At 49.0% G+C, this 166,772-nt stretch carries 169 protein-coding genes, 1 other RNA gene, 3 pseudogenes and 1 riboswitch; of the genes and pseudogenes, 128 read left to right on the top strand and 45 right to left on the bottom strand.

Features of this window, described 5'->3' with window-relative positions; translation table 11 throughout:
- Positions 1–181 precede the first annotated feature (181 nt).
- The 8 genes from IEW11_RS18190 to iolB all read left to right on the top strand — a co-directional run bounded on the left by IEW11_RS18190 (position 182) and on the right by iolB (position 9,503).
- The gene (locus tag IEW11_RS18190; protein ID WP_188532487.1) at positions 182–1,189 is read left to right on the top strand and encodes a LacI family DNA-binding transcriptional regulator; all 1,008 of its coding nucleotides are present in this window, start codon (positions 182–184) and stop codon (positions 1,187–1,189) included.
- 241 nt (positions 1,190–1,430) lie between these two features.
- The gene (iolD, locus tag IEW11_RS18185) at positions 1,431–3,296 is read left to right on the top strand and encodes a 3D-(3,5/4)-trihydroxycyclohexane-1,2-dione acylhydrolase (decyclizing) (protein ID WP_188532486.1); all 1,866 of its coding nucleotides are present in this window, start codon (positions 1,431–1,433) and stop codon (positions 3,294–3,296) included.
- A 35-nt stretch (positions 3,297–3,331) separates the two neighbouring features.
- Positions 3,332–4,249, top strand: a complete 918-nt coding sequence (gene iolE / locus IEW11_RS18180; protein WP_188532485.1) for a myo-inosose-2 dehydratase — start codon at positions 3,332–3,334, stop codon at positions 4,247–4,249.
- Entirely contained in the window at positions 4,246–5,256 is a 1,011-nt protein-coding gene (gene iolC, locus IEW11_RS18175; RefSeq protein ID WP_188532484.1) for a 5-dehydro-2-deoxygluconokinase, read from the top strand. Before iolE ends, iolC begins: the two co-directional genes overlap by 4 nt.
- Positions 5,257–5,292: 36 nt before the next feature.
- A complete protein-coding gene (locus tag IEW11_RS18170; RefSeq protein WP_188532483.1) occupies positions 5,293–6,738 on the top strand; it encodes a CoA-acylating methylmalonate-semialdehyde dehydrogenase in 1,446 nt (481 codons plus the stop codon).
- Positions 6,732–7,613: a class II fructose-1,6-bisphosphate aldolase gene (fba, locus tag IEW11_RS18165; RefSeq protein ID WP_229725419.1), complete on the top strand. Its 882-nt coding sequence runs from the start codon at positions 6,732–6,734 to the stop codon at positions 7,611–7,613. Before IEW11_RS18170 ends, fba begins: the two co-directional genes overlap by 7 nt.
- Positions 7,610–8,656: an inositol 2-dehydrogenase gene (gene iolG / locus IEW11_RS18160; RefSeq protein WP_188532482.1), complete on the top strand. Its 1,047-nt coding sequence runs from the start codon at positions 7,610–7,612 to the stop codon at positions 8,654–8,656. Before fba ends, iolG begins: the two co-directional genes overlap by 4 nt.
- Positions 8,657–8,684: 28 nt before the next feature.
- Positions 8,685–9,503, top strand: coding sequence for a 5-deoxy-glucuronate isomerase (iolB, locus tag IEW11_RS18155; RefSeq protein ID WP_188532481.1), 819 nt, complete (start codon positions 8,685–8,687; stop codon positions 9,501–9,503).
- A 66-nt stretch (positions 9,504–9,569) separates the two neighbouring features.
- Here iolB and IEW11_RS18150 read toward each other — a convergent pair whose 3' ends face one another.
- Positions 9,570–10,760, bottom strand: a complete 1,191-nt coding sequence (locus IEW11_RS18150; protein ID WP_188532480.1) for an ROK family protein — start codon at positions 10,758–10,760, stop codon at positions 9,570–9,572.
- Positions 10,761–11,010: 250 nt separating this feature from the next.
- On the opposite strand from IEW11_RS18150, the gene IEW11_RS18145 reads away from it, so the two are divergent.
- Both IEW11_RS18145 and IEW11_RS18140 read left to right on the top strand, forming a co-directional pair.
- Positions 11,011–11,652: a chromate transporter gene (locus IEW11_RS18145; protein WP_188532479.1), complete on the top strand. Its 642-nt coding sequence runs from the start codon at positions 11,011–11,013 to the stop codon at positions 11,650–11,652.
- A gap of 35 nt (positions 11,653–11,687) precedes the next feature.
- Positions 11,688–12,221, top strand: coding sequence for a chromate transporter (locus tag IEW11_RS18140; RefSeq protein WP_188532478.1), 534 nt, complete (start codon positions 11,688–11,690; stop codon positions 12,219–12,221).
- 25 nt (positions 12,222–12,246) lie between these two features.
- Here the strand turns inward: IEW11_RS18140 and IEW11_RS18135 are convergent, their stop codons facing one another.
- From IEW11_RS18135 to IEW11_RS18110, 6 genes are all read right to left on the bottom strand, one after another.
- On the bottom strand, positions 12,247–13,077 hold the full coding sequence (locus IEW11_RS18135) for an energy-coupling factor ABC transporter ATP-binding protein (protein ID WP_188532477.1): 831 nt from the start codon (positions 13,075–13,077) through the stop codon (positions 12,247–12,249).
- 4 nt (positions 13,078–13,081) lie between these two features.
- A complete protein-coding gene (gene cbiQ / locus IEW11_RS18130) occupies positions 13,082–13,876 on the bottom strand; it encodes a cobalt ECF transporter T component CbiQ (RefSeq protein WP_188532476.1) in 795 nt (264 codons plus the stop codon).
- Positions 13,873–14,157 (bottom strand): energy-coupling factor ABC transporter substrate-binding protein, encoded by a 285-nt coding sequence (locus tag IEW11_RS18125; RefSeq protein ID WP_188532475.1) that lies wholly within the window; start codon positions 14,155–14,157, stop codon positions 13,873–13,875. The genes cbiQ and IEW11_RS18125 overlap by 4 nt, the downstream gene beginning before the upstream one ends.
- Positions 14,158–14,162: 5 nt before the next feature.
- The gene (locus IEW11_RS18120) at positions 14,163–14,921 is read right to left on the bottom strand and encodes an energy-coupling factor ABC transporter permease (RefSeq protein ID WP_188532474.1); all 759 of its coding nucleotides are present in this window, start codon (positions 14,919–14,921) and stop codon (positions 14,163–14,165) included.
- A 144-nt stretch (positions 14,922–15,065) separates the two neighbouring features.
- Positions 15,066–15,255, bottom strand: a riboswitch (cobalamin riboswitch).
- A 140-nt stretch (positions 15,256–15,395) separates the two neighbouring features.
- Positions 15,396–15,674, bottom strand: coding sequence for a hypothetical protein (locus IEW11_RS18115; protein WP_188532473.1), 279 nt, complete (start codon positions 15,672–15,674; stop codon positions 15,396–15,398).
- A gap of 186 nt (positions 15,675–15,860) precedes the next feature.
- Complete coding sequence (locus tag IEW11_RS18110) at positions 15,861–16,778, bottom strand: ArsR/SmtB family transcription factor (RefSeq protein WP_188532472.1); 918 nt, start codon at positions 16,776–16,778, stop codon at positions 15,861–15,863.
- A 389-nt stretch (positions 16,779–17,167) separates the two neighbouring features.
- Between IEW11_RS18110 and IEW11_RS18105 the strand changes: the two genes are divergently transcribed.
- From IEW11_RS18105 to IEW11_RS18050, 12 genes are all read left to right on the top strand, one after another.
- Positions 17,168–18,466 (top strand): ABC transporter substrate-binding protein, encoded by a 1,299-nt coding sequence (locus IEW11_RS18105; protein WP_188532471.1) that lies wholly within the window; start codon positions 17,168–17,170, stop codon positions 18,464–18,466.
- Positions 18,467–18,535: 69 nt separating this feature from the next.
- Positions 18,536–19,477, top strand: a complete 942-nt coding sequence (locus IEW11_RS18100; protein ID WP_188532470.1) for a carbohydrate ABC transporter permease — start codon at positions 18,536–18,538, stop codon at positions 19,475–19,477.
- 4 nt (positions 19,478–19,481) lie between these two features.
- Positions 19,482–20,330, top strand: coding sequence for a carbohydrate ABC transporter permease (locus tag IEW11_RS18095; RefSeq protein WP_188532469.1), 849 nt, complete (start codon positions 19,482–19,484; stop codon positions 20,328–20,330).
- 47 nt (positions 20,331–20,377) lie between these two features.
- A complete protein-coding gene (arfA, locus tag IEW11_RS18090; protein ID WP_188532468.1) occupies positions 20,378–21,889 on the top strand; it encodes an arabinosylfuranosidase ArfA in 1,512 nt (503 codons plus the stop codon).
- A 33-nt stretch (positions 21,890–21,922) separates the two neighbouring features.
- A complete protein-coding gene (locus tag IEW11_RS18085) occupies positions 21,923–23,419 on the top strand; it encodes an alpha-L-arabinofuranosidase C-terminal domain-containing protein (protein ID WP_188532467.1) in 1,497 nt (498 codons plus the stop codon).
- A gap of 292 nt (positions 23,420–23,711) precedes the next feature.
- Positions 23,712–25,139 carry an ABC transporter substrate-binding protein gene (locus IEW11_RS18080; protein ID WP_229725417.1) on the top strand — a complete coding sequence of 476 codons (1,428 nt, stop codon included), beginning with the start codon at positions 23,712–23,714 and terminating at the stop codon, positions 25,137–25,139.
- Between the two features lie 58 nt (positions 25,140–25,197).
- On the top strand, positions 25,198–26,136 hold the full coding sequence (locus IEW11_RS18075; RefSeq protein WP_188532466.1) for a carbohydrate ABC transporter permease: 939 nt from the start codon (positions 25,198–25,200) through the stop codon (positions 26,134–26,136).
- A complete protein-coding gene (locus IEW11_RS18070) occupies positions 26,133–26,945 on the top strand; it encodes a carbohydrate ABC transporter permease (protein WP_188532465.1) in 813 nt (270 codons plus the stop codon). The genes IEW11_RS18075 and IEW11_RS18070 overlap by 4 nt, the downstream gene beginning before the upstream one ends.
- Before the next feature lie 54 nt (positions 26,946–26,999).
- On the top strand, positions 27,000–27,995 hold the full coding sequence (locus IEW11_RS18065; RefSeq protein WP_188532464.1) for a zinc-dependent alcohol dehydrogenase family protein: 996 nt from the start codon (positions 27,000–27,002) through the stop codon (positions 27,993–27,995).
- 97 nt (positions 27,996–28,092) lie between these two features.
- Entirely contained in the window at positions 28,093–30,183 is a 2,091-nt protein-coding gene (locus tag IEW11_RS18060; protein ID WP_188532463.1) for a BglG family transcription antiterminator, read from the top strand.
- Positions 30,180–32,036 carry a PTS sugar transporter subunit IIA gene (locus IEW11_RS18055; protein WP_188532462.1) on the top strand — a complete coding sequence of 619 codons (1,857 nt, stop codon included), beginning with the start codon at positions 30,180–30,182 and terminating at the stop codon, positions 32,034–32,036. Before IEW11_RS18060 ends, IEW11_RS18055 begins: the two co-directional genes overlap by 4 nt.
- 32 nt (positions 32,037–32,068) lie before the next feature.
- Positions 32,069–32,317 carry an HPr family phosphocarrier protein gene (locus tag IEW11_RS18050; RefSeq protein ID WP_188532461.1) on the top strand — a complete coding sequence of 83 codons (249 nt, stop codon included), beginning with the start codon at positions 32,069–32,071 and terminating at the stop codon, positions 32,315–32,317.
- 489 nt (positions 32,318–32,806) lie between these two features.
- On the opposite strand, the gene ppdK is transcribed toward IEW11_RS18050, so the two are convergent.
- Genes ppdK through gap form a run of 3 tightly spaced genes read right to left on the bottom strand, consistent with a single transcriptional unit; the run spans position 32,807 to position 36,692 of the window.
- Entirely contained in the window at positions 32,807–35,494 is a 2,688-nt protein-coding gene (gene ppdK, locus IEW11_RS18045; RefSeq protein ID WP_188532460.1) for a pyruvate, phosphate dikinase, read from the bottom strand.
- Entirely contained in the window at positions 35,491–35,667 is a 177-nt protein-coding gene (locus tag IEW11_RS18040; RefSeq protein ID WP_188532459.1) for a GapA-binding peptide SR1P, read from the bottom strand. The genes ppdK and IEW11_RS18040 overlap by 4 nt, the downstream gene beginning before the upstream one ends.
- Positions 35,646–36,692, bottom strand: coding sequence for a type I glyceraldehyde-3-phosphate dehydrogenase (gene gap, locus IEW11_RS18035; protein WP_188532458.1), 1,047 nt, complete (start codon positions 36,690–36,692; stop codon positions 35,646–35,648). The genes IEW11_RS18040 and gap overlap by 22 nt, the downstream gene beginning before the upstream one ends.
- A gap of 291 nt (positions 36,693–36,983) precedes the next feature.
- Here gap and sigI point away from each other — a divergent pair, with 291 nt between their 5' ends.
- The 3 genes from sigI to IEW11_RS18020 all read left to right on the top strand — a co-directional run bounded on the left by sigI (position 36,984) and on the right by IEW11_RS18020 (position 40,946).
- Entirely contained in the window at positions 36,984–37,688 is a 705-nt protein-coding gene (gene sigI / locus IEW11_RS18030; RefSeq protein ID WP_229725415.1) for an RNA polymerase sigma-I factor, read from the top strand.
- Positions 37,688–39,055 (top strand): anti-sigma-I factor RsgI family protein, encoded by a 1,368-nt coding sequence (locus tag IEW11_RS18025; RefSeq protein ID WP_229725426.1) that lies wholly within the window; start codon positions 37,688–37,690, stop codon positions 39,053–39,055. Before sigI ends, IEW11_RS18025 begins: the two co-directional genes overlap by 1 nt.
- A gap of 151 nt (positions 39,056–39,206) precedes the next feature.
- Positions 39,207–40,946, top strand: a complete 1,740-nt coding sequence (locus tag IEW11_RS18020) for an S-layer homology domain-containing protein (RefSeq protein ID WP_188532455.1) — start codon at positions 39,207–39,209, stop codon at positions 40,944–40,946.
- Between the two features lie 97 nt (positions 40,947–41,043).
- Here the strand turns inward: IEW11_RS18020 and IEW11_RS18015 are convergent, their stop codons facing one another.
- The 4 genes from IEW11_RS18015 to IEW11_RS18000 form a co-directional block, all read right to left on the bottom strand.
- The gene (locus tag IEW11_RS18015) at positions 41,044–41,688 is read right to left on the bottom strand and encodes a C40 family peptidase (RefSeq protein WP_188532454.1); all 645 of its coding nucleotides are present in this window, start codon (positions 41,686–41,688) and stop codon (positions 41,044–41,046) included.
- Positions 41,689–41,971: 283 nt separating this feature from the next.
- Positions 41,972–42,757, bottom strand: a complete 786-nt coding sequence (locus tag IEW11_RS18010; RefSeq protein ID WP_188532453.1) for a hypothetical protein — start codon at positions 42,755–42,757, stop codon at positions 41,972–41,974.
- A gap of 192 nt (positions 42,758–42,949) precedes the next feature.
- Positions 42,950–44,449 (bottom strand): sensor histidine kinase, encoded by a 1,500-nt coding sequence (locus tag IEW11_RS18005; RefSeq protein WP_188532452.1) that lies wholly within the window; start codon positions 44,447–44,449, stop codon positions 42,950–42,952.
- Complete coding sequence (locus IEW11_RS18000; protein WP_188532451.1) at positions 44,446–45,132, bottom strand: response regulator transcription factor; 687 nt, start codon at positions 45,130–45,132, stop codon at positions 44,446–44,448. The genes IEW11_RS18005 and IEW11_RS18000 overlap by 4 nt, the downstream gene beginning before the upstream one ends.
- Positions 45,133–45,528: 396 nt before the next feature.
- On the opposite strand from IEW11_RS18000, the gene IEW11_RS17995 reads away from it, so the two are divergent.
- The 4 genes from IEW11_RS17995 to IEW11_RS17980 all read left to right on the top strand — a co-directional run bounded on the left by IEW11_RS17995 (position 45,529) and on the right by IEW11_RS17980 (position 47,197).
- Positions 45,529–45,696 carry a helix-turn-helix transcriptional regulator gene (locus tag IEW11_RS17995; RefSeq protein WP_188532450.1) on the top strand — a complete coding sequence of 56 codons (168 nt, stop codon included), beginning with the start codon at positions 45,529–45,531 and terminating at the stop codon, positions 45,694–45,696.
- Between the two features lie 114 nt (positions 45,697–45,810).
- Positions 45,811–46,206 carry a phage holin family protein gene (locus IEW11_RS17990; RefSeq protein WP_188532449.1) on the top strand — a complete coding sequence of 132 codons (396 nt, stop codon included), beginning with the start codon at positions 45,811–45,813 and terminating at the stop codon, positions 46,204–46,206.
- A gap of 74 nt (positions 46,207–46,280) precedes the next feature.
- The gene (locus tag IEW11_RS17985) at positions 46,281–46,688 is read left to right on the top strand and encodes a YhjD family protein (RefSeq protein WP_229725413.1); all 408 of its coding nucleotides are present in this window, start codon (positions 46,281–46,283) and stop codon (positions 46,686–46,688) included.
- 128 nt (positions 46,689–46,816) lie between these two features.
- Positions 46,817–47,197, top strand: coding sequence for a cupredoxin domain-containing protein (locus IEW11_RS17980; RefSeq protein ID WP_188532448.1), 381 nt, complete (start codon positions 46,817–46,819; stop codon positions 47,195–47,197).
- Positions 47,198–47,249: 52 nt separating this feature from the next.
- On the opposite strand, the gene IEW11_RS17975 is transcribed toward IEW11_RS17980, so the two are convergent.
- The gene (locus IEW11_RS17975; RefSeq protein ID WP_188532447.1) at positions 47,250–47,504 is read right to left on the bottom strand and encodes a hypothetical protein; all 255 of its coding nucleotides are present in this window, start codon (positions 47,502–47,504) and stop codon (positions 47,250–47,252) included.
- A gap of 110 nt (positions 47,505–47,614) precedes the next feature.
- Between IEW11_RS17975 and IEW11_RS17970 the strand changes: the two genes are divergently transcribed.
- The 5 genes from IEW11_RS17970 (at position 47,615) to IEW11_RS17950 (ending at position 50,333) form a co-directional block, all read left to right on the top strand.
- The gene (locus IEW11_RS17970) at positions 47,615–47,902 is read left to right on the top strand and encodes a Dabb family protein (RefSeq protein WP_188532446.1); all 288 of its coding nucleotides are present in this window, start codon (positions 47,615–47,617) and stop codon (positions 47,900–47,902) included.
- Positions 47,903–48,063: 161 nt separating this feature from the next.
- A complete protein-coding gene (locus IEW11_RS17965) occupies positions 48,064–48,489 on the top strand; it encodes a DUF86 domain-containing protein (protein ID WP_188532445.1) in 426 nt (141 codons plus the stop codon).
- A gap of 137 nt (positions 48,490–48,626) precedes the next feature.
- On the top strand, positions 48,627–49,289 hold the full coding sequence (locus IEW11_RS17960; RefSeq protein WP_188532444.1) for a helix-turn-helix transcriptional regulator: 663 nt from the start codon (positions 48,627–48,629) through the stop codon (positions 49,287–49,289).
- 127 nt (positions 49,290–49,416) lie between these two features.
- Positions 49,417–49,959, top strand: a complete 543-nt coding sequence (locus tag IEW11_RS17955) for a DUF948 domain-containing protein (RefSeq protein WP_188532443.1) — start codon at positions 49,417–49,419, stop codon at positions 49,957–49,959.
- Complete coding sequence (locus IEW11_RS17950) at positions 49,917–50,333, top strand: YtxH domain-containing protein (RefSeq protein WP_188532442.1); 417 nt, start codon at positions 49,917–49,919, stop codon at positions 50,331–50,333. The genes IEW11_RS17955 and IEW11_RS17950 overlap by 43 nt, the downstream gene beginning before the upstream one ends.
- Before the next feature lie 57 nt (positions 50,334–50,390).
- Here IEW11_RS17950 and IEW11_RS17945 read toward each other — a convergent pair whose 3' ends face one another.
- The gene (locus IEW11_RS17945; protein ID WP_188532441.1) at positions 50,391–51,245 is read right to left on the bottom strand and encodes an AraC family transcriptional regulator; all 855 of its coding nucleotides are present in this window, start codon (positions 51,243–51,245) and stop codon (positions 50,391–50,393) included.
- A gap of 148 nt (positions 51,246–51,393) precedes the next feature.
- Between IEW11_RS17945 and IEW11_RS17940 the strand changes: the two genes are divergently transcribed.
- The 6 genes from IEW11_RS17940 (at position 51,394) to IEW11_RS17915 (ending at position 56,007) form a co-directional block, all read left to right on the top strand.
- Positions 51,394–52,692: an alpha-glucosidase/alpha-galactosidase gene (locus IEW11_RS17940; RefSeq protein ID WP_188532440.1), complete on the top strand. Its 1,299-nt coding sequence runs from the start codon at positions 51,394–51,396 to the stop codon at positions 52,690–52,692.
- Between the two features lie 222 nt (positions 52,693–52,914).
- The gene (gene racE / locus IEW11_RS17935; RefSeq protein WP_308422753.1) at positions 52,915–53,724 is read left to right on the top strand and encodes a glutamate racemase; all 810 of its coding nucleotides are present in this window, start codon (positions 52,915–52,917) and stop codon (positions 53,722–53,724) included.
- 77 nt (positions 53,725–53,801) lie between these two features.
- The gene (locus tag IEW11_RS17930) at positions 53,802–55,010 is read left to right on the top strand and encodes a M14 family metallopeptidase (RefSeq protein ID WP_308422752.1); all 1,209 of its coding nucleotides are present in this window, start codon (positions 53,802–53,804) and stop codon (positions 55,008–55,010) included.
- A gap of 92 nt (positions 55,011–55,102) precedes the next feature.
- Positions 55,103–55,303: a hypothetical protein gene (locus IEW11_RS17925; protein WP_188532505.1), complete on the top strand. Its 201-nt coding sequence runs from the start codon at positions 55,103–55,105 to the stop codon at positions 55,301–55,303.
- Between the two features lie 133 nt (positions 55,304–55,436).
- Complete coding sequence (locus tag IEW11_RS17920; protein ID WP_188532438.1) at positions 55,437–55,739, top strand: iron-sulfur cluster assembly accessory protein; 303 nt, start codon at positions 55,437–55,439, stop codon at positions 55,737–55,739.
- A 46-nt stretch (positions 55,740–55,785) separates the two neighbouring features.
- Positions 55,786–56,007 carry a YuzB family protein gene (locus IEW11_RS17915; protein ID WP_188532437.1) on the top strand — a complete coding sequence of 74 codons (222 nt, stop codon included), beginning with the start codon at positions 55,786–55,788 and terminating at the stop codon, positions 56,005–56,007.
- 66 nt (positions 56,008–56,073) lie between these two features.
- Here the strand turns inward: IEW11_RS17915 and IEW11_RS17910 are convergent, their stop codons facing one another.
- A complete protein-coding gene (locus IEW11_RS17910; RefSeq protein ID WP_229725411.1) occupies positions 56,074–58,071 on the bottom strand; it encodes an LTA synthase family protein in 1,998 nt (665 codons plus the stop codon).
- A gap of 52 nt (positions 58,072–58,123) precedes the next feature.
- A complete protein-coding gene (locus IEW11_RS17905) occupies positions 58,124–59,284 on the bottom strand; it encodes a THUMP domain-containing class I SAM-dependent RNA methyltransferase (protein ID WP_188532436.1) in 1,161 nt (386 codons plus the stop codon).
- A 124-nt stretch (positions 59,285–59,408) separates the two neighbouring features.
- Between IEW11_RS17905 and IEW11_RS17900 the strand changes: the two genes are divergently transcribed.
- Positions 59,409–60,038, top strand: a complete 630-nt coding sequence (locus tag IEW11_RS17900; RefSeq protein ID WP_188532435.1) for an O-methyltransferase — start codon at positions 59,409–59,411, stop codon at positions 60,036–60,038.
- Here IEW11_RS17900 and IEW11_RS17895 read toward each other — a convergent pair.
- Complete coding sequence (locus IEW11_RS17895) at positions 59,982–61,211, bottom strand: MFS transporter (protein WP_188532434.1); 1,230 nt, start codon at positions 61,209–61,211, stop codon at positions 59,982–59,984. The two genes, IEW11_RS17900 and IEW11_RS17895, sit on opposite strands and share 57 nt — an antisense overlap.
- Before the next feature lie 186 nt (positions 61,212–61,397).
- On the opposite strand from IEW11_RS17895, the gene hemE reads away from it, so the two are divergent.
- From hemE to IEW11_RS17850, 9 genes are all read left to right on the top strand, one after another.
- Positions 61,398–62,468 carry a uroporphyrinogen decarboxylase gene (hemE, locus tag IEW11_RS17890; protein ID WP_188532433.1) on the top strand — a complete coding sequence of 357 codons (1,071 nt, stop codon included), beginning with the start codon at positions 61,398–61,400 and terminating at the stop codon, positions 62,466–62,468.
- Positions 62,461–63,396: a ferrochelatase gene (gene hemH, locus IEW11_RS17885; RefSeq protein ID WP_188532432.1), complete on the top strand. Its 936-nt coding sequence runs from the start codon at positions 62,461–62,463 to the stop codon at positions 63,394–63,396. The genes hemE and hemH overlap by 8 nt, the downstream gene beginning before the upstream one ends.
- Positions 63,397–63,398: 2 nt before the next feature.
- Positions 63,399–64,943 carry a protoporphyrinogen oxidase gene (gene hemG / locus IEW11_RS17880; protein ID WP_373289345.1) on the top strand — a complete coding sequence of 515 codons (1,545 nt, stop codon included), beginning with the start codon at positions 63,399–63,401 and terminating at the stop codon, positions 64,941–64,943.
- A gap of 200 nt (positions 64,944–65,143) precedes the next feature.
- Positions 65,144–66,511 (top strand): CapA family protein, encoded by a 1,368-nt coding sequence (locus tag IEW11_RS17875; RefSeq protein ID WP_188532431.1) that lies wholly within the window; start codon positions 65,144–65,146, stop codon positions 66,509–66,511.
- Between the two features lie 37 nt (positions 66,512–66,548).
- Positions 66,549–67,307, top strand: a complete 759-nt coding sequence (locus IEW11_RS17870; RefSeq protein WP_188532430.1) for a glycerophosphodiester phosphodiesterase — start codon at positions 66,549–66,551, stop codon at positions 67,305–67,307.
- Positions 67,308–67,437: 130 nt separating this feature from the next.
- Positions 67,438–68,298: a DUF92 domain-containing protein gene (locus IEW11_RS17865; protein WP_188532502.1), complete on the top strand. Its 861-nt coding sequence runs from the start codon at positions 67,438–67,440 to the stop codon at positions 68,296–68,298.
- Between the two features lie 112 nt (positions 68,299–68,410).
- Positions 68,411–71,446 (top strand): efflux RND transporter permease subunit, encoded by a 3,036-nt coding sequence (locus IEW11_RS17860; RefSeq protein WP_188532429.1) that lies wholly within the window; start codon positions 68,411–68,413, stop codon positions 71,444–71,446.
- An 18-nt stretch (positions 71,447–71,464) separates the two neighbouring features.
- Positions 71,465–72,028 (top strand): TetR/AcrR family transcriptional regulator, encoded by a 564-nt coding sequence (locus tag IEW11_RS17855; protein WP_188532428.1) that lies wholly within the window; start codon positions 71,465–71,467, stop codon positions 72,026–72,028.
- A gap of 229 nt (positions 72,029–72,257) precedes the next feature.
- Entirely contained in the window at positions 72,258–73,211 is a 954-nt protein-coding gene (locus IEW11_RS17850) for an NmrA/HSCARG family protein (protein WP_188532427.1), read from the top strand.
- 91 nt (positions 73,212–73,302) lie between these two features.
- Here IEW11_RS17850 and pepF read toward each other — a convergent pair whose 3' ends face one another.
- The 3 genes from pepF to IEW11_RS17835 all read right to left on the bottom strand — a co-directional run bounded on the left by pepF (position 73,303) and on the right by IEW11_RS17835 (position 75,790).
- The gene (pepF, locus tag IEW11_RS17845; RefSeq protein ID WP_188532426.1) at positions 73,303–75,096 is read right to left on the bottom strand and encodes an oligoendopeptidase F; all 1,794 of its coding nucleotides are present in this window, start codon (positions 75,094–75,096) and stop codon (positions 73,303–73,305) included.
- Between the two features lie 239 nt (positions 75,097–75,335).
- Positions 75,336–75,512: a hypothetical protein gene (locus IEW11_RS17840; RefSeq protein WP_188532425.1), complete on the bottom strand. Its 177-nt coding sequence runs from the start codon at positions 75,510–75,512 to the stop codon at positions 75,336–75,338.
- Positions 75,513–75,556: 44 nt separating this feature from the next.
- Positions 75,557–75,790: a hypothetical protein gene (locus IEW11_RS17835; protein ID WP_188532424.1), complete on the bottom strand. Its 234-nt coding sequence runs from the start codon at positions 75,788–75,790 to the stop codon at positions 75,557–75,559.
- Positions 75,791–75,984: 194 nt separating this feature from the next.
- Between IEW11_RS17835 and IEW11_RS17830 the strand changes: the two genes are divergently transcribed.
- Positions 75,985–76,692: a methyltransferase domain-containing protein gene (locus tag IEW11_RS17830; protein ID WP_188532423.1), complete on the top strand. Its 708-nt coding sequence runs from the start codon at positions 75,985–75,987 to the stop codon at positions 76,690–76,692.
- 102 nt (positions 76,693–76,794) lie between these two features.
- Positions 76,795–76,992 (top strand): cold shock domain-containing protein, encoded by a 198-nt coding sequence (locus IEW11_RS17825; RefSeq protein WP_188532422.1) that lies wholly within the window; start codon positions 76,795–76,797, stop codon positions 76,990–76,992.
- A gap of 143 nt (positions 76,993–77,135) precedes the next feature.
- Here the strand turns inward: IEW11_RS17825 and IEW11_RS17820 are convergent, their stop codons facing one another.
- Positions 77,136–78,113: an aldo/keto reductase gene (locus IEW11_RS17820; protein ID WP_188532421.1), complete on the bottom strand. Its 978-nt coding sequence runs from the start codon at positions 78,111–78,113 to the stop codon at positions 77,136–77,138.
- Between the two features lie 203 nt (positions 78,114–78,316).
- Here IEW11_RS17820 and IEW11_RS17815 point away from each other — a divergent pair, with 203 nt between their 5' ends.
- A complete protein-coding gene (locus tag IEW11_RS17815; RefSeq protein ID WP_188532420.1) occupies positions 78,317–78,865 on the top strand; it encodes a TetR/AcrR family transcriptional regulator in 549 nt (182 codons plus the stop codon).
- Between the two features lie 81 nt (positions 78,866–78,946).
- Here IEW11_RS17815 and IEW11_RS17810 read toward each other — a convergent pair whose 3' ends face one another.
- The 4 genes from IEW11_RS17810 to IEW11_RS17795 all read right to left on the bottom strand — a co-directional run bounded on the left by IEW11_RS17810 (position 78,947) and on the right by IEW11_RS17795 (position 83,812).
- Positions 78,947–80,125, bottom strand: coding sequence for an MFS transporter (locus IEW11_RS17810; protein ID WP_188532501.1), 1,179 nt, complete (start codon positions 80,123–80,125; stop codon positions 78,947–78,949).
- Between the two features lie 435 nt (positions 80,126–80,560).
- A complete protein-coding gene (locus IEW11_RS17805) occupies positions 80,561–81,220 on the bottom strand; it encodes a nitroreductase family protein (protein ID WP_188532500.1) in 660 nt (219 codons plus the stop codon).
- A 71-nt stretch (positions 81,221–81,291) separates the two neighbouring features.
- The gene (locus tag IEW11_RS17800) at positions 81,292–82,473 is read right to left on the bottom strand and encodes an MFS transporter (RefSeq protein WP_188532419.1); all 1,182 of its coding nucleotides are present in this window, start codon (positions 82,471–82,473) and stop codon (positions 81,292–81,294) included.
- Between the two features lie 19 nt (positions 82,474–82,492).
- Positions 82,493–83,812 (bottom strand): multi antimicrobial extrusion protein MatE, encoded by a 1,320-nt coding sequence (locus IEW11_RS17795; RefSeq protein ID WP_188532418.1) that lies wholly within the window; start codon positions 83,810–83,812, stop codon positions 82,493–82,495.
- 197 nt (positions 83,813–84,009) lie between these two features.
- Between IEW11_RS17795 and IEW11_RS17790 the strand changes: the two genes are divergently transcribed.
- The 4 genes from IEW11_RS17790 (at position 84,010) to IEW11_RS17775 (ending at position 86,755) form a co-directional block, all read left to right on the top strand.
- Positions 84,010–84,330, top strand: a complete 321-nt coding sequence (locus IEW11_RS17790) for a hypothetical protein (protein ID WP_188532417.1) — start codon at positions 84,010–84,012, stop codon at positions 84,328–84,330.
- A gap of 25 nt (positions 84,331–84,355) precedes the next feature.
- Complete coding sequence (locus IEW11_RS17785; RefSeq protein ID WP_229725409.1) at positions 84,356–85,438, top strand: tetraprenyl-beta-curcumene synthase family protein; 1,083 nt, start codon at positions 84,356–84,358, stop codon at positions 85,436–85,438.
- A 36-nt stretch (positions 85,439–85,474) separates the two neighbouring features.
- Positions 85,475–86,443, top strand: coding sequence for a 6-phosphofructokinase (gene pfkA, locus IEW11_RS17780; RefSeq protein ID WP_188532416.1), 969 nt, complete (start codon positions 85,475–85,477; stop codon positions 86,441–86,443).
- Between the two features lie 105 nt (positions 86,444–86,548).
- Complete coding sequence (locus IEW11_RS17775; RefSeq protein ID WP_188532415.1) at positions 86,549–86,755, top strand: DUF3906 family protein; 207 nt, start codon at positions 86,549–86,551, stop codon at positions 86,753–86,755.
- 97 nt (positions 86,756–86,852) lie between these two features.
- Here IEW11_RS17775 and IEW11_RS17770 read toward each other — a convergent pair.
- Positions 86,853–87,023, bottom strand: a pseudogene (locus IEW11_RS17770) (IS1182 family transposase); the annotation flags it as partial.
- A gap of 38 nt (positions 87,024–87,061) precedes the next feature.
- On the opposite strand from IEW11_RS17770, the gene IEW11_RS17765 reads away from it, so the two are divergent.
- Positions 87,062–87,301, top strand: coding sequence for a hypothetical protein (locus IEW11_RS17765; RefSeq protein ID WP_188532414.1), 240 nt, complete (start codon positions 87,062–87,064; stop codon positions 87,299–87,301).
- 1 nt (position 87,302) lies between these two features.
- Here IEW11_RS17765 and IEW11_RS17760 read toward each other — a convergent pair whose 3' ends face one another.
- The 3 genes from IEW11_RS17760 to IEW11_RS17750 form a co-directional block, all read right to left on the bottom strand.
- Positions 87,303–88,484 (bottom strand): putative glycoside hydrolase, encoded by a 1,182-nt coding sequence (locus IEW11_RS17760; protein WP_188532413.1) that lies wholly within the window; start codon positions 88,482–88,484, stop codon positions 87,303–87,305.
- 190 nt (positions 88,485–88,674) lie between these two features.
- Positions 88,675–88,869 (bottom strand): hypothetical protein, encoded by a 195-nt coding sequence (locus IEW11_RS17755; RefSeq protein WP_188532412.1) that lies wholly within the window; start codon positions 88,867–88,869, stop codon positions 88,675–88,677.
- A 158-nt stretch (positions 88,870–89,027) separates the two neighbouring features.
- Positions 89,028–89,822, bottom strand: coding sequence for a YitT family protein (locus IEW11_RS17750; protein ID WP_229725424.1), 795 nt, complete (start codon positions 89,820–89,822; stop codon positions 89,028–89,030).
- 194 nt (positions 89,823–90,016) lie between these two features.
- Between IEW11_RS17750 and cshA the strand changes: the two genes are divergently transcribed.
- The 4 genes from cshA to IEW11_RS17730 all read left to right on the top strand — a co-directional run bounded on the left by cshA (position 90,017) and on the right by IEW11_RS17730 (position 93,342).
- Positions 90,017–91,600 (top strand): degradosome RNA helicase CshA, encoded by a 1,584-nt coding sequence (gene cshA / locus IEW11_RS17745; protein WP_188532410.1) that lies wholly within the window; start codon positions 90,017–90,019, stop codon positions 91,598–91,600.
- A gap of 160 nt (positions 91,601–91,760) precedes the next feature.
- Positions 91,761–92,558 carry a YesL family protein gene (locus tag IEW11_RS17740; RefSeq protein ID WP_188532409.1) on the top strand — a complete coding sequence of 266 codons (798 nt, stop codon included), beginning with the start codon at positions 91,761–91,763 and terminating at the stop codon, positions 92,556–92,558.
- Between the two features lie 52 nt (positions 92,559–92,610).
- Positions 92,611–92,793: non-coding RNA, 6S RNA (ssrS, locus tag IEW11_RS17735), on the top strand.
- A gap of 156 nt (positions 92,794–92,949) precedes the next feature.
- Positions 92,950–93,342: a DUF1499 domain-containing protein gene (locus IEW11_RS17730; RefSeq protein WP_188532408.1), complete on the top strand. Its 393-nt coding sequence runs from the start codon at positions 92,950–92,952 to the stop codon at positions 93,340–93,342.
- A gap of 105 nt (positions 93,343–93,447) precedes the next feature.
- Here the strand turns inward: IEW11_RS17730 and tpx are convergent, their stop codons facing one another.
- The gene (gene tpx, locus IEW11_RS17725; RefSeq protein WP_188532407.1) at positions 93,448–93,966 is read right to left on the bottom strand and encodes a thiol peroxidase; all 519 of its coding nucleotides are present in this window, start codon (positions 93,964–93,966) and stop codon (positions 93,448–93,450) included.
- 108 nt (positions 93,967–94,074) lie between these two features.
- Between tpx and IEW11_RS17720 the strand changes: the two genes are divergently transcribed.
- The 3 genes from IEW11_RS17720 (at position 94,075) to IEW11_RS17710 (ending at position 96,394) form a co-directional block, all read left to right on the top strand.
- Complete coding sequence (locus tag IEW11_RS17720) at positions 94,075–94,692, top strand: rhomboid family intramembrane serine protease (protein WP_188532406.1); 618 nt, start codon at positions 94,075–94,077, stop codon at positions 94,690–94,692.
- Positions 94,693–94,718: 26 nt separating this feature from the next.
- Positions 94,719–95,615 carry a glutamate biosynthesis transcriptional regulator GltC gene (gltC, locus tag IEW11_RS17715; RefSeq protein WP_188532405.1) on the top strand — a complete coding sequence of 299 codons (897 nt, stop codon included), beginning with the start codon at positions 94,719–94,721 and terminating at the stop codon, positions 95,613–95,615.
- A 251-nt stretch (positions 95,616–95,866) separates the two neighbouring features.
- Positions 95,867–96,394, top strand: coding sequence for a nucleotidyltransferase family protein (locus IEW11_RS17710; protein WP_373289347.1), 528 nt, complete (start codon positions 95,867–95,869; stop codon positions 96,392–96,394).
- Positions 96,395–96,461: 67 nt separating this feature from the next.
- Here the strand turns inward: IEW11_RS17710 and IEW11_RS17705 are convergent, their stop codons facing one another.
- On the bottom strand, positions 96,462–97,142 hold the full coding sequence (locus IEW11_RS17705) for a zinc metallopeptidase (RefSeq protein WP_188532403.1): 681 nt from the start codon (positions 97,140–97,142) through the stop codon (positions 96,462–96,464).
- A gap of 30 nt (positions 97,143–97,172) precedes the next feature.
- Complete coding sequence (locus tag IEW11_RS17700; RefSeq protein ID WP_229725405.1) at positions 97,173–97,598, bottom strand: MerR family transcriptional regulator; 426 nt, start codon at positions 97,596–97,598, stop codon at positions 97,173–97,175.
- 483 nt (positions 97,599–98,081) lie between these two features.
- Here IEW11_RS17700 and IEW11_RS17695 point away from each other — a divergent pair, with 483 nt between their 5' ends.
- From IEW11_RS17695 to IEW11_RS17685, 3 genes are read left to right on the top strand one after another with little or no spacing between them, the layout of a single operon-like run.
- Positions 98,082–99,386 (top strand): ammonium transporter, encoded by a 1,305-nt coding sequence (locus tag IEW11_RS17695; protein ID WP_373289346.1) that lies wholly within the window; start codon positions 98,082–98,084, stop codon positions 99,384–99,386.
- Between the two features lie 31 nt (positions 99,387–99,417).
- Positions 99,418–100,491: a DUF294 nucleotidyltransferase-like domain-containing protein gene (locus IEW11_RS17690; protein ID WP_188532401.1), complete on the top strand. Its 1,074-nt coding sequence runs from the start codon at positions 99,418–99,420 to the stop codon at positions 100,489–100,491.
- A 21-nt stretch (positions 100,492–100,512) separates the two neighbouring features.
- Positions 100,513–101,250, top strand: coding sequence for a 3'-5' exonuclease (locus IEW11_RS17685; protein ID WP_188532400.1), 738 nt, complete (start codon positions 100,513–100,515; stop codon positions 101,248–101,250).
- Here the strand turns inward: IEW11_RS17685 and IEW11_RS17680 are convergent.
- Together IEW11_RS17680 and IEW11_RS17675 are read right to left on the bottom strand one after the other, a co-directional pair.
- A complete protein-coding gene (locus tag IEW11_RS17680; protein ID WP_188532399.1) occupies positions 101,224–101,691 on the bottom strand; it encodes a M67 family metallopeptidase in 468 nt (155 codons plus the stop codon). The genes IEW11_RS17685 and IEW11_RS17680 overlap by 27 nt on opposite strands.
- A gap of 60 nt (positions 101,692–101,751) precedes the next feature.
- The gene (locus tag IEW11_RS17675; protein ID WP_373289343.1) at positions 101,752–103,062 is read right to left on the bottom strand and encodes an MFS transporter; all 1,311 of its coding nucleotides are present in this window, start codon (positions 103,060–103,062) and stop codon (positions 101,752–101,754) included.
- A 127-nt stretch (positions 103,063–103,189) separates the two neighbouring features.
- On the opposite strand from IEW11_RS17675, the gene IEW11_RS17670 reads away from it, so the two are divergent.
- Positions 103,190–103,726, top strand: a complete 537-nt coding sequence (locus IEW11_RS17670) for a TlpA family protein disulfide reductase (protein WP_188532398.1) — start codon at positions 103,190–103,192, stop codon at positions 103,724–103,726.
- Positions 103,727–103,859: 133 nt separating this feature from the next.
- Here the strand turns inward: IEW11_RS17670 and cimA are convergent, their stop codons facing one another.
- Positions 103,860–105,476: a citramalate synthase gene (cimA, locus tag IEW11_RS17665; protein WP_188532397.1), complete on the bottom strand. Its 1,617-nt coding sequence runs from the start codon at positions 105,474–105,476 to the stop codon at positions 103,860–103,862.
- A 208-nt stretch (positions 105,477–105,684) separates the two neighbouring features.
- Between cimA and IEW11_RS17660 the strand changes: the two genes are divergently transcribed.
- From IEW11_RS17660 to IEW11_RS17650, 3 genes are all read left to right on the top strand, one after another.
- Positions 105,685–106,971, top strand: coding sequence for a DNA polymerase IV (locus tag IEW11_RS17660; protein WP_188532396.1), 1,287 nt, complete (start codon positions 105,685–105,687; stop codon positions 106,969–106,971).
- Between the two features lie 50 nt (positions 106,972–107,021).
- Complete coding sequence (locus tag IEW11_RS17655; RefSeq protein WP_188532395.1) at positions 107,022–107,258, top strand: ferredoxin; 237 nt, start codon at positions 107,022–107,024, stop codon at positions 107,256–107,258.
- A gap of 226 nt (positions 107,259–107,484) precedes the next feature.
- On the top strand, positions 107,485–108,912 hold the full coding sequence (locus tag IEW11_RS17650) for a L,D-transpeptidase (protein WP_444544003.1): 1,428 nt from the start codon (positions 107,485–107,487) through the stop codon (positions 108,910–108,912).
- On the opposite strand, the gene IEW11_RS17645 is transcribed toward IEW11_RS17650, so the two are convergent.
- The gene (locus IEW11_RS17645; RefSeq protein ID WP_188532393.1) at positions 108,899–109,036 is read right to left on the bottom strand and encodes a hypothetical protein; all 138 of its coding nucleotides are present in this window, start codon (positions 109,034–109,036) and stop codon (positions 108,899–108,901) included. The two genes, IEW11_RS17650 and IEW11_RS17645, sit on opposite strands and share 14 nt — an antisense overlap.
- A 161-nt stretch (positions 109,037–109,197) precedes the next feature.
- Here IEW11_RS17645 and IEW11_RS17640 point away from each other — a divergent pair, with 161 nt between their 5' ends.
- The 3 genes from IEW11_RS17640 to IEW11_RS17630 are packed head-to-tail and all read left to right on the top strand — an operon-like array spanning position 109,198 to position 111,582.
- Positions 109,198–110,295, top strand: coding sequence for a quinone-dependent dihydroorotate dehydrogenase (locus IEW11_RS17640; RefSeq protein WP_188532392.1), 1,098 nt, complete (start codon positions 109,198–109,200; stop codon positions 110,293–110,295).
- A gap of 20 nt (positions 110,296–110,315) precedes the next feature.
- Positions 110,316–111,122 carry a GTP diphosphokinase gene (yjbM, locus tag IEW11_RS17635; protein ID WP_188532391.1) on the top strand — a complete coding sequence of 269 codons (807 nt, stop codon included), beginning with the start codon at positions 110,316–110,318 and terminating at the stop codon, positions 111,120–111,122.
- Between the two features lies 1 nt (position 111,123).
- Complete coding sequence (locus IEW11_RS17630; RefSeq protein WP_188532390.1) at positions 111,124–111,582, top strand: DUF309 domain-containing protein; 459 nt, start codon at positions 111,124–111,126, stop codon at positions 111,580–111,582.
- 191 nt (positions 111,583–111,773) lie between these two features.
- Here IEW11_RS17630 and IEW11_RS17625 read toward each other — a convergent pair whose 3' ends face one another.
- Positions 111,774–112,277 (bottom strand): PCYCGC motif-containing (lipo)protein, encoded by a 504-nt coding sequence (locus IEW11_RS17625; RefSeq protein ID WP_188532389.1) that lies wholly within the window; start codon positions 112,275–112,277, stop codon positions 111,774–111,776.
- A complete protein-coding gene (locus IEW11_RS17620) occupies positions 112,274–112,783 on the bottom strand; it encodes a thioredoxin family protein (protein WP_188532388.1) in 510 nt (169 codons plus the stop codon). The genes IEW11_RS17625 and IEW11_RS17620 overlap by 4 nt, the downstream gene beginning before the upstream one ends.
- Positions 112,784–112,910: 127 nt before the next feature.
- Here IEW11_RS17620 and IEW11_RS17615 point away from each other — a divergent pair, with 127 nt between their 5' ends.
- The 3 genes from IEW11_RS17615 (at position 112,911) to IEW11_RS17605 (ending at position 116,304) form a co-directional block, all read left to right on the top strand.
- Positions 112,911–114,614, top strand: coding sequence for an RsmB/NOP family class I SAM-dependent RNA methyltransferase (locus IEW11_RS17615; protein ID WP_188532387.1), 1,704 nt, complete (start codon positions 112,911–112,913; stop codon positions 114,612–114,614).
- A 2-nt stretch (positions 114,615–114,616) separates the two neighbouring features.
- Positions 114,617–115,399, top strand: coding sequence for a pseudouridine synthase (locus IEW11_RS17610; RefSeq protein ID WP_188532496.1), 783 nt, complete (start codon positions 114,617–114,619; stop codon positions 115,397–115,399).
- A 116-nt stretch (positions 115,400–115,515) separates the two neighbouring features.
- The gene (locus IEW11_RS17605; protein WP_188532386.1) at positions 115,516–116,304 is read left to right on the top strand and encodes a Cof-type HAD-IIB family hydrolase; all 789 of its coding nucleotides are present in this window, start codon (positions 115,516–115,518) and stop codon (positions 116,302–116,304) included.
- Positions 116,305–116,398: 94 nt separating this feature from the next.
- On the opposite strand, the gene IEW11_RS17600 is transcribed toward IEW11_RS17605, so the two are convergent.
- Complete coding sequence (locus tag IEW11_RS17600) at positions 116,399–117,847, bottom strand: RsmB/NOP family class I SAM-dependent RNA methyltransferase (protein WP_188532385.1); 1,449 nt, start codon at positions 117,845–117,847, stop codon at positions 116,399–116,401.
- 472 nt (positions 117,848–118,319) lie between these two features.
- Between IEW11_RS17600 and IEW11_RS17595 the strand changes: the two genes are divergently transcribed.
- The 20 genes and pseudogenes from IEW11_RS17595 (at position 118,320) to IEW11_RS25150 (ending at position 129,360) form a co-directional block, all read left to right on the top strand.
- On the top strand, positions 118,320–118,724 hold the full coding sequence (locus IEW11_RS17595) for a VOC family protein (protein ID WP_188532384.1): 405 nt from the start codon (positions 118,320–118,322) through the stop codon (positions 118,722–118,724).
- 181 nt (positions 118,725–118,905) lie between these two features.
- Positions 118,906–119,037, top strand: a pseudogene (locus IEW11_RS17590) (excalibur calcium-binding domain-containing protein); the annotation flags it as partial.
- Positions 119,038–119,604: 567 nt separating this feature from the next.
- A complete protein-coding gene (locus IEW11_RS17585; protein WP_188532383.1) occupies positions 119,605–120,063 on the top strand; it encodes a pentapeptide repeat-containing protein in 459 nt (152 codons plus the stop codon).
- 156 nt (positions 120,064–120,219) lie between these two features.
- A complete protein-coding gene (locus tag IEW11_RS17580) occupies positions 120,220–120,717 on the top strand; it encodes a GNAT family N-acetyltransferase (protein WP_188532494.1) in 498 nt (165 codons plus the stop codon).
- Between the two features lie 32 nt (positions 120,718–120,749).
- Complete coding sequence (locus tag IEW11_RS17575) at positions 120,750–121,658, top strand: hypothetical protein (protein WP_188532382.1); 909 nt, start codon at positions 120,750–120,752, stop codon at positions 121,656–121,658.
- Positions 121,659–121,682: 24 nt separating this feature from the next.
- Positions 121,683–122,105: a GNAT family N-acetyltransferase gene (locus tag IEW11_RS17570; protein ID WP_188532381.1), complete on the top strand. Its 423-nt coding sequence runs from the start codon at positions 121,683–121,685 to the stop codon at positions 122,103–122,105.
- 17 nt (positions 122,106–122,122) lie between these two features.
- Positions 122,123–122,539 (top strand): GNAT family N-acetyltransferase, encoded by a 417-nt coding sequence (locus IEW11_RS17565; protein ID WP_229725401.1) that lies wholly within the window; start codon positions 122,123–122,125, stop codon positions 122,537–122,539.
- 254 nt (positions 122,540–122,793) lie between these two features.
- Complete coding sequence (locus IEW11_RS17560; protein WP_188532380.1) at positions 122,794–123,045, top strand: hypothetical protein; 252 nt, start codon at positions 122,794–122,796, stop codon at positions 123,043–123,045.
- A 59-nt stretch (positions 123,046–123,104) separates the two neighbouring features.
- Complete coding sequence (locus IEW11_RS17555) at positions 123,105–123,824, top strand: SurA N-terminal domain-containing protein (RefSeq protein ID WP_188532379.1); 720 nt, start codon at positions 123,105–123,107, stop codon at positions 123,822–123,824.
- Between the two features lie 84 nt (positions 123,825–123,908).
- Complete coding sequence (locus IEW11_RS17550) at positions 123,909–124,793, top strand: aminoglycoside phosphotransferase family protein (protein ID WP_188532378.1); 885 nt, start codon at positions 123,909–123,911, stop codon at positions 124,791–124,793.
- Between the two features lie 87 nt (positions 124,794–124,880).
- Positions 124,881–125,327, top strand: coding sequence for a GNAT family N-acetyltransferase (locus IEW11_RS17545; protein WP_188532377.1), 447 nt, complete (start codon positions 124,881–124,883; stop codon positions 125,325–125,327).
- 211 nt (positions 125,328–125,538) lie between these two features.
- Complete coding sequence (locus tag IEW11_RS17540; protein WP_188532376.1) at positions 125,539–125,751, top strand: alpha/beta fold hydrolase family protein; 213 nt, start codon at positions 125,539–125,541, stop codon at positions 125,749–125,751.
- Between the two features lie 180 nt (positions 125,752–125,931).
- Positions 125,932–126,009: a putative holin-like toxin gene (locus tag IEW11_RS24985; protein WP_268237417.1), complete on the top strand. Its 78-nt coding sequence runs from the start codon at positions 125,932–125,934 to the stop codon at positions 126,007–126,009.
- A pseudogene (locus tag IEW11_RS17535) lies at positions 125,996–126,394 on the top strand (pyridoxamine 5'-phosphate oxidase family protein); the annotation flags it as partial. The gene IEW11_RS24985 and the pseudogene IEW11_RS17535, both read left to right, overlap by 14 nt.
- Positions 126,395–126,448: 54 nt before the next feature.
- Positions 126,449–126,949, top strand: coding sequence for a GNAT family N-acetyltransferase (locus IEW11_RS17530; protein WP_188532375.1), 501 nt, complete (start codon positions 126,449–126,451; stop codon positions 126,947–126,949).
- Between the two features lie 35 nt (positions 126,950–126,984).
- Positions 126,985–127,569: an HD domain-containing protein gene (locus IEW11_RS17525; RefSeq protein ID WP_188532374.1), complete on the top strand. Its 585-nt coding sequence runs from the start codon at positions 126,985–126,987 to the stop codon at positions 127,567–127,569.
- 25 nt (positions 127,570–127,594) lie between these two features.
- A complete protein-coding gene (locus tag IEW11_RS17520; protein ID WP_188532373.1) occupies positions 127,595–127,900 on the top strand; it encodes a hypothetical protein in 306 nt (101 codons plus the stop codon).
- A gap of 33 nt (positions 127,901–127,933) precedes the next feature.
- On the top strand, positions 127,934–128,401 hold the full coding sequence (locus IEW11_RS17515; RefSeq protein WP_229725399.1) for a VOC family protein: 468 nt from the start codon (positions 127,934–127,936) through the stop codon (positions 128,399–128,401).
- Positions 128,402–128,440: 39 nt separating this feature from the next.
- Positions 128,441–128,977, top strand: a complete 537-nt coding sequence (locus IEW11_RS25155; protein WP_268237415.1) for a phosphotransferase family protein — start codon at positions 128,441–128,443, stop codon at positions 128,975–128,977.
- Positions 128,932–129,360, top strand: a complete 429-nt coding sequence (locus IEW11_RS25150) for a phosphotransferase family protein (RefSeq protein ID WP_268237414.1) — start codon at positions 128,932–128,934, stop codon at positions 129,358–129,360. Before IEW11_RS25155 ends, IEW11_RS25150 begins: the two co-directional genes overlap by 46 nt.
- 9 nt (positions 129,361–129,369) lie before the next feature.
- Here IEW11_RS25150 and IEW11_RS17505 read toward each other — a convergent pair whose 3' ends face one another.
- Positions 129,370–131,034: a PucR family transcriptional regulator gene (locus tag IEW11_RS17505; RefSeq protein ID WP_188532372.1), complete on the bottom strand. Its 1,665-nt coding sequence runs from the start codon at positions 131,032–131,034 to the stop codon at positions 129,370–129,372.
- Positions 131,035–131,314: 280 nt separating this feature from the next.
- On the opposite strand from IEW11_RS17505, the gene IEW11_RS17500 reads away from it, so the two are divergent.
- The 14 genes from IEW11_RS17500 to IEW11_RS17435 all read left to right on the top strand — a co-directional run bounded on the left by IEW11_RS17500 (position 131,315) and on the right by IEW11_RS17435 (position 145,749).
- The gene (locus IEW11_RS17500; protein WP_373289342.1) at positions 131,315–132,700 is read left to right on the top strand and encodes an aspartate aminotransferase family protein; all 1,386 of its coding nucleotides are present in this window, start codon (positions 131,315–131,317) and stop codon (positions 132,698–132,700) included.
- Positions 132,701–132,743: 43 nt separating this feature from the next.
- Positions 132,744–134,204, top strand: coding sequence for a CoA-acylating methylmalonate-semialdehyde dehydrogenase (locus IEW11_RS17495; RefSeq protein WP_188532371.1), 1,461 nt, complete (start codon positions 132,744–132,746; stop codon positions 134,202–134,204).
- Between the two features lie 20 nt (positions 134,205–134,224).
- A complete protein-coding gene (ald, locus tag IEW11_RS17490) occupies positions 134,225–135,355 on the top strand; it encodes an alanine dehydrogenase (protein ID WP_188532370.1) in 1,131 nt (376 codons plus the stop codon).
- 23 nt (positions 135,356–135,378) lie between these two features.
- On the top strand, positions 135,379–136,302 hold the full coding sequence (locus tag IEW11_RS17485) for a DMT family transporter (protein WP_188532369.1): 924 nt from the start codon (positions 135,379–135,381) through the stop codon (positions 136,300–136,302).
- A gap of 331 nt (positions 136,303–136,633) precedes the next feature.
- The gene (locus IEW11_RS17480; protein WP_188532368.1) at positions 136,634–138,208 is read left to right on the top strand and encodes an ABC transporter substrate-binding protein; all 1,575 of its coding nucleotides are present in this window, start codon (positions 136,634–136,636) and stop codon (positions 138,206–138,208) included.
- Positions 138,209–138,280: 72 nt separating this feature from the next.
- A complete protein-coding gene (locus IEW11_RS17475; protein ID WP_188532367.1) occupies positions 138,281–139,234 on the top strand; it encodes an ABC transporter permease in 954 nt (317 codons plus the stop codon).
- A 25-nt stretch (positions 139,235–139,259) separates the two neighbouring features.
- Complete coding sequence (locus IEW11_RS17470; protein ID WP_188532366.1) at positions 139,260–140,165, top strand: ABC transporter permease; 906 nt, start codon at positions 139,260–139,262, stop codon at positions 140,163–140,165.
- A gap of 18 nt (positions 140,166–140,183) precedes the next feature.
- Positions 140,184–141,194, top strand: a complete 1,011-nt coding sequence (locus IEW11_RS17465; protein ID WP_188532365.1) for an ABC transporter ATP-binding protein — start codon at positions 140,184–140,186, stop codon at positions 141,192–141,194.
- Entirely contained in the window at positions 141,175–142,161 is a 987-nt protein-coding gene (locus tag IEW11_RS17460) for an ABC transporter ATP-binding protein (RefSeq protein ID WP_308422751.1), read from the top strand. Before IEW11_RS17465 ends, IEW11_RS17460 begins: the two co-directional genes overlap by 20 nt.
- Positions 142,162–142,207: 46 nt before the next feature.
- On the top strand, positions 142,208–143,428 hold the full coding sequence (locus IEW11_RS17455) for a M20 family metallopeptidase (RefSeq protein ID WP_188532364.1): 1,221 nt from the start codon (positions 142,208–142,210) through the stop codon (positions 143,426–143,428).
- Positions 143,421–143,669, top strand: coding sequence for a methyl-accepting chemotaxis protein (locus tag IEW11_RS17450; protein WP_308422750.1), 249 nt, complete (start codon positions 143,421–143,423; stop codon positions 143,667–143,669). Before IEW11_RS17455 ends, IEW11_RS17450 begins: the two co-directional genes overlap by 8 nt.
- Entirely contained in the window at positions 143,656–143,823 is a 168-nt protein-coding gene (locus IEW11_RS17445) for a hypothetical protein (protein ID WP_188532363.1), read from the top strand. The genes IEW11_RS17450 and IEW11_RS17445 overlap by 14 nt, the downstream gene beginning before the upstream one ends.
- Positions 143,824–144,273: 450 nt before the next feature.
- Positions 144,274–144,783 (top strand): GNAT family N-acetyltransferase, encoded by a 510-nt coding sequence (locus tag IEW11_RS17440; RefSeq protein WP_188532362.1) that lies wholly within the window; start codon positions 144,274–144,276, stop codon positions 144,781–144,783.
- A gap of 24 nt (positions 144,784–144,807) precedes the next feature.
- On the top strand, positions 144,808–145,749 hold the full coding sequence (locus IEW11_RS17435; protein WP_188532361.1) for a 5'-nucleotidase: 942 nt from the start codon (positions 144,808–144,810) through the stop codon (positions 145,747–145,749).
- Here IEW11_RS17435 and IEW11_RS17430 read toward each other — a convergent pair.
- Positions 145,741–146,187: a hypothetical protein gene (locus IEW11_RS17430; RefSeq protein ID WP_188532360.1), complete on the bottom strand. Its 447-nt coding sequence runs from the start codon at positions 146,185–146,187 to the stop codon at positions 145,741–145,743. The two genes, IEW11_RS17435 and IEW11_RS17430, sit on opposite strands and share 9 nt — an antisense overlap.
- A gap of 19 nt (positions 146,188–146,206) precedes the next feature.
- Between IEW11_RS17430 and IEW11_RS25225 the strand changes: the two genes are divergently transcribed.
- From IEW11_RS25225 to IEW11_RS17385, 9 genes are all read left to right on the top strand, one after another.
- Positions 146,207–146,446 carry an HAD family hydrolase gene (locus IEW11_RS25225; RefSeq protein WP_188532359.1) on the top strand — a complete coding sequence of 80 codons (240 nt, stop codon included), beginning with the start codon at positions 146,207–146,209 and terminating at the stop codon, positions 146,444–146,446.
- Between the two features lie 37 nt (positions 146,447–146,483).
- Positions 146,484–147,548: a histidinol-phosphate transaminase gene (gene hisC, locus IEW11_RS17420; RefSeq protein WP_188532358.1), complete on the top strand. Its 1,065-nt coding sequence runs from the start codon at positions 146,484–146,486 to the stop codon at positions 147,546–147,548.
- A gap of 60 nt (positions 147,549–147,608) precedes the next feature.
- Complete coding sequence (gene hisA, locus IEW11_RS17415; RefSeq protein ID WP_188532357.1) at positions 147,609–148,367, top strand: phosphoribosylformimino-5-aminoimidazole carboxamide ribotide isomerase; 759 nt, start codon at positions 147,609–147,611, stop codon at positions 148,365–148,367.
- A gap of 323 nt (positions 148,368–148,690) precedes the next feature.
- A complete protein-coding gene (locus IEW11_RS17410; protein WP_188532356.1) occupies positions 148,691–151,564 on the top strand; it encodes a 2-oxoglutarate dehydrogenase E1 component in 2,874 nt (957 codons plus the stop codon).
- A gap of 18 nt (positions 151,565–151,582) precedes the next feature.
- On the top strand, positions 151,583–152,785 hold the full coding sequence (gene odhB, locus IEW11_RS17405) for a 2-oxoglutarate dehydrogenase complex dihydrolipoyllysine-residue succinyltransferase (protein ID WP_188532355.1): 1,203 nt from the start codon (positions 151,583–151,585) through the stop codon (positions 152,783–152,785).
- A 21-nt stretch (positions 152,786–152,806) separates the two neighbouring features.
- Positions 152,807–153,298: a DNA-deoxyinosine glycosylase gene (locus IEW11_RS17400; protein WP_188532354.1), complete on the top strand. Its 492-nt coding sequence runs from the start codon at positions 152,807–152,809 to the stop codon at positions 153,296–153,298.
- Between the two features lie 66 nt (positions 153,299–153,364).
- A complete protein-coding gene (locus IEW11_RS17395; protein ID WP_188532353.1) occupies positions 153,365–153,862 on the top strand; it encodes a DinB family protein in 498 nt (165 codons plus the stop codon).
- A gap of 81 nt (positions 153,863–153,943) precedes the next feature.
- Positions 153,944–154,618, top strand: a complete 675-nt coding sequence (locus IEW11_RS17390) for an SOS response-associated peptidase (RefSeq protein WP_188532352.1) — start codon at positions 153,944–153,946, stop codon at positions 154,616–154,618.
- 113 nt (positions 154,619–154,731) lie between these two features.
- Positions 154,732–156,882, top strand: coding sequence for a DNA topoisomerase III (locus tag IEW11_RS17385; RefSeq protein WP_188532351.1), 2,151 nt, complete (start codon positions 154,732–154,734; stop codon positions 156,880–156,882).
- A gap of 21 nt (positions 156,883–156,903) precedes the next feature.
- On the opposite strand, the gene IEW11_RS17380 is transcribed toward IEW11_RS17385, so the two are convergent.
- Positions 156,904–157,530 carry a TraX family protein gene (locus IEW11_RS17380; protein ID WP_188532350.1) on the bottom strand — a complete coding sequence of 209 codons (627 nt, stop codon included), beginning with the start codon at positions 157,528–157,530 and terminating at the stop codon, positions 156,904–156,906.
- Positions 157,531–157,767: 237 nt separating this feature from the next.
- Between IEW11_RS17380 and IEW11_RS17375 the strand changes: the two genes are divergently transcribed.
- The 4 genes from IEW11_RS17375 to IEW11_RS17360 all read left to right on the top strand — a co-directional run bounded on the left by IEW11_RS17375 (position 157,768) and on the right by IEW11_RS17360 (position 161,110).
- The gene (locus tag IEW11_RS17375) at positions 157,768–159,048 is read left to right on the top strand and encodes an ATP-binding protein (RefSeq protein ID WP_188532349.1); all 1,281 of its coding nucleotides are present in this window, start codon (positions 157,768–157,770) and stop codon (positions 159,046–159,048) included.
- Between the two features lie 124 nt (positions 159,049–159,172).
- Entirely contained in the window at positions 159,173–159,637 is a 465-nt protein-coding gene (locus tag IEW11_RS17370) for a GyrI-like domain-containing protein (RefSeq protein ID WP_188532348.1), read from the top strand.
- Positions 159,638–159,837: 200 nt separating this feature from the next.
- Positions 159,838–160,491, top strand: a complete 654-nt coding sequence (locus IEW11_RS17365) for a LysE family translocator (protein ID WP_188532347.1) — start codon at positions 159,838–159,840, stop codon at positions 160,489–160,491.
- A gap of 181 nt (positions 160,492–160,672) precedes the next feature.
- Complete coding sequence (locus tag IEW11_RS17360) at positions 160,673–161,110, top strand: VOC family protein (RefSeq protein ID WP_188532346.1); 438 nt, start codon at positions 160,673–160,675, stop codon at positions 161,108–161,110.
- A 132-nt stretch (positions 161,111–161,242) separates the two neighbouring features.
- On the opposite strand, the gene IEW11_RS17355 is transcribed toward IEW11_RS17360, so the two are convergent.
- On the bottom strand, positions 161,243–162,460 hold the full coding sequence (locus IEW11_RS17355; RefSeq protein WP_188532345.1) for a GGDEF domain-containing protein: 1,218 nt from the start codon (positions 162,458–162,460) through the stop codon (positions 161,243–161,245).
- A gap of 112 nt (positions 162,461–162,572) precedes the next feature.
- On the opposite strand from IEW11_RS17355, the gene IEW11_RS17350 reads away from it, so the two are divergent.
- The 3 genes from IEW11_RS17350 to IEW11_RS17340 all read left to right on the top strand — a co-directional run.
- Positions 162,573–163,700, top strand: a complete 1,128-nt coding sequence (locus IEW11_RS17350; RefSeq protein WP_188532344.1) for a glycosyltransferase family 4 protein — start codon at positions 162,573–162,575, stop codon at positions 163,698–163,700.
- A 25-nt stretch (positions 163,701–163,725) separates the two neighbouring features.
- The gene (locus IEW11_RS17345; protein ID WP_188532343.1) at positions 163,726–165,078 is read left to right on the top strand and encodes a metallophosphoesterase family protein; all 1,353 of its coding nucleotides are present in this window, start codon (positions 163,726–163,728) and stop codon (positions 165,076–165,078) included.
- The coding region (locus IEW11_RS17340) for an AAA family ATPase (protein WP_188532342.1) at positions 165,075–166,772 on the top strand (1,698 nt) is incomplete at its 3' end. The genes IEW11_RS17345 and IEW11_RS17340, both read left to right, overlap by 4 nt.

Here is a 166,772-nt window from a genome sequence, read left to right as displayed (position 1 = left end):
GGAAAACCTCACGTACGGTTTGATGAGGAGGGGCTGGGCTTCGCCCAGCCTTTCACTCTAGTGGTTTCAGCCTTGCCCTTTTCCTTCCCTCGGCGTTCGCTCCCATTCTATTGTTGCAAGATCAATTCTTTGTATTCATAATGAAAGAAATAAACTTACATACACGAATGAGGATTTGGCGATGAAAGCGACAATTTATGATGTGGCCCGGGAGGCAGGCGTTTCGATAGCGGCAGTGTCACAGGTGATTAACGGAAAAGGGAAGATAAGCGAAGAACGGCGGCAGGAGATTTTACAGGTCATGGAAAGGCTCAATTATCGGCCGAGCGTAATCGCAGCGGCATTGACCGGCAAGAAAACCTATACAATCGGCCTGCTTGTCCCAGATATATCCAACCCGTTCTTTTCAGAAATTGCAAGGGCTGTCGAGGATCAGGGAGACCACCGCGGCTACAGCATCATTATGTGCAGCACCGACAATAAAATGGAGCGTGCAGAACGATATTTGTCGCTGATGCTGCAAAAAAGCGTGGATGGCTTAATTATTGGTACCGGCATGGAAAATAAGGAAGCGCTGATAAAGCTTATGAAGTCCATACCGGTTGTAATGGTTGCCAGAGAAGCGGAAACGAATCTGGCGATGCAGACCGTTATTGTCGATGATTTTGTCGGAGGCAGCTTAGCGGCACGCCACTTTCTTGAATTGAAGCATTCCAGAGTCGCCGTACTGGCGGAAAAAGCGACAGTCAGCAGCAGCCGCGAACGCATTCGGGGATTTCGGGAGACGTTGGTGCAGGCCGGGCATGCATTGGCAGAAAGCCGGATTAAAGCCTGCGAAGACGACTTGCTGAAGGAGGGTAAGGAAAAGGCGTTGGAGCTGCTTCAACAGCCAGATCGGCCTTCCGCAATATTCTGCTGTAACGATCTGCTCGCGATCGGTACACTTCGGGCGGCCAAAGAGCTCGGCCTGCGGGTGCCGCATGATGTTTCCATTATTGGCTTTGATAATACGATTCTGGCGACCGTTACGGATCCGACACTCACAACGGTTGCACAGCCGACAGAGCTAATGGGGAAGATGGCGGTGGATTCATTAATTCAAAAGCTGGAGGGGCAGCCCCCCGCGGAAGAACGCGTTGTGCTCCGGCCGGAGCTGATTATCCGCCAATCGACAGCTGTTAAAGAGTGAGCTGATTTACATTTACCCTTCAGTGCCGGTTCAAAAGGAGTCCGCCATCTTCGAAACAGAAGAAAACGGACTCCTTTCGTATATGCACTCATGGAAGTTTGTTGCTCGCAATGAGTAATTTGCTTCATAAAAAGCATTGTCAAATCATAAAAACTAATGTATATTCTAGTTAAATTAAGCGCTTAACCTACAATCTACACCGATGATTAAGCGCTATACCTTGATGAGGAAGGGGTTAATAATGAGTGCGATTCGATTAACAATGGCACAAGCGCTGCTTCGCTTTCTCGACAATCAATATGTATCTATCGACGGGGTGGAGACGAAGTTTGTTCGCGGGGTAATGGGAATATTCGGTCATGGGAATGTGACTGGCATCGGCGAGGCGCTGGAGAGAAGCGCGGGAAGCTTGACGTATATCCAAGGTAAAAACGAGCAAGGGATGGTTCATGCTGCAACCGCTTTCGCAAAACAAAAAAACCGGCTGCAAATTTTTGCCTGTACATCTTCCATCGGTCCGGGCGCTTTGAATATGGTTACGGCGGCAGCAACCGCCACCGTGAACCGGATTCCTGTACTGCTGCTGCCGGGGGATAACTTTGCCTCAAGACAACCGGACCCTGTCCTTCAGCAGCTTGAGGTACAGGCGGATTATACGGTATCGGCGAATGATCCGTTCAAATCCGTCAGCAAATACTGGGATCGTATCGTGAGGCCGGAGCAGTTAATGACAGCGGCGATCCAGGCTTTGCGAGTGCTGACCGACCCTGCAGAGACCGGTGCGGTCACCTTATCACTGCCTCAGGATGTACAGGCGGAAGCTTATGATTATCCGGCTTCTTTCTTCGAGAAGAAGGTACATTACATGGATCGCCGTCCCCCGGCTCCGGAAGCGGTGTTGCGGGCAGCGGTCTTAATAGCCGGAAAGCGCAAGCCGTTAATTATTGCCGGCGGTGGTGTTTTATATGCAAATGCAATGCCGGAGCTTGCGGCTTTCGCAGAAGCGTTCGGCATCCCGGTGGCGGAGACACAAGCCGGGAAAAGCGTCCTTCCCTGGAACCATCCGCTCAATGTTGGCGGTGTAGGCGTTACCGGTACGTTGGCAGCGAACCGGCTGGCGGCGGATGCAGATTTAATTATCGGCATCGGCACCCGTTATTCGGATTTCACAACATCATCGAAATATGCGTTCCGTAACGAATCGGTACAGTTTGTGAACCTGAATGTGAGCGCTTTCGATTCGTCTAAGCTGAGCGGTGTGTCCGTCACAGCCGATGCCAGAGCCGGTTTGAAAGCGCTGCACGAGGTGTTGGCGGCCGCAAACTATCGCACGGGATACGAAGTTTACGAGATCGCAGAGCTGAAAGGGCAGTGGAATGCGGAAGTTGACCGTTTATATGCTGCTGAGCATGAGGACGGGCTGTCGCAGACGCGTGTGCTGGGCGTGATTAATGAAACGATCGATGAATCGGCCGTCATTGTATGCGCTGCAGGCAGCCTGCCGGGCGATCTTCACCGGGTATGGCGTCCGGTGCAGCCGAAAACCTACCATATGGAATACGGCTTCTCCTGCATGGGGTATGAGGTAAGCGGCGCTTTCGGGGTCGCGCTGGCTGAGCCGGATCGTGAGGTGTATACGATTGTCGGAGACGGGAGTTATTTAATGCTTCATTCCGAATTAATCACAAGCCTGCAGGAAGGCCGGAAAATTACGGTGCTGCTGCTCGATAATCACGGGTATCAATGCATCCACAACCTGCAGACGGGTAATGGCAGCGATGGCTTCGGCAACGAGTTCCGCTATCGCTCGCAAGATACCGGGCGGTTGACGGGGAACTATCTGCAGATCGATTTCGCCGCGCATGCCCGCAGCTTGGGCGCGAAAGCTTATAAAGCCAGTACGGCGGAAGAGCTGCAGGAAGCATTGGAGCAAGCGAAGAAGGAGACGGTGACCACCTTGATCGAGATTCCGGTGGTGGCCGGCACGAATACAGGCGGTTACGAATCCTGGTGGAATGTCGGTGTACCGGAAGTGTCCGTCAGCGAGAAAGTCTTGGCGGCGCATGAAGAAATGAAGCGCTACACCGGGTCGGTTAAACTCATCTGACTTCCAATGATAACGATGGAAAGGGGCAAACCTTCATGAGCACGTTTCCTTTTAAAATCGGCATCCATCCTATTAATTGGGTAGGGGAAGATGTGAAGGAGCATGGCGACCAGACGACTTATGAGCAAATTTTAGACGAAATACAAGAATTGGGCCTGGCCGGCACCGAAATGGGCCGCAAATATCCCGCCGACCGGGCGGTATTGAAGCAGGAATTATCCGAACGTGGAATTCAGCTTGTCTCACAGTGGAAGTCGGTGCTGTTCTCCGACCCTTCATACCGTGAAACCGAGCTCCAGGCTTATCGTGAGCACGCGGCGTTTCTGCAGGACATGGGAAGCAAGGTGATCAGCACCTGCGAGATCGGCGGTTCCCAGCATTTCGATCCGCGGCGCTCGCCGAATGAAAAGGAAGTGCAGCGCCTGGATGAAGCAGGGTGGAGAAGCCTCGCTGAAGGTCTTAATGAGGCTGGAGCGATTGCACAGGAATACGGGTTAAAGCTGACGTATCATCACCACGGGGGGACGGTTGTGGAGCAGCCGGAAGAAATCGACCGTCTCATGGAGATGACGGATCCTTCGCTCGTTTACCTGCTGTTTGATACCGGCCATGCCTACTATGGCGGAGCCGATCCGCTGCAGGTGCTGCGCAGGCATTTTGACCGGATTGCCTATGTGCATCTGAAGGACATTCGCCAGGAAGTGCTGGATCAGTCGAGGGCAGAAAAGGCGGACTTTATTACCTGCATTCGCAATGGCGTATTTACGGTACCCGGCGACGGCTGCCTTGACTTCGGGCCCATATTCGATGAGCTGGTCGGAAGAGGGTACGGCGGCTGGGCGATGCTCGAAGGGGAACAGGATCCGGCGGTGCATCCCGCCTATGAATATGCCAAGAAATCACTTGAATATATGGAATCATTATTATCGCCAACAGGGAGGCAGCCATTATGAGCTATGTACAATTTCCCGATGAAAGGTCACTTGATTTTGTTGCCATCGGCAGGCTGTGTATTGACTTGAATGCCAACGAAATTCACCGCCCGATGGAAGAAACGATGACGTTCACGAAATATGTCGGCGGTTCTCCGGCGAATATTACGATCGGTATGTCCCGGTTGGGCTTGAAAACTTCATTTATCGGCAAAATCGCGGATGATCAAATGGGCCGGTTTATCCATAGTTACTTACAGCGCAATAACATCGATACGTCCAACGTTGTGACGGATCATACCGGAGCGGTGACCGGACTTGCTTTTACGGAAATTAAGAGCCCTACGGATTGCAGCATTCTGATGTACCGCGATAATGCCGCCGATCTCAAGCTGACACCGGAGGAAGTCCAGGAGGAGCTTATTGCCAGGACGAAGGTGCTGTTAATTTCAGGGACAGCGCTTGCCGAAAGTCCGTCAAGAGAAGCAGTGTTTCAGGCGCTCTATTATGCAAAAAAACACGGCGCAGTCATTGTCTTTGATCTCGATTACCGCCCTTATACCTGGAAATCAGCGGAAGAAACCTCTGCCTACTACAACCTGGCAGCTGAAAAATGCGACATGATCCTCGGCACGCGCGAAGAGTTCGATATGATGGAGCGCTTTGAGCAGAATCCGGAGCACAGCGACCAGGTGACGGCAGCCAAATGGTTCGATTATTCCGCCAAAATTGTGATTATCAAACACGGCAAAGACGGCTCCATCGCTTATACCCGGGACGGCACAGGACACAAGGCAAAAAGCTATCCCGCCAAGGTTGTGAAGACGTTCGGCGCGGGCGATTCGTATGCAGCAGGATTTTTGTACGGGGTCATGCAGGGCTGGACGCTCGAGAAAAGCATGGAATTCGGCAGCGCGGCGGCCTGCATCGTCATATCCAGTCACAGCTGCTCGGATGCGATGCCAACGGCCGATCAGGTGAATGACTATATAACGCGCTGTGAACGCGGAGAAATAACGGCCTCTTAATTCTAATCAGGGATAATTGAAGGGAGATCAATCAACATGGCACAAACATTGAAAAACTGGATCGGCGGGGCTTGGGTGGAATCGTCTGCCTCGCAAACCGATGCCGTATATAACCCGGCAACGGAAGAAATTTTGGCCTATGTGCCTTTGTCGGCGAAATCGGATGTGGATCGCGCTGTACAAGCAGCCGGCGAAGCGTTCCAATGCTGGAGCCGCACGCCGGTGCCGAAGCGCGCGCGTGTGTTATTCAAATACCAGCAGCTGCTGGTGGATCATTGGGAAGAGCTGGCGCAGCTGGTGACCAAGGAGAACGGCAAAAGCTACAACGAAGCCTATGGAGAAGTGCTGCGCGGCATTGAATGCGTAGAGTTTGCCGCCGGAGCGCCGAACCTGATGATGGGCAAGCAGCTGCCGGATATCGCTTCGAATCTGGAATCCGGCATGTACCGTTACCCGATTGGCGTAATCGGCGGCATTACACCGTTTAACTTCCCGATGATGGTGCCGTGCTGGATGTTCCCGCTTGCGATTGCATGCGGCAACACCTTTGTGCTGAAACCCTCGGAACGCACGCCGCTGCTGGCGAACCGGCTTGCAGAGCTGTTTGCCGAAGCGGGGCTGCCGGAGGGCGTGCTCAATATCGTCCATGGCGCCCGAGACGTTGTGAATGGCATTCTCGAGCATACGGACGTCAAAGCCGTTTCCTTTGTCGGTTCCCAGCCGGTAGCGGAGTATGTGTATAAGACAGCATCGGCAAACGGCAAACGGGTACAAGCGCTGGCTGGTGCCAAAAATCACTCCATCATCATGCCGGATGCGGATCTGGATGCTGCGGTCAAAGAAATCATCAATGCCTCCTTTGGTTCAGCAGGCGAGCGTTGTATGGCCTGTTCGGTTGTGGTGGCCGTTGGCGAAATCGGGGACACGCTGGTGAACAAGCTGGTAGAAGCGGCGGATCAAATTACGATCGGAAACGGCATGGACGAAGGGGTGTTCCTTGGCCCGGTCATCCGTGGACCACATAAGGAACGGACCATAAAATATATCGAAACCGGCGAAAATGAGGGCGCTTTGCTTATCCGAGACGGCCGTAAAGATACCGCAGTGGATGGCGAGGGCTACTTTGTCGGGCCGACGATCTTTGACCAGGTACAGGGTGGAATGAAGATTTGGGAGGATGAAATCTTCGCACCGGTCCTGTCGATTGTACGGGTTGCCACGTTGGAGGAAGCGATTGAACTGTCGAATCGTTCTGATTTTGCGAACGGGGCCTGTCTGTTTACCCAAAACGGCAGCAGCGTCAGGCAGTTCCGGGAAACGATCGATGCGGGCATGCTGGGCATTAATCTTGGCGTTCCGGCGCCGATGGCTTTCTTCCCGTTCTCCGGCTGGAAGAAATCGTTCTATGGCGACCTTCATGCCAACGGCACAGACGGCGTAGAATTCTACACACGCAAGAAGATGGTGACGGCCAGATGGTAGCTCTTGTATCCATGAAGGAAATGCTCACTCAAGCTCTGGAAGGCGGCTATGCCGTTGGGCAGTTTAATCTCAACAACCTGGAATTTACGCAGGCGATTCTTCAGGCCGCACAGGAGGAGCAGGCTCCGGTCATTCTGGGCGTCAGCGAAGCTTATATTCCGTATATGGGCGGTCTGTTTACGATCGCTGCTATGGTAAAGGGGCTGGTCGGGCATTACGGCATTACTGCGCCGGTCGCCCTTCATTTGGATCACGGCTCCACTTACGAGGTTTGCGTTCAGGCGCTTCATGCGGGCTTCACATCCGTCATGATCGATGCGTTCCATCATCCGCTGGAACGCAATATCGACATCACCCAACGGGTGGTCCAGACCGCACATGCGCTCGGGGCAACGGTTGAAGCTGAGCTCGGAAGGATTACCGGGCGGGAGGATGATCTTGCCGTCGACGAAGCGGAGGGCATGTATGCGGTGCCGGAGCAATGCGTCCGAATGGTCCGGGAAACACAGATCGATTGTCTGGCTCCTGCGCTCGGGTCGGTACACGGCCCGTATCGGGGGCAGCCGAAGCTGGGCTTTGAACGCATGGGAGAGATCCGGCGTTTGACAGGCTTGCCGCTTGTGCTGCATGGCGGGAGCGGGCTGCCGGATGAGGAAATCAGGCAGGCAATCGCTATGGGAACATGTAAAATCAATGTGAACACCGATAATCAGATCGTTTGCACACAGGCGATTCGAAGCTTCCTGGACCAGCATCCGGAAGCGTACGATCCGCGTAATTACCTCATTCCGGCAAAAGAAGCAATTAAGGCATCGGTAAAGTCAAAAATCCAATTATTCGGCAGTTCAGGCCAGGCGGGAGGAAGAGCTTCATGAAAAAAGTGAGAATCGGCATCATCGGCGCCGGGCGGATCGGGAAAATTCACGCGGATAACCTGCTCCGGCTGCCGCAGGTGGAAATCGCAGCGGTCAGCGATCTGTTCGCCGGTCCTGAGCTGGAGAGCTGGGCTGCCCGGCGAGGGATAACGAACATCACAAAGGACAGCAACGAGATCATTGACGACCCAAAGATCGATGCCGTATTTATTTGCTCATCGACCAATACGCATGCACCGCTCATTAAACAAGCTGCGGTGGCCGGCAAGCATATTTTTTGCGAAAAGCCTGTCAGCATGGACATTACCCACACGATGGAAGCAGTCACAGCAGCCCGTGAAGCGGGCGTCAAGCTGCAGATCGGATTTAACCGCCGCTTTGACCATAACTTCAAGCGGATACGCGAGCATGTGCAATCAGGAACGATCGGCGCCCCGCATATTGTGAAGATTACTTCCCGGGATCCGAATCCTCCGCATGAGGAGTATATTCAGGTATCCGGCGGTATCTTTATGGATATGATGATCCACGACTTTGACTTAGCCCGCTATTTGTCCGGCAGCGAAGTCGCCGAGGTGTATGCGCAGGGCAACGTATTGATTAATCCTGTCTTTGCCAAGTACGGTGATTTAGATACTGCGATCGTCACGCTGCGCTTCGACAATGGCGCGCTCGGTGTGATCGATAACAGCCGTCAAGCCGTTTACGGATATGACCAGCGGGTGGAGGTCTTTGGCTCCAAGGGAAACGTTGCGGTAACCAATGACCATCCGAATACAGCTGAAGTCAGCACGGCAGAGGGAATTATGCGGGATAAACCGCTGAACTTTTTCCTCGAACGTTACACGGGCGCATATCTTGATGAAACCGAGCAATTTATCCAATGTATCCTTCATGATCAAATCGTACATGTAACCGGTGAAGACGGCATGAAGGCGGAGCAAATCGCGTTAGCCGCTAAGCTGTCCCATCAGCTCGGAAGACCTGTGAAAATAAGCGAAGTGTTGGAGCTGTATAATCAATCGATTGTCGAGAAGGTGTAACGAGGACAAACGGAAGGAGTGAGCGGTTATGTCTAATTTGATAGTCAAGCCGAAGTTAACACCGGACCATGATGGAACAGTCCTGTCCGTGACACCCGAATTAGCGGGCTGGCAGTATGTCGGATTTCAGGTGGTGAAGCTGGCTGCAGGACAAAAGCTGGCCCGCGAAACGGGAGATCAGGAAATATGCTTAGTGCTGCTTAGCGGCAGGGCAAATGTAAAAACAAGCGAAGTTTCATGGTCAGATATCGGCCAGCGGATGAGTATATTTGAGAAAATACCGCCATATTCCGTCTATGTGCCAAACAGTGACCGTTATGAGGTAGATGCGCTAACGGAGCTGGAGCTTGCAGTATGCATTGCGCCCGGCGAGGGGAACCATAAAGCCCGCTTGATCCGCCCGGAGCAGGTTGGTGTGGAGCAGCGCGGATTCGGAAATATCAAACGGCAAATTCATAACATTTTGCCGGAGCAGGAGGCGGCCGACAGCCTGCTTGTCGTCGAGGTGTTTACTCCGGAGGGTCACTGGTCCAGCTATCCGCCGCACAAGCATGACCGGGATGCACTGCCTGAGGAGTCGCTGCTGGAGGAGACGTATTATTACAAGGTGCAGCCGGAGCAGGGCTTTGCGGTTCAGCGTGTCTATACCGACGACCGTTCGCTTGACGAGACCGTCATCGTAAAGGATGGCGAGACGGTTATGGTGCCGAGGGGATATCATCCGGTGTCCGCCCCGCCGGGCTATGAGGTCTATTATTTGAATGTGATGGCCGGACCTGTCCGGACGTGGAAGTTCCATAACGATCCGGAGCATGCCTGGATTATGAACAAACCGGAGGTAAAATAAATGAGGAGCCGTTCCAAAAGTAGTTTTTAACTGCGCAGGAACGGCTTTTTTCTTGAGTTTTCGTATTTATAAAGCCATTTGCTTCATAACCATAACAGCGGCACCAGTGGCAACCGCATCTTCCTTTAGAATGCCTTTGGAGAAGCGGGGCTGATAATCCGGATAATAGTAGGTGTTCTGCCTGGCAATCGTGATGGCTGTATCGTAGAAGGCATCGTGAGCGCCCACTAAAGGGCCGCCAAGGATGACCTCCTCAGGATGGAGGATGTTGATCAGATTAGCTAAGCCGATTCCGAAATAGGTGGCTGTCTGAACAAATTGTTCCCGTGCTAAGGCGTCACCTTGCCGAGCGGCTTCAACAATCCGGTCGAAATCAATGTCATCGGGCCTGTTCCTATAGGCGCTCAATATGCTCTCTCTGCCTCTTTTAATATCGGAACGGACTTGATTTACAACAGCCTGCAGCGAGACGAACGCTTCTAATGCACCGTAATTACCGCCCTCCTGAAGCCTTGGGCCATCGCTTTGAATAATCATCTGTCCGATTGAGCCCTCCTGATCAATAGAACCCCGTACAATGCGGCCATCCGACATCATGGATGAGCGCAGTCCTACCCCTGCATGCACATACAGCATGTGGTGGACGTTCCGCAGCCGGACCGCCCAATGTTCTCCGATTAATGCTGTATTTGCTCCGTTTTCAAGATAAGCGGGGATTGCAAGACGCTGTTCCAGCTCCTTGCATATGGCAATGTGACTCCAGCCCTCGGCAGGAAAAAACAGCGGCTCCAGAATCATACCCCGTTCCGGATCCAGCGGGCCGACAGCTCCAATTCCAATTCCAATCAGTTTATCCGGCTGCACGCCATGATCGATGAGCATCTGCCGGGCTCCTGCCTCCACTTGGCGGGTGAAATGCTCCGGTGTCATGTGTTCATCCATCCTCCATCTGATAAGCGATAACGGTTTCATCGTCAGGTCAAAAAGGCCTAAAGTGGAGGTGACCCTGGAAATATCCAAACCGAATAGATAACCGTAATCAGAATTGCAGGAATATAAAATGGGGCGTCTGCCGCCTGTTGACTCGCCTAACCCGGATTCGGTTATGATACCGGAAGCGGTCAAGTCATCGAGCAAACGCGTCAAGCTGCTGCTTTTCATCGATACTTCGCTTTGAAGCTCGGCTTTTGATACCGTACCATAATGGGCAATCCGCTCAAACAGCCGTTTTTTTGCAGTAGGAATGGATGATTTCATTGGTTCTCCCCATTTATCCAAGTAAACTAATCGGATTTTGATATCTCTCATTATATAGGTAAGAAACGAGTTTTACCAGATTAGTGATGAAGTTTTTTCTGAAATGGTAAAAACCAATCTGGAAACTATGATTAAACAGACGTGATACGCTTAATAAATATTAGTTATAATAAAAAATCGAAAAGTTAATTCCAAAATGGAATAAAGATGATACAATAAAGATAACGGAATTGAAAAAGGGGTGAGCATCATGCTCCATGCTGTGATGGAACGTTTAACAAAGCTTCTGGAATTGTTTTGGGCCTTTCTGCAAATCGGTCCTTCCACCTTCGGTGGGGGTTATGCGATGATACCGGTAATTGAACGCGAAATTGTAGGGAAGAGACGTTGGATTAGTGAAGATGAAATGGCGGATATGGTGTCCCTGGCGGGATCTGCTCCCGGCGGCGTCGGGGTGAATGCGGCAGCGTTTGTGGGATACCGGGTTGCGGGTGTCGCAGGTGCGGTGTCGGCGGTAATCGGCATTACGCTGCCTACCTTCCTCATTATTCTTGTCTTAAGTGTATTTTATATGGTTTTTCAGGATCATCCCAAAGTGGAAGCAGCTCTGAAGGGAATCCATGGCGCTATTATCGCATTGATTATTTTGGCCGCTTACCGGATGGCGAAAGCTTCGATCATAGACAAGACAACGACCGTACTACTGATTGTAACGGTTGGTCTATTGTTGTTTGCGGCCATTCACCCCATCTATGTCATTATGCTGGGCATAGCGGCGGGAATTCTGCTTGTCAGAATTAAGGAACGACTCGGCATAAAGGTATTTATGGAGAAACAGCCGGAATCGGATAATCGAAAGCAGGAGCTTATATATCCCGAATATTACATCTAATTTGAATGAGCAGTGTTTGAATGGGGGTGGGAAGGATGCTGTGGCAGTTATTTATTACATTTGTAAAAATGGGGTTTATCTCCTTTGGAGGCGGGTATGCGGTGCTTCCGATGATCGAGCATGAGGTATCCTCTCAAGACTGGCTGACAACGAGCGAATTCCAGGAGGCAATAGCACTTGCAGGTATGGCCCCTGGACCGATCGCGACCAACAGTGCCACCCTGATCGGTTATCAAACAGCAGGCTTGACAGGGGCTTTAGCATCTACAGTTGGCATAATCTTACCTTCACTCATCCTCATTATTCTGGTATCCGCTTTGTTTTACCGGATCCATGACCATAAGCTGTTAAAATCATCGTTTTACGGTTTGAGGCCAATTGTAACAGGGTTGATCATTTATGCGGCGATCCATTTCGGTTTTCTCGGACAGTCTGAACAGCTATTTAGCTGGACAACACTGGCAACCTTGATCATTTGCGCGGGCTCTATATATGCCATTTTAAAGTACAAGCTTCATCCGTTCACGATTATTATTCTATCAGGTGCCGCTGGCATTGTCTTCTTCTGAAATACAGGAGACAAGCAGGGCACCTTTATTGTTTCTTCATCCGCTTCTTGAACTCAGCCATGCTGCGGGGAGGAGCCTTTTCCATTCTTACGGATTCCGGTAAATTTGACCAGACTTCAGCTAACATGGGCAGCTCAAGCCCTAGAGACAGAATCAGGTCCTCTTGTTTGAATACTTCGTCCGGCGTACCCTCCAGCAAACATCTCCCGTGGTCCATGACGAGGATCCAATCCGCCCAGGCATAGGCCAGGTTCATATCATGCGTCGCCATTACGATGGTAATGCCGTTATTGTGGCTTTGATCAAGCTCTTCAATCAACTGCCGCTCGGACAAGCGGTCCAGGTATGCAGTCGGTTCATCGAGCAGCAGCAGTTCAGGCTCAAGGAGCAATACGCCGGCCAGGGCGACTCGTTTTTTCTGACCGAGACTTAAGTGATGGATCGGGGTATCAGCCAAATGCTCCAAACCCATGGACATGAGCAGAAGATCTGTGCGCTTTGTAATTTCATACTCGGGTATTCTGGCATTGCGAAGACCGTAGGAAACATCCTCGCGCGGTGTGCTTAGAATCAACTGCTGCTCCGGATCCTGAAAGACGAGCCCGACATGCTGCCGGAGCTGTCTCAGATCATCCCGGCGATAGGACATCAGCTTGCCTTTCCATAACACGGCTCCTTCAGCAGGACGTTGAATACCGATTGCATGAAGGAAAAAGGTAGATTTACCGGACCCGTTATGGCCGCAAATCGCTGTTTTTTTGCCTTCAGGCACACGGATTGTTAATCCATTAAGCGCCTTTGTCTGAGTGCCTGGATAACTGTAGTAGACATTTTGCGCTTCCATAATTGAATTCATTCTGTCACCTCCAGCGAAGCCATAGCTCAATGAGCAGTAATAGTATAATTCCAACATAGATCTCTAATTGATATCGAACCGGTACCGGATTTGCTTGGTACGGGGCCATGCGGATGTCTTCCGTGAAACCTCTTGCCACTAAACCATGTGAAAGAGCTTTGTACCGGTGCATTGTCCTGCCGAATAATCGAACGATCAGGATCGCCATATCGTTCATTTTGCTGCGGAAGCCTATATGGCCGCCACGGGCCCTTTGAGCCGTGTACATCTGAAGAGCTGTTTCCCCGAGCAGAAACAGAAAACGGTACATGATCAGCATTAACTCCAACACGATGGAGGGCATTCGCATTTTTTTCATTACTTGAAACAAGCCTGACATGGGAGTCGACAGCATCAGAAATGTAAAACAGGATAAACATGCGATAATCCGGATAAGTAGGATGCCTGCTTTGTGGATACCGGAGTCCGAGACATAAGCTGTCCAGTGCGCGAATGAAAAAAGGGTCACGATGCCGCCTGCACCCGCTAAAGAATCGGCAGCCTGAAATTCAATAAGAATTGCCGGCAGGCTCGCTGTATAGAACAGACAAGAGCTTCCGATCAGCATACTGTACAATTTTACAGAGATCCCGGCATAGAGAGCTGTCCAGATGAACATCCAACCGACGATCAGGAGCTGAACGACCGGATGGGATAAGTAAGCCATGACAATGAGAGCGGCTGCGAATCCGCTTTTCCACATGGGAGAGATGAACCGCAGCTTGTTCGTATGAGAGACCGTATCAATCAACCGGATCATTGCGATTTAGACTTCGAAGCTTTTCCTTTGAACCATCCGAAGGCAAATCCGATAAAACCTGCTCCAATGGCTGCCTGCAGGGCAAACAGCATGCTCTCCGTTTCTGCGGGCGGCTCCACAAGCGGTGAAAACCATGGCTCATAGGATGGCTGAATCTCGGTGATCATTTCTTCAGCGGCTCCGTCAGCGCCTCCGAAGTCACCGTTCACGAGAAGGAGAGGAAGCACAGCCAATAGAACAACAGCGATCAAAATGAAGACGTTCGTCGTACGGTTTTTCATGTTGCTTAAGCCCCTTTCATTTTACGCTGTAATATGGAAAGTTCATCCGAATTGTAGCTTTGCAGCCAGTTCCAGATCAGGATGGTCAGAAGCCCTTCGCTGATAGCCAGCGGGACTTGGGTGACGGCAAATATGCCTCCGAATTTAGCAAGCGAAGCCAGGAAGCCGCCGCTCTCGGCCGGAAACGCCAGAGATAATTGAACCGAAGTGACGACATAAGTAGACAGATTCGCCAGCGCTGCTGCTGCGAAAATGGACAGCTTTTGTCTTCCCGAGGCTCTCATCATCCATTTATAAACGGTGTAGCCGATGATCGGGCCGGCGACGGCCATCGAGAAGGCGTTAGCGCCAAGCGTGGTCAATCCGCCATGGGCAAGCAGCAGGGCTTGGAACAATAAGACGATTGACCCGAGCACGCTCATCGGCAGCGGGCCGAACATGACAGCACCTAAGCCTGTCCCCGTCGGGTGAGAGCTGCTGCCCGTTACGGACGGGATTTTCAGTGCAGACAGAACGAAAGTAAAGGCGCCGGCCAGACCCAGCATGATTTTTAGCTCCGGCGTTTCCTTTGTAATTTTGATCAAAGCCCGCAGTCCGAGAATGAAAAAGGGTATGAACATTGCCCACCAGAAAATAGCCCAGCCAAGGGGGAGGAAACCCTCCATAATATGCATGGCATAGGCGGTTTGAGGTTCATTTACGGTAAAATAAATTGCGAACCCCAGGACGAGCAGCAGAAAGCGTGTTGATTTTGCAGCAAACATTGTATCATTTCCTTTCCGTTCAATCGTAGTATGCAGAAAAAGACCAATCCTGCAGGATTGGTCAAGGGTACGTGTTAAATAGACGACAAGATCTATTATGATCGTCGTTTCTATCCGTACACCGCTCCTTTCCTCGAAGGCGTCTTTGGTGCATAGATTGAGGTAGGTCTCCTGGCTTTCGGATCAATGTGTTCTCCCGTCTTCCCCGGGTTTGCCCGAGTGACATGTCCTAAAGAGAAAACTCCCCGATTACAGTGGCGGGACCGCTCGGGATTTTCACCCGATTCCCTGTTACCCTTTGCTTATACAAAGGCACCTCATCTATTTAAGTATGCAGTTAAATTTACTAATTTATATCACGAAACTAGCAACTTTGTCTATGAAATGTAAACTTTTTTTTCAGTCAGCCCAAGCTAAAAAGCCTTAAACTATGAAACCTGGCTTAAGGCTGGCAGCTTTGTAGCTGTTATCACATTATTTCACAACATGGAGATCTGTTCCCGGGGCTTTATAAACGCCATCCCAGAAACATGCAATATCATCACAAGAAGATTGTGAGATCCGATGGGAAATTTGAAAGATGGGGATATGAGGATTGACATGAAAGGTGGTGCCGGTAAAGGTGCATCTTTCAAAATCAAAATCCATAGAGGTAATAATAACGATGCAGTTCTTAAACGTACAACCGACAAAATTAAATCCGTCAAACGTAATTGTTTCATTCTCGAAACTCTCATTAATAATTAGTTCCATAGGCTTCGCTCCCATTCATTGTTGAGGAAATACTGAAATTATCTTATCAGGTCTGTGATAAAATGTTTGTCACAAATTGCTTCACGGGAATGATTATTTATCGACATGATTTTTTCCTGAGTCGTGATGGGGAGAAGGCCGAAATTGAGAATTACAAAAGGAAGGGCTTGCAGTTCCCTGCTGCTCCTAGAACTTCTCGACGACATTATAGATGACTCTTGCGATAAGATCCTGCTTGTAGTTTCCGAAGTTCTGGCCATAAATAGTCAGGCCGCCTACTTGGCCGGTCTCCGAGACGCCGATTTTAAATTTGATGTCTTTGTTTTCATGCAGTTGAATATCGCCTATCGTTACATTGGAGATCAGGCAGCCGTCAATGAACGTGCCGTTTTCATTAATGCGAAGCAGCTTAATCAGCCCGTATTGGTTCAGGTGGGGAGGCCACCATTCCGGATTGTATGTCCCTTTCACGTTGCCAAAATCGCCAGGGGAGGTCCAGATGCCGAGCTCGACATTGTTGACACTGAAGACGATATCAGATGGGTATTCGTTGTTGAAGCCCGGTGCTTCCGAGCTTAATTCCATAATGAACTGGAGCTCGCTGAACCGCTGGTTCGGTTTGAGATAATTAGGGATTCTGTATTCCAAAAAACCTTTCGTAAGCCATACCATACCCGCGTTAATATGCTGAGGGTCTGCAAAATAACGGGGATTGTCAAATTCCCCGATAATACTATCCTTCGTTGCCAAGCCGCAGGTCGGTTCGGCATGATAGTCACAGTAATGGCCGACTTTGATTTCGACCTCATACACATTCTCCGCACCTTTCTTTCTTAGTTCGACTGATAACATGTCTTCATTCAAATAACAGATCTTCTGGATACCATGCTTGCCTACCGCTGTTGTTATATCGATCAGTCCGCTTTGTTCCAGTTTTTTTATATGCATGGTAATCGCACCATTGGTTAATCCTAGTTTTTCGGCGATCTCGTGTAGATTAAGGCTATCGTATTGCGTTAGAAGCTCAAGGATTTCAATCCGGATTTCTGAACTTAAAGCTTTAAAGATATTTAAACCGGAACGAAGCTCTTTTATATAGATCAAGGCGGAACGCATCCTCTCTTGGCGGTAATTGTTTTAGTTTATTATAAATCAAAAGAAAAGTATTGAGAAGATAGGGGGTTGTTAATAGGCAGAGCTAGTTAAAACGATGCATTATCAGCTGATAACAATTATGGATTGCAATGAGTGAGTTAGGTTATCGATAGTTTCTGTCGAATTTCAAAGAATATGGTTGAATAGAATCTAAATTAAATTAACTAAAAAACGCATACATTTCCATATTGACAAAAGAATCAGCCCTATATATTATAAAAGTGTAAATTAGTTTAGTATAATATAAACTAAAATGACTGAAATGGACATTCCTTTTTAAGCCGGCTTTGATCCCAATGGGATTAAGCATATAAAACTTATTTTAAGGGGGATAAGAAATGAAAAAGCAATTGCTTTCCGTATTCTCTCTACTCGTTTTACTTACTGCTGTGCTGGCAGCCTGCTCCGGAAATGGCGGAGAAGCCGGCGAGGACAGCGGTTCCGGCACTAAACTGGAATTTTGGACGTTTAATGAGCTTCATGAAAGCTTCTACAAGGATATGGCCGACCGTTGGAATAAGGCTAATCCGGATAAACCGATTCAATTGGTCGCTAATGTTTATCCCTATGACGATATGCACAACAAGCTGCTGGTAGCGCTTCAATCCGGTACTGGCGCGCCTGATATTGCCGATATTGAGCTGAACAAATTCCCTAACTTTCTCAAAGGGGTCCCGCAGCTGGTAGCCCTGAATGATGTAATCGAGCCCGAACAAAGCAATGTGGTTCAGTCGCGGTTAGATATTTACTCGAAGGAAGGACAATATTACGGCATTGACTTTCACGTTGGTGCGGCCGTTATTTATTATAACAAGGAAATACTTGATGAAGCCGGGGTAAACCCCGATGATATCAAGACATGGGCCGACTTCGAAGAGGCAGGTAAGCAAGTGCTTGATCGGACCGGTGTTCCGATGACTTCGCTTGAAACGGCTGACTTATGGTCGCTGTGGCCGCAGGTTGCCCAGGCACCTGGAGATGCTGATTTCCAAACCGCTGCGGGCGAGTTGAATATTACAAGTCCCGATATGTTGAAAGCGCTTAACTTTCAGCGGAATCTGATGGAGCAAGGTATTGCAATTGCTGCCCCAGGCGGCAATCATCATTCGGAAGAGTATTACGGTTTGATGAATGATGGCGGTACCGCCTCAGTGTGGATGCCAATGTGGTACATGGGGCGTTTCACTGATTATATGCCTGACCTGAAAGGAAAAATGGTCATCAAGCCGATGCCGGCATGGGAAGAAGGACAGCCTCGTTCAGCAGGTATGGGCGGGACGGGTACTGCCGTTACCCAGACGTCCAAGCATCAAGATCTTGCCAAACAATTTCTGGCATTTTCCAAGCTTTCAAGAGAAGGGAATATCGAAATTTGGAAACAGCTTGGTTTCGATCCGCTGCGCTCAGATGTATGGGATGCTCCTGAGCTAAGAGAGTCCAATAAATTCACGGATTATTTTGGTTCGGATATTTTCGACGTACTGACCGAAGTGAAGGACGAGATTGAAGGCGTCAATATTAATGAGAAAACACCAGCGATTTCCGATATGTTTAGAACGACGGCTCTAGTACGGATTTTGCTCGATAAGGAAGATCCAGGGAAGGTATTAAATGAAATTGCCGGCCAGTTGAAATAAGAAGTGCAACAAAGGTATCGCCAGTCTGCTGCGGGGCTGGTGATACCATCATTCGAAAGGAGGGTTATGATGGCAAACAGCTCCCCGGAGATCGTTAAGAGCACGGAACTCAAAGGAAATACAAAGCGCTCCAGCGTTTTATACTCACAACAAATCGCCCCATATTTCTTCGTGTTTCCATTTATCGTTTCTTTTTTCATTTTCTTCGCTTATCCGGTTTTTTCAGCAATCACGATGAGCTTCCAATCGGTCCTTCCCGGACAGGTGGAGTATATTGGCTTAGAAAATTACCGCGATCTTTGGAATCCGACCTTCATGAAAGCCCTTTGGAACAGCACAAAATATACCTTATTCACGTTACTTGTGCTAATTCCCGTACCGCTTGTGCTCGCTGTTTTCTTGAATTCGAAGGTCATGGTGGCTAAAAACTTTTTTCGCTCAACGTTGTTTATCCCTGCCTTGACGTCGGTCGTCGTTGCGGGAACGGTATTCCGGCTTGCTTTCGGTGAACTGGAAGGCTCACTGATGAATACGTTCGTTATGTGGCTTGGCTTTGAGAAGCAGCGTTGGCTCGGCCAGAGCGGGCTGGCAATGTTTACGCTAGTTATTCTGGCGGCGTGGCGCTGGATTGGTGTTAATCTGCTCTATTTTATGGCCGGCTTGCAAAGTATTCCGAGAGAATTGTATGAATCAGCAGATATTGATGGTGCTTCCACGTGGAATAAATTTTCCCGGATTACAATTCCACTGCTGAAGCCGATTTCCATCTATGTGTTTACAATCAGCATTTATGGCGGATATTCGATGTTCACTGAGAGTTATATGCTATGGAGCGGCAACCGCTCACCTAATGATATCGGTTTGACGATCGTCGGTTATTTGTACCGGAATGGGCTGGAACAGAACAACCTGGGTCTTGGCTCGGCTGTCGGCATCGCGCTGCTGCTTATCACATTTGTGATTACAATCGGCCAGCTCAAATTATTCGGCATGTTCCGGAAGGAGGAGTAAGCTTATGGAGACCACAATAAAACCTAAATGGTCGCCGAGCAGGGTACTGCTTCTGATCTTATTCAGTATGTTCGCCGTATTTGCGTTGTTCCCGATTATTACGCTGACGATTGCATCCTTCAAGCCGGCACAGGAACTAATGCGGTTCGGTCTGAATCTGAATATTGATCCCGAGCTTTTTTCCTTCAAAAATTATTCCTACTTATTTACCAGTGAATCGCTTTATTTAAACTGGTACAAGAACAGTATTGTCATCACTGCCATCTATACCGTTTTATGCTTACTTATCTCATCTATGGTTGGTTACGGCCTTGCGGTCTATCAATTCCGTTTTCGAAATACGATATTCGCGTTGGTCCTCATAACAATGATGGTACCGCTGGAGATTATCATACTTCCGCTTTACAAGCTTTCTATTTCTTTGCAGCTGATTAACAGCATGTGGGGGGTTATTCTTCCATTCATAGCTGCTCCGCTGCCCATTTTCTTCTTCCGTCAATACGCCAGCGGACTGCCGAAGGATTTTCTGGATGCTGCGCGAGTAGACGGATGTACAGAATTCGGAACCTTTTTCCGGGTCATAATGCCGCTGATGCTGCCGGCTTTCTCATCCATGGCAATTCTGCAGGCGCTGTTCTGCTGGAACAACTTCCTGTGGCCATTGATCGTCCTGCGCACGAACGAACAACTGACGATTCCAATTGGGCTCTCCACATTGATTACGCCGTATGGCAACAATTTCGATATGCTGATTTCTGGCGCTGTGCTTGCCATTGTACCAATACTGATTGTATTCCTTTTCTTCCAAAAATATTTTATCGAAGGCATGACCGCTGGTGGAGTCAAAGGTTGAAGGATTTGCAATCAATTTTTAATCTGAATAGAAGAAAGGTGAAAACGATGACACTGAAAGCGAAGATGATATTAGAAAAAGATTTTAAAATCTCAGAAGTTGATCCCCGCATTTATGGTTCTTTTATTGAGCATCTTGGCCGGGCAGTTTACGGCGGCATTTACGAGCCCGGACATCATGACGCCGACGAGCGCGGGTTTCGCAGAGATGTGATCAAGCTGGTCTCGGACCTTCAGGTTCCGATTGTACGCTATCCGGGCGGTAATTTTGTCTCCGGATATAATTGGGAGGACGGCGTTGGGGCGCGAGAGGACCGGCCAAGAAGGCTGGAATTGGCTTGGCGAACGATTGAAACGAATGAATTTGGCACGAATGAATTCATAGAATGGGCACGCAGTGTTAATGCCCAGGTGATGATGGCAGTAAATCTTGGCACCCGAGGCATAGACGATGCGCGAAACTTATTAGAATACTGCAATCATCCCGGTGGAACATATTGGAGTGACTTACGCAAAAAGCATGGTTATGTACAGCCGCATGCGGTCAAAACCTGGTGTCTTGGCAATGAAATGGATGGACCATGGCAAATCGGTCACAAAACTGCCGATGAATATGGGCGTCTGGCGTTAGAAACTGCGAAGGTAATGAAATGGGTCGATCCAACAATCGAATTGGTTTCCTGCGGAAGCTCAAATACTTCGATGCCTACATTTCCGCAGTATGAAGCGACTTCACTTGAGCATACATACGAAGCGGTGGATTATGTATCGCTGCATCAATACTATGGTAACCGTGATGGCGATACAGCCAGTTACTTGGCGAATTCGATGGATCTGGATCATTTTATCAAAACAATTATATCAACCTGTGATTATCTCAAAGCGAAGAAGCGCAGCAAAAAGACAATGAATCTGAGCTTTGATGAATGGAATGTATGGTTCCACTCCAACGAAGCTGACAAAAAACTCGAGCCGTGGTCGATTGCCCCGCCTCAATTGGAGGATATATATACCTTCGAGGACGCTTTGCTTGTCGGCAGTATGCTGATTACATTGCTTAAACATGCGGACAGAGTAAAGATCGCATGCATGGCTCAGCTGGTCAATGTCATTGCTCCGATTATGACGGTGAATGGAGGCGGGGCGTGGAAGCAAACCATCTATTATCCTTATTTGCATGCCTCTGTTTATGGACGGGGAATCGCCCTGCAGCCGGTCGTTTCTTCACCAAAGTATGACTCGAAATCATTTACAGATGTGCCTTATTTGGATAGTGTCGCCGTTTTTAATCCGGAGAGTGAAGAGATCTCTATTTTTGCTGTGAACCGCAGTCTGGACGAATCGCTGATACTGGATTGCGATATCCGCAGTTTCCCCGGTTATAGCGTAATTGAGCATATCGTATTGGAGAATGATGATTTAAAAGCGGCTAATACACTTGAGATTGAACGTGTGAAGCCGCATACGGGGGGCGATTCATCTGCACGTGACGGTCTGCTGCAAGCGCAGCTGCCCAAGCATTCGTGGAATGTGATCCGCTTGGGAAAAAGTGAGAGATAACATTAAATATGGATTAGCGGGAGGAGAGGGAGTATGAAGGAAATCCAAGTGAATATTGACCCGGAGCGGGTGACGTGGCGTCGTGATCCCCGCATATATGGACATTTTATCGAACATTTCCACAATCAGATTTATGGGGGCATTTATAATCCTCAATCCCCATTATCCGATGATGAAGGCTTCCGGACGGATGTCCTGGAAGCATGGAGACGAATCCAGCCGCCCGTTGTGCGATGGCCGGGTGGGTGCTTTGTTTCGGCTTATCATTGGACCGACGGGATCGGGCCTGAGCGGCAGCCGCACTTCGATAAGGCTTGGCGGGTAGAGGACACAAATGAATTTGGAACGGATGAATTTATCGCGCTGTGCCGAAAGCTGGATACAGAACCCTATATTTGTACCAATGCCGGAACCGGAACGGCTGAGGAAATGAGCGACTGGGTAGAGTATTGCAATCTTCGAACAGAAGGCAAATGGGCGAAACGCAGGATTGTAAATGGATCCGTTGAACCACATAACGTAACATATTGGAGCATTGGCAATGAAAATTACTTGCCTGGCGAGATGGGGGCGAAGACGCCGGCGGAATGGGGGCGTTTCGTTAAGGAATCGGCTAAGATGATGAAGCGTGTCGATCCATCCATAGAATTATTTGCAGCAAGCGTAGCGGATCTCGATTGGAATATTCATCTGCTTCGTGAAGCGGGGCCATTTTTGGATTGGTTGTCCATCCATGGATACTGGGATCCGTTATGGCAGAATAATCGGCTGTCCGATTACGAGGCCTGTATGCTGTTTTCTACACGAATCGAGGCGCAGATTGAGAAGACAAGGCATATTCTGGGCGCGATGGGGTATCTGGGAAAAATCCGGGTCGCGTTCGATGAGTGGAACTTAAGAGGCTGGCATCATCCTAATGTAGATAAAGCTATCGATCCGAAAGATTATATAGAACCGAGAGATTTGAACGATTTGGATGACACTTATACAATGGCAGATGCGCTGTTCAGTGCGTGCTTTTTTAATCAGTGTTTAAAGCACAGCGATCTGATTGGAATGGCCAATTATGCTCCTTCCGTGAATACGAGAGGTTTAATTCGTACCCATGAAGACGGGATTGTACTTCGGCCGACATACCATGTATTCGATATGTACGTGAATGGATTGGGAGATCAAGTGGTGGACAGCTGGATCCAGGGAAATGCTGTCTTTAAAGTTGAACAAGGAAAGGAATCGGTAGAAGTGCCGGTTCTGGATGTCATAGCGACAATCGTGGAAGCTACAGGTGAAGTACGGATTGCACTGGTTAACCGGCATCCTGAAGATACTGTTACAGCATTGCTTAAAACCCGGGATGGGCGCCGTTCTGTTCTTTCCTGGCAGGGATTATCGGGGGACGACAAGAATGCATACAACGATAAAAATAATCCTGAGCGAGTAAAACCCTCCGCCATGACCGGGTGGGAGGCGGACGATCAAGGCATTCGTATCACCCTCCCGCCTCATTCCGTCCATATTATAGGACTGTAGAGCAGGGATGGTTATCAGAGTTTTAATAGCATGTTAAAAGACTTAAAAAACCTTGAGAAATCAAGGTTTTTTTGTCATGTCTAACTACATATGCAATCTTCGAAACGCCCCCTCTGTCCACAATATTCTTAAACAATGTCCATAAGTTTTGCGGACAAAACTGGAGATCTATTGATTTATAAAGCGTTTACAAACCGCTATAATCAACCTTGACAGAAGCGAATAGCCGCTGTCGTGATGTGGCCGCATCGCAAAATATGTGTATAACGAAAAAAAGTGCAGGGGGAAGAAAATGAAGAAGACAATGACTCGCTCCTATGTTCTTATTATTCTCGCAATCGCATTGGTCCTTGGCGGATGCGCCCAGAACAATTCGTCCGGCAACGGCCAGCAGTCTCTAAACACAGAGCAAACGAACCCGGGTTCGAATACGACAGGAGCTGGTGCAAGCAGCACCGGCGTCAAATTGACCGTTGCTACAGTGAACAATCCTGACATGGTCATCATGCAAAATATGACCGCTGAATTTGAAAAAGAAACCGGTATCGAAGTGGAGTTTGTCGTACTTCCGGAAAATGATCTTCGCAAAAAGGTGACAGAGGATGTTGCTCTTGGCGCAGGCGTGTTCGATATCGTTACGATCGGTAACTATGATACGCCAATCTGGGCGGCTAACGGCTGGATCGAGCAGCTGACGCCTTATTTCGATAAGATGAGTCAGGAGGAAAGAGACGCCTACGATGTCAATGACATATTTGAAATGGTGCGCTCGGCCCTCACCTATGAAGATAATTTATACGCACTGCCATTCTATGCGGAGAGCAGCATGCTGTACTACAACATTGAAATGCTCGAGCAAGCAGGCGTGACGATGCCGGAGAATCCGTCTTGGGAAGAAGTCGCTGAAATTGCTAAAAAAGTGAAGGCAGAGCATAATGTGCCGGGTATCGTGCTTAGGGGATTGCCTGGCTGGGGAGAAATCATGGCTCCGCTTAACACGGTGATCAATGCATTTGGCGGCAGGTGGTATGACATGGAGTGGAATGCTCAATTGAACAGCCCGGAGACGGTGGAAGCGGTTGAGTTCTATGTCAATCTGATTAAGGAAGCCGGCCAGCCGGGCGCTTTCAGCACCGGATTTACAGAGGCGCTTACCCTGATGTCTACCGGCAAAGCTGCTATGTGGTATGACGCGACAGTGGCTGCCGGATTTTTGAACAATCCGGAATCATCGCAAGTAGCGGGGAAAATCGGATACGTCATGGCTCCAAAACAAGCAAAAGATAACACGGGTTGGCTGTGGTCGTGGAATTTGGCGATCGAGTCAGCGAGCAAGCATAAGGAAGAAGCCATGAAATTTATCACTTGGGCAACCAGCAAGCAGTATATAGAACAGGTCGGTGAAACGGAAGGCTGGGGTGTGGCGCCTTCAGGCACTCGCGCATCGACTTATGCGAATCCGAAGTATCAGGAAGCGGCGCCTTTCTCCGATATTGTGTTGAAATCGCTGGAAACCGTTGATTTTGATTCCCCCACCGTGGAACCGATTCCTTACAGCGGCATCCAGTTCCTGGCTATTCCTGAATTTCAACAGCTAGGCACGGAAGTCAGCCAGGAGATCGCGGCTGCTCTCAGCGGACAGAAGACCGTTCAAGAAGCGATGGAGATCGCGCAGCAGAAAGCCGAAGCCATCGCCGTAAGCGGCGGGTACAAAAAGTAATGCTTGAACGGGGAGGGGGTCCCTCCCCGTTCATACTAAATCTAACAGGTGGTCTGATATGGAAACAGTGAACAAGCAGGTGATTACAGCTAAACCGGATCGGTCGACTGAACGGAGAAAAAGTCACTTTAAACCTCCCGTAAAACGTTTAATGCTGCCTTCCATTATTTTTGTCGCACTGGTTACCCAAATTCCGTTTCTGATCACCTTATATTTCAGTTTACATCAATGGAATCTCATGAGACCGGATTTGGGGCGAGCGTTTGCGGGGTTTGCCAACTATAAGCAGCTGCTGACTTCTGCGAGCACATGGTCCGTGATTCAAAATACTTTTGTATTGACGGTAGGCGCATTATTATTGTGCCTGATGATGGGAATGGCGTTTGCTCTCTTATTGAACCGGAATTTTTTTGCTAAAGGCCTTGTACGCACCATGCTGATTACTCCATTTTTCATTATGCCTACCGTAACGGGCGTTATATGGAAAAATATGATTTTGGATCCCAATTTCGGATTTTTGGCTTACTTATCGCAGCAGCTCGGTGCCGGGCCTGTGGAATGGCTGACACACCACCCGCTTTTGACGATTATGATGATGATTGCCTGGCAGTGGACACCGTTTTTTCTGCTTGTGCTGCTCGCGGGACTGCAATCCGTTCCAGAGGATGCGATTGAAGCCTCCATGCTCGATGGCGCAGGCAAGGCAGGACAATTCATTCACGTAACGCTGCCGCATTTATTGCGATATATTGAAGTGGCATCGCTGCTTGGCATTATTTTCATTATGCAGGAATTCGGCTTGATCTACGTGACGACCTCCGGAGGTCCCGGTTATGCTTCCACGAACCTGACCTTCCAGGTATACCGCACCGGCTTTCAGGGTTGGGATATCGGCGGCGCTTCGGCAGTCGGCGTAATTATCGTTGTGCTGTCCGTACTGATGATGACCCTGTTATTCAAGTTTTTACGAAGAACGTTTCAGGGGGAATTGTCATGAAACGAATGTTAAGCGGCGGATTGACGCTCGGTACTTATCTTATTGCGCTTATTTACTTTTTTCCTGTCTTTCTCATGTTAATTACCGGTTTCAAGCTGGAAGGGCAGGCGGCTATCATGCCGCCGACACTGTGGTTTACCCCGACATTGGACAATTTCGATCTGGTATGGAATTCCGGCGCGGCAAAGTTCTTCCAACATTCAATCATCGTGACGCTCGGTTCGACCTTCTTTGCCATGCTGCTTGGTGTGCCTGCTGCCTATGCCTTAGCCATGTTCAGGCTGAAGCGGGCAGATGACATTTTGTTCTGGTTCATATCGACGAAGATGATGCCGGTAATCGCGGCGATTGTGCCGATCTACTTGTTATTCAGAAATTTAGGTCTGCTTGATACTCTGGCCGGATTGATCTTGATGGGCATTGCGATGAACGTACCGCTTGTCATCTGGATGATGCGCTCCTTTTTTAAGGAAATTCCTTATGACCTGATCGAAGCATCGCAGGTGGACGGCGCATCGGGATGGGTTGGCTTCATCAAGATTACGCTCCCTACCGTTCGACCGGGACTCATCTCTACAGCTCTGCTGTGTGCCATCTTTGCATGGAATGAATTTTTGCTTGGCGTCAGCCTGACGTATACGAATGCGGCAACAATGCCGGTGTACATGGCGACATTCATGACACAGGAAGGCTTGTTCTGGGCAAAAATGTCCGCAGTAGCTACTATTTCTGTGCTGCCTGCTATGGTACTCGGCTGGTTTACCCAGAAACAGCTCGTAAGAGGATTGACCATGGGAGCGGTTAAATGATATTAATGAAGAGATGCGATTACCAATATACGTATTATATGGAGGTCAACGAACATGAAAGCACTCGTATTTGAAGCTCCCAAGCGGGCAGTTGTTAAAGAGGTGCCTTACCCAAAGCCAAAAGCGGGCGAAGTCACGATAAAAGTGGAAAACGTCGGCATTTGCGGGACGGACGTCCATATCTATGAAGGCGAATTCATCTCCCCGTATCCGATTATTCCCGGGCACGAGTTTTCAGGAACTATTCATGAAGTAGGTGAAGGTGTCACCGGATTTGTGCCGGGCGACCGGGTCAGCGCCGATCCTACGTTATATTGCGGAGAATGCCAATTCTGTTTGACACAGCGGACGAATCAGTGCGCGAATTGGGGGGCGCTCGGAAATACGGTCAACGGCAGCATGGCCGAATTCGTTGCCGTGCCGGCTAAGAATGCGGTAAAGCTGCCGGAGACGATGTCATTTGCTGAAGCGGCCTTCATTGAGCCGATGGCTTGTGTTGTTCATGCGATGAATCGCTTGCAGCCGAAGGTCGGCGACCGGGTGATCTTATTTGGCGCCGGAGCGATGGGTCAGCAGCTTGTACAGTCACTCATTCAGGCTGGTGCCTCGGAGCTTGTGATTGTCGATATTTCCGAAAGCAAGCTTTCGAAAGCGGTTTCTCGGGGCGCTTCCAAGGGAGTCCTGAGCGGCGATCTGAGCAAAGCGGATTATCCGGACGGCTTTGATATCGTCGTCGATGCGACGGGGATTCCCGCTGTAATCGAGCAAGCGCTGCAGTATATGGGGCCGACGGCTAAATATTTGCAGTTCGGTGTAACCGCTACCGATGCAGAGATTCGTCTTAATCCATTCAAGCTGTATAACAAAGACTGGACGATGATCGGCTCGATGGCCATTAATCAGACCTTCCTGCCGGCATTTCATTGGCTGAAGGAACGGCGCATTGAGGTGAATTCCTTGATCTCCAAAGAGCTGACCCTGGAGGAAGCGGTGGATTTCTTCGAGCAGCCGAAAGATTCAAATTGGTTCAAAATTCAAATTAAAGTATAAACGACTTGGTCAATGTATGGGCGGCCCTGTGCCGATAGGCGGCGGTCCGCCCGTATGCATGCTGGATTTATGAGCCAGCTGCGGAAGGAGGCGGGACATGCAATTAAATCAAAGACAGAAATCGGTATGTCAGCTGCTTCTTGCCTCCGAGACGCCTTTGACGCTGAAACAGGTTTCCGATTCGCTGCAGGTGAGCACGCGAACGGTCCAGAGGGAGCTTCAATCCATCAAAAACATATTCAAGCAATTCCATTTGGAGCTGGAGTCCAAATCGGGCATAGGTTTGAGCGTTAACGGTACGGCAATGAATAAGCAAAAAGCACAGGAGCAGCTATTTGAAGTTTTTTCTGAGCAGGTCATTTCGGCAGAGGAGCGTCAATACCGATTGAAGCAGACGCTGTTGTCTTTAAGCGAACCGGTCAAGCTGTATGCGCTGGGCCGGAAATTCAACGTTTCGGAGGCAACGATCAGCTACGACCTGGGAAAATTGGAGGGCTGGTTTCATAACCATCATATTCGGGTCATCCGCAAACCCGGCTTCGGGGTATACCTGGAAGCGGAGGAAAAATATATCCGCGAGGCCATTCTGGAGCTGCTGTACGAGCACTGCTCAAAGGAAGAGCTGGTCAAATCGCTGACGAGCTTTGATGGAAACGGGCAGGATGTTTTTCGGATGGAGCTTTCGATACGGAATCATTTGCTGCATTTTATGGAGGAATCCACGATTCGCGTCATTGAGAGCGGGATGCGGAAACTGGAGAAAAATTACGGTTATTATATGCCGGACACCGCCTTTGCCGGGTTAATCGTCCATATTGCGCTTGCGCTTCAGCGGCTGAAAGCCGGCGAGAATATTGAGATTGATGAAACGGTGCTGACCCGTTTGAAATCGTGTGAAGAATTTGCATGGGCCACTGAGATTGCCGCACATTTATCCGGCAGGCTGAGCGTCAGCATTCCGCAAAGTGAAATCGGCTATATTACGATGCATTTGCTCGGGTCGAATTCACGGCAAACGATGGAGGAGATGCATAGTTATCCAACTTCGGACTATACACGGGATATGATTATTACCGTTGGCAATGAATTAGGGGTCGCGCTTGACGATGATGAGGACTTGGCGGTGCACTTAAGCCGCCATTTGGATGCGGCGCTTTTTCGTATCGCGATGGGAATGAAGATCCGCAATCCGATGCTGAAACAGGTGCAGGACAATTACCCGCTTGTCTATGAAGCGACCAAGATGGCGGCAGCTTATCTGGAGCGGCAGACTAGATTCGAAGTGCCGGAAGAGGAGATTGGTTATCTCACGATGCATTTCGGAGCGGGTGTGCTGCGCAAAAAAATCGATAAGCCCAGAACATACAGGGGACTTATCGTGTGTACCAGCGGCATCGGCACATCACGGCTGCTCGCCGCACAGATTCGCAAAGAGCTGCGGCATATTGAAGTAGCGGATACGGTTCCAATGTCGTACTTGGAAAAATGGGAAGGGGATTGGGATCGCATTGATTTACTGATCTCCACCGTACCGCTCGATTTTGAGAAAAAACCGGTTATCGTGGTCGATCCTTTCTTGACGGAAGAGGACCGGATGAGAATTGAGACAAGGGTTTCTTCGCTGCGCAAATCTGCGGTATACGAGGGGAGGATACCGATCGACATGACGATACAAAAAGTGAATGCTTACGGGGATGCCGTCTACCGTATCCTTCAAAATTTCCGAGTATTCGATGATTTGGAATGCAGCAGCAAGCACGAGGTCATTCAAGAAGCTGCGAAAGCGGCTATTCATGCGGATAAGGATGCGGATACCGGGGTGATAACAGCCGATCTCACCCATCGGGAGCAGATGGGCAGTTGGATTCTCAGAGCTTACAGTTGTGCAATGCTTCATTATCGAACCAAAGGCATCCATACGCTGCAGTTATCCGTACTGCGGTTCAAGCAGCCGATTGACTGGGGAGAGGGCATATCCGTAAAATCCGTGCTTGTCCAGCTCGCTCCGTTTGATGCCAGCCAGGAATTTCTGGAGATGATGGGTGAAATCAGTGAATCCTTGATTGAAGAGGAGAATCAACGCACCATTTCTGAAGGCACAGAGGAAGAACTGAAGGCATACTTGAACTGTATTCTCAGTGCAGCCTACACAACCAAAACCAGAGATCTGATCGGGGGAAGACAATGAAACTATTGGACCGCTGCGGACGCTTTTTAAGTGCCGTTGTTTTCCAAAATATCGCCGCACTCTTCGCAGTGGGCGTGGTCAGAATCCTATTCAGCCCTGCCGGCTGGTTTCCCCGGCCAGAATTATATGAGGTCGTAAATCCGATGATGACCTATCTCGTTCCGATTTTGTTTGCCTACACGGGCGGCAGAATGGTGGGGGATACGCGCGGCGGGGTGATAGCAGCCTTCGTCACGATCTGTCTGGTGGTAGGCAGTGATCAGGAATATACGATGCTGCTGCCTGCGCTTGCTGCAGGTCCGGCAGTAGGATGGCTGGTCCGCAAAGTGGACAAGGGGCTGGAGAGCCGGATTCCGACCGGTTTTGAGTTGCTTATTCACAATGCGGTTGCTGCCGTCATCGGAGTTGCAATCGGATTTCTTTTTTATTTATATGTCGGTCCTGCGATGAGCTATGCGATCCATGGCACACTAAAAGGTACGGAATATTTGCTTGGGACAGGACTGCTGCCTCTGCTTGCTTTCATTATCGAGCCGTCCAAGGTGCTGTTTTTCAATAATGTCATCAACCACGGCATATTGGAGCCGCTTGGCATGAATAAGCTGCAAATAACGGACACATCCATTTTCTTCCTGCTTGAGTCTAACCCGGGTCCAGGTTTCGGTATGCTGCTTGCACTATACGTATGGAGCAAGCGTCCGGCCCGCGCAGAATTAAAAACAGCGATGACGATTCAATTCCTCGGCGGTCTGCATGAGGTTTATTTTCCTTACGCCCTTATGAGGCCTTATCTGATCATACCTCTTATATTGGGAGGATTGAGCGCTAATGCCATTTTTCATTGGTTCAATGCCGGCTTGGTTGCAACACCATCGCCGGGAAGTATATTCGTAGTCATGGCCATGACGCCAAAGCATAACTACCTGGAGGTGCTGTGCGGCATTTCGGCCTCCGCATTGGTCAGCTTTTTTTCCTCCTATATTCTATTAAATATCATTGCTAAGAAACAAGAGCCCGCAAAAGATGCGAAGCAAAAGCTTGAACCGAGGATCGAGAATGACCGATGGATCGAAAATGTGGTGTTTGCCTGTGACGGGGGCATGGCTTCCAGCGCAATGTGCGCCGCAAGGCTGAAGAAGATGTTGAGTCAAGAAGCCATTCATCATGTAACGGTTGTCTATACTGCGGTCGATCGGATTCCTGAAGACGCCGACCTTGTCATCGCCCAACAACATCTGGAAGAACGCACGATAAAAACGGCTCCGCTTGCGGAGTATCTCTTTGTGCCTTCTCTGATCGAGCCGGAGCTCTATACGAATATCGTGAAGCGGATAAATTCCGAAGGGAAACAGGAATACGGTGCCACCTCGCCGAAGAAAGAAGAAGGGGTTTCATTAGAAGAATGGCCTCCAATTCAAGAAGGGTTCTTGATCTCGGAAGAACAAATTCTAATCGACCAGCAGGCCAGCGACAAATGGGAAGCGATTGAAATCGCCGGCAGGCAGCTTGTCTCGCTGGGCATGGTGACAGAACAATACATTGAAGAAATGAAAGCGCGGGAAGCGCTGCAGTCGACTTGGATCGGGTATGATGCGGCGATCCCGCATGGATTGAACTCGGATAGCGAAGCGATTCTAAGGACGGGGTTTGTACTGGTTCGATTGAATAAGCCTATAACCTTCGGAGATGGGGAGTCGGTTCGTCTTGTCATCGCTGTATGTGGAAAAGGGCAGGAACAACTGAAGGCGATATCCAGACTGGCGTTTATTCTGGAGGAGCCGAAGCTGAGAGAACCACTGCTCGCTCTTGGTTCCAGCAGCGAAATTGCCGCATTTATAGAAAAAGAGATTTAAGCGCATTACGCAAGAAGTAGGTGTAAAACAATATGCTAAAAAAGGAACAAATCATTCACTTCAATCAAGGCTTACATTTAAGGCCGTCGAATATGATTGCATATGAAGCTAGAAAATTTGAATCGGATATCCGGTTATCGTGCAATGGCAAAGTCGCGGACTGCAAAAGCGCACTGTCTCTGCTTCAATTGGGTGCTCAAAATGGTTCAACGATCGGCATCACGGTCAAAGGAGAAGATGAAGCGGAGGCGATGAACGCCATTCTCCGTATTCTCACATAATTAAGAGGCTGTCCCAGTAAAAATGGCGTCACAGGTTGGGGTGGCAGCTATCTCGACCGCCGCCGGGATAAGCTGGAGTGAAGATCTTCATAGGCAGGCGATTGACGGAATCATTGATGACGCGGACGAGATGGCTTTCGGGGATATCTTCCTGCAAGTCCATGGGCAAAGTAAGCTAGTCCATGGTATATTCGATGTACAAAAGAAGCCTCTCCTTTGTTCATGTTTGGTCGTACTTACATGTTAACAAGGAAAGGCTTCTTTTGTTTGTTTTTAGGAAAGAAAAGGTTACGCCTAAACGAAGCAGATCGAATGATTCTGGAGAAGCGTCAGCGGTCGTCTTTGTTCCCGGATTCCCACCTCGGCCTATTCATGCAAGGGAATCCGGGAACAACAGCGATCGGAAGAATATTCGACTGCGCAGTGAATGCGGTACAACCAAAGCTTTTAAGAGACTTTTCCTTCTATAGTAAACTCCTCTAGGTTGCTTTATGCGGGCAGATGCTCTGCCGAAACGGGAATGCCTGCTTTAGTGCCATGCTCGATGCACGCCTGTGCGGCTGCAATCCTGGCCAGAGGAATCCGGTATGGAGAACAGCTGACATAGTCCAATCCGATCTGGTGACAGTAGAAGATAGAGTCTTTATCACCGCCATGCTCACCGCAAATCCCATTCTTCAGCGATCGCTTGACGTTCTTTCCAGCAGTGATGGCCAGCTCGATCAATTGTCCAACGCCATCCGTATCCAGAACCTGAAAAGGATTATGCGGGAGCAGCTTGTGATCGATATAATGCGCCAAAAATTTATTTTCCGCGTCGTCACGGCTGTATCCGAACGTCATTTGTGTAAGATCGTTGGTGCCGAATGAGAAGAAATCAGCGTGTGCAGCTATCTGACGGGCAGTCAAGGCGGCGCGCGGCACTTCGATCATTGTACCGACTTTGTATGGACAATTCCGTTTTTTCGCTGTACCGAGCACTTGCTCTGCAACCGTGTCGACCAGCTCTCTCAAAATTTTCAATTCGTTGGTATGGCCGACAAGCGGAATCATGATCTCGGGGATCACGCTGCAGCCTTCGTCGATGACACGAGAGGCAGCACGAAAGATCGCTTCGATCTGCATGTCGTAAATTTCCGGATATACAATGCCTAATCTGCAGCCGCGATGGCCGAGCATCGGGTTGACTTCGTGCAAGGAGTCAACCTTCCGTATGAGCCTGCGCAGCTCCAATTGCTCTTTGCCACTATCTTGTTCATCATAGATTAGACGGGTCAGCTTCTGCTGCAGCTCCTCCCGCTTGGGCAAAAATTCATGCAGAGGGGGATCAAGCAGCCGTATCGTGACCGGCAGTCCGTCCATCTCCCGGAACATGCCCTCAAAGTCGGACTGCTGCATTGGAAGCAGCTTTTGCAGCGCCCTTAAACGATCTTCCTTGGAATCGGCTAAGATCATTTGTTGGACGATCGGCAGCCTGACAGGGGAGAAAAACATATGCTCCGTCCGGCATAAGCCGATTCCTTGCGCTCCGAATTGTCTGGCGATTTTCGCATCGTGCGGATTATCGGCATTAGCGAATACCTGGAGAGTACGCACATCATCCGCCCAGCGCAGCATCGCAGTCAGTTCCTCGGTCATTTCCGCTTCTTTTAAAGGGATCTTTCCTTCAATAACCCGGCCGCTTGCGCCGTCCAGTGTGATCCATGCGCCCTCGGCTATTCTCCGCTCGCCGGATACCAACACTTTTTCTTCCGGAATGATTAGGATCGATTCACATCCGCAAACACATGGCTTGCCCATCCCTCTGGCCACGACGGCGGCATGACTTGTCAAGCCGCCGCGGCTTGTAACGACGCCTTCAGAAGCCAACAGGCCATGAATATCTTCCGGCGTCGTCTCCGGTCTGGCTAAAATAACCTGTCTACCGGCTTTACTCCATTCTACAGCCGTATCTGCATCAAATACGAGCTGACCGACCGCTGCGCCGGGCGAAGCGGGAAGGCCGACGGCCACGACTTGCTGTACGGCAGCTTCATCAAGCCCTCTATGAAGCAATTGATCGAGGTGTGACACTTCAATTCGCTTTAACGATTCCGTTTTGGAGAGAATTTGTTCCTGGACAAGATCAACTGCAATTTTTAGAGCGGCCTGTGCGCTTCGTTTGCCGTTTCGGGTTTGCAAGAAAAACAGCTTCCCCTTCTCAACGGTGAACTCGATGTCCTGCATATCCTTGTAATGCCGTTCAAGCTTTTGGGCAGAATGAGCGAGCTGATCGTAGATCTCAGGCATCTCGATCTGCAGGCTAGTAATGGCCATCGGGGTGCGAATGCCAGCCACGACATCCTCGCCTTGCGCATTGATTAAATATTCGCCGAACAATACGTTTTCACCGGTAGACGGATTGCGGGTAAACACGACGCCTGTTCCACAGTCATTTCCCATATTGCCGAAAACCATGCTTTGCACGTTGACTGCTGTGCCTTGATGGTCTGGAATCCGGTTAATTTTGCGGTATACTTGGGCTCTATGGTTGTTCCATGACTTAAATACGGCTTCAACAGCTAAGTGAAGCTGTTCCCGCACGTCCTGCGGAAACGGCCGTCCGGCTTCCTCCGTTAAACACTTTTTATACTGCTCGATTAAGCGCTGCCAGCCCTGTGCGGATACATCTTGATCCTGCTGCACTTTTTCTTCCGCCTTTAAACGGTGAAGCAGCTGTTCGAAATGGTAGGATTCAATGCCGAATACGACATTGCCGAACATTTGGACCAGACGCCGGTAGCAATCGTATGCAAAACGTTCGTTGTTCGTCAATGCAGCCAACCCGGCGACAGTTTCGTCATTAAGTCCTAAATTCAGGATGGTATCCATCATTCCCGGCATGGATGTGACTGAACCTGACCGTACAGAAACAAGCAGGGGGGTAGTCGGATCGCCGAACTGCCGTCCGCTTTCCACCTCCAGCTGATCCATAGCCATATCCATCTGATGGAGCAATTCTTCAGGCAGCCGGCTGCCCATTCTGAAATAAGAATGGCAGGCTTCCGTTGTTATCGTAAATCCGGGAGGCACAGGCAAGCCCGCCCGTGTCATTTCAGCCAGATTTGCCCCTTTGCCGCCCAGAAGATCTTTCATCCCTGCGTTGCCCTCTGAGAAAGAGAATACTCTTTTTGTCATTCGTTTTCTCCTCCTATTTGCTCTTGGCAGTTGTCATTTTGACAGATGCCGTAAATGAGTTTATACCCGTTTGTCGGAATCGTTGCAAAGACTGTTCCGCATCGTTTGCAAATGATGGTGCCAAGCTCGTTTTTCAAGCCGTTTTCCTCAATCATATTGTTTGTGCAATCCATGGGATACTCGCCTCCTCATTTTTACTTGCCTTTTGCGATATTAACGTTGCAAAATCCACGATCCGGCAGGCATAAGCCCATTCATTGTCATACCATGCCAAAAGCTTAAGCTGATCGTTGTTTATCATCATGCTCATTCCGTCAACCGTCGCTGACTTTTCGTTGCCGATATAGTCGGAGGAAACGAGCGGCAGTTCATTATAACCGACGTACTTTCCGATTGGACCGTGTATAGCTTGCTGAAATGCTTCCTTCACATCCGAGATCGTTATGGGCTGATTGAGCTGGACCTGCAAATCCAGAAGGGATACATCCTGTGTAGGCACACGTACGGAGAGCCCTTGAATATGTGAGGCCAGATGGGGGAGAACCCCTGTAAGCGCTGTCCCGACACCGGTCGATGTTGGAATAATTGAGCTCACGCACGAACGGGCGCGGCGAAGATCTTTGTGCAAGCTATCCACATGATGCTGATCATTAGTAAACGCATGAACGGTTGTCATCCAGCCATGGTGCACCCCAAAGGCGTCATCCAGAATTCGAAGCAGCGGGGCGATGCAATTCGTGGTGCAGGATGCGGCCGAGAGCAGCTTGTGTTGCTCCGGTTCATAATGCTGCTCGTTTACGCCCATCACAACGGTTAGATCCATGCCTCGTCCGGGAGCGGTGATCAATACTTTCTTTGCGCCTGCATGAAGATGCTTCTCCGCACCGCTGCGATCATTGAATTGTCCGGTCGCGTCGATCACAAGGTCAATGCCATATCTTTTCCAAGGCAAAGCGTCAGGCGCCCGCTCTGACAACAGCGGAATTCGGTCGCCGTTAATAATCAGTCCGCTTTCATCAGATGTTACGTCTGCGTCCCAGATGCCGTGAACGGAATCATACTTTAATAAATGGGCGAGATCAGGCGCCTTGCCTGTCGAGTTGATGACGCAGAGCTCCAGCTCCGGATGCGGTTCGGACAGCATTTTTCGCAGGAATAATCTTCCGATTCGCCCCGTACCGCTTAATGCAACACGCATTTCCTTCCCCCCTCATCTTATATATTACATCATAATAATAATATATGTCGTAATAAAAAATCAATATGTTATATTAAATAAGGCTATAAAATATTCTGAAGTCTATTAATGATGTATTTAATTAAATAGAATGTTATAAGAATGAAAGACTGAAAAAAATGATAGATTATGTCGAAATACAAGTGATAAGGTAAAACAACTGCTAATTTTAATTATTTATTTACATGCCCTCTCAAAATAGTCATGTATATCGTATAAATAGAGGAAGTGATTACATCAGTGGAGCTAACTTTGGAAAAGATCTTGCAGCAGGCTCAAAACGGAGACAGCGAAAGTCGTGAGCGTCTTATACAGCAGTACCGCCCATTTATCATTCGTGCGTCATCCCACATATGCAAACGTCAAATCCGTTGGGACGATGATGAAGCCAGTATCAGTCTGATTGCTTTTAATGAGGCGATCGACAGGTATGGGGATTCTCACGGGAAATCCTTTGACAATTATGCCTATACCATCATACATAACCGGCTTGTAGACGATTTTCGAAAGCGCAGCAGGTCATGGGGTACGGAAAAGTTACTTATGGGCACGGGAAATGAGTTCGAGCTCTCGGCCATTGAGGTTGCTTCTTCTTTAGAAGCATTTGAACTGCAGCAATCAGCAGGTGAATTAGCTGAGGAGCTGGTGAGTTATGATGAGACATTGCAAGCTTACGGGATCAGCCTGGAAGAGCTGGAGGATTGCTGCCCGAGTCATCGCGATACAAGGATTCAGCTTGTCCGGATAGCAAAAGGGTTTATTGCCTACCCTGCACTGATGGCCCACCTTAGAAAAACGAAACAGCTGCCATTGAAGGAAATGCTTAATTATTCGAAGGTAAGCCGAAAAACATTGGAAAGAAACCGTAAATATCTTATTTCATTGATATTAATTTATAGTTCTGATGAATTTATCCGCATTCGAAACACCATTTCATTCGGGGAGATAGGAGAGTGATGACGATGCATGGAGTCGTTATGAAAATAACAGAAGATCGGATCGTCATCCTATGCGAGGATGGTAAGTTTCGAAATATGCCTCTTCCGTCTCAGATTCCCGCACTGGGAGATCGAATTGCCGTCGACGAACCGGCTGCGGCTGCAAAGAAGGAAAAAAAATCATTTTTTCGGTCAAAAGGCTGGGTAGCCGCTGTTTTCTTCGGACTATTGGTACTGGCATCGTCGCTGTTCATCGAGATTGGGCTATTTGCGAGGCCGATCGCGATGGTTGCCTTGGATATTAATCCTGCTGTAGAGCTATTGATCGATCAAAACGGGAATGTGACGCAAGTCATTCTTAAAAATGATGATGCGGAAAGAATCGTGGATGAGAACGCATTTGTTGGTATGGATTTTTACGACGCGATGAATCTGATGATTGCGAGTGCGGAAACCGAAGGCTTTCTGAAATCTGAATCACAAGATGCTATTGTCATGCTGTCCATCGTTAGTATGGGAAAGGACTCTTTTCAGCTCGATCTTTCCCGTTTGCCTTCTGCCAGCCCATATACCGTAGAGCTGTACTACGCGAAACCTGAAGAGAAGGAACAGGCGGATGCGCTTGGCTTGACGTTGAACAAATATCATGTTTACCAGCAAGCACTAGAAATGGGCATTGAATTGAGCATCGAAGAACTCCGCACGAAGTCCGTTACAGATATTTTAGTTGAATCAGGCTGGGAGCCGCAAAGCTTCTTCAAAAGAATGCCGTTGAGTATCACTATCGATGATGGCGGTTCCCAAGAAAATAGCGGCGGAGCGAATAGTAACGGAGCGGTTACAAATCCTTCTCCTCAGTCGGTTCAAAGTGATTCCGGTGGAGGAGGAAGCAATGATCAAGGTAATTCGCAAACTGACTCTGTCTATGAGGCTGTCCAATTAACGCCAAGGAAAGACAGGGATAAAGTAATTAGTCAAGAAGTTGAAGACGATGAAGATGATGAAGATGATGATAACGACGAAGAAAGAGAACAGGACGATGATAATGATGAAGATGACGATAAGGAGGATGATGGCGAAGACGAAGAAGATGAAGAAGATGAAATAGATGAAGAAGATGAAATAGATGAAGAAGATGAAGAAGACGATCAAAATGACGATGGCCAGGATGACAACAACGAAGATGATGAAGATGAAAAAGATAACGAAGCTGACGATGACGACGATCAAGATGATCAAGCAGAAGGAGATGATAATCAAGAGGATGTAAATAATGCCACAGACCTCGATGATACAGACGAAGATCAAGACGACAAAGATGATACAGAGGATCAGGAAGATTCAGATGATGAAGACGACAGCGAAGATGGCGATGATGACGAATGACGTTGATGAAACTTCGAATAATTAAAAAAGAATTGATAATTTTTCCTGTGCCCCCCCAAATCGACGTTAATCGACGTAATAAGTATTGTCGGCTAATCAATCTATGATTCAAGCAAAGTAAGATCAAATTATTTTGAGAGGGGTTTAAGTAATGAAAAAACGTGCATTATTCAGTTTGTTCCTTGCTTTTCTAATGGTCTTTAGTTTTTCCGGCCAAATGTTTGCGCAGGAGCATGAAACGACAACCGAAGTAACCGAGGACGGCCGCGTACAGATTACGCTGGAATTTGAGGATGCCGAAGATGCAGCGTGGGCGGTCGAGTACATAGGAAAAATGAAATCTAAAAATGTTCTGGCAGGGTACCAAGACGGAACATTTCGTCCAAATCAAAATGTGAACAGAGCGGAAGCCATTGTTACTGCGGTTCGCTTGATGGGATTGGAAGAGCAAGCCAAACAAAAATCCCTAGATACTAAGCTGCATTTCAAGGATGCCGATTTGATCGATAAGCAGTACAAATGGGCAAAAGGTTATATTCTTGTCGCATTGGAGAATGGACTCTTCGATACATCAGAGGACGCGATTCAACCAAATCAGCCGGCAAGCAGAATATGGGTGGCAAGCTTGCTCGTCAGAGCACTCGGTCTGCAATCTGAAGCGCTAAGCAAAATGACAGTCGTTCCAAATTTCAGTGACGCATCTTCGATTCCTGCAGGAGCGGTTGGTTATATTAATGTTGCCGCAGAACGCGGGATTGTAAGCGGGTATCCGGATAATTCGTTCCAGCCGAACAAAAATGTGACCCGCGCTGAAATGGCTGCCTTTTTGGACCGTACCAATGACGGGCTGCTTGAAGAAGCTGGCGCGATAACAGTAACGGGAACTGTAAAAAACATTGAATTCAAAACGGTGACAGACAGCGTGTATACAGTAACAGACAGCGTGTATAAAGTGCCAAACGGTACGATCACGGTCGAGAGCTTTAACGGTGATGCCCTGTCATACGGAATTTCATCGGATTTATTAGTTCAATATGAGAAGCGGTTTATTACTGCCGACCAGCTTCTTGTCGGTGATGCGGTTTCGTTAGTTGTGAAAGAAATGCAAGTCGTTGAGGCTAACCTGATTTCCAAAGAAAAAATTGATGAAACGATCTCGGGCGTGCGTGAGCTTGATATTGAAGTTGAGCTTGGAGACGACGAAGAGTACAAGCTGAAGTATAAGAATAAAAAAGGCAAGACCGAAGCCGAAATCGAACATAAATTTGATGATGACAAAGAAAAATTAAAAGGCAAGGAAGCAGCCGCTGAAGTAGAAGCCATCGTGAAGCAGCTTGCTCTGACACCGGAAATGAGCAAGGAAGAAATCGTAAACAGCGTTCTTGCAGCATTGAAAATTGAACCAAATGGATTCAGCGAGCTGGAAATTGAAATCAAATTCTCTAATGGTACAAAAGTGGAAATCGAAATAGAGAATGAGGATTTCGAGAATGAAGATAAAAAAGAAGAAGATAACGAAGAGTATAACGAAGAAAATACTGAGGAAGGCTACGCAGGTATTCAAAAGTTCGAACTGAAGATTAAACTTCACAATGATGATGAGACACTGTTGAAGTATGAAAATGAAGATGGAAGAGCGAAAGCTGAAGTGAAAATGGTAACGGAAGACGGCAAGGAAGAGGTTAAAGGTCGTCAAGCGGTAACAGCACTTGAGAGCTTGCTCGACAGCCTGTCGCTTTCCAGTGATATGGACAAGGAAGAAGTATTAAACGCAGTGTTGTCCGAATTGAATGTCGATGAGGATGTTATCAAAAAGGTAGAGCTGAAAGTGGAATTTTCGAATGATGAAGAAATCGAAATTGAGTTTAAAAACGATGAAAAAAGGGATTAATCCATATTCTCATTGTACAGAACAAGCTTGAAATAAAATGCAGAGCTCCTGAAGGAGCTCTGCATTTTTTTATCGATTAGCGGAATAATAGTTGTAATCAGTGCTCTCCCTGTTGATTGTCGGAATCTGGCTGACGGTCCAAGTTTGTTCTTTTAGAAGGTAATGGAGAATCTACAGCAGGTTTGGATGGAACTGTTACCGGTTGAGGTGCTGCCACAGATGCTTGTCCATTATCCGAGATGACCCGGCGTGCCGTAACATAAGTCCGATCCCATGTGCTGCCTTGAAAATCGGAAATCGTTACGCCGATTCCAACTCTATACGTGTGGAGAAGCTTCCCATCTCCCATATAGATACTTACATGGTTAATCACGCCGTCCCGATTTGTATCGGAGAAAACTAAATCCCCCGGCTGCAGCTGATCTTTAGGTACAAAGGTTCCGGCCCCGGCTTGCTGCCTTGAAGAGCGGGGAATATTAATGCCGTTTTGTTTAAATACATACTGCGTAAACGAAGAGCAGTCAAAAGCATCCGTTCTCCCTGATTTTGCTCCAAATTGATAGCGGACCCCTACAAACTGTTTTCCTGTTTCAATTACATTGCTTGCTGTGGACATACTGTATTGAGAAGCCGCATGGGCGGTATGTGGTGTTATGAGCATATTGCCAGAGAAAGCTATCGCTACGCTTAAGCTGATGCCTATCACTTGATTCATCATGCGGTTTTTCTTCGTGTTGTTCATGGCTTCCTCCTTAGGATGCGTTATATTTTTGTGGTGATCACCGTATTTACCTTAACACATCTGAATAAAGCCACCATTTACCACATCGCTCAAAAAGCCTTATTCTCCAATACATAAAGAATAGTTATGAGAAGTTAATGAGAATTTCATTAGGATTTTTTTGTTGACTTCAGAACAGGCGTTGATGTCGGCGATCTGCCAGAACATAAAAAAGACCGCCAACCACCTGGACATGCAGGCCGGGTATGGCGATCTTTTTGATTTTGCTGATGAATAGTCATTGTTAGACTGCGTTTGAGGTTGTTTCTTCCGACGTTTCTTCCGTAGTCTGTGGAGTAGATGTTAGAGCCGTCCGTTTTTCATTGACCCATTCTTTGAGTGAATCGGTCATGTTTTCTTTAAGCTTCTCGATCAGGTCCGCCTCAGTTATACCTTTAGCCGCTGCGATCTCGGCTAACGATTGGCCGGATGCCATGCCTTCGTTCACCTCATCCGCAGTGATGCCTAATAAAGCTGCAATTTCCTCCGGATTACCGAATCGTCCGAATCCGTGTCCTTTTCCATGGCCTTTTCCATGTCCGCCGAAATCGGCTTTGTTCATTTCAATAACCTGCGCCAGACGATCTGCCAGCCCTTCCTTTTGCGTATCAGCCTGCTCCTGCGTAATCGTTCCCGCACTGAGAAGCCCATCAATCGTCTCGGTTTGCGCCGCTTCCAATTTGCTTAAGTATTCTTCCTTTGTAAGGCCATTTGCTTCCGCTATTTGAGCAAATGTTTTTCCTGACTGCAGCTCGGTACGGATAACGCTCTCCGCGATATTTAGAATCTCGGCTGTCTCCTGCATCAGATTGCCGCCGCGCATTCCGCCATGCATGCCGCCGAAGCCGCCGCGCTTGCCTCCTCTTTCAAAGCTGCTATCCGACTGTGCAGAAGAGGACTCGTCTGTCACCGATGTTGAGGTGTCAGAGGCCGATGCTGCAAACGCGTTTGAATGCAGATAGCCTGCACCTCCGAGCACCAGGGTTGCGGCGAGAGCGCCCGCCATCATATTTTTGCTTAGCTTGTTCATGTTTTTAATCTCCTTTTTGGTTAGATTTTGTCTTACAAATTGAAGTATAGACCCCTTCCCTGAAACAGATCTTAATCCAGGCTGATAGAAACTTGAGTGTTAGCTGAAGATTTGCTGAAAATGTTCATCGCAAAGTTTCAGAAGAAAACATACACGCGAAAAACCGGTACAGCGCTGACTGTACCGGTTGGATTAAAGAATGGGGAGGGTGAAACGGAACGTACAGCCCTTGCCGGGCTCGCTCTCAACGCTGATGGCGCCGTTATGCGCCTCTACAATCGATTGACTGATCGAGAGGCCTAGCCCTGCGCCGCCGTGTTTTCTTGTGCGTGAGGAGTCACTGCGATAGAACCGATCAAATACATGGGGAAGATGCTCTTGAGCAATTCCCGGACCGTTATCGATCACCTTTAACTCACTATGAAGGCGACCAGCTGAAAGAATAAGTGTAATGATCCCGTTATCCGGATCGGTATGCTGTACGGCGTTGTGAAACAGGTTCAAGACGACCTGTTTTATTTTATCCGGATCATACATCCCCCGGATGTCCGCCGTCAGATTGAAATGCAGTGTCCTGTTGCCCGCGAGCATTCTAAGGTGAGGCTCCATTTCTTGAATGAGGACATCAAGCTGTGTCTCCAGCAGCTGCAGCTGCGGGGCACGATCCAGCTTGGCCAAAAGCAGCAGGTCCTCCACCAGCTTCTTGATGCGTTTAGATTCGCCGTGCATACTGTTTAATGCGGCATAGAGCTGCTCCGGCTTATCGGCAGCTCCGCGCAGCAGCACCTCCAGAAAGCCGTGAATCGATGTCAATGGCGTGCGCAGCTCATGAGAAGCGTCGGCAATGAACCGCCGCATCTGCTCCTTCGCATCCCGCTCCGCTTCAAAGGACATTTCCAACCGTCCCAGCATGCTGTTAAAAGACTCTGCCAAACGGTCAATTTCCAGTTGGCCTTGCTGGACGGGAAAGCGCTCAGCCAAATTTTCTGCATCCGTGCGTTCAACAGCCTTTACCATTTTGTCCAAAGGGTTCAAGGTCCGCCGAAGAACCGGCATATAGAGCGCTAAGCCACCGGCTAATGCGAGAAGAGAGAGCGCAGCGAACGTAAGTAATTGGCGCATGACAACATCCTGCAGCGGACCTGTTATCGTACCCATTTGCAGCATGCCCCCGGTATTGCCCGGCCCACTTAAGGGACGGATCACGATGAGCTGCTCGGTTCCATCCTCAGCTCGGGCAATCCGGTAATTGGCAGGGGCATGCTCTGAAAATTGTTCTTCTATGTTCATATACGTCTCACTGGACAGGCGCGGTGAGAGAATGCCGTTCTCATCTGTCAGATCAGTAAAGTTTCCGCTTCGGTCAATGTAAGCAAAGGAGGCATCCGGCAGGAACAGCCCCGGTCCTCCGGACCGGCCGGAGCCTGGCCGCGTTTCATCCGGGTTTTCCTCAGGCTGTCGGCCCGAAAACAGGTCCATCCGGATGAAATCCCTCGGAAACCCACGCATTTGTGCTGTCATAGATTCCGCTTGATTCCGGTATAAAAAGTCTTTCATGATGACGTACTGAAGCCCTCCGATCAGCATAAGCAGGGCAGCCAAAATAAATATTGACCGGATAAGCAGCTGGTAACGGAGCGAACGCGGCGTTATTCTCTCGTACTGCTTATTATCTGAACGGGGCCCGCTCATGGCAAATCTACCCGGTACCCGGCGCCTCTAAGCGTTCGAATTAATGTATGTTCTTTATCGTTCAATTTTTCGCGTAAAGACCGGATATAAACTTCCACAATGTTTTCTTCCCCTCCGAAATCATATCCCCATACTTTATCCAAAATCTTCGTTTTGCTGAGTACAATCCCATGATTGATCACCAAAAATTTGAGAAGCTCGTATTCCGTGGGAGAGAGCTCCAGCACCCGCTCGCGGTAGATGATTTCTTTTCTGCGGTCATCCAGCCGGAAAGGCCCCATTGCGACTTCGCTGAAAAGGCTCGGAAACTGGTTGCGCAGCCGGGCTTGAATTCGCGCAAGCAACTCCTCGAAGCTGAACGGTTTGACGACATAATCATCCGCGCCAAGCGTCAAGCCTTTTACCCGATCCTCGACATCGTCTTTGGCGGTTAACATGATGACGGCGACATTGTTACCGTTCTTTTTAAGCAGCCTGCATACTTCAAAGCCGTCCATCCCTGGCATCATGATATCTAATATAACAACGTGAGGCTGGAATTCATAGGCAAGGTTGACGGCACTCATGCCATCCGGCGCGCTTTTGACCTCATAGTCTTCGTTCATTAAGCCCAGCTCCAGAAATTGCAGGATATGCGGTTCGTCATCAACGAGCAGAATTCTAATTCCTTTTAAGCTTTTCATAACGTGCCTCCCGATAAACATGCCTTGATGCTTCTAATTATCTGCCATCAAGCTGAACGTTTGCTGAATGCGGCCTGAGATGGGGCTGAAACCTGTTTGCTTCCTTGTTTTCAGCGAACATTCAGCTTTGAAGGGGCGTCAACAGTATAATGGTAACTTTTTTAATGCATGAAGTAAACGGCCCGAGTGTTAATCTTGGCGAATAAGCCGGCCTCATTTACAATGGGACAAAAGGGCGGAGAAGTACAAGTGAAATGGAGGAAACAGGCAGCTGTTCTTTCCGAATGCAGCGGGTAATGCGAACGACAACATCTATATAGACGTCTTGCTCATGAACATTAGGGATAATGCGAATGGCAGCAAATCCGGCTCATTCAACTATGTCCTGCAAGGTTAATGAATGTAACGGGTGCCTGGCCGCTGCCAATGTTCGCGGTAGGCGAGCGGCGTAAGATCGGCGAGATCCTTAAACAGGTTGAGAAATTCAGGTCGCACACGGGACAGACATTGAACGATTACCTGACGGCATTCCGCATGGAGAAAGCGAAGATGCTGCTCCTTTAAACCGATATCCCAATCTCTGATATTGCCGATTATGCAGGGATAAACACGAGAGACAACCTTCCTTCTTCCTGCATAGAATATACTACTCGTTGGTAGGAAGGAGGGGATGTGGTTATGCAGTTAATATCAGTATGCTCAGTAAGTGCGCTGGCGGGAGCGGTCCTGACGTTCTCTTTTGGCCGATGGACGGAACCATTGACGTTTTTGCTCGTAGCAATGGCGGTAGATTACCTGACAGGCGTCACGGCTGCCATTAAAGAAGGCAAGGGGTTGAACAGCGCCATCGGATTTTGGGGGCTTGCGCGTAAAGGGCTGATGCTGCTCGTTATTTTGTTGGCTCATCGAATCGACTTGCTGTTGGGTACGGGTGTAGTGACCATGGGGGCGGCTATATTCTTCTATATTGCCAATGAATTGATATCGATAACCGAAAATTGTGGACGAATCGGATTGCCTGTGCCCGAACGGCTGCGAAAAATGATTGAATTGCTTAAGGATCAAGACAAATAAATCATAGAGGCGCTTGCAGCGATAAAGTTTCTGCAGTATAATGAGAACAAATGTTCTTATTTGGAGGGTTAGTTATGAATTCGGCTGCCGCTGAACGGCGGAAGGGCATGCCTTCACCTTCACCGGATCGTCCACCGATCCAAACTACAGAAGAGCTTGAGACGTTAAAGCGTTATGTGTTGCTGGGCATTGTTCTCCGGATTCTTGATCATGATATTCGGGTTGTCGGCTCTTCGAAGATGAAGCTGCCCAGATTGTATGAATCGATTCTGCGAGGGCTGCAGGACCATGTATTGTTGGATTTGGCGGCGCTTCGCCGCCAATTTCGTTCCTCGGGCATCAAGATTGTTGATGAACGCCGGGATGCCGACGGATTAACGGCAGAATACATATGCAGGGGTTACCATCACCGTTTTTTTATGCTGTGGGGGTTTGTCCGTTCGGAAGCGGAGAGGCTTCTAAAAAACTATTATTCGAAATGATTTGTTCATGGTTTTGTCAAAAAAACAAAAAAAGTTTTTTATTCCGATAGTTTAAGGTTGAGAAAATCGGACGATCTTAGGTAATATAGGAATTAGACATTATGATGGTAAGGGGGGAGTATGTAGCCATGCAAAAGTGGATTATGTTCGTTATTTTCATAGGTGCTTCCGTCTTAGGGCTGTATCTGATGACGTTTGGCCTTCCGGAGAAACCAGTGGATGAAGCAGCTGAGTTGCCGCCGGGCGTTTCATTATTGAAAATTCAAGCTTCTAATTTCCATTTCGACCAAGATGAATACAAAGTCGCTGCCAGTGACAAAGTGAAGGTTGTTCTGGAGAACAAGCAAGGAATTCACGGAATTGAGATTAAGGGACTTGATGTTCACCTTGATATGAACAATCCGGAAGCAGAGATTGACTTATCCCAACCAGGAGAGTATGAGATTCATTGTTCGATTCCTTGTGGTGAAGGCCATCTGGATATGGTATCAAAACTTATAGTAGAGTAATAGACAAGAAGGAGCCTCACGGCTCCTTTTTTTTCGAACGATTCACCTGGCATCAGCGAGCGCTTCTTCGCTGCCGATTGCGCGCGATAAACCAATCCGCCACAAAGCCAAGCAGCGCCCAGCTGAGAATGGTCAGAACGTACATCAGCAGCACGCTGACTTCGTGGATTTCCACAAAAAACTCGATAAACCAAGCAGGTACGCTGAACATGAAGAACACCATATTATGCGGGTCGTAGCCGGTGTAATTATACAGGCATAACACGATACCAATTATAGTTGCGATAATTGTAACCGGATAACGCATCGTTATATCCGATCCCCTTTCACAAAAAACTCATTTCGGTTATTATGTGACAAAGAGGTTCATGTCATGCGTGTACGTCTGAATATTATGCTAAGGGAGGAAGTAACATAATGATTACCCATATTGTATTGTTTAAATTAAAGGATAACAGTCCTCAGAGCGTAGAAGAAACAGCGAATGTTCTGCGGGCAATGGAAGGCCAGATCGAAGAATTGAAATCGATCGAGGTTGGATTGGATGTCCTGCATTCGGAACGCTCATACGATATTGCGCTGATCACGAAATTCGATTCCATGGAAGCGCTGGAAGCATATCAAGTGCACCCTCTTCACAAGAAAGTGATCGAACATATGGCGAAAGCCCGCGAAGCATCGGTAAGCGTGGATTACGAAAGCTAATCTATCAAGACTATTATGAAGCGTAAAAGAAGGTATAGCGATGGAAGATCAATACATGTTAATGACATATGCTCTGGTGGTTATCATCAGTTTTTTCATCATTTTTGGATGGTTGAAACGAAAAGGGAAGAAGAACAAAAAGTAGAAAGCAGGATATAGCGATGTATTACGTGAACCGTGAACAAATCGCCAAGCGGCTTGATGCGATCCCAGAGCTTGCAGATGGGATGCGGTTGTTGGCATCGGACTGGCAGGGCGGATTGCTGCAGGGATTGGCACAGGAACGTACGCTTCATTTGGCTATAGAGACTGTAACCGATATCGGCAGTTATTTGATTGATGGATTTATTATGAGAGATGCAAGCAGCTATGAGGACATTGTCGATATCATACACGGTGAAGCGGTTTTTCCGGCTGAGCTGTATGATGTGCTGCAAAAGCTGGTTAAGCTGCGCAAGCCGCTCGCCCAGGAATATTACGAGTGGCCGCGCAAGGAGCTCCATCCTTTAACGGTTGTACTTCCTGATGTCCTCATACAGTTTAGACAAGCTGTACAGGAGTATTTGGAGCGTGAGTTGGAAGCATAGCGTTGAATCAAGAATATGCTGTTGATTTACGAAAAACGCAAAATAGGATACAATAGCGGTATGCAAGCCATGATGTTCCGATAAAACGGCGTGATGGCTTTTGCGGTTTTCGGCGCAAGAATGGGATGGTGATGAGGATGGACGGTAATCATGCAGTGCATAAGGAAGGGATACTCCGCCAGGATGGTTCCACTCGCCAGATCATCTTAACGCTGCTTAGAACTAAAGGACCAAGTAGTACAGGAGAACTGTCGAGAGAACTTGGTATTACAGAAATGGGAGTCAGGCGTCACTTAAATACACTCGAACGCGACGGTTACGTAAGGACTTCGATCGTTCGTCAGCCGATGGGGCGGCCTTCTCATCTATATGGTTTAACCGAGGCTGCGGATGGCCTGTTCCCCAAAAATTATCATGTATTGGCACTGGATCTTCTGGAGGAACTTGAAGAGGTCCCGGAATTGGCAGGAACCGTTTCTAAGTTATTCGAGGGACGTAAGCAAAAGCTGTTGAACCGATACGTTTCACGAATGCAAGGAAAGACGTTGGAGCAGCGTGTTGAGGAACTGGCTGCCATTCAGAATTCCGGCGGGTACATGGCACAGGTGGAATCAAAGGAAGGCGAACTCATTCTTCATGAATATAACTGTCCGATAGCCCAGATTGCCAATCGTTATCAGATGGCATGTCATTGTGAATTGGATTTATTCGAAGCATTATTGGAGACGCCTGTGGAACGAACGGAGTGTCTTGCCAAAGGCGGAGGCAAATGCAGCTATCGCATTTCAAAATTATTATAAAGAGGCCTGGAAGAAAAATTTCTTCAGGCTTCTTTTTTCTGTTCGCGAGTGTCGTGACAAGCCCATCGTGATTATACTGTCATTACGAATTGGGCATTCGTCCAGATCGAACTGGAGGTGGTCGCGGATGGTACTCATTGCTTGTGTGTGCGTTGCAACGATTGCTTTTGTTATTTTAGTCATAGCGATCGTTCTCTCGCTGCATTCCGCTTTGCGCAAACTTGATCAAATGGTATCAGGCGTTGATAAGCTGCAGCAGCAGACATCAGGATTGGTTGATGAGCTGCGTGCGTTGATCACATCAGCTGAGCAGACGGTGCAGAGCGTTCAGGGACAGCTTGTTTATACGACCAGCTTGTGCAAATCTGCCGGTGAATTCGGTGATACCGTCCTGCAAACAGCTGCTGCCCTGGGCAAAATTTCTTCCACCTTAACGGAGTCGGCCGTTCAACATGTGGAGAATGCCGCCGGACGCAGCAAGCGGATGATCGGAGAAGCGCTGGATCTAGCGGAGATCGGTATGACCGTATGGCAATGGTGGCAAAGCAAGCGTCATGAGGCTGTTCGCGCACCGGTATCATGCGAACGGGACGAAGGGCACGATAAACACGAAAGGAGAGAAAACGAATGTCAGATCGACCAAACCAAAAAGCAAGAGGGTTTCTGTTAGGCGCACTGGCCGGCGGCGTAGTCGCTGCAGTAAGCGCACTGCTGCTTGCTCCAAAATCAGGCCGGGAGCTTCGTAAGGATATCGCTAAGGGAGCCGGTCAAATAAGTGATACCACAGTGCGCTACGCAGGGCAAGCCAAGGATGCGACCGTGAAAGTCGCACAGCAGGTTAGCAGCCAGACAACACAGTTAGCCGACCTAACGAAGCAGGTGACAAGCCGAGTCGTGCAGGACGTTAAATCATGGCGCGGCAATCGCGGATCCGATTTCGAACAAGCGCCGCTTGTCGAAGAACAAGCCGAGGAACAGACTGCAGAAGGGCAGCACAAGCAAGCCGAGCAGGAGCTCGAAGAGGCGTCCGGGTATAAGGCATGAGCAAGATAAACGGCTCGTCATTGGACCAAGCACGGTCCAGGCGGGCTGTTTTTCTTGCTAGGTGTGGTGTAATTGTTCCCGATATTCGGAAGGGGATAGTCCCTTCCATTTGCGGAATTGTTTAGAGAAGTACAGTGCATCCGGATAACCCACGGACGAAGCAATCTGGGAGATTGTTAATTGGCCTGCAAGAAGAACCTCTGCACGCTCCATTCTGATCTTGTACAAGAACTGCATTGGGGATAGTCCGGTCGTTTGTTTGAACATCTTGGACAGATGTGTCCGGTGATAACCCAACGCCTTTGCAATTCGTTCGATCGAAATCGATTGCTCATATTGAAGTGAAAGCCAGAGGATTGCTTGGTCAATCTGTCTTTCGATGTCCGTGGGCTTGGCTTCCGAGACGGGCAGATTGGCCGGCTGATCTGAACCGAAGGCGGTTAGAAGCAATCGTAACCAGCCGCTGGCTTCCAAATCAGCCATCGAAGGGTTATCAGCATGCTGAAAGGCTTGTCTAATGTGATGGTATAACACTAAAATTTTTCGAATGTCCTTAAGATGTAGTATCGGCTGCTCCGGAGAAATGCCAAGGCTGGTTAATAAGGGTCCGGCAGCATGTCCTTTAAACGCGACCCAATGATACGTCCATGGCTGCAGGCCGTCCGCCTCGTAGCTGAATAACTCCCCGGGCAATATAAAGAACGTATCTCCTTTCCTACAATCGTACTGTTTTCCCGCACATTCAAACCTGCCTTGTCCGGAACTGACCGTGTGTACCAAATAATAATCATGAACGGCAGGCCCGATCTTATGCTTATGTACGGGCTGTCCATTTCCGCTGAACAGAGGGGTTAACTCGCCTCTTCTTGGGGATGCATTTAATCCGATTGAAAACGAGAAATGCTCGCTCATGCGTCTTCACCTACTTTTTCCTTAACTTCTATAGATCAAATTATACTACAAAAGTCTATATGGAGATGGGATATTTCCATATTCATATTTGCGGCTGTCATTTATATTAAGAGCAGATCACTTCATTACATCGAAGGAGAGGAAAAAGATGTCTAAAATTACGTTTCTAGGAGCGGGAAGCACGGTATTCGCAAAGAATGTGTTGGGCGATTGTATGTTGACTCCGGCGCTTCAAGGCTTTGAATTAGCATTGTATGATATTGACACAGAGCGGCTTAAAGATTCGGAAACGATGTTAAACAACCTTAAAGCGACCACTGGCAGCACCTGTGTTGTAAACGCCTACACCGATCGCAAGGAAGCGCTGCGCGGAGCCAAGTTTGTTGTAAACGCGATTCAAGTCGGCGGTTATGATCCTTGTACGATCACGGATTTTGAAATCCCTAAGAAATACGGCCTGCGCCAAACGATAGCTGATACAATCGGAATCGGCGGCATTTTCCGCAACCTCCGCACCATTCCCGTCATGCTGGGGTTCGCCGAGGATATGCATGAGGTTTGTCCTGATGCACTGTTCCTGAATTATACGAATCCAATGGCGGTGTTGACCAATGTGATGAACACGTATGGCGGAATCCGGACTGTCGGTTTATGCCATAGCGTCCAGGCTTGCATTCCGCATCTTTTCGAGCATCTGGATATGGATCAAACCGGCGTGAAGGCAAAAATTGCGGGTATTAATCATATGGCCTGGCTGCTTGAGGTGACGAAGGATGGCGAGGATCTGTATCCGGAGATTAAACGCCGCGCCGCTTTGAAGCAGCAGGAAAAACACCACGACATGGTCCGCTACGAGATGATGTTAAAATTCGGTTATTATATAACGGAATCGTCCGAGCACAATGCCGAGTATCATCCTTATTTTATTAAGCGGAATTATCCGGAGCTGATTGAACGATTCAATATTCCGTTGGATGAATATCCGCGGCGCTGTATCGATCAAATCGACCGATGGAAAAAGATGCGCGAGGAGCTCGTGAATGATAAGAATCTGGAGCATAAGCGTTCCCATGAATACGCTTCGTACATATTCGAGGCGATCGAAACCAATGTTCCGTTCAAAATTGGCGGCAATGTGATGAACACCGGTCTGATCACTAACCTGCCGAAGGAGGCATGTGTTGAAGTGCCGTGTTTGGTTGACCGCAGCGGCGTCACACCGACCTATGTAGGTGATTTGCCGCCTCAGTGCGCTGCATTGAACCGTACGAACATTAATACGCAGCTGCTGACGATTGAAGCTGCGATGACCGGCAGGAAGGAGCATATTTATCATGCTGCCATGCTGGATCCTCATACGGCTGCAGAATTATCGATGGACGATATCATTGCGATGTGTAACGATCTGATCGAGGCCCATGGCGATTGGCTGCCGCAATTCAAATAGGAAATCAAGGAAAAGAGGCCCCTGAGGCTTCTTTTTGATGAAACATACCTCCGCATGGACAAGCTTCCAGAACCACCGTTAATGAATAGAATGAACTAGAGACAGGTGCCGGCAGTACCTTGAACCTTGTCTGCATTTAGGCTAACATGTAGGTACGTTTTGGAATGAAACGTCATATTCTATTCATGTTTAAGTCATCATGATTAAGAAAGCGGTGTGTCTGTGCAGCAACCGATCGCGATATTGGATTCCGGCGTAGGCGGCTTAACGGTTGCCAAAGAAGTCTTGCGCCAACTGCCGCGCGAGAGAATCATTTACTTCGGCGACACCGCCCGTACGCCATACGGTCCGCGTCCCTCCGAGGAAGTTAAACGTTTCACGCGCGAAATTGTTGATTACTTAGTTCAATTTACTCCTAAAATGATCGTGATCGCTTGCAACACGGCGACCGCAGTTGCTTTGGAGGATATTCAATCCCGTGTTAACATACCTGTTGTAGGTGTCATCTACCCTGGTGCAAGAGCGGCTATCGGTCGGACGCAGACTGGCTATGTTGGTGTAATCGGGACAGAAGGGACGATCAAAAGCGGCGCTTACGAACAGGCGCTGAAGCGGCTTAAGCCGCATATTGAGGTCATCAGCCAGGCATGTCCAACGTTCGTACCGCTAGTGGAGAAGGGGAATTTCTGTTCTGACGAAACCTATGAAACGGTTAGGGAATCGCTGCAGTTTTTGAAGGGAAGCCCGATTGACAGTCTCATTCTCGGCTGCACGCATTATCCGTTCTTAGCGGAAACCATCTCCGAAGTTATGGGGCCTGAAGTGATATTGATCAGCTCGGCCGATGAAACGGCCCGCGAGATCAGCACGATCCTTCATGATCAAGGCAAGCTGGCCGGAAGTGATGTGCTTCCAATTCATCAGTTTTGCTGCAGCGGCGATCCGAAGATATTTCGGCAGATTGCCCAGCAGTGGCTGGATGAGCAGATCGAATTAACACCGGTTGTCTGGCAGGTGCCAAAGATCGGATAAACATAAGTGAGCATACATGTAAGGAGTGCCCCTCGCATATGAATGATAGGAAAACTTTTCGCCGGGAGGTTGAAAGGATGAACCTGTCATTTACCTACATGGTACAGCCCGGTGATACGTTACTGCGTATTGCCGGGTATTTTGGTGTTAACGAGTTTGCACTGCTTGCCGCTAATCCTCGTCTAACTCATGAAGCGCCCTTGATTCCCGGTTTGATTCTTACGATTCCGTCTGCCAATTTTATTTATTATTGCCTTCAGCCCGGCGACACATTGAATGATTTGACCGAGCGACTTCATGTTTCCGTCTATTCTTTATTAACGGAGAACCCGCAGCTTGATCCCAAACATCTTATACCGGGGCAGACGCTTAAGATTCCGGCACCTATCCGAAGCAGGATCATCCAAGCGAAAGCTGAATACGGATATCGGAATTTGCGGAATGATATAGAAACGATGGTCCGGGATTACCCGTTTCTGAAGCAAAGCGTAATCGGCCAAAGTGTCATGGGCAAGCCGCTTCCGGCATTACGATTCGGCAGGGGTGCGAAAAAAGTCCATGTGAATGCCGCCTTTCATGCGAACGAATGGATTACGACGCCGCTTATTATGCGGTTCATGGAGGACTTGGCCCGTGGTTATAAGCTTGGAGCCAAGGTAAGGGGCGAGGACTGCCAGAGCCTATACGAGCATGTCACGCTCTGGGTTGTCCCGATGGTTAATCCGGACGGGGTTGAGCTGGTGCTGGAAGGGGCAACGCCAGCTCATCCTTATTATGAAGAGCTGCTGCGCAGCAACCGGTTCTCGGAGCGCTTTCAAGCTTGGAAGGCGAATATCCGGGGGGTTGACCTGAACGACCAATTTCCGGCCCATTGGGAAGCGGAATGCGAACGACGCGGCCACGATCGCCCAGGTCCGCGGGACTATCCCGGACCGCATCCGCTAAGTGAGCCGGAAGCGCAGGCGATGGCCGATTTTACGCGGGAGCAGCAGTTCGATCTGGTCATCGCACTGCATACGCAGGGACAGGAAATCTATTGGAACTACCGTGATTACGAACCTCCCGCCGCAGAAGAGCATGCGCGTCAGCTGGCTGAGGCCAGCGGTTACCGGGCTGTAAAGCTGGCAGGCAGCGATGCAGGCTATAAAGATTGGTTCATTCAGGAATTTCGCAAGCCGGGCTTTACCGTTGAGGCGGGAATTGGAGTCAATCCGCTGCCCCTTGACCAATTCGAGGATATGTATGACGCGGTGCAAAGCCTGCTTCTGCAAGCGCTGCGCTTGTAGGATTTCGTGAATGAAGGCCGGATATGATATAATGGGCAAAAAAGAAGGAGGGATTCGCAGTGCGCAAACTGCTCTCACTTCGTCATTGGCGGATGGTGTTTGTCCGAATATTCCGGCTGCTTCGTTCGAAGGACGTCCGACTTAGAGACAAGCTGCTGTTTCTTGTGCCGGTACTGCTTTATTGGGTGCTTCCCGATGCGATGCCCTACCTGCCTTTTGATGATATTGCAGTGACGATGATTGCAGCGGAATGGTTCACTTCGAGGATGGAACGGAAATACGGAAACCGTTGATTTTTTCCGCGGGTGAAATGTACAAAAAAGATTACAGTTGAACTTCCGGCTAGCTTTCATTACAATAAGATAGATAAATTCGGATAAACAAGATTGATTCAATATTGTTGAGCCAAAAAGGAGCTGAAATTAAATGAAATGTAAAATATCAAGAAACGCAGCAAAAATGCTTCGAGTAGAATTGGACAAGCCGGAAAATGAAGGTAAAATGCTGCGGGTTATCGTTACGCATTCCCATGGCGATCATGCTCATTACGGAATGGATCTGGATGTGCCTACGGATGCGGATGAAGTCGTATCGACCGATAAGGACATCGATGTAATTCTTGCCAAGGACGAGCCGTTCCTAGATGGCGTCCGCATTGATTATTTCTACGTTCCGCAGGAAGGCTTCGCCATTACTAACCCGTCCAAAGGCAACAGCGGCGACCATTAATACTTCTTTGGGGAACCGGGAACAAGTTATAGAACGGGGAAAAAGCATGCCTAATGATATTCGTATTTGTGACAAATGCAAACATATGAAGGTCAAAACAACGGTGTCCAAGCTGAACAAGCTAGCTCCGGACGCAGAGATTAAAGTTGCCTGCAAATCGTATTGCGGACCCTGTTCGCGGTTTGCGTTTATTTTTATTAACGGAAGGTACGTTACTGCGCCGACCGAGGATGAAGTCATCGAGAAAGCAAAGAAATATGTGAAATAAGGCCTTACACATAAAAGACCGTCTTTCAGCAGCGTTAGCCGAGAGACGGTCTTTTATTCAATGATTTCACCGGAATTCCGAGATTAAATTATGCTCGACAACGCGGTCGGAATGCCGGAGCTCTTCCCTGGCTTTCTCCGCGCCAGCTTTGCAAGCGGCAGGATCGCCCGGTTCTCCTGTAGCAAGCTCATAACAGGTGCCATTCTCGATGACGCCATCTCCGGATGGGACAAAGTAGTGGGTTCCATCCGTATAAGCGCCATTTCGGAAAACAACCGATTTGCCGGCGAGCGGCCGTTCTGTTAGCAGTGGAGTCCCGATCATCGCTTTGTCAGCGCTGGATATGCCGAGCAGATGAAGAAGGGTAGGCGCCAGATCTGTTTGTCCTCCAGCCTGCCCGTAGACACCTGCATGTGCGCCATCCGGCAGGTGGATCAGCAAGGGAACCTGCTTTAGGATCTGTTGTCGGTCAAGTGGGGATAAAGGCTGACCCAGAAACTTTTCAAAGGGCTCCCATTCCCGAATGGAGTTATCATGGTCGCCATAGATGAGCAGAATCGAAGTATCCCATAATCCCTCGGCCTTAAGCCGTTCGACCAATTCACCGAAAGCGGCGTCTACGTAGTGGACGCTTTGAAGATAATCGCCAAACAGCGTGTCGTTCATGTCACCCAAGTCAAGCTGCTGAATTTCTTTTGGCAGTTTGTATGGGTGATGGCTGGTCAGTGTAATCAAAAAGGAATAGAACGGTTCCTGCTGCTTTGATATCAGGTCCAACGATTGTCGGAAGAACGATTTATCCCCGAGCGACCAACCGATCGCTTCATCGATTATGAAGTTTTTCTTGCTGACAAAAGTATCATATTTCATTGCGCTGTACATCGCATTACGATTCCAGAAACCGCCGTCATAAGCATGGTACACCGCCGTATGATAACCGTTCTCCTTCAGCAAAGCCGGCGAGCAGTTGAATTCATGCTGCGAATATTGGATGAACACCGAGCCGGTGCTAACCGGATGCATGGAGCAATGGGCTGTAAAATCGGCATCGGAGGTTCTTCCTAAAGCTGTCTGATGATAGAAATGGCTAAAATACGCGCTTTCCTTCATGAACCGGTTAAAATTCGGCGTAATTTCCTGGTTATTGTACGATTTGCCAATCATGAAATTTTGCAGCGCTTCAGCTTGGATCATAATCACGTTGCTGCCGGCATATTGACCGAACAGCGGATCCTGCTCTAATCCTCTTCTAATCTCGCCGCGATTCTTTATCCACTGCTCGGTTTCTGCGATCTCGGTATCGCCCAGCTTTTCTTTGCTTAACCAGCGCTGATCGACAAAACGATAGATGTCGTATCCGTGAAATCCGTACAACCCGGTCACATTATAAAGAGAGACGTTCCACCAGTTTCCGACGAATAATCCCTGTGCCCAGGTTTTTGTCGCTTTATCGATCGGCACCAACACTAACGCAAGGCTAATCGCCCCGACGGCGAGTCCAAGCGTAAATCGAATCAGTAATTTGGGAAGACGCCGCGCACGGGCAGATTGCAGTTTATTCCGCGCGCTCTTTCCGGAGATGAGGATATAGATTGCGAAAGGCACGATAAAGGGCCAGTCTGCGAACAGCCCAATGTCCGCTGCTTTAATCAATTCGCCGATACTATCGCCGAGCGATCCGACCTGGCCTGCTTGCAGAAGCACAGGAACCGAGATCAAGTCTTGAAAATAGCGGTAATAGATTAAATCGGCATATAAAATAAACGTTAGAATCAAATTTAATATAACAAGCGCCGTTATTCGTCCACGGATGGGGAGCCACAATGTCCAAAAGGTGATGAGCCCTAAGGTTCCAAGCGCTACCCAAAAGTCATCCATCGTCATCAGCTCCATGTTGCGGACATTGATGAATTGATGGAAGAAATAAAGCTTCACCACCATAACCAGATAAAATAGAGCCAAATCAACGCCCTTCAAGCGTTCCAGTATATGCAGGGAAGCCCGCATACTATGGCGCGCTGCGTTTTGAAGCAAACTAACCATATCAAAAACGTTCCTTTCCATTTTACAAAATCTCTACAATTCATTCTCCATTATAGTCTAGAAATGTCTGATTTCAATGGCTTGGAGCTTCATTGTTTTTGCGCAATGGTGGAAGGGGTCCTAAATATTGGTACAGCCCACATTCGATTCGTCCGTTATACAGCTTGCGTTTTTTATCGGCGGGACGGCCGAAATAATGCTCGAAGGACTTGGCAGGGCTTAACGCAAAGAAGGACCAGCTTGGCAGCATGCCTGCGGTGAGCCCCAGCTGGCGAACCGCTTTCTCCGCTTCACTGTCATCTCCAAGCCGTTCTCCATAAGGCGGGTTCGTAATGATACAGCCGAATTCTCCTTCTGGCTTCACTTTGGAAACAGGCAGGGTACGGAAGGTCACTTCCTTGGAAAGGCCTGCTTTCTTAACCGCGGCTTCAGCCACTTCAATTGCTTTGGGGTCAATATCTGAGCCGATAATGTGCAGGGGCACGTCGTCTCTAACCGCATCAAAGGCTTCATCCTGTACATCGTCCCACAGATCTTTGCTGATGATCGGCCACTGTTCACTGGTGAAGTTCCGTCTCAGGCCCGGAGCGATATTCCAGCCGATCATCGCCGCTTCAATTGCGATTGTACCGGAGCCGCAGAACGGGTCGTATAAAGGGCGTTCCGGCCTCCAACGGCTTAGCAGCACCATTGCTGCAGCCATCGTTTCTTTCAGAGGGGCTTCGGTAACCAACTTCCGGTAGCCGCGCTTGTGCAGGCTCGGACCTGTCGTATCTAACGTAAGCAGGGCGCGGTCATTCAGAAGGGAAACCTCTGCGACAAACCGAGGCCCATCCTCAGGAAACCACTCGTGCTTGTATTTTTCCTTCATCTTTTCGACGATCGCTTTTTTTACGATGCCTTGGCATGCCGGCACACTGGAAAGCTGCGATTTGTGAGAGCGGCCTTCCACGGGAAATTCACCATCTTCGGGAATCCAGTCCGGCCAGTTTAAAGCTTTGGTGCCTTCGAATAATTCGTCAAAGGTACGCGCCGGAAATTCACCCATCTTCACAAGCACACGGTCTGCCGTACGCAGCCACAAGTTGGTGCGGCAAATGTCGGCAAGGCCGCCTTCAAAGTTGACTCTGCCGTTCTCCGTTCTCGTGTTCTCGTATCCGAGATCCTTAAGTTCTCTTGCTACGATCGCTTCCAGGCCCATTGGGCAAGTGGCGATCAATTGTAATTTATCCATCGTTTGCTTCACTCCGTCGTTTCGTTCTACAATTTGAACGAGTGTTTGTATTCATCCGTCCAAAATCATACAATCAAGTATAGGATAAAGTATAGCGTTTATACAACTAAGGAGGCCGTGAACGATGCTGACAGGGGAACAATACGTAGAACAATTGTACGGGGATGATGCCGATTTGGAGCGGGCAAAGCAAGGGATTCGGGCTGCCGGCATGCCGGAGATATCCATCCATGAGGGCTACGGCCGGCTGCTTACGATGCTGGTAAGGTCATCCGGTGCAAGAGATGTACTGGAAATCGGTGCGCTAGGCGGCTGCAGCGGAATTTATCTGGCGCGTGGACTGGGGCAGGAAGGAACGTTGACATCGTTGGAGCTGGAACAAAGTTATGCTGATCTTGCCTATGCCAATCTGCAAGCTTCAGGGCTGGGCGATAAAGTAAGCTATCGGATAGGGGATGCAAAGGTTAGCCTGGCTGAGCTTGCTGCAGAAGGGCGGCAGTATGATTTCTTCTTTATTGATGCGGATAAAGAGGGCTACCCCGTTTATCTGGACTGGGCGATCCGTTTAGCGCGGCCCGGCGCGATCATTGCCGGAGATAACACGCTGCTGCGCGGAAGAGTGACCGATCCGACTAAAGCAGGGCCCTCAGTAACCGCAATGCGGTCTTTTAATGAGCGGATCGCTTCGGATGAGCGATTAATCAGTACGATCCTGCCCGCTTACGACGGCCTGGCGCTTGCTGTTGTTAAGTGAATAGCGGACCCACGCAGCATTGGCAAAGAGCAGGACGGCGGATACCAGAAAAACGCCTCCGATGCCGGTCCATCCGGAGATCAAGCCCCCGATAACCGGTCCGGCCATGTTACCCAAACTTAAGGTGCTGCTGTTAAAGCTGTATGCGCGGGATTCCATGCCCTCGGGCGTAAACTTTCGAATGAGCGCGTTCACCGAAGGAATGAGGCCGCCCAAGAAGACGCCGAGCGCAAATCTGGCGACCAACAGCTGCCACACCGATCCGACGAAGGCTTGAGGGATAAACATGATGGCGGAGCCGATCAATGCGACATAAAGAATTCTCTCCGCCCCGATCTTATCGCTTAGACGTCCTAACAGCGGGGAAGCAACCATGTTCGAGAGTCCGGTTACCGATCCGACGAACCCGGCCCAGAACGCCAGGTTTTCGGCCGAGTGGTGTAATTCCTCGACATACAGCGGAATGAGCGGCATCGGCGAGAGCATGGCAAACTGGATCAAGAAGGTAACGGCAAACAAGGCGGTAAGCTGGGGCACATGGCTCAGCTCGCGAAAGCCTTGAATAACCGATACCTGTGGAATGGCAGCGGCTTTGGCCCGGTCGAAAGGTTCCTTTACCAGGAAAGCGGCCACCAGCGAAGCTAGAAAGAGCAGCGCCCCTGTGATATAGAAGATCGGGCGGAAGCCGATGGCATCGGCCATCAGACCGCCGATAAACGGTCCGAGAATCGTACCGGCAATCGCGCCTGATTGCAGCGTGCCCATGGCAAACCCCATCTTCTCTTTGGGCGTAGTCGCCGATATGAGCGATACGGAAGCCGGATTAAAACCGGAGATGGTCCCGTTCAGCATTCTTAAAAACAGTAAATGCCACGGATTTGCGGCAAAGCCCATCAGCGTCATAACGATCGCCATGCCGAATCCGGAGCGCAATAACATCATTTTGCGGCCATAACGATCGGACAGCTTGCCCCACAGCGGCTGAAACAAAAAAGACGTTACAAAGTTGCCGGCAAAGATAACGCCCGCCCACGTAGCAATCTCATGATTGTCGGTCAGGCCGAGGTCCATCTTTAAATATAAGGGCAAAAACGGGATGATCATCGTCATCCCTGCCATCACTAAAAATTGTCCGAACCATAGTACGGCCAGATTGATTTTCCATTGTTCCACGTACAAGCCGCCTCCCGGTTATTGTGCAAGACACCATTGCTACCTAGTATAACACAAGGGGAAGGGTAATAATTGTATGCGGATTGTCAAACTATTGTCATACTAGATCGTTTAATGACGGTTGTTAGCGGATAGCAAAAAGGGCATAATGGAAACAAAGGAAAAAGAGAGAAATGGGGAAAGCGAATGAGCTACAACGACCGTTTCATCCGGGCTTGCCGAAAAGAAAACGTCGATCGTCTGCCCGTTTGGTATATGAGACAGGCGGGTCGTTATGATCCCGATTACCGAAAAATTAAAGAAAAATATTCGCTGCTGGAAATTTGCAAGCAGCCTGAATTAGCCGCTGAGGTCACGATGATGCCGGTGCGGAAGCTTGGTGTGGACGCTGCGATTTTATATTCCGATATTATGAATCCGGTGGCGTCGATCGGCATTGACTTTGACATTGTGCAAAATATCGGGCCTGTCATTCATAATCCGATCCGCAGCGCCGCCGATGTAGATCGGCTTAGGCCGATCGATGTGGAAGGCGATCTATCCCATGTGATCGAAACAATTCGGATTCTTGACCGTGAACTGGAAGTTCCGCTGATCACGTTTGCCGGCGCACCGTTTACGATTGCAAGCTATTTGATCGAAGGACGTCCGTCCAAAAATTATTTGCGCACCAAAGAAATGATGTACAGTGAGCCAAAGCTGTGGCATCAACTGATGGATAAGCTTGGCGATATGGTTATCGCTTATCTGCGCGCCCATATTGCAGCCGGCGGCAAAGCGTTTCAACTGTTTGACAGCTGGGTTGGCGCGCTTGCGCCAAAGGATTTCGAACAGTTTGTGCTGCCGACGATCGAACGGATCTTTTCGGAGCTGTCGGATTTGGAGCAGCCGAAGATTTATTTCCCAGGCGTAAGCTCCGCAGAGCTGCTGCCCACTTTAAAGAACGTGCAGGCGGATGTGGTCGGACTGGATTGGCGCGTATCGATCGCGGAAGGACGCAGACGTGTGGGCGAGCAATTCGCCGTGCAGGGCAACCTGGATCCAACCGTGCTGACCGCACCGATCGAAGTGATCGAATCCTATGCCCGCAGCATCATTGACGAAGGCCTGGAAAAACCGGGTTTTATCTTCAACCTCGGCCATGGGCTATTCCCGGAAGCTTCGCTTGAGAAGCTCAAGCTTTTAACCGAGTACATTCACCGTTATTCCGCCGATGCGATAAGTAAACGCAGCAGGGAGGCGACACGAAATGGATGATCGTAAAATAGGCGTTCTAGTCATGTCCTATGGTACACCCGAGAGCATGGATGATATCGAGGAATACTATACACATATTCGGCGCGGCAATCCGCCGACACCAGAACAGCTTGCAGATCTGACGAATCGTTATGATGCGATAGTAGGAGGTTTCTTCCCTCTTCGGGAGAACACGGATCGGCAAGTATGCGGGCTGCAGGAAGCGCTGGACGCGATTGCGCCGGACACTTATGTATGTTATCAAGGCCTTAAGCATGCACGTCCTTATATTGAGGATGGTGTGAAGAAGATGGCGGAGGACGGCATACGGGAAGCAATCGGCATCGTGCTCGCGCCGCATTACTCGATTATGAGCGTGGGGAGTTATATCAAACGCGCGCAGGAATCAGCGGAAGCGCAAGGGCTGAAGATGGCATTTGTAAAAGAGTACCATCTGCATCCGAAGCTCATTCGGACATTGACGGCCCGCGTGCAGCACGGATTGAAAAAGTTCGGAGCGGACGTTCCGGCAACTGATGTGAAGGTACTGTTCAGCGCGCACAGCCTGCCAGAGCGAATCATCGAGATGAACGATCCGTATCCTCAGCAGCTGCTTGCGACATCGGCTGCGGTAGCAGAAGGGGCTGGCGTGACGGACTGGCAGTTTACATGGCAAAGCGCCGGCCGGACCCGTGAGCCTTGGCTCGGTCCAGACATTCTGGATACGCTGCAGGAGGTGCGGGAAAAAGGAGCAAACTACGTGCTGATCGCTCCGATCGGTTTTGTCTCCGACCATTTGGAAATATTATACGATGTGGATATCGAAGCAAAGTCAGTTGCGCAGCAGCTGGGGCTGAAGCTCGAGCGTATCGAGATGTTGAATACGGACCCGCTCTATATGGAGACATTAGCGGAGTCAGTCATAGCATTGCAACAAGAAAGAGGTTAACGATGATGCGGAGTACAGGACACACCGATCGAATTGTCATTATTGGCGGAGGGATCAGCGGCCTGAGCTCCGCTTTTTATTTGATGCGCCAGGCGCAGGAGCAGGGAAGGCCGATAAAGGTAACGATCGTGGAGGCTGCCGATTCCTTGGGCGGTAAAATTAATACGCTGCGCAGGGACGGCTTTGTGATCGAGAAAGGCCCGGATTCATTCCTGGCCCGGAAGCTGCCGATTATCGAGCTTACGCGTGAGCTTGGGCTTGAGAACGAACTGGCGGCGACGAATCCCGCTGCCAAGAAAACTTATATTCTAAACAGGGGCAAGCTTCATCCGATGCCGCCAGGATTGGTGCTCGGCATACCGACGGAGATCATGCCTTTTGCGAAATCCAACCTGCTCTCGGTCAAAGGGAAGCTGCGGGCATTGTTGGATTTCGTGCTCCCAAAGCGATTGGGTACGGACGATGAATCGATCGGCGGTTTCTTGGAGCGGCGCGTCGGTACGGAAGTGATGGAACGGGTTGCCGAGCCGCTGCTGGCAGGCATCTATGCGGGAGAGCTGCGCAAGCTCAGCCTTCGCGCCACATTCCCGCAGTTCCGCGAGGCGGAGCTGAAGCATGGGAGCTTGATCCGCGGCATGCGAGCCAATCGGAAAGCAGGGACCGCTGCCCAGTCGCGCATGCCTGCTGTGGCCAAGAACAGCGTCTTCCTCACTTATCGGAACGGGCTGTCAACACTCGTGGATGCCCTTGATAAAACACTTGCGGACGTGGATCGCAGGATGGGTACGAAGGTTAAGGCCATCTATCGCGTGGAGGAGGCCGTGGAGCGTATTTCGGGGGTAATTGCACAGCCGCAGGCGGAAGCGCAAGCGGGGAAAAAACCGGGCGGCATAGCGGATATGCAGCCTGAGGCGACCCCTCGTTACATGATCGAGTTGGATTCGGGGGAGCAGTTGGCGGCAGAGGCCATTATTATGACTGCGCCCGCATTCAGTGCGGCGGAGCTGATATCGCCGCATATGGACGCATCAGAACTGGAGGCCATCCGTTATGTCTCCGTCGCCAATGTTGTGTTAGCGTTTGACAAAGCAACGTTTGGGCTTGAGTTCGACGGGTCCGGCTTTGTCGTTCCGAGAACGGAAGGCAGACATATAACGGCATGCACTTGGACGTCGGCAAAATGGCTCCATTCAAGTCCGGGAGACAAAGTGCTGCTGCGCTGTTATGTCGGCCGATCGGGAGATGAAGAGTCCGTCAGTCTGCCGGATGAGCAGCTTAAGGCTCTCGTTTGCAAGGATATCGAAGAAATCATGGGCATTACAGCTGAGCCTTTATTTGTAGAGATCACCCGCTTGCACCGGTCGATGCCGCAATATCCGGTCGGCCACGTGGAAAATATGGCGCGGCTGCGCCAGCGTGCGGCTGAAAAGCTGCCTTGCGTCTGGATCACGGGCGCAGCCTTCGACGGCGTCGGCCTGCCTGACTGTGTACGGCAGGGCAAGGAGGCTGCGAAGCAGACGCTGCATAACCTTACGTATTGCGAATAGCAGTCAAGCACACGACAAGGATTCTTGTTGCATCCCATGTATCAGCTGGATGATAAAAGCCAAAAGCGGCGAGAAAAACTCGGCCCTTTTGGCTTTTATTCATTTATGCCGGATGGGTCCTGTTCCAAAAGCAGGAAGATAAATACGGCTATACCTGCTATAATAGGAAAAAGTTATTGTAGACAAAGGAGTTATCTATCATGCCATTATCCAGATCCGATACCCGCCAGCATAACAAAAATCGAAAGAAACGAAAGTTCAGACGCCTGCTGATTCTTAACGCTGCGATGCTGCTGCTCATAATAATAATATCAGGGCTGCTGCTCGCGAATCACGAAGGCTGGCTGCGGAATCAGGCCAATGAACAAGCGAATATAGCTGATGAAAGTTCGGCTGATGAGCAAGCAAGTAATACGAATAACCAATCAAATACGGCCAATGCGCAAACGGATGTAACCGAACAGCCCGGCGCAAACGAGCAGCCTCAAGAGGGACCGGCGAATACGGAAGATCCTTCAGCGCCAGCTGAAAATGAAGGAGGTTCAGGCTCCGACATACATGCCGATCCAAATGCAGGACAGCAGCCTGCTGCCGATGAGAACGAGAATGTCGTGGACAACGACAGCCGTGTGCTGCTTGCATTTGTAGGTGATATTTTGCTGGCTTCCTCCGTAGAATCATTAATGGAGAAACACGGTTACGAATATCCGTACGAAAAAGCCTTATCGTATCTCGCCGATGCTGATTTGACAGCCGGAAATCTGGAGAATCCGATAACGGAGCGTGGAACCCCTGCACCGGATAAGTCTTACATCTTCAAAGGGTCGCCCAAAAATCTCCCTGCGTTCAAGGATGCAGGCTTTGATGTTGTCAGCCTGGCAAATAATCACACCCTCGATCAAGGCGTAGAAGGATTATTGGATACGATGGGCCATCTGGATGAAGCGGGTATTCCGCATGTGGGAGCAGGCAATGACGATGTCGAAGCTTTTACACCCGTTATCCTCGAATCCAAGGGTGTAAGGGTGGCCTATCTCGGATTAAGCAGAGTTGTACCGGTCGTGGAGTGGAAAGCAGAGAAATATCGTGCGGGCGTTGCCGAGACCTATGATACCACCCGTGCTGTCGAAGCGATTAAAAAAGCGAGTGATGAAGCGGATATCGTCGTTGTAATGGTCCATTGGGGGCAAGAGCTGAATGATTATCCGTTAGACTATCAAAAATCATTTGCCCGGGAGTATATCGATGCCGGGGCAGATCTTGTCATCGGTTCGCATCCGCATGTGCTGCAGGGCTTCGAGCAGTATAAGGGCAAATGGATCGCCTACAGCCTAGGCAACTTTATCTTTAATATGACCAGGACTGAACGGGCAGCGGACACCGGGGTTCTGGACGCTACTTGTGATCGCGCAGGAGACTGCTCGCTGCGGTTTCATCCAATGAGAGCAGTGGCATCTCAGCCTGCGCCGCTTGAAGATGATGATGCAGCGGCACTTCTTCAAAGGATAGCATCTCTATCATTTAACGTTTCGATCGATGCGCAGGGGCATTTGATTCCTAACGAATAATAGGGATGAATGACATTCATGAGTCTGGAGGGTATAAATGAATAATCTTTGTGTCGCACACCGCGGCGCTTCGGGCGAGGCCCCGGAAAATACGATGGCAGCCATTCATCTGGCGATGGCGTCTCCGCTCGTTCAATGGATTGAAATCGATGTACAGCTAACGAAGGACGGCATTCCGGTACTTATCCATGATGATACAGTAAATCGCACGACGAACGGCAAGGGAAGAGTAGCTGATTATACGTTAGCAGAGCTCAAACGGCTGGATGCGGGAAGATGGTTCGGCCGGTCCTTTGCAGGAGAAACGATCCCAACGCTGGAGCAGGTGTTAGAGGCCACGGTAGGACGCTGCAGGCTCAATGTGGAGCTGAAGACTTATGGCGGGAGATATCCTGAGTTGGAGAAAAAAGTGGTCGAGTTGCTGTATAAATGGAATCTGCAGCACGATACGGTCATTACGTCGTTTGATACAGCCTCGCTGCGCAAGGTCAGAGGATTAAGCCATGAGATTATGACAGGTTTAATTATCGATGGCGCTCCTGCGTCGTTAATTGATGATTTACGACGATTGGATGCCCGATTTCTGTCCATTGGATACAGGCATGTCAATGCGGCCAGGATGGCTGCTTTCAATGAGGCATGCATACAGGTAATGGCTTGGACCATTAATGATCAGGCGATAATGACTCGAGTAGCCGGGATCAGCCCTAAGTTAATGATCTGTACAAATTATCCGGAGCGCTGGGAGAAGGCGGTTTTATCACAGAGGAATCGTCCATCCGGGCTATTCCGTTAAACGGCAATATGTTCATGCCGCATTAAACACCGAAAAAGCAAGGAAAAGACGCCTAGACGCCTTCTCCTTGCCTTTTCGTTTACCTGGTCAGGAAAACATGAAGTCGGGAAAGGACGTTGTTACGTTGTTCATGGAATGGTTATCTGAGTGGTGGGTTCGGCTGGCAGTAGGCTTGGCGGGAAGCGGAGCGGTATCGGGTTTCGCTTATCGGCGCGCAGCGTTATCGGGTTCGGGAGCTTGGTCAGCGGTTGCTATGGGGACGGCATTTGTCGTCTTGGGCGGGCCGGTATGGTTCGGAACACTGCTGGCCTTCTTTATATCATCGACCTTCTGGTCGAAATGGAAACGCCGGCACCGCGCGAAGCAATCCGCAGAAGCGAGATATGCCAAGTCCGGCCGCCGCGATGCCGCTCAGGTATGGGCCAATGGCGGGCTAGGCTTGCTGCTATGCGCGGGCAACGCGATCTGGCCTGATCTCGGCTGGCTGGTCGCATTCACAGGCGTCATGGCTGCCGTGAATGCCGACACATGGGCCACCGAGATCGGGGCCCTCAGCCGCAGGGCGCCGCGCGTGCTGTTAAGCGGCGCGCGCGTGCCGGCGGGCACGAGCGGCGGAGTCACGCCGCTCGGCAGCGCGGCCGCGCTGGGCGGCGCCGCCTTCATCGGCGCTGCGGCAGCACTGCTGGCTGCTGCCGCGCCCATAACGGCGGCAGCGCCCCTCAGCGGCCAGGCGGCGACAGCGCTCGCCGCGATCGCCGCCGTGGCCGGCCTGGCCGGCGCCTTCGCCGACTCGCTGCTCGGCGCGTCGGGCCAGGCCATGTTCCGCTGCCGGATATGCGGCAGCGAAACCGAACGCGCCGAGCATTGCGGTGCGCAGACTGAGCACATCCGCGGTTATGCGTGGATGAATAACGACCTCGTCAACCTGATGTCATCGGCATTCGCAGGCTTGCTCGCTTGGGGATTGGGCGTCGGGTTAATCATCCCTTGACAAAGGTTATACAAAACCTTATACTCTTGTCTGACTAACCAGTCAGTCAGAGGGAAAAATAAACCATAAGGGAGTTCCAAACCAATACGTTTTGGAAAAGGGTGGGAGAGAAATGCAATTTTTAACGAGATTTAGCCTCAAGAATGCCGCCGCAGTGCTCATTATTGCGGTGCTTTTAATCGGAGGGGGTGTTTACAGCTTCCTGACACTGAAGTCGGATTTGCTGCCTGATATCGAGTTTCCTCAGCTTTCGATTACGGCTGTTTATCCGGGCGCTTCCGCGGAGGATGTCAATCAGAAAGTGACAACCCCGCTTGAAGAGCAGTTGAAAGGCGTGGAAGGGCTCAGCGATTTGACGAGCCAATCACTGGAGAGTGTCTCCCGCATCCAGCTTTCCTTCCCTGTCGGTACCGATATGGATCAAGCGACTCAAAGTGTCAATGATCTGATCGGCTCTGCTAATTTGCCGGATGAAGTCAACACGCCGACTGTGAGCCGTTTCTCATTCAGCGCGGTACCGGTCCTCAATATAGCGCTGTTCAGCAAGAATGAGGAGAATGCGGAGCAGTGGGTCAAAGAGGCGCTCAAGCCGGAGCTGCAGCAAATCGATGGGGTCAATTCGGTGGCACTGTCCGCTGTGGGGCAGCAATATTTGCAGATTACCGTGGATAACGGCAAAGCGGCACAGGCAGGCATCAGTCTGAATGCGATCAAAGAAAATATCGACAATGCCTTTTTCTCCTTCCCGGCCGGAGCGGTCACGGAGGAATCGGTTGTCGTTCCGGTCCATGTTGAGCAAAAGCTGACGAAGCTCAGCGAGCTGGAGGCGCTCACGATCGTGTCACCGATTACGCAGCAGCCAGTAGCAATATCGGATATTGCTTCTATCGAAAGTATAGAGGAGCGCAGCGAGCTTGCGCGTTACAATCTTCAAAACAGCATCGCGCTCTTGATCAATAAGAAACAGGATGCCAATACGGTCGAAGTAGCCGACCGGGTGATCGAGACGCTGGATAAATATAAAGACCGCATCGACTATGTGATGATATTCGATCAATCGGAGGGCATAAAAAGCTCGATCAAAGAGTTGGTATCCAAAGGGCTGTTCGGCGCGTTATTCGCTGCCTTAACGGTACTGATCTTCCTGCGCAACATCCGAGCGACATTTATATCCGTACTCTCCATCCCGCTATCCTTGTTAATCGCCGCTATTTTCATCAAATGGTGGGGCTTTACATTGAACGTGATGAGCTTGGCGGGTATGGCTGTCGCGGTAGGACGCGTCGTCGACGACAGTATTATCGTCATCGAGAATATCTATCGCAAGCTCAAGCTGAATCCGACCGCCGACCGGACGGCCATCACGATAGAAGGCACGAAGGAAATGATGAGCGCGATTCTGTCTTCCACGATAACAACGGTGGTCGTGTTCCTGCCATTAGGCCTTGTTGGAGGCATCACCGGAGCGTTTTTCCTGCCGTTTGCCTTGACCGTTGTCGTCGCGCTGCTTGCATCGCTCCTCGTGTCCATCACGATCGTGCCGGTGCTGGCCCGAGTATCCTTCGTCAAGCTGCATGAGGAGAAGAAGGAACCGTTCTATGTACGCTGGTATGAGCGTATCATTCGTTATGGCCTTCGTCATAAAGCCGTCGTCCTATTATCGGCTGTTATCCTGCTGATTGGCTCCGGCCTGCTTTACCAATTCAGCAATGTCGGATTCGTCTTCCTGCCGAATGAGAAGCAGAAGATTATTTCGGCAACCGTTGAGCTGCCGCCTTCCACAACCTTGGAGAAAACCGGCGAGGTATCGCTCATCATCGAAGAGAGCCTGGAACAGCAAAAAGACAAATATGAGAAGCGGTTCGTCTCGATCGGCGGATTTGATTTTGCAACGGGCTCTACGCTGCCTAACCGTGCGGTCTACTTTATTGAACTGGCGGATAACGTGGATACGGACGAGGAAATTAAAACGCTCGAGCGCCAGTTTGATACGATATTGACGGCAGAGGCCCCTGGTTCTTCATGGAGCGTGCAGGAGCAGGCGACCGGCGGTCCACCGACCAACAATAATGTTGATATCGATCTGTTCTCCGATGATCTAACCGAGCTTGAAGCTGCTTCCGCCCAAGTTGAAGAGTTGATGAGCGCGCGGGTGGATTTGAAAAACGTCTCCAATAACATGCAGGAGAAGCAGCAGCAATGGTCTGTTAAGCTGGACAATGCAAAAATGAAAGAATATGGCCTCTCGTCCTTCATGGTGCTCGGCATGATCACCGACAGGACGAAGCCGGTCGATGTCGGAACCTTTGTATTGGGTGATGAACCCCATGAAATCAGGCTTAACTACAGCCGGCCATTGGAAGGCCAAGAAGAGCTGGAAGGGTTAATGTTATTCAGCGAACGGGGTCCGATCGCTTTAAATGAGGTTGCTGAAGTCGAGCAAACGGAAGTGTATACTTCTATTCAAAAGTTAAATGAGCGGGTATATGCAAGAGTAACGGGACAGGTGCAGGGCAATGATGTCCGCTCCGTTACGCAGGATGTCGCAGAAGCAGTGAAACAGCTTGACCTGCCTGCCGGCGTCTCGCTTGAATCAGGCGGCGGAAGCGATGAAACGACCCAGACGTTCATTGATATCGGCATTGCGATGATTATCGCGATCGGGCTCGTCTATTTAACGATGCTGATCTTCTTCGGGCGAGCCCGGGTGCCGTTTATTATTATGACCTCGCTGTTATTTGTGCCGATTGGCGCTTTGCTCGGCTTGGTAATCGCGCAAGAACCGCTTTCGATGAGCGCAATGATCGGATTGCTGATGCTGATCGGTATTGTCGTGACGAATGCGATCGTACTGGTAGATCGGATTAATCAGAACCGCGAGAGTGGATTAACGATTCGTGAAGCATTGATCGAGTCGGGCAAAACCCGGCTTCGTCCGATCCTGATGACCGCACTTGCAACGATCGCAGCGCTGCTGCCGCTTGTATTCTCCACTCCGGAGGGCGGATTGATCTCCCGCGGCCTGGCTGTCGTCGTCGTAGGCGGATTAACCACTTCAACGCTGCTCACCGTTATCTTTCTGCCGGTTATTTATGAGCTGGCGTTTTTCAGGCAGCATCGCAAGGAACAGAGAGCGCAAAGCCATTAGCATGAAGGAGGGGTTATTGTGAGCGCCGCACATGGTGATAAATTAAACGCGATTCTCGATGCGGCGTATCGTCTGTTCGGTACTAGAGGTTACTACGAAACGAAGATGTCCGACATCGCAGAGGAAGCAGGCATTGCCAAAGGAACGCTGTACCTGTATTTTTCCAGTAAAGAAGAGCTGTTTACAGCAATGACCAAGCGGGATTTCGATGGGTTCATCCATCAATTGCGCATTGTCCTTCAATGTGCGCACACACTGGAAGAGCAATTAACAGCGGCCGCGGCACATCATCTGACTTATTATTACCGGGTGAAGGATTACACGAGACTGTTCTTTCATGCCCCGAATAATGATCAGGCCTTGATGGATGCATTGAACGAATTTCTTCAGCGTTATAGCGGCATCATTGCGGAGCTCCTTACATCGTATGATATTGCCAACCCGAAGCTGCATGCCCAATCCTTTATTGGCATTCTCGATGTGTTTAAGATGGATATCTTATTTAATCCGATGTTTACGGAGGAAGATCTCGAGCTTCGCATTGACTTTGCCGTAACATTGTTTCGTTATGGCTGCAAATAACAAGCCTAAAAATCTTTCGTGTTTGCTCAGCGAGGGAGGGAATCTCCCTTGCTTTTTTCGTTTAGGCTTGTATTCAAATGAAGGGCATGCGACAGCGGAATATGTCGTTTAATCGTATGATATATCGGAAAAGAACATAATTTCAGATAATTCTGAATTTATATTTACATTTGTTCGATCGCATATTAATCTTATTTTGTAAGTAACTTAATTTGAAGGGAGAATGGGAATGGCTGAGAAAAAGATCATTGCAGTAATGGGTGCCACCGGCGCGCAGGGAAATGGTTTGGTGAAGGCAATTCTGAACGATCCTGACGGGGGCTTTGCTGTCCGGGCGATCACAAGGGATGTGAACAGCGAAAAGGCAAAGGAGCTTGCTGAGTTAGGAGCAGAAGTCGTAGCGGCGGACCTTGATAACGCTGAAAGTGTGCAGCAGGCATTTGGGGGCGCTTATGGCGCATTTTGCGTGACATTCTTTTGGAATCATTTTTCACCGGACAAAGAAATTGAACATGTTCAAATTATGGCTGAGGCAGCCAAACGGGCTGGTCTCCAGCATGTCATCTGGTCCACTCTTGAGGATACGCGGAAATGGATTCCGCTTAGTGATGACCGTATGCCAACACTGCTGGACCAGTATAAAGTGCCGCATTTTGATGCAAAAGGTTCGGCGGACCGGTTCTTCGTGAATGCAGGCGTGCCGACTACGTTCCTCTTAGCGTCGTTCTATTGGGATAATATGATCCATTTTGGTATGGGTCCTAAAAGGGGAGAAGACGGCGCGCTTGCGATTACGTTCCCTATGGGCAACAAAAAGCTGGTGGGCATCGGCGCTGAAGATATCGGCAAATGCGCGTACGGAATTTTAAAAGCAGGCCCTGCTGAGTATGCCGGCAAGTTCGTGGGCATAGCAGGGGATCATTTGACGGGTGAGGAGCTGGCTGCCGAACTAACAAAGGCATTTAATGAAGAGGTTCGCTACAATGCAGTTTCCCCTGAAGTTTATCGCAGCTTTGGCTTCCCCGGCGCGGACGATTTGGGCAATATGTTTCAGTATTATCAAGAGTTTGATCAGGTATTTTGCGCATCAAGAGACCTCGAAGTTTCCCGTACATTAAATCCTTCACTACAACGTTTCGAAGACTGGCTTACTCAAAACAAACAGCTTATCCCGATTGATTAAAGCAAGGCATACATGTTAATAATAAAACGATAAAGTAAGAAGAAAGCCATCCGGAACGAATCAGGTTCCGGATGGCTTTTGTTCAGCATTCTTAATTTTTCGTCAGCTGCTCCATTTGCTCGATCAGGCTTTCGAATACGCTCATGGCTTGGCTGATCGGCTCAGGCGAAGACATATCTACGCCTGCTTTTTTGAGGATATTGATGGAATAATCGCTTCCCCCGCTCTTCAGGAACCCAAGGTAGCGTTCAACGGCAGGTGCGCCTTCCTCCAAAATCTGTTTAGAAAAGCTCGTTGCAGCGGAGAAGCCGGTCGCATATTTGTATACATAAAAGCTGGTATAAAAATGGGGGATACGCGCCCATTCCATCTCAATGTCCTGATCGACGACCATTTCATCACCGTGGTATTTCACATTCAGATCATAGTATATTTTGCTGAGCTCCTGCGGTGTCAGCGACTCGCCTTGCTCAACTTTCTCGTGAATGATTTTCTCGAACTCGGCGAACATCGTTTGACGGAATACCGTTGTCCGGAATTGGTCTGCATAATAGGTGAGCAGGTACATCTTTTCCTTCACGTCGGTTGATCTCTCCAGCATGTAGTGCATCAGCAGCGCCTCGTTCAGCGTTGATGCGACCTCTGCAAGGAAGATCGTATACTGTGCATCGCGATAAGGCTGCGCTTCGTCCGAAAAGTAGGAATGAAGGGCATGGCCCATTTCATGCGTGAGCGTAAACATGCTGTTCAGATTATCATTATGGTTAAGCAGCACATAAGGATGCGTGCCGTAAGCGCCCCAGCTGTATGCGCCGCTGCGTTTGCCTTCGTTCTCGTACACATCGATCCAGCTGTTCTCAAGGCCTTGCTGCAGCACATTCAGGTAGTTTTCGCCAAGCGGTTTCAAGCTTTCTTTGACCTTTTGTTTCGCTTCCTCGTAAGAGATTTCCATCTTGAATTCATCCACGAGCGGCGCAAACAAATCGTACATATGCAGTTCATCGACTTTTAGCAGCTGTTTGCGCAGCTTCATATAGCGATGCATCAGCGGAAGGTGGTCATGGATCGTATCAATCAAATTCGTATAGACTTCCTTCGGAATATTGTCGCCGAATAAAGACATTTCCAGCACGGAAGGATATTTGCGCGCGCGGGCATAAAAAATGTTTTTCGTCACATTTGCATTTAGAGTGGCAGCAAGCGTGTTTTTCATTTTACCGTACGTTTCGTACATGGCCTTGAACGCTTCGCGGCGGACGTCGCGGTTCTTGCTCTCAAGAAACTGAATATAACGCCCATGGGTTAATTCGACCTCTTCACCCTGCTCATTCTTGACCTTAGGAAATTTCATGTCCGCATTGTTCAGCATGCTGAAGATCGTGCCAGGCGCCTGGCTCACATTGCCGACCTGGGCAAGCAGCATTTCCTCTGTCTTGGAAAGCACGTGACCTTTTTGGCGGCGCATCTCTTCAAGCGTGTTGCGGAACGCTGCCAGCTCCGGATGCTCAATGAATGAAGCCAATTCCTCATCGGACAGGCTGAGTACCTCCGGCGTGATGAAAGAGAGAGCTTCTCCGGTCTCTACGCTCAGCTTCTTGGACTTATCGGATAGCGATTGATACGTCGGGTCAGCCATATCCTCATGGTGCCGCATGTTGGCATACACGTAGAGCCGCTCCACATGAAGGGAGAGCTCATCTTCGAGCTCGAAGCACTGCTTCAATTGAAGCGGATCGGCCAGCTTGCCTTCAAAGCCGGCAACCTTGGACATCAGCTGTTTTGCTTCCGCGTATTCTTTGTCCCATGCGGCTTGATCAGGGAACAGATCCTCCAGCTTCCATCGGTGTTCTTGCTTGGTCTCGGAACGTTTGAGAACTGTATTCATAGGGATCCTCCTCGGTTTATGTATCGTATCATTTGCTTGGCTTACCATGGGGCCTAAGACAAGGGATCGCTTCGCGGGCGGTGCAGCGGACAACAAAAGGCCGAGGGACAAAAGGATGTTCAACCATTTCAAAGGTGTCACGGCTCCAATATCATTTTGCCCCTAGTATGTTCCTTTTTCACCCATTTCATGAATCGCCCGGAAGTCTGTCGTTACTTATCATGTTGTATGCTGCTTTGTTATCCCATATTCAAAAAACTGGCGACAACAAGAAAAAAAGCAAAAGCGATAAGAGCGATTGCAATGAGGGCGGTGCCGCGTCTCATTCCCGCCGGGATTTGCTCGCGCTTCATAATCAGAATGGCACCAAGCGAGAATGCCGCAATAATGAAAATAATTGTTGCAGTTGAGTCCATCGTGCTCCTCCTGGCGTAAATGTGTTACAGGTATTAACCGGGTACTAAACTTCTTTGAACGCTTTAATAATCGCTTCCCGCTCTTGCTCTTTCCCTACGTAGCTCTCCGGGCGGAAGCGGTTCTCTGCCCAATGCATCATTTGGGGACGGCTGACGAAGGTGTGGCACTCTTCCCCCCATTGATCGGAAATTTCCCGAACAATGAGCGTTTTTCCTTGTACCTCGACCGTTAACATGTTGTATTTGTCGGTTTTGTAGATCTCATATTTCTTAAACATGATGGTTCTTAGCCTCATTTCCTATACAAAAGCTTTTCTTACCATCATAGCGAAAATATGGGGTAGAAAGCAACCGGAAACCATGATAGAATTCGATTAATCCTTCCCAGTCTTTAGCACTGCGTTAACGGGAAGGCTGGAAGGCAGACGAGAAGAGCTGAGCAAGATGAGACGAGATGAGGAGAGATGAGAAGATGAGCAGCAATGGGTATGAGCAAGTTGGCGTAGCGATGACCTGCAGAGGATTTGAGGAGTACAGGAGGATGTTCGGGCTGACATCTGAAGATTTACTCGCTGGCGAGGTGCTGGATGTCGCAGCAGGCGCGTCGTCGTTCACAGCGGATGCGAACGGGCTTGGTTACAAGGCCTTGGCTGTCGATCCCCGTTATGCGCTTGATGCCGGACAGTTGAAGCAGGAGGCGGCAGAGGAGATTGATGTCTCCACAACCAAGCTAGAAGGCTTGCAGGAGCATTACGACTGGACTTATTACGGAAACTTGAAACGTCACAAGGAAGGCAGAATCGCTTCTCTCGAGCGGTTTGTCGCCGACAGAACAGCGTTGGACTTTCAATCAAGATATATAGCCGGCAAACTGCCGGAGCTGCCATTTGAGAGCAGCCGTTTTTCCCTTGTCCTGTGCAGTCATTTCTTATTTCTGTACGGGCAGCAGTTCGATATGGAATTTCATCGGCAAGCGCTGCGTGAGCTGATCCGGGTATGCCGCCCGGGAGGTCAGATTCGAATCTACCCTTTGGTCACCCTTCGTTTCGAACGGTTTCCAGGGCTGGATCAGCTGCTCGAACTCATTCGCGAAAGCGGTGCAAGTGCAGAATTTCGGAAGTCGGAGCTTCCTTTCATCCCGGGATCTTCCCAGCATCTGAACATTCGAGTACAGCATTAATCCCATTTATTCGGAGTTTGGAATTGCAATTTCCAGTTCGCTGCGATATAATGGGATTACTCGTCGTTCATAAACGGCGGTCATTTTTAGGAGGTTGTTCATTTGAAAGGAACAGTTAAGTGGTTTAACGCAGAAAAAGGTTACGGATTCATCCAAGTTGACAATGGTGACGATGTATTCGTACACTATTCCGCAATCCAAGGAGATGGCTTCAAATCTTTGGAAGAAGGTCAAGCGGTAGAATTCGATATTACTGACGGCAACCGTGGACCCCAAGCAGCTAACGTAACAAAATTATAAGATTAACGTTTCGACGAAACGGCTTATAATTGTGCAAGGCTGCTACAACATAAGAGACTCCCGCCATTTATGGCAGGGGTCTTTTCTTAATTTATGTGTAGAACATGTAACTAGGGCATTCGCGAGACATTCTCCCTGTCCTCCTAAAGTTCTCTTAACTTTGCAATATCTTCATCTGTCCGGTTGCCATGAATCTCAATGTTTGCAAGTTCTTCCTCAATTTGATCGTACTCATCATCCGTAAGCTCTACTTCGGCTGCCCCCAGATTTTCCTGAATGCGTTCTAGCTTTCGTGAACCGGGAATGGGTACGATAAAATCTTTTTTATGTAGCATCCACGCCAGAGATATCTGTGCCGGTGTAGCTTTCCTTGATTCTGCAAACCGGGTAATCAAATCCAGCAACGGCTGATTTGCGATTATGTTATCCCGATCGAAGCGAGTGATGACCCTTCTCACATCGTCCCCCTCATATTTGGTATCTTTGCTGATTTTCCCAGATAAAAATCCACTGGCTAGAGGCGAAAACGGAACAAAGCCGATACCTAGTTCTTCACAGGTAGGGATAACATCTTTTTCGAACATTCGCTCCATGATGGAATACTCACTCTGAATGGCGGTCAGCGGCGTCACAGCATGGGCACGTCTAATTTCTTCCTCTGTTGCTTGGGACTGTCCCCAGGCAAGAATTTTCCCTTCCTTGATAAGTTCACCCATACTGAATGCTATTTCTTCCACGGGAATATCCTTATTCACTCTGTGCTGATAATACAGGTCAATATGGTCTGTCCTGAGTCTTTTCAAGGAAGCTTCCACGTGAGTCCGTATCTGCTGCAGCGTCGTCTCCTTTGAAGCAGTAGCGCTATCTTTTACAATTCTAAACTTGGTGGCAAGGATAATTTTGTCCCGGATGGGTTTTAGAGCTTCCCCCACTAGTTCTTCATTGGAACCATTACCATATCCTTCGGCGGTGTCAAAGAAGGTGCAACCCAAATGATACGCCTGACGGATTAATCGGATCGACTCGTTTCTGTCCGGTCCACTGCCGTATCCGTGACTGAACCCCATGCAACCCAAACCAATCGATGAAACCTCTAAATCTCTTATAAAACGTTTCTTCATATCATTCACCCTTTCTATTGCTATAGGCAAAATTTACAGCGCTCGTGTAACAAATACACTTTGATGTATTAGGTGACATCTGTGTATAATGATAAAAAGAAATAGGATACGCTGCAATTCCTAAATGACCATGATTCGTGTATTAGTGCACAAATCAATTAATATTGTGTTATTACTTTTAAGAATGTTTGGTGATGATCATAATGTCTAAGGTGGATAGAAGAATACTCAAATCTCAAGAAGCGATAAAAAAAGCTGTTATTGAACTGATGTCTGAAAAAAAATTTGATACCATTACGGTACAAGATATTTCCGACAGGGCAAATCTTAGCCGGAAAACCTTCTATCTTCATTACCTAGATAAATTTGATTTACTGGATAAGCTCATTGAGGAACATATCGACGAACTTCGAGAAATCTGTGAACCTGCGTCTGACATGAATGCTGTAGAGGGCAATATCAGCTGGTTCGAGTACTTTGAACGAAATTATGTCTTCTTTTCAGCCATGCTAGCCAGCAAAGGAGCCCCCTTCTTTCGTAGTCGGTTCCTTAAGTTTGTCGTGGAGGATATCAAGAATAGCTGGGATATGATGGAGGGAAAGAAGAGTGGTATAAACGAAGATGTTATTCTTCAATTTTTCGCGCCTGCTTACGTGGGGATCGTGGAATGGTGGTTTACAAATGGCATGCCCTATCCCCCTCAAGTCATGAATAAGCAGGTAGGGATTCTGTTAGAGAAGAACCTATCCTAGTGATCTTCACGTCGTGAAAATAAGGAGCAGTTGCCTAAGCAGACTGCTCCTCCTTGTTTCATATTTATCACTTTTTTCCAGTCAACTCGATTCGATAGGAAGAGAGTCCACATTCAGAGACTCTCCTTTATTTTTCAACAAACGTTTCACAAAATAAGTGAAAAGAAGCAAGGAAACCACAACCGACCCGGCGCTGACCGCGAACAATACCTGGTAGCTTGAGTACTGGGGGATCCAGCCCAGCATGATCGCACCCAGCCCTATACCAAGGTCATTAGCAGTCGCAATCGTGGCGTTGGCGACCCCTTTGCGGTCCGGACGGGCCAGAAGTATCGTCGCCGATTGAAAAGCCGGTTGCGCGGAACCGAAGCCGATACCATATAGAACAGCCGATACCAGGACGCCGATCAATCCGGTCGAGAGGCTCAGGACAATCAATGCACAAATCGTAATGACAAGTGAAGGCACAATGACAACCATCTCGCCGTAGCGATCGGAAAGTTTTCCTGAAAGGGGACGGCTGAGTGCAAGCGTTGCGGCAAAGGTCAGAAAGAATGTGCCGGGATTGACCTGGATCGAGCTTGCGAACAGCGGAACAAAGGTGGTAATGCCGCCATAAGCGATGAACAGAAAAAAGACCGACACCGCAAGTGGCAAGACAGATTTTTCGTATAATTCGATTCTTCTTGCGCCCGTTTGCGGCCGAAAAGGAATTTTTGCACCAAACGTCAGGAGCAGCGCTGCTGCAGAGAGGACTACGGCGAATAAAAACAAAGCGCTGTATGAATGGTTCTGTGTCACCCAGATACCGAGCATCGGGCCGATCGCCATAGCCAGGGTCGTGGACGTGCTAAACCACCCCATTCCTTCGCCGCGGCGGGCAGCCGGGATCGTATCCGTAATCGACGTGATCATGGCGGTGGTGGAAAGCGCCCAGCTCAACCCGTGCAAGATTCGGAGAGCTATAAGAACGAGAATTCCACCGACCCAGTTATACATATACATGGCGAAGATAAAAAGAAGCAGCCCCCAGACGATAAACGGCCGCCTGCCGAGCCGCTCCAGCAGCCCGCCGACGAGCGGCCGAAAAAAAACGGCGGACAACGCAAATGCGCCCATCGCCAGACCAACTTGCGATTCGTTTCCGCCCATCTGTTTGATGAACGGAGGCAACGTCGGATACAGCATATAAAAAGCGACAAACAGGAACAGGTTTCCGATCGTCATGAGAACAAATTGTTTCGACCATAAGCGTTCCAGCAGCATTCCTCCTCGGGAGCAGGTTGACTTTACTCTATGTAACTTCTTTGCTCCTTCTCTTCTGCCTGCCTGTTGAATGTTCTTACGCACATTACAGGTGACCAACGATCCGGTGAGGTACGTCATTTCATTGTTTAATGCCTTTAAATAAATCTAAATCGATTAAATAACCAACATATGTTTATTATTATTGAAAGTGACATCGCTTACAATGGTCAAATGAACTCGTTTTGTTGCTTTATGAACAAAACAAACAAAATCGTTGGTAATTCAAGAAAGTTTGGTGACCCATAGAATGTCCAAAGCACAAGAACATATGCAGCCGAAACGGGCTGCGCTTATTGCTGCAACAAGGCGCCATATCCCCAAAAAAACGGCACCGCGGATCAGCCCTCTATCGGCTGATCCGCGATACCGTTTTTTGCTGCAGTTTGATTATTCCACAATGCTCAAGATTTCGTCGACTTCTTTGCGGGGCAGCTTGCCGGGAATTTCAGCAGGATAGCCTAGCGAGATGACCATATTGACCTGGCGTGTCTCGTCAATGCCTAGATACTGCTTCAGCTGATCTTCCGCCAAAAGCACCGGACCGGTCATCGGACAGGTAGCCAGTCCAATCGAATGCGCGGCAAGCATGAGATTCTGTGAAGCGAGACAGCTGCTTTTAATTCCTTCTTCCCGCCATACCTCTTCGCCGACCAGGTTGATCGGGTCAAAGATGCGGTCGCGGAACTTCGATTGGTAGGGGGTTGCAAGACAAATGATGAGAGCAGGCGCATCCGAAAATGCGGTAGCATAAGGCCCGAAAGATTTGACCAGCAGCCTTGCCTCTCTCGCCAAACCGTTCTTTTCCGCTTGCGCCGCACGCAGGTGCAACTGCTCCCATGTCATCTCTTCGATGGCCTTTATTTTATCGCGGTTCAGTACCGCAATGAATTCCCATGTTTGGGAGTTGGTGTCGCTTGGAGCATAACGCGCGCAATCGATCAGCTCGCGAATCAGCTCGGCTGTTACCGGCTGGTCCTTGTACTTGCGCACACTGCGGCGCTCGTGCATCACCTGTTTGGTTTGTTCATAAATGATCGGATAATTCATTTCTTGTTCCACCGTTCCTTTCCACCTCATTATAGTGGACGAAATCAGAAATGCAAGACTTTGCCGCGTTGTTATCGGGATCGCAGATGCTTGAGCATGAATCCGGCCGAGGCTAATAAGGAAAGTCCCATTGCAACATAGAAAAAGGTGGTTTGGCCGATTTGTTCGAGTACATAACCGCCCAGCAGTCCGCTTAACAAGCCGGAGAAGCCCATCCAGACAACCGCATACAGCGCTTGGCCCGAAGCGCGGAATTCGTCGGGTATAAGCGTCGTCATATACCGCAGCGCCGTTGAGAAAAAGATGCCGAACGTAATGCTGTGCATCGCTTGAATCAAGATGGCCCAGCCTGGCGAGGTCATCTCCGAGAGGAACCAGAACCTTACGGCATAGAAGAGGCCTGCAATCGCCAGAAGTGGAAGCTCTTTAAATTTATGGCCATATTTGCCCAGCAGATAGAGGATCGGAATCTCACTTATTGATGAAGCCATCCAGGCGATGCCGATTAACGATTCGCTGGCTCCCATCTGCCGCATGATAATGGCCAGAAAGCCTTCATTCATGCGGTGCGCGGTGGATATGATCATAATCAGAAAGAAGAAAGTGACCACATCCGGCTTGCGGACCAGCTTGAAAAACCCGGAGAATTCCATTTTGCGCAGCGAGCCTTGGTAATCCTTCAGGGTGAAGGTCAGAGCCAATGACACAGAAACCGCCAGCATCAAAACGATCATCGTCGTGCCGGACCCGCTTGATCCCAGAAATAAACCGATGAACAGCGCTGCCATGGCGAAGCCAAGCGACCCGAAGATGCGAATGGACGGGTAGCTTCTTCCGGTATGCTTGACCGAAAGCAGAATCAGGCTGTCATTCAATGGGTTAAGCGGTGTCTGAAAGAAGTAGAAGCCTCCCATGATGAGACAGACAATAAAAAATTCCTGCGCAGAAAACAACAATGCGACCATCAGCAATTGTCCGAATAACAGCAGTGTCATGATTCTGCGTATTGTCCGGTATTTATCGCTTGCCATACCCATGATGAGATTAGCAAAGATGGAAAGCGCCGGTCCTATTGAATAGAGAATTCCGATCTGCTGTTCGGAGAATCCGCGGTCATGGAAGTAAAGCGGAATATAAGAAACGATGACGGCCATGATGGTATAAATGGAAAAGCTGTAGATCCGCAGCCTAGCCGCTTCTTGCTTTGCTGTAGGGGATAGAGCTGCGGTAGTTCGATTTGCATCGGTTGTCATAATACACATCAACTCCTAATTATCTAGCGCTGCCGGCCAGTACAGTGTCCATTGGTTTAATAAATCGAAGCGCTAAAGCGATAAATCCTAGCTCGGCGGCCATGCCGATGGATTGCGCCCATGCGCCGATCGTGCCGTTCCATTCCGGGGCGAGCCAGACGAACAGGACAAGCGTGACAAATGTAAAACCCAGGTTGGCGGCCTGTGAGCCGAATATCAGCTTCGTCTGGCCGCGTACCATAACCAAGCCGTTTAATGTATCCAGCCAAGGCATGACGAGTGTCAATAGTACAAAGGCTTGAAGTGCGCGCAGGCTTTCGGCCTGCAAGCGTCCCTGTACGCCCATAATATCTTCGAGCAGGAAGATGCCGATCGGGGTGTAGGCGATTAAACCGATCAGCAGCGCAGGAATAAACCCGAGCATCAGGGTGAATTTGCGCACCGCTGCCGGATCAACCTTGTAAAAGTTCAAAACAATCTGATGAAAATAACTAAAGAAGCTTGTCAATAAGGAGACCAAGCTCGCGGCAATTGCAAAAGAAGCGATAGCGAGTTCTGCGTCCCATGTCTTGCCCAGCATGATGTTGATTGCCGGGCCGATCCAAACGGTAATTAACGTGGACAACAGCAATGGCCGATAAAAAGAAAACACCTGGCGTTTATTCTCGACAGGATGTTCATCAAGCTTAATCGGCATTTTCTTTACAAGGAGACGTCCTTCGGCAAAGCTGACTGCCGCTTCGATGATCATACCGAACAAAAAAATCTGTGCGCCTACAACCCCGGTGGTGACTCCGGTATGAATGAAGTACAAGGAGAGCAGGTACATGCCTGCCAAACGTATGGCCATTCCGATCGTGAGCCATTTCGTCCGCAAATTATAAATGATAACGCCTTGATAGAGACAGCGAATCCCGGAAAATAAACTGACGAACATGAGCACCTGATAGACATTGATAACCCCTGTGACGTTGTCTTCCTGAACGCCGAATATGTTTTTGAAAATGAACGTGCCAAGCGGTGTGTAACAAATGATAAAACCAAGCGCAAGAATGCTGGCGAACACAAGCTGCGCTACGGTAAGCATTGATTGAAAAGACCGTCGGTCCCTGACTAATGCAGAGCAGGTTTGCCGCAGCAGCACGGCCGGGCGTTCGGTGATCATGAGCAGGCTCATCGCGATTGCATAGCTGGCAATGACGCGTTCCGGCTCCGCCGCGCGAGTCAGGGTACTGTTGATAATAACATGCGAGATTGTGACCAGGCTTGCGGAAATGCCAAGCGGCAGAAAAAAAGACCAGAGTGTTCTCATTGAAACGGCATGTTCCTTTTGCGTCATGGCTGCGGCTCCTTTGACATTGAACAGTCTAGAAAATTTATCTTTTATTGGACATTATGAATTTATGAACACATGTAAATCAGTATACCACGAGCAGTATGGATGCGGGCACAAGTTCCTAGCAAATTTTACGGTGTTTGTCTTTTTTTCTGGATTTGTAGCGATTGAAGTGGTACATTATTTGTTGGAGGTTTACCATGGCGAATGATGCATTTAAATGGAATGAACGGCTGGAAATTGAATTGCCCGTACTCGAATTGGAGTGGGAAGCGTACCGTTTGGAAGAGCGGGCGGCTATTCTCGAATATTGGGAGGCGATCCGCGGCCGGATTCCGGATCGGATCATGAAGCTGGAGCGGGTAATCAATAAGAAACAGGCCCTGCTGTTTGAAGAGGACGATTTTGAGCGGTCTTGTCAATTGAACTCCGAGATTGCCGAACTGGCCAGCAGAATCAACGATTTGCATATTTGGTACCGCATCAATCAAGAGATTGAAACGCGACGCCATTCCGGATGACAACTCGTTTAGGGAGGGCGCCACTATGAATGAACTCATCCTATTAGAGCGCCGTGCTCCTAGGAATCCTATAAGGCTAATGTATCGTGTGTATAAGTACGTCCTGCCCGAGGTGGATGCCGAGCTGAAGCGCTGGCGGCAAAAAGCAGAAGCGATTCCCGATGAAGAACTGCGGACACAAGCGTTAGCCAGCATGGATGCGAAGCGGTTTCACTGCGAAGGAGGAGCGGTCTATGGTGCGGCTAATTTGGAGCAGCGCCATGTGCTCATTCCGCTTATTGTCGCTTTGCAGACGATCAGCGATTATTTGGACAACCTGTGTGACCGCAGCACATCACTTGATCCGGATGATTTCCGGCTGCTTCATCAATCGATGCTCGATGCGGTGGATCCGGGCAGCGAGCTCAGCGATTATTATGCGCTGCGCAGCGAAAGGGAGGACGGCGGTTATTTGCACGCGCTCGTGCGAACCTGCCAATCCTGCGTATCGATGCTGCCTGCATACGATAAAGTGAAACAGCAGGTAACCGAATTAGTCGGTTTGTATTGTGACTTACAAGTACATAAGCATATTCGCAAGGATCTTCGCGAGCCGCATCTGCTCCATTGGTGGGAGCAGAATCGGAGCCGCTATCCCCATCTCCAGTGGAATGAGTTTGCGGCGGCAACAGGGTCCACACTGGGTATGTTTATGTTATTTTTGGCGGCAACCCATCCTGAGCTTAAAGACCAGCATGCCGATTCGATTCGCAATGCCTATTTCCCGCATGTATGCGGCCTTCATATCATGCTTGATTATTTGATTGATCAAGAGGAGGACCGTGAGGGAGGGGACTTGAACTTCTGTAATTACTATGATAATCAAGGAATGCTGGAGGAACGCATAAGCGGCATTGTATCCAATGCGCGCGAAGATGTACAGCGGTTGCCTGCTTCCCAATTTCACCGTATGATTATAGAAGGTCTGCTCGCTCTGTACTTATCGGACCCTAAGGTAAGCTCGCAGGAGGATGTTAAGCGCATCTCCAAGAGGCTGATGAAGCGCAGTCCGATGACGAGGGTGTTTTTCTGGTTGAACAGTATGTGGATTCGCGCCAAACAATCATAGATTATTACTGCATGAACATTTAGGAGGATTAACAGCATGTCAAAAGTAAAATCGATCGCCGTATTAACAAGTGGCGGAGACTCGCAAGGCATGAACGCGGCGGTTCGCGCCGTCGTAAGAAGCGCACTTTATCATGGACTAGAAGTGTATGGTGTACAAAGAGGGTACCAAGGGCTGATCAATGACGATCTTAGACCGATGGACTTGCGCAGTGTAGGCGATATTATTCAACGCGGAGGCACCATCCTGCAAACTGCACGCTGCAAAGAGTTCCTGACTCCTGAAGGGCAGCAGCGGGGAGCGGATATTCTGCGCGCGCGCGGCATTGACGGTCTTGTCGTCATCGGTGGAGACGGCTCCTATCAAGGGGCAAATAAATTAAGCAAGCTTGGAATCAAGACTATGGGTCTGCCTGGAACTATCGATAACGATATTCCTTTTACCGATTTTACAATCGGATTTGATACCGCAGTATCCATCGTAGTCGATGCGATTAATAAGCTGCGTGATACCATGACATCGCATGAGCGCTCTTCGGTTGTTGAGGTTATGGGCCGTCATTGCGGAGATATCGCCCTGTACGCCGGGTTGGCGAGCGGTGCGGAAACGATTCTTGTTCCGGAAGTGCCGTTTGATTTGGCGCAAGTAGCCAGCCGGATGAGGGAAAATTTCCAGCATGGCAAACGACACAGTATCATTGTCGTAGCTGAAGGAGCGGGAACAGGCGAAGAGGTTGGCCGTGAGATTACAGCGCGCAATGGCATTGAGCCGCGGGTAACCGTTCTGGGACATATCCAACGCGGGGGAACGCCAACGCATAAAGACCGCATATTAGCGAGCCAGCTTGGCGACTTTGCCGTACGCAAGCTGATTGAAGGCGATTCGGGCAAAGGCTGCGGAATTATCAAAGGCGAGTTTGTCGTGACCGATATTGATAAGGTAGTCAATACGAAGAAGCCTTTTAATATGGAATTATACGAGCTCGCTTCGAGATTATCCCAATAATGATATGAAGCCTTATGAATGAGCCGATCGGCGATATTGGTCGGCTGCTTCATAAGGCTTTCTATTTGTATGGGTGCTCTCATTATAACAAAGAGGAGTATGTCGATGTTTCTATATAAAATTGAGATTGAGTATGAAGAAAAAATAGCTTACTTGATTGTATTGGCCGATAGTGACGAGAAGGCTTTTGCAACCGTTGAAGGCAATGCAGCGAAGCATTTCGTCAAAACACCGGATATCCGTTCGATCGCGATCATCGAGAAGAAGCGGACAGAGCCTGGCAACGGATATTTGATCGAAGTTAATGGATAACGTATGGCTATAGACAGCAGCGAGGCTGTCCCAAAAGGGATCTTCAATGAGATATTGAAGCTTGATAGGTACCTTTAAAACGGTAAAAATGGCATCACAAGTTGGGGTGGCAGCTATCTCGACGGCCGCGGGGATAAGCTGGAGTGAAGATCTTCATAGGTAGGCGATTGACGGCATCATTGATGACGCGGACGAGATGGTTTTCGGGGATATCTTCCTGCAAGTCCATGGGCAAAGTAAGCTGGTCCATGATATATTCGATGTACATAAGAAGCCTCTCCTTTGTTCATGTTTGGTCGTACTTACATGTTAACAAGGAAAGGCTTCTTTTGTTTGTTTTTAGGAAAGAAACGGTTATGCCTAAACGAAGCAGATCGAATGATTCTGGAGAAGCGTCAGCGGTCGCCTTTGTTCCCGGATTCCCGCCTCGGCCTATTCATTCAAGGGAATCCGGGAACAACAGCGATCGGAAGAACATTCGACTGCGCAGTGAATGCGGTAAAACCAAAGCTTTTAAGCCCCGTCGTTCACGGCGGGTATGCCTAATTCAATAATCGACTCCCTCGGTATACTTGTTGCCGGCGTTCCAGAGCAGGTATTCCTCGATGCCGGTATCCCTGAGCGCATCGATCTGCGCCTGCACCTCAGCTTTGCCGTATTTAATATAACGCCCTTTGCCGAGCCAACTGGCGGTGAAATCCTGTATCCACGGCCGGATAATCGGTTTGTGCGACCCGAGCGGATCCAGCTTCTTGTGCGTGTCCACCATAGAGCCTTTAATCGTTGCATATGGCGCTTTATCTGGATCCTTCTGGTCAAACCAGCCGGTGCTGTAATGGCTCGGATACACCATTGGACTGATCACGTCGACATGCTTGGAAATTTTGACGAAATCCTGCCCGATTCCTTCGGCAGCAGGAACTGAGGCGGCATAACCGAAAATATCGACGGAAACCCGAACGCCAAGCGGCTCCAATTGCTCTCTTGCATACTTGACGAAGCCCGCGATCACATCAACGCGGCTCTCTTCTATGGAATGAAATTTCAGGTTGTCGGCTTTATGCTCAAAACCTTCAGGGAAACGGACATAATCGAATTGAATTTCTTTAAAACCAAGCTTAGCGGCTTCTTTGGCAACTGCAATATTATAATCCCAGACTTCCTTCCGGTATGGATTGACAAAGCTCTCCTTCCGGCCATTCTGCCATATCGTTCCGTCCTTATTGATGAATGATAATTCGGGGTGCTTTTCGGCCAGCACACTGTCTTTAAAAACGACGATTCGGGCAATTGGAAACACCTTGTGTTTTTCCAGTCGGGCCATTAACGCTTTGATGTCGCGTATATTTTTCTGCGTCGTACCGTACTCCAGCAATTGTTGATTGTCGGTAGGGTATGTAATGTAACCGTAATCATCTTTGATATCAATTACCATGCTGTTTAATTCGGTCTCATCAAGCAGCTTCAGCAGTGTGTCCATACGGGAGACGCCGGTGGTGTGGGAGGTGACATAGATTCCTTTGATAGGGGGTGCATCGGGCAGAGGATCCTTTTTGACGAAAAGATTGCTCTTCTCTTCAGTTGCCTCTCCAGGGTTGTCTGATTGTATCATGTGTTGTCCGGCTGCTGTAGTGGTGGTTAAAATATGATCGAGAGATAGGTTTGGTTCTCCGCCGCCTCCTGTCATCAAACCGTACAGCATCATAAGAATCGATAGAATAATCTCCATTGGTGTCCTCTCCCTGCTAGAATATGAATTGATTATAGCTAGTTTAACCATTTATAAAAAGAGGTATTTTGTAGGATTTTGGAGAAAAATGAAGATTTGCCGTTCGAACTATTTACATTGTAAGTATATGCAGTTCCAACAGCTCCTAGGCAAAAAAAAGCGGGAACGCATGCGCGCTCCCGTGTAAAGCTTATTGCAGCAAAACTTGCTTTTGAACCTCACAAATACTGTGGTGCACGATCTCAATCGCGTCCTCTGGCTCCAGTACCGCCAATCCATCGCGAAGGACGATGCTTAATTGCAGCTCCCGCTCCGTGAGGAAAGGCACCAATTCGGGCACCAGCTTTTCCACAATCCGCGATAGTGTTACAGTTTGCATATCCATCTTGCATCACCCTTTCCTCGAGTTTGTCAAAGAAAGCAGGGTAAAACGTATGGCATGAAACCTAAATATCGGGGATACCCTTATTATAACAGGAGCTTCTGAAAAAACCTAGCCTGTGGCAGCAAAATCCATACGAGTCCATACCATGCTCGGGCTCATCACCCAGGGTGGCGAAAATCGCCTATAACACCTACCGTTTCCACAATGTTAACGAATGCGCCTGGATCGAGCCGCTTGATTGTTTTGCGCAATTCAGCGAGCTCATAACGTGTTGTGACCGTCATCAGCATGTCTTTTTCCGCGGCTGAGAATGCGCCTCTTGTTCGAATAATCGTGACGCCTCGCGGGCGCTCCAGCAGCTTTTTGATCATGCGGTCGGTTTCGCCCGTGATGATGAACGCAGTCACCTTCACATGCCGGATATGAATAATATCCACTACCTTGCCTGCAGCGAAGATCGAAAGCATGGAGTACAATGCCGCGTCCCAATCCTGGATAAGCAAGCCTAATACGAAAATAACCACAGCATTCAAAATGAAGATGACGATACCGACAGGAATATCACGCTTGCGTGTTACAATTGATGCGATGATATCAAAGCCGCCCGATGAACCGCCTTGCCGAAGAGCAATTCCGCTTCCAAACCCGACAATAACCCCTCCAAAAACCGCCCCTAGGAGCGGGTCGTCTACGATGGGCTTAACAGGGATGACCTGCATCCAGAACGTAGCGGCAACGACAGAGACGATGCTCCAGATTACAAATCTTCGACCAAGCGAAAATAATCCCCATATGAGGATCGGAAGATTGACCGCAAAGTACAACCAACCGATATTGCCGCCAGTCAGATAACCGATCATCATTGAAATGCCGGAAACACCACCGCTCAGCAATCCGTGCGGGATAAGCAGCATGTTGAAGCCGAAGGCAACGAACAAAGCGCCTGACAGCATGACGAGAACGGTACCTGATATACGCAAATAGAGCAAAGGATTCGCTCCTTTCGAATCAAACAGGGGATTCCTGAAGCCGATTTTACAATTTAGTATTAGTAAAATAGCTTTGCTGGTATTCATAAACAAAGTTGTGTTATAATAAAAGGGATATTTTTTAAGTAGGCTTTACAAAAAAAGGAGTTTGAATAAGTTTGAAAACATTTACTGAATTTGGCTTGGAACCAAAGGTGTTGCAAGCTATCACTGAATTGGGCTTTGAGGAATCAACCCCGATTCAAGACAAATCAATCCCGATCGCGCTGGGTGGCAGCGATTTGATCGGTCAAGCACAGACAGGTACAGGAAAGACGGCTGCATTTGGTATTCCGCTCATTTCCAAAATTCCTGTCAGCGAAGACCGTATCGTTGCGCTTATTATGACCCCGACCCGGGAATTGGCCATTCAAGTGGCTGAGGAAATTGGAAAATTGTCTCGTTATAAAGGCACACGTTCGCTGCCGATTTATGGGGGACAAGATATCGGGCGTCAGATCCGCGCACTCAAAAAGAAACCGCAGATTATTATCGGCACACCAGGCCGTTTGCTCGATCACATTAACCGTAAGACCATTCGTCTTGACGATGTACAAACCGTCGTATTGGACGAAGCGGATGAAATGCTGGACATGGGCTTCATGGAAGATATCACTTCCATTCTTAGCCTCGTTCCGGAAGAGCGTCAAACGATGCTGTTCTCGGCAACAATGCCGCCTAACATCCAGAAGCTGGCGCAGCGCTTCCTGAAAAATCCAGAGCATGTATCGGTTATTCCGAAGAACATCACTGCACCGCTAATCGAGCAAGCTTACATTGAAGTGCATGAACGCCAGAAGTTCGAAGCGCTTAGCCGTTTGCTTGATATGGAATCACCGGAGCTTGCTATTGTGTTCGGACGTACGAAGCGTCGTGTAGACGAGCTTAGCGAAGCGCTCCAAAAACGCGGATACTCCGCTGACGGATTGCACGGTGACCTGTCGCAGAACCAACGTGACAACGTCATGCGCAAATTCCGCGACGGCAGTATTGACGTGCTGGTTGCGACGGACGTTGCAGCTCGAGGCTTGGACGTTTCCGGCGTGACGCATGTTATTAACTTTGACCTCCCGCAGGATCCAGAGAGCTATGTGCACCGCATTGGCCGTACTGGACGAGCTGGCAAAGAGGGCATTGCTTATTCGTTCGTGACACCGCGCGAGATCGACCATCTTCACTTCATTGAGAAGGTTACCCGTCAGCGCATCGCCAGAAAACCGCTGCCTAGCATGGCAGAGGCGATTGAGGGCAAACAGCGCGTAACGGCTGAACGTCTCCTTGAGATTGTTCAAAATGAAGAATTCAGCGAGTTCAAGGCTAGTGCCATCCAGCTCTTGGAGCGTTACGATTCGGTTCACCTGCTGGCTGCGGCTATGAAGCTGCTTACCGGTGAGAAGAAGGATGTCAACGTCGAGCTGACGCCGGAAGATCCGATCCGTGCGAAGAAACGCAGACCGGATGTCCGTTCGAGCGGCCGCCGTTTCTCCGGCGGTCCATTCGGCAGCGGCAACCGGAGTGGAAGCGGTACGCCTCGCGGGCGTGATAACCGTGGTGGTGGAGACTCCAACCGTGGCGGTTATGGCAAAAGCGGAAGCCGTGACGGGGGCCGCGGCAGATCTGAAGGCCGCAGTGACAGCCGTTATGACAACCGCGGAGAGTCGCGCCGTCCGCGCAGCTCATCTGATGATTTTGTAAATAAATGATTTGATGAACCGGGATAATCCGTAAAGCCGCGGCGCGGATAGGTGCCGCGGCTTTACGGAACCCCGGTTTCGTCATGTCTGGCGAAGCTGGCGGATACCGGAAGCTGCTATTTATAACTTTATTTGGTAATGATACCGTTTTCGTCGGGAGGAAACTTGCATGGAAATGAGAGGCCTCATGGGGGGCTTTTACAAAATATCCGAATGGATAATGCGTTTATCCGTCACGAATGTTCTTTGGATCATCTGTTCATTGCCGTTTGTGTTCTTTCTTGCAACAGCATTGTTGTTTTCAGAGAATGAGAGCCAGTTGTTCAGCGGATTAATCGTAGCGGCCGTAGTGGCGCCTTTTACGTTCTTTCCGGCGACTGCAGCATTATACGCAGTCGTGCGCAAATGGGTGATGGGGGACACGGATGTCCCGTTATTCAAAACCTATTTCAAAGGATATAAAGAGAACTATGTGCAAAGCATGTTCGGCGGAATTTTGTATACGCTGCTTTATACGATTATGTTCGTGGATTACCGGGTTTATCTGAATGAGTTAAACTCCCTGCAGATCCTTTCATTTATCTTTATCGGATTAATATTCTTGCTGTTCGTCTCCATGTTTAACTATTTCTCAATGATGGTTCATTACCACATGAAGACCTTTCAACTGCTTAAGAACGCCATTCTGATTACAATCGGCAAGCCGTTTCGTTCCTTGTCGACGGTTATCATCAGTGGTGCGATCGTTTTCTTCAGCATGCAGTTCACGTTCCTCATTCCTTTCTTCATGGGGAGCATGATTGCGCTCGTCTCCTTCTACAACTTCCACTTGATTTTCTTAAAGCTCAAGGAGCAGCAGGAGAAAGCGGCGGAGCAGGCACAGGAGGAAGCGCAGGCGGATGATGAGGCATTGAGATCAGCCGAAGAAAGACAGGATTATAAAGAAGAGGAAAACGTTAAAAAATAACAGAGGGCTGCTTGCGGTTTACTTTTATTCTTAAAGCGTCTATAATATTCAGTACATCCTGCGATGCTCGTTACGGCTTAACGTTGTTTTGAACCAATGGCTGTTTCACGGGAGACCTAGATTGGAACGCGGCTGACATGCCCTCGAAAAGGGATCTCAAAACCGTTTCTGCGGACACCCACCTGCGAGAGCGGGTTCAGAAACAAGCAAGTCGGACGGCATCAGCGGGTTTTATAATTTCTGCAAAGAAAACGGTTACTCTCCATCGTCGAGAAGGAGCCGTTCTCGTATGCTGTCAGAGTGTGAAAATAATGGGTTACTGCTTTCATTCATGGATACGTATTTACCGGTATCCATTCTGATACATAGATGTTGGAGGGGGAGATGGTCGTTGCTTAAGCGAACGCTGATCGGGCTGCTGCGCAGTTTCGAACAGACAGGGGACAAAGCGAAGGATCCGGAACTGAAATCCCATTATTACAAGCTTTCTAAAGACAAGGCATGGGATGAAGTCGTATCTACGTTGAAGAAGATGCAGGGTTATAAGGTGCTTCATGAAGTGCAGTCGGTCGGTGAGATCGTTCTGGAGAAAAGAACGGTCACCGGAAGGACGATGGATATTACGGTTTCTATTATCGGTACGAATCCATTGACGACAGCAGTTGATATTTATTCGGCCTCCCGTGGTTCATTTGGTGATTTGGGCTCCAATTATCGTGTAATCCTTGATATTTATCGGACTCTTGATAAAAAATTAGCCGTTTATAAAGTTACAAATCCATAAATTAATAAAAGCGAGGAAGGATTTCCCTTCACTCGCTTTATTTTTTGGAGGGCCATGCAGTGAAGCCGACCATTTAGGTGACAGCAACTCCTGCTTGGTATACAATTAGATTAATGCTTTTACTGCGTTCAGTGCTTGGTCATAATCAGGGTGCTCAGTCATTTCTTTAAGCACTTCTACGTATTGAATGGTATCGTCGGCATCAAGAACGAAGATCGCGCGCATATCCAGCTTCAATTCGTTGATGAGTACGCCGTACGCTTTGCCGAAGTTGTTGTCTTTGTAGTCTGAGAGCAGAACTACTTTGTCAACGCCTGCAGCACCGCACCAGCGGGATTGTGCGAACGGAAGATCAACACTGACGGTGAGGATAATCACGTTCTCGCCGAGTTTGCCGGCTTCTTCGTTGAAACGGCGGGTTTGTGCATCGCACACGCCAGTATCAATGGAAGGTACGACGCTAATAAGCTTAACTTTACCAGCGTAATCGTTGAGAGATACAACATCAACCAAAGATTTGTTCAATTGGAAGTCTGGAGCTTTGTCACCTTTTTTGAGTTCGGGGCCAATCAGCGTAATTGGGTTACCCTTCAAAGTTGCAACACCTGTACGTTCTTGCGTCATAATAAATGAATCCTCCTCTATTTGTAAGATCTTTAACAGGTTTATTATAATCATAATGAAAGATGGTTGTCCAATTTTAGAATCAATCTTTGGAAAGGGGAACGAGGGATGATTTTTCTGCGTTACGAAAGCTTCCGTTCCTATTTGAGATTATACCCGGTGACATCGGCGATCCTTGCGGTCAATCTCGTTCTGTTCGCATTGCTGGAATTAATGGGCGGCTCTACAAATACTTTAAATTTAATCCGCTTCGGAGCTTTTATCCAGTTTCCCGGCAATCCATGGGGGTTGGAGGAGCCTTGGCGGTATGTATCCTCTCAATTCCTGCATATCGGCTGGGAGCATCTATTATTCAATTGCTTTTCAATACTTGTATTCGCGCCACCGCTCGAAAAGCTGCTGGGCTCCGCTAAATATGCTGTCTTTTACTTGCTGTGCGGCATAAGCGGCAATGTGTTCAGCGCATTTTTGAATACAGGGCCTGGTTTATCTGCCGGTGCATCTGGTGCGATCTACGGTGTGTTTGGCGCTTATCTGCACCTGGCGGTGCTCCGTAAATACAGTCTGGATGAAGCATCGCGAAAAACGGTGTACACCATTTTGATATTCGGTGTGATATACTCCATCATTGTACCTGGCATTAACATATGGGCCCATATCGGAGGGGCTGTCGGCGGATTTGCATTATTCGGGTTGTTTGCAAGAAAAGATAAAAGGCGTTACTAAAGAGAAGGGGAGCGTAATCCTACGTCATGGAACTGCGTCAGCTTTATTATTTTGTCAAGGTAGCTAAAAAAGAACATGTCACCCAAGCGGCGGAAGAGCTGCATGTGGCGCAGTCGGCGGTCAGCCGGCAGATTCATCAGCTTGAAGAGGAGTTAGGTGTACAACTGTTCATCCAGAAAGGACGGAATCTGCAGCTCACGCCGGTCGGCCAATTGTTTCTGAAGCGGGCGGAGGTCGTTCTAACTGATCTGGAGCGCGCAGTTGTGGAGATTCATGAGTTCATGGATCCGGAGATGGGAGAGATTCGCCTCGGGTTTCCCCACAGCTTGGGCATTCAACTCATCCCTCAGGTTGTGTCGGAGTTTCGGAAGCTGCATCCCAATGTACGGTTTAAGTTTAAGCAGGGCATGTATCCCTCGCTGATCCGCGATATCGTTAAAGGTGAAATCGATCTGGCCTTTATCTCTCCATGTCCAGAGGGCCATGAGCATGTCTCGGGAGAAATCCTGCTGACAGAGGAGCTTTTTGCCGTTCTCCCGCCGAACCATCCATTAGCCGGAGAACATGCAATTGAACTGCAGAAACTGAAGGATGAAGAGTTTGTTCTGTTTAGCGATGGTTACTCCTTGCGTCCTCTCGTGTGGAAGGCTTGTTTAGAGGCTGGATTTACGCCTCGAATTGGTTTTGAAGGGGAAGAGACGGAGACGATCAGGGGATTGGTTGCAGCTGGCATGGGAGTCAGTCTGCTGCCGGAGATGGCATTATATCAGACTGGGCCATTACAGCCGGCTAAGGTGCGTGTACATTCCCCGCAGGTGACAAGAACGATCGGACTGATCAGACGAAATACACAGAAGCTGCCGTCAGTGGCGAAGGTGTTTCATAAATTCCTGATTGATTATTTTGCAGAACGCCAGAATTAAGCTCTCATTTTATTACTAAGTTCTGACCGTCATAAATATTGACATTGAGCCTTTTGAGAAATCCTCAAGAGGCTTTTTAGTTCTTGTCGAGCACGAAAAGATATCAACAATGATATGATCTATTTTATCTAAGAAATTTCTTCCAATCCTTTTGATATTAGATATAATAGGAATATATGTTCGTGGAGGGAATAACTTTGAACGTAATAAATGAACAAGACATTATTCAACTTGTTAAAGAAGACGCGTGGATGATGGATATATTAGAAACCGCAAAGTCTTTACATTTACCTGATTGGTGGGTCTGTGCGGGATTTGTGCGCTCTAAAATTTGGGATGTGCAACACGGCTTTACTGAAAGAACATCATTGCCGGATGTAGATGTAATCTATTTTGATAAAAGCAATCTTGATGAAAAAACAGAAAAGAAATTGGAGAAGAAGCTAAGAAGCATTAAACCCAACATACCTTGGTCTGTCAAAAATGAAGCAAGAATGCACGTGGTAAATAATATACCGCCTTATTCTTCATCAGTAGATGCCATCTCAAAGTTTCCAGAAACTGCGACAGCACTGGGGCTTACATTAGATGATCACAATCATGTTGTCTTAACAGCCCCCTGTGGAATAGAAGATGCAGTCAATTTGGTGTTAAAACCAACTCCGTATTTTGAGGAATCGAAAGAAAGGGCAAACATTTATGAAGAACGCATTATAAAAAAGAATTGGAAAAGGATATGGAGTAAGATAAAGGTTGCTCATATTCAGAAAACCGATTAAACATATAACGACGCCAAAAAGCCAGCGGATAACCGCTGGCTTTTTGTAAATCTTTGTATAGGTCAGATTATTCTCTGTTCTGTGTAAAGATCATAATGTACTTGATCAACTCGAGCAAGGAGATCAGCGCTGCAGCTACATACGTGAGAGCCGCCGCATTTAGAACCTTGGCCACGCCGCGCTCTTCATCGTTGGTAATGAAGCCTTCGGAAATCATCAGATCGCGCGCACGGCTGCTGGCATTGAACTCAACAGGCAGTGTAACAAGCTGAAAGGCTACAACGGCGGAGAAGAAAATGATACCAAGACCGATTAATCCCATCGATTGGAACAAAAATCCGGCAATCAACAGGAATGGCGCGATACCGGAAGTCAGATTCACGACCGGGAACATGCGATGGCGAAGCACTAACATCGGATAGTGTTCACTGTGCTGAATGGCGTGTCCTACCTCGTGGCATGCAACGGAAACTGCAGAAATCGAATTTTCATAGTATACAGGCTCAGAAAGACGAACAACACGGTTAATCGGGTCATAGTGGTCTGTCAGACGGCCTGGAACCGGTTCAATGGGCACATCGTGAAGGCCGTTGTTGTCAAGCATCCGGCGAGCAGCTTCGTAGCCGGTAAGCCCGTACACGGTCTGAACCCCGGCCCATTTGTTAAAGGTTCCTTTTACCCGGAACTGTGCCCAGATCGAAAGTCCGAATGCGATAATAATTAAAAAATCCATCGGGTGAAAAAACATGTCTTGATCGCCTCCATAGTATAGTTATTATTACATTAGCGGACCTTTGCCAAGCAAGAGCATTAGCGCTTCGATGCAGGCTGCGGTTTGGGGCATCAGCTTGTTGGTTAAATGTTTGGCTTGCTGGGGCTTAAGCTGATGGATGACCGGCTCTAATTCCTTAACCTCACGCTGCAGCTGTTCTAAATGAAGCTGTAGGTCGGTCAGCTTACGCGAAACATGTTCCTCTGACGATACCTTGCTCCATTGCTTCAAACTTGCTTTTATCTCTTCTAATGTATATTTTTCTTTCTTCATTTGTTCAATACGTTCAAGTCGCTGCAAGGTTTCGTCATTATATAGTCGATAGTTCTTGGCTGACCTCTTATGCGGCTCCAATAATCCAATCGAGGTATAAAAGTCGATTGTGCGTGGACTGACATTCGCTTTTTTGGCTAATTCGCCAATCCTGTACAAGGTAGTATCCCCAATGCCATCACCTTCCTTCGAAATCTAAATATCTTCTTTATACATTATATGATACAGAAAAGCGAACCATACAGTCAAACGTTATAGTTTGATGTGTTTATTGAATCCTATGATTGTGTGAACAATATATGACATAGATTTGTCAGACTCTTCATAATTTTCGCATTCTGAATGGAATGTCTATTTCCAAGATTATCATCAAAAAGCGAAGAATGGATAGATAATCACCCAAATTTCGAGCATTATTAGTGAAAAAACTTAACATTATTCTTAAATAGGAAGGCGAACGTTTGATTTTGTTCGCATTTTTTTTGATTTTTTTCAAAAAGGTTATTGTCAAATGAAGTGGTTCTGACTATAATGACATTAAGTCTTTCAGATAGTGTTAAGAAACATCACATTAAGGGAGTGGTCGTAGTGGTCAAGAAAGTATTAATTACAGTGGGTGCATTGCTAACATTGTTCCCGGCAATGGCGTTCGCAGAAGCGCCATCCAATGCAATGCTGAATACGGGGCTTAACTCGCTTTGGGTCATGATCGCAGCAGTTCTCGTCATTTTGATGCAAGGCGGATTTATACTTCTGGAGTCCGGTTCTACCCGGATGAAAAATGCTGGTCACGTTGCAGGTAAAACGATTTTCACATTCGGACTAGGTTCTCTGATTTACTGGGCGATCGGTTATGGATTCGCATTTGGCGGAAGTGGAAATCTCTTCATCGGATTAGGTGATTTCTTCTATAACCCGGGAATCGTATACGGTGAAAATGATGGACTATCACCGGCAATCTTCTTTGTTTTCCAATTAGCATTTGCAACGATTTCACTTTCCATCGCTTGGGGTGGATTCGCAGAACGCGCTAAACTTTCTTCCTATTTAATCTTTACATTGATCTACGTCGGTCTTATCTATCCAATTGTCGCTCACTGGATCTGGGGCGGCGGCTGGTTGGCTGAAGACGGCGCACAGGACTTTGCCGGATCGACAGTCGTTCACTTGTCCGGTGCAATGGCGGCTCTGGCTGCAACAATCTTGCTGAAGCCTCGTATCGGTAAATTCAATAAAGATGGTTCTGCCAACCAAATCTTGGGCCATAACCAAGTCTTCACTGCACTTTCCGTACTGCTTCTGTGGGTAGGCTGGTTCGGGTTTAACGCAGGCAGTACGATTGCTGTCGGCGATGGTCTCTTCGGATTCGTAGCTTTCAATACACAGCTCGGCGCTGGCGCCGGTGCGGTAGCGGCGATGCTGATCTCTTGGATCGTGCTTGGTAAATCTGACATCACTGCAATGCTTAACGGTGCGCTGGCCGGTCTGGTTGCGATCACGGCGTCTTGTGCCTTCGTTAATCCGTGGGCGGCGGTTGTTATTGGTTTGGTCGCAGGTGTACTGGTATTCTTCAGCCAAAGATTCTTCGAGAAAAAGAAAATCGACGATCCGATCTTTGCCTTGTCCGTGCATGGTGCGGCAGGTGTCTGGGGTACGCTGGCAAATGGTTTGTTCGCAACGCCTGAGCTTGTTGAGACCGTTGGCGTTGGTCGTCCAGGCTTGTTCTACGGCGGCGGCTGGGGACAGCTGTGGGTACAGTTTGAAAGTGTCGTCGTCTGCGGCGCGTTCGTATTCATCGTATCGTTCATCGTCCTCTCCATCGTGAAGATGGTGACTGGTTTCCGTGTAAGTGAAGAGCAAGAAATTATCGGTCTTGACTTGAGCGAGCATGGTGCTTATGGTTATCCTGAGCAAATGAAAAAAGGGCAGCAAGACTTGAACGCATAATAAAGACGAAGACGAGGGGAGAGAGCGCCGAATGAGCGATCCGGTGCGAGTGCAGCTGCTGGGGGAGATCGGTTCAGCCGAGACGATTACAGCGCTACGCGGATTGCGGGATCAAGTTCACAATAGGATGGAAGCTCTGCTCCCAACGCTCTCTGTCGAGCAGTTTTATGACCAATTAAATGAGGTGCACGATGCGCTGATCAGGCGCGTCATTGCCCTCGCAGAAGCGGATATGGCACGGATGGGGAAGGGTTCTCCCCCCGTGCCTTACGCTTATTTATTGTTCGGCAGCGGGGGAAGGCAAGAGCAGACGTTATCAAGTGATCAGGATAGCGGTATTGTATATGGTAATCCGGATAGCGAGGATGACAAAGCTAAAGTTGAAACATACTTCAAAGAGCTTGCTTCCACAATTGTAGCTTCATTACAGGAGACGGGATATCCGCCCTGTGATGGAAATGTGATCAGTTCCAATCCGCAATGGTGTATGTCGATAACGGACTGGGAGAAACAGCTGGATCATTGGTTTGATGAAGCAGACTGGGAATTTGTCCGTTACCTGCTCATCGTAGCCGATGGAAGGCTTGTCTATGGAGACCGCGAGCTGGCCCGGAAATTAAAAAACGCATTCTATTCCGACACGCTTGCAAAGCCGCTTATCGTCCGTCGTATGCTGGAAAATACAATGCGCCACAAGATGCTGCTCGGTGTGTTCGGACAACTTCTTAAGGAGCAGTACGGCGAGGAAGCCGGCAGCATTGACATTAAATATGGAGCTTACATACCGATGGTCAATGCGATTCGCTTAATGGCGATTCAGGCTGGACTTAGAGAAACTTCCACACTGGAGCGGATAAGCGAGTTAAAGAACAGAGACATGCTCGCGGCAGAGGATGCTTCCGTGTATGCGGAAACATTCCGTATATTTTTGAAGCTCCGCTTAATTACTATTGAGCACACAGAGGACGGCATGTTTACGAACAACGGAAAATTGGCCGGCAGCAGGTTGACGAAGGAAATGAAGGACGAGCTGAAACTAGCTCTGAAAACAGGGCAGAAGCTTCAGCGCCGTGTATACAAACAAACCATGGGTAAGCTTGGGTAAGGCAATGCGGAGGCGAAGGACATGAAACAGCAAAAAGGTGTCGGACGCATGTGGCATTTATACAAAATGGGCGGAATTACGCCAGCGATCGCGTCGATGATGGGCGCTCAAAATGCACAGCAAATGGCATTTATTCGATCGGTTAGCAAAGAGCAGCGCAAGCAATCCGTACTGGATCAACCGCTGCGGGAATTGGAGGTCGTCGTCTTCGATTTGGAGACGACGGGTTTTTATCCTTATAATGGCGATGAAATATTGTCGGTGGGCGGCGTTCTGCTGCACGGTGATGAGGAAATAGATGAAACGAAGACATTCTACAGTCTGGTCAATCCGAAGCGTAAGGTGCCAAAGCATATCACTACGTTGACTGGAATCACGAACGAGATGGTGGAAACGGCACCGGATTTAATGCAGGTGCTGCATGATTTCATGGAGTTTATCGGTAAAAGAGTGCTGATCGCACATGGAAGCGGCCATGACAAGCAGTTTTTAAACGCCGCGTTATGGCGTACGTCTAAGGTCAATCTGTCCCACCGGGTTCTGGATACGATGATGGTATCCAAATGGCTGGAGCCCAAGCGGGAAGGACATGGCTTGGATGAATTGCTGGAAAGCTACGGCATACCGATTACAGAGCGCCACCATGCCCTTCAGGATTCGTTGATGACCGCCCAGCTGTGGAGAAAATACCTCAAAGAGATGTTATCGCGAAATATTACGACGCTTGCTGATTTATACGCTTATTTGAGTAAACATTAGAGGCGAAAAATGCCCTTCTACAAACCGGTATGCATATACAGCCGGTGATTTCGAGAGCGATAAAGAGACAATCCAGTAAGTCGTATCTAAACCATTGGGAAAGCCGGCCAGATCCGCGATGGATGGACCAGCCGTTCCCCCAGGATGGGAATGAAACAAACCGACAATTTGTTGTTGGTTTTTTTTTATGTCATAAAATGTTTTTACCCACTCCATTGGATCAAACACAAATGACTGTTCGGGATGACGGCTAATATTTTTGACCGGCCGGATATCCGTAATAATAGCAGCCGTGCCTGATAAGGCTTGGGCAGGACCTGTCAGGATCCCGCAGGCTTCGAAGGGAAAACCGGATTGGCAGTACCGGGACAGCTGCCCAAAGGCCGCTGATGTTATGTGAATATCGCTATGTTGAGATGTAAAGGCTGCAGATTTGTTCATCATCGTTCTCCCACGAAAAAAGGTTGTAACAAGTATACCTTATCCATACGATATCGGAAATCATTTGGCTGCCGTATCACCGGCTTTTTTCGGAGGTTTGATCATGAAAAATACCATGATGAGTGCAGCGAGCGCCATAATGGAGACGATGACAAATAGAATCGTCTGAGATTTGGAGGTCAGAAAGCCGAATATGGGAGGTCCGAATGCAACGCCCAGAAAACGAAGGCTGCTGTACAGGGACGTAACCATACCGCGGTGCGTCCGTTCAACCGATCCTGTAATTAATGTATTCAAGCAGGGCAGCAGCAGCCCGGTGCCAATGCTGGATAACGTTAACAAGGCGATCAACCAAATCAGCTGTTTATGAAGGATGATCGCTGCCCCTAACGATACGGCCATCCCCAATAAGCCGGCATTCATAAATATGCGCATCAGATGGCCGTTGTTCTTAATGATGCGGCCGCTTAGATAAGCGGTGACGACCAGCCCGAGAAGCGGGATTGCCAATACACCGCCTTTGGCTACGCCGTCGATATGATAGGGTTCTTTCTCCAGCAGATCGGACAGGAAGAACAATACGCCGAACAGAATGAACAAGGCTAACGATCCGGCGAGAAATGCAGGAATGAGCCAGCGCCCTTTCTTGCGGAATACATCGGCGATTTGTTTCACGTACTGCCGGATTGGCGGAGGTCCTTGCTTACTGGAAGGCTCTTTAATCATAAACATCACCGCAATAAAGGAAAGCGCACAGAAGATCGGAAAGGCAAAAAAAGCCGCATACCAAATGATTAGCGCAAGCAGCGAGCCCAGAATCGGACTGATAACTTTACCGGCGCCATTAGACGCCTCAATCAATCCCAGCGCTTCGCTCTCATTGCCATCCTTGTACATATCGCCGACCAGCGCCATTGCGATCGGAGCTGTACCGGCGGCTCCCAGCCCCTGCAGCGTCCTCGCCGCGATAACGACTCCATAAGATCCCCAAACAGCCCCGAAGCCTGCCAGAATACCAGCAGCGCCGTACAAGCCCAGAGAAGGCAAGATAATTGCTTTGCGGGAGAAACGGTCAGACAAATAACCGGCAAAAGGTATGAAAATACCGGCCGTAACCGAAAATAACGTAATAATCAAGCTGGATTGAAATCCACTGATGCTCAGTTCTCGCTCCATATCGGGAAGAATCGGAACGAGCATGGAATTGCCCAACACCAGCACCATCGGAACCGTTGCAAGGGCAACATATTCCTTCCATTTGGATGAGGACGTTGATTGCTTAGTTTCCGATTTATTTTGAGTTAACGGTTCGGATGTCCGTTGTCTCCGGTCTATAACAATCCAGGGCCATTTGCTCTTTGATTTTTGCACGCTGCTGTTCACCTTCCAGTCACATTCGAAGTGGTAGCTCCGTCATAATGTGCCCGTTTGCTTGAGCTTCAATTCTGCAAAATGTTATGATGAAATCAGCGAGGATAAAGGAAAGAGGGTATTAGACATGAAGAGAAATATCATGATTCTTGCTGCAGTTGTTATGTTGGCTGCGCTTGCGATTTATCAAAATAACGAAAAAAAGGAAGTCGCCGCGTCGCACTCTGAGGATGCACAGCCGAAGCGCGGTTTTGCGGCACCGGCCTTTGAGCTTCCCGCTCTGGATGATAAAAATTATGCTGTAGGCGGACAAACTGAAAAGCTGCTCCTGGTTAATTTTTGGGCGTCGTGGTGCGGTCCTTGTGAGCTGGAGGCGCCGGATCTGCAGGAGCTTCATGAATCACACGGAGATGTGATTGCCTTGTACGGCGTCAATGCGACATCTTATGATAAAGAAAGACAAGCACGGCAATTTGTTGATGATTTCCAGCTTACTTTTCCAATCCTGATGGACCGTGACGGAGTGGCGACAAGCTTGTACAAAGTATCCCAATTCCCTACGACTCTGTTAATCGACCGCAATGGCGTCATTCGCGAGCGCATTACAGGGGTCATCTCCAAACAGGAGTGGGAACGATTGATTGATAAGTGGGCCGAGATTTAACCTGGACGATTATGAGCAGGGCACTATCCGTCGCGGATAGTGCTCTTTTATTGTGTTGAGAAAAGTACGACGACAAGCCAATACATAAGAAAACCGCCCGAAGTGGAATTCGGACGGTCTTGATTGCTTTTCATCAGTGATTTACTAAGCCCAGCCTCTCGCGCGTATCGATGGCTTGGCTTTCTACTTTGGCCATATTCAACAGGGCGTAACGGATGCTGTCGACCAATGCTTCCCAGCTCGCTTCAATAATATTGCTCGAAACGCCAACCGTACTCCATGTGTTGTCAAAATCGGTGGATTCGATCAGAACGCGAACCTTGGCAGCCGTTGCGTCATTTTCATCAATCACCCGGACTTTGTAGTCGGAGAGATGGATGTTCATAATGTTCGGGTAGAACTGCATCAGCGCTTTGCGCAGTGCGTTATCCAGCGCATTGACCGGTCCATTGCCTTCTGCTGCGGTATAAACCGTCTCGCCGTCGACATTGATTTTGACGATCGCCTCGGATACCATCTGGCCGGCATTTTTCTCCACCAGCATTTTGAAGGATTCGAGCTTGAAGATCTCTTTGGTCTCGCCGCCGAACGCTTCTCTCAGCAGCAGTTCAAGCGAAGCATCCGCACCTTCGAACTGGTAGCCTTGATGCTCCAGATCTTTAATCCGGTCGATGATCTGCTTTGTCTTATCGTTATTCGCATTCACATCCAAGCCGAGCTCTTGCGCTTTGGAGATGATATTGCTTTGGCCCGCAAGCTCCGATACGAGAATGCGCTGCTTATTGCCGACAAGCTCAGGTGCGATATGCTCGTACGTTTTGGAGTCCTTCATAATCGCCGAAACGTGAATGCCGCCTTTGTGGGCAAATGCAGCATTGCCGACATACGCTTGGTTCACGGGCATGTGCACATTGGCGATCTCGCTAATATACCGTGCGACATTCGTCAATTGAGCAATTTGCTCGCTGCTGATGCAAGAATAATTCATCTTGATCTGCAGGTTAGGAATGATGGAGCACAGGTTGGCATTGCCGCAGCGCTCGCCATATCCATTGATCGTGCCTTGCACCTGAGTAGCGCCTGCGCCAACCGCAGCTAATGTATTGGCAACCGCAAGCTCACAATCGTTATGCGTATGGATCCCGATCGGCGCCGATAATTCCGCTCGCACTCTGGCTACGATCTCGTGAATTTCATTGGGCAGCGTTCCGCCGTTCGTATCACACAGCACGATCCAGTCTGCACCTGCGTCCTGAGCGCTGCGAAGCGCGGCAATGGCATACTCCGGATTATGTTTGTACCCGTCGAAGAAATGCTCGGCATCATAGATCGCTTCCATGTCGTTGCGTTTGAGAAAGGCAAAGGAATCGTAGATCATCGCGAGATTTTCTTCCAGCGTGGTCTGCAGTGCGGTATGCACATGGAAGTCCCATGACTTGCCGACAAGCGTAGCCGCGGGGACGCCCGATTCGACGATCCGTACCAGGCTGCTGTCCTGCTCGGCACTACTGTTCTTGCGTCTGGTGCTGCCAAAGGCGGTAATCTTGGCATTGAGGTTTAAGGACTTCACGCGTTTGAAAAACTCGATGTCTTTGCTGTTGCTGCCAGGATTGCCTCCTTCTATATAATGAACTCCCAAAGCATCCAGCTTCTGGGCGATTTTGATCTTATCGTCTGCCGATAGGCTAATCCCTTCACCTTGTGTTCCATCGCGCAGCGTCGTATCGAAAATTGAGATTTGTTGGGTCATGCGGGACGCTTCCTCCTTCATTTCAGCCAATACAAAGTCATATTTTATGATTATACCATTTATTGCGGTGAATGTAGAGTTATAACGCCGTTTTTTTGTGAAAAGTGATGCCTAAAAGTGGGACGGATGGCAGATTGACCTGCCCATGATCAAAATGTATGCTGAAGGGGAGGTTGGTAAACACCATATAGAGGGGATGCTCAAGGAAATGAAACAGGTTCATGAGCATTATCCGGCGAATGGCCGGGTTGTTCTTCATCTGGATATGAACGCATTTTATTGCTCCGTTCATGAGGCGGAAGAGCCTGATGTCTACCGTGGTAAACCAACGGCGGTAGCCGGCAGTGTCGAGCTGCGCAAAGGCATTATCGTAACTTGCTCATATGCTGCGCGAAGCCGGGGTGTAAAAACGGGGATGACCGTCCGGGAAGGGTTGAGGCTCTGTCCCGAGCTTATTTTAATCTCGCCCGATTTTGATTTGTACCGTAAGTATTCCAGGGGCTTTATGTCCATCGCCAGGCAATACACGCCGCTTGTCGAGCCTGTGTCGATCGATGAATGTTATCTGGATATAACCGGCTCTAAAGTATTTGGCACACCGCTTGAAATCGCAAGCGCCATTCAAAGCCGCATTCGCTCCGAATGGTCGCTTCCATGCTCTGTCGGGATTGCTCCGAATAAACTGCTTGCGAAGATGGCCTCCGATATAAAAAAGCCCAACGGCCTCAGCATATTGCGCATTCGCGATGTGCCAAGCGTATTATGGGATAAGCCCAGTGAAACCTTATTCGGCATTGGCAACAAAACCGCGGAGAAGCTAAGGAGACTGAACTTGTACACGATCGGACAGGTTGCAACAGCGAATGAGGGGCTGCTGATCAACCAATTCGGCGTAATGGGGGCTTGGCTGAAGCAGGCTGCGAACGGACTTGACGATTCACCGGTCAATCCAGACCGGGAACGAAATAAATCAATCGGACATACAACAACACTGCCGCATGATGTTAGGAAACGTGATGATGTCCGGCGAGTGCTGCTTAATCTGGCCGATCAAACCTGCCGCCGTATGCGCAGGCAGCAGCTCGTCACAGCCACTGTTCAGATCACTATCCGTACTCCTGACATGAAAACGATCACCCGATCGACTACATTGACAACGCCGACGGAGTCGACGGATGAGGTGTACCGTGAAGCTTGCCAGCTCTTTGATCGCCACTGGAAGGAAGAGAAGCCGATTCGGCTGCTCGGTGTCACGCTGCAGAATCTGACATCCCGGCGGGAAGCTGCGATCCAATTGGATCTATTCGGATATAAAGAGCAGCCCAAGAAAGCGGCGCTTACCAAAACGATGGACGAGCTGCGCAACAAATTTGGGGAAAGTGCGGTATTGACAGCGGGAATGCTGGGCGAAGATCCTTCAACTTTAATTAGAAACCGGAAAATTCGCGGGACATCCTTGCAATTAGACGAAGGTTTGTTATATATTGAGGAATGAAGGTTTAGTTATTATAATTGGGAAACGATAGAATTTAGGAGGGAAATTCCATGGCTAAGTACACTTGGGTTGAAAAGGACACATGCATCGCTTGTGGAGCTTGCGGAGCAACCGCACCTGACATTTATGATTACGACGATGAAGGTTTGGCGGAAGTAATCTACTCAAATGACGGTAACAAAGGTAACACAGAAATTCCTGAAGATCTTTATGATGATTTGCAGGATGCTTCGGACGGCTGCCCGACGGATTCCATCAAAATTGCAGACGAACCATTTAATATGTAATCCGTTTTCCGATTCATTTGAAACCCCGGCTTTGTTCCGACAAAGCGGGGGTTTTTTTTGTTCCCGGAAATGATGCTCAAAACCATTGCCTGCCAGGTACACTAATTCAGCTGAACTTTTTTGCCGATAATAGAAATAATCAGCTGAATTGGAGGGAAGCGGGGTGGAACAGCGCGAGGAAATCGTCTATCTGAAGTTATTCGTCAAAAATCACCCCGGAAACCGAATGGCATGGTATTTGCTTGGCAAGGAATACATGCTGATTGGCAAGGAAGCGAAAGCAAACTACTGTTTTATTCAAGCAGGAGATGTATATGAAGCATTTGAAACCAAACAGCATCCCATTGTGCAGCAGCAGCGCGCAGCAGTGGAACAAAGCGTCCAGCAGCACCGTGAAGCGGTGGAGCAATGGGAGCGCAAACGCAAACGGAAAGTGCTGCTTATGCGCTCTTCGCTGCTTGTGGCGTTCCTGCTGCTCTGTGTGTTCATCGTCATACCGAAAACGCAGCATTCTGAAGTCAATGAGCTAACCGAGGCTTCGGCTGGCTTGACGGGTCCAGCGGATTCACCGATGCTGCCGGCCTCTTCCTCCCAGGCTCCAGAGGTGTTGCCTGGTATGACGATCGCTTTCGTGAATGGAGCCGATTCGGAATTGATCGGGGATGTGCTCAGCAAGATCATTTACGGCAGCGGAATGAAACGTGAGTCAGCGCTTGCAGTGAGAATGGAGGAGGAAGACGGCTACCGGAGATGGTCAAGCCATATGAAGGTATTACTCTCGGCTAATCGTTCGGCAAGCGGGGCAATGCTGGATGTAGGCCTTCATGATGCGGCGACCTGCCTTTGCCAGCCGACGGATGCGACCGCAGCGAAGAGAACGCTGCGAGATTGGTCTATGGAACAGGAGCAGCGTTGGGTGCTTGCCAGCGCAATCTACCAATATCAAATGATGTATAAACGCTGGCCCAAGGAACTGGATGAGCTGGTGCGGCCTTATCCGGCGAATGTTTTGGCAGGGGATTCGAAAATGATGAAGGCGATGTTTCCATTTCTATTAAAAGAAATCAAACATCAAACAAACAGCGGCAGTGCCGGCGAACCGGGTACGGAAACGCAAAGGGAAATGCAGCGTATGGCAACCGATACGACCATTTCAAGATTCGGGAATTATGAGAGCATTAATTTGCCGCAGCAGCCCCTGGAGATCGTTGTGGATCGTTCTAATCACCGGCTGGCTGTCATGAGCGGCGATGTGATTGTGCGAAGCTACGCCGTTGGTCTGGGCGGTGATAAAACGCCTGAGGGAAGTTTTTATATTAGTGAGAAGGTGAAAAATCCAAATGGCCGCGATGACGGCGAGTTTGGCAGCCGGGGCATGACATTATCAGACACCCGCTATGCGATTCATGGAACGAATGAGCCGGACAAAATCGGCAAGGACGAATCGTTAGGCTGTATAAGGATGGGGAAAGAGGATGTGGAGGAATTGTATGACCTGGTGCCGCTGGGCACGCAGGTAACGATCAAAAGCGGGGGCCTTCCCAAGAGCCTGCTGGAGCCGATTGGCATATTTGCTTTGACGCCGCAGCAGGATGAGACAAACCCCGGTGTGATATATCGTTGGTTGGGCGGACAAGATATTACGAGAAAATAAGCAGCAATGCGACGATGATAACAATAAGACCAAAGCTGGAAATGAGCCAGATCAGCGCTTTTTTATTCACTTCCTCATTAGGCTTTCGCCGCAGGGCAGGGGGTCTTTTGCGATTTGCGCTCATATTCAATCAACCTTTCTGTTCTATGTAATCTTTTTGCCCTTTCATTGTAACCGTTTACGATCTATGCCGCAATACCGCTCGGGGAACCGGGCTCTTTTCTTTTGTTCGAGAAAAAGATAAACTGAAACGTAGAGCATAAATGGGGAACGGAGTGAACAATAGTGTTATATACTAAATTAGCAAAACCGTTGCTATTTCAGATGGATCCGGAAAAAGCCCACCATCTGACCATCGACGGCCTCCACATGGCAGGTAAGCTGCCAGGAATGACTTCGCTTCTGCAAGCGATGTATGGTGTACAGAAAGCGCCGGAATTAGCAGTTGATCTGTTCGGCCTGCACTTTCCGCTTCCGGTCGGCCTGGCTGCCGGACTGGACAAGAATGCAAAAGCGGTGGATGGGTTTTCAAGTATCGGACTAGGCTTTATTGAAGTGGGAACCGTAACGCCAAAGGGCCAACCCGGCAATGAATTGCCGCGATTGTTCCGTCTTCCTGCCGATGAAGGGCTTATCAACCGGATGGGCTTCAACAATGATGGCGTGGACATGATGGCGCAGCGGTTAGCGGAACGCCGGATTCATAGTATCCCGCTTGCCGTTAATATCGGCAAAAATAAAACAACACCGAATGAATTGGCGCATGAGGATTACCGCGCTTGTATTAAGCGTTTATATGCGTATGGAGATTTCTTCGTTGTTAATATCAGCTCTCCGAATACGCCGGATTTGCGGGCGCTGCAGCATGGCGACGAGTTAAAGACGCTGTTGTCTGCTGTAACGGGGGAAATGACTGAGCAAGCCGGCAAGCACGGCGCCCCAGTTAAGCCGATGCTGGTCAAGATTGCGCCGGATATGACCGATGAGCAGCTCGAATTCACGGTGGATACGATTATGAACAGCGGGGCATCCGGGATCATCGCGACGAACACGACGATCAAGCGCGATGGATTGACGGAGAAGCATGCCGCGGAAGCAGGCGGCTTAAGCGGCAAACCGCTGAAGGATCGGTCAACTGAGGTGATCCGCAGCATCTACCGACAGACGTGGGGCAAACTGCCGATTATCGGGTCGGGGGGCATTTTCAATGCGGATGACGCATACGATAAAATCCGCGCCGGTGCCAGCCTGGTTGAGGTGTATACCGCATTGATCTATCGCGGCCCAGGGCTGCTTCGAGAAATGAACGCTGGTCTGCTAGAGAGGCTGCGGCGTGACGGGTATCGTCATTTGTCAGATGCGGTCGGAGCAGAACATCGATAAACGGATTTGGAGGCGATCGAATGGATGGAAGGGACTGGAATCTTTTTTTGCTTCCATATGAACAAGCAGTAGAAGAACTGAAGGTTAAATTCAAGACCATGCGGGGCGAGCTGAAAGCGCGGGAAGCTTATGCGCCGATCGAATTCGTCACCGGCCGGGTCAAACGTATATCGAGTATTCTGGAGAAGGCAAAACGGTTAAATGTAGCAATGGACCAAATTGAATCCGGAATTGAGGACATTGCGGGCATTCGCATTATGTGCCAATTCGTTGACGATATTCGCCGAGTCGCCGAATTGATTCGCGGCCGCAAGGACCTGACGCTGATCTATGAGAAGGATTATATAACGAATTTCAAGGACAGCGGGTATCGCAGCTACCACATGATCGTGGAATATCCGGTACAAACGGCGCTTGGCTTCAAGAAGGTATTGGCTGAGATTCAGGTTCGCACGCTGGCGATGAATTTTTGGGCAACCATTGAGCATTCGCTTAACTATAAATATAAGGAAAGTTTGCCTGACGATGTACGGAATCGATTGAAAAAGGCTGCGGAAGCGGCTTTTCTGCTGGATAATGAGATGTCGAGCATCCGCCATGAGATATTAGACGCCCAGCGCGGGTTTGAAGAAAAGTCCAACATTGTCTCGATGGTGCTCTCCGGCATTCAAGATTTGTACTTCTATCATCGGGTACGCGAGGCGGCGCAGTTTCAATTGAAGTTTAATGAGCTGTGGGAGCAGGAAGACGCTTGGGGACTAAAAGAGCTGTCTTTGGATATTCAGGAAGCCATCAGGCGAGCCAAAAAAAACAACGGGCAGGCTTGAGATGAACTACGATGAAAAGTATATTCATTTTGTCGTGCTGTTCAATGTAGATGAGGATTATTTCGAGTGCCATGAAGTTATGGAGGAGCTGTGGCTGGAGGAAGGCCGGAACCTGTTCTATCAGGGGCTGCTTCAGGTCGCTGTCGGCCTGCATCATTGGCGTAATGATAATTATTCGGGCGCTGTGAAGCTGTTCACGGCGGCGCTGGAGAAGCTTGAGGGCTACCCGGACGATCATATGGGGCTTAATATCGAACAGGTGCGCCATCATTCCAGGCACGCACTGGAGCCGCTCGAAAAGTATGTCAGCGGGCTGTCGGATAGGACGAAAGCCGGAGCCGCTCCGAGGTTCGAAGCATTCAAAATCGAGGTTACCGATCCGCTGCTGGCCTCGGCGGCGGGTGAGCTGGCAAAGATACCGCTCGAGCAGCGTCTTCACGGGGACAATGCCCATGATTAAAGTTGAAGCCCTGTAAAAAATCGGCGATGATGATAATAATCGGAAGCGCTTAACCTATTTTGTGGACATGCTGGAGCTTAAAAATCCCCTTAAAACGGCTGACAGCCTTTTTAAGGGGATTTTATGTTGAACAAGAATCGTATTGCAGTGTCTTAGAGGCATTATTGCAGCAAATCCGTAGAAGTCAGTGATTACATGTTGTTTGGTTTGTACTTTGCGTCAATGGCTTCAATGATTTCATCGGTGGATTTGCCTTGCTTGGCCATCGCGATCACATCTTCGGCTTCCATCTTGCAAATGCCGCAGGAGGTGCTGTGATCAGACCAGGTAACCTTGCCAGGTTCGACGTCCGCGAGGTAACACCGCAATAAGGAGTCGTGCGCAGGGTCGTCATCCATACAGCCGCAATAACAATGAATCATCTCCAAAATATCCATATACTGGCCGACCTCGGAGTAAAGCTCCGTCGTTAAGGGAGTATGATTGTCAAGAAACGCGGGCATATCGGCAAGCGATGCCGTCGTTTCCAACTGCTCCGATTCGGTAGCTGCAACTCCGTGCGAGTGCCCTTGATTCTCATTACTCTCTTCTGCGCTGCCGCAGCCAGCGATGAAGACGGCAAATAGGATGATCATCGTAAAGCCGATGAGCAGCTTATCCCACATGTGCAGCTTCACAAGGCCAGCGGTCTTCATTGTGCTGCCGCTCCTTGGCCGCCGTGTTCATTGAAGAAATCAATGTAGTTCTGCTCTGTATAACCGGAGCTGCCATTGGTGCTGATGCCGCCTTCCAAGCGCGCGACTTCAACGCCGTCTTTGAAGTAAGCAAGCGTCGGTGTATAATTTATTGCATACTTTCTAAAATGATCTTCGAATTCTCTCAGGTTGAATTGCGGCAGATCGATGCCCAAATCTTCTGCAAGCGGCATTAAAACCGGCGTGGTCTGTGCGCAGAAGCCGCAATCGGAAGCAAAGAAATAGACAAACGAACCCTCATTGCTGTCTACTTTGGATTCCAACTCAGCCGGTAATATGATATTTTGATAGTTGGGGTCATCCAGTATGGCTCGGGTTGCGGGGTTGAGATCGGAGACGGGTTTATCGTAGAGCTCATTCTTGTTGGATTGGTTAAGAAAAAAGATCGTACCGAACAAAGCAATGACAATGAGAATATAAATATACAATTTCTTCTTCTTTTTCATTACGCTGGTTTCCCTCCAAGGCTTGTTTATCACTTACTTTTAGTTATTATACTATAGAATAAAAAGTTTAGCATAATGGATTTAGGCTAATCGATGACAAATGGAATATTCAGGAGGATATTAGGGAATGGGAATAACGCTGCCGATTGCGTTCACAACAAAGATGAAAAAGCTGCTTGGCAGTGATTTTGAAGCTTTTATGGCTTCTTATGAAGAGATGCGGCTGTATGGGCTTCGCTTGAACAGGTTGAAGATTGATGAAGAGCAGTTTTTCCGCATATCGCCTTTAGCCGATCGCTTGCGCCCGATTCCTTGGGCGCAGGGCGGTTTTTACTATGAAGAAGGGGATCGTCCCGGTAAACATCCGCACTATCATGCGGGACTGTATTACATTCAGGAGCCAAGCGCGATGGCGCCGGCAGAGCTGCTGGATGTGAAGCCGGGCCATAAGGTGCTGGATCTGTGCGCGGCTCCCGGGGGGAAATCGACACAGCTGGCAGCCAAGCTGCAGGGACGCGGCGTGCTTGTCGCCAATGACAATGCGCGGGAACGGACAAAGGCACTGGCCAAAAACATTGAGCTGGCGGGTGTGCGCAATGCGGTAGTCCTCAATGAGGAACCGGAAGCATTGGCACCGGTATTCGCAGGTTATTTTGACCGGATCCTGGTTGACGCGCCCTGCTCGGGAGAAGGCATGTTCCGTAAAGAGGAATCGATGATTACGCAGTGGGAACGGCATTCCGTAGAGCGCTGCGCGGTGATGCAGCATGATATTCTGCGCCATGCAGCAGCGATGCTGGCGCCGGGCGGGCGTTTGGTCTACTCGACCTGTACGTTCTCACCCGAGGAGAATGAAGCCCAGATCGCATCGCTGCTGGCGGAAGATCCGGAGCTCAGCGTATGGCGAGTGTCGCTTGCGCACGGCTGGGCGGCAGGACGCCCGGATTGGATCGGGCTGCAGGATGGGGAAGATGAATTAATCGATAATCAGCTTAAAGATTTGGGTGAGATTAAGCAGGAAATCTCAGGAACGGTAAGATTGTGGCCGCATCTAGTCAAAGGAGAAGGGCATTATGCCGCAGTGCTTATCCGGGAAGGCCTCAATGACGGAACGGGCCATTCACCTGCTGAGCATCCGCACACTCCTGAGCAACAGCACTCTCCTGAGCTGAAGGGAAGACGTGAACGGGGCGGCAGCAAGGGGCGGGATCGTAAAGGCAAAGAGCGGTTCAGTAAAGATCGCGATGGCAAAGGGTTGAACACAGCGGTACAGCCATTAAGCGGTCGAGGGGCATCCAAAGGACGCAAGGATGGCGGAGGCCTGCTGCGCAAAGCGGAGACGGAAATGACGCCAGAGCAGCGTTGGCAGGAGTTCGCCGCTTCGAATGTGCGAGGCACTGAGGCGTGGCAGGGGAAGCTGATCAGCTATGGCTCGCGCGTCTATCTGCAGCCTGATGGCGTTCCTTCATTGGACGGATTGCGCGTAGTGCGTGCCGGCTGGTTCCTCGGCGAGGCGGGCAGGTATAAGTTCGAGCCATCCCAGCCCCTTGCGATGGGGCTCGGCATGCAGGAGGCGGTCCGCTCCCTGCAGTTGCGCGCGGATGACGAAGGTGCAACGCGGTATTTGAAAGGGGAAACGCTGCATATGACTGCGGCTGACATAGCTGCTTATCCGCTTGAAAGGGAAGGCGATGAATCAAAAACCGGGAACGTTCCGGCTGATCCGAAGGGATACGTACTCGTCTGTATCGACGGTTATCCGGTAGGTTGGGGCAAATGGGACGCAGGCACACTCAAAAATGAGCTTGCGGCCGGATGGAGGTTGACGTAATGATGAAAAAACGGATGCGGCTCGACAAAATGCTGTCGCATATGGGATACGGTACGAGAAGTGAAATTAAAAAAGCGGTGAAGCAGGGCAAAGTTACATTGAACGGTAAAACGGTAAAGGACAGCGGTTTGTCCATCGATCCTGAGCAGGAAGATGTAACCTGGGAAGGCGAGCGTGTCGTTTATCGGGATGTCGTATATCTCATGTTGAATAAACCGCAGGGGGTCATATCCGCTACGGAGGATACGAGAGACCGCACGGTGATCGACCTGCTGGAGCCGGAGGATCAGGTGCTGCAGCCCTTTCCGGTTGGCCGGTTGGACAAGGATACAGAAGGGCTGCTGCTGCTGACAAATGACGGGCAGCTGGCCCATGAGCTGCTTTCCCCACGCAAGCATGTCGATAAAACATACGAGGCGCGGGTTCGCGGTGAAGTGAATGAAACGGACCGGCTGTTATTTGCCGCGGGTGTCACCTTGGATGACGGTTATGTGACGATGCCGGCGGCGCTTCAGGTGCTCAAGGTGGAGAAAGCTGCGGCGATGGAGGAGCCAGAGTCATGGATTCAGCTGACCATAAAGGAAGGCAAGTTTCATCAAGTAAAACGAATGTTCGAGGCGGTTGGAAAAAAGGTCACCTATCTTCGCCGCATCTCAATGGGGCCGCTGAAGCTTGATCCGTCGCTGCCGCTTGGCTCCTATCGGGAGCTCACGGATGAGGAGGTGGAGCTGCTGCGTTCGCATCGCGGAACGGCAGCTGCTGTTGAACGTGTAACGAAACCATGAATCCGGTACGGATGAGGCAATACGTTGTGTCAAATGGGGCGTATAGCCGGTACACGGTATAAAAGGACGAATCTGTTTACGTATAGAATAGATATAGATGGAGTGTGGAGAATCCGATGAATTTTGACATCATTGCGCTTGATTTGGATGGCACTTTGCTGAACGAAAGCCATCAATTGACACCGGGTACGAGGGAGGCGGTTCGGGAGGCCGCACAACGCGGCGCCGAAATTGTGTTGTGTACGGGGAGAGGCCCTGCCCAAACGATTCCGATTCTGGAGGAGCTTGGACTTGCAGGAACGATTATTACGCATAATGGGGCAGCAACCGTTGATGCGGGCACAAAGGAAGTGATCCATCAATTCACGATCGATCCCGATAAGCTGAAGCCTTTTGTGGAGTATTGTTTATACCATGGTGTCCATTATGATGTGAGTACGGCTTTTGAGCTCTATATTGAGACGATTACCGAGGAAGCCGAGAAGATGTACGGATATTTCCAAGCTACGCCGATCTGGAGAAAACCGGGCACGGAGCTGCCTCCGGATCTGGTTAAGTTCACCCTATTCGGCTCCATTGAAGCGATGGATGCCGTGCAAAGGGATTGGGAGAGCTGGTCTGCAGATCTGAAATGGATTCGGAGCGGCGAGCTGTTTATCGATGTGCAGCATCCCCATGCGAATAAAGGACAGGCGTTAGAAAAGCTGGCGCTTATTCGCGGTGTGGAACCGGGCCGCATCATGGCCATCGGCAACTATTATAACGATATTGGCATGCTTACTTATGCCGGGCTTGGAATTGCGATGGACAATTCACCGGATGAGGTGAAAGCTGCAGCGAAAGCAGTGACGCTCTCCAATGAGGAGGAGGGTGTAAGGAAGGCGCTGCTGGACTATGCGTGGTAGATCATCCTAGAGGAAAATGGTAACAATAAGACCCGCCAGGGCGTAATGACGCTCCGGCGGGTTTTTGTGCAAGGTAAACGATTTAGCGGCGGGGTTAGAACCACCGCAGCCCTTTGGGCAGGTGGTTCTTGATCTGGCCTCCGCTCGCTTTGCCCCATCCGAGCGGATGGCCGTCTGCGGCCACGAGGCCCCAGCCGGAGGCGCCAGGCTGCGCGGGGAGTGTCTCCCCGCGCAGGAAGGCGGCGACTTCCGGGGCCTCGGGCCGGTAGGCCTGCACCCATGCGGCCTGCTGCGCCGAAGCGGCGAGCGCGAGCGCATGCGCGGGCTCGAAGCGGTTCTTGCGCAGCATGCCCAGGTGCAGGCCCGGGCGCAAGACGCGCATGCCATGCAGCGCGTCTGCGCCGAAGCGGCTGCCGGCGTCGCGGGGCAGCCAGTAGAGGGCGTCGCCGAAGCGGAGCGGCTCGCCCGGCCCGAGGGCGAAGCCGGGCAGTGCGTCCGCGGCGAAGGCGCGCAGCAGTGCCAGGTCGGCGGATAGCCCGGCCTGGGCAGTTCCGCGGCCGGCGGTGCGGCCGCGGGGTTGTCGGGAGCCGCCGCGTACGGCAGGCTCAGACATGGAAACCTCAGCGAGCCTTATTTCAGCGTGTGAGGCTCTTGCTGCGTTAGAGTCAGCCTGTTCTTCACTTCGATCAGCTGTTTTGCGCAGCACCGCTACAAAATGCCCCTCACCCTTTTCCAGATGCGGCCAGATCCGTTCCATGCGCTCGATATGAAATTCAGGATGAGATCGTACAAAGGCTTCCATGGCCTCCTCATTCTCGGCGCGGTTAAACGTACAGGTCGAATAGGTTAGGCGGCCCCCCGGTTTGAGCAGGATAGCTGTATGCTCGAGAATATCGACCTGTCTTGCGGCGCACATTGCGACATGCTGCTCCGACCATTCCTCGATAGCGCCGGGGTCTTTGCGGAACATGCCCTCTCCTGAACACGGCGCATCCAGCATGATCCGGTCAAAAAAAGCGGGAAACCGCCTTGACAGCTCATCCGGGGCCGCATTGGTGACAACGGCATTAACAATGCCGAGACGTTCAACGTTTTCGCTTAATATCTTCGCTCTGGACGGGTGGATCTCATTGGCAATAAGCAGGCCTTGTCCCTGCATGCGGCCAGCGATCTGCGTTGTTTTGCCCCCTGGCGCTGCGGCCAGATCAAGAATGGTCTCTCCTGGCTGCGGATCGAGAAATTCGACCGCGGACATTGCCGATGGTTCTTGGATATAGTAGAGTCCTGCGGCATGATAGGGATGCTTGCCCGGACGTGTCGATTCTTCATAATAAAAGCCTGTTCCGCACCAAGGCACAGGTTCAAGATGAAATAATTCATGTAACGTATCCATTTCCGGGGATTGGATGGACATTTTTAACGGATTGATGCGCAGTCCGAATGTTCGCGGTGCTTCATAGCTCTTCAGAAAGAGATCAGCTTCATCCACAAGCATGGATCGCATTTGCTTGATATAAGCGATTGGCAGCTGCTGTTGTTGCATTGTTTATGGCGCTCCTTGTGCATTTATTAACGTCGATTATATCACAAATGACCTGAACGGTGACGTGGTTAACGATTGAAGAACACTAGAACTGAAAACTGGAAGCATCAGAGACAGTATTGCCTTCTCGTGTGAGGCAGCTGTCTTTTTCTTGTTTAGCGTACTGTGCATTTAACACCAATAACCATCAATGAAGCGGCATAATTGGTCTTAGATACGAGAATCAACCTATGGCAATTTAGATGCGACGGTTTTCTACTGCAGACAGATCTGAAATATGCGAACGCTATCGGAAAGCTCTAACGTAAAAAGACAAGCAGGGCTTCCTCCCATTGCTTATCGGATGTATAATAATGGGAGAGAGCGTAGACAACATATGACCCGGCCTAAAAGAAAAGATACGAACTATCTCAGGCCGGGTCATGTCGAATCAAGAGGCGTTGAGCAATAAAATTCTCGAGGAGGAACACGGATGAAATTAATCACTGAAATTTCTGAAGTTGCGGTTCCTGTACGGAATTTAAATGCATCCATTAAATGGTACACAATCACGTTAGGTTTTGTGTCGGAGGGTATTCCACATGATAAGTTTGCATTCATGAAGTTGGAAACAGGTGCTGCTTTTAATCTTTGGGTTCCCGATAACTTTTCTCCACTAGGCTTTAGAGTCAATGATGAACCTATGGCCGTTATCATTTTTAAAGTAGGGGATATTAAACAATTGCACACTAAACTTCAAACAAAGGGCGCGATCATTTATCAATATTCGGATGAAGGCTTTGCAAAAGCGTTAAAGTTTGAAGACTTGGACGGGAATGTATTGCTGGCATTAGAATATAGTGATCCATATGAAAATTCTTGTAAACAACTGGCATAAGTTGACGGTTAAACGTCCGGGTAAAAGTGAAACGGAAGATAATACAATGGAATAAGTAAATCGAATCGTTAAGAGTGTCCATATTGAAGGGAGGCGACGGGATGGATGAGTATATAAATAAAGAACGTTCTAGATATGCTTTCAATTCCATGCTCATCATTTCCTTAGTCGGCTCCGTACCGGCGTTGCCCGCTCTTCTTCTGTAAAAAATAAAGGCGGAAAAACAAAATATAAACCCTATGTTTCTCAGGAACTTTATGATGCCAATAAAAAAATGGACCGTGATAAAGACTTCATTGCCTGTGAGAAATAAACAAATATGAGAACCATCCAGACAACGATGACCCGGCCTAAAACGATCTATGGCTGGGTCATGGTTTTATTGTAATAATATAAATATATGAAGCGAGAATGAGAATGAGGAAATGAAGTGAGGATAGGGATTGGATGAATACAACAGGGAGGCTAAGGCCTTCATACAACTGCAGCGGTTAGTGAAGAAAGCGAAACGAAATTTGTAGGGAAAATAAAAAAAACTGTCATTTAGACAATTTCTCTTCTTCGTCAGTATTAGGTTTGGGGTAATTAATCTCTTCATCAAGTGTGTCGAATGGCACACGATCTTCTTCATAATACACTTTTTGCTGCACCTCCATTTGAAACAATAATATCGTCATATTTTTATCGTAGTATTAAATCTATGTTATACAGACGTAAATTATGATTTATAACACAATAGAAAGAATGTGGATTCCTCCAAATGCATGTCTTCTGAAGAAAGATTGCCCTTAATGTTGAATGATTGAGGGGGACATATAATAGATCTTATTTGAAGCTGAATCGCAAAAGGCTGAGATTCGATAGAGAGAAGGAGATTTAGATGGCGTTAACGGACAAGAAGGTGTATGACAATAAAAGCGGATTCGAATTGCAGGATTTAAGAGACGAGAATATCCACATGGTTTGTTTCAAGGGGGCGGATTTTCATGGCGTTGATATGAGAGATACGTCCTTAACGCATGTCAACTTTGTTAATTCCCGCTGGGAACATATCTATTTCTCTAATGTACATATCAATATGGCCCAACTAGGGGGAACGGTATTTGAGAATATTGTCCGTCCGGATGCCCCGGAAAGCCATTTTTCAGAAGAGCCGGGTACGGATGGTTGGGTGAATGTGGAGCCGGTTACGTTTAAGAGGAGCGATCTGAGCACAGCTATTTTTGAGAATTGTGAGCTGGTGAATGTAGATATTCGAAATTGCAATATTGATGGACTGTGTATCGATGGCATATTGATCAAAGATTTGTTAGAACAATACCATAAGGCCAAAGGGTAAGTGCAAAGTTTTACCAACGGATAAGGAACTTGAACAGATTCAAATGGTAAGGAATAAAGAACGAACAGATCTGGATATGTTAAACCAGTGCGCTGCGCATTATTCTGTGCATATGGGGGTGAAAGCTTGGAAAATATCTATATAGTGAAACCTGCGATGGATCTGAAGGAAGAGTACTTGTCGTTTTATCAAGAATGGAAAGACAGTGGAGAAGATATGGTGCCGTGGGTGATTGAGAAAGATCCCGCTGATTTTAAGGCGATGATTCAATTTTTGACGGATAACGAGAAGGAATTCAATATACCCGCGGGTTGGGTGCCCAACTCCACCTTTTGGTTGATTTCTGAAGATAAGAAAGTGATTGGAGCTGTAAATATTCGGCATGAACTTAACGAAAAGCTGCTAAATGCTGGCGGTCACATCGGATATGGTATACGTCCCTTGGAGCGGCGTAAAGGATACGCAACAAGGCTACTAGCGTTCTCTCTTGAGGAAGCAAAGAAGCTGGGCATTAACAAAGTGCTTGTAGTTTGTGATGCACATAACATTGCCTCCAAGAAAACCATCTTAAAAAACGGTGGAGTGCCTGATAGCGATTATATTGAAGAGGATGGAAATATAATTAATCGATTTTGGATTGAAGGACAAAATTAAGACGCAAGTCAATAAAATGGGGGGTTGTCTGTATGACCAAATTATCCGCGAAACAATATGAAGAGGCCAAATCCTTTATGATGGGAGAAGCACGGGCAATTGATAAATATATGTTTTTGTATGAATTTGAAAAGGGAGATCCTGAAGACGTTATTAAAGAGCTAGCCAAGTATCAAAATGCTGACGGTGGTTTTGGATGGGGGCTGGAACCCGATTTAAGATGCAAGGAATCTTCCGTTTTGGCTTCTACGGTTGCCTTGCAATATCTTTCGAAGTTGGAGACAGAGAGTAAAAATGAATTAATCAAACCCTGTTTCACGTATTTAACGGATACATACAATGAAACTTACAAGGGATGGGCAATCATCCCTAAGGAGGCTGTACAATCGCCTAGAGCGATCTGGTGGGAATATACAGCAGCCTCGCCAGCATGGGGAAACCCCAATGCGGAAGTGTTGGGTTGCTTTTATGAATATCCTGAACTCGTAGATTCACAATTTAAAGAGAAATTAACAGATGAATCAATTCAATATTTATTAGAGGAAAGCAAGCTTTCGGACATGCATGAGCTGTTATGTTATGTTCGATTATATGAGCGTTTGCCCGCTGAGCTACAAGCGATTATCAAACCGCGGCTGGATCGATATGTCGATAACGTGGTGATAAAGAATCCAAAGGATCGACACGGTTACTGCGCAGTCCCTCTACAAGTAGCCGATTCGCCGGCTTCGGTATACTATCAGCATTTCGCTGATGTACTCCCGGCTGATTTAGCACAATTGATTGACTCACAAACCGATGCTGGATCGTGGGAGCCGAATTGGTCTTGGGGCCGTTACGAAGAGGAATGGGTTGAAGCAAAGAAAGAATGGGAAGGATACCTGACCCTAGGCAACTTGCGGATTTTAAAAGCTTATCAGGCAATTGAGACCAACATCTAAAAGCTTTGCTCAGGGGGACTTTAAATGGAAGTATACTATAATGAGTATTTCATCAGCGATGATAAGTCGAAAATTGATTATGATGTGGTGATCGGTTATTTGCAAAGAAGCTACTGGGCGAGCAAGCGATCGCCTGAGCGGATCAAACAATCGATTGATCATTCCAAGTGCATTGGAGTTTATTTGGGAGATCTGCAGATTGGTTTTGCTAGAATTATTACGGATGAAGCAACGATGTTTTATCTCTGCGACGTGTTTATACTTGAGGAATATCAAGGCAAGGGAATTGGCAAGAAGTTAATCGAGACGATTGTTCACGCTGAAGAGTATGAGTGGATGACAGGTATATTAGGAACACTCGATGCACATGGATTATATGAACAGTTTGGTTTTGTGAAAGACTCGGAGCGATTGATGAGAAGAACGGCTCAAGGAAGAGATACATAAAATAATGGGGGATCATCGTGTATCAGTATAGACAAATGAACATTGAGGATTATGAACAATTAATTGAGCTCTGGCAGCAAATAGAAGGACTGGGGTTAAGCGAAGCAGATTCAAAAGAGTCAATCGCTTATTATTTGCAGAGAAACCCGGGCATGAGCTTTGTATGTGTGGACAATGAAAAAATAGTGGGGACGATATTAAGCGGGCATGATGGAAGAAGAGGATTCATTTATCATATGGCCGTAGCTCCGGGCTACCGCGGCAGAAAAATCGCAAACACCTTGGTTTCGCAGTGTCTGAGCCGTCTCAAACAAGAGAGAATTATGAAGTGCCATCTCATGGTGCTTGCAGATAATGAAGCGGGACAGCAATTCTGGTCCAAATTAGGATGGATGAAGCGTGACACGATTCTGTTGTATTCTTCGAATACGTAATGCCACCTTTTTTTGAAGGCAGGTTGAATAATGGAGAACCCACCAAATTCATAAAGTTTATTCCAGCGATAACAAATTTATCGTCTATAAGGATCACCATAAATTTCTGCTTCGAACTTACGAGCTGCAGCATGCGGACGCCAAGAAGCTGGAGTATGACGCGTTAATTAAGTTGGAAGCGAATCATGTAAAATGCTCCAGGCCGCTTGAGCTCGGAATCCTTTCAGACCATCATCTGGGATATATGCTGCTTAATGTTCAGTGCTGAGATCAGCCGGCCATTCAGTATGGGACAGATCAGAGGCTATCACAATGACACGGAACCGGATCTGTTATTTTGGCGCATCTATTCCTTATACCTCGCGAGGAATCTGATCTCCTCTATCGTATGGATCAAAAAAGCCAAGCCCGGAGAAACAACGATCATGTTAGAAAAAATCTACAAAGCGATAGAGGATCATGACTATTTTGAGCGAGTAATACCGAAGTGGTACGAAGAAGTGTAGGAGTGTAGGAGTCCTTGCCGTTTAAGGCTAGCATTCAAAACTTAACGGGAGGTATAGAAATGAGAAGGAAAGTAGCGATCATTGCAGTCTCCGCTATAATTTCCGTGATAGCTCTATATTTATACTTGTTTCAGCTCGATCAAACGCAGTCGGAACCCTCAACATTTAGCGCTGAACTTGATGTAACTATGAGCTCGGCACTTACGGATGACCAAAAAATTAGTGCCGGATTTGATGCAATAAAAGCACAGCTGGATCAATTGAAAAAAGATAAAGAAAATACCGATGTGGTTGCTATGGTCGATGGAGCCGCAATTGATAAAGAAAAATTTGTTTTTTATAAATTAAATGCAGAACTGACACATGCCTTACGGGGAAAAGAAAATGTTCCGGATGACAAAACGCTTCTCGATAATATGATAAACGACGAATTGGCGCTCCAGCAGGCTATCCAACTGGGAATCACGGCCTCTGAAGAGGAAGTGAATGATGAGATTGCTTATCAGAGAAGTGTGATAGAAAATGAAAAACCTGCCAGTGAAAATGAATTCGTCTTAAAGCTAATGCAAAATCGAATACGAATCACAGGGGTAACTGATGATGAGTTCTGGACTAGTGATTGTGTAAGAAACGAATATAAGAACGCCATATTGAGGGGTAAATTGATGACGGAATTAATCCAAGACGGAACCGTTAAAGACTTTGAAGATTATTATGCATACAAAAATGATTTGGTCAATAAATTTAGTGATCGGATCACCTATAACCTAGAGCTTTAAATTGACGACTGTTACCTAAAGAGCATCCAAAATAAGGATGCTCTTCTCGTTAAGAAGACATCCCGGCGGAAGGAAGCGTAAATCATGGATAACGTGATCGGCCAAATCACTTGGACAGAGAAAAGTGAAACGATCGATGATTTAATCGGGCAAGGGGATTCATTACTAGTGAGCCCTATGGCATCAGGGTTGGAGGCGGAAGTATTAAAGGTGCAGACGTCTGAGTCCGGTTATGTATTGAAGACCTGGAACAGAAGCTCCAAGCCTGATGTGAGCTATCAATTCCATCTCCTGCAAATTCTTAACCGGCTAGGATTACCGGTATCCGTACCTTATGGCTGGGGTTGGGATCAGCATTCGAATAAGGTGCTGTTAACAAGCTTTGATGGAAATCCGATTACGAAAGTGAATGCAAAAGAGTTGTCGGCGCTTGCGCGGAGCTTGTCGAGCATCCATCAGACTCCACTGGATACATGCAAGGATTCATTTGTTCGGAAGCATGATTTTGTCAGCTATTTTTATCCCGGCATCGACAATTATCCTACTCTGCATAAAGAATTATTACGTCTTGTTGACATGAGTCGTATGACACAGGACCACCTCATTCACGGCGACTTTAACCTGGGAAATATTGTGGAACATGAAGGGCGATATACGGTCATTGATTGGACAAACGGTCAACTGGGAGATCCCAGATATGATTTTGTGTGGTCCAGCGTATTGATGAAAATCTATGTTAGTGAACGGTACGGTTCTATTTTTCTTGACTCTTACCGCTCAGAACATCCGCTACCGCATGAAGAAATAGAGATTTTTGAGGCTATCGCCTGTCTAAGATTAATCCTGCTCAGCCGGCATACTGAACTGCCCCAACAGACGAAAATGATGGATAGATTAAAGAATATGCTTCGTAACAACGCCTGCTTGGAAGAAGGGATTCTTCAGGCCGACAAGGAGGATGCTGAATGAATGCGAGAAAGTGGCAAGCTGCCCGACTCGGATCAGTGAGGGATAGTGGAACTCAGACCGTCCACTCGCTCGTTAAGAGGTTCAACCATGATAGATCTTAAGGCGTATCCCAATCGGAAAGAAATCAGGGTGCTATTGGGTGCATGTATGTGGCCGGATGATGAGCGGATCTCAAACGAATTTCAAGCCTATATCAAGGATGAATCCAGACAGCTTTTGGGTAAAATCAGGAATGAGCAATTAGTCGGGTTAATTGGCATTATCCCGATCTTAGACCGTGAAGCCGAACTGAAGCATATTGCCGTTCTACCTGCGTACAGAAGACAAGGTATAGGTAAGGACATGATCGATGAATATATGCAGCAGTATGGAATGGATTCGATGACAGCGGAGACGGATAAAGATGCGGTCGGCTTTTACAGAAATATGGGCTTTCAAATTACAAGTCTTGGAGAGAAATATCCCGGCGTCGAGAGATTTCAATGTCGGCTCGTGATTAAAACTAATGAGTTAGCTGAGCATGAACAAAGTTGATTAGGTACAAACAAGAAACAGGCAGAATTATGAACGATTAAGAAAGATAGACCTTTTTACGGATTAGGGGTGTTTTCATGAGATTTTTATCTCAAAAGGTGAATAACAACGGAGTTCATATCCATTTTCAGAATATCTTCTCCCTCGCCGCGCCATCGTCCTCTCCTTCCGGGGAAGAGGGCAGAGTGATACCCCTGATACGGGATATGATTTGCAGGAACATGTCTCGGATATCCAATGTGTTGTTTCAGCAGCAGGGGTGGATCGGTTTCATTTGTTCAGTTATTCACGGGGTGTCTCCTATGCGCTTGGTTTTGCGAATGAAGCAGCGAGACGGGTCGTTTCTATGATCATTCAGGATTATCCTGCGGAGCATAAGCAAATGCCGGCTGATTGGCCGGATGACTATATTCATAACGATTAAAGAGTTTACGAAATCGGGCCACAATATAAGAGGTACTGAAAGCCAACTGTTATATCACACCATCAATCAGTTTGTAGCTGAGATGGACAGGATGTGATTACGTAAATAGAAATAATGATAGAATGAAGATACAATTGAATCTTGGGTGGGCGTGGTTTCCCTTCGAAAGGAGGTGAGGCCATGGAAATAGAAGATGCATTGACGATCATGTTCCTCTTTGGAATGTTTATCCTATCCTTGACACCTTGTCATTCCTGAACGACCGGGGAATCGGCGGCTTGATTCGATAAGGAATATTTTATCCAATCCGTACATCGGCATGCTATTCATCATTCCCGGCCTTGAAGAAACACTAAGAATAAACGGGAAAGCGTGCATCGTACAGGATGAGGATTTGCTGGAGCGTATGCAGGCATTCGGCAAGAAACCCGTGTTGGGAATAGGGGTTGAGGTTGAGGAGTGTTTTATGCATTGCGCCAAGGCCTTTAAGAGATCGCAGCTTTGGGATGCGGGTTCGTGGCCGAAAAAAGAAAGTCTGCCGGTCGCAGCAAAAATTATTGCGGACCACGTTAATATACAGGGCATAACCTCCGAAGAGGTGGCAAAATCGTTAAAAGAAACATATGAGAAAAGATTGTATTGAGAAGATATTAGGAGAAACAAGTAAATCATCATATTCAGTGTTGGAGGCATTTGAATGATATCGGATTATGTAATCACAGACGCAGTACCTGAAGATTTGGAGAAAATCGTTGAGATTTATAATTCCACAATTCCAAGCCGCATTGTAACCGCAGATTTGGAGCCTGTTACAGCCAAGAGCAAGCAGCAATGGTTCGATGAACACTCAGCAGATTTTAGGCCGCTGTGGGTCATGAAGCAGCAGGACCGCATTATTGCATGGCTTAGCTACCAGTCTTTTTACGGAAGGCCGGCATACAATGCAACGGCAGAAATAAGCATCTATCTCTCCGAGGAATATCGTTCACAGGGAATTGGAAGCATCTTGCTTGAAAAGGCCATTAATGAATCGCCAAGATTGAAGATTAATACATTGGTTGGCTTCGTATTTGCCCATAATCAGCCCAGTATAGCTCTTTTAACGAAATATAAATTTGAGGAGTGGGGTTACTTACCCAAGGTTGCGAAGCTGGACGGTATTGAAAGGGACCTGGTGATTCTGGGGAGAAGAGTGTAAAGCAGATTAACGAAATTTGAAGGAGTAATGTGCGAATGGATAGACTTCGGAAACAGCTCGCCTTCCTTGTGGAAATTGATAAGCTAAAAGGAATAGTAAGAAGGTCAAAGCTAATCGATAAATCCCGGGTTGAAAATGATGCGGAGCACTCCTGGCATCTGGCCATGATGGCCATCATTCTGTCGGAGTATGCGAATGAGAAGGTTGATTTGCAGAAAGTGATCTCTATGCTGCTCATTCACGATCTTGTGGAGATTGATGCGGGGGATACGTACGCCTACGATATCGACGGCCATAAGGATAAATTCGAGCGGGAACAGAAGGCTGCCGAGCGGATATTTAACATACTGCCTGAAGATCAAGCAAGTCAACTATACGACTTGTGGATTGAATTTGAAAAAAGTGAAACGCCGGAAGCGAGGTTTGCCGCAGCGATCGACCGGCTTGAGCCGCTGCTGCTGAATCATTATAACGGCGGGGCAACGTGGAAGGAAAATCATATTACGAGTGAAATGGTATTGAACAAGAACAAATTTATTCAGGAAGGCTCCGAGGCGCTCTGGGAAATGGCCCAGGAATTGATTCGTAAATCAGTACAGGACGGGATTTTAAAACCGTAGTTTGTTAGCGGTGAAAGGAAAAAACATGGGGAAAATTGTATCTTTTACGCTCGAATTGGCCAGAATTCTTGTGCTTCTGGTCATCATGACGACAATCTTAAGCTGGGCCGAGAAATCGTTTTACCCGCACGTCATCACTTGGAAAGAACATTACAATTGGTATTTGGCGGCAGGTAACTTTATTGTGTTCCTTATTCTCTACCGGAATTATTTTCAATTCAAGGGCTGGTACAAATCCGCCAAGAAACGTAAGCTGAGCAAGCCAATGACGCTTATTTTGACCGGTTTATTTGTTGTATGCTTGCTTCTTCCGATCCTGCCTGGAACCTAATAATCGAATTCATGCAGAAGGCGAGTGAAGACGATGAGTACAGAAGACGTATTCGAAAGGAATGATGTGATGATACCGCAGCGCGTCAGTTTGATTACGATCGGGGCGAATGATATGCCCAGTCTGAGATCATTCTATCAACGTTTGGGTTGGTCTGAAACATCAATAAGCTCCGACAATTACGCCGTGTTTGCAACGGCCGGCGTTTTGCTGTCGCTGTATCCCATCGAAGATCTGCTAAGGGATCTAGGCAAAGATCGCTCGGAGCTAACGAACGGTTTTAAGGGAATGACATTTGCGATCAATGTTGATAGGCGGGAAGAGGTAGATTATACCATCGGCAAGATCCGCACTGCCGGCGGTCAGATCATTCGATTGCCCCATGATGCTTTTTGGGGTGGAAGAATCGCTTATTTTATGGACCCGGAAGAGAACATCTGGGAGGTGGCTTGGAACCCGACCGCCTTGTTTGATGAGCGTGGGGCGATGATATCATTTTGAAAGCGGTTTAATACTAACTTATAAAGCGAGGTTAAGGACATGGATGCGACTTCGGATTGCGAAATTCCGGAACGTGTACTGCTTTGGGCGGCAGCAGCTGTGGATCCAAATGCCCGGATTCATTCCGTACGCCGATTGCATGGAGGGGTGTCATCACTTGTCCATAATATTACGTTCCAAGTTGGCGGTGCGGAGAAAGAGGTTGTTCTGCGGCAATTCACGAACCGTGAATGGTTGCAGGATGAACCGGATCTGGCGCATCATGAAGCGGAAAGCCTTCGGCTTGCCTCACGCGCTGCCATTTGCACGCCGCAGATTATCGCGTATGACGAGAGCGGGAGCACATGCGGCATTCCGGCCGTGCTGATGACGCGGATAGAAGGGAAGGTGATTTTGGAGCCCATGACGGATATGGAGCATTGGATCGACGGGCTTGCGGCTGCTCTGGTCCGCATCCATCATGTGGATGCCGATGGGTTTGCATGGTCATATTTTACCTATAATGATGTAAATTCGCTGGGGTTACAGTCGTGGTCAAGCATACCGGAGAAGTGGACCGTGCATTCGAAATTGTGAAAGGCCCTCAGCCTGTATACAAGCCATGCTTTATCCACCGGGATTATCATCCTGCAAATGTGCTGTGGCAGCAGCGTCAAGTGAGCGGTGTTGTCGATTGGGTGAACAGCTGCCGTGGACCAGCCGGAATTGATATTGGCCACTGCCGGTTTAATCTGGCGCAGCTGCACGGTGTTCATGCTGCCGATGCTTTTCTGGAGGCCTACCGGCGGCACGCGGGGTCAGCTTACCGGCACGACCCCTACTGGGATCTGTTATCCCTGGTCAACATCCTTTTCGGGCCCCCGGAGGTGTATGAGGGCTGGACGGCTTTAGGGGTGTCAGGTTTGACGGACCAGTTGATGGCAGAGCGGCTGGATGCTTATCTGGCAAGTTTAATATAAGCTGAGGGCTTACAGCGCTCTTCCGACAATTTCATACGCTCTCAGCGCAACCTCCAGGTTAATTCGTTTCTCCGGTCGAAGAAAGCCCTCACCGAGCAGCTCCTCCAATTTATCCAACCGATGATATAACGTCTGGCGATGGATGAACAGGCGTTCCGCCGTTTCCTGCTTGGCCCCCATACAGGAGAGATATTGGTCAAGCGTTTCAAGCAGGAAGGAATTGTTTTTGTTATCATGATCCAATACGGGACCCAGATGGGCAGAGACATAAGAAGTCAGTATATGCTCATCAGTCATCCCCTTAAATAGCTGATAGATGCCCAATTCATCATAGAACGGATGAATCGGCCGCGGCAGCATTCTTGCGACCGATATGGTATCAAAGGCCTCTTTAAAGCTCTGGGCCGCTTCCACCAGCTTGGGCTTTAGATTTCCGAAACCTGAAATAATTTTGATATGCTTTGACAGGTTATAATTAATAGCTGTTTTCAACTGTTCCGTAGTTTTTAATAGAGGTTCCTTGATAATCTTCGATCCCGGGTTGTCTGAGAATGATTCGCGGATGCATAAGACATAAATTTGATTGTTCTTGACAAGTAGTAAATTATAGATGCCGTTCTTGGATAGCAATGAACGAAGCAGCACGACAATATCTTGCGTTAAGGCCTCTAATTCCCCCTCATCATCCATAACCAAATCATGCTCAATCTCGATCAATCCACCAAGAAACAGATAATTTCCTTTGTTAAGCGGACGCAGCCCGATTCGCGCGAGTGCTTGTTCCTCATTCTCCACTTTATATTGCAGAATGTCATTAATGAGCTGCGCCTGGTTTTCTGACGATTTATGTTCAATGAACAATTTTCTGAGCAATATATGGGCCACTGCTTTGACGACATAATCGAGCAGCAGGATCATATAATCGGTCGGTTCTTTGTCATGCAGTAAAATTCCAACATAGGATAACGTTTGGCCAAGACAGATGACGGGTTGGGAGATGATTTGCTTCTTCTCATTTAAGACAAAAACGGTGCTTTCTTTAGAACCGATGGCATCATTGTCAATTTCGCTCCGGTAGCGGGAGATGATGTCTTGGGCGATCTTCGGAGAAACCGGAGGGGCAAACAGGCTTTTATCAATTAATGAATAGTATATGACTTGAGAGGATGTATGCTCCTGCAGCAGGCGCAGGATGTTTTGAATATTCGTTGAATCCAGAGACATTTGTTGCAGCTTACGCGCAAATTGTTCCATATCTTTTAAGATTTGATACTGCTTGTTAATCAACAATGCGTGAACATCCTGAGTGATGTCGACGAATCGTACCGGCGTTTCAAAGACGATGATCGGAAAATCATGCTGATTCGCGAGTTGAATCATCTCTTGAGGCACCTCAGGAAAGTAGGGATTGAGTTCAATGCACAAGCCTGCCGCTTCCTGCGCGATTAATTGCTGCAGGTAGCCCATTCTTTCATCGGCAAACTGGTGGATGCCCAGACCGGTTGTAAGGATGAGATCGTTCTTATTTGTAAAGGGTGTTGCCGAGGTAATCTCCAAAATGTGTATCCATCCTACATTGCGGGAGATGCCTCTTTTGCCGGCAAGCAGTTTAGCTTGTTGGAATAAAGGCCGCTTTAACAGGCTGCGAACGTTCAAGGTTTGATCATTGTCCACGTCGATTTCCTCCAAAACAAGTTTCATTCTGCAAATTTTACGGACAAGAATACCATAAAAAAACGGATTATGGAACAATTATGTCATTATACATGACATATACCGAGTGAATATCCTTGATAGTTTGCAGGCGGCAACTGCAATTCTTTGCATTTTTCCATTTTGGTTATACATTTTGTAACTACATTCAGGGCAAACATCAATCATTTTGTATGATGCTATAGTGTGTCAATGAAGTTAACATTTAACTATCAATATGACTGGAAGGCAGGGTGCAGATATGAGTAAGAAATCAGTTGAAGTTATGGATCAATCGCATTCTTCCAATTTCGATAAGGAAGCGCTGCTGGAAAAAGACCGAAAGTATCTATGGCATCATATTTCGCCTCATAATCCCAATCCGCTGATTGCTGTATCAGGTGAGGGAAGCTGGATAACGGATGTGGATGGCAACCGTTATTTTGACGGAATGTCGGGTTTATGGTGTGTCAATGTCGGTCATGGCCGCGAAGAAATTGCGGATGCCGCAGCGCAGCAAATGAAGACGCTGGCTTACTATCCGCTCAACCAAAGCCATCTGCCGGCGATTCAACTGTCCGAGAAGGTGAATGAGTGGCTCGGTGGAGGATACCGAATGTTCTATTCCAATTCGGGTTCGGACGCTAATGAAGTGGCATTCAAGATTGCGCGCCAATATCACCATCAGAACGGTGAACCTCTAAGGTATAAATTCATTTCCAGGCACCGTGCCTATCACGGCAATTCGATGGGGGCATTAGGGGCCACGGGCCAAGCGCAGCGGAAAACAAAGTATGAGCCGCTTGGCGTCGGTTTTCAGCATATCCCCCCTCCGTATTGCTACCGCTGCCCCTTCGGAAAAACGTACAAGGATTGCAAACTGGAGTGCGCCCAAGCGTACGAGGACGTGATTAATTGGGAAGGTCCGGACACTGTAGCAGGTGTCATCCTGGAGCCGGTTATTACTGGAGGCGGTGTAATCGTGCCCCCTCAGGAATATTTGGGAGCGGTAAGAGAAATCTGCGATAAGTACGGCGTTCTGATGATTATTGATGAAGTGATCTGTGGATTCGGGCGTTCGGGCAAGTCGTTCGGCCATCAAAATTACGGCGTGAAACCGGATATCGTCACAATGGCTAAAGGCATTACAAGTGCCTACTCTCCGCTTTCCGCAACCGCGGTAAAGGATGAAATATACGAGAAGTTTAAGGGCCCGGGTGCCGACACCCATTTCCGGCATGTCAATACGTTTGGCGGCAACCCCGTTTCCTGCGCTGTTGCCCTGAAAAATATGGAAATCATCGAGGAGGAGCGATTGGTGGAGCGTGCTGCCGTATTGGGCGTGAATCTGCGTCAAAAACTTGAGGTGTTGATGAACCATCCTAATGTGGGAGATATCCGAAGCTTTGGACTCATCGCCGGGATCGAAATGGTAGAAGACAAGGAAACTAAGCTGCCGGCCTCTGCCGACAAGGTGATGTTCATTATGGCCGAATGTAAAAATAGAGGGCTTCTGATCGGCAAAAACGGCGATACAGTTCCGGGCTTCAGCAACATTCTAACTTTGTGTCCGCCTTTTGTGACGACCGATGAAGACTTGGATTTTATTGTGGATACGCTGGTTGAAGTGTTCGATCTGCTCAATTGACAAAGCAATTTATTACATCCAGTAGACGAAAGGAGAAAGGCAAATGACTATCAATATTAAACAAACTGTAATACAAAACTATATCGGAGGCCAATGGATCGAGTCTTCCTCCGCTGAGCAGGAAGCGGTTATTAACCCTGCTACGGAGGAGCTGCTGGCCTATGTTCCGCTATCCAACCGGGTCGATCTGGAGCTTGCGGCAGCAGCGGCCCAAAAAGCGTCCGTAAGCTGGGGGAAAACCGCGGTACCCAGAAGAGCCCGCATCCTATTCAAGTATCAGCAGCTGCTTGTCGAGCATTGGGAGGAGTTAGCCACGCTGATTACAACGGAGAACGGCAAGAGCTACGAAGAGGCATATGGCGAAGTGCAGCGGGGAATCGAATGCGTAGAGTTTGCGGCAGGCGCTCCCAGCCTGATGATGGGCCGGCAGCTGCCCGATATTGCAACTAATCTTGAATCCGGCATGTATCGTTACCCAATCGGTGTTGTTGGAGGGATCACGCCCTTTAACTTTCCGATGATGGTGCCCTGCTGGATGTTCCCGCTTGCCATTGCTTGCGGCAATGCGTTTATTCTGAAGCCGTCAGAGCGTACGCCGCTATTGGCCAATCGGTTGGCCGAGCTGTTTGCGGAGGCCGGACTGCCGGCAGGCGTACTGAATATCGTGCATGGGGCACATGAGATTGTCAACGGCCTGTTGGAGCATCCGGACATAAAGGCTGTATCATTTGTCGGTTCTCAACCTGTGGCCGAATACGTATACAAGACCGCGGCAGCTCACGGCAAGCGCGTGCAGGCGCTGGCAGGCGCCAAAAATCACTCCATCGTGATGCCGGATGCTGATCTGGAACTGGCTGTCCAACAAATTATAAGCGCGGCATTTGGTTCGGCGGGCGAAAGATGCATGGCTGCATCCGTTGTTGTAGCGGTAGGTGACGTAGCCGAGCCTTTGCTTGAGAAGCTCACGGAAGCGGCTGATGCTCTAACAATCGGCAATGGGCTGGACAACGAGGTGTTTCTTGGCCCTGTCATCCGTGAATCCCAGAAACAACGGACGATAAGCTATATTGAAGCAGGTATTGCTGAGGGGGCTGTGCTCGTTCGTGATGGGCGGAAGGATGCCGCTTATGAAGGCAAGGGTTATTTCGTAGGTCCTACCCTATTTGATCAGGTGACAACCGAGATGAAAATTTGGAAAGATGAAATTTTTGCACCTGTACTCTCGATAGTTCGCGTCACTACGCTTGACGAAGCGATTGAACTGTCGAATCAATCGGAGTTCGGTAACGGAGCCTGTATCTACACCCGAAGCGGAAGCAATGCCCGTACATTCCGTGAAAACATCGAATCGGGCATGCTTGGCGTAAACCTTGGTGTACCGGCTCCAATGGCTTTTTTCCCCTTCTCAGGCTGGAAAAATTCCTTCTACGGAGATTTGCATGCGAATGGACAGGATGGCGTTGAATTTTATACCCGAAAAAAAATGATTACCGCGCGCTGGTAAACGAAAGGAGTTTAACGGATATGATTATCGGGGTTCCAAAAGAAATAAAAAACAATGAAAACCGTGTGGCCATTACGCCGGCCGGTGTTGCGCAGTTCATAAAACATGGGCATCAGGTTCGAATCGAGACCGATGCAGGAATGGGCAGCGGCTTTACGAACCAGGTGTATGAAGAAGCCGGAGCTCAGATTGTGGTCAGTGCAGGGGAGGCTTGGTCTGCCGATCTTGTCTTGAAGGTCAAAGAACCGTTGCCTGAGGAATACGGATATTTCAGAGAACATTTAATTCTGTTCACTTACCTTCACTTAGCGCCTGAGCGTGAACTGACGAAGGCTCTGATTGATCATAAAGTAACAGCTATCGCTTATGAAACGATTCAGCTTGACAACGGCTCCCTGCCTTTGCTGGCACCGATGAGCGAAGTGGCTGGCCGTATGTCGATTCAGATCGGCGCGCAATTCCTGGAGCATCCGCATGGCGGCAAAGGGGTTCTGCTCGGCGGAGTTCCGGGTGTACTGCCTGCGGAGGTTGTCATCATCGGGGGAGGCATTGTCGGAACGAATGCGGCGAAGATGGCGATCGGACTAGGTGCGAGCGTTACGGTGGCCGATATCAATCCGGATCGTCTCCGACAACTCGATGATCAGTTCAGGGGGCGGCTGAAAACGATCATATCGAACAGTTATAACATTGAAGAAGCGGTTAAGCGGGCGGACCTGGTTGTCGGAGCAGTGCTGATTCCGGGTGCTCGGGCGCCTCGCCTTGTAACGGAAGCGATGGTAAAGAATATGCAGCCGGGTTCGGTCATTGTCGATGTCGCGATTGATCAAGGCGGGTCTATTGAGACGATTGATCGGATTACGACACACAGTAAGCCGACTTATGAGAAATTTGGTGTCGTGCATTATGCCGTCGCCAATATGCCTGGAGCCGTACCGCGTACTTCTACGCTCGCGCTGACTAACGTGACGATTCCTTATGCATTGCAAATCGCCGATCTTGGCGTTCAATCGGCCACAAGCCAAAGTAAGGCTCTTGCAAGAGGAGTGAATGCCGCAGGCGGAAAAGTAACCTACAAGCCCGTGGCAGATGTGCATGGTTACGAATACTTCAATGTAAATGGGCTGTTTCATCCGATATTGGCTCGTTGAATCTGCCTGGCATGAGCAATCTATTGATTTACCTTATGCTCATCGGTTCCGCTATGTTTTGGGGCTCCAATTTCAATCTTGGAAAACTGGCAGTCGAGACGCTCGGGTCGATGAGCGTTGTTGCTTGGCGGTTCACGTTGGCCGCGATCGGTATGATGATTTTCTTTTGGTGGAAGGAACGGCCTGTCTGGCGTGAGATAAGCAGTCAATTTTCCCGATATTTCTTCGTTGGCTTCATAGGGATTTTCGGCACGAATGCATTGGTTTTCATCGGATTAAACGCTACCTCTTCTGTGAATGCTTCACTCATCACTGCGGCGAATCCGTCTGTAACGGTCGCTCTGTCAGCGCTTCTGTTGAAGGATCGAATCACGTATCGTCAGGCCGCGGGTATCGCGATCTCCTTTTTCGGGGTTTTGTTTGTAATAACCGGAGGAGAATTTTCAAAGCTGCATGCAGTATCTAGCGGAGATTTGCTCGTATTTGCCGGCAATGCCTGCTGGGCGGCATACGGAGTATTAGGCCGGAAGCTGCTGCCAAACAGTACACCGCTGGCGACGAGCGCGATGACAATGCTAATCGGTGCCATCTGTTTTCTGCCATTTCTTAGATTTTCATCCGGGGAAACTGAGATGGCTGGCTCAGCCGCGCCCGCTTGGGGTGCTGTAGTATTCATGGCTGTCTTTGGAACGGTGCTTGCTTATTTGTGGTGGAACCAAGGCATCGCTGCGATCGGCGCTAATCGAACGGCTATCTTTTTCAATCTCGTTCCGGTAACAACGATGCTGATTGCTGTTTTGACGGGCAGCAGCATTCACGCCAGTCAATTTGCCGGTGTTATTCTAGTGTTATCTGGTGTGTTCTTATCCTCGTATCAATCTGCGAAGAGCAGAGATTTTCCCCTATCGCATCATCTTCGAACTGGAGTCGGAAAAAGCGGGAAGTAACGGCTTTTTCCGGCTTTTCTATTTTTGTAGTCATCCATTCAATGTACGTAATGCAACAATTTAAGGGTTTACTATAGTACATTTCGTCTATTTCAGAACGTGATTTATGTTATATAATCTATACATGAGTTGTAATCAATGTGCGAAATAGTTCTAGAATCGACATTAATCTTACTACTTTGACTGTTTTGTGGTTTTTAAATGTTATTTAATCTTACATAATTGTTAACCTGATAAGGGGGTGGAGGCATGCTCTATTAGCTTTTCGGAAGCGAGATCGATAAAGCAGCCATCAAATACAAACAAAAATATAAAACAGGGAGTGGAGTCCATGAAAAGAAAATCATCGTACATCGTCACGTTATTATTGTTGTTCTCAGTAGCGTTATTCGGCTGCAGCTCAAATAACAGCAATGCACCGGCTGCAGCAGAAACGGAGATTACACCCGGAGGCACGCTGCGGATTGCTTTTGGCGTATTGCCGACATCACTGGATCCGCATTTGACAACCGCCAATGCGATCACTCATACAGCAAGACAAATCTTTGAATCGCTCGTGACGCTGAACTCCAAATATGAGGTTGTACCGATGCTTGCTGAATCATTCGAGAGCAGTGAGGATGGGAAAACCGTAACCTTCAAGTTGAGAAAGGGAATTCAATTCCATAACGGCAAAGAAATGAAAGCGGAAGACGTTATCGCTTCCATGGAGAAATGGCAGGAGGGTGCCACGGCTAAGGCAAATCTCGGCAATTCGACATGGGAGGCGGCAGATGAATACACAGTCATACTTCATGTCGAGACCCCATCCTTCCTGTTGATGTACACTTTGGCTGAGCTTCAGCAATTCCCGGCGATCATGCCCAAAGAAGTCATCGAGGGAGCGGATGCAGCTGGTGTGAAAGAATATATCGGAACAGGCCCGTTCAAGTTTGTGGAGATGAGACCGAACCAGTATTTGCACTTTTCCAAATTTGAAGAGTACAAGCCGTTAACGACACCGGCAGACGGAATGTCGGGGGAGAAGATTGCCTATTTTGATGACATTTATTATTATGCCGTTCCAGACGATTCCACAAAGGTGAACGGATTGATCAGCGGAGAGTATGATTTTGTTCCGGTTATACCGCTTGACGCGCTGCCTCAAATTGAGAACAACGACGATATAAGCAAGATCTTGTACCCATTCGGACTTCAGACGTTGATTTTTAATAAGAAAGAAGGCGTACTTGCCAACGCGGATATTCGGAAGGCGGTAAATATGGCGCTAGACAAGACCGCACTCATGTCTGCTTCCTTTACAGGGCCCGAGTATTACCGCCTCGATCCGGGATTAATGCTTAGTGAACAAATTTCATGGTACACAGATGCGGGAAGGGAAAATTACGAAGCTTATGATCCTGAACAAGCAAAGCAGTTGCTTGCTGAAGCGGGCTATAATGGTGAGCCTGTCCGTATCCTTACTGCAAGAGAATACTATACGCTGTATAATTCTGCAGTCGCTGCGCAGCAGATGCTGGAGGAAATCGGGATGAACGTGCAGCTTGAGGTTATCGATTGGCCGACACTGCTCGAACGCCGTACGAAACCTGACCAGTATGAGATGTTCTTCACCGGGTTTCCGGCGAGCGCCACTCCGCTTCAATATCCGTTCCTGGATTCAAAAACAGAATGGCCGGGATGGACAAACAGTTCTGTTATTGATTCTTATCTAGCCGAGATTAAAGCGGCACAAACCCAAGAGCAGGCGCATGCCGCATTTGTGAAGTTGCAGGAAGCGTTCTGGGACGAAAATCCGGTGCTTGTCATCGGGCATTATCTGCAGGTCACAGCTTCGACTAACAAGCTGAAGGGTTTTGTTGATTTCCACGGACCGCTCTTGTGGAACACTCATCTGGAAAATTAACTTTTGCCATCGTTCTGCCTTCGCGCCATTTATAAGGCGCGAGGGCGGGGATTGATAGAAAGGGGAACCATTTTGAAAATCTATATTCTTCAACGTTTGATTTCCCTGATTCCGGTCTTGTTGTTCGTGGCGGTCGTCGTATTTTTTATTATCCATCTGACCCCCGGCGATCCTGCTGCCGTTATGCTTGGAGCGGATGCATCTCCAGCTGAGGTTGAAGCGCTCCGCCAGGAACTTGGTCTGGATCGTCCGATCATCCAGCAGTTTTTCAGTTGGTTCGGAGGCCTTTTTACAGGCGATCTGGGAACTTCGATTTTTTTGAAAGCGCCGGTGTTTGAGCTGTTTGTTGATCATCTCGGACCAACCCTGTCCCTGTCTGTCTTAGCTCAGGGCTTTGCAATGCTGATCGCTATTCCGATGGGAATCGTGGCGGCAAAAAGAAGAGGAACCGTAATCGACCAGACATTCATGGTCGTATCACTGCTTGGCATTTCCCTGCCGGGCTTCCTGCTCGCGCTGCTGCTCTCGCTCATTTTTGCCGTACAGCTCGGATGGCTGCCGGCGGCCGGATACCGTGCCATGGACACGGGATTGTGGCAGCACTTTAAATATCTCATCATGCCCGCCGCAGCTCTAGGTTTTATTCAGGCCTCTCTAATTGCGCGGATGACAAGATCGTCTATGCTGGATGTGCTGAGCATGAACTATATCAAAACAGCCCGGGCCAAAGGAGTGAAGGATATTGTCATCGTGTATAAACATGCTTTGCGGAATGCTTTTATTCCAATTCTGACCGTGATCGGGCAAACATTCGGCAATCTGATTGCAGGTACGGTTGTCATCGAATCGGTATTCAGCATTCCTGGTGTCGGACAATTGCTCGTCCAATCCATTATATCGAGGGATTATGCGGTACTTCAGGGCGTTGTGTTATTGATAGCGGCCTCCTACGTGCTGATCAACTTGATCGTTGATTTACTGTACGGCGTTGTTGATCCGAGGGTGCGTCTCAGCCGGAGATCATAAAGTCGGGTAGAAAGGAAAAGATGTGATGGATGCAAAAACAGTGTTAGAAGGAACCTATTTTTCCGATTCTAGGAAAGAACTTCAAAAAGAGCGGCGCTCCTTGCTTATCCGCCGATTTTTATCCAATCGTATGCTGCTGACCGGAAGTGTAATCACCGTATTGCTCGGAATCATCGCGCTGTTGGCTCCTTTCCTGACCTCATATACTCCTCTTGAGATGCAGATGGTGAAGCGCCTGCAGGCACCAAGCCTGGAGCATTGGTTCGGCACGGATAATTTCGGCAGGGATTTGTTCAGCCGTGTTGTTCATGGTACGAGAGTATCCATGGCCGTTGGAATCTCCGTAGCATTCATCACGATGATTACGGGGACGGTAATTGGTTTGTATTCCGCTTATTATAAATTCCTGGATCATATCCTGATGCGGATTTGTGACGGACTTATGGCATTCCCGGGTATTTTGCTTGCGATCGCACTCACGGCTGCTCTGGGATCGAACATGATAAACGTCATTATCGCTTTATCGATTATCAGCACGCCAACGATCGCACGGGTTGTCCGTTCCGCCGCAATTGTCGTGAAGGAACAGGTTTATATCGAAGCGTTACGTGCGCAAGGTGCCAGTGCATCGCGTATCATCTGGTATCATATGGCGCCCAATACGGTATCGCCATTAATTATCCAAATTACATTTGTGTTTGCTGTTTCCGTACTGATCGAAGCCGCACTCAGCTTTCTTGGAGCGGGTATCGCGCCGCCGAATCCAAGCTTAGGCAATATTCTGTATGACGGTAAGGTTGTTATTTTCTCAGCATGGTGGATGACGGTTTTTCCTGGACTTTTCATTTTATTGTCCGTACTGGGTCTGAATTTATTTGGTGATGGCCTCCGGGATATGCTGGATCCTCATACGAATAAAGCGAAAAAATAATTTAAGGAGGGCCTATCCATGCAGAAGGAATGTTTATTGGAAGTAAGTGGCTTGAAGACGACATTTTTGACGGAGAATGGCCCGGTTACTGTTGTAAATGGCGTTTCATTTCAGGTCTCTGCAGGGGAGACGCTCGGCGTTGTCGGAGAATCGGGCTGCGGTAAAAGCGTCACTTCGGAATCCATTCTCCGGTTATTGAATGAGAAAACAACGAGATATGAGGGGGAAATCAACTACAAAAACAGAAACTTGTTGTCCTTGACCGAAGAGGAAATGAGATCGATCCGGGGAAACGAGATTTCAATGATCTTTCAAGATCCGATGACCTCTCTGAATCCAGTGTATACAATCGGTGATCAGATCGCCGAAACGATTATGATCCACCAGAAGGTGGGGAAAAAAGCCGCCTTCGCCAAAGCAGTGGAAATGCTGCGGTTAACCGGAATTCCATCCCCGGAAAAGCGGGTTCACGAATATCCGCATGAATTATCGGGAGGCATGCGACAGCGGGTGATGATTGCGATCGCACTCGCTTGCCAGCCTAAGCTGCTGGTTGCCGATGAACCGACGACCGCGCTGGATGTTACCATTCAGACTCAAATATTGGATCTTATCCAGGACTTAAAACAGCAATTGGATATGGGCGTCATCTTGATCACCCATGATCTAGGAGTGGTAGCTGAGGTATGCACTAGGGTCGTTGTCATGTATTTGGGCGAAGTGGTGGAAGAAGCAGGAGTGGAAGAGCTATTCGAGAACCCGCTTCATCCATATACCCAGGGGCTGCTCCAGTCGGTTCCCCAGCTTGATGGCGACCGGTCGAAAAAGCTGTATGTAATCAAGGGGGCTGTTCCAAGTCTTACAAATGTACCGAAGGGATGCCGATTTGCCCCTAGGTGCAACTACGCAACTGATCTTTGCCGGCAATCTGAACCGGAACTGATGGGAAACCGGCATAAAGTTCGCTGCTGGCATGCGGATACAAACCTGCAGAAGGAGGGCGAGCTGTATGTGGCAGATGGCAGTTGAGGATGAAACTCCGTTATTACATGTCAAGAACATCAAAAAATACTTTCCAATTACTACGCCCTTCGGAAAAGTGAAAGGTCATGTCAAGGCCGTCGACAATATTGATTTTGCACTGCACAAGCGCGAAACGTTGGGGCTTGTCGGAGAATCCGGCTGCGGAAAGAGCACAACCGGCAGAACTATCATGCGGTTGACAGAGCCGACTGCAGGAGAGGCCATTTATAAGGGCAAGGATCTCTTTCAGTTAAAGGGACAAGAATTACAGGCATTGCGCAGGGAAATCCAGATGGTATTCCAAGACCCTTACTCCTCTCTGGATCCAAAACAGATTATCGGGCATGCGATCGAAGAACCGCTAACAATCCATAAGCTTGGGGCGAAGAAGGAGCGGATGGAGCGGGCGATGGACCTGCTGCATAAAGTGGGCTTGCGTGAGGATCAATATTACCGGTATCCGCATGAATTTTCGGGAGGACAGCGGCAGCGGATCGGAATCGCCAGGGCGCTGGCCGTCGATCCAGCGATTGTCATTTGCGATGAGCCCGTATCCGCGCTGGATGTGTCCATTCAATCCCAGGTTATCAATTTGCTGCAGGAGCTTCAGCATAACTACGATTTATCGTATGTATTTATCGCGCATGATTTGAGCGTAGTCAGGCATATTTCCGATAGCATCGGCGTCATGTATCTCGGCAGAATGATGGAGAAAGCGCCGACGGAGGAGCTGTTCGCGCAGCCCCTTCACCCTTACACCCAAGCATTATTATCCGCAGTTCCAATTCCCAACCCAAAGCTTAAGAAGGAACGCATCATTTTAAAAGGTGATATTCCGACACCGATTAATCCTCCTGCGGGCTGCGTATTTCATACGAGATGCCCTTATGCGGAAGCGCGGTGCAGGACCGAAATTCCGATGCCGCGGGACCTGGGGATGAATCATGTTGTGGCTTGTCATTTGTATGACTAACAAAAGATCTTGAATAAATTTATCAGAGTGAAAGGCGTGACCTATGATGAATGAAATGACTGCGGAAAATGTGATTCATTATGTTGATGAAGAGGAACTGGTAGCATTAACAAGAGCGCTGATCCGGATCGAAAGCGTTTATCGTCCTGAGGCAGAGGGCGCGAACGAAGAGAAGGTCGCCCAATTTGTACAGCAGTATCTGACCGAGATGGGACTTACTGTTCATTATGAAGAAGTAGTGTCCGGACGCCCGAATGTCATTGCGTTTTTGGATTCCGGCAAACCTGGAAAAACACTTCTTTATGAAGGGCATACCGATGTTGTGACCGAGGGAGACCTCGAGTCATGGACGTATGATCCATTCGGGGCGCAAATCGATAACGGCAAAATATACGGGCGCGGATCTTGCGATACGAAAGGCAATCTGGCCGCTGCCATTTCTGCTGTACGGGCGATCAAAAAATCGGGTGCTTCATTTAATGGAAAGATTCTGCTCTGCATCCCCTGCGACGAAGAAAGCATGATGATCGGCATCAAGGATTTCATCCGCCGGGGCTGGGCCGATAACGTGGACGGGGCCATTATCTGTGAGCCGCTGGAGAACGAAATGTGCATTACCCAAAAAGGCGCGATGCGCGTCATCATTAAAACGTACGGCAAAATGTCACACGGCGCGCAGCCGCTGACAGGAATCAATCCGAATACCCGCATGGCCAAAATCATTGTGGAGCTCGAAAAGCTGGAGGATCAGGAAAAGCAGCGGCTAGGCGAGCACCCGATGCTGGGACTGCCAAGCATTACGCCGACGATCGTAAGGGGACCGTACAAGGGTGATCCGCAAATCAATGTGATGCCGGACACCTGTATGACCGCGCTTGATATCCGAACGATTCCCGGCCAGGATCATGGCGTATTGAAGAAGCAGATGGAAGAAATTTTGCGCAAGCTGGGTGAGAGTGACATGGATTTTAAAGCTACATTGGAGGTTATTGAAGAACGCCCTTGGACAGAAACAGATCGCAACGATCCGGTGGTACAGGCAGTCGCCGAAGCCTACCGTACCGTTACCGGAAAGGAGCCTGTATACAACGGCGTTCCCGGCGCCACAGACGGTACGTTTCTTCATTTGGCAGGCATTCCGATCATTACAACAGGAGCGGGAGACCGCAAAATTCCGCATCATGCGGATGAGTACGTCGAAATCTCCGAGCTTGTAGCGACGACAAAAATGTATGCGGCTGCCGCACTGAATTATTTGCGTGATTAAGGCTGATACACAGAAGATCGGTAAAATCACCGGCTTGATCAACGAGCTGGCGGCACAGACAAACCTGCTTGCGTTAAATGCGGCCATTGAGGCGGCACGTGCGTTCGCGGAGCATGCTCATTCTGCATTCGCCTTGATTGATACTTCCGTCGCGAACGTAGTCGACAGAGTGTATGATGTTACCGGGGCGATCCGGGATATTGCTGATCAAAGGGATCGTTGTGTCGATGGATTCGGTTAGCAGGTTTATGCAAAAAGGCTCTGCGGCAAGTCGAGAAACGTCGGCCGCAAGTCAGCAGCAGCTCGCAACGATGGAAGATATGGCGAATTCGGCCAAATCGCCTGCGCATTTGGCGGAAGAAATGCAGAGGAAACTGACCAAGTTTAGCTTATAAAGTTCATCCAAGACTCGACCGTTATGATATGACGGTCGAGTCTTTGTTCAACTAATATGAAAGCGTAATCCGTTTGGTTAACTCACTAATTTTCATTTGTTCCGCACTGGTCGGCTGAACGGCTGACGATGCTGGGAACAAGGATACCTGGGGAGCAAAATATAACGTTCATGCGGATGATGTTGCTTCGATAACAATCACAAAAGAACAGGCTATTACGAATTAACCGGAAATGGCAAGGAAATCATAGTTCGGTGAAACGCTTTTTTCCCCCCATAATTTGTTACCACATATCTGCATTTGTACATTATAATAAAGACAAAAGCGGTTACTAACTAGCCTGGGATCCATTGAAATTGTTAACATCATGAACTCATTCTAATGAATGGCATGATGTTTTTTTGTGGAGACAAATGAACTAACATTCACAAAGGGAGAAGCGGATAGGCCATGGAAATGATGAAAGTTGAAATGAGAGATTTTCGATCAATCCTAAAGATTTTCCGTGAAGTGAAAATGGAATTGGAGAAGCAAAATAATGATCAGTGGAAGTGGATTTATCCTAATCGCTTTATCTACAAAGCAGATGTAAAAAACGGAACGATGTATGGCATTAAGGAAGGGAATGAATATATTGCGGTTGTCACTTTAGATAATCGGCAGAGTAATGAACATCAGTCAATGAAGTGGCGGGATCATGCTGGAACCCCCTGCTGCATCCACCGGCTTGCGGTCCGTCCTGACCGGCAGGGTAAGGGATTGGGCAAGCAATTGTTGCGAAGCGCCGAGCATCTGGCCAAGCAGCAAGGATATACCAGTGTTCGGATCGATGTGTATCAATCGAATGCAACGGCGATATCATTATATGAAAAGAATGGTTATCTACGAATCGGAGAGGTCAGATATCCAATGCGGAAGCTGCCTTATGTTACAATGGAAAAGCAACTGCTGCACGACTAATGTGAGCAAAGGATGATCGGACAGATGCCCTATCAAATTGAAAATAAATTCGTCATAGCGGTCGCTTCCAGCGCACTGTTTAATTTAACGGAATCAGATCATGTCTTTAGGGAAAAAGGGGAAGAAGAGTATCGAAAATACCAGCGGGCGCATGAGACGCAAGTGCTCCAGACCGGAGTAGCATATCCGCTTATTAAACGGCTGTTAAGCCTTGGAAATGACTTTTCCGAAGATCAACCGGTTGAAGTCGTGCTGCTCTCACGGAATGACCCCGATACAGGCTTGCGGGTTTTTAAATCTATCGAGCATTACGGCCTTCCGATCAGCCGCGCGGTTTTCGTCACGGGCAATAATCCTTTTCAGTACATGGATGCCTTTAACGCTTCCTTATTTTTATCCGGTAATCCAGACGATGTGCAGGAAGCGGTTGAACGCGGTTATCCGGCAGGCTGCATCTATCCTACCAATTATATTGATGATGATGAGGATCAGGAGCTGCGGATCGCTTTTGATTTCGACGGCATTATCGCGGATGATTCCGCAGAGGCTGTGTTTCAGCAGGGCGCACTTAATCTGTTTCATGATCATGAAAGGCTGAAGGCCGGCGAGCCTCTTCCACCTGGACCGCTGTTGAGATTTTTTACGGAAATTTCAAAGCTTCAGAGAAGAGAAATTGAAAAAAATCAGAACAATCCGGCTTACAAACCGAAAATCAGGGTGGCCATCGCCACTGCGCGTAACGCGCCTGCCCATGAAAGAGTAATTACAACGCTCCGAAAGCTGGATATCCGCATTGATGAAGCTTTTTTTCTCGGGGGAATTGATAAGGTAAGAGTGCTGAGCATTTTTAAACCGCATATCTTTTTCGATGATCAAGCAGGCCATATCGAAGGAGTTGCAAGCATGTTCCCTTCGGTGCATGTACCGTTTGGTGTAACCAATATTAAAGCAGCCAAATCACAATGAAGCAGAAGATTGCTGGCGCTCCGCCTTTTTGTATACCGAAAGATTGTCAAAGGATCTGCCGTCCGCTGTAAAGCCGGACTGTGTAACGGTCATCAGCCGGCCATCATTGGATAACGTGCGTCTTGCGTAGCTTACAATGATATGATCCTTTATTACTGCTGTATCTAATGTATGAGGATCAATGAGGTTTGTGGAGATCGTATCGGCAAGCGAAGGGTTGTCATATGGATATGGTTTGCCGTCTGGAATCGATTGATAGGTGACCTGGTATGCTTTGTCCGCTGGTGTGACCCATTCTGCAGTAAAGGACAGGCCATCGCCGGCCGGTTCGATCCGATAACGTGCTTGTTTGGGCAGAATGCCCATTTCATATTTGGATTGACCCGGGATAAACTGCCATTCGCCAACAAACCATCGAATAGCTTCACTAAGCATCATATTGGTTGCCTCCTAATGCATGTGGATATTAGTAGTCTCTTATCTATTAATACGTATGCGATTTGAGAATATGCATTTTATAACCGGCCAGTATGATCGGCTTGAGAAGCTCCATCATGTGGAGCGGGATGTTTTTGTCAGCCTTGGGTATGGACAATTTCAGAGCGACAATATAAAATCTTTAGGCATTGAAGCGTATTTTGATACCATCGTCATCTCAGAGCGGGAAGGTTTAATCGTAAAGTGGCTGCAGCATTAAATGATAAGACAAAACCATTGAAGGGCGGATCTAACGAGTGAGCAAATTTTGGAATAAAACGACAACTTCATTAGAGCCTTATGTTCCCGGCGAACAGCCGAAGGACAAGAAATATATCAAGTTAAATACGAATGAGAATCCTTACCCGCCATCTCCGCAAGCGCTAAAAGCTATGCAGGAAGCTGTAAACGGCGATCTTCGCTTATACCCGGATCCGACATGCAGCGATCTGCGCGAGACGATTGCCGGATATTATGGTTTGACCAGCGACCAGGTATTTGTAGGCAATGGTTCGGATGAGATATTGGCTTTAGCGTTCCAAGGCTTTTTCTCGCCTGATAAGCCAATCGTCTTTCCAGACATTACATACAGCTTCTACCCGGTATATGCGAAGCTATATGGTTTGCGGTATGAGCTTGTGCCGCTTGATGACCAATTCGAAGTTCCGATCGAGCGGTTGTGTCAGCCTAACGGTGGCGTCATTCTTCCGAATCCGAACGCCCCGACGGCTAAGTATATGCCGCTGGGTGGCATTCGCGCGATTTTGGAGCGAAATACGGAGCATGTCGTGCTTATCGATGAAGCATATATTGATTTTGGCGGAGAAACGGCAGCAGCGTTAATTAACGATTACCCGAATCTGCTTGTTGTACAGACCCTCTCGAAATCGCGTTCTTTAGCCGGGCTTAGAGTCGGCATGGCGCTGGGCAACCGGGAATTGATCGAAGGCTTGGACCGCGTCAAGAACAGCTTTAATTCGTATCCGCTTGACCGGGTAGCGTTAGCGGGCGCAGCTGCGGCGATCAAGGATGATTCGTATTTTAAGGAGACGACGCAGAAGGTTATCTCAACTAGGGATGCGGTCGTATTAAAGTTGCGGAAGAGCGGGTTTCATGTTGCCGAATCGAAGGCGAATTTTATCTTTATCTCCCATGCTTCCAAACCGGCGGAAGAGATTTTTCTAGCTTTGAGAGAGAAAGCGATTCTAGTGCGCTATTTTAATAAACCGAGAATTAACAATTTCTTGCGGGTGACAATTGGAACGGATGCGGAGATGGAGGAATTTGTCCGGGCGATTAGCGAGATTGTCGGGGAAGCGTAAGACATCACATGGATTCGATGATATAATGCACATAAATGAAACAAGAAGGGTAGAGATCCGTTGAAATTCAGACCATGCATCGATATTCACCAAGGGAAAGTGAAGCAGATCGTAGGGGAAACTTTAAATACGGAGCATCAGAACGTGGTGGAGAATTTCGTCTCCGATCTGAATCCGGCCCACTATGCATCCATGTTCAAGCGGGATGAATTGCAGGGCGGCCATGTCATTATGTTAGGCGGCGGCAACGAAGCTGCGGCGGTTGAAGCGCTGCAAGCATACCCGGGCGGGCTGCAGATCGGCGGAGGCATCACGGCTGACAATGCTGCTTACTATTTGGATAAGGGAGCTTCCCATATCATCGTTACTTCGTATGTATTTCGCGACGGCGAGCTGCATATGGACAATCTGCGCAGGATCGTATCCGAGATCGGTAAGGAGCGGCTGGTTATCGATCTTAGCTGCAAAGAACGTGACGGCAAGTGGTATGTTGTTACGAATCAGTGGAAAACATTCAGCAATTTCGAGCTTAATGCAGCAAGCATTCGTGAGTTGGAGAACTATTGCAGTGAGTTTTTAATTCATGCCGTGGATGTCGAAGGGAAACGTACCGGCGTGCAGGCAACCTTAGCGAAACAGCTGGCAGAGTGGGTGAATATCCCGACAACTTATGCAGGCGGCGCACGTTCTCTTGCCGATTTGGATCACTTTCATTCTTTGACGGACGGGAAGCTGGATATTACAATCGGCAGCGCTCTGGATATTTTCGGTGGCGACTTGCCTTACGATCGAGTGATTGACTATTTCAATAACAAGTAAAATTCATAATCTTTTTTCAATGTTAGCCTATGCAGACCTCTTGTCGGCATAGGTTTTTTGTATGGGCGTGCCCGGAGGCACGCATCTTCTAGGCGGTGTAAGTCCGTTCACAGGAGACGAAGGCCGCGAAAGCTGCTAGGAATTTGGAGCGGCAGCGAAGAATCCTCCGGCGTATGAAGCTGGTGGAAATGCGAATCAGCGGCAGACGCATCTTGAGGCTGAAAGTTAAGTGAAGATCTGCCGATTTCTGTTTTTTATCGTTCATTTAAAGGTAATAAGAAGGATAGGGTTCTCAATATAAAGTAAGGTGGTGGTTTACAACAATGACGGGAAGCAGAAAAGGCAAACATAATCCTTGGCAAACCTATTACGGTCCCAATCTAGGCTATGTGCAGGAGCAATACGAGCGTTATGTGAACGATAATACTTCCGTTGACCGCGAATTTCAAGTGTTGTTCGAGCAATGGGGGGCGCCTCCTTCACGAATGAACCACGTTCAAGAAGGCGGTTATACCCAGCCGTCTCGCGACGAAGGGCAGGCAAATCTGCGTTGGATGCAAAAGGTCGTCGATGCCAGTAAGCTTGTCTGGAATATCCGTACGTATGGACATCTGGCTGCCGACATCGATCCGTTGGGACTTAGCGCAGCATCGGATACCCGGCTTCTTGAGCCGGAAAGCTTTCAGCTGAGTAAAGAAGATCTTATGGCGATTCCTGCGGAGATCATCTGGGAAAATGCGCATCAGGATGTCGCGAATGGCTGGGATGCGATTGAAAAGCTAAAGGCGATCTACACCAAATCAATCGCGTACGAATTCAGCCATGTGCATGAGCAAACGGAGCGCGAGTGGTTGAATGAACAAGTTGAAGCAGTCCGGCTCGCCCAGGATTCTCTGACAGATGAGGAAAAAACCTCGCTGTTAACACGGCTCGTGCAGGCAGAGCAGTTCGAGCATTTCTTACATCGGACCTTTACCGGCCAGAAGCGTTTCTCCATTGAAGGTATGGAGGTCCTGATTCCGATGCTGGACGAAATGGTCAAGCTCTTTTCCAGCGATGGAGCGGAGTATATTCTTATGGGGATGGCGCACCGCGGACGGCTGAATGTGCTTGCCCATTTACTTAGAAAGCCGTACAGTAAAATATTTTCCGAGTTTCATCATGCCCCGAACAAGGACATGATACCGTCGGAGGGATCGAGGGGAATTAACTTCGGTTGGACCGGAGATGTCAAATACCATCTTGGCGCCAAACATGCCATCAAGGCGGGCGAGGTTGTAAAAACCCGGCTGAGACTGGCGAATAACCCAAGCCATCTGGAATTCGTGAATCCGGTTGTCGAAGGTTTTACAAGAGCGGCTCAGGAAGACCGCAGCACTAGCGGATATCCGGTTCAAAATGTAAGTCTGGCGGCTACCATTCTCCTCCATGGCGATGCCGCTTTTCCCGGGGAGGGCGTCGTCGCCGAGACCTTGAACTTTAACAAGCTGCCGGGCTACCGCAACGGCGGCACTGTGCACTTTATCGTGAATAACCGGCTTGGCTTTACGACGGAAAGCGAAGATGCCAGATCCACCCATTATGCGAGCGATCTGGCTAAAGGCTTTGAAATTCCGATTGTCCATGTGAATGCGGATGATCCGGAGGCATGTTTGACTGCCGTTCGCCTGGCCGCGCAATACCGTTCGCGCTTTAAGAAGGATTTTCTGATCGATCTGATCGGTTACCGGCGTTACGGTCATAATGAAATGGACGATCCAGGGACGACACAGCCCATTATATATAACAAGGTGAACAATCACCCTTCGGTTACTACGCTCTATTCACAATGCCTAATAGACGAAGGCCTTGTAACCGACGAGCAGATGGCGGAGATAAAACAAGAGTTTGTTAGCCGCATGGAGGCGGCGAATGAGAAGGTCAAACATAATCATCTCGAGGATGCCGATCATACAGACCGGCTGAAGCCGCTCGTGCTTCAATCGCCTAAGCTTGATACGGCTGTGCCGTTAGAGCGGCTAAGCGCCATTAATGAGGAACTGCTCCGGTGGCCCGATGGATTCGAGATCTATCCAAAGCTGAAACGGATTCTGCAGCGCCGGGCGGGCGCATTGGATGAAGGAGGACAGGTGGATTGGGCTTTGGCGGAGACGCTTGCATTTGCGACGATTCTGGAGGACGGCAAGCCGATCCGCATAAGCGGCCAGGATTCCGAGCGCGGCACGTTTGCCCATCGCCACTTGATTCTGCATAATGCGAAGAGCGGGGAAAACTATTGTCCGTTGCACCAGCTGCCTCAAGCGAAGGCGTCGTTTGCCATCCATAACAGCCCATTATCAGAGGCCTCTGTTCTGGGCTTTGAATATGGTTATAACGTTTATGCGCCTGAGACACTGGTCATCTGGGAAGCGCAGTATGGCGATTTTACCAATGCGGGGCAGGTGATCATTGATCAGTTCATCTCGGCGGGCAGAGAGAAATGGTCACAGATATCAAGCCTCGTCATGCTTCTCCCGCATGGATATGAAGGCCAGGGGCCAGAGCACTCCAGCGCGAGGCTTGAGCGGTTCCTGCAAGCTGCGGCGGAGGATAACTGGATCATAGCCAACCTGACCAGCGCCGCGCAATATTTTCATATTCTGCGCAGACAGGCGGCGATGCTGGCTACTGATCATGCAAGGCCGCTGATCATCATGTCGCCTAAAAGCTTAATCCGGAATCCGAAGGTTGCTTCCCCGCGGGAAGCTTTCAGTAAAGGGGCTTTTATGGAAGTAGTGGAACAGCCGGGATTGGCGGAAAAACCGGAGCAAGTGAACAGAATTCTTTTATGCAGCGGAAAAGTAGCGGTCGATTTAGAGGCGATGATAACCAACGAGCAGTCAGCGGAAGCGGATTGGTCCTGGCTCCACATCGTGAGGATCGAACAGCTTTACCCGTTCCCGGAGCAAAAGGTAGCGGAAATTATCCAGCGCCTGCCGAATGTGAAGGAGCTCGTGTGGGTTCAGGAAGAACCGGAAAACATGGGCGCTTGGCGATATATTGAACCGCGGCTCAGAGCGATTGCACCGGAACATACGGAAGTGGCTTATATCGGCCGCCCGGAGAGGTCGAGTACAGCGAGCGGCTATCAGAACATCCATAGCTTTGAGCAGGAGCATGTTTTAACCCTGGCATTGACACCGATGCAATCACAATAACGTAAAGGAGGAACCGCCGTGAATGAAATCAAAATTCCCGAGCTTGGGGAATCGATCGCTGAGGGTGCGATCTCGAAGTGGTTAAAGAAGCAGGGGGACCCGGTAAGCCAAGGTGATCTGCTGCTTGAGCTGGAAACAGACAAGGTAAACCTGGAGGTCAGCGCAGAAGTGGATGGCGTGTTGGCGGAGATCGTGGTCGAGGAAGGCGGAAACGTCAAAGCAGGGGATACGGTAGGGTATATTCGTGCCGAAGGAGAAAACAGGGAATCATTAGATATCAATAAGGAAAGGGAGCAAAAGAAGGAGACGCCTTCAGGCGATTATACAGCCTCTCCATCAGCAAGAAGAAAAGCGAGGGAGCAGGGAATTGAACTGAATCAGGTGAGCGCCCGTGATCCGCTGGGCAGAGTCTATTCGGAAGATATAAGGCCTGAACAGACAGCTTCTAAGCAAAAAGAACAGCCTGCAAGACAAAAACAGCAGCCTTCCAAGCAGGCTGACAGCCAGTCTGATGCTGAACCTAACGTGGAACGGATCAGGATGTCACGACGCAGGCAGACGATCGCGAAGCGGTTGGTGGAGGCGCAGCAGACCGCAGCAATGCTGACAACCTTTAACGAGGTGGATATGACGGCGATTCTAGACGTTCGGGAACGGCGCAAGGCGTCATTTCGGGAGAAGCACGATGTCGGACTCGGATTTATGTCCTTCTTCACCAAAGCGGTGATCGGAGCGCTTAAGGAATTTCCTAAGCTCAATGCGGAGATCGACGGAGAAGAGATGGTGCTGAAGAAGCATTATGATATCGGTATTGCCGTATCTGCCGCCGAGGGGCTGGTTGTTCCGGTTGTTAGAAATGCCGAGCGCCTTGGATTTGCCGAGATCGAGAAGCAGATCGCGGCGCTCGCGGAAAAAGCACGCAGCAATACATTGTCCCTCGCCGATCTGCAGGGAGGAACGTTTACGATTACAAATGGAGGCGTATTCGGTTCGTTATTGTCGACGCCGATCCTGAACTATCCGCAGGTAGGGATCCTAGGGATGCACACCATCCAGATGCGTCCGGTAGCCATCAGCAAAAAGAAAATGGCGAACCGTCCGATGATGTATATCGCCCTTTCCTACGATCACCGAATCGTCGATGGCAGCGAAGCGGTCCGTTTTCTGGTGAAGGTCAAGGAGCTGCTGGAGGATCCGGAAGCTTTGCTTTTGGAAGGGTAATGAAATTGGTATAATAACAAGATGACAACCATCGAATCCTTTAAACCGGTTATAGACGAACATTCGACGATTCTTATTCTTGGCTCCATGCCGGGCGCCGAATCGCTGCGCCGCCAGCAGTATTATGCGAACCCGAGAAACCATTTCTGGCCGATTGTCTATGCGATTTATAACCAGAGCCCGCATACGGAGTATGAAGAGCGATTGAACTTCCTGCTGTCCCGACGGATTGCACTGTGGGACGTCTTATCCCGCTGCCGGAGGGAAGGAAGCCTGGATGCCAACATTCAAGATGAAGAGATCAACGATTTTGGATCGTTGTTTCAACGTTATCCCAAGCTTCGCGCCGTGCTGTTCAATGGTACGAAGGCGGAGCGAAGTTACCGTCAGCATGTCGGCATGAATGATCATAAAGTATACGCCCGGCTGCCATCCACAAGTCCGGTGCCGGGCAAATATAACAAAACACTCGCCGAAAAAATAAAAGACTGGAGCATCATTACTACACTATAATATCAAAAGAAAAAATGATCGCCGTGCTTGAGCAATTCAAATCGGCGCTGTCCGGAGGGTAACAGCTTGCAGTTGAGAGACTTCTATGACTATCACATTTGGTCGTATTTAGCTCTAATCGACCATCTGGAAAAAGATTTGCCGCAGGTGCTCTTCACGGAGAAGGTGGAGAGCAGCTTCTCCACGATCTCCCAGACATTGGATCATATCTACCAAACGGACTGCAGGTGGTATGAAGTGCTGCAGGGACATAACCCTTCCTTTATGCCGGAGGATGCGGCAGAACACCATGACCTGCAGACAATTAAGGAGCAGTTCGTCCGCCTCCATGATGAGATCAGCCGATTTTTATCCGAACACGGGGCGGAGCTGGAGCGGGAGGTACGTTTTAAAAATAATCGCGGCGGCGAGACGCTGGTTACGCTGGAGGAAGTTGTGCTCACGCTTGTCAATCATGGGAGTTATCACCGCGGTGCTATCGCTGCGATACTGAGACAGCTTGGTTACAGCAGTATTTCCAGCGATTATTTGTTCTATTTAAAGAACCGCAAGAGACGGTTTTGAACCTGTATATTCGTCTTCCAAGGATGCATAATTTTCCTGTCGCTGCGGATAATGAAGGGTAAAAAAAGGTGGTTATCCTTCATGTGTGAACGATTTTCTCTAACCGTTGATTCCGCACAACTGCAAGAACAGTTCGATATCAATAAAGTAATGTGCGATTACAATCAGCGTTATAATATTTCTCCGACACAATCGGTACCCGTTATCGTAGGCGGCCGCAGAGAGCGCAAGCTGGTGGATGCGAGATGGGGCTTGTTCCCTTTCTGGGCAAAGGATTCGGTGAATGCCGATTTTGATTCGGTCAGCGGGAAGAAAATTTTTGACAGGATATTAAAAAAACAACGCTGCGTAATCCCCTGCAGCGGCTTCTACGGCTGGCGGACGGAAGGCAAAGTCAGCTACGCGGTTCGTATCGTGCTTCGGGATCAGCAGGTGTTCGCAATGGCGGGTTTGTACGAGGAACGAGTCGATCCGCGCGGCGCTCTTCACCGCAGCTGCACCATTGTCACGACGATGCCTAATCGGGTGGTCTCGGACTACCATGACCGTATGCCGGTCATCCTCGATGAACAGGAACGGGAGAACTGGCTGAATCCGGAGATTACGGACAAAAAAATGTTAGAGAATCACATTTACGCGTATCCTGCATCACTCATGCGTGCATATCCCGTCACACCGTTATTGCGCAACGAGCAGTTGGAGACACCGGAGGTCATCAAGGAGTTCGCGCCGCATCTGGCGATGCTTAAAGAATAACAGAGGGCTGTCCCTGGTCTTACGACCTATGGGACGGCCCTTCATGTTTTGACAACCACAGGTTCTTCACCGATAATCGAATAGAAACAAAACCGGAGGGTGGAGATGTATCGATGAAGGCATTAGTGCTGGCCGAGAAACCTAGCGTGGCCAAAGAGCTGGCCCGTGTTCTCGGGTGTGGCCAGAAGCACAAGCATCATTATGAAGGCAATCAATATATCGTCACTTGGGCGCTCGGGCATTTGGTGACCTTGGCTGAACCTGAGGATTATGATACGAAGTACAAGTCGTGGAATCTTGAAGATCTGCCGCTCCTGCCTGATAAGATGAACCTGAAAGTCATGAAGGAAACGTCCCATCAATTTCGCGGGATTGCCCAGCTGTGCAAACGGCAGGATGTGAAGGAGCTTATCATCGCCACCGATGCGGGGCGAGAGGGAGAGCTTGTCGCCCGCTGGATAATGGAGCTGGTGAAATGGCGCAAGCCTTACCGGAGGCTGTGGATTTCCTCGCAGACCGATAAAGCGATCAAGGAAGGGTTCCAGCAATTAAAGCCGGGCAAAGAATATGATAATCTGTACGCATCCGCCGTCTGCCGCGCCGAAGCGGACTGGCTGATCGGGTTGAACGTGACAAGAGCGCTGACCGTTAAATATAACGCCCAGCTTGCAGCGGGTCGGGTCCAGACACCGACGCTCGGAATTTTAATGGATCGGGAGCATGAAATAAGCAGCTTCCAATCCAAGCCGTATTGGACGGTGACAGCTGACTTCGGGTCTTTCCAGGCGATATGGCGGGAGAAGGATGGACATGACGGCCGGATATGGGAAAAAGAGAAGGCGGATCAAGTTGCAGCCCGAGTACAAGGTAAAACAGCGCGCTTAGAGAAATTAAAAACAAGCGAAAAGTCGGAACTGCAGCCGCTGGCTTATGACTTGACCGAGCTGCAGCGGGATGCTAACAAGCGGCTTGGCTTCTCGGCCAAGCAAACCTCCAATGTGCTGCAGCGTCTGTATGAGCAGCACAAGCTGGTCACCTATCCGCGGACCGATTCCAAATATTTAACGTCGGATATGGTATCGACCCTGAAAAGCCGGATGGAGAGCATTGCGGTTGGCCCTTATGCGGTAATGGCCAAAAAGCTGCTGCGGCAGCCCCTGCAGGTAACAAAGCGGATCGTGGATGACAGTAAAGTAAGCGACCATCATGCGATCATTCCAACGGAGCAATATGTGAATATAGGTGCTTTAACGCCTGAAGAACGCAGGCTGTACGATCTCATCGCACGACGTTTTATTGCACTTTTCTATCCTCCTTATCGGTATGATGAGACCAGCATCGTGATTCAGGCGGGAGAAGACACCTTCTACGCCAAAGGCAAAGTCCAGAAGGAGCTCGGCTGGAAGGAAGTTTACGGCAGCGGTTCCGCATCCTTCGATGAAACAGAAGATGGCGAGAGCGATACAGAAGCTGAATCAGGCCAGCTGCTGCCGCCTCTAAGCATGGGGCAAGCCCTCCCGGTCAAAAACAGCAAGCTCCGCGAGCTTCGCACGCAGCCGCCGCCAAGATATACGGAGGCGGGATTGCTGGGCATGATGGAGAAAAATAACCTTGGCACGCCGGCGACTAGAGCGGATATTATTGAGAAGCTGCTTGGGACAGATACGATTGAGAGATTGCGGGGCCGCCTGGTGCCGACCGGCAAAGGCAAGCAGCTGATTGAGCTTGTCGTGGACGAGCTGCGCAGCGCGGAGCTGACGGCGGAATGGGAACGTGAGCTGGAGAGGATCGCCAAAGGTAAGGGCGATCCCAAACGATTCATGGATGGCATACGGAAGCAAACGACCGAATGGGTCGGTGAGGTGAAGCGGGAGACGAAGGAATACAAGCCGCATAATCTGACACATTCGCGCTGTCCGGAATGCAGCAAGCCGCTTATGGAGGTGAAGAGCAAGCGGGGCAAGTCGCTTGTCTGTTCAGACCGCGAGTGCGGCTACCGCAGAGCTGCTGAACCTGTGCTGTCCAACAAACGCTGCCCGCAGTGCCGCAAAAAGATGGAAATTCATGATGGCAAATCAGGCAAGTACGCGCAGTGCCGTCCTTGCAACTTTGTGGAGAAGCTGGACGGCGAGCGCAGCGGCGGCAAGGCGATGAAGCAACAGCAGCAGCGTCTGGTACAGCAGTTCAGCGACAATGTGACGCTCTCTTCGAGCCTTGGCGATGCACTGAAAGCCGCATTGCAAAAGGGAAACCAGCAGGACTAAGTTGTTATGATATCCGGATCGTTATACGGCCGTCAGCTGCCATAATGCCAGCAGGGCAAGATGCCCGGGATAGAAGCTGCGCCATACCCAGCGAGGCGGCTGTAACCGATCCATCGCTCGTAATAACAACGGCAGGTAAACAAGCAGGATGGTCGGGAGGATGCTGTACATTTGGATCAGCCAGCCTTTATCGTACAGGATAACGAGATTCAGCAGCAGATGCAGAGCAACCTGCATATGCGAGCGGCTGTAACGGTAGATTAAGACCAATGCAAGACCGTAATACCCATAATCAAAATCAAATGCCTCCAGCAAAAGAGCGGCACTTGCCACAACGATCATGATGAATAACGGATGACGCCAGCGGTCGATTGCGTAAAGAACGAGCAGGCAGACGAGCAGTGCGGCTACCACATTAATCCCGCCGTCGCCAAACGCCAGCTGGAAAGGCAATTGGGACAGTATGGCTACGATCGCCAATCGAACCAAATAACGTTTCATATTTTTAGTATGATAATAACCAACTACAAGCGCAAATGCATAAAGCGGAAAAGCGATCCGGCCGATAATCCGCCATATCGAGTCACCTGGGAAAAAGACAATTCCGACATGGTCGATCAGCATGGTTAACATGGCTAAAATTTGCATGTGCTGTCACCCACTATTGTTATCTCCTTCTAACGTATTTGATATTATAAAAAGTATAGCCTTCCTCCAATCCTTTTTCCATTGTTTATTCGATTAAAGCGTTCCGCCTAGTTTCTGGACGATTGACTTGAATTGAAAAAATAAGAAAAAAATAGATAGTCAGCCTATAAGCTAGAAGCTATAATGAAGATGCTATCAGCGCAGAATGTTGCACACATCAATGGCGGAGTGATTGGGATGAACAGTGAACTGCTTTTTACGATAGACCAGATTTTATTTATTATTTTGCCTCTATTTATTTACAAGATCTTCATTTTGGATAAACCTGCCATTAACCCCGTACTGCAGTTCATCGCTATGGTAGTCTGCTGCTCGGTCTCCATGATTACCAGCATGGCCATACCTCTAATAGAAGTTAAGGGCTATATTATTGATCTACGAGTGGTTGCTTTCTCCATCGGTTTTTTATACGGAGGGTACCGTGTGGGGATTGCTCTGATGTTAGTTACAATCGGATATCGCTACTATATAGGCGGTGATGGTTTTTATGCAACATTGGTCCTTCAAACTATTTTATCTATGGCTTTAATCCCGCTATCCAGAAACTTTCTAACGAGGCATCTAAATTTTAAACTTGCGATCGGCGCGTTCATCGGGGTCCTGTACAGCAGTCTGGTAATGATATGGTTTTATATTGCAGGCGTACTTGATCAAGATGTCATAAATTTCCCCTTCTTCATTCAATTTACCTTAACCTTAATCCTATCCTTATTCAGCGTTACTTATGTCATTGAAATGATGCGGAAGAATGCCTCCATTCGTGAAGAAATTCATCATTGGGAAAAGTTGAAAATGGTGAGTGAGATTGCTGCCAGCGTGTCCCACGAGGTTAGAAATCCGTTAACCGTTATCCGCGGTTTTATTCAATTATTGGCCAGAGGCCAAGTCCGGGAAGATAAAAAACAGGAATATTATCTGTATATCATGGAAGAATTAAATCGAGCGCAAGTGATCATTACGGATTATTTGAATTTTGCCAAGCCACAAACTTCCCAGGTTGAAGAGATCAAGGTCATGGAAAATATAAATTATGTCGTAGGTGTGCTTACACCTTACGCAGTGATCCATAATGTTGAGCTGGTCGTGAGCGGGGAGCGGGAGGTGGCAATTCGTGGCGATCGTTTGAAGCTTAGGCAATGCCTGTTAAATATTATCAAGAACGGTATAGAAGCGACGAGAAGCGAAGGCATTGTCTCCATTACGCAGAGTCTTAAGGAAGAGCAAGTTATTATCAAGATTACCGATACCGGAGTGGGGATGGACAGCAAGCAGCTCAAGCGTCTGGGTTCCATCCATGTATCGATTAAAGAGAACGGGACTGGACTCGGGACAAGGGTGGTTTACTCCATCGTTCAATCTATGGGGGGCACCATCGAGGTCCAGAGCAAAAGAGCAGAAGGCACTTCCTTTACCCTCAGCTTTCCGAGAATCGATCATTCCGGTTCAAAAAGAAAATAATTCCATTCTAAGGTTGCGGCGTGGTACACTATATTAGTACAATGACATAAAGACAAAGCCGTCACCACTGTCTTGAAGCGTTCAAAGCATCGTTGCCAATTCCAAATGCCGGGAGGAAATCGCTATGGACAATTGCATGTTGGTGAACAAATCGTCGCTTAACCTGGTAGGTATCAGTTATTCTGGACCTTACTCCACGTTTCCTGACGAAGCGATACGGTTGCAAAGCGAGTTCCTTGCGAGGAAGCATGAGCTGAACGACAATATTAAGTCTCAAGCCCTGCTCAGCCCTTATTTCGGAAATGAAGTATTTGCCACGTACTGGGCCTGTTATGAGGTTCAGCATATGGAGAGCATTCCGGAGGGGATGGTGCAAATCACGATTCCGGAGCATCAGTATGCGATGGTTACCTGCACCAACAAACGAATCGGTGAAGGTTATGAGCAAATCCACGCTTGGATGAATGAAAAACATCTGGTTAAAGAAGAGAACGCAGTCGCGATTGAAGTCTTTTTTATCGATGAGCATCTGGAAGAAGAGCCGGTTGAAATCTTGATTCCGGTGAAGCCGCTTGAAGCTGTGAAGTAGAGGCGCTTTGCATGCATTGCGCTCCGCATGGTGTGTTTCCAAATACATGAGAATCCTAAGAGCTGAATGCAGCTCTTTATTTTTTTACCTTGTTTATGAGTGGGGAATGGGGGATGGCAGCTCTAAAGCTTCAATATGGCTGCTGACGGAGCTGTCAGCCGGGGTTGTTTACGATACCAACCAAGAGAGGATTTCAGATCATGACGTGGCCGTTCTTGTATGCTTTTATTACCGGATTTTTATTTTCGTTGTCGCTTAATTTTGATCTGGGGATTGTCAATGTGGCTGCGATCAAGGCGGGCATGGAGAAAGGGTTCAAGCCATCATTCCTGCTTGGTTTCGGCTCCTGCTTCGGCGATTTGTTTTATTTAACCTTGGCGCTGCTTGGAATGACGGTCATTTTCGAGTTTACCTGGGTGAAATGGGTGCTTTGGATCGGAGGCACTGTCATCCTCTTATACTTGGCACTGAGAATGCTGAAAGACACGATAAAGCCAAAACCGATCGATGCGGCCAATGTCCAGTCCGGCAGTGAAAAAGCATGGAAGAACATCGTATTTGGCGCCGGTTTGACGTTGTCTTCCCCGACGGTCATTATTTGGTTCGCAGTGGTCGCCGGACCGATTGTTGCCGGCCTGCATTTGGACAAGCCTGCCATTCTATTCATCTTTATTATCGGCTTCTTTACAGCGGGTCTTCTCTGGTCTTTGGTCATTGCAGCTGTAAGCAGCAGTACGGGGAAACGGCTCGGGACGCGCTTTGTCAGAGGGTTGTCGCTGATATCGGCACTGCTGTTTCTATTTTTTGCGGGAAAAGTGTTTATTGACGGGATCGCGCTCGTGACGCGTGGATGAATGACAGGTTCGGCGGATGAGCGGCAAAGTGGACAAGTTGCAGGATGAATGCTTGGACAAGCGGCTGGATAGATCAGGTTCATGTAGACTTGCCGCGGGTAAAGTGGATTAAAGGCGTTGCCCTTTCGATATGGACCGTAAATGGCGGTTCAATCCGATATTTGGATGGAGGTCGAGTAACATGAATCTTTATGATGAAAAAATTGACGCATACGCTTTGGTGCAGCTGCCGGTCCGAAATCTCAAGGAATCGGTTGCCTTTTACACGGAACAGCTGGGCTTTGTGCTGGAGAATCCGGGGCGGGATTATGAAGTAAACTGCTTTTTGCGCATTCATAACGGCAATGGGGAGGATGGCCGGGGGGCTGGTCCAGGGCTTCATCTGCTGCAAACGGAGGAACAGGAGTTCAGGCCTTCCCACTGGATCATTGACGGGGAGCAGGTGCATGCGCTAGAGCTTCATAGCAAAAATATTGTGGCATTGCATGAGAAGCTTAAAGCCAATAATGTGACCGTCGTGGCGGAGCCTTACTTCATGCCCCCTGCAGGCGGCTATTTGAAGTTTTTGGATCCGAGCGGACATCTGATCTGTGTTAATCAGGCAGAGGAATATGTATGATAAGCTTTTAAGAGGCCGTCCCTGTAATTTGTACAGGGCGGCTTCTTTTAGCGTTTGCGGTCAGCCCCGCACAGAACTGTAGTTACGAGGCGCAGAATTGCTCTTGGATCAGACTCGCAGTATACTCCACCTTCATGTTAGCTTTGACAGCGGCTGGGTTGGTTCGGTTAATTGGGCACGCTTTGATTCGGATGTGACGTTTTGTTTCAAATCTTTATAGGCGGTGACTTTGTTCTTACCGGTCGTTTTGGAATGATACATCGCCTGGTCAGCCTGATGGATGACATCCTGCACGCTGATTTGTTTTTGAGCGGTACTCCAGCCGATGCTGACCGTAACCGGTGTTTCACTCTCTATACGCGCCCGGATCGTTTCTGCAACGAGTTCCGGCTTCGAACGCGGATCGTAGATTGCCGCCACAAGCTCCTCTCCGCCATAACGGCCGGCAGTTCCGATCCCATCCGTTTCATTGGCAAGAATGGTCGCGACTTGCTTTAATACGCCGTCTGCATAATGGTGACCATGTGTATCGTTCAGCTTCTTGAAATGATCGAGATCGCAGAATAGAAAGGTTACAGTATGCCCGTGCGAAATATATTGCTGCGCTTTTTTCATAAAATGCTGCCGGTTGTATAATCCGGTCAATCCGTCTGTAATGGAAGATACATAAATCGATTGCAATCGCTCGATTACCCACTCGAACATAAGTATAAACAGCAGCGTAAAATAGAGTATCGGCAGTATGAACGTTACGATAGTTAAAGCCGCCACCGCATCCTGGAACAGATAATGATTGATTGCATGAACAAGCAGAAAAGTAAAGTAGGTGATTACGCCTGCTCCATAGGTTCTCCGCTGTCCGATGCGCGGCAGTATGAACTGAAGCCCCATATAGACAATAACAACCGCAAAAATGTCCAGGGACAGAGGTCTGCTCACATGTTCGTTACCGCTTACAAGCAGGTCCGGGTTCCATATTACTTCAAAGATTGTGAGCGCTATGGTTACACCCAGCCCGGCAATGAACAGGAAATGATCGAGTCTTCGCGGCTTCGTATATAATTCCAACACAACAAAGTTTATAATAAGAAATGAAAGCACCTGTAAAACGATGGCGGCAAGATTGAGCCAGGCAGGGAATATACCGCTGTACATTGTTATCAAGAGCATCAATGCCTGGTGGGTTAAGCTAAAACAGAGTGCGGTATTGAGCAGCCGATAGACCCGGTGTTTCCGATAACGCCTCTGCAGACGGACCGACATGAATGTAATAAGAATGAGCAAGGTCAATACAGCCGCGGTTGATAACAGCTGGCCGGTCGTTCCGGCAAGAATTTGAAGCAGTGTCATGGACGTTACCTCACCATCATAATGAATTACTCCAGCGCTTTACAGAACGTATGTTCTGATATATCATATTGAAAGCCGGGAAGAAACTCCCAGCTGATTGGAGGCAAGATCATTGAATATTTTGCAAGCTCTGTTTTTCCCGCCGGAACAGCCGGGCGGTGTGTCATCCATGGTTCCCTATATTCAAGAGCGTTTTAATAAGATGAATTGGCAGATGGAATTGTTCTCATTGCCCAAGCGAATCCGCGGAAAGGGTCAAGAAAACATAGTATTCGACACCTTTGACGTTAAATCCTTCGAAGATTCGCCTATTATCGACAAATATCTACAAACCTATCGCGACTATATTTGGTGGACGCGCATGCGGATCAATAAATCCTATGATTTGATTCATGCCCATCATCCGATTGCCGGATTGGTGATGAAGCAGTTGTTTCCGGATACGCCTGTTCTGATGACGATCCACTCCAGCTATGAACAGGAGCTTATTCTAAACGGGAAAATTGAAGCAGGCGGGCCTGAGCATCGGTTTTTGACCTCGATCTATCGGGAATTAGAGACGAAAATGGATCGGCTGATGACCGTTTCACAGTCATTCCGCAGCTATTTATCGCCTTATCTTCAGCAGCCTGAGCAGGTAAAGGTCATTGCCAACGGATTCGATGAGAAGCGGTTCCGGCCGATCTCGCACGAAAGCCAGGTGACGCAGCTGATTACGGTCTGCCGTCTTGTGCCGGCCAAAGGGCTGGACATCCTGCTGAAAGCATGCGCGGAGTTGAAAAAACGAGGCAATCCGTTTGTGCTGCATATTATTGGAGACGGGCCGATTCGCAAGGAATTGGAGCAGCTGGCGGTCGAACTGGATTTATATGATGAAATTATATTTTATGGGTATATGCTTCATCCGGAAGAGTTTATGCCGTTTTTCGATATCTTTGTCCTGCCGTCACGGGCAGAAGCGTTCGGCTCGGTGTTCGCGGAAGCGGCATTGTGCTGGCTTGCTCTGGTCGGTACGAATGTCGGCGGGATTGCCGAGCAGATTGAAGACGGGGTGAACGGGCTGCTGGTGCCGCCTGAGGATCCGATCGCGCTCTGTGAGGCGCTGGAGAAGCTTATCTCCGATCCGATCTACCGTTATAATATGGCCCGCTCGGCTTGGGATAAAGCCAAGAAGGATTACTCATTGCAGCGGGTAATCAGCCAATTGAAGCAGGTTTATAGCGAGGCTAAGAAGCAGTAGCATACAGAAGAAGAGGTGGGGAAACATGAGCGCAGCGTTTCGATTTATACATGCGGCAGATCTCCATCTGGATAGTCCGTTTCGCGGGCTGGCAGAGGTGCCGGACAAGGTGGGCTTACACCTTCGGGAATCAACGTTCGCCGCGCTGCGCAGATTGACGGATGTTGCGATTGAAAGGCAGGTTGACTTTATCGTGCTGGCGGGCGACCTGTATGATGCCGCCGACCGTTCCTTGCGGGCGCAGCTGGCTCTTCAGAGGGAGTGGTCCAAGCTGCAATCGCACGGGATCCAAGTGTTCGCCATTCATGGCAACCACGATCCATTATCCGGATCGAAAGCCAAGCTCGACATCCCGGATTCAGTTACCGTATTCGGGGCGGAAGCATCAGAAGGGAGGCCGGCTTACCGCAGAGACGGTGAGCTGGCCGCTTACATATATGGGATCTCCTATGGAACGAGAGCGGTAACGGATAATCTGGCGGCACGGTATGTCCGAAGGCCGGACGGGCCGTTCCACATCGCGCTGCTGCATGCGAATGTAGACGGTGACCCGTCTCACGATCCTTATTCGCCATGCCGATTAGACGAATTGACAGGCGCAGGTTTTGATTATTGGGCGCTCGGGCATATCCATGACCGCAGAGTACTCCATGAATATCCTCATGTGGCGTACTCCGGGAATACCCAAGGACGGAATCCCCGGGAAACCGGCAGCAAGGGCTGCTACATCGTCGATGTGACCGAATCGCGCGAGGTGAACATGAGGTTCGAGCCGCTTGATGAGATCCGCTTTGCGAGAGCGGAGCTGGATATAACCGGTCTGGATACCGAACAAGCGCTATTGGAAGCGATGCAGGCGTTGGGCGAGCAGACCGCTGCCGAGCATGAAGGGCGTCATGTGATGTTGAAGATGGTATTGCTGGGGAGAGGCGGCCTTCACGGACGCCTGTCAAACGGTTCGTTCACAGCGGAGCTGCTGGCAGAGCTCAGGGAGCGCTGGGATCCTGAGCATACGGGCAGTGCGCCGTGGCTATGGATGTACGCGCTGGAATGCTTGACCGGCGCAGAGCTGCGCACCGACGAGCTGGCAGGAGAGGACAGCTTTGCAGGGGAGCTATACCGCATGGCGCTTGCGCTGTCGCAGCAGCCGGATCGGAGGCAGGCCTTTATGCGTGAAGCTCTGGCATCGCTTTCCGAGCAGCCGAGGCTGCGCAGGCTGTTCCGGGACAAGCAGGAACAGATGCCGGGCGATTGGTTCGAGCAGGCAGTTGAGCTGGTGCTCGGGCTGCTGCTGGAGGAAGAGCTGGAACAGGCGTCTGCCGAACCCGTTAATCCAGATGGAAGATCCCTTTCCGGGCAAAGGGGGAAAGTCGGGTGAAAATCGAATCACTGCACATTGACGGTTATGGCAAATGGCATAACGCGGATTATGCGCTGAATGCGCCTGTTGTTATCTTATACGGGCCGAATGAAGCGGGCAAAAGCACATTGTTCGGCTTCATTCGTTCGATGCTCTACGGCTTTGCGACAAGGGCGAACTTGCCGCTGCGACAGGAGCCGATCAATGGAGGAAAGCACGGCGGAAGCCTATTGTTAACGGATGAGAATGGCGATACATACCGGGTAGAACGCTACGCCGGCACTTCAGCGCAGCTGCGGGTGCGGTTGATTGGCAGTGCTATGGAGACTGTGGTGAAAGAAAACGGCGGGGCTAACCCGGAAGCCGGCTTCATGACGCCCTGGGCAGAAGAGATTACGTTGGCGCAAGCTGATTTTGAGCGGCGCTTTATGGGAGGCATCCCGGAGCGGCTGTTCAAGCAGCTGTTCGCAGTCAACCTGACAGAGCTGCAGGAGATAGGGGCTCTCAAGGGCGAAGAGCTGGGAAGATACTTGTATCATGCCGGCTGGAGCGGCGGCCGCGCGCTGCAGGCTGCGGAGAAGAAGCTTCGGCAGGAGCTGGATGCTCTCTACCGGCCGCGCGGCGTCAATCAGAAAATGAATCAGCTGCTGAAAGCATTGGAGCGGCTGGAGGGAGAGCAGCGCCAAAGGCCGGATGAAATCGCAGCGTATAATGAGCTGTCCGCGTCGTTGGACCGGACATTAGCCGAGCTCGCGGAGCGGGAAGCGAAGCTGCCGCTGCTAACGGAAAACCTTAATCTGCTGCTTAAAGCTTATGAGATCCGGAACATATGGCTGCGCAAGCTCGCACTGGATCGCGAACGTTCACAGATTTCAGGAACAGAGCGGCTGCCTGCGGATGCCGAGTCGCGTTGGACGCAGCTGCTGGCGGAACGTAACCGCAAGGAAGAGGAGCAGCAGCGGTTAACCAAGCTTTTGGACCATTTGCAGCATGAGCTTGCAGGTATTGTCGTGAATGAGGCATTGCTTGCGAATGCCGATGAGGTGGAGACATTAGCCTTAAGCGTGGAGGCAATAAACAGGCAGCGCCTGGAACGAAGAGATCTTCTGGCGGAGCAGCGCGAGTTGCAGGAGAGGTTGGAGCGCCTGCTTGCACGGATCGCTGAGGATTGGACTGTTGAGGAGCTGAAACAGCTGACTATAACGGTTGCCGACCGCGAATATGCGCGTTCGGTAAAAGCGGCTGCGGCTGAAGGAGAACGAGAGGTGGAACGTCTGTTATCCGCGCGGCGTAATGCCTCTGAACAGGCAGCAGAGGTTCAGATGGAGCTCGGGCGGATGAGCGGACAAGGCGGACAGCGGCCTGGGGACGCGGCCTCTCGCCAAGCAGCGGAGAACGAAGAGCATGCTGTGTTTGCGCTGCTGCCGAGCACGCTGGAAGAGCTGAAGCGGGCATGGCACGTGTTCGAACAAGCGTATCGCGAGTGGGAGCTGGAGGCAGCGCGGGCCGAGCAGGAAGCGCTGCTGCTCGGCGGAACGTCGGCGGCCGGGCAAAGCGGCCGCCGGATCAGCGCCGCCGCGCTGCTTGCCGCGGCGGCAGCCGGCGGAGCCGGTGCGCTGGCGCTGGGCGCAGCCGCAGGCGGGCTGCGCGGCGCGGCCCTATGGGGCGCCGCGGCCGGCGGAGCCGCGCTGGCGCTGGCGCTGGCGGCGCTG

Origin of the sequence: Paenibacillus abyssi (assembly GCF_014640295.1) — a bacterium.
GTDB lineage: Bacteria > Bacillota > Bacilli > Paenibacillales > Paenibacillaceae > Paenibacillus_D > Paenibacillus_D abyssi.
This window is presented reverse-complemented; position numbering and strand designations above follow the sequence as displayed.

What these genes read in the sequence shown, in the direction of transcription:
- IEW11_RS18190 (WP_188532487.1), top strand. Translation starts at nt 182, where the DNA reads ATGAAAGCGACAATTTATGATGTGGCCCGGGAGGCAGGCGTTTCGATA.
- iolD (WP_188532486.1), top strand. Translation starts at nt 1,431, where the DNA reads ATGAGTGCGATTCGATTAACAATGGCACAAGCGCTGCTTCGCTTTCTC.
- iolE (WP_188532485.1), top strand. Translation starts at nt 3,332, where the DNA reads ATGAGCACGTTTCCTTTTAAAATCGGCATCCATCCTATTAATTGGGTA.
- iolC (WP_188532484.1), top strand. Translation starts at nt 4,246, where the DNA reads ATGAGCTATGTACAATTTCCCGATGAAAGGTCACTTGATTTTGTTGCC.
- IEW11_RS18170 (WP_188532483.1), top strand. Translation starts at nt 5,293, where the DNA reads ATGGCACAAACATTGAAAAACTGGATCGGCGGGGCTTGGGTGGAATCG.
- fba (WP_229725419.1), top strand. Translation starts at nt 6,732, where the DNA reads ATGGTAGCTCTTGTATCCATGAAGGAAATGCTCACTCAAGCTCTGGAA.
- iolG (WP_188532482.1), top strand. Translation starts at nt 7,610, where the DNA reads ATGAAAAAAGTGAGAATCGGCATCATCGGCGCCGGGCGGATCGGGAAA.
- iolB (WP_188532481.1), top strand. Translation starts at nt 8,685, where the DNA reads ATGTCTAATTTGATAGTCAAGCCGAAGTTAACACCGGACCATGATGGA.
- IEW11_RS18150 (WP_188532480.1), bottom strand. Translation starts at nt 10,760, where the DNA reads ATGAAATCATCCATTCCTACTGCAAAAAAACGGCTGTTTGAGCGGATT.
- IEW11_RS18145 (WP_188532479.1), top strand. Translation starts at nt 11,011, where the DNA reads ATGCTCCATGCTGTGATGGAACGTTTAACAAAGCTTCTGGAATTGTTT.
- IEW11_RS18140 (WP_188532478.1), top strand. Translation starts at nt 11,688, where the DNA reads ATGCTGTGGCAGTTATTTATTACATTTGTAAAAATGGGGTTTATCTCC.
- IEW11_RS18135 (WP_188532477.1), bottom strand. Translation starts at nt 13,077, where the DNA reads ATGAATTCAATTATGGAAGCGCAAAATGTCTACTACAGTTATCCAGGC.
- cbiQ (WP_188532476.1), bottom strand. Translation starts at nt 13,876, where the DNA reads ATGATCCGGTTGATTGATACGGTCTCTCATACGAACAAGCTGCGGTTC.
- IEW11_RS18125 (WP_188532475.1), bottom strand. Translation starts at nt 14,157, where the DNA reads ATGAAAAACCGTACGACGAACGTCTTCATTTTGATCGCTGTTGTTCTA.
- IEW11_RS18120 (WP_188532474.1), bottom strand. Translation starts at nt 14,921, where the DNA reads ATGTTTGCTGCAAAATCAACACGCTTTCTGCTGCTCGTCCTGGGGTTC.
- IEW11_RS18115 (WP_188532473.1), bottom strand. Translation starts at nt 15,674, where the DNA reads ATGGAACTAATTATTAATGAGAGTTTCGAGAATGAAACAATTACGTTT.
- IEW11_RS18105 (WP_188532471.1), top strand. Translation starts at nt 17,168, where the DNA reads ATGAAAAAGCAATTGCTTTCCGTATTCTCTCTACTCGTTTTACTTACT.
- IEW11_RS18100 (WP_188532470.1), top strand. Translation starts at nt 18,536, where the DNA reads ATGGCAAACAGCTCCCCGGAGATCGTTAAGAGCACGGAACTCAAAGGA.
- IEW11_RS18095 (WP_188532469.1), top strand. Translation starts at nt 19,482, where the DNA reads ATGGAGACCACAATAAAACCTAAATGGTCGCCGAGCAGGGTACTGCTT.
- arfA (WP_188532468.1), top strand. Translation starts at nt 20,378, where the DNA reads ATGACACTGAAAGCGAAGATGATATTAGAAAAAGATTTTAAAATCTCA.
- IEW11_RS18085 (WP_188532467.1), top strand. Translation starts at nt 21,923, where the DNA reads ATGAAGGAAATCCAAGTGAATATTGACCCGGAGCGGGTGACGTGGCGT.
- IEW11_RS18080 (WP_229725417.1), top strand. Translation starts at nt 23,712, where the DNA reads ATGAAGAAGACAATGACTCGCTCCTATGTTCTTATTATTCTCGCAATC.
- IEW11_RS18075 (WP_188532466.1), top strand. Translation starts at nt 25,198, where the DNA reads ATGGAAACAGTGAACAAGCAGGTGATTACAGCTAAACCGGATCGGTCG.
- IEW11_RS18070 (WP_188532465.1), top strand. Translation starts at nt 26,133, where the DNA reads ATGAAACGAATGTTAAGCGGCGGATTGACGCTCGGTACTTATCTTATT.
- IEW11_RS18065 (WP_188532464.1), top strand. Translation starts at nt 27,000, where the DNA reads ATGAAAGCACTCGTATTTGAAGCTCCCAAGCGGGCAGTTGTTAAAGAG.
- IEW11_RS18060 (WP_188532463.1), top strand. Translation starts at nt 28,093, where the DNA reads ATGCAATTAAATCAAAGACAGAAATCGGTATGTCAGCTGCTTCTTGCC.
- IEW11_RS18055 (WP_188532462.1), top strand. Translation starts at nt 30,180, where the DNA reads ATGAAACTATTGGACCGCTGCGGACGCTTTTTAAGTGCCGTTGTTTTC.
- IEW11_RS18050 (WP_188532461.1), top strand. Translation starts at nt 32,069, where the DNA reads ATGCTAAAAAAGGAACAAATCATTCACTTCAATCAAGGCTTACATTTA.
- ppdK (WP_188532460.1), bottom strand. Translation starts at nt 35,494, where the DNA reads ATGACAAAAAGAGTATTCTCTTTCTCAGAGGGCAACGCAGGGATGAAA.
- IEW11_RS18040 (WP_188532459.1), bottom strand. Translation starts at nt 35,667, where the DNA reads ATGGATTGCACAAACAATATGATTGAGGAAAACGGCTTGAAAAACGAG.
- gap (WP_188532458.1), bottom strand. Translation starts at nt 36,692, where the DNA reads ATGCGTGTTGCATTAAGCGGTACGGGGCGAATCGGAAGATTATTCCTG.
- IEW11_RS18025 (WP_229725426.1), top strand. Translation starts at nt 37,688, where the DNA reads ATGACGATGCATGGAGTCGTTATGAAAATAACAGAAGATCGGATCGTC.
- IEW11_RS18020 (WP_188532455.1), top strand. Translation starts at nt 39,207, where the DNA reads ATGAAAAAACGTGCATTATTCAGTTTGTTCCTTGCTTTTCTAATGGTC.
- IEW11_RS18015 (WP_188532454.1), bottom strand. Translation starts at nt 41,688, where the DNA reads ATGAACAACACGAAGAAAAACCGCATGATGAATCAAGTGATAGGCATC.
- IEW11_RS18010 (WP_188532453.1), bottom strand. Translation starts at nt 42,757, where the DNA reads ATGAACAAGCTAAGCAAAAATATGATGGCGGGCGCTCTCGCCGCAACC.
- IEW11_RS18005 (WP_188532452.1), bottom strand. Translation starts at nt 44,449, where the DNA reads ATGAGCGGGCCCCGTTCAGATAATAAGCAGTACGAGAGAATAACGCCG.
- IEW11_RS18000 (WP_188532451.1), bottom strand. Translation starts at nt 45,132, where the DNA reads ATGAAAAGCTTAAAAGGAATTAGAATTCTGCTCGTTGATGACGAACCG.
- IEW11_RS17995 (WP_188532450.1), top strand. Translation starts at nt 45,529, where the DNA reads ATGAATGTAACGGGTGCCTGGCCGCTGCCAATGTTCGCGGTAGGCGAG.
- IEW11_RS17990 (WP_188532449.1), top strand. Translation starts at nt 45,811, where the DNA reads ATGCAGTTAATATCAGTATGCTCAGTAAGTGCGCTGGCGGGAGCGGTC.
- IEW11_RS17985 (WP_229725413.1), top strand. Translation starts at nt 46,281, where the DNA reads ATGAATTCGGCTGCCGCTGAACGGCGGAAGGGCATGCCTTCACCTTCA.
- IEW11_RS17980 (WP_188532448.1), top strand. Translation starts at nt 46,817, where the DNA reads ATGCAAAAGTGGATTATGTTCGTTATTTTCATAGGTGCTTCCGTCTTA.
- IEW11_RS17975 (WP_188532447.1), bottom strand. Translation starts at nt 47,504, where the DNA reads ATGCGTTATCCGGTTACAATTATCGCAACTATAATTGGTATCGTGTTA.
- IEW11_RS17970 (WP_188532446.1), top strand. Translation starts at nt 47,615, where the DNA reads ATGATTACCCATATTGTATTGTTTAAATTAAAGGATAACAGTCCTCAG.
- IEW11_RS17965 (WP_188532445.1), top strand. Translation starts at nt 48,064, where the DNA reads ATGTATTACGTGAACCGTGAACAAATCGCCAAGCGGCTTGATGCGATC.
- IEW11_RS17960 (WP_188532444.1), top strand. Translation starts at nt 48,627, where the DNA reads ATGGACGGTAATCATGCAGTGCATAAGGAAGGGATACTCCGCCAGGAT.
- IEW11_RS17955 (WP_188532443.1), top strand. Translation starts at nt 49,417, where the DNA reads ATGGTACTCATTGCTTGTGTGTGCGTTGCAACGATTGCTTTTGTTATT.
- IEW11_RS17950 (WP_188532442.1), top strand. Translation starts at nt 49,917, where the DNA reads ATGTCAGATCGACCAAACCAAAAAGCAAGAGGGTTTCTGTTAGGCGCA.
- IEW11_RS17945 (WP_188532441.1), bottom strand. Translation starts at nt 51,245, where the DNA reads ATGAGCGAGCATTTCTCGTTTTCAATCGGATTAAATGCATCCCCAAGA.
- IEW11_RS17940 (WP_188532440.1), top strand. Translation starts at nt 51,394, where the DNA reads ATGTCTAAAATTACGTTTCTAGGAGCGGGAAGCACGGTATTCGCAAAG.
- IEW11_RS17930 (WP_308422752.1), top strand. Translation starts at nt 53,802, where the DNA reads ATGAACCTGTCATTTACCTACATGGTACAGCCCGGTGATACGTTACTG.
- IEW11_RS17925 (WP_188532505.1), top strand. Translation starts at nt 55,103, where the DNA reads ATGGTGTTTGTCCGAATATTCCGGCTGCTTCGTTCGAAGGACGTCCGA.
- IEW11_RS17920 (WP_188532438.1), top strand. Translation starts at nt 55,437, where the DNA reads ATGAAATGTAAAATATCAAGAAACGCAGCAAAAATGCTTCGAGTAGAA.
- IEW11_RS17915 (WP_188532437.1), top strand. Translation starts at nt 55,786, where the DNA reads ATGCCTAATGATATTCGTATTTGTGACAAATGCAAACATATGAAGGTC.
- IEW11_RS17910 (WP_229725411.1), bottom strand. Translation starts at nt 58,071, where the DNA reads ATGGAAAGGAACGTTTTTGATATGGTTAGTTTGCTTCAAAACGCAGCG.
- IEW11_RS17905 (WP_188532436.1), bottom strand. Translation starts at nt 59,284, where the DNA reads ATGGATAAATTACAATTGATCGCCACTTGCCCAATGGGCCTGGAAGCG.
- IEW11_RS17900 (WP_188532435.1), top strand. Translation starts at nt 59,409, where the DNA reads ATGCTGACAGGGGAACAATACGTAGAACAATTGTACGGGGATGATGCC.
- hemE (WP_188532433.1), top strand. Translation starts at nt 61,398, where the DNA reads ATGAGCTACAACGACCGTTTCATCCGGGCTTGCCGAAAAGAAAACGTC.
- hemH (WP_188532432.1), top strand. Translation starts at nt 62,461, where the DNA reads ATGGATGATCGTAAAATAGGCGTTCTAGTCATGTCCTATGGTACACCC.
- hemG (WP_373289345.1), top strand. Translation starts at nt 63,399, where the DNA reads ATGATGCGGAGTACAGGACACACCGATCGAATTGTCATTATTGGCGGA.
- IEW11_RS17875 (WP_188532431.1), top strand. Translation starts at nt 65,144, where the DNA reads ATGCCATTATCCAGATCCGATACCCGCCAGCATAACAAAAATCGAAAG.
- IEW11_RS17870 (WP_188532430.1), top strand. Translation starts at nt 66,549, where the DNA reads ATGAATAATCTTTGTGTCGCACACCGCGGCGCTTCGGGCGAGGCCCCG.
- IEW11_RS17865 (WP_188532502.1), top strand. Translation starts at nt 67,438, where the DNA reads ATGGAATGGTTATCTGAGTGGTGGGTTCGGCTGGCAGTAGGCTTGGCG.
- IEW11_RS17860 (WP_188532429.1), top strand. Translation starts at nt 68,411, where the DNA reads ATGCAATTTTTAACGAGATTTAGCCTCAAGAATGCCGCCGCAGTGCTC.
- IEW11_RS17850 (WP_188532427.1), top strand. Translation starts at nt 72,258, where the DNA reads ATGGCTGAGAAAAAGATCATTGCAGTAATGGGTGCCACCGGCGCGCAG.
- pepF (WP_188532426.1), bottom strand. Translation starts at nt 75,096, where the DNA reads ATGAATACAGTTCTCAAACGTTCCGAGACCAAGCAAGAACACCGATGG.
- IEW11_RS17840 (WP_188532425.1), bottom strand. Translation starts at nt 75,512, where the DNA reads ATGGACTCAACTGCAACAATTATTTTCATTATTGCGGCATTCTCGCTT.
- IEW11_RS17835 (WP_188532424.1), bottom strand. Translation starts at nt 75,790, where the DNA reads ATGTTTAAGAAATATGAGATCTACAAAACCGACAAATACAACATGTTA.
- IEW11_RS17830 (WP_188532423.1), top strand. Translation starts at nt 75,985, where the DNA reads ATGAGCAGCAATGGGTATGAGCAAGTTGGCGTAGCGATGACCTGCAGA.
- IEW11_RS17820 (WP_188532421.1), bottom strand. Translation starts at nt 78,113, where the DNA reads ATGAAGAAACGTTTTATAAGAGATTTAGAGGTTTCATCGATTGGTTTG.
- IEW11_RS17815 (WP_188532420.1), top strand. Translation starts at nt 78,317, where the DNA reads ATGTCTAAGGTGGATAGAAGAATACTCAAATCTCAAGAAGCGATAAAA.
- IEW11_RS17805 (WP_188532500.1), bottom strand. Translation starts at nt 81,220, where the DNA reads ATGAATTATCCGATCATTTATGAACAAACCAAACAGGTGATGCACGAG.
- IEW11_RS17800 (WP_188532419.1), bottom strand. Translation starts at nt 82,473, where the DNA reads ATGACAACCGATGCAAATCGAACTACCGCAGCTCTATCCCCTACAGCA.
- IEW11_RS17795 (WP_188532418.1), bottom strand. Translation starts at nt 83,812, where the DNA reads ATGACGCAAAAGGAACATGCCGTTTCAATGAGAACACTCTGGTCTTTT.
- IEW11_RS17790 (WP_188532417.1), top strand. Translation starts at nt 84,010, where the DNA reads ATGGCGAATGATGCATTTAAATGGAATGAACGGCTGGAAATTGAATTG.
- IEW11_RS17785 (WP_229725409.1), top strand. Translation starts at nt 84,356, where the DNA reads ATGAATGAACTCATCCTATTAGAGCGCCGTGCTCCTAGGAATCCTATA.
- pfkA (WP_188532416.1), top strand. Translation starts at nt 85,475, where the DNA reads ATGTCAAAAGTAAAATCGATCGCCGTATTAACAAGTGGCGGAGACTCG.
- IEW11_RS17775 (WP_188532415.1), top strand. Translation starts at nt 86,549, where the DNA reads ATGTTTCTATATAAAATTGAGATTGAGTATGAAGAAAAAATAGCTTAC.
- IEW11_RS17765 (WP_188532414.1), top strand. Translation starts at nt 87,062, where the DNA reads ATGTTAACAAGGAAAGGCTTCTTTTGTTTGTTTTTAGGAAAGAAACGG.
- IEW11_RS17760 (WP_188532413.1), bottom strand. Translation starts at nt 88,484, where the DNA reads ATGGAGATTATTCTATCGATTCTTATGATGCTGTACGGTTTGATGACA.
- IEW11_RS17755 (WP_188532412.1), bottom strand. Translation starts at nt 88,869, where the DNA reads ATGGATATGCAAACTGTAACACTATCGCGGATTGTGGAAAAGCTGGTG.
- IEW11_RS17750 (WP_229725424.1), bottom strand. Translation starts at nt 89,822, where the DNA reads ATGCTGTCAGGCGCTTTGTTCGTTGCCTTCGGCTTCAACATGCTGCTT.
- IEW11_RS17740 (WP_188532409.1), top strand. Translation starts at nt 91,761, where the DNA reads ATGGAAATGAGAGGCCTCATGGGGGGCTTTTACAAAATATCCGAATGG.
- tpx (WP_188532407.1), bottom strand. Translation starts at nt 93,966, where the DNA reads ATGACGCAAGAACGTACAGGTGTTGCAACTTTGAAGGGTAACCCAATT.
- IEW11_RS17720 (WP_188532406.1), top strand. Translation starts at nt 94,075, where the DNA reads ATGATTTTTCTGCGTTACGAAAGCTTCCGTTCCTATTTGAGATTATAC.
- gltC (WP_188532405.1), top strand. Translation starts at nt 94,719, where the DNA reads ATGGAACTGCGTCAGCTTTATTATTTTGTCAAGGTAGCTAAAAAAGAA.
- IEW11_RS17710 (WP_373289347.1), top strand. Translation starts at nt 95,867, where the DNA reads ATGATGGATATATTAGAAACCGCAAAGTCTTTACATTTACCTGATTGG.
- IEW11_RS17705 (WP_188532403.1), bottom strand. Translation starts at nt 97,142, where the DNA reads ATGTTTTTTCACCCGATGGATTTTTTAATTATTATCGCATTCGGACTT.
- IEW11_RS17695 (WP_373289346.1), top strand. Translation starts at nt 98,082, where the DNA reads ATGGCGTTCGCAGAAGCGCCATCCAATGCAATGCTGAATACGGGGCTT.
- IEW11_RS17690 (WP_188532401.1), top strand. Translation starts at nt 99,418, where the DNA reads ATGAGCGATCCGGTGCGAGTGCAGCTGCTGGGGGAGATCGGTTCAGCC.
- IEW11_RS17685 (WP_188532400.1), top strand. Translation starts at nt 100,513, where the DNA reads ATGAAACAGCAAAAAGGTGTCGGACGCATGTGGCATTTATACAAAATG.
- IEW11_RS17680 (WP_188532399.1), bottom strand. Translation starts at nt 101,691, where the DNA reads ATGAACAAATCTGCAGCCTTTACATCTCAACATAGCGATATTCACATA.
- IEW11_RS17670 (WP_188532398.1), top strand. Translation starts at nt 103,190, where the DNA reads ATGAAGAGAAATATCATGATTCTTGCTGCAGTTGTTATGTTGGCTGCG.
- cimA (WP_188532397.1), bottom strand. Translation starts at nt 105,476, where the DNA reads ATGACCCAACAAATCTCAATTTTCGATACGACGCTGCGCGATGGAACA.
- IEW11_RS17660 (WP_188532396.1), top strand. Translation starts at nt 105,685, where the DNA reads ATGAAACAGGTTCATGAGCATTATCCGGCGAATGGCCGGGTTGTTCTT.
- IEW11_RS17655 (WP_188532395.1), top strand. Translation starts at nt 107,022, where the DNA reads ATGGCTAAGTACACTTGGGTTGAAAAGGACACATGCATCGCTTGTGGA.
- IEW11_RS17650 (WP_444544003.1), top strand. Translation starts at nt 107,485, where the DNA reads ATGGCATGGTATTTGCTTGGCAAGGAATACATGCTGATTGGCAAGGAA.
- IEW11_RS17645 (WP_188532393.1), bottom strand. Translation starts at nt 109,036, where the DNA reads ATGAGCGCAAATCGCAAAAGACCCCCTGCCCTGCGGCGAAAGCCTAAT.
- yjbM (WP_188532391.1), top strand. Translation starts at nt 110,316, where the DNA reads ATGGATGGAAGGGACTGGAATCTTTTTTTGCTTCCATATGAACAAGCA.
- IEW11_RS17630 (WP_188532390.1), top strand. Translation starts at nt 111,124, where the DNA reads ATGAACTACGATGAAAAGTATATTCATTTTGTCGTGCTGTTCAATGTA.
- IEW11_RS17625 (WP_188532389.1), bottom strand. Translation starts at nt 112,277, where the DNA reads ATGAAGACCGCTGGCCTTGTGAAGCTGCACATGTGGGATAAGCTGCTC.
- IEW11_RS17620 (WP_188532388.1), bottom strand. Translation starts at nt 112,783, where the DNA reads ATGAAAAAGAAGAAGAAATTGTATATTTATATTCTCATTGTCATTGCT.
- IEW11_RS17615 (WP_188532387.1), top strand. Translation starts at nt 112,911, where the DNA reads ATGGGAATAACGCTGCCGATTGCGTTCACAACAAAGATGAAAAAGCTG.
- IEW11_RS17610 (WP_188532496.1), top strand. Translation starts at nt 114,617, where the DNA reads ATGAAAAAACGGATGCGGCTCGACAAAATGCTGTCGCATATGGGATAC.
- IEW11_RS17605 (WP_188532386.1), top strand. Translation starts at nt 115,516, where the DNA reads ATGAATTTTGACATCATTGCGCTTGATTTGGATGGCACTTTGCTGAAC.
- IEW11_RS17600 (WP_188532385.1), bottom strand. Translation starts at nt 117,847, where the DNA reads ATGCAACAACAGCAGCTGCCAATCGCTTATATCAAGCAAATGCGATCC.
- IEW11_RS17595 (WP_188532384.1), top strand. Translation starts at nt 118,320, where the DNA reads ATGAAATTAATCACTGAAATTTCTGAAGTTGCGGTTCCTGTACGGAAT.
- IEW11_RS17585 (WP_188532383.1), top strand. Translation starts at nt 119,605, where the DNA reads ATGGCGTTAACGGACAAGAAGGTGTATGACAATAAAAGCGGATTCGAA.
- IEW11_RS17580 (WP_188532494.1), top strand. Translation starts at nt 120,220, where the DNA reads ATGGATCTGAAGGAAGAGTACTTGTCGTTTTATCAAGAATGGAAAGAC.
- IEW11_RS17575 (WP_188532382.1), top strand. Translation starts at nt 120,750, where the DNA reads ATGACCAAATTATCCGCGAAACAATATGAAGAGGCCAAATCCTTTATG.
- IEW11_RS17570 (WP_188532381.1), top strand. Translation starts at nt 121,683, where the DNA reads ATGGAAGTATACTATAATGAGTATTTCATCAGCGATGATAAGTCGAAA.
- IEW11_RS17560 (WP_188532380.1), top strand. Translation starts at nt 122,794, where the DNA reads ATGTTCAGTGCTGAGATCAGCCGGCCATTCAGTATGGGACAGATCAGA.
- IEW11_RS17555 (WP_188532379.1), top strand. Translation starts at nt 123,105, where the DNA reads ATGAGAAGGAAAGTAGCGATCATTGCAGTCTCCGCTATAATTTCCGTG.
- IEW11_RS17550 (WP_188532378.1), top strand. Translation starts at nt 123,909, where the DNA reads ATGGATAACGTGATCGGCCAAATCACTTGGACAGAGAAAAGTGAAACG.
- IEW11_RS17545 (WP_188532377.1), top strand. Translation starts at nt 124,881, where the DNA reads ATGATAGATCTTAAGGCGTATCCCAATCGGAAAGAAATCAGGGTGCTA.
- IEW11_RS24985 (WP_268237417.1), top strand. Translation starts at nt 125,932, where the DNA reads ATGGAAATAGAAGATGCATTGACGATCATGTTCCTCTTTGGAATGTTT.
- IEW11_RS17530 (WP_188532375.1), top strand. Translation starts at nt 126,449, where the DNA reads ATGATATCGGATTATGTAATCACAGACGCAGTACCTGAAGATTTGGAG.
- IEW11_RS17525 (WP_188532374.1), top strand. Translation starts at nt 126,985, where the DNA reads ATGGATAGACTTCGGAAACAGCTCGCCTTCCTTGTGGAAATTGATAAG.
- IEW11_RS17520 (WP_188532373.1), top strand. Translation starts at nt 127,595, where the DNA reads ATGGGGAAAATTGTATCTTTTACGCTCGAATTGGCCAGAATTCTTGTG.
- IEW11_RS17515 (WP_229725399.1), top strand. Translation starts at nt 127,934, where the DNA reads ATGAGTACAGAAGACGTATTCGAAAGGAATGATGTGATGATACCGCAG.
- IEW11_RS25155 (WP_268237415.1), top strand. Translation starts at nt 128,441, where the DNA reads ATGGATGCGACTTCGGATTGCGAAATTCCGGAACGTGTACTGCTTTGG.
- IEW11_RS17500 (WP_373289342.1), top strand. Translation starts at nt 131,315, where the DNA reads ATGAGTAAGAAATCAGTTGAAGTTATGGATCAATCGCATTCTTCCAAT.
- IEW11_RS17495 (WP_188532371.1), top strand. Translation starts at nt 132,744, where the DNA reads ATGACTATCAATATTAAACAAACTGTAATACAAAACTATATCGGAGGC.
- ald (WP_188532370.1), top strand. Translation starts at nt 134,225, where the DNA reads ATGATTATCGGGGTTCCAAAAGAAATAAAAAACAATGAAAACCGTGTG.
- IEW11_RS17480 (WP_188532368.1), top strand. Translation starts at nt 136,634, where the DNA reads ATGAAAAGAAAATCATCGTACATCGTCACGTTATTATTGTTGTTCTCA.
- IEW11_RS17470 (WP_188532366.1), top strand. Translation starts at nt 139,260, where the DNA reads ATGGATGCAAAAACAGTGTTAGAAGGAACCTATTTTTCCGATTCTAGG.
- IEW11_RS17465 (WP_188532365.1), top strand. Translation starts at nt 140,184, where the DNA reads ATGCAGAAGGAATGTTTATTGGAAGTAAGTGGCTTGAAGACGACATTT.
- IEW11_RS17460 (WP_308422751.1), top strand. Translation starts at nt 141,175, where the DNA reads ATGTGGCAGATGGCAGTTGAGGATGAAACTCCGTTATTACATGTCAAG.
- IEW11_RS17455 (WP_188532364.1), top strand. Translation starts at nt 142,208, where the DNA reads ATGAATGAAATGACTGCGGAAAATGTGATTCATTATGTTGATGAAGAG.
- IEW11_RS17445 (WP_188532363.1), top strand. Translation starts at nt 143,656, where the DNA reads ATGGATTCGGTTAGCAGGTTTATGCAAAAAGGCTCTGCGGCAAGTCGA.
- IEW11_RS17440 (WP_188532362.1), top strand. Translation starts at nt 144,274, where the DNA reads ATGGAAATGATGAAAGTTGAAATGAGAGATTTTCGATCAATCCTAAAG.
- IEW11_RS17435 (WP_188532361.1), top strand. Translation starts at nt 144,808, where the DNA reads ATGCCCTATCAAATTGAAAATAAATTCGTCATAGCGGTCGCTTCCAGC.
- IEW11_RS17430 (WP_188532360.1), bottom strand. Translation starts at nt 146,187, where the DNA reads ATGATGCTTAGTGAAGCTATTCGATGGTTTGTTGGCGAATGGCAGTTT.
- IEW11_RS25225 (WP_188532359.1), top strand. Translation starts at nt 146,207, where the DNA reads ATGTGGATATTAGTAGTCTCTTATCTATTAATACGTATGCGATTTGAG.
- IEW11_RS17410 (WP_188532356.1), top strand. Translation starts at nt 148,691, where the DNA reads ATGACGGGAAGCAGAAAAGGCAAACATAATCCTTGGCAAACCTATTAC.
- IEW11_RS17400 (WP_188532354.1), top strand. Translation starts at nt 152,807, where the DNA reads ATGACAACCATCGAATCCTTTAAACCGGTTATAGACGAACATTCGACG.
- IEW11_RS17390 (WP_188532352.1), top strand. Translation starts at nt 153,944, where the DNA reads ATGTGTGAACGATTTTCTCTAACCGTTGATTCCGCACAACTGCAAGAA.
- IEW11_RS17385 (WP_188532351.1), top strand. Translation starts at nt 154,732, where the DNA reads ATGAAGGCATTAGTGCTGGCCGAGAAACCTAGCGTGGCCAAAGAGCTG.
- IEW11_RS17380 (WP_188532350.1), bottom strand. Translation starts at nt 157,530, where the DNA reads ATGCAAATTTTAGCCATGTTAACCATGCTGATCGACCATGTCGGAATT.
- IEW11_RS17375 (WP_188532349.1), top strand. Translation starts at nt 157,768, where the DNA reads ATGAACAGTGAACTGCTTTTTACGATAGACCAGATTTTATTTATTATT.
- IEW11_RS17370 (WP_188532348.1), top strand. Translation starts at nt 159,173, where the DNA reads ATGGACAATTGCATGTTGGTGAACAAATCGTCGCTTAACCTGGTAGGT.
- IEW11_RS17365 (WP_188532347.1), top strand. Translation starts at nt 159,838, where the DNA reads ATGACGTGGCCGTTCTTGTATGCTTTTATTACCGGATTTTTATTTTCG.
- IEW11_RS17360 (WP_188532346.1), top strand. Translation starts at nt 160,673, where the DNA reads ATGAATCTTTATGATGAAAAAATTGACGCATACGCTTTGGTGCAGCTG.
- IEW11_RS17355 (WP_188532345.1), bottom strand. Translation starts at nt 162,460, where the DNA reads ATGACACTGCTTCAAATTCTTGCCGGAACGACCGGCCAGCTGTTATCA.
- IEW11_RS17345 (WP_188532343.1), top strand. Translation starts at nt 163,726, where the DNA reads ATGAGCGCAGCGTTTCGATTTATACATGCGGCAGATCTCCATCTGGAT.